Origin of the sequence: Aquimarina gracilis, assembly GCF_035285365.1 — a bacterium.
GTDB classification, from domain to species: domain Bacteria; phylum Bacteroidota; class Bacteroidia; order Flavobacteriales; family Flavobacteriaceae; genus Aquimarina; species Aquimarina gracilis.
This window is the reverse complement of the sequence record NZ_JAYKLX010000003.1, coordinates 288,358-519,043: the sequence shown is the minus strand read 5'-3', so window position 1 is coordinate 519,043 and position 230,686 is coordinate 288,358. Positions and strand designations below refer to the sequence as shown.

At 34.9% G+C, this 230,686-nt stretch carries 176 protein-coding genes, 2 tRNA genes and 1 pseudogene (2 of these 179 running past the window's edge); 69 read left to right on the top strand and 110 right to left on the bottom strand.

The window, feature by feature from the left end:
* The 3 genes from U6A24_RS08205 to U6A24_RS08195 all read left to right on the top strand — a co-directional run.
* Nucleotides 1-461, top strand: partial view of a TPM domain-containing protein gene (locus U6A24_RS08205; RefSeq protein ID WP_324179462.1) — the 3' portion only. 343 nt of this gene lie to the left of the window's left edge; only the last 461 of its 804 coding nucleotides appear in the window; its start codon lies off the left edge, out of view; the stop codon is at nt 459-461.
* Nucleotides 462-516: 55 nt separating this feature from the next.
* Entirely contained in the window at nt 517-993 is a 477-nt protein-coding gene (locus U6A24_RS08200) for a VOC family protein (RefSeq protein ID WP_324179461.1), read from the top strand.
* Between the two features lie 293 nt (nt 994-1,286).
* On the top strand, nt 1,287-1,442 hold the full coding sequence (locus tag U6A24_RS08195) for a hypothetical protein (RefSeq protein WP_324179460.1): 156 nt from the start codon (nt 1,287-1,289) through the stop codon (nt 1,440-1,442).
* 142 nt (nt 1,443-1,584) lie between these two features.
* Here U6A24_RS08195 and der read toward each other — a convergent pair whose 3' ends face one another.
* The 4 genes from der to era all read right to left on the bottom strand — a co-directional run bounded on the left by der (nt 1,585) and on the right by era (nt 8,742).
* Complete coding sequence (gene der, locus U6A24_RS08190) at nt 1,585-2,892, bottom strand: ribosome biogenesis GTPase Der (RefSeq protein WP_324179459.1); 1,308 nt, start codon at nt 2,890-2,892, stop codon at nt 1,585-1,587.
* A gap of 255 nt (nt 2,893-3,147) precedes the next feature.
* On the bottom strand, nt 3,148-4,683 hold the full coding sequence (locus U6A24_RS08185) for a choice-of-anchor I family protein (RefSeq protein ID WP_324179458.1): 1,536 nt from the start codon (nt 4,681-4,683) through the stop codon (nt 3,148-3,150).
* A 182-nt stretch (nt 4,684-4,865) separates the two neighbouring features.
* Nucleotides 4,866-7,343: a hypothetical protein gene (locus tag U6A24_RS08180; protein WP_324179457.1), complete on the bottom strand. Its 2,478-nt coding sequence runs from the start codon at nt 7,341-7,343 to the stop codon at nt 4,866-4,868.
* A gap of 517 nt (nt 7,344-7,860) precedes the next feature.
* A complete protein-coding gene (gene era, locus U6A24_RS08175; RefSeq protein ID WP_324179456.1) occupies nt 7,861-8,742 on the bottom strand; it encodes a GTPase Era in 882 nt (293 codons plus the stop codon).
* A 212-nt stretch (nt 8,743-8,954) separates the two neighbouring features.
* Between era and U6A24_RS08170 the strand changes: the two genes are divergently transcribed.
* Nucleotides 8,955-10,970, top strand: coding sequence for an OmpA family protein (locus tag U6A24_RS08170; protein ID WP_324179455.1), 2,016 nt, complete (start codon nt 8,955-8,957; stop codon nt 10,968-10,970).
* A gap of 36 nt (nt 10,971-11,006) precedes the next feature.
* Here the strand turns inward: U6A24_RS08170 and U6A24_RS08165 are convergent, their stop codons facing one another.
* The 5 genes from U6A24_RS08165 to U6A24_RS08145 form a co-directional block, all read right to left on the bottom strand.
* Entirely contained in the window at nt 11,007-12,350 is a 1,344-nt protein-coding gene (locus U6A24_RS08165) for an alanine/glycine:cation symporter family protein (RefSeq protein ID WP_324179454.1), read from the bottom strand.
* 75 nt (nt 12,351-12,425) lie between these two features.
* Complete coding sequence (locus tag U6A24_RS08160; RefSeq protein ID WP_324179453.1) at nt 12,426-12,899, bottom strand: RNA methyltransferase; 474 nt, start codon at nt 12,897-12,899, stop codon at nt 12,426-12,428.
* A gap of 36 nt (nt 12,900-12,935) precedes the next feature.
* Complete coding sequence (locus U6A24_RS08155) at nt 12,936-14,042, bottom strand: substrate-binding periplasmic protein (protein ID WP_324179452.1); 1,107 nt, start codon at nt 14,040-14,042, stop codon at nt 12,936-12,938.
* Nucleotides 14,029-16,944 (bottom strand): ligand-binding sensor domain-containing protein, encoded by a 2,916-nt coding sequence (locus tag U6A24_RS08150; RefSeq protein WP_324179451.1) that lies wholly within the window; start codon nt 16,942-16,944, stop codon nt 14,029-14,031. Before U6A24_RS08150 ends, U6A24_RS08155 begins: the two co-directional genes overlap by 14 nt.
* 146 nt (nt 16,945-17,090) lie before the next feature.
* Nucleotides 17,091-17,933 carry an N-acetylmuramidase family protein gene (locus U6A24_RS08145; RefSeq protein WP_324179450.1) on the bottom strand — a complete coding sequence of 281 codons (843 nt, stop codon included), beginning with the start codon at nt 17,931-17,933 and terminating at the stop codon, nt 17,091-17,093.
* Nucleotides 17,934-18,163: 230 nt separating this feature from the next.
* On the opposite strand from U6A24_RS08145, the gene U6A24_RS08140 reads away from it, so the two are divergent.
* From U6A24_RS08140 to U6A24_RS08130, 3 genes are all read left to right on the top strand, one after another.
* On the top strand, nt 18,164-18,736 hold the full coding sequence (locus U6A24_RS08140) for a hypothetical protein (RefSeq protein WP_324179449.1): 573 nt from the start codon (nt 18,164-18,166) through the stop codon (nt 18,734-18,736).
* Between the two features lie 211 nt (nt 18,737-18,947).
* Nucleotides 18,948-21,962, top strand: a complete 3,015-nt coding sequence (locus U6A24_RS08135; protein WP_324179448.1) for a ligand-binding sensor domain-containing protein — start codon at nt 18,948-18,950, stop codon at nt 21,960-21,962.
* A 7-nt stretch (nt 21,963-21,969) separates the two neighbouring features.
* Nucleotides 21,970-22,719 carry a LytR/AlgR family response regulator transcription factor gene (locus tag U6A24_RS08130; protein ID WP_324179447.1) on the top strand — a complete coding sequence of 250 codons (750 nt, stop codon included), beginning with the start codon at nt 21,970-21,972 and terminating at the stop codon, nt 22,717-22,719.
* On the opposite strand, the gene U6A24_RS08125 is transcribed toward U6A24_RS08130, so the two are convergent.
* Nucleotides 22,720-24,945 carry a DUF5916 domain-containing protein gene (locus U6A24_RS08125; protein ID WP_324179446.1) on the bottom strand — a complete coding sequence of 742 codons (2,226 nt, stop codon included), beginning with the start codon at nt 24,943-24,945 and terminating at the stop codon, nt 22,720-22,722. It lies immediately after the preceding gene.
* A 280-nt stretch (nt 24,946-25,225) separates the two neighbouring features.
* Between U6A24_RS08125 and U6A24_RS08120 the strand changes: the two genes are divergently transcribed.
* Complete coding sequence (locus U6A24_RS08120) at nt 25,226-25,720, top strand: hypothetical protein (RefSeq protein WP_324179445.1); 495 nt, start codon at nt 25,226-25,228, stop codon at nt 25,718-25,720.
* Between the two features lie 4 nt (nt 25,721-25,724).
* Here U6A24_RS08120 and U6A24_RS08115 read toward each other — a convergent pair whose 3' ends face one another.
* From U6A24_RS08115 to U6A24_RS07975, 29 genes are all read right to left on the bottom strand, one after another.
* Complete coding sequence (locus U6A24_RS08115; protein ID WP_324179444.1) at nt 25,725-26,477, bottom strand: LytR/AlgR family response regulator transcription factor; 753 nt, start codon at nt 26,475-26,477, stop codon at nt 25,725-25,727.
* Nucleotides 26,458-27,543: a sensor histidine kinase gene (locus tag U6A24_RS08110; RefSeq protein ID WP_324179443.1), complete on the bottom strand. Its 1,086-nt coding sequence runs from the start codon at nt 27,541-27,543 to the stop codon at nt 26,458-26,460. The genes U6A24_RS08115 and U6A24_RS08110 overlap by 20 nt, the downstream gene beginning before the upstream one ends.
* A 10-nt stretch (nt 27,544-27,553) precedes the next feature.
* The gene (locus tag U6A24_RS08105; RefSeq protein ID WP_324179442.1) at nt 27,554-28,354 is read right to left on the bottom strand and encodes a hypothetical protein; all 801 of its coding nucleotides are present in this window, start codon (nt 28,352-28,354) and stop codon (nt 27,554-27,556) included.
* Nucleotides 28,355-28,356: 2 nt separating this feature from the next.
* Nucleotides 28,357-28,773 (bottom strand): ABA4-like family protein, encoded by a 417-nt coding sequence (locus U6A24_RS08100; protein ID WP_324179441.1) that lies wholly within the window; start codon nt 28,771-28,773, stop codon nt 28,357-28,359.
* Between the two features lie 267 nt (nt 28,774-29,040).
* Complete coding sequence (locus U6A24_RS08095; protein WP_324179440.1) at nt 29,041-30,357, bottom strand: ATP-binding protein; 1,317 nt, start codon at nt 30,355-30,357, stop codon at nt 29,041-29,043.
* 35 nt (nt 30,358-30,392) lie between these two features.
* Nucleotides 30,393-31,385 carry an eCIS core domain-containing protein gene (locus U6A24_RS08090; protein ID WP_324179439.1) on the bottom strand — a complete coding sequence of 331 codons (993 nt, stop codon included), beginning with the start codon at nt 31,383-31,385 and terminating at the stop codon, nt 30,393-30,395.
* A gap of 22 nt (nt 31,386-31,407) precedes the next feature.
* Nucleotides 31,408-32,169 (bottom strand): ParA family protein, encoded by a 762-nt coding sequence (locus U6A24_RS08085; RefSeq protein ID WP_324179438.1) that lies wholly within the window; start codon nt 32,167-32,169, stop codon nt 31,408-31,410.
* A gap of 86 nt (nt 32,170-32,255) precedes the next feature.
* Entirely contained in the window at nt 32,256-33,671 is a 1,416-nt protein-coding gene (locus U6A24_RS08080) for a vanadium-dependent haloperoxidase (protein WP_324179437.1), read from the bottom strand.
* A gap of 30 nt (nt 33,672-33,701) precedes the next feature.
* Complete coding sequence (locus U6A24_RS08075; RefSeq protein WP_324179436.1) at nt 33,702-34,247, bottom strand: hypothetical protein; 546 nt, start codon at nt 34,245-34,247, stop codon at nt 33,702-33,704.
* Between the two features lie 10 nt (nt 34,248-34,257).
* The gene (locus U6A24_RS08070; RefSeq protein ID WP_324179435.1) at nt 34,258-39,186 is read right to left on the bottom strand and encodes an eCIS core domain-containing protein; all 4,929 of its coding nucleotides are present in this window, start codon (nt 39,184-39,186) and stop codon (nt 34,258-34,260) included.
* A 25-nt stretch (nt 39,187-39,211) separates the two neighbouring features.
* Nucleotides 39,212-44,041, bottom strand: coding sequence for an eCIS core domain-containing protein (locus U6A24_RS08065; protein WP_324179434.1), 4,830 nt, complete (start codon nt 44,039-44,041; stop codon nt 39,212-39,214).
* A gap of 267 nt (nt 44,042-44,308) precedes the next feature.
* A complete protein-coding gene (locus U6A24_RS08060) occupies nt 44,309-46,048 on the bottom strand; it encodes a contractile injection system tape measure protein (RefSeq protein WP_324179433.1) in 1,740 nt (579 codons plus the stop codon).
* Nucleotides 46,049-46,057: 9 nt separating this feature from the next.
* Entirely contained in the window at nt 46,058-53,155 is a 7,098-nt protein-coding gene (locus tag U6A24_RS08055) for a hypothetical protein (protein ID WP_324179432.1), read from the bottom strand.
* Between the two features lies 1 nt (nt 53,156).
* Nucleotides 53,157-58,289, bottom strand: coding sequence for a hypothetical protein (locus tag U6A24_RS08050; RefSeq protein ID WP_324179431.1), 5,133 nt, complete (start codon nt 58,287-58,289; stop codon nt 53,157-53,159).
* Nucleotides 58,290-58,302: 13 nt separating this feature from the next.
* A complete protein-coding gene (locus U6A24_RS08045; protein WP_324179430.1) occupies nt 58,303-58,725 on the bottom strand; it encodes a GPW/gp25 family protein in 423 nt (140 codons plus the stop codon).
* Between the two features lie 10 nt (nt 58,726-58,735).
* Nucleotides 58,736-59,026 (bottom strand): PAAR domain-containing protein, encoded by a 291-nt coding sequence (locus tag U6A24_RS08040; RefSeq protein ID WP_324179429.1) that lies wholly within the window; start codon nt 59,024-59,026, stop codon nt 58,736-58,738.
* A 21-nt stretch (nt 59,027-59,047) separates the two neighbouring features.
* Entirely contained in the window at nt 59,048-60,838 is a 1,791-nt protein-coding gene (gene vgrG / locus U6A24_RS08035; protein WP_324179428.1) for a type VI secretion system tip protein VgrG, read from the bottom strand.
* The gene (locus U6A24_RS08030) at nt 60,835-61,584 is read right to left on the bottom strand and encodes a CIS tube protein (protein WP_324179427.1); all 750 of its coding nucleotides are present in this window, start codon (nt 61,582-61,584) and stop codon (nt 60,835-60,837) included. Before U6A24_RS08030 ends, vgrG begins: the two co-directional genes overlap by 4 nt.
* Nucleotides 61,584-61,742: a DUF5908 family protein gene (locus tag U6A24_RS08025; RefSeq protein WP_324179426.1), complete on the bottom strand. Its 159-nt coding sequence runs from the start codon at nt 61,740-61,742 to the stop codon at nt 61,584-61,586. The genes U6A24_RS08030 and U6A24_RS08025 overlap by 1 nt, the downstream gene beginning before the upstream one ends.
* Nucleotides 61,743-61,757: 15 nt before the next feature.
* Nucleotides 61,758-62,207: a phage tail protein gene (locus U6A24_RS08020; protein ID WP_324179425.1), complete on the bottom strand. Its 450-nt coding sequence runs from the start codon at nt 62,205-62,207 to the stop codon at nt 61,758-61,760.
* 29 nt (nt 62,208-62,236) lie between these two features.
* A complete protein-coding gene (locus U6A24_RS08015; RefSeq protein WP_324179424.1) occupies nt 62,237-62,704 on the bottom strand; it encodes a phage tail protein in 468 nt (155 codons plus the stop codon).
* Between the two features lie 31 nt (nt 62,705-62,735).
* Entirely contained in the window at nt 62,736-63,719 is a 984-nt protein-coding gene (locus U6A24_RS08010) for a hypothetical protein (protein WP_324179423.1), read from the bottom strand.
* 34 nt (nt 63,720-63,753) lie between these two features.
* The gene (locus U6A24_RS08005) at nt 63,754-64,668 is read right to left on the bottom strand and encodes a hypothetical protein (protein ID WP_324179422.1); all 915 of its coding nucleotides are present in this window, start codon (nt 64,666-64,668) and stop codon (nt 63,754-63,756) included.
* Nucleotides 64,669-64,695: 27 nt separating this feature from the next.
* The gene (locus U6A24_RS08000) at nt 64,696-66,114 is read right to left on the bottom strand and encodes a phage tail sheath family protein (protein WP_324179421.1); all 1,419 of its coding nucleotides are present in this window, start codon (nt 66,112-66,114) and stop codon (nt 64,696-64,698) included.
* A 26-nt stretch (nt 66,115-66,140) separates the two neighbouring features.
* Nucleotides 66,141-67,490 (bottom strand): hypothetical protein, encoded by a 1,350-nt coding sequence (locus tag U6A24_RS07995; protein WP_324179420.1) that lies wholly within the window; start codon nt 67,488-67,490, stop codon nt 66,141-66,143.
* A gap of 21 nt (nt 67,491-67,511) precedes the next feature.
* Complete coding sequence (locus U6A24_RS07990) at nt 67,512-68,129, bottom strand: DUF4255 domain-containing protein (RefSeq protein ID WP_324179419.1); 618 nt, start codon at nt 68,127-68,129, stop codon at nt 67,512-67,514.
* A gap of 213 nt (nt 68,130-68,342) precedes the next feature.
* The gene (locus U6A24_RS07985; RefSeq protein WP_324179418.1) at nt 68,343-68,969 is read right to left on the bottom strand and encodes a response regulator transcription factor; all 627 of its coding nucleotides are present in this window, start codon (nt 68,967-68,969) and stop codon (nt 68,343-68,345) included.
* 339 nt (nt 68,970-69,308) lie between these two features.
* Complete coding sequence (locus U6A24_RS07980) at nt 69,309-70,751, bottom strand: glycosyltransferase (protein ID WP_324179417.1); 1,443 nt, start codon at nt 70,749-70,751, stop codon at nt 69,309-69,311.
* A 255-nt stretch (nt 70,752-71,006) separates the two neighbouring features.
* On the bottom strand, nt 71,007-71,663 hold the full coding sequence (locus U6A24_RS07975) for a hypothetical protein (RefSeq protein WP_324179416.1): 657 nt from the start codon (nt 71,661-71,663) through the stop codon (nt 71,007-71,009).
* A 548-nt stretch (nt 71,664-72,211) separates the two neighbouring features.
* Here U6A24_RS07975 and U6A24_RS07970 point away from each other — a divergent pair.
* The 6 genes and pseudogenes from U6A24_RS07970 to U6A24_RS07945 all read left to right on the top strand — a co-directional run.
* Nucleotides 72,212-72,367, top strand: a pseudogene (locus U6A24_RS07970) (transposase); the annotation flags it as partial.
* Nucleotides 72,368-72,506: 139 nt separating this feature from the next.
* The gene (locus U6A24_RS07965) at nt 72,507-72,923 is read left to right on the top strand and encodes an HYC_CC_PP family protein (protein ID WP_324179415.1); all 417 of its coding nucleotides are present in this window, start codon (nt 72,507-72,509) and stop codon (nt 72,921-72,923) included.
* Nucleotides 72,924-73,028: 105 nt separating this feature from the next.
* Nucleotides 73,029-76,784 (top strand): efflux RND transporter permease subunit, encoded by a 3,756-nt coding sequence (locus U6A24_RS07960; protein WP_324179414.1) that lies wholly within the window; start codon nt 73,029-73,031, stop codon nt 76,782-76,784.
* Nucleotides 76,781-78,013, top strand: coding sequence for a TolC family protein (locus tag U6A24_RS07955; RefSeq protein ID WP_324179413.1), 1,233 nt, complete (start codon nt 76,781-76,783; stop codon nt 78,011-78,013). The genes U6A24_RS07960 and U6A24_RS07955 overlap by 4 nt, the downstream gene beginning before the upstream one ends.
* Nucleotides 78,014-78,107: 94 nt before the next feature.
* Nucleotides 78,108-78,848: a heavy metal translocating P-type ATPase gene (locus U6A24_RS07950; RefSeq protein ID WP_324179412.1), complete on the top strand. Its 741-nt coding sequence runs from the start codon at nt 78,108-78,110 to the stop codon at nt 78,846-78,848.
* Between the two features lie 2 nt (nt 78,849-78,850).
* The gene (locus tag U6A24_RS07945; RefSeq protein WP_324179411.1) at nt 78,851-80,608 is read left to right on the top strand and encodes an efflux RND transporter periplasmic adaptor subunit; all 1,758 of its coding nucleotides are present in this window, start codon (nt 78,851-78,853) and stop codon (nt 80,606-80,608) included.
* A gap of 204 nt (nt 80,609-80,812) precedes the next feature.
* On the opposite strand, the gene U6A24_RS07940 is transcribed toward U6A24_RS07945, so the two are convergent.
* Nucleotides 80,813-81,013 (bottom strand): hypothetical protein, encoded by a 201-nt coding sequence (locus tag U6A24_RS07940; RefSeq protein WP_324179410.1) that lies wholly within the window; start codon nt 81,011-81,013, stop codon nt 80,813-80,815.
* Nucleotides 81,014-81,728: 715 nt separating this feature from the next.
* Between U6A24_RS07940 and U6A24_RS07935 the strand changes: the two genes are divergently transcribed.
* Entirely contained in the window at nt 81,729-83,336 is a 1,608-nt protein-coding gene (locus U6A24_RS07935; RefSeq protein ID WP_324179409.1) for an isocitrate lyase, read from the top strand.
* A 574-nt stretch (nt 83,337-83,910) separates the two neighbouring features.
* Here the strand turns inward: U6A24_RS07935 and U6A24_RS07930 are convergent.
* From U6A24_RS07930 to U6A24_RS07920, 3 genes are read right to left on the bottom strand one after another with little or no spacing between them, the layout of a single operon-like run.
* A complete protein-coding gene (locus U6A24_RS07930) occupies nt 83,911-84,873 on the bottom strand; it encodes a sodium-dependent bicarbonate transport family permease (RefSeq protein WP_324179408.1) in 963 nt (320 codons plus the stop codon).
* Nucleotides 84,874-84,911: 38 nt separating this feature from the next.
* Nucleotides 84,912-85,175, bottom strand: a complete 264-nt coding sequence (locus U6A24_RS07925) for a hypothetical protein (RefSeq protein WP_324179544.1) — start codon at nt 85,173-85,175, stop codon at nt 84,912-84,914.
* A gap of 29 nt (nt 85,176-85,204) precedes the next feature.
* A complete protein-coding gene (locus tag U6A24_RS07920; RefSeq protein WP_324179407.1) occupies nt 85,205-85,477 on the bottom strand; it encodes a hypothetical protein in 273 nt (90 codons plus the stop codon).
* Nucleotides 85,478-87,835: 2,358 nt separating this feature from the next.
* Between U6A24_RS07920 and U6A24_RS07915 the strand changes: the two genes are divergently transcribed.
* The 3 genes from U6A24_RS07915 to U6A24_RS07905 all read left to right on the top strand — a co-directional run bounded on the left by U6A24_RS07915 (nt 87,836) and on the right by U6A24_RS07905 (nt 91,332).
* Nucleotides 87,836-88,081, top strand: coding sequence for a hypothetical protein (locus tag U6A24_RS07915; protein WP_324179406.1), 246 nt, complete (start codon nt 87,836-87,838; stop codon nt 88,079-88,081).
* Nucleotides 88,082-88,729: 648 nt separating this feature from the next.
* Nucleotides 88,730-89,677: a PorP/SprF family type IX secretion system membrane protein gene (locus U6A24_RS07910; protein WP_324179405.1), complete on the top strand. Its 948-nt coding sequence runs from the start codon at nt 88,730-88,732 to the stop codon at nt 89,675-89,677.
* Nucleotides 89,678-90,348: 671 nt separating this feature from the next.
* Nucleotides 90,349-91,332 carry a lipocalin-like domain-containing protein gene (locus U6A24_RS07905; RefSeq protein ID WP_324179404.1) on the top strand — a complete coding sequence of 328 codons (984 nt, stop codon included), beginning with the start codon at nt 90,349-90,351 and terminating at the stop codon, nt 91,330-91,332.
* Between the two features lie 227 nt (nt 91,333-91,559).
* Here the strand turns inward: U6A24_RS07905 and U6A24_RS07900 are convergent, their stop codons facing one another.
* The 3 genes from U6A24_RS07900 to U6A24_RS07890 all read right to left on the bottom strand — a co-directional run bounded on the left by U6A24_RS07900 (nt 91,560) and on the right by U6A24_RS07890 (nt 94,689).
* A complete protein-coding gene (locus U6A24_RS07900; RefSeq protein ID WP_324179403.1) occupies nt 91,560-92,177 on the bottom strand; it encodes a ParB N-terminal domain-containing protein in 618 nt (205 codons plus the stop codon).
* A complete protein-coding gene (locus tag U6A24_RS07895; RefSeq protein ID WP_324179402.1) occupies nt 92,174-93,352 on the bottom strand; it encodes a DUF3440 domain-containing protein in 1,179 nt (392 codons plus the stop codon). The genes U6A24_RS07900 and U6A24_RS07895 overlap by 4 nt, the downstream gene beginning before the upstream one ends.
* A 500-nt stretch (nt 93,353-93,852) precedes the next feature.
* Nucleotides 93,853-94,689 (bottom strand): LytR/AlgR family response regulator transcription factor, encoded by an 837-nt coding sequence (locus U6A24_RS07890; protein WP_324179401.1) that lies wholly within the window; start codon nt 94,687-94,689, stop codon nt 93,853-93,855.
* Nucleotides 94,690-95,894: 1,205 nt separating this feature from the next.
* On the opposite strand from U6A24_RS07890, the gene U6A24_RS07885 reads away from it, so the two are divergent.
* On the top strand, nt 95,895-100,016 hold the full coding sequence (locus U6A24_RS07885; protein ID WP_324179400.1) for a leucine-rich repeat protein: 4,122 nt from the start codon (nt 95,895-95,897) through the stop codon (nt 100,014-100,016).
* 235 nt (nt 100,017-100,251) lie between these two features.
* On the opposite strand, the gene U6A24_RS07880 is transcribed toward U6A24_RS07885, so the two are convergent.
* Complete coding sequence (locus U6A24_RS07880; protein ID WP_324179399.1) at nt 100,252-100,878, bottom strand: putative quinol monooxygenase; 627 nt, start codon at nt 100,876-100,878, stop codon at nt 100,252-100,254.
* Between the two features lie 980 nt (nt 100,879-101,858).
* Between U6A24_RS07880 and U6A24_RS07875 the strand changes: the two genes are divergently transcribed.
* Entirely contained in the window at nt 101,859-102,029 is a 171-nt protein-coding gene (locus tag U6A24_RS07875) for a hypothetical protein (protein WP_324179398.1), read from the top strand.
* Nucleotides 102,030-102,757: 728 nt separating this feature from the next.
* On the opposite strand, the gene U6A24_RS07870 is transcribed toward U6A24_RS07875, so the two are convergent.
* Complete coding sequence (locus U6A24_RS07870) at nt 102,758-103,048, bottom strand: hypothetical protein (RefSeq protein WP_324179397.1); 291 nt, start codon at nt 103,046-103,048, stop codon at nt 102,758-102,760.
* A gap of 625 nt (nt 103,049-103,673) precedes the next feature.
* Between U6A24_RS07870 and U6A24_RS07865 the strand changes: the two genes are divergently transcribed.
* Together U6A24_RS07865 and U6A24_RS07860 are read left to right on the top strand one after the other, a co-directional pair.
* The gene (locus U6A24_RS07865; protein WP_324179396.1) at nt 103,674-106,703 is read left to right on the top strand and encodes a SusC/RagA family TonB-linked outer membrane protein; all 3,030 of its coding nucleotides are present in this window, start codon (nt 103,674-103,676) and stop codon (nt 106,701-106,703) included.
* Between the two features lie 11 nt (nt 106,704-106,714).
* On the top strand, nt 106,715-108,091 hold the full coding sequence (locus tag U6A24_RS07860; RefSeq protein WP_324179395.1) for a RagB/SusD family nutrient uptake outer membrane protein: 1,377 nt from the start codon (nt 106,715-106,717) through the stop codon (nt 108,089-108,091).
* A gap of 1,027 nt (nt 108,092-109,118) precedes the next feature.
* Here the strand turns inward: U6A24_RS07860 and U6A24_RS07855 are convergent.
* Nucleotides 109,119-109,598 carry a hypothetical protein gene (locus U6A24_RS07855; RefSeq protein WP_324179394.1) on the bottom strand — a complete coding sequence of 160 codons (480 nt, stop codon included), beginning with the start codon at nt 109,596-109,598 and terminating at the stop codon, nt 109,119-109,121.
* Nucleotides 109,599-109,964: 366 nt separating this feature from the next.
* On the opposite strand from U6A24_RS07855, the gene U6A24_RS07850 reads away from it, so the two are divergent.
* From U6A24_RS07850 to U6A24_RS23210, 3 genes are all read left to right on the top strand, one after another.
* Entirely contained in the window at nt 109,965-110,345 is a 381-nt protein-coding gene (locus U6A24_RS07850) for a hypothetical protein (protein ID WP_324179393.1), read from the top strand.
* Complete coding sequence (locus U6A24_RS07845) at nt 110,342-110,740, top strand: hypothetical protein (RefSeq protein ID WP_324179392.1); 399 nt, start codon at nt 110,342-110,344, stop codon at nt 110,738-110,740. The genes U6A24_RS07850 and U6A24_RS07845 overlap by 4 nt, the downstream gene beginning before the upstream one ends.
* A 141-nt stretch (nt 110,741-110,881) precedes the next feature.
* Complete coding sequence (locus U6A24_RS23210; protein ID WP_407654014.1) at nt 110,882-111,040, top strand: IS66 family transposase; 159 nt, start codon at nt 110,882-110,884, stop codon at nt 111,038-111,040.
* A 219-nt stretch (nt 111,041-111,259) separates the two neighbouring features.
* Here the strand turns inward: U6A24_RS23210 and U6A24_RS07840 are convergent, their stop codons facing one another.
* Both U6A24_RS07840 and U6A24_RS07835 read right to left on the bottom strand, forming a co-directional pair.
* Entirely contained in the window at nt 111,260-113,122 is a 1,863-nt protein-coding gene (locus U6A24_RS07840) for a tetratricopeptide repeat protein (RefSeq protein WP_324179391.1), read from the bottom strand.
* 139 nt (nt 113,123-113,261) lie between these two features.
* Nucleotides 113,262-113,633, bottom strand: coding sequence for a hypothetical protein (locus U6A24_RS07835; protein WP_324179390.1), 372 nt, complete (start codon nt 113,631-113,633; stop codon nt 113,262-113,264).
* 614 nt (nt 113,634-114,247) lie between these two features.
* Here U6A24_RS07835 and U6A24_RS07830 point away from each other — a divergent pair.
* The 4 genes from U6A24_RS07830 (at nt 114,248) to U6A24_RS07815 (ending at nt 119,320) form a co-directional block, all read left to right on the top strand.
* Nucleotides 114,248-115,231, top strand: coding sequence for a lipocalin family protein (locus U6A24_RS07830; RefSeq protein WP_324179389.1), 984 nt, complete (start codon nt 114,248-114,250; stop codon nt 115,229-115,231).
* A 665-nt stretch (nt 115,232-115,896) separates the two neighbouring features.
* On the top strand, nt 115,897-116,766 hold the full coding sequence (locus tag U6A24_RS07825) for a polyprenyl synthetase family protein (protein WP_324179388.1): 870 nt from the start codon (nt 115,897-115,899) through the stop codon (nt 116,764-116,766).
* Nucleotides 116,767-116,867: 101 nt separating this feature from the next.
* A complete protein-coding gene (locus U6A24_RS07820; protein WP_324179387.1) occupies nt 116,868-118,436 on the top strand; it encodes an HAD-IA family hydrolase in 1,569 nt (522 codons plus the stop codon).
* A 158-nt stretch (nt 118,437-118,594) separates the two neighbouring features.
* Complete coding sequence (locus U6A24_RS07815; RefSeq protein ID WP_324179386.1) at nt 118,595-119,320, top strand: helix-turn-helix domain-containing protein; 726 nt, start codon at nt 118,595-118,597, stop codon at nt 119,318-119,320.
* 550 nt (nt 119,321-119,870) lie between these two features.
* Here the strand turns inward: U6A24_RS07815 and U6A24_RS07810 are convergent.
* Nucleotides 119,871-120,734, bottom strand: a complete 864-nt coding sequence (locus U6A24_RS07810) for a T9SS type A sorting domain-containing protein (protein ID WP_324179385.1) — start codon at nt 120,732-120,734, stop codon at nt 119,871-119,873.
* A 923-nt stretch (nt 120,735-121,657) separates the two neighbouring features.
* Nucleotides 121,658-122,764 (bottom strand): FG-GAP repeat protein, encoded by a 1,107-nt coding sequence (locus tag U6A24_RS07805; protein ID WP_324179384.1) that lies wholly within the window; start codon nt 122,762-122,764, stop codon nt 121,658-121,660.
* A gap of 1,115 nt (nt 122,765-123,879) precedes the next feature.
* Here U6A24_RS07805 and U6A24_RS07800 point away from each other — a divergent pair.
* The 3 genes from U6A24_RS07800 to U6A24_RS07790 are packed head-to-tail and all read left to right on the top strand — an operon-like array spanning nt 123,880 to nt 127,004.
* Nucleotides 123,880-124,095, top strand: a complete 216-nt coding sequence (locus U6A24_RS07800; RefSeq protein ID WP_324179383.1) for a hypothetical protein — start codon at nt 123,880-123,882, stop codon at nt 124,093-124,095.
* Nucleotides 124,096-124,137: 42 nt separating this feature from the next.
* Nucleotides 124,138-125,229, top strand: coding sequence for a DUF1611 domain-containing protein (locus tag U6A24_RS07795; RefSeq protein WP_324179382.1), 1,092 nt, complete (start codon nt 124,138-124,140; stop codon nt 125,227-125,229).
* Nucleotides 125,211-127,004, top strand: coding sequence for an alanine racemase (locus tag U6A24_RS07790; RefSeq protein ID WP_324179381.1), 1,794 nt, complete (start codon nt 125,211-125,213; stop codon nt 127,002-127,004). The genes U6A24_RS07795 and U6A24_RS07790 overlap by 19 nt, the downstream gene beginning before the upstream one ends.
* A gap of 71 nt (nt 127,005-127,075) precedes the next feature.
* Here the strand turns inward: U6A24_RS07790 and U6A24_RS07785 are convergent, their stop codons facing one another.
* The 5 genes from U6A24_RS07785 to U6A24_RS07765 all read right to left on the bottom strand — a co-directional run bounded on the left by U6A24_RS07785 (nt 127,076) and on the right by U6A24_RS07765 (nt 130,301).
* Nucleotides 127,076-127,387 carry a GroES family chaperonin gene (locus U6A24_RS07785; protein ID WP_324179380.1) on the bottom strand — a complete coding sequence of 104 codons (312 nt, stop codon included), beginning with the start codon at nt 127,385-127,387 and terminating at the stop codon, nt 127,076-127,078.
* 9 nt (nt 127,388-127,396) lie between these two features.
* A complete protein-coding gene (locus U6A24_RS07780; RefSeq protein WP_324179379.1) occupies nt 127,397-128,440 on the bottom strand; it encodes a beta-1,6-N-acetylglucosaminyltransferase in 1,044 nt (347 codons plus the stop codon).
* A gap of 49 nt (nt 128,441-128,489) precedes the next feature.
* Entirely contained in the window at nt 128,490-128,657 is a 168-nt protein-coding gene (locus U6A24_RS07775; RefSeq protein WP_324179378.1) for a hypothetical protein, read from the bottom strand.
* Nucleotides 128,658-128,675: 18 nt separating this feature from the next.
* Nucleotides 128,676-129,026, bottom strand: coding sequence for a cupin domain-containing protein (locus U6A24_RS07770; RefSeq protein WP_324179377.1), 351 nt, complete (start codon nt 129,024-129,026; stop codon nt 128,676-128,678).
* Nucleotides 129,027-129,449: 423 nt separating this feature from the next.
* Nucleotides 129,450-130,301, bottom strand: a complete 852-nt coding sequence (locus tag U6A24_RS07765; RefSeq protein ID WP_324179376.1) for a prohibitin family protein — start codon at nt 130,299-130,301, stop codon at nt 129,450-129,452.
* A gap of 200 nt (nt 130,302-130,501) precedes the next feature.
* Here U6A24_RS07765 and U6A24_RS07760 point away from each other — a divergent pair, with 200 nt between their 5' ends.
* Nucleotides 130,502-130,708, top strand: a complete 207-nt coding sequence (locus U6A24_RS07760; RefSeq protein ID WP_324179375.1) for a hypothetical protein — start codon at nt 130,502-130,504, stop codon at nt 130,706-130,708.
* On the opposite strand, the gene U6A24_RS07755 is transcribed toward U6A24_RS07760, so the two are convergent.
* The 4 genes from U6A24_RS07755 to U6A24_RS07740 all read right to left on the bottom strand — a co-directional run bounded on the left by U6A24_RS07755 (nt 130,703) and on the right by U6A24_RS07740 (nt 133,445).
* Nucleotides 130,703-131,242 (bottom strand): helix-turn-helix domain-containing protein, encoded by a 540-nt coding sequence (locus tag U6A24_RS07755; protein ID WP_324179543.1) that lies wholly within the window; start codon nt 131,240-131,242, stop codon nt 130,703-130,705. The genes U6A24_RS07760 and U6A24_RS07755 overlap by 6 nt on opposite strands.
* Nucleotides 131,243-131,327: 85 nt before the next feature.
* Nucleotides 131,328-131,672: a hypothetical protein gene (locus tag U6A24_RS07750; RefSeq protein WP_324179374.1), complete on the bottom strand. Its 345-nt coding sequence runs from the start codon at nt 131,670-131,672 to the stop codon at nt 131,328-131,330.
* Between the two features lie 132 nt (nt 131,673-131,804).
* A complete protein-coding gene (locus tag U6A24_RS07745; RefSeq protein WP_324179373.1) occupies nt 131,805-132,884 on the bottom strand; it encodes a bestrophin family protein in 1,080 nt (359 codons plus the stop codon).
* A gap of 366 nt (nt 132,885-133,250) precedes the next feature.
* Nucleotides 133,251-133,445 carry a cold-shock protein gene (locus tag U6A24_RS07740; protein WP_324179372.1) on the bottom strand — a complete coding sequence of 65 codons (195 nt, stop codon included), beginning with the start codon at nt 133,443-133,445 and terminating at the stop codon, nt 133,251-133,253.
* Between the two features lie 995 nt (nt 133,446-134,440).
* Between U6A24_RS07740 and U6A24_RS07735 the strand changes: the two genes are divergently transcribed.
* Nucleotides 134,441-134,605, top strand: a complete 165-nt coding sequence (locus tag U6A24_RS07735) for a hypothetical protein (protein ID WP_324179371.1) — start codon at nt 134,441-134,443, stop codon at nt 134,603-134,605.
* Nucleotides 134,606-134,881: 276 nt separating this feature from the next.
* Here U6A24_RS07735 and U6A24_RS07730 read toward each other — a convergent pair whose 3' ends face one another.
* Nucleotides 134,882-135,307 carry a TerB family tellurite resistance protein gene (locus U6A24_RS07730; RefSeq protein WP_324179370.1) on the bottom strand — a complete coding sequence of 142 codons (426 nt, stop codon included), beginning with the start codon at nt 135,305-135,307 and terminating at the stop codon, nt 134,882-134,884.
* Nucleotides 135,308-135,400: 93 nt separating this feature from the next.
* Here U6A24_RS07730 and U6A24_RS07725 point away from each other — a divergent pair, with 93 nt between their 5' ends.
* A complete protein-coding gene (locus tag U6A24_RS07725; RefSeq protein ID WP_324179369.1) occupies nt 135,401-136,027 on the top strand; it encodes an RNA polymerase sigma factor in 627 nt (208 codons plus the stop codon).
* Between the two features lie 148 nt (nt 136,028-136,175).
* Here U6A24_RS07725 and U6A24_RS07720 read toward each other — a convergent pair whose 3' ends face one another.
* Nucleotides 136,176-136,763, bottom strand: a complete 588-nt coding sequence (locus tag U6A24_RS07720) for a mechanosensitive ion channel family protein (RefSeq protein WP_324179368.1) — start codon at nt 136,761-136,763, stop codon at nt 136,176-136,178.
* Nucleotides 136,764-136,765: 2 nt separating this feature from the next.
* Nucleotides 136,766-137,605, bottom strand: a complete 840-nt coding sequence (locus tag U6A24_RS07715) for a universal stress protein (protein ID WP_324179367.1) — start codon at nt 137,603-137,605, stop codon at nt 136,766-136,768.
* A gap of 633 nt (nt 137,606-138,238) precedes the next feature.
* Here U6A24_RS07715 and U6A24_RS07710 point away from each other — a divergent pair.
* The 17 genes from U6A24_RS07710 to U6A24_RS07630 all read left to right on the top strand — a co-directional run bounded on the left by U6A24_RS07710 (nt 138,239) and on the right by U6A24_RS07630 (nt 152,147).
* A complete protein-coding gene (locus U6A24_RS07710; protein WP_324179366.1) occupies nt 138,239-139,402 on the top strand; it encodes a cation:proton antiporter in 1,164 nt (387 codons plus the stop codon).
* A gap of 556 nt (nt 139,403-139,958) precedes the next feature.
* Nucleotides 139,959-141,416, top strand: a complete 1,458-nt coding sequence (locus U6A24_RS07705) for an arginine decarboxylase (RefSeq protein WP_324179365.1) — start codon at nt 139,959-139,961, stop codon at nt 141,414-141,416.
* Between the two features lie 23 nt (nt 141,417-141,439).
* Entirely contained in the window at nt 141,440-142,384 is a 945-nt protein-coding gene (gene speB, locus U6A24_RS07700; RefSeq protein ID WP_324179364.1) for an agmatinase, read from the top strand.
* A complete protein-coding gene (locus U6A24_RS07695) occupies nt 142,374-143,348 on the top strand; it encodes a deoxyhypusine synthase family protein (RefSeq protein WP_324179363.1) in 975 nt (324 codons plus the stop codon). The genes speB and U6A24_RS07695 overlap by 11 nt, the downstream gene beginning before the upstream one ends.
* 1 nt (nt 143,349) lies before the next feature.
* Nucleotides 143,350-143,655, top strand: coding sequence for a hypothetical protein (locus tag U6A24_RS07690; RefSeq protein ID WP_324179362.1), 306 nt, complete (start codon nt 143,350-143,352; stop codon nt 143,653-143,655).
* A gap of 11 nt (nt 143,656-143,666) precedes the next feature.
* Nucleotides 143,667-144,083, top strand: a complete 417-nt coding sequence (locus U6A24_RS07685; protein WP_324179361.1) for a VOC family protein — start codon at nt 143,667-143,669, stop codon at nt 144,081-144,083.
* Nucleotides 144,084-144,087: 4 nt separating this feature from the next.
* Nucleotides 144,088-144,867, top strand: a complete 780-nt coding sequence (locus tag U6A24_RS07680) for an RMD1 family protein (protein ID WP_324179360.1) — start codon at nt 144,088-144,090, stop codon at nt 144,865-144,867.
* A gap of 16 nt (nt 144,868-144,883) precedes the next feature.
* Nucleotides 144,884-146,272 carry a 30S ribosomal protein S6--L-glutamate ligase gene (gene rimK / locus U6A24_RS07675; RefSeq protein ID WP_324179359.1) on the top strand — a complete coding sequence of 463 codons (1,389 nt, stop codon included), beginning with the start codon at nt 144,884-144,886 and terminating at the stop codon, nt 146,270-146,272.
* Nucleotides 146,269-146,856 (top strand): SET domain-containing protein, encoded by a 588-nt coding sequence (locus tag U6A24_RS07670; RefSeq protein WP_324179358.1) that lies wholly within the window; start codon nt 146,269-146,271, stop codon nt 146,854-146,856. Before rimK ends, U6A24_RS07670 begins: the two co-directional genes overlap by 4 nt.
* 25 nt (nt 146,857-146,881) lie before the next feature.
* The gene (locus U6A24_RS07665) at nt 146,882-147,298 is read left to right on the top strand and encodes an NUDIX hydrolase (protein WP_324179357.1); all 417 of its coding nucleotides are present in this window, start codon (nt 146,882-146,884) and stop codon (nt 147,296-147,298) included.
* Nucleotides 147,299-147,309: 11 nt separating this feature from the next.
* Nucleotides 147,310-147,564 carry a hypothetical protein gene (locus U6A24_RS07660; protein ID WP_324179356.1) on the top strand — a complete coding sequence of 85 codons (255 nt, stop codon included), beginning with the start codon at nt 147,310-147,312 and terminating at the stop codon, nt 147,562-147,564.
* Nucleotides 147,565-147,744: 180 nt separating this feature from the next.
* Nucleotides 147,745-148,098: a hypothetical protein gene (locus tag U6A24_RS07655; protein WP_324179355.1), complete on the top strand. Its 354-nt coding sequence runs from the start codon at nt 147,745-147,747 to the stop codon at nt 148,096-148,098.
* A gap of 19 nt (nt 148,099-148,117) precedes the next feature.
* Complete coding sequence (locus tag U6A24_RS07650; protein WP_324179354.1) at nt 148,118-148,360, top strand: hypothetical protein; 243 nt, start codon at nt 148,118-148,120, stop codon at nt 148,358-148,360.
* 111 nt (nt 148,361-148,471) lie between these two features.
* Nucleotides 148,472-149,815: an NADP-specific glutamate dehydrogenase gene (gene gdhA / locus U6A24_RS07645; protein WP_324179353.1), complete on the top strand. Its 1,344-nt coding sequence runs from the start codon at nt 148,472-148,474 to the stop codon at nt 149,813-149,815.
* Between the two features lie 123 nt (nt 149,816-149,938).
* Nucleotides 149,939-150,349, top strand: a complete 411-nt coding sequence (locus tag U6A24_RS07640) for a hypothetical protein (RefSeq protein WP_324179352.1) — start codon at nt 149,939-149,941, stop codon at nt 150,347-150,349.
* 7 nt (nt 150,350-150,356) lie between these two features.
* Nucleotides 150,357-150,947, top strand: coding sequence for a DUF6134 family protein (locus U6A24_RS07635; RefSeq protein ID WP_324179351.1), 591 nt, complete (start codon nt 150,357-150,359; stop codon nt 150,945-150,947).
* Between the two features lie 57 nt (nt 150,948-151,004).
* Entirely contained in the window at nt 151,005-152,147 is a 1,143-nt protein-coding gene (locus tag U6A24_RS07630) for a saccharopine dehydrogenase family protein (RefSeq protein WP_324179350.1), read from the top strand.
* A gap of 48 nt (nt 152,148-152,195) precedes the next feature.
* Here the strand turns inward: U6A24_RS07630 and corA are convergent, their stop codons facing one another.
* Nucleotides 152,196-153,263 (bottom strand): magnesium/cobalt transporter CorA, encoded by a 1,068-nt coding sequence (gene corA, locus U6A24_RS07625; RefSeq protein WP_324179349.1) that lies wholly within the window; start codon nt 153,261-153,263, stop codon nt 152,196-152,198.
* Between the two features lie 76 nt (nt 153,264-153,339).
* Here corA and U6A24_RS07620 point away from each other — a divergent pair, with 76 nt between their 5' ends.
* Nucleotides 153,340-154,215, top strand: a complete 876-nt coding sequence (locus U6A24_RS07620) for a mechanosensitive ion channel family protein (RefSeq protein ID WP_324179348.1) — start codon at nt 153,340-153,342, stop codon at nt 154,213-154,215.
* 122 nt (nt 154,216-154,337) lie between these two features.
* Here U6A24_RS07620 and U6A24_RS07615 read toward each other — a convergent pair whose 3' ends face one another.
* The 8 genes from U6A24_RS07615 to U6A24_RS07580 all read right to left on the bottom strand — a co-directional run bounded on the left by U6A24_RS07615 (nt 154,338) and on the right by U6A24_RS07580 (nt 164,063).
* A complete protein-coding gene (locus U6A24_RS07615) occupies nt 154,338-154,610 on the bottom strand; it encodes a hypothetical protein (protein WP_324179347.1) in 273 nt (90 codons plus the stop codon).
* A 591-nt stretch (nt 154,611-155,201) separates the two neighbouring features.
* A tRNA-Met gene (locus U6A24_RS07610) sits at nt 155,202-155,274 on the bottom strand.
* 103 nt (nt 155,275-155,377) lie between these two features.
* Complete coding sequence (locus U6A24_RS07605; protein WP_324179346.1) at nt 155,378-155,560, bottom strand: CPXCG motif-containing cysteine-rich protein; 183 nt, start codon at nt 155,558-155,560, stop codon at nt 155,378-155,380.
* A 6-nt stretch (nt 155,561-155,566) separates the two neighbouring features.
* The gene (locus tag U6A24_RS07600; RefSeq protein ID WP_324179345.1) at nt 155,567-156,937 is read right to left on the bottom strand and encodes a TolC family protein; all 1,371 of its coding nucleotides are present in this window, start codon (nt 156,935-156,937) and stop codon (nt 155,567-155,569) included.
* Nucleotides 156,909-160,130, bottom strand: coding sequence for an efflux RND transporter permease subunit (locus U6A24_RS07595; protein WP_324179542.1), 3,222 nt, complete (start codon nt 160,128-160,130; stop codon nt 156,909-156,911). The genes U6A24_RS07600 and U6A24_RS07595 overlap by 29 nt, the downstream gene beginning before the upstream one ends.
* Nucleotides 160,130-161,284, bottom strand: a complete 1,155-nt coding sequence (locus U6A24_RS07590) for an efflux RND transporter periplasmic adaptor subunit (RefSeq protein WP_324179344.1) — start codon at nt 161,282-161,284, stop codon at nt 160,130-160,132. The genes U6A24_RS07595 and U6A24_RS07590 overlap by 1 nt, the downstream gene beginning before the upstream one ends.
* A 175-nt stretch (nt 161,285-161,459) precedes the next feature.
* Nucleotides 161,460-161,918: a MarR family winged helix-turn-helix transcriptional regulator gene (locus U6A24_RS07585; RefSeq protein WP_324179343.1), complete on the bottom strand. Its 459-nt coding sequence runs from the start codon at nt 161,916-161,918 to the stop codon at nt 161,460-161,462.
* Nucleotides 161,919-162,143: 225 nt separating this feature from the next.
* Nucleotides 162,144-164,063: an ABC-F family ATP-binding cassette domain-containing protein gene (locus tag U6A24_RS07580; protein WP_324179342.1), complete on the bottom strand. Its 1,920-nt coding sequence runs from the start codon at nt 164,061-164,063 to the stop codon at nt 162,144-162,146.
* Between the two features lie 58 nt (nt 164,064-164,121).
* On the opposite strand from U6A24_RS07580, the gene U6A24_RS07575 reads away from it, so the two are divergent.
* The gene (locus U6A24_RS07575) at nt 164,122-164,508 is read left to right on the top strand and encodes a DUF983 domain-containing protein (protein ID WP_324179341.1); all 387 of its coding nucleotides are present in this window, start codon (nt 164,122-164,124) and stop codon (nt 164,506-164,508) included.
* Here the strand turns inward: U6A24_RS07575 and U6A24_RS07570 are convergent.
* The 8 genes from U6A24_RS07570 to U6A24_RS07535 all read right to left on the bottom strand — a co-directional run bounded on the left by U6A24_RS07570 (nt 164,503) and on the right by U6A24_RS07535 (nt 174,848).
* Nucleotides 164,503-165,546, bottom strand: coding sequence for an NAD(P)/FAD-dependent oxidoreductase (locus U6A24_RS07570; RefSeq protein ID WP_324179340.1), 1,044 nt, complete (start codon nt 165,544-165,546; stop codon nt 164,503-164,505). The two genes, U6A24_RS07575 and U6A24_RS07570, sit on opposite strands and share 6 nt — an antisense overlap.
* A 71-nt stretch (nt 165,547-165,617) precedes the next feature.
* Nucleotides 165,618-166,508, bottom strand: a complete 891-nt coding sequence (gene porN, locus U6A24_RS07565; protein ID WP_324179339.1) for a type IX secretion system ring subunit PorN/GldN — start codon at nt 166,506-166,508, stop codon at nt 165,618-165,620.
* Between the two features lie 14 nt (nt 166,509-166,522).
* On the bottom strand, nt 166,523-168,070 hold the full coding sequence (gene porM, locus U6A24_RS07560) for a type IX secretion system motor protein PorM/GldM (protein ID WP_324179338.1): 1,548 nt from the start codon (nt 168,068-168,070) through the stop codon (nt 166,523-166,525).
* Nucleotides 168,071-168,113: 43 nt separating this feature from the next.
* Nucleotides 168,114-168,740 (bottom strand): type IX secretion system motor protein PorL/GldL, encoded by a 627-nt coding sequence (gene porL / locus U6A24_RS07555; RefSeq protein WP_324179337.1) that lies wholly within the window; start codon nt 168,738-168,740, stop codon nt 168,114-168,116.
* A gap of 74 nt (nt 168,741-168,814) precedes the next feature.
* Nucleotides 168,815-170,191, bottom strand: coding sequence for a T9SS ring complex lipoprotein PorK/GldK (porK, locus tag U6A24_RS07550; protein WP_324179336.1), 1,377 nt, complete (start codon nt 170,189-170,191; stop codon nt 168,815-168,817).
* Between the two features lie 110 nt (nt 170,192-170,301).
* The gene (locus tag U6A24_RS07545; protein WP_324179335.1) at nt 170,302-171,465 is read right to left on the bottom strand and encodes a formimidoylglutamase; all 1,164 of its coding nucleotides are present in this window, start codon (nt 171,463-171,465) and stop codon (nt 170,302-170,304) included.
* A 3-nt stretch (nt 171,466-171,468) separates the two neighbouring features.
* Nucleotides 171,469-173,958, bottom strand: coding sequence for a type I DNA topoisomerase (gene topA / locus U6A24_RS07540; RefSeq protein ID WP_324179334.1), 2,490 nt, complete (start codon nt 173,956-173,958; stop codon nt 171,469-171,471).
* 107 nt (nt 173,959-174,065) lie between these two features.
* The gene (locus U6A24_RS07535; RefSeq protein ID WP_324179333.1) at nt 174,066-174,848 is read right to left on the bottom strand and encodes a hypothetical protein; all 783 of its coding nucleotides are present in this window, start codon (nt 174,846-174,848) and stop codon (nt 174,066-174,068) included.
* Nucleotides 174,849-174,980: 132 nt separating this feature from the next.
* On the opposite strand from U6A24_RS07535, the gene miaB reads away from it, so the two are divergent.
* The 7 genes from miaB (at nt 174,981) to groL (ending at nt 181,734) form a co-directional block, all read left to right on the top strand.
* Nucleotides 174,981-176,426 (top strand): tRNA (N6-isopentenyl adenosine(37)-C2)-methylthiotransferase MiaB, encoded by a 1,446-nt coding sequence (miaB, locus tag U6A24_RS07530; RefSeq protein ID WP_324179332.1) that lies wholly within the window; start codon nt 174,981-174,983, stop codon nt 176,424-176,426.
* A gap of 33 nt (nt 176,427-176,459) precedes the next feature.
* Nucleotides 176,460-177,713, top strand: a complete 1,254-nt coding sequence (locus U6A24_RS07525) for a sigma-54 interaction domain-containing protein (RefSeq protein WP_324179331.1) — start codon at nt 176,460-176,462, stop codon at nt 177,711-177,713.
* 60 nt (nt 177,714-177,773) lie between these two features.
* Complete coding sequence (gene lptE, locus U6A24_RS07520) at nt 177,774-178,280, top strand: LptE family protein (RefSeq protein WP_324179330.1); 507 nt, start codon at nt 177,774-177,776, stop codon at nt 178,278-178,280.
* A 16-nt stretch (nt 178,281-178,296) separates the two neighbouring features.
* Nucleotides 178,297-179,247 carry a hypothetical protein gene (locus U6A24_RS07515; protein ID WP_324179329.1) on the top strand — a complete coding sequence of 317 codons (951 nt, stop codon included), beginning with the start codon at nt 178,297-178,299 and terminating at the stop codon, nt 179,245-179,247.
* Nucleotides 179,248-179,254: 7 nt separating this feature from the next.
* Nucleotides 179,255-179,584 carry a preprotein translocase subunit SecG gene (secG, locus tag U6A24_RS07510; protein ID WP_324179328.1) on the top strand — a complete coding sequence of 110 codons (330 nt, stop codon included), beginning with the start codon at nt 179,255-179,257 and terminating at the stop codon, nt 179,582-179,584.
* Between the two features lie 149 nt (nt 179,585-179,733).
* Nucleotides 179,734-180,009 (top strand): co-chaperone GroES, encoded by a 276-nt coding sequence (locus U6A24_RS07505; protein WP_324179327.1) that lies wholly within the window; start codon nt 179,734-179,736, stop codon nt 180,007-180,009.
* Nucleotides 180,010-180,096: 87 nt separating this feature from the next.
* Nucleotides 180,097-181,734 carry a chaperonin GroEL gene (groL, locus tag U6A24_RS07500; RefSeq protein WP_324179326.1) on the top strand — a complete coding sequence of 546 codons (1,638 nt, stop codon included), beginning with the start codon at nt 180,097-180,099 and terminating at the stop codon, nt 181,732-181,734.
* A gap of 153 nt (nt 181,735-181,887) precedes the next feature.
* Here the strand turns inward: groL and U6A24_RS07495 are convergent, their stop codons facing one another.
* The gene (locus U6A24_RS07495; protein ID WP_324179325.1) at nt 181,888-183,369 is read right to left on the bottom strand and encodes a helix-turn-helix domain-containing protein; all 1,482 of its coding nucleotides are present in this window, start codon (nt 183,367-183,369) and stop codon (nt 181,888-181,890) included.
* Nucleotides 183,370-183,490: 121 nt separating this feature from the next.
* Between U6A24_RS07495 and aceB the strand changes: the two genes are divergently transcribed.
* Both aceB and U6A24_RS07485 read left to right on the top strand, forming a co-directional pair.
* Nucleotides 183,491-185,089 carry a malate synthase A gene (gene aceB, locus U6A24_RS07490; RefSeq protein WP_324179324.1) on the top strand — a complete coding sequence of 533 codons (1,599 nt, stop codon included), beginning with the start codon at nt 183,491-183,493 and terminating at the stop codon, nt 185,087-185,089.
* A gap of 257 nt (nt 185,090-185,346) precedes the next feature.
* Nucleotides 185,347-186,645 carry a hypothetical protein gene (locus tag U6A24_RS07485; RefSeq protein ID WP_324179323.1) on the top strand — a complete coding sequence of 433 codons (1,299 nt, stop codon included), beginning with the start codon at nt 185,347-185,349 and terminating at the stop codon, nt 186,643-186,645.
* Nucleotide 186,646: 1 nt separating this feature from the next.
* Here the strand turns inward: U6A24_RS07485 and U6A24_RS07480 are convergent, their stop codons facing one another.
* Together U6A24_RS07480 and U6A24_RS07475 are read right to left on the bottom strand one after the other, a co-directional pair.
* The gene (locus U6A24_RS07480; RefSeq protein WP_407654010.1) at nt 186,647-187,408 is read right to left on the bottom strand and encodes a M15 family metallopeptidase; all 762 of its coding nucleotides are present in this window, start codon (nt 187,406-187,408) and stop codon (nt 186,647-186,649) included.
* Nucleotides 187,409-187,593: 185 nt separating this feature from the next.
* On the bottom strand, nt 187,594-188,091 hold the full coding sequence (locus tag U6A24_RS07475; RefSeq protein ID WP_324179322.1) for a DUF3347 domain-containing protein: 498 nt from the start codon (nt 188,089-188,091) through the stop codon (nt 187,594-187,596).
* 219 nt (nt 188,092-188,310) lie between these two features.
* On the opposite strand from U6A24_RS07475, the gene U6A24_RS07470 reads away from it, so the two are divergent.
* Both U6A24_RS07470 and galE read left to right on the top strand, forming a co-directional pair.
* The gene (locus U6A24_RS07470; RefSeq protein WP_324179321.1) at nt 188,311-188,766 is read left to right on the top strand and encodes a GAF domain-containing protein; all 456 of its coding nucleotides are present in this window, start codon (nt 188,311-188,313) and stop codon (nt 188,764-188,766) included.
* 178 nt (nt 188,767-188,944) lie between these two features.
* Nucleotides 188,945-189,961 carry a UDP-glucose 4-epimerase GalE gene (gene galE / locus U6A24_RS07465; RefSeq protein WP_324179320.1) on the top strand — a complete coding sequence of 339 codons (1,017 nt, stop codon included), beginning with the start codon at nt 188,945-188,947 and terminating at the stop codon, nt 189,959-189,961.
* An 81-nt stretch (nt 189,962-190,042) separates the two neighbouring features.
* On the opposite strand, the gene U6A24_RS07460 is transcribed toward galE, so the two are convergent.
* The 7 genes from U6A24_RS07460 to U6A24_RS07430 form a co-directional block, all read right to left on the bottom strand.
* Nucleotides 190,043-192,163, bottom strand: a complete 2,121-nt coding sequence (locus U6A24_RS07460; protein ID WP_324179319.1) for a peptidylprolyl isomerase — start codon at nt 192,161-192,163, stop codon at nt 190,043-190,045.
* A 181-nt stretch (nt 192,164-192,344) separates the two neighbouring features.
* Nucleotides 192,345-193,634 (bottom strand): hemolysin family protein, encoded by a 1,290-nt coding sequence (locus U6A24_RS07455; RefSeq protein ID WP_324179318.1) that lies wholly within the window; start codon nt 193,632-193,634, stop codon nt 192,345-192,347.
* A gap of 3 nt (nt 193,635-193,637) precedes the next feature.
* Nucleotides 193,638-193,832, bottom strand: a complete 195-nt coding sequence (locus tag U6A24_RS07450; RefSeq protein ID WP_324179317.1) for a hypothetical protein — start codon at nt 193,830-193,832, stop codon at nt 193,638-193,640.
* A 9-nt stretch (nt 193,833-193,841) separates the two neighbouring features.
* Nucleotides 193,842-194,378, bottom strand: coding sequence for an LPS export ABC transporter periplasmic protein LptC (gene lptC / locus U6A24_RS07445; protein ID WP_324179316.1), 537 nt, complete (start codon nt 194,376-194,378; stop codon nt 193,842-193,844).
* A gap of 20 nt (nt 194,379-194,398) precedes the next feature.
* Nucleotides 194,399-195,769: a tetratricopeptide repeat protein gene (locus tag U6A24_RS07440; RefSeq protein WP_324179315.1), complete on the bottom strand. Its 1,371-nt coding sequence runs from the start codon at nt 195,767-195,769 to the stop codon at nt 194,399-194,401.
* Nucleotides 195,770-195,784: 15 nt separating this feature from the next.
* Nucleotides 195,785-197,029, bottom strand: a complete 1,245-nt coding sequence (locus U6A24_RS07435) for a hypothetical protein (RefSeq protein ID WP_324179314.1) — start codon at nt 197,027-197,029, stop codon at nt 195,785-195,787.
* The gene (locus U6A24_RS07430) at nt 197,026-197,757 is read right to left on the bottom strand and encodes a type III pantothenate kinase (RefSeq protein WP_324179313.1); all 732 of its coding nucleotides are present in this window, start codon (nt 197,755-197,757) and stop codon (nt 197,026-197,028) included. The genes U6A24_RS07435 and U6A24_RS07430 overlap by 4 nt, the downstream gene beginning before the upstream one ends.
* A gap of 97 nt (nt 197,758-197,854) precedes the next feature.
* Between U6A24_RS07430 and U6A24_RS07425 the strand changes: the two genes are divergently transcribed.
* Nucleotides 197,855-197,927: transfer RNA gene (locus U6A24_RS07425), tRNA-Phe, on the top strand.
* Nucleotides 197,928-197,986: 59 nt separating this feature from the next.
* Here the strand turns inward: U6A24_RS07425 and U6A24_RS07420 are convergent.
* The 8 genes from U6A24_RS07420 to U6A24_RS07385 form a co-directional block, all read right to left on the bottom strand.
* Nucleotides 197,987-198,220, bottom strand: coding sequence for a hexameric tyrosine-coordinated heme protein (locus U6A24_RS07420; protein WP_324179312.1), 234 nt, complete (start codon nt 198,218-198,220; stop codon nt 197,987-197,989).
* 25 nt (nt 198,221-198,245) lie between these two features.
* On the bottom strand, nt 198,246-198,527 hold the full coding sequence (locus U6A24_RS07415) for a hypothetical protein (protein ID WP_324179311.1): 282 nt from the start codon (nt 198,525-198,527) through the stop codon (nt 198,246-198,248).
* Nucleotides 198,528-198,575: 48 nt separating this feature from the next.
* Nucleotides 198,576-198,992 (bottom strand): group III truncated hemoglobin, encoded by a 417-nt coding sequence (locus U6A24_RS07410; RefSeq protein WP_324179310.1) that lies wholly within the window; start codon nt 198,990-198,992, stop codon nt 198,576-198,578.
* A gap of 37 nt (nt 198,993-199,029) precedes the next feature.
* A complete protein-coding gene (locus U6A24_RS07405) occupies nt 199,030-199,374 on the bottom strand; it encodes a cupin domain-containing protein (protein ID WP_324179309.1) in 345 nt (114 codons plus the stop codon).
* An 82-nt stretch (nt 199,375-199,456) separates the two neighbouring features.
* Nucleotides 199,457-199,909, bottom strand: a complete 453-nt coding sequence (locus U6A24_RS07400) for an RrF2 family transcriptional regulator (RefSeq protein WP_324179308.1) — start codon at nt 199,907-199,909, stop codon at nt 199,457-199,459.
* Nucleotides 199,910-199,987: 78 nt separating this feature from the next.
* Nucleotides 199,988-200,188 carry a hypothetical protein gene (locus U6A24_RS07395; RefSeq protein ID WP_324179307.1) on the bottom strand — a complete coding sequence of 67 codons (201 nt, stop codon included), beginning with the start codon at nt 200,186-200,188 and terminating at the stop codon, nt 199,988-199,990.
* Nucleotides 200,189-200,438: 250 nt separating this feature from the next.
* The gene (locus U6A24_RS07390) at nt 200,439-200,612 is read right to left on the bottom strand and encodes a hypothetical protein (protein ID WP_324179306.1); all 174 of its coding nucleotides are present in this window, start codon (nt 200,610-200,612) and stop codon (nt 200,439-200,441) included.
* A 104-nt stretch (nt 200,613-200,716) separates the two neighbouring features.
* Complete coding sequence (locus tag U6A24_RS07385) at nt 200,717-202,417, bottom strand: helix-turn-helix domain-containing protein (RefSeq protein ID WP_324179305.1); 1,701 nt, start codon at nt 202,415-202,417, stop codon at nt 200,717-200,719.
* 511 nt (nt 202,418-202,928) lie between these two features.
* Here U6A24_RS07385 and U6A24_RS07380 point away from each other — a divergent pair.
* On the top strand, nt 202,929-203,819 hold the full coding sequence (locus U6A24_RS07380; protein ID WP_324179304.1) for a phosphatase PAP2 family protein: 891 nt from the start codon (nt 202,929-202,931) through the stop codon (nt 203,817-203,819).
* A gap of 9 nt (nt 203,820-203,828) precedes the next feature.
* On the opposite strand, the gene glpK is transcribed toward U6A24_RS07380, so the two are convergent.
* The 9 genes from glpK to U6A24_RS07335 all read right to left on the bottom strand — a co-directional run bounded on the left by glpK (nt 203,829) and on the right by U6A24_RS07335 (nt 226,725).
* Entirely contained in the window at nt 203,829-207,008 is a 3,180-nt protein-coding gene (gene glpK / locus U6A24_RS07375) for a glycerol kinase GlpK (RefSeq protein ID WP_324179303.1), read from the bottom strand.
* Nucleotides 207,009-207,262: 254 nt separating this feature from the next.
* A complete protein-coding gene (locus tag U6A24_RS07370; protein WP_324179302.1) occupies nt 207,263-208,159 on the bottom strand; it encodes a hypothetical protein in 897 nt (298 codons plus the stop codon).
* 25 nt (nt 208,160-208,184) lie between these two features.
* The gene (locus U6A24_RS07365; protein ID WP_324179540.1) at nt 208,185-209,528 is read right to left on the bottom strand and encodes a vanadium-dependent haloperoxidase; all 1,344 of its coding nucleotides are present in this window, start codon (nt 209,526-209,528) and stop codon (nt 208,185-208,187) included.
* Between the two features lie 25 nt (nt 209,529-209,553).
* Nucleotides 209,554-212,826 (bottom strand): VCBS repeat-containing protein, encoded by a 3,273-nt coding sequence (locus U6A24_RS07360; protein ID WP_324179301.1) that lies wholly within the window; start codon nt 212,824-212,826, stop codon nt 209,554-209,556.
* 552 nt (nt 212,827-213,378) lie between these two features.
* Complete coding sequence (locus tag U6A24_RS07355; protein WP_324179300.1) at nt 213,379-216,684, bottom strand: VCBS repeat-containing protein; 3,306 nt, start codon at nt 216,682-216,684, stop codon at nt 213,379-213,381.
* A gap of 9 nt (nt 216,685-216,693) precedes the next feature.
* A complete protein-coding gene (locus U6A24_RS07350; RefSeq protein WP_324179299.1) occupies nt 216,694-219,906 on the bottom strand; it encodes a VCBS repeat-containing protein in 3,213 nt (1,070 codons plus the stop codon).
* 172 nt (nt 219,907-220,078) lie between these two features.
* Nucleotides 220,079-221,620 carry a RagB/SusD family nutrient uptake outer membrane protein gene (locus U6A24_RS07345; RefSeq protein ID WP_324179298.1) on the bottom strand — a complete coding sequence of 514 codons (1,542 nt, stop codon included), beginning with the start codon at nt 221,618-221,620 and terminating at the stop codon, nt 220,079-220,081.
* Between the two features lie 11 nt (nt 221,621-221,631).
* On the bottom strand, nt 221,632-224,772 hold the full coding sequence (locus tag U6A24_RS07340; RefSeq protein WP_324179297.1) for a SusC/RagA family TonB-linked outer membrane protein: 3,141 nt from the start codon (nt 224,770-224,772) through the stop codon (nt 221,632-221,634).
* 282 nt (nt 224,773-225,054) lie between these two features.
* The gene (locus U6A24_RS07335; protein ID WP_324179296.1) at nt 225,055-226,725 is read right to left on the bottom strand and encodes a glycoside hydrolase family 13 protein; all 1,671 of its coding nucleotides are present in this window, start codon (nt 226,723-226,725) and stop codon (nt 225,055-225,057) included.
* A gap of 694 nt (nt 226,726-227,419) precedes the next feature.
* Here U6A24_RS07335 and U6A24_RS07330 point away from each other — a divergent pair.
* Nucleotides 227,420-228,454, top strand: coding sequence for a LacI family DNA-binding transcriptional regulator (locus tag U6A24_RS07330; RefSeq protein WP_324179295.1), 1,035 nt, complete (start codon nt 227,420-227,422; stop codon nt 228,452-228,454).
* 131 nt (nt 228,455-228,585) lie between these two features.
* Nucleotides 228,586-230,637, top strand: a complete 2,052-nt coding sequence (locus U6A24_RS07325; RefSeq protein ID WP_324179294.1) for a glycoside hydrolase family 65 protein — start codon at nt 228,586-228,588, stop codon at nt 230,635-230,637.
* 2 nt (nt 230,638-230,639) lie between these two features.
* Here the strand turns inward: U6A24_RS07325 and U6A24_RS07320 are convergent, their stop codons facing one another.
* Nucleotides 230,640-230,686: the final stretch of a LacI family DNA-binding transcriptional regulator gene (locus tag U6A24_RS07320; RefSeq protein WP_324179293.1), read on the bottom strand. Its footprint extends 964 nt past the window's final position; 47 of the gene's 1,011 nt are visible here — the last part of the coding sequence; its start codon lies off the right edge, out of view; it ends in the stop codon at nt 230,640-230,642.

Sequence of the window (230,686 nt, the reverse complement as noted above, 5' to 3'; positions counted from 1 at the left end):
GTAAAATATGGATCGCAACTGGTTATGGAGTTGAAGAAAAGCTTACCGATTTTGTTTCTAAAACGATTATTGATCAAATTATAACTCCCGAGTTTAAATTAGGAAGATTCTATAGTGGGCTCGATCAAGGTACCAATGCCATTTTTGAAGTGCTACAAGGCACTTTTAAAGGAAGCCGAAAAAAAGCCCCTAAAGACATTCCTATTGGTCAAATTATTTTTTTGATTATCTTTTTTATCATTATTATAAAAGCCTTTTCTAAGAGTAACCATGGTAATGGAGGCAGGGGAAATCGAGGCAGAAGATCGGGAAGCGGCAGTCTACTAGACGTTATTATTTTAAGCAATATGGGCCGTGGAAGCTACGGTGGTGGAAGTTTTGGAGGAGGATCCAGCGGCGGTTTTGGTGGCGGCTTTGGTGGTGGTGGCTTTGGTGGTGGTGGTGCCGGAGGAAGTTGGTAATTGATTCTATTCTGTATATAAAAATACCAAGATAATTATTCATATTTTTAGAGGAATGAAACAAACTATAATTCTCTTTACACTGTTTTTAAATGCATCTGCAAGTTTTTGTCAGAGCTCCCCTCTACCTGACCTCGAAGCCAATTTCTTTGCTGTTATTGTTGAAGATATTGAACAATCGATTAATTGGTATTCTGAGATTTTAGGGTTTGAAATTCTAAACAAAGTAGATTTACCAGAAAGAAATCTAAAACAAGCCAATTTAAAACGGAGTAGCATTTTGATAGAATTAATAGAATTAGGATCGGCAGTTTCTCATAAGAAATTACTTAAAAATTTTCCAAAAAAAACCAAAATAAAAGGTTTCTTTAAGTTTGGTTTTTTTGTCCCAGAATTTGAAAAGTGGATCGATTTCTTAAAGAAATCAAATGTAGAATTTAACGGAGATATAGTAACCGACCATCTAACTGGAAAAAAAATGCTTATCATAAAAGATCCAGATGGTAATAGAATCCAAATATTCGAAAAGTAGTAATCTTATGATCTTAAACAAACAACGTACTGCGAATCACTTCTACTAGTTCTGTGTAAATATTTCCCAAACTTCTTAAAGAGAATAAATACAAATGATAAAAGACTAAACTATTATTAGTCTAGCTTTTATTCTTATTTGTTTATTGATACATAATTAAACCACCCTAAATTGTACAAATTAGGGTAATCTATCTTTTCATCTTTTAGAATGTTATATAACTTGTCCTTATTCAACAGTGATAAGGTATAGCCGAAAACCTTTATAAAATGTAGGCACAAATCATTTTAATTATGAAAAAAACTAGAGAAATAAAATTGAATCTAGACAAGCAGACTATTTCAAAATTAGGTCAAAAAGCAATTAAAGGAGGGCAACATTATACGTGTACACCTACGTGTACTCAAACGGCTTTACATAGTCAATGTGGAAACCTACAGTGTTACTAAATTTAAAGTAAACTTTAGGTAACGTATTTTGACTTTGATAAATAATCACGTCAAAATACCAACAATTACAAAACCGCCAAACTTAATGGATAAGCTTGGCGGTTTTTTATTTTGTTCTAAAAAGTCTAGATTATCTCAACTACTATTTCTTCCTAAAATATACCGAGATAGGTACTCCGTGAAAATCAAATTCCTTACGCAGTTGATTTTCAATAAAACGTTTGTAAGGGTCTCTAATGTACTGTGGTAAGTTACAGAAAAATGCAAACTGAGGTTGTGGCGTAGGTAATTGTGTAATGTATTTTATCTTTACATATTTTCCTTTGTAAGCTGGTGGCGGATTATGTTCAATAATTGGCAATAGCACATCATTAAGCTCACTGGTTTTGATCTTTTTTGATCTGTTTTTGTATACTTCTACCGCCGTTTCTATCGCTTTATAAATACGTTGCTTGGTTAATGTAGAGATAAATACAATAGGCACATCGGTAAAAGGCTCTATTTGTTTGCGGATGTATTTTTCGAAATCTTTAAGGGTATTGCTTTCTTTATTTTCAATAAGATCCCACTTATTTACCAGAATAACGATTCCTTTACGATTACGTTCTGCCAGCCAGAAGATATTTTGCACCTGACCATCAAATCCACGTGTTGCATCCAATACCAATAAACATACATCACAATGTTCGATAGCCCTCACGGATCTCATTACAGAATAGAATTCGAGATCTTCTTTTACTTTTGATTTACGACGTATTCCGGCAGTATCTACAAGATTAAACTCAAAACCGAAACGATTGTATTTGGTATCGATCGCATCTCGTGTGGTTCCGGCTATATCGGTTACAATATATCGTTCTTCACCAATTAATGCATTAATAAATGAAGATTTGCCCGCATTAGGTCTCCCTACCACGGCAAATCGAGGTAGTTCATCTTCTTCTCGCTCCTCTTTTTCGGGTAGTTCTTTAACCAGGGCATCTAAAAGCTCGCCTGTACCACTTCCGTTTATACTGGCGATAGTGTAATATTCTCCAAGACCCAAACTATAAAATTCAACGGCATCTGTGGCTCTCTTAGCATTATCGACCTTATTTACTACCAAGAATACAGGTTTATCTACTTTACGCAATAGCTTAGCGACATCTTCATCCATTCCGGTTACTCCAGACTCTACATCGACCATAAAAATAATAGCATCGGCTTCATCGATTGCCAATTCTACTTGTTTATCAATTTCGGCTTCAAAGATGTCATCACTACCTACTACATAGCCTCCAGTATCAATTAATGAAAATTCCACTCCGTTCCAATCACTTTTTCCATAATGGCGATCACGGGTAACACCACTTACCGCATCAACGATAGCCTCTCTTCTTTGAATCAAACGATTAAAGAAAGTTGATTTTCCTACATTAGGTCGCCCTACAATTGCCACAATACTGCTCATCGAAATCTAGTTCTTAAAATTTGTGCAAAATTAGACTTTTTATTTGACCCACACTATAAATGTTTATATATGATTGTAATAGACCTAAAATAAAAAGCCCCAAGGCCAAACATTTAAGACCTTAGGGACTTTTCATAATTGATAGTCAGTCAGTGAAATAATTACTTATATCAAAGATACCAAGTATTCCTATTAACTAGGTTACTGTAAAACAACAAAGTTTTTATGGATGTTGTCATCTACATTTTATTCTTTTTAGGAATCTGTCTTATTAACCTCATAGATAGCTATAGAATTAGATACTTCATGAGTAATAATGATTAAAGATTTTCCTGTTGGGCTATCGTCGGCTTTAACAACTACTAGACCTTCTGGAGAAATATCTTCAGCATCTCTTAGCCATTCTACAAATACTGGGCTAGCAGGATTCGTAATATCATACACCATAATGCCACCTGTTCTCTCTAGTCCAACAAAAAGTAATGTTTTGCTGCCTACTTTCAAAGTAGTTACGGCTTCAGGCTCGGCCCCTTTATCATCGGATCTTTTATCTGCTTCGCTTCCTTCATTATTGTTGAAAGCTGTTGCATCCAAGTCAAAAACTGTTTTACCAATCTCATCTCCGCTATCGTAGATTAACCCGCCAGAAATAGACCAGATCGAAAATGATCTACCACCATACACATAAATTTCATCATAATCCCCATCTCCATCAGTATCGCCATTGGCGGTGGTAGTTTTTAATCTTCCTAAATTCTTTTCTAATTGTAACGTTTCAGCATCGGGAAAAGCATTTGGGTCCAAAAGAAGGTCTTTTACTCTATCTTCTTCAGAAAAACCACCATAATCTCTTGCGTCACCTTCATTGGCAGTTATTAAGTACTTACCTCCACTAATTTTTGCAAACGCTATTGCATCAGGATGATAAAACCCAAACACAGGCCAGTTTTGAAAATTCCCGACAATATTATCCTTGTCACTAGCATCAATTTGGTTATTTGGCTCTGAATAGTCTTTTACTCCCAAACCAACTACATCAACAATTGTTTTGGAAGCCAAGTTAACAATGGCAATTCCGTTATTTTCCTGTAGAGTGATATATGCAAATTTCGAATCACTAGAAACCGCTACATATTCGGGCTCTACATCTTGTGCAAAAGTGGCATTAGGTCCAAATACTCTAAAACCATTCCCTATTACTCTTCCTTCGAATGAAGTGAAACCAAGATTTGAAACCTGACCTGTTTCTGCCTCTATAATTGTTACCGATCCCTCTGGGTCGACGGTATAAAGATCATTAGGCTCTCCTTCATTGGCAACTACAATATATCGACCATTTGGACTAAAAGTTATCATATCTGGCAATGCACCTGCCTCATAAGTACTAAGTAAAGCCTGGCTATCTGTATCGTATAGAGCAATGGTTCCATTGGCCTGTTTGTTAGAAGAATTTTCTAAGGCCACGGCTACAACCCCTTTATTTACGGCAACACTATTAGGATTACCTGTTAAAGATATATCAGTCCCGTGAACTGGCGCACTTGGGTTTGACAGATCCCATACAGAAAGTTCGATCTCTTTTGGATTGACCACAAACAGCTTATTAGTAGAAGGGTCAAATGCAGAGATTTCTGCAAACCCTTCATCTCCTGATCCGTTTATAAATCCTCCTATTTTGGTAAACTTTAGATTAGCGCTTCCGCCACCACCACTATAGTCGTCTAAGTCACAAGAACTAAAAGTTCCTAAAATGGCAGCCAAAAAAATAACTGATTTGTTGAAGATTTTCATTATTCATGTTGTTTTTGTGTGATTAGATTCACAAATCTCAACATCCAAAATCTCCTTATTGTTAAGCAATCATAAAATAATTCAAACTAAGTCACCTTGGCATATTAAATTATCGCTATCTAAATAAAAAAACCTGGCAATTTTCGATTACCAGGTTTTTCAATATCTAATTAAAATATATCTTAGTTATCTCTATTACTAATAACTATTTTTTCCATTCTTGACCAACCTTCTCCCATAATTCTAACCACGTAGATTCCAGAAGATAATTGTGAGATTTTAGAGAAATCAACATCTAAAGTTTTGGTATTTGGCTCTACAAGTTTCGTAATAACCGGACTCATATTACCACCACTTAAATCATGTAATGAAATTCTAACATATTGTCTTCTCTCAACATTAAGATCAAGATTTAACTTGGTACCAGACTTCACCAAAGTAGGATATACTGATGCTATTTTTTCGTTTGGATCGGTACAATCTTCAATGGTTACAATAACCGTATCTGTATCTGATTCTGCACAACCGTCTTTTGAAACGGTTACAGTATATTCGTTACCAAAAATCGGTGAAGGTGTTATCGTTATACTTTGAGTTGTTCCTAAGACACCAAATGGATTACTCCAAACATATGAATCTCCTCCTGAAGCAGTAAGGGTTACAGATTCACCTTGACATACAGTTACATCAGGACCAGCATCTGCTATAACTGGACAACCAGCTTCTACAGTTACAATTACACTATCAGACCCTTCGCAACCATCTTTGAAAGCTGTCACAGAATACTCGGTAGTAGTTTCTGGACTAACTGTTATTGATTGTGTTTCTTCTCCGGTTGACCATATATAGGTATCTCCTCCAGTTGCTGTTAAGGTTACAGAATCTCCTTGTGTAATGCTTACATCTTCTCCTGCATTTGCAGTTACTGAGTTTACCGTCACCGTCACCGCGTCTGTTGCTTCACAAGCTTCATTTCTAACAATAACAGTATATTCTGTTGTAGTCTCGGGTGATACAATAATAGAAGCTGTCTCTTCTCCTGTTGACCATAAGTATGAATCTCCTCCGGTTGCTGTAAGGGTAGCCGAATCACCAACACAAATTGATTGATCTTCTCCGGCATTTGCAGTTACTGAGTTTACAGCTACCGTCACTACATCCTCATCTTCACAAACACCTTTCCTAACAACAACAGTATATTCTGTGGTGGTCTCCGGTGATACGCTAATAGAAGCTGTTTCTTCTCCTGTTGACCATAAGTATGAATCTCCTCCGGTTGCTGTAAGGGTAGCCGAATCACCAATACAGATTGATTGATCTTGTCCCGCATTTGCCGTTACTGAGTTTACAGCTACCGTCACTACATCTTCATCTTCGCAAGCGCCTTTCCTAACAACAACAGTATATTCTGTAGTAGTCTCCGGTGATACGCTAATAGAAGCTGTTTCTTCTCCTGTTGACCATAGGTATGAATCTCCTCCGGTTGCTGTAAGGGTAGCAGAATCACCAATACAGATTGATTGATCATCTCCTGCAGAAGCTTCTACAGTTTCAACAAATACTGTAACATTATCTGAATCTTCACAACTTCCTTTTACTACAGTTACAGAATATTCTGTCGTAGCAGATGGTGAAACGACTATAGATTGTGTTTCTTCTCCTGTTGACCATAAGTATGAATCACCTTCAGTAGCGGTTAATGTTGCAGAGTCTCCAGTACAAATTGACTGATCATCTCCAGCATCAACTGTAAGAGTATCAAATGTAACTTCTACAGAATCTGAAGTTACACAGTCTGAACAATCTTTAACGGTAACAGTATATGTACCACCTTGTGTCACAGTAATCGATGGCGTAGTTTCTCCTGTGGACCACTCATAGCTAACTTCATTTGTAGTAGAAGTAATACAATCTAAGTTAAAATTAAAATCTCCTCTATTGTATTCGCAATTAGTTGATGTATCAAACCAACCTGAAGCTCCATATCTTCCAGCTTCATCTTCGGTTACATTGGCACCATTACCTAATTGAAACGCTGGACCTTTTCTAGTTATTGTAAATGACAAAGGGCCACCTATTTCATTAACACTTCCTGTTACATCCGTATAGTAAATCCATCCGTCTGCATTCTCAGTATTACAAAAATGTTCTTTTGGACTTCCCGAAGGTGCAGTCACAGTTCTACCAGAGTATGTCACATCTACTTCTAATACAATCTGAGGATCATCATTATCGACAACCTTACCTTTTAATGTTGCAGTTCCATCGGCAAGCTCATCCCATTGAAGATCTACATTTGAAAATCTTCTTACTTCATCTTTTGCATCGTTTTTCAGCCACAATACATAATAAAGGTCTTTTCCACATCTGTATGTATCTTTTACTTCATACTCCTCGGTACAATCAACGCATTCTGATTGCCCAGAAACTAAGGCCGTCAAAGTAACCTGATCAGTATTACATACAGCCTGATCTGGACCCGCATCAACGGACACGGTACATATATTGCTCTCTAACGAGAAAGAGTTTTCATTTATTTCTGTGGTAAAACCAGAAGAAAACATGAAAATAATCATTAAACATCCAAAAAGTTTAAAAGGCAACTCGACGCCACCAGCTTTTTGATTGTACAAACTAAATTTACGCTTAAGTTTTGACATTTGGTTGTTGTTTTTAAAATCCATAAAAATGAATTGGTTTACTTTGGGTTTTAAATCGTTAAAAAATTCAAATCTACTTTAGTTATAAGACAAAAGTATGACCTAAAGATTGATATTCTTTACTTATAGAATTTTGTGATTAGAATAAAAAAGTGTGAAGAAGTAATGTTTTATCATAATTTAGGGCATTTTTTAAATTTTGGACAACTAAAATATATATTAACGGTTGAAAACCTGTAACAAAAACAATAAAAACGACAAAATACAATATTTCGTCTACAAAATACATGTTTTATTTGTTTTTCCTTACATTTAAAACAATATTCTTACACGTCAAATAACTGGATATCAGGAAGTAAAAGTTAAGAAAACTCTTATTTAAACTCGTAAGAAAATTCTACTGAAAGCCATATTATAAATAAAATCATTGCTTGTACAGAGTAGCATTAATGTGTTTCTTCGTTATTTTGAACATATAACAAAAACAGATAGCTTTATTAGCTGATTTACAAGCATCTTAATTATTATATCCAAATCGTTTTAACTGATTTTGATTACTGCGCCAGTTCTTATTGATTTTTACATAGAGCTCTATATGTATCTTCTTACCAAAGAATTTTTCTAATTCCTTTCGGGCTTCAATTCCAACTTTTTTTAACGCAGATCCCTTATGCCCAATAATAATACCTTTTTGAGATTCTCTTTCTACCATTATCACAGAACGAATTCTAATAATAGATTCATCTTCAAAAAATTCTTCGGTTTCTACTTCGACAGAATAAGGAATCTCCTTTTTATAATGAATCAATATCTTTTCGCGTATTGCCTCATTTACAAAAAATCGCTCGGGCTTATCTGTTAGTTGATCTTTTGGATAAAAAGGAGGTGAAGCTGGCAAAAGAGTAACCAAACGATCAAACACTTGTTTGATATTAAAATTTTCTAATGCGGATATAGGATATATTTCGGCGTTCGGAACTTTTTCTGACCAAAATTGTACTTGTTCTTCCAATTCTTCCTGGTTAGATTGATCTATTTTATTAATCAGAAGAAATACTGGTATTTTTGCAGAGGTAATCTTTTTAAAAAACGCTTCATCTTTTAGCATTTTCTCTCCTATTTCTACCATATAAATAAGGATATCTGCATCTTCAAAAGCCGATTTCACAAAATCCATCATTGATTCTTGCAATTCATAAGCTGGCTTAATAATACCTGGCGTATCTGATAAGATCATCTGGAAATCATCTCCATTAACAATACCCAAAATCCTATGTCTGGTTGTTTGTGCCTTTGAAGTAATAATAGATAACTTTTCACCAATAAAAGCATTCATTAAAGTAGATTTACCCACATTTGGGTTGCCTATAATATTTACAAAACCTGCCTTATGACTCATTTTACTGCTATTTTGACGCAAAGGTAGATGAATAATAAATATGAAAGAAATTCTTTCTTGGAATATTATTTTTTCTGTACGATAAAAAAACAAAGTCATTAAAGAATCACAGATGAATTAATATTTAGTTTAATTTTTTTTTTATAAATTTATTTCTGATATGTTTTCAAAAACCCCGTGAAAACGAGTTAATTATCTAAATACGGGAAACTTTGAAAAACTACTTATTCTATAATAATTTCGGATGTACTAAGATTAATTTTACTTTCTTTTTCATTCTTCTTTGTACATCATTTAAAGGCATTTCTCAGGATTACAATCAACAATTAGCCAAGGCAGATGAAAAATTTAAAGCTTTTGCATATATCGATGCACGGGCTATCTATCTTGACGTTGCTCAAAAAGGATATTCGTCACCTGGTTTATATCAAAAATTAGGGGATTCATTTTATCTTAATGGAGAACTTGAGACTTCTGTAGAATGGTACGAAAAATTAATACAAGAATACCCCGAAAACCTTGATCCTGAATACTTATTTAAATATGCCCAAGGTTTAAAAAGTTCAGAACGTTATACAGAAGCCGATAAAATAATGAAACAGTTTTATGATAGCACTGGAACTGACAAAAGAGCTACCTCTTTTATTAATAAAAGAGATTATCTGAGTTTTATCGAAATACAATCTGGCAGATTTGAATTATTTACACTTGCCATAAATTCAAGAAATTCTGAATACGCTCCTAGTTTTAATAATCAAAATCAAATTGTATTTGCTTCTTCCCGAGGCAAAGAATCCAAAAAGTCCAAACTTCATGGATGGAACAAGATGCCTTTTTTAGATCTATATTCTGCAGATATTAAAAATGATAATATTAACCTGACTGATCCCAAAAAATTGAAAGGTAAAATTAACACTAAATTCCATGAATCCTCAACTAGTTTTACGGCAGATGGGCAGACTGTATACTTTGCCAGAAATAATTATACCAACAATAAGCTTGGAACAAGTAAGAAAGGGGTCGTTTTATTAAAACTATATAAAGCGACCCTAAAAGATGGGAAATGGACCAACATTATAGAGCTCCCATTTTCTAGTGATAATTATTCTGTTTCTCATCCCTCTGTTAGTCTAGATGGCAAGAAGCTTTATTTTGCAAGTGATATGCCTGGTACATTAGGAAAATCGGATCTTTTTGTGGTAGACATATTACCAAATGGAGCATATGGCGTTCCCAAAAATCTTGGAGAGAATATCAATACCGAAGGGCGTGAAACATTCCCTTATATAAGTAATAGTGGAGAACTTTATTTTTCTAGTGATGGCCATGTTGGCCTTGGTGGATTAGACATTTTTGTAAGCCTGCCTCAAGAATCTGGGTTTTCAAAAGCATTTAATGTTGGTAAACCGATCAATAGTCCCAAGGATGATTTTACCTTCGTAATTAATGAAGAAACCAAAATAGGATATTTTGCAAGTAATAGAAAAGGAGGAAAAGGAAATGATGATATCTATGGCATCAAACAAACCAAAGATTTAATCACTTCTTGCAAGCAATACATTAAAGGTATCATCTCGAATAACGAAACCAACGAAAGTCTACCGAATGTAAATATTACATTATTAGATATAGAAGGTAATAAAATATCTAAAAACACGTCTAATAGCCTTGGAGAATATGAATTTGAAGTAAAATGTTCTGAAGAATATTTAATACGAACTTCTTTGGATCAATTTAATCCCAGAGAAGTATCTTTAAGCACAGACGATAGTTTTGAATTTGTTAACGAAATATCGCTTCCTTTAACCCCATTAAACTCAGACAACATATTACTAACTTCTATTGAAGTAAATGTTGGAGATGATCTTTCAAAAACATTAAAATTAGAACCTATTTATTTTGCTTTAAATGATTCTGTAATTACCCCCAAAGCCGAGGTTGAATTACAAAAAATCATTTCGGCCATGCAGAAATATCCCAAATTAAAAATTGAAGTTAGATCGCATACCGATAGTAGATCCAGTTATTGGTATAACAAAAGATTAAGTGTAAAAAGGATGCGTGCAACTGTTAAATACCTTGTAGAAGAAGGAGGGATTTACTGGCGTCGCATAAGAGGTAAAGCATATGGGGAAAGAAGACTATTAAATAAATGTATCGATGATGTACCTTGTACAGAAGAAGAACACCAGGAGAATCGCAGAAGCGAATTTATCGTGTGGGAGTAACCTAACCATATTTCTTTACATCAAAACCACAAAAAATTACTTCTTCAATGCATTAAAATAAATTTTTGCCCTTGCATTAACCTTAGGTGCCAATAATAACCCCGAAAAAACTGTTGGAATTGCCATTATTGCAAATGCACTATCAATGAGATTAATTGCAAAATCAATTTTCACTACTGCCGCTATAATTATTGATAAAATATAGATGTAATTATAGTACTTTCCATACTTTGGTTTGGTTAAAAATCCGAGACAAGTAGTTCCATAATAAGAATATGAGAATAAGGTTGAAAATGCAAATACCAACACCATAATTACCACGACAATATCTCCTAATCCAAAAGGTAAAACCGAATTAAAAGCCTGAAGTGTTAAGGATATCCCGTTATCATCTGTTTGCTGCCAAACCCCAGTAGAAAGTATAGTCAAAGCGGTCAAAGTACATACTAGTAAAGTATCGATAGCAGGACCCAACATAGCTACTAATCCTTCGCGAATAGGTTCACTGGTTTTGGCATTTCCGTGCATCATTGGGGCGGTTCCAATTCCTGCTTCGTTTGAAAAAGCTGCTCTTTTTACTCCAGTTTTAATAAGATACCCCAAAGCACCACCAGCGGCAGCTTCTCCAGAAAATGCATCGGAAAAAATGAGCATAAACATTTCGGGAACAACTTTAATCTGCACTACCAAAACTGTAATAACCGTAACAAAATAGAGTACCACCATAAAAGGCACCAATCTACTAGCGACGATCCCAATTCTTTTTATTCCACCCAAAATAACTATAGATGCAATTACGGCAAGGGCTATCCCTATATACCATTTAAACTCTTCATTTAGGTCTAGAACATCTACCAAAGTTTGTGTCAATTGATTAGTCGTAAATGCAGGAAGTGTCCCGACCAAACCCGCCAGGGCAAATAGTACTGCCAGCGGCTTCCAATTTCTGCCCAGGCCTTGGGTTATTACATACATTGGGCCACTTAATAATGTACCATTGTCACCTCTTGAACGATACATTACCGCTAATGAACAAGTGTAAAATTTGGTAGCCATCCCAATTATTGCGCTTATCCACATCCAAAACACAGCACCCGGGCCTCCCATTACTATCGCTACCGCAACACCACTAATGTTTCCCATACCAACAGTCGCAGCAATAGCCGAAGATAATGCCTGAAAATGACTTAATTGGCCGGGAGCATCTATTGTATCATACTTACCCCTGAGAACATTAACAGCATGTTTAAAGTAGAAAAATGGAGTGAATTGTGAGTAAATTAGAAAAAAAAGCCCTCCTCCAATAAGCAATACTAATAAAGGCCAATCCCAAACCCAGGAACTAAAACTTGCGATAAGGCCTTCAAGTGTATCGAACATAAATTTATAGTTAGTATAAAAATAGAATAAAAATTGAAGAATTCGTAATCACAGTGAGTGCAAAAAGTTTCAAAATCAATGGGCAGCTCGAATAAATCGAGGTTTATCAATTCCGCGGTCATACATGATGATACTACCAGCTACTGCAACATTGATACTTAACTCTGATTTAAATTTTACTAAAAATTGAGATTTTTCGATAGCTTTTTTTGATAATCCGTGATCTTCAGCTCCTAATAAATACACACATCTTTTAGGATGTTGAAAGGTTTCTAAAGGCTCTGCATCTTCTGTTAATTCGACTCCCACAAGCATAGCGCCTTTGGGTAAATGGCGATAAAAATCTTCAAATGTATTATAATGAAAATAAGGCATTGCCTTTACCGCATTATGAGTATCACTGGCTTGTTTGGCATATCTGTTTCCGATAGTAAAAATAAAACTTGCTCCCATATTTTGAGCAGAGCGCCATAATACTCCTAGATTCTCAGGGGTTTTTCCATTTTGGATACCAATACCAAAAAATTCGTTTTCGAAATTATCAATCATGGATGTAAAATTATAAAAAGATCAATGCAAACCTTATCAATCCTGATCCAAATTATACTTTTGCAATATTGCGTTCCAGGAAAGATCCTGAATATGAGCTATTAAAAACTTGTTGACTTCATCAAAATGAGAATGCGATTTTGGCATTATAAAACTACGATATTGTCGGTTAAATGTTAAGGGTAGAAGTGTTGCCTTGCTTCCTAATTGATTTGTTTGAAGTAAATATTCTATTGAGGTTTTATCATGTATCATTACATTAATATCTTTTCTTGCTAATGCTCTTAAAGCTTGTAATGGTGTTTTATACACCTGATATGGAATCATCTCATGCTGAAGCATAAAGTCTTCACCCTCGGAAGCTCCAACTATTCCAATTTTTTTAATTGCCTTTAAATCTTCGAGACCCGTGATTTTGGCATCCAAAGTATTAACAGTAAGCGTAGAAGCTATTGTTGCCGTAAAACTTGAAATAATGATTACGGCTGTAAACATCCAGATAATTGCTATGGTCTTTCCCACATTAGACTTTGGAGATTTATCACCATACCCTACAGTAGTCATGGTAACTGCTGCCCACCAAAGTCCATCGAACAATCCCAAAACACCTGGCCGAAACTGATGTTTATTTTGTTTGTGCTCTACGAACCATAGAATCGTTCCAAAGGAAAGTAAAATCAACAGCAGTAACAATATGATATTTAAAAAATCTCTTGAAAAAAAATTGTCTACAAAAATTTGAAATTGACTACGACTTAAGGTCGTTACAGCGATTCCGATACTAGAAATATAAAAAGGTTGACTTACTGCAAACTTATCAATTCTTTGAGGGCTATTGCCCAATGGGTTAATTGAAATGTCCAATTCTTTGTAATCTAATGCTCTTACTATACCTACCTCATCAGAATACTCAACATATCGATATTTAACGTCAATTTCATTGGCAATATGGTCCCAAAGATCTATAGAAAGTCCTTCAAACTCGCCTTCATAATTTTTAATAATAAAAGGAGGGTCTTGATGTACTCCAACTAATAGGGTATCTTTTACGAAACTGGCTTGAGCATCGACATCGAGTATCATCATTATTAAAAACAACAAAAGCCTTACTTTGACCTTTATACTTATATTAACGGAGTTCATCTATTATAGTGATTGAAAGAAAAGCTGTTAATATTTGAATTAATGTGAGATCCCTTTGTGTAAACTTGTTTTTTTCTTTTCCATAAATACAAAAAACGGCTTCGTTACCTTGCTTTTGAATAAATGGGACCAAAATTCTCGACAAATAACCCTCGTCTTCTTTTTTACTTATATATTGTTCGGCTTCAGTTCCAAAATCACCTATTAGTATAGGTTTATTCCCTATTAACACGTAAGTACTTAAACTTTCCTTTTCGTTAAATTCTTCTTTACGATCTGATATAGCGATACCTTCTCGAGAACGACCACGGTGCCATAACTCTTCTCCTTTTTTGAAAGCAATTGCAAAAGCATCTACTCCTGTTGGTAATTCAACTAATTTTGTCAAAACCAAAATAGCTTCACTCCAATAACTATTTTCTGGAATCTGTCTTAGTAAACGATACAAAAGATAAATATTAGTTCCTGTATTTTTTAATTCTTCGATTTGATGTTTTAGCGTTCTTCTTTGGGAAATAAGTGCTTCTTCTTTTTCATGAAGTTCTTTTTGCTTTATAGAAAGTGAAGTCTTGAGATTTTTTGTTTTTCTAAATACCCATAACCGTAAAAAATACCATAATCCAAATATTCCTATGATTAAAATCGAGATATTTCCCCATAATGTTTTATACCACTTTCTATTCACCTCAAGATCAATTTTTAAAGGAACACTCCAGGAATACCCTCCTGGTTTTTCTGCACGAATTAACAAATCATATTTCTGACCTTTTAGGTTTTGGAGCGTGATTTGATCCTCTTCACTGGGCATTGACCATTGGATTTCAATTATCTGATCTTCAAAAGTGTTTTTATCGTAAATTTTATATTGATAATTAATATCATCACCTGGGTAAGTAATCGAATTAAAATTCAATCTAATTTGAGAGGTTTCAGGTAAACTAAGTTTGAAATTTACTTCCTTTGGTTTGTCATCAACATATACCTCGTTAAGAATTGGTGTATTGGTAATAAGAGGTTTAGGTTTTGATTGTGATGAGTAGACGGCTCCTTCAGCCGTACCTACCCAAAGATGATTACTACTATCCATAATCATACTTCGGTAAGAAGCCACTTTTGAAGGTGTGCCACTCTTTTCATCAAAAAAGGCATAATTCCCTTCTTTATCCAGATGAACCAAACCATTGGTATCTGTTGCGAGCCATAGCCCTCCACCGGGAATAACACAAACCGATCGAATTTCAGTTTTGGTAAATAATCCCAGATCTACTCTTTGTACCCTTTCTGTATCATACTTTAAAAGACCATCTGTGGTTCCTAACCAAACAATTCCATTTTGATCAATTGCAAGGTCGTGAACTTCAAAATTACCACTTACCTTAAACGAAAATGCCAAGCTCTTATTCTCAAAAGCATTGGTTACTCTATTGTACTTATACAAATAACTTTTTTTACCAATCCCGGCTACGTATAATTCAGATCGACCACCTTCATTAACTACAAGTATTCGATTTACCAGACCATTTGCTTCATCATATAAGGTTAGTCTTCCGTCATTTCCAATTTTTGCTACTCCCACAATGGGTTGATCAGTTGGCGCTTGACAAAACCAAACTTCCCCCATATGATCGGCAAACATATAAAACACACCTCCACCACGATCTTTTAAATCATAAGTAGTTTGAATATTTTCATCTTTATAATGCATAATTTTTCCGTCGGACGTACCATACCATACATTATTTTCATATGTGGTAATTGCAGTTACTCCATTTATTCCTGTAACTTGATTATAGTCCACGTTACCATCGATATTGGTAATTCGATTTACATTACCTTGTGATATAAAAACTTCATTATTGGGGCCGGCACTCATACTGAATACATTGTCGTGTGACATTCCGGATACATTCTGAAAAAAGCTGGACCACAACAAACCTAATCCGCTAGAGGTACTTATCCATACTTTACCGCCGGGTCTGATCTGATCAGTAGAAAAATAAAGATGATTAATAGCTTCATACGGAAGTTGCTCTACCCGGTGTGGATCATTGGATCCGAATACTTTTTTTAAGGTATATTTTTGATCATTTTGAAATGTATAAATTCCCTGATCTGAAGCAAGAAAAAATGTTCCTGCCAAATCTTTACTAATATGATAAAAATAAAGTCCCTGATTATCTACTTGTTCTTGATGAATTACTTGTTGAGTGGGACTAACCTGAAGTTTCGAAATCTGATTCCCAATCAACCATATAGTATCGTTTTCCACATAAAAATGAAAAACATTCTCAAAATCTGTATGCTTGACCAATTTCTTTTCTGATTCAGAAAAATAATACAACCCTACTTGGGGTAAAAGTATCCATATTGTACCAAATTTATCTTCAGCAAAGTAAAAATTGGGTGTTTTTTGATTTTGAAGTAAAGTAAGTTTAAACAAGGGCTCTTTTTTTTCATTTTTAAGAAAGATGCTACCATCAAGTTGAGCAATCCATAACCTATCTTTGGTATCTTTGAATAAGTTACCGGGATAATGCAAACTTTCTTCCCTTGTATTTCCCTGAAGAAAAGGTACTATTTCTGGCCTATCTTCTTTATAGAATAGTTTAAAAACCCCAGTATCATTAGAAAAAAGTAAGGTGTCTTTTTTCCAACCGATTATTGATTTTATATATCTGCTACGCAAAGAAGTATTATAATCTTCAAAAGATCTCCCATCAAACCTATACAAACCTTGGTCTGTTGCAATCCACATATACTCATGAGAATCTTGTATAACTTGATTGACTTTTATAAAAGGAGCATCTTTGTCCTTATAGGTAATGTACCTAAACTTTTGTCCCAATACTGTAAAAAAGTTGAAGGTAAGTAAAAGTAGTGCAAAGAGATACCTGTTCTTCATAGACAACAGAAGATTATCTCTTAAAGATACTAAAATTACTTTAATCCTTTAATTGTCAACGCTATAGTTGAAAACTCCTTTAAAATGAAGACTTATATTTTAGATGATTATAACTACGGGTATTTACTATCCATTACTACCACATATCAACCTGCACTATATTTAACATAGGCATTTTTCAACTTGATATCATATTTATTCTTCTTATAGCCAGGGCCATTATAACCTTCTGCAAATTTGGCCCAATTTTTCGCTTTGATCCAGTCAATTAATTTTTTGCCTTTGAAGGATGTTTTTTCTATAAATTTTCCAAAAGCTTTAAGATGTTCTCGTTCATGTTCATACATTTCGGATACAAAATGATCAATAGAAGCATACCCCAAATGTTCATAATGAAATCCCATAATTTGAAAGGCGCCCCAAGAAGCAGCACAATAAGCTGCATCATGAAAGGCAGATAAATCTGATATTCCTGCCGCTTTTTCAAGGCGATCATATTCTCCTGATCCTCCTTTATAATGAGATCTTGTCCATTTCTTGTACAATACATTTTTTGTATGTTGAGAAACATATTGCGCAGGGTTAACCCCTCGTTTTTCGAGCTCGCGCCAAAAAATGTGTCCTTCAAATAAAATGACCGGACGACCATATACCAAAAAGCCTTTACCTCTACTTTCGACTTCATTTACCGCTTTTACCATCGCCAGTTCTAACCCAAATTGATTTGCAAAATCCTTCATGTCTTGCTCAGACAAAAACTTATCATTAAATACAGTTAAGTTCTTTTCTGCTTCAATAAGTTTGGACCACGATTTAAGACCAACAATACCATCTACAACCAAACTATTTTTTGATTGAAAATCCTTTACAGCTTCATGCGTATCTTTTCCAAAAAAATTAGACACATAAACGTTGTAGCCTAGTTTGGTTAAAATTTCTTCCAAATAATGAACTTCTTCTCCACGTGAACGGTAACGAATTGTTTTCATTTAATACAGATTTATAAATTCAAATATCCCATTGAATACGATAATATGAATCAAGATTTTAAGATTATTGTTTTAGCATTCTGAAGGTACATATAAAAAACCGAGAATTCTGCATTTGTTCAAAAAAAACGAATTCTAATTAAACGGTAACGAATTCTAAATAGCCAATCGTAAACAACAATTTTGGTACTACTTTTATATTCAAATAGCCAACCTCAAAATAAGCTGTTATGAAAAAATTAGCCATAATTATTATTCTGTTTCAAAGTTTTCAGTTTATCCATGCCCAGAAAGGATTTAGTGAAACCCAAAAGTATATTGTTACTACTGAAATTTCAGATCAGGGACAAGATTACCCTGCTTATGTGGTTAATTTGGTTCGCGCAGGTGAGAGCTCCGATATAATATCTACGCTTACCATTTCAGACACAGAGCTTTTTGAGGACATCTTTATTACCACCTTAGAGAATCCTGGATTAGAAGGGATCTCTGAGGTGATTAAGATGGAGGTAGAATATCTAGCATGTTGTGCTCACGTAGAATCATATTATTTTATGGTAGGAGAAAACAACGATGTAATCGAATTACCCGAACTTAAAAATGTGTATTGCGAAAATTCTGACACAGACCATCAATATATATTTCCAAATCAGGAATATGGCATTGCAGGAAATATTTTACGCACACAAACTTTTTACAAAAATACATCAGATATAAAATATGTAAACCTTAAACAAAGCTTTGCTTGGAATGATAATACCACAGTAGGTTTTTCTAAAGCCACAGCCATAACGGGTTACTAAAATTTTATTCTTTACACAACTCAATCTGATAAACAAAAAGGGGGAAACTTTTGTTTATTATACCGACAATCCTTTTTAGGCATTGTCGGTTTTGTTTTTAAAGTATTTTAAACGTACTATTTTAACCAAAAATCAGTTTGATTATATTTGTTATCAACCTCAAGTTTCTTTTATGAACAAAAACCGCCATATATTTCTTTTTGTTGTGCTCATGCTGCTTTTTATTGGAGACGCCTATACACAAAACAATAGGTTAAGAGCATTTACGCTAGAAGATGGTTTACCACAATCACAAGTCTACGATCTTATACAAGATGAAATGGGATATTTATGGCTCGGAACCCAAGGGGGTGGACTTTGTCGATTTAATGGAGAAGAATTTAAAATATGGAATGAGACCCATGGATTGCAATCCAATTATATTCATGCTCTAACTTTTGTAAACGACAGCCTCTTTATTGGTACTAAACGTGGCCTTTCTATAAAAACCAAAGACAAATTTACCAATCTTGAAGGACCACGAATTAATAAGATCTGTCGAATAAAAAACCAAACATACTTGGCTACCAATGTTGGAATTTACAGCTACGAAAAAAATGTTGGTTTAAGAAAGATAAAATTAAACCCGAAAATTAATACTAGTATCATTAATGACATTGTTTTTGATGGCAGGTTATATTGGATAGCAACCAATAAAGGTCTTTGGAAACTAAATGCTATTAAAAAAAATGCCAGTATAATCGAGCGACATAGTGCTCATGATTTTACAGCAGCTATCTTTTATAACAATAAAGTTTTTGCTGCTGCATTTAATCAAGGGGTGCTGGTTTTAAATACTAATGCAAAATCGTATGGAAACTATTGGATTTCCAAACCTTTGCGAGTAACCAACATTTCTGTACATAATGACAACGAACTGTGGTTTGCTACAGACAATGAAGGTATTAGCATTGTTAATGCCGATAAGCGTAAACATTTAAGAAATATCAATAGAAAAAATGGTCTTACCATTTCGCATATTAGAAAAAGTATTTTGGACCGCCAATCCAATATTTGGATCGCTACTTCAGGTGGTGGATTTTATAAATATTTCCAAAATAACTTTATTCACTATGACCAAAATACGGGCTTAAAGGGGAATCGCGTTTATGCTATTCATACTTCCATGAATGAAATTTGGGCTTCAAATTCTGAAGCTGGACTTGTTAAAATAGATTCCTCAGGAATTCAACATATAGAGCAAGACGAAAGGTTATCTGAAGTAAAAATTAAGACCATTACCAGTGATGCATCGGGGAACATATGGGCCGGAACCGATGGGAAAGGGATGCTTTTTAAAGAGATCAAAAAGTTTGATAGTATTGTTATTGATAGCAGTGCCATAAAAAAATCAAAAAATGATTCTATTGTAAAAATAGACACAATACAAAAAACCATATATACCAATCATGTAATAGACAGAGATAATGGTTTACCTTCAGACTGGATTAGGACAATTCTCGTTGACAATAATACCATTTGGGCTGCCTCATATTCTACAGGTATTATTAGGTTTAGGTATGACAAAGAAAAAAAACGCTTATTAAGAGTAAAAAAGTTTGATCGAAAAAATGGTATTAAGGATCTGCAAATAAGTTATATGACACAGGATTCTTTGGGTAAAATTTGGTATGCTACTCAAAATGGACATCTTGGATACATCAAAAATGGACGGGTCACTCACCTAGGAAACGTTTTAAATCAAAAAACTTCTATAAGTACATTACTTCTTCATAAAGACAAAATGTTTATTGGTACTGCAGGAAGAGGAATCTGGTGGTCCGATCTTGATAAAGTATCTGTTCGAAAATTAAAAGGAAGAAAAAAACCTTACTCTGATAACATTTACCAAATGATATTTGATGACCAGGGAAATTTATGGGCAGGAAGTGAAAGGGGAGTAGATAAAATTGAGCTTAATCAATCAAATGATATTGTAGATATTTTTCATTTTGGACGTAATGATGGGTTCCTAGGAATAGAAACCTGTCTTAATGCAGTAACCAAAGATGATGAAGGTAACCTTTGGTTTGGCGCCATTTATGGACTTACAAAATACAAACCGACAGAAAGTACAAAAGCTACCATTAAACCCAGATTATTTTTTGAAGATGTAGAAGTAGCGTATCGCAGTTTAGATTCAATTAACCTTAATACGTGGATCGGTAGCGATAAAGTTTTGAAATTAAAACCCAATCAAACCGAATTATCATTTAGCTATAAAACTGTAGATCTTGATCATCCCAATGATATTGAATACCGTTTTAGATTAAATAATTCAGAATGGAGTCCGTGGTCAGCAGAAAGCAAGCAAAACCTGGCAGGATTGGCCTATGGGGCGCATTATTTCTCTGCACAGTCCCGAAATTATAGATGGGAAGAGTCTGACATTGTAACTTTTAGATTTTTTATCGATAGCCCAATATATAAAAAAGCATGGTTTCAACTAGCTGTATTGGCTGGTATATTAATGATTGTGGGAGGATACGCTCTATCCTATATACGAAGAGTAAAACAAAAAAACAAAGAAGAACGAGAGCGACTGCAAATGCAAAACCACCTACTATCTTTGGAACAAAAAGCACTACGATTACAGATGAATCCTCATTTTATTTTTAATGTGCTTAACGGAATAAAAGCTATGGGGACCAGTAATCCCCAACGTATGAATAGTACTATCAATACATTTGCTACGTTATTAAGAGAAACTTTATACAATTCGAGAAAAGATTATATTACCTTAGATCAAGAAATACAAACTTTAAAACATTATATAGAAATCGAACAATTGATGGCTAGCAAACCATTTACTTATGAAATTTCTATAGACTCTGATTTGGACCCTGAAGAAATACTAATTCCGCCAATGCTTATACAGCCTTTTGTTGAAAATGCCGTTAGACATGGAATTCTAAAGGGTAGCAGGGATGGAGAATTAAAAATTGAGTTCCATACAACCGATGAGTTCTTACATTGTACCGTAAAAGATAATGGTCAAGGTATTTTTCAGTCACAAAAAACAAAAACCAATACCGACCATCAATCTATGGCACTTACTGTAACCCGTGAAAGGTTAGAGTCCATTTCGGGAAAAGATTCATTAAATATTAAGGAAATTATAAATAAAGGGAATGTTGTTGCAGGAACACAGATTGCATTTAAAATTCCACTAGAAACTGACTATTGATAAAATTATGCTAACAGCAATTATTGTAGAAGACATGGCCGATGCACTTCAACTTTTAAAAAGTGATTTGCAGACCAATCATCCGGAAATAAAAATAATAGATACTGCTCAAAGCGTTGTTGAAGCAGCAAAATCATTGCGCAATACCGAACCCGATATTCTTTTTCTAGATATAATGCTAGGTGATGGTACTGGATTTGATGTATTGGAAATATTTCCTGAGCTAAAATCAAAAATCATTTTTGTAACAGCGAGTGACGAATATGCTATTCGCGCCTTTAAGTTTGCCGCTATTGATTATGTGTTAAAACCTTATTCTAACCAAGAACTAGCACAGGCCATAGAAAAAGCAAAACAACAAATACAACCCAATAGTGAGCGTCTTAATATTCTGAAAAATACATTATCAGCGCCAGAGCAAAAACCTGATAAGATTTCGTTACATACTTTGGATAAAATTATTATTGTAAATCTTGATGATATCATCCGCTGTGAATCTGATAGTAACAACACTATTTTTTACCTTCAGGATGGACAAAAAATCTTTGTAACAAAAACCTTAAAATATTTTGCAGATATGCTCAAAAACTATCAGTTTTTAAGAGTACATCAAAGTCATTTGGTAAACCTGCAATGCATCAGTGCTTTTATTAAAACCGATGGGGGATATTTAATGCTTAAAAATGGAGAAAACATTCCAGTTTCGGTTCGTAAAAAGAATGAAGTAATGGAAATCTTAGATCGCTTACACCGTTAACTACAAATTAAGCCAATAGGTAACCTTAAGTACAATAGAACGGGTACGTACATCAAATGCAAAACGATCTAGCGGATCAACTTCACCAGTTAGGAAATTATCTGTGTACACCAATATTAAGTCAGAAACAGGAGCAAAACGCCATTGAATTCGTGCATTGATATTAGTATTGTCATCTTGAGAATTGTATTGTACAAAAAGTGATGTAAACAAACTTTTAGAAAAGGTATAATCTATTCGCGGACTAATTAAAAAAGTTTCTCTGCTTCCGTCAAGATGAGGCAGATCAAAATAATTAACCGCGTAATTTAAAGAAAATGAACCTTTTGGTTGATAACGGATTGTAAAATTCCCTCTTGTCCCGTATCGCCAACCATTGAAATATTCTCCAATATACGGACTTAGACTCCAACTGAACGCCTTGCGTCTATCACTGCGATAATTTCCTGTAAAGCTGAAGTATGAAAAATCCTGATCGGCATCGAGCTCCAAAGAATCGGTTCCTGTAGGGTCAAATGGGTCAAAAAGATACACGTAGTTATGATTCAGATTCAAACCAAAAGTCGCTCTTTCGGCAAACTCTCCTCCCCAACCTATTGAAAAGAAGTGATCGGTTTTCCCAAAACCAGGTCTCCAAAAAATATCGGCCTCGGCACTATAGGTGTGATTGTTCAAAAATTCGTTTTGTGGATAATATCGTAGTTCGGCAACAGGGCTGATCCTAAAATAATCTGTACGCCTTACAAAACCAACTTCAGCATTATAATCTTCGTCTACATATTCATGCTGCCACAATATGCCAAACTCACGGGTATTATAATTCAAGGTACTTCCCTGGGCAATAGCCACATCTTCATCTGGGGTAAACGTACTATGGGTAAACGTTTTACCAGACCAGGTATTATCTCTGGTGGCATAGTTAAAATCTACCCCAACCATTCGATTATATCTATTAATATCAAGGGTGTCGAATTTTTCATAATCAAACACCTGCTTATTTACGGCAATGAGTCCAATGTTGGAACGTGTCCACAATTTTCGTTGTACCACGGCCACCCCGTAATTAGTACCGGGAATCCCTTGATTTTCCCTGGAAGCAGTTTGCATATTTAAAAGACCGATTCGAGTATCGGCATCAAGTTTTCCGCTTATTCGCAAACCCCCATAAATCCTGTTTTGCACCAGATCTTCGGTATTTACATCTTCGGCCACGCCAATACGTCTTGAGAAAAATGGATTGATATTGGAAAACCCAAATTGCCCAAATAGATCTGCATTTTCAAGAAAGAATTGTCTGCGCTCTGGGAAAAATATTTCAAATCGATCCAGATTCGTAATTTGCTCATCTACTTCCACTTGGGAAAAATCTGGATTCACAGTAAGATCCAAATTAAGTCCAGGTGACAGTGCAATTTTTGCATCTCCCCCTACTTCAAGGAACTCATCTGCTGGGGTATCATCCTCAAAATCTTTGTTATAACCGGCAGATACAAATGGAATCAGCGATACTGCACTACTTTTGGTGGTTAACTCTTCTTCCCAAATCATATCTGCAGGATATGCCAAGGTAAATACAATTTGGTTTCGTGGCACGCCAGAATGCGTACTAATTTCGTTGGACTGGGTATCAAAGCGATAGGTAGAAAACCCCCATTTTTTGGATGGTGTAGGATATCTAAGCGTACTAAACGGGATCTCCAACTCTGCTGTATAGTATCCATCATATTTCTTTGCTTCTCCTCGCCACTTGTTATCCCATGAAGTTGAAAAATCCTGGAACGTATTTCCTCCGTTACTTATTATACCCTCTCTTAGTACTCCTTCAGGATTAATTCCAAAGTATAAAGCATTGGTACCATCATCGAAGGTGTCAAACAAAAAGGTAATATTATCTGCACCCCCAGCCCTGTAGTCTCTGCGCAAAGAATTTACAATCCAGTCATTCCCTTCGGCATAACACTTTACACCGATATACAAATTTTTCTTATCGGTACACATATAAATCTCTGTCTGGGCTTTAGCCCGTACCGAATCCGATGGAAAGTACTGCACAAAATCTTTGGCAGGAATGAGCTTGCTCCATACCACCTCTTTTAGGTCACCATCAATGGTGATTTCTTCGGTAGTGGTACCTACAACAAAAGACTTTTTTTCATTGATATTTATTTGAGCCCAGCCAACCGAAACTGAACTTATCCCAATTAAAAATACCAAAAACCTAATCATGAAATCTTTGAATGGATATTAAATTGCATAAACCAAATGATTATAAGATCCCTAAAAATAGGATACCCAAATTTAGTTTTTGTTAAAATTTTTAAAAACTAGGGGCAAATATTATCAATAAAAAGATATTGAATGGCAATATTATAGAAGTCACTTTGCTTTTTACCTGTTATTCTTTGAAAATGGTTAAATAAAAAGATCCTGTTTCAAAAAATGAAACTTATATTTTGTAGGTTCATATCCGATAAGAGATATTATACATTTTATACGTTATTATCTGATGAAAAAAGTTAAGAAAAAAGAAGCGATATGGGCCTTTGCAACTGCCATTTTTATAGTACTTTTCAACTTTAGTTTTTTTGGGTTAGACAGCTTTTCGAAAAATGGCACAATAGATATCAATATTCACGATACTTATTTCGTAATATCAAAGTTTTACTTTTTTATCTTATTTGCCGTCTATATCTTTTTCTGGGTTTATCTAGTAAGAATACTTAGAAAAAAGTTTAAAAACCTAGCGGCGAATATTGGTTTTATGATATCAACAATACTAGTAATTATTACAAACATGTATTGTTTATCGTTTTTAAATGCATTTGGTGCTAATAACAAAAAAAACCACAATATTATAGTTAATAATCCTGTTCAGGATTTTATAGACATTCTGTTTTACATCTTCTTGATTTCTCAACTTTTTCTTTTGGTATTTTTGGTTTATTGTGGTTATAAAACAGGTGTAAATCAACAAAAAAAGCAACAGTTTCTGGAACAGTAATACGCTATGTATTCATCCATACTTTAAAATCACTGGTTTTTTGTCTACTTACTATAAATTCCTGATCACGAGGATTTATAACTGAAAGCTTAACTCTATGATTGAAATAAGAATCTATTTTGGAAATAGAGTTTTTGGCAACAATTTGTCCACGATTAATTCTGAAGAATTCATTAACATCTAAAGAATCAAATAATTGATCCATGGTTTCATTAATGATGTATCTTTTGCTAGACGTTACTCCAAAAGTGATGCTATCCTGAGAATATATATACAAGAGGTCAGAAATTTTGATTTGAACAAGCCCACCTCCTTCTTTAACCAAAATACCTTCTCGTCTTTTTGACACCTGCATACTCCCGAGCAGTTGTTTTAAAATAGAAGGCTCAATCAAACTCGATCTATTTGATTTCTTAAACTTTTCTAACGCTTTATCTAATTCGTCTTGCTGAATGGGCTTAAGAAGATAATCTACACTATTAACTTTAAAGGCTTGGATTGCATATTGATCAAAAGCAGTAGTAAAAATGATAGGACTATCTATCTCAATTTTCTGAAAAATCTCAAAACTGAGACCATCAGCCAACTGGATATCCATAAAGACCAAATCTGGCTTTGTATATTTTTGAAACCACTGTATTGTATCTTCAACGGTATCGATAACGTCCAACAAAACGTATTCGAAACCACATAATTCGAGCATACTTTGTAATTGATTTACAGCTCTTGGTTCATCTTCAATGATCAATATGTTCATAACTATTCTTTTGATCTGATATTTTCAATAATGGTAATGAAACTATAAATCGATTTCCATCATTTTTGATTTGCAATGGTTGGCCAGAAATCAATGCATACCGTTTTTCAATATTTTTTAATCCAACTTTTGTAGATGGCATCTTGGTTGATTTTGACTGAATTTTATTTTCAACCACCAAACGATCATCTTCAGTTTTTACATGAATAACCAATGGTTTCATTTTGGAAACCACATTATGTTTTATGGCATTTTCTAATAACAGTTGTAAACTCATAGGGGCTATCATATAGTTCAACGAAGTATCAGAAATGTTCCAATTCAATTTCAGGTTATCCCCGAATCTTTCAGATTGTATATGAATATAAGCTTTAGCAAATTTCAATTCATCTCTAAGTGAGATTAAATTTACATTCCCCGATTCTAGTATAAATCTATACACATCAGATAATTTATCTACAAATTGCTTTGCATCCTCTTTTGAGTTTTGATCAATTATATCTCGTAAGGTATTAAGGCTATTGAACAAAAAATGAGGTTGGGCTTGATTTCGTAAAGTATCCAATTGCGCTTGTACAATAGCTCGCTTTGTCTGTTCTTCTTCTCTTACGGATTTTTTGAGTTGTATATAGTAATAAACCGCTTCGTATATAGCCATAGTCATCGTGCTTATCACCACAACCGGTAAAACTATTTTGGATCTTGATACGGGGTTATAGTTTACACCCCACATCAATGACAGAAGCACTCCTCCAACAAAATCCACTATAATAACTGTACTAATGATAGTAAGAAATAATAATAAATTTCGTTTTACACTATCTTTTAAGGCTGGATATTTTTTACGAAAATAAATCAAAATTCCCCTAAGAATAAACCAATCGCAAGTCGAAAAAAAAAGCGACACACTCCAATTTAATACAGCCTCGACAAAAGGCAAACGAGTAAAAGAAGAATTACTAAAAAGATAGTCTGTTACAAAACTAAGAACAAAAACACCTATGACAATAAACCAAAAGTCATCAAAACCTAAATATTTTATTCTTTTTTGTTTATTGACTAACATTATAATTTTATTACATCTTAATTAGCGGTATTCCTTGTTTAGCTTGATAAAAAGTAAAACCAATCCATCCTGCGTAAAACAACCCAAAAATAATCACTGCAACGATTTGATTTCTATGCACTGTATTCCATTTTCTGGATAGCCATAATGCGAATAACGGAATTATTTGTATACCATGCAATCCGAAAAAATGTGCTATTCTCAAGTCACCGGCAATGGTACTCCAATTTACCAATGGTAGCCCAGGCCCACCATCTACCACACCAACATTATGTGACATCTGTCCAATCATCTGTCCGCCAACCCAACTACCAAAAAGTACTACCACCCAACCTATTAATATGGCAACTTGTACAGATTTGGTTGCCCCTAATTGCAATCTAATAGTCTCAATGATAAATAGAACCATAATTAAAACGTTTATTGCTATCAATATTCCCATGGCCGCAAAAAGCAATCCATCAAACAGGCTACTCTGATTATAATGAGATTTTACACCTCTTGCTGCTTGATAAAAAATAATTCCAATTTCTATTAGTAATGTCCAAGAAACCATGTTGTTAATTACATTTTTCTTTCTTTTGGAGAATGGATATAGAGTGATCAGATATCCTAAAGTCAAAATATAAATCCCACCAGAGATAGAGAATTTGAGAGGTTTGACCCAAACATTCACTCCCATTAACATCCTGTCATCTATTAATAGTCCGCCTATACAGATGAAAGCTAAGAAAAAATGAATCATTACAATTCCAAAAAGTATTGGACTCGATGATTTTACTGTATTTAATACTTTATTTAGGTCACTCATAACTATTGTTTTTTGATCGTTTTGATAATGAAAAAGAGAAGAAACCCTACCGGACCAAACATAAATGTTGCGAAAAGACAAGGAGCCATTAGTATTTGATGAATTCCTAGTTTTTTATTCTGATCCAACATCCACATACCTATAAGAAGATCGAAAGCCAAATAATGTACCCATCCGGCAAGCACAGCATTTTCTTCTGTAAACAAAGTCATTACAGAACCTAGACTTCCAAAATCCATCCATCCTCCTATTTGTATGGCTAGAAAAATATAGAGGGCATATATTAATGATAGTAATAATGGAATTACTTTGAAATCGATTAAGAAACGAGTGACTTTCCATTTGGGCAACAGAATCATCAAAAGCCACATAGGCATTGTAATCATTCCTGCTACTGAAAAAACTTCTGAAGGAGTCATAATGAATAGTTTAAAAGTTTGGTTTAATTAATGACTCAAATTTGTGATTGTTCTACAAAAAATAAAACGACTTTATGTTCAACCGTCGTTAAATGAAGTTGAATTGTTATTCGTTTATTTTGATACGGAAGTTTTGTTTGTGGAATAGAAACAGGTTATCCAAAAATTTGTGAGTTTTAAAAGGATTTATAGGATGATAAAGAAAAAATCCTATATGTATTCAAAACACTCATATAATTATTAAAGAAGAAATCTTTTTACCAGGTATTACCTCATTACTCTTCCTCCTTTTTGAAACTCTCTCTGAACCCCATTAATGATGTCCGTTTGATAAATGGTTTTCTTATTTGCTTTTAGCGAACAAAGACAAGCATATTGAACAATATTCATAATCTCTGCACCAGACAATTCATATCGTTGTGCAATTAAGGTAAGATCAACATCTGAATGAAATCTTATTTTTGAAGGAAAAGCTTTTTTCCAGATCGCCAATCTTTCTGAAAATTTTGGAAGTGGAAAATGTATAATTGATTGAAAACGCCTAACAAAAGCATCATCAATATTGCTTTTAAGATTTGAAGCCAATATAACCAGACCCTTATAACTTTCAATTCTTTGTAGTAAATAAGACACCTCTTGATTGGCATATTTATCGTGGGCATCACGTACATTGGTTCTTTTACCAAATAAGGCGTCGGCTTCGTCAAAAAACAATATATTTTCGGTTTTCTCGGCTTTGGCCAGTAGATTGGCCAAGTTTTTTTCAGTCTCTCCAATAAACTTGGACACCACCATTGAGAGATCTATTTTATACACATCTTTTCCTGTATATTTACCCAGCAACGTAGCTGTTAACGTTTTTCCGGTACCCGGTGGCCCATGGAACAAGGCTCTATAACCTGGTTTCAGTTTTTTATACATCCCCCACTCATTAAGCAATGTATTACCATGGGAAATCCAGGTTTGTAGTTCTTGTATTTGAGAAAGCGTTTCGCCATTAAGAACCAAATCATCCCAATTCATCTCGGTTTCGATGACTTGAGCAGGAAACTTCATACTAAATGCTGGTCGACTTACTTTTCCCAGCAAAAAGAGTTCGACATATTCCTGCGAAAAAACAATCTTTCCACTCATTTTTGGTTCTCCTTCGGGAGCTTCTTCTAACCAAAGAATACGTTTTTTGGCAAAAAAATGATCGGTATCAAAAATTTCTTGAATTCCTCTTCTCTTTTGAAGACTATTACCCCCTAATAAGAACATAGCTGTTTCGCCGGTAGGAAGGAAACCACGAAAATTTTTACCACGAACACCTCCTAATTTTGGAAAATCTCCATTAGAAGATAATTCATCTTGAATAATTGTATCCAAAAAACCACTGTCGAAGTGCGGAGACAATGCCAAAATGATTATTGTTTTTTCTATGTCACTAAGCTGAGCATCTTTTATAATTATGGGAACATGCAATTCCCATTCTTTTAACGATGGTAGTTTGGGCTCAACGGTAATCGTATTTTTATTAAAATAAGTTTGTAATCGATATTGAATTAATTGCTTGAGATAATCAAATTCAGCATTATTGCTCATTGTCATTATATTTCTTAAAATAAAAGAGCTTTCAGCTATTCTGAAGCTTTCTTGGTCGAATCCTTTTTATTCTGTTGTACCACATGCGTTAATTCATGCGCCAACAATCGTTTTCCTTCTGTAGCATCTGGATTGTATTTACCAGCATTAAAATATACATCTTTTCCGTGAGTAAAAGCCTGTGCTCCCAAGGCTTCATTCATTTCTACAGCATCCTTGCCGGTATGTATATTGACATCGCTAAAATCTTTATTAAAATGTCCTTCCATTTCTTTTTGTACAGGTTTTGGTAGTTTTCTGCCACTTCCTGCTTTGTTTTTTATTTTATCCGATAATGCCGAGTTTGTTTTTTTTCCACCACTTTTACTTTTGTGTTTAGCTTGCAAAGGCTCTTCCTCTTCCATCATTTGAACAGGCTCTTCTTCCTCTTCACCCATCATCTGTAGTGACTCCTCTTCTTCTTCCATTTTGTTTACCATTTCTTCCTCTTCTTTGGTCTGGACCGGCTCTTCTTCTTCCATCATTTGAACAGGTTCTTCTTCCTCTTCACCCATCATCTGTAGTGACTCCTCTTCTTCTTCCATTTTGTTTACCATTTCTTCCTCTTCTTTGGCTTGAACAGGATCTTCTTCCTCTTGCATCTGTACGGCCTCTTCTTCTTCACCATTCATTTTCTGAACCTTTGGTTTTTCCTGTACCAGTTTGTCTTCTTCCATGCGCTGTTCTGCTGTACCCAACTTTTCGTCTTCTTGTGGAGTAGCTAGTGATTCTCGCTGTATTCCATTGGCTGCTCCATTAATATTAGGTTTTGATGTTCGATCAACTACAGCATTAGCCACACTGTCTGCTTCTTTCTCATACTTATCGCCAGGTTGACCAACCGTTAATTTTGTTTGAACTGCACTCCCATTGGCAGTATTAAAAAATGGTTGTTTATTTTCTTTAGAAAAGAAAGATGTCTCTTTATGCTCTTTTCCTTCATTATTATGAGGACGTTTGTTCCGACGGCTACGTGATGTACTTTTCATCTCTCTACACTTTTTAGTTCATCTAAAATTTTGACAAAAACTCTTTAGTTAACTCTTTATAATCCTGTGCTCCGTTTGAGTTTTTATCATAGTTAAAAATATCCATCCCTCTTTCCTGGGCATTAGCAAGTGCAATATTGCTACGAATATGAGTTTTAAAGATCATTTCCTTATTAAATTCATCTTCTAGCTCTTTTTTTACTTGCTGGTTCATTTTTTTGCGGTAATCATACTTTGTAAGTACGAACCCCATAAGTTTAATTTGTTTATTTAGTTTCTTTACTAATTCAAAATGGCTTAAAAAACTTCTTACTCCCTTAAGTGGCAAGAATTCTGCCTGTAACGGAATTAATACAAAATCACTACTCACCAATGCATTAATAGTAAGCATCCCCATAGAAGGAGGACAATCTACAAGCACATAATCATACGACTTAATAGGTTTGATTAATTGTGCCAAAATTTGTTCTCTTCCATACACACTTGCCAATTCTAATTCGGCACCAGCCAAATCCAGAGAAGCAGGAATCAAATCCAGTCCAGAAGCCTGGATCAAAACCTCGGTAATCTTTGTTTTTTCACCAAACGCTTCTTTACGCAGCACTGTATAGATTGAATCTTCTATAGTATCGGTTATACCCAATGACTGAGTAAGATTGGCTTGAGGATCGACATCGATCAACAATACTTTTTTACCTTTCTTTTGTAGCCCTGCAGCCAGATTAATCGCCGTTGTAGTTTTGCCTACGCCTCCTTTAAAATTTGCTACTGAGATTACTTTCATAGGTGTATTATATGCTATATAAATAGTATCAAGCTGGTATTCTTATAAATATACACAAACTTGATTGGAAAAACATCTTTTATTTCTTATCCTAATTCTGCATTAAAGTATTGGCACACTCTTTCCCAAACTTCGCATCCCACTTTATTGCCTAGTTTACGTCCTTCCATATCTCCATCTTTAAAATGGATTCCACCAAACAACCTTGAAATCCCGGCTTCATCTGAAGCACTTTTTAAAGTTTTCCAGTCGAGAGTCGTGTCCTCGCAAGGGGTACAATTGGGTTCTATTTTAGATCCACCTTTGGGGATCGTTACTGATTCTCCATATTTTCCACTACCACAAAAGCTAGACAGCACTTCCTCTGCAGCGGCACTAAATGTGCTATGCCCTGATACATATTCTGCAAAAGGAGGGGTTGGAATGTATGGTATCCAATTTTCGCCTTCTATGGTTTTGGTCCCTTCGCAAGGACCTCCCCAAGCTTCAATACTTTTACCACGATACAAATCCTGAATTGCAGATATGGGTCGCACATAATCATAATATACTTTACAATCCCAGGCTGCAATACCCGCATCAAGCAAGGCGTTACCAAGAGCAAAAAACATTTTGATATCAAACGAGTTTTTGTGCCCATACATTCTAGAAAGGTATCGTGCCTGTCTACAACATTGTTCTGGTGGTGTAGCGGTGCGATTAGGATCGCCATCTTTTGGAGAATCTGCAAACTTATCTTCATGCATTCCTGCCCAAAACTCGGCAATCAACTTTTGTTCGTCGGTTAAGCATGCACTGTACTGAATTACCATATCTGCCTGTATCTTGTATGCTTTTTCGTTACAAGGAGCAGGAGCAGGTGGTCTAAACTGACCGGGCCACGTTAACGCAAAAGGTTTTACCAATCCCCAATGCGCCGTTAAGAATGTTTGGGGTTTATGATCTACCAATTGTGGTTGCCACCTGTCTTCGTGTTTAAGCGGTTGTGGTACCGGAGGATTTATAGGACAATAATTGGCAAAATCTGAATACCTGCCATCCTCTAGTGTAGCATATTGATTGGCGCGGTCCCCGGATCGACAATCAATAATAAGTTTACCACAAAGATTACCGAGACCAGCGGGATTATCGGGTTCCAGGTTTTTATCATCGGGATCAAAATTGCATTGCTGCATAAAATCCCGAAATATATTTTTCTTCTCTGCAGGTAGGTCGAGCCAAAACAGCTCTTGCAATACCGTATATGCTGCATGACTATAGGCGGTTTCTCTATTTCGAGGTTTGCACTCATGTCCAGGGCGTTGTAAACGCTTTCCTGTGGTGGTGCTTACCTCATCGCCATCGTCATTATAGTTGGTCCATGCATCATACATTGCCGTATGTACCATTGCCAATGCCCTTGCCGCCACCGTTGGTGACATCCCTACATAGTGTATGGCATCGCAGGTTAATCTATTCCATATCTGAACTTCTGTTGGGGTATAGTTATTATCTGTTGCCATTGGTTTTAAGATTTTATGTGTGTTCTATAATTATTTTTCTTCTAAATAAAGTTTTAGTGAATCTTGATAATCCAAAGGTTCTAATATTCTGTTCACTTCTATTAATTCTCCTAATGACTCAAATGTTAAATCTTGATATCCATTTAACCCTTCCCAGTCATAAGTTGTGCTCATTCCCCTTTGGTTAGAATATATGTATATACGTGCTATTTTTAAATCACCATCTTCCTTAACAATAAAAAATGCGTGACTCAAAAGTTTTATGTCGGGATCGGGATTAACAGTAGAAACATATGCAATCCATACCTCACCATATTTCTGATGATTATAATGACTTATTTTAAATAAATGCCTTGGGTTGTAGGCTGGTTTATTTTTCTTTTTTTCATAATACTCATCACTTTCATTCTTTGTTTTATAAATCAACCCCATTTGGCCTGCTAATGCACTAATTGTGTGCTGATGCATATTTCTTAAAGCTTGATTTGCAAATTCATAATCTGGTTTTTTTTTAGCGTCGTATGCTAGGGCCTCATCCTGAGAAAAGTTATCTATTAACTCTTGTACTTCTTTCATTGTTTTAAAGCTATTGTTTTTTTAATATTTCTTTTAAGTGTGTATCCTGACCTATTTCTACTTCAATATCCACATCCTTACTCTCAACAAGATTCCCGTCTTTATCTTTTAGGTGTATTTTGCCAACGTTGTATACAATTGAATTACAAAATTTAGGATCTCTATCCCTGGCAAGTGCATTGTGCAGTTGTTGTAATCGTTCTCTTTTTTGATCGGGCGTCTCCCCAGAGATTTCTGCCGTTCTTGCTGCGATTGTATCTGCTACAGTGCTATCTGAAATAGCCATCCATTCGGCTGCAACATTGATATCAAAGGTAATGTATTTTGCTTTTTTAAGGATTGTAACATACTTAGTTTCTTCATTAGCTACCAGCCTCTTTATTTCAGATTCGGCTCCAAACATTATTTGTTTGTTATAATGCTCTGAAGTAGTTATTAGGTTGAGTGCCTGAGAATACCCTGATCCCTGGAACCAATCTGCGATCAAATGCGAGGCATTAAATTTAATTGTTGTATCGTCTACCTGATCTTTAAATTGATCTCTCATCTCCTCCATAACTTGATCTCGATTCTCTGGATCTGGAACGTTTAACACGTTTTCACGATTGGCACTGCTTCCTGTTGCTGCATTTTGTATTGCCTCTCTACTATCGGCATTACTAGCAGAAACAGTTCTACCTCTTGTACCAGGTTCTTTGACTGCCAAATTTCTTCCATCGATAGTATGATTCGTAACCCGTGCCCCACTTGCCAGCTGATTCTGTTGTATGGTAACCGTAAATTCTTTCTTCTCTGGCGGTTGATCCCCTATCTGTACTGTATAATGGTAATTAACCACCAATTTACCATCGGTAGTACCATCATAATCTACTGTAGATTCTAGAATTTTGTACTGATCATGCTCTCCCTCTTCTCCCTTAAATACAGATTCTAGACGTTGATTAGAAATCGGCTCTTTCTCTCTTTCAAATACCTGATCTCTAAGACTTGCAAAAGCATTTCTGGCTTGACCTCCTTCAATTTCAGTAATCTTTTGATCGATCATCTGCTGTTTCTCTGTAGCGCTTAATGAAGAATCCATCACTTTATTAGCCGCTCTTTCTACCTGACCTTTAACATAAGTACCATATTCTTCAGAATTAGTGATAGGCTTCTCTACAACTTGTTTAGTTCTTGGAGCGTCATTTTTCAACTTATTAACCAATCCAGACCACGATGTAAACCCTTGATTTTTATTTGTTTCTCTTAATGCTTTATTGGCTTCAAAAATTGGTTTGGCTTCTTGAAGTAGCATTGTTGAAGCTTTTAAGTGAGTTTTTGCTACTATATCCCTATCAAATCCGAGATACATAGAATCTTCATTATCTGTATCTCCAAATATAGTAAACAGGTTTTTAAATATTGAAATCATTCTATCTTGAGTTGCTTCTACGGCATTATCTGCTTCTACAGCTTCAGAAGTGCTTTCTGCTGTAGGATCTGCAGTAGCTTGTGACAACTCTTCATTAGCTTTAATTGCTTCATTTTGCAATTTCTCATATAAATATGCAGCCGAGTCTAAAAAGCCAGTTGCAACTCTCTTTCTAGCATTGTCTAATGTCTCTAATCGCGATCTCCAATCATTAAGCCTTTCAGATATCATCATTGGTGAACTGGCGATCATGGCATCAATTTGATTTCCAGATACTCTTATCCAAATTCTATGATTTTCACCATCGGCATCAAACCTTGCTACCTTACCAATTTCTCCATCGCCGGCTTGTAAATCGGCATCGGCATCTTGTTTTTTACGTTTTCCTCTTTCAGTATTATCACGATCTCCTATATCAATCGAGTAATCCCATGTTTCACCACCATCGATGACTCTGGCACCTTCTACTACGGGATGCGCCCTGTGCCATGCTTGCAACATAGATTGTGCTGCAGATTCTTCGATGGTTCCATCTTCACCGGCGGCATTTGCCTCCCTTGAGCGAAGGTCTCTTATGGCATCTGCCAATAATTGAGCACGCTCGGCTTCACTCATTAATGGTACCCGTAACAAATGCCTTCCGTTATCTTCTCTGGCATGTTTTACAAATATTGATACGTTATCGTCTTGTTTATCGCGCAATTGTATTTGATCCAGCCCATACTTGGATTTTACACGTCTGGCTTTGGCTTCTACCACCCCTTCTGTGGGTTTAGGATCTGCGTTTTCAAGTCTTGACATTTCATCCAGTGCCCGCATGTATTTTTGTTCATCTGGTAGGTTACGCAAGTTTTCTTCTCTGCGGCCACTTGGCGGTAATCCTTCTCCATCTCCTGTAACTTCAGGATTTTGATTTTGGTTTCCTTCTTGTCCATCCTGCCATTGACCATCGGGATTGGCATCTGCATCTCCCATACGTCTTGGGGGTGGATCTGCCATGACATCTGCCGTAAACTTATCTGGATCAAATTCTACGGGTGAGAATGTTAACTCTGGTGCATCACTTGATCCTACTAGCCAGTCTACATCGGCTCCTATTCCCATACTGTCCCCAATTGGGTATTGTACTTCTCCCAATGGGTACTCTTCTCTACCGTCGGGTGCTGGTGACCACCACGGACTATCCAATTCATAGAACAATGCACCCGAGAGTTGTAAAAATAGTTGAGCTGCAGCCTCAAAATGTCCTTTTAACCTGGATTCTCCTACTTTTCCTCCTTCTGGCGAAGCACTTTCACTGTATTCAAAGGTTGGTGTCGCCTCGGCATATGCCCTCAATCCTGCTGCAGCAGTAACATTAACGCCAGCCTTAACATCATGACCTAATAGTGTAACTCCTACACCAGCCTCTGCTTCTAAACCTAACACCGCAAAGGCATTAATGCCTAGGGTACCTGTAATACTAAACTGTTGTAATACGGTTGGATCTGTAGAATAGGTTCCTGTAAAGCCTACATTTTTAAGTACCAGTGGCCCAAATCCTGCATTCACAAACATTCCTATACCCGCAAACAGAAATACTTGTCCTACTAGTGGGATTCCGTATCCGGCTCTGATCTCAACATCAAAAATCTGAACTTTCTTACCACGTTGTTCCATGAGTTCGATCTCATCGGGAACAACAATCTCTCCTACAATAGTTACATGACCCTGGTTATCGATTCCTACTTTTGCGGTACCCTCTAGCCAAGGAGTTATCGTTGCTTTTACTTCTCCCCAACCTGCAAGCACCTGGTTATTCTTTGTTTTTGGCGTTTCTTGTTGTTGAGCCGGTGGTGCGTCTGCTTGAGCATCCATTGCTTCGACACCTAGTGCCGCGTTCATCATTTGTCTTGATCTTGCTGCATCGGTAACGAGGAAAGTGATCTCTCCAGAGAATTTTTCAGATTCTATTCTACCTGTACCTTGTATGGTTACAACTCCTTCAATATATTCGGCAATAACAGTTACCTGTACATTTGCGATATCACCACGTATTTCTCCACGACCGCTAAGTTTTCCATCTTCTCCTCTGGCTACAGTAAACTCTCCTTCTGCCAGTCCGGCGATACTCACATTTGCATTAAGATTAAAGGTAAACGTCTCTCCCGTGATACCCATTCCACCGCCTGCTTCCAGATATCCATCAACAACAGTACTTAATGCACTTACCTGAAAGACGAGGCGACCGTTTTCAAACTTATTTTCCAGGCCATCAACATTTATAGGATCAATTCCCAAAAATTGCATTTGTTCAAGCTTACTATTGAGTCCTCTAATGAATCCTTGCACATCTCCTGTGATTGGATTTCCTCCCATTTTCACACTCAAAAATCCTGTGGTGGTTTGATCATCACCAAATCTATTGAGTACCAAAATGGGTTCTACACCCGCTTCACGCATCGGATCCAGGAAATTCCATCCCGAAACATTCAGGTATTTGTGGTTTCCTTCGGCTAATTCATATTTTGCAGTTTCACCTTCGGCTGTTGATCTTTTTTTATTAACCTTAATTGTTCCTCGATAACGCTCGCCAATTTTCACTTCCAGGTCAAAAGTTCGTTGCCCTCTACGCCTGTTATTATACTCATAATCCAAGTAAGATGCCCATTCATTGGTTAATTCAAGTCTATGGGTAATATCCAAAGGAGTTGTCGGTCTGGTTGGAGCCACTTCTTCTGTATTGGCAGCTGGGGTTTCTTCAACTTTTTGAACAGCAGGTTTTGATGCACCTTGCTGCATCGTATGCGTCAATTCGTGTGCTAATAAATGATTCCCCGCAGTTGTATCGGTGTTGTATTTTCCTTCGTTAAAATAAATATCACTACCATGAGTAAATGCCTGAGCACCAAGATCATTACTCATTTCTGCAGCATCACTATCATTATGCACTCTTACATTGCTAAAATCTGCCCCCATGGCAGATCCCATACTTTCTTGGGTATCTGACGGTAATGGACTACCTCCACCTTTACTGTTGTCCAAACGACTTTGTAAATCTGCACTTCCCGAATCGTCTTCTCCTTTTTTCTGTACATCGGGTAATACTTTGGCTTGTAACTCTGATTCTGGCTCTGTATTACTTTCAAAAATAGGTTTGCGCTGTAACCCTTGAGGATCCTCTGTTATCTCTTCATCTTTTTTCTGTAATTTTTCCTGATCGTCAACGATAGAAGGTTTGGTTTGAATGGCTGTTCCAGAATTTGATACATTTGAAGAGTTTTTGGTTTCTGAATTGCTTGATGATGTACCAGAATTGTTTAATTGATCTACTACGCTATCTGCTGTAGCATCGGCTTCCTTTTCATATTTATCATTAGGTTGACCAACAGTAAGTTTAGTCTGAACCGAATTAGGGTTGAAAAATGACTCGGAGGCTTCTGATTTTGAGAAAAAACTATTTTGCCCTTCTTTATTAAAGAACGGTTCTTGTTTTTTTTGGACTATAGTATTTCCAGATGTTTTGGTATTTGAATCAGATTTTTTCAATAGTACTTTTCATTGTTTTTTATAATTACCCAATAGAATCGATAATAAACCATTTGCCTGTCATATACATGGGGCTATCGCGCCTTATTTCTCCTTCTTCAACGTATTCTACTTGTTGGTGGTAGATATAATTTGCAATGTTTGCATTCATATCGCGATAGAGGGGCCATAAGTTTTCTACACTATCCGGCCCTTCCCATCCTAAATCTTGAACATGATCGGGACTCATATCACTCCAATCATATTGATAATTTTTTAGTAGTGTTCTAAACCTTCCCTCCATACCTCTTCTTCGACCTCTAGAACTAACCCTGTGAAGTTTTTTGCCTTCGTCTGGTTCAAAGTTACTATCAACTCCTATCTTAATCACTTTTATCTTTTCCCCATCGACTTCTCGTTCTGTATCTCTTTGTCCCGGGTACGACCTATATCTATTACCCATATATTGAGTAGGAGCTATTTCTATTTCTGTTTTCTCATCCATATTTGCCGTAATAGCTTCATCTGGTGGCGCTTTTTCACCTTTTTTTGTCCAGGCAGTTCTCTTTGGTCTTAAGGTAATTGGATTGTGCCAACTTCTTTTGGTCCATCGTATGGGTATTGGATAATCAAAACTACCGTCTCCCAAACCTTCTGAAGGCTGTGCAGGAGGTGCCAACGGATCACTTAAATCACTAAGCTCGTATTTGCGGCCATAAGTTGCAATTTGATCTGCTAAATCCTCGAAACCAGGAAGATCACCTTTGTCATTGCTCTCATTAGGATCTATTCCTAATCGTATAAGGCGTTGTATTAATTCAAAAGCATTTTTGCGTAATTCTTTCACGTCTTTTAGCATTTGTTTTAATCGTTTCTCTTCTTGTTTATCGGTTGTTGTTTTTAATGCATTACCTATTTCTTCTTTATGATCGTCAATTTTCTCTAGTAGTAACTGAGGGGTTGTTGCCATTTTAAGTATTACATCCTGACCCGGAGCTCCTATTTCGACTTCAAGATAATGCCATTCTCCTTCCATATTAAAGTCATCTTTAATTTTTACTGGCGTTATTGGCTCTTCTGGTGGTAAAGGTTTATCACCAATCTTACTTATCTTTTTACCTTTTTCATCATAAAAGCCACCTTTTAGCGGTGATTTTTTCTCTTTCGGCATTTTGTTTTTTAATACCCCTCGTACAAAGTTTTTGCGTTCGAACTTCGTTTTCTTGATGTTAATAATTTCCTTTAATTTTTCCATAGAGATTTCATCTCCAATATTGTAATCAAAATCTATGGCAACACCAGTATTGGCTATTGGCCAATTTCCTTTGATAGTTTTGTCTGCAAGATTACCATAGAGCACTTCGAAATGAATTTTCCCTTCTAATCCTAGTGATAATTCTCCTGCGACTAATAATTTTCCTTTAACAAAATGTCTGGGAACTTTACCGTCAGTAATTGTTTGTTCTCGTGTACCTAAAGTTAATTCAAAATCTGAATATCCTTGTAGGGAAGCTGTCCCATCTACATTCATTTCTACGGCACTTACATCGACTCCAAGATATGGGAAACTAGTACCTACTCTGGCTGCCATTCTACCTGTGACACCTACTTTACCATCTAGCGATGCAGATAAATTTAAACGAGCAGATACCGAAAGTTCTTTATTTATATCTGGATTTGTTGAGTATATACCTGCTATTTTTATATCGTATAATGTAAGGGGTCCAAACATATACTTATAATAAAGCCCTCCTTTTCCTGTAAAATTTAAGCCTGCAGGAATCCCTGGTATTCTAACAAAGAATGGTCCAAACTCTTTAACTAATTTTGGTGAAATTGGTTCCCAGTCAATGCCTTTTTCTTCCATCAATGTATAGCGAGATTCTACACGTACTGTTCCAAATACTGTAAGATGTCCATCTGGGTCTACTACCAGACTTCCTTTTCCTGTAATAAAATCTTTACCTTTGTCATCCTTAACGATACTTAATTCTACGGAACCCCATCCTACCATCGCTAATTCACCAGTGGACTTATCTAATGATGGAAGATGTAATGGCTCACCTTTTTCTTTTTCGGGTAATTGTTGTTGTACCTGTGCCCAAGCTTTTTCTTTGTTTGTGACTAATAGGGTGGCTTCAGCACTTTTAATTCTACTATTATCTTCTTTTTTGGGTAGATATTTTGCCTTACCTCTAATTTCTAACACTCCATTATAATAGGACGCTTTTAAGGATGCTGTTATGTTATTAAAATTCCATGTTTTATCGAGCTCCATATCTTCTATCACGCTCGTCAAACTAGAAAAAGAATCTCTTTCTACTGGTAATTCTTTCTTTTTCAAGCTTTTTACATCAAGAAGTAGATTTCCTTTCCAGGCATGGTCACTATTGTAGATTACAAAGGCTCCTACCATTGTTTGACCTCCACCCACATCATAATACCCGCTAACGATAAAGGTCAATCTCCCTTTGTCTATTTTATTTTCATAGCTCACCCTGGTGAATGTATCTTTATTGTAGTCATTACCAAAAACAAGTTTTGTGAGTCTTTCTTCATCCATAAGGAATTTCATAGAAACTTTGTTGGCTGCCATTGGTAACAACGACTTAGGTAAAAGTGCAATTCCTCCGTAGATACTACTATCTGATTTATCTATTCCAATACCCAAATATGTAGTATCTTTTTTCTTTTTAGTATCAAAAGCAGCGTGATTGATCTCAAAGAAATGAGGTTTCATTTCATAGGTCTGAGTACTTTCGTGCCAACGTATTGGAACTCCATTTCTTGATCCCATATCGCCAAATTTAATATTCAATTTTGGTCCATTGTTAATGACACCTTTAAACTTAACACCAAATGTTTTGGCAATATCTTTGTTATTGTTATACCAATCTACCATTAGACTAATAGACTGTATGTGGTTGGCTACGTGTGGTAGGGGTGCAAATTTTGTTTTTCCTTGTAGATCAATAGGTATTTCCAGTAGCTTCTTCATGATCAAAGCCCCGTAATTGACCATATCTTTTTCTTCTTCGAATGCTTTTTTAATACCCCAACGCACAAGTTTGCCTGCAAGGTACCGACCTCCCCAAACTACCACCGGTGCTGCCAAGGCAGGAAGTGCTCTTTGAATATCTGGAACGTTATCTGAACCTGATTTATCTTCTTTCTTTCTAACAGCCGCTCCTTGTTGTATTGTATGAGTAAGCTCATGTGCCAACAGATGTTTCCCAGATGTTGAATTAGTATCATACTTTCCTTGATTGAAATAGATATCATTTCCATGAGTAAAAGCCTGCGCGCCTAATTCTTTATTCATTTGTATGGCGTGGTCATCTGTATGCACTCTAATATTACTAAAATCGGTTCCCATAGCAGATCCCATTGAGTTACTTACATCATTTGTTAATGAACTTCCTTTCCCTTTTGACGAATTAAGACCGTTTTGTAAATCTGAGGATACTCCATTGTGGACATTATCAGACTTGGCCTGTAAGACACTTTCATCTTCGGGAGGTTCGGGATTTGCCGTGGCGCTTAATTTCTTTTGTAGTTCTTCCTCTGTTTCTGTTATCTTATCTTCTTCCTCTACAAGTTCTTCCTTACTTTGTGTTGATGGTGCTGTTTGAATAGATGGGGCTACTTCAGATTTTGTCTGTATGTTTACAATAGGTTGTTCTGGACTACCAAGCAGTTTTTGTTGCGGTTCGGCAGCTACATCTGATGTATTTTCTTCATTATTTTTTTGCTCTTTTTCTTGTTCCTCACTGGTATTAAATTTTGTCTGAACGCTACCAGTACTAGTAGAAAAAATATTACCTGAAGAAGGGTTATCCAAATTTTGTACAACCCTATCTGCTACGGAATCTGCTTCTACTTCGTACTTGTCATTAGGTTGACCAATACTTAATTTAGGTTGTACAGGGTCTTGGTTTTGTTGAGTCGCCCCCTCTTCTTCACACCTCATACCGGGTCCCATGGCATCACTATTAAGATGATATAACATTCTAATAAAGACGGCATACGAATCTGGGTTCTGTCTAGAGAAACTCCAATTGAAAGCACCATAATTCTCATTAGTCTCATACATATCTCCCCTGAAATTCAGATCTGTATGAACAACCTCATGGATTAGAGTTGTAACCCTAGAAAAGTAGTTGCATCGAAACCACGTATCACAAATATTAACTCCATTTACTCTTAATGCAGGAAAATCCCGAGCCATGGGTAATGGCCTTGATGTCCTGGCATATGTAGTATCATTACAATCAATACATCCGTATTCAATATTTCTTCTTAGGCCACTATTAATAATATTTAAGTTATTATAAATGGTTTGCAAGTTTGAAATAAGATCCCTAGTTGACGTACCGAAATTTTGTGTATACGCACGAGCAATTCTTATTATACCTTGTCTAGACATTCGACTGGCCAGCAATAGCTCCATTTTTTCCATTGCTCCATTTACCCAAGTTCTTGCATGATCCAAATGATTACTGATCATAGTTTGTTGGTCATTGCTACAATTACTCAAAAATGTTTCTCTATTAAGTTGTATTGTATCTCCTTCAGAAATTTTTTGCTGTACATGTACATCTTCACCCGATGTTTCTATCTCATCCTCACCATTGCTTTTTTGTTGATCTTCTTCCTGACAAGTTGAGCATTTTGTTTGAATATCACTTGCACCAGCACTTACATGATCTGTAATAAGAGGCTCTTTTTCTAGATTAGAAAGGGATTTGGATACTTCTTCCTGATCTTTCTTTTGAAGTTTTTCTTCTTCTTCACATGAAGTACATTTTGTTTGAACAGAATGACCACTGTTTTCTACGGAAGATGATGACTTAGTTTTTGTAGAATTTTCGTTCAAACTGTATACAACCTTATCTGCTACATTATCTGCTTCTTTTTCATATTTATTATTAGGTTGCCCTATTATAAATCCACTACTCGATGCGTAATTTTTATTCTGTATTGAATACGGAGAGCTAAAAAAAGAATGATCTACACTCTTTGATTGACCAAAAAAACCTTGCCCTCTTTGTTTATTAAAAAAGGGTTCGTGTTTGGCCTGAATTAGGTGTATAGAATTACTGCTTTTATGTGCTTCAGCTGTTCTCAGATCATTTAATATTTTTTATCTCCATTCTACTTTTAAGAGTTCCTTCATCCAAGGTAATTTTATTATACTCAAGTTCCACGGTAATCGATCTAATAAGATATCCATTGTCTTTTGCTCTACGTAAAGTTTCCAACCTGTTGCTTCTTGCTCCAATTTACCCTGTCGCATCAAAAATCCTTCTCGCAAACTATCCGGAGATACTTTTCCTAAGGCACCCCAATGTTCTATTACTGCAGAAAGTAAATTATTGGCTTCTTCTTTTTCTTTCTGGCTCAAAATAACAGTATGATCCATTGGCATATTTACTGGCATTTCGCAAAGAAACTTTGGTAGTACCATTTCATACTCTCGTGGATTTTCGTCACCAGTAGCCAAAAAATGTAATACTGTTACCGCTTTACTTCTAGCCTTAAAATCAACAAAATCGTTTTCCTTCAACAATTCAAACTTATTGAAAACAGTGCTTAAAAACGGGTGTAATAATACCATCCCAGCATTATTAAAAAATTGCGGAGATTCGAGAGATTCCTTTGCCGCTAATAACTCCTCATCTCTTATCTTCTCACTTTCGATTTCATGAGAGTTTTCCAGATTTATCTGTTCATTTTCTTGTTGAGCATCTGTTTTCTCTTCTTCTGTTTTATTCTCCCCTTCTGATCGGTCTTCTTTTTGAATATTCTTTTTATCCTTATCTAAAATTTTATGCTCTTGAACATCAGGACCTGATTGTGCTTCTTTTTGAAGAACTTCTTGTAGAAAAGAGTAACGTTTTATTTCTATATCAGATTTTAATATTTTTCCGATTTCGGCTTTGTTAATCAATAACTCAACAGAAAGCTGTACGAGAACATCTCCAGCCAACGAGAAACTATCCAGCTTCTTATGATCTAATATTACGCTTGTGAAGATTTTGCGCCACATAGAAATTTCAATAGCTCTTGCATTTATCCTTTTTGTTTTGATGATCGGTTCCTCGAGAAATGTTTTTATTTCTGAAAATAATGTGACTAATTTGTCTTGTGAAAATCCAGTATATAATTCGACAATTGACTTTAACTCTTTGGTGGTATGCTGTACTACTAACCTTTGTAATGCTATAGGAGTTTTTCTTAAGGTATGTTCCAACATGATTACTGCATCCAGGTCTAACCCCAGTGTTTCTAATACTAAAGTAATCCATTCATGACTAGGTTCACTTGTATAGTTTGGCAATGTACCTTTCTCTAGCCAATACAACCAAATTTCAAAATAATGTCTTCTTAAAGATTGATGTTTATTTTGAATAGATCTTTTGCTATCATCTCTTCCTTGTTTATATTTCCTTATTGTATCTTTACCTGTACTTTTGAAATAATTACCTTCGGAATGGGACCTATTTCCTTTCTCAAACAAATTTTTATTGGTCTTTGATCTTTTTTGATCGTCTCCTTTTCCTTTATATTTCAAAGGACTCTTTGGTCTAATTACGGTTCTTAATCGTTCGTTTATTGTTTCTTCTAAAAGATCTATTATTTTTTGAATTACAACTTCCTCTAGATAATCGTCTTCAAGTTGTATAGCGCCAATATCTATTTCTATAGTATCCATTCGTACTACCAGATCTTCTGGAATTAGCCTATCAAAAAGGTCACTAATTGCCGGTGCTAAGCTTTTCCACACCAATTCACTCATCCTTTGCTGAATGGCATAGGCATCTTTTGCAGAATCGATTTCAATTTGCAAGACCTTTTTACCTATAAGATGCTTATTGGCCATATTTCTTTGCTATTTCAGAAGTTTTTTAACTTGCTCCAACACTTTTGAATCGGCCAGTGTATTAAGTTCTTCACTTTTCCAATCTTTATCCAATTCTTTTAAGGATAATCCTTTCTTTTTAAGAGCGACTAAGTTTTTCTTAATAAGAGCAATATCTTCTTTTTTAATATTTTCTTTTTCGTCTAATACAAGTTTATCTAGCAAATGCCAGGTCGCATTTTTAAGCAGCATTAAAAAATCCTGAATATTATTATCCTTTTGAAGGCTATATTTATCAAAAAAGCTAACTAATCCGTCATAAGCCATTAGCGTTGGTGTATTTTCTAAGAAAAACGCTGTTCTTTCATAACTTTTGGTCTTCTTCAACTTGGCTGTTGATGCCTTTTCAATATTGGTTATGTATTTTGGTTTTCTTTTTCTAATAATCGCCAATGCTTCATTTTTTGTTAACTTTTTTAGTGGTGTTTTTTTTGTTTTAGTTTTTTTGGAAACCGTTTTTTTCGAAGGTATTTTTTTCGTGGGACTGCTTGCTACTTTTTTAACAACCTCCTTAGCACTCTTGGTTGCTGGTCTCTTCTTTTTAACAGGAGGAACGGAAATTTCCTTGTCCGGCACAGCAACTTCTATTTTCTCATCAACAACCGTCTTTCTTGCTTCAACTTCTGCAAGAGCAACGCCTTCTCCTATTGGTTCTTGGGGTATTCCCTGAGGTGGGCAATATCCCCAGAAAATACTGCTTGAATCATACTCATTGGTGTCAAGAAATGCAATTTCTCTACGATCATCATCACAATCACAATCGCCTTGCTCGCCAGGAATAGTAGGACATGCAGGTTCAGATTCTAGAGTTCGTATACAATCTGAAAGTAAACAATTAGGATGATGCCCATTAGGATCGCATTGAAGTGCCGCCGGATCTTCTTTCCATGCCAACCATTTTTTATACGCATCTTCGAACTTACAAAGATCACTAGGGCTTAACCACAAAATATTCAACCCAACCAAAGCGGGTGTTTGAGTATATAGAAATTTCTCAAAAGCTTGTCGCTGTTCCAGGGTTCTAAATTGTTTATGCCATGATGGTAACACTACTGTAGCCCAAAACGAATATGGGTCACTACCTGGTATATAATGAATTGCATTTGGATTATTATCTGTTTCTGCGCAAGGATCATCTTTTTCAATATCAGGTTGCCATTCAATATAGCACTCTGTATCGGGGCAAACTGGCAATAAGCAAGTTATTAATTGGCGACCTTCTCCTTCATCATATTCATAAATATTACCGCAAGGAACATTGGGTTTTGGTCTTAGTAAAATATGCTCAAGCACATGCATCCCAATATCATTTGTACAGGATTTGGTATATTCAATCGCATCCTTTACTTCTTGCAGGCTTTTGTATTGTTGTGGGTGATAAGCCAGCTCTCTATTTTTATTAATAATCTCAAATGAATATGGGCCATATGCAGTTTTTGAAATACATTCCACCGCATACGATTCCTCCATAATTATTGAACAAAAATGAATAAAACCATTTAATGCCTCGCTACAACAATCATACTCATTACTACTTACAAAAGGATATGGTTCGATACAGCTTTTAGTAATGTCTATTACGTCCTCACATCCACACGGTTGTAATCCTTCTGGAGTGGTTTCCACATCATTTTCTGGATAATACAATCGGTAGCGATACCCTGTTTCTGTTCTATATACTGGAAAGTAATTAACAAAATCACATATCTCCTGATATCTAAAAGATTCACTATCGATCAATTTGCACATCCCTGCATCTTCTTTATAAGTTTCCTTCAAAGAAGTTTTTATAATATCAATTTGGGCGCTTTCATCAAGAACTGTACATTTTTGCATACTATCCCTGAACGCAAAAACTAACTTACAAAACTCTTCAGTCGAATACCCATATCCTATTCTTGATAAGAATTGAATCTCTTTTCGTGGAACACTACCTTCGCCTACTTGCCATATAATGTATTGATCCCAATTAATATTTTTTAATTTAGTGAGCCAGGATTCCATTTGTTCATCTCTTTTCTTGGCCGAGTTATAGTAGCAATTATGTTCTGATACAAAGTATGATGGAGATACTACTTTAAATTTCCATTGATGTCCTTCACAAATAGGAATATAATTTTTATCATCTTCTGCAGCATATAGAAATTCTCGAACACCGCCTGGAGTGCAGTTTTTACAATCATCTTTGTCTCTGGGATATCCATCATCCCATACTTCGGGTATGCTTGCAAAATCCTGAGAGCTTTCTGCCAAAACTTCTACAAGTCCAACATAAAAACCTTCTTTATCACAAAACACCTTGCAATTGTTTGAAGCCCCAGCAAGATTATAAAAGTATTGATATGCATTTATAGTTTCTTGAGCATTTGAATACGTATTTTGACTTACCCAAAGCAAACTACCTTGATGATTTATGTTACTGTTTTCTTTACACCCAGAAATGAGATCACTCTGTGGTACTACTACTTTGAAACCATAATGACTCTGAGTTTCCCCAAGGGTTTCATAAGTCATTTTATAAATTGGGAACTGATCTGCTAACCCTGTATAATGCAATATTACATCTTTACCACGTTGTTCTAGAGCTTCTCGTATTACCTTAGGAATTACAGCAATATAAGATGCCTGATCACATGATTTTACATTAGGATTATCATATGTTTCTTCAATATTTATTTTTCCAGAAAGCAAGTATTCATCAGCATTGGTAGCTATTTCAATTACATCGATCCATTCATTTTGCCAAGCTTCTTCGGCTTCTTCAAAACTATTATATCCCAAATAACTAATTAAAACAAATTGATTACCATCGCAATCTTTAAATTCTATTTGATAATGAAATTTATTAGGATCATTCTTTGGACAAACGACTATTGCTTTTTTGGGGCATTGTTTTAAATCTATTGGTGGAATAGTATCACAAATGATCTTTTTAATATCCTCTGCCAAAGATTCTGCCTCACACCTATATGGACTTACCGCCAAAGGAGCATTTTTTTTATAGAACCTCCATTCATACCGCCCCTCCTGGTTCTCTATCATTTGGCGATCGATAAAACTGGCCTTCGGCTTTAAATCATTACTATATATACTCTTGACGTAACCAACAATATTTTGAGCTTTTGTTAAAGATGGTTTTGATTTTGAGTATGCTCCAACTATTGCTTTTGACGAACCTGAGGTATACAACCCAAAATCAGTATCATTTTTTGGAGAAACCTTAAACAATAAACCAGGTAGTTTTTGAATGAAATCTGTATACCCTTTTGAAGCCTCTTGTGGTGTGCTAAATCCATCTGTACTAATAAAGATTGGTGCCAACTTATCTTGGGCATCACTATCGCCATATATAAACTTGTACTGAGCCGGAGTTGAAATTACCTCAAAATCATAGCAATGTGGCTTATACAGCTCATCATTTTTGGCTAAAACTGTCTGAACAATGGTCTTATCAAAATTTGCTGAAGCTCTGGCTTTTGAAGTAAACTCGGTTTCAGAATTCAAAATTTTGCTCTCATTATGCATTAAAGACCAAATATATCTTCTTGGTTCTTCTTTAACAAAGACCGGAAGTTCGTTGCTCTTAAAATATCGCATCATTGCATTTAATGCTTTTGTACGATCTGCAGCCGTCTCGAAATGATCGGGAGGTAATGCCAAGAAAGAAGTACTTGCATCTTTGAGAATAAAATTATACTCTGGATTACCCTGATCCCCAGAAAGCAAATAGTTATTTTTGGAAACACCTTGTTTAAAGGCAATTTGCATTTGCTGTAATGCTTCTTTTGGAGAATCATAAACGCAATAACTCATAAACATAGGGGTATTGTCTTTCCCTAAAATCTGAAATCCATATTTTTTTCTTTCTTCATTATATTCTGGTTGTGTTTTTCTATCACCAAAAATTGACACGCAGGTTTCTAAAACAATTCTTTCGTCATTTTCTTTGGTACTAAATTCATTGGATTGTGCTATTACCTTTCCTTTCTCATTTTTAAGACATACTACACTATATTCTCCTCTTTTTTCTACAGAGAAATTTTTTAGAGAACTCCCAAGCATTTTTGCTTGTCTCCAGGCCGCAATACTTTTGTTACTATCAGGATAGCATCCCAGACCTTTTACAGAAACATTTTTATTAATTCTAAGATTCCATCTTAACGCGATATCATGTTGGGTAAGAAAGCTCTCAAGATTTGCCTCTCTTACCATATTATCCCACGCTTCATCATCGGTCTTGAAAACAGGTACACATTCTGTCTTTTCTTTTGTGCGAATGTCGTTCACATGCCACTTCCAAGAAACCAATGTTTCTATATGACAGTTAAATGCATTTATATCTAAATACCTATTATCTGATCCTAAAGGTAGTAGACGATATTTTTCTCTTTTGTGAATATCTGAACCAAGCTCTTGTTCATTAATAGTTTTGATAAAATCACTCTTTTTATCATTCCCAACTTTCTCAGATCTCATTTTCTGATTTTTGCTAGTAACAACAATTTTACCATCTACATTTTTAAGTTGTTGGTAATAATGATATCTGGTAATTATAATATTCTCATTACTGGCTTTTTCTGAAAAAATTCTTTGCAATACATGGCTATCAAAACCATTTAAGCTTTTTTCGAGGTGTTTGTAGGATTTGTCATCCCGTAATTGTCCCAATATTTTTCTTGAAGCTTCGCGTAATTCTTCTATGGTATCATACCCTCTATTACTTCTGAAAAGGGTATTCCCCGACCAATCTTTTAAAATTATCCTGAAGTTTTGAGTGACTTCAAAATTACACAGGTTTCGTCTTTGATAATTGCCTATCCCAGATAAGAGTGCTATTCTTTTTTCAAAACCAGAAACGTTATCAGTATTCCAAGACGGGTCCAAATAGTTAAATGCCTTACCCCTATCCCGACTAATTTCAGGAAACTTATTTACATATTCTGATTGACTTTTGATCTCGTCTTCTTTAAACTCTTCAGCATTTACTCTATTCTGAAACTGTAATACCACATAATCTGAAAATTCTTCTCCAAACCTTGCCAATAAATGATCTAAAAATTGTTTGCGCCTTTCCAAATATTCATCGGTATCCTCTGTCAACTCTTGTATTAAATCAATATATGATAATGGGCTATAGGTAATGTTAAAATAATGTTCATCGGGTTCATTGGTATCTGAAGTATTTGTCACTTCATTATAGCTTTGATGCATCATCGCCAAAAAAGCCAGGTTTTTCGCTTCTTTCCGTGCATCGTTTGGAGTATCACTTCTGGTGGTGCCCACAAGTAAAACATCATCGGAAACATCGGCATCTATGACAAAAAAGTAGCCTCTTTTATCTTTTATAATTTTTATAGTGAAGTTCTCATTAGAAAAAGAATTAATAAGTTGGTTAATATAAACCGCACGAAGTCCTGAAGAAGAGAAATTGAATGCATTGACGATACCAGGTTGGTCATTACAAAAATTTTGAATGGTTAGTTCAATATTTGGATTATTCTGTAATTTTTCCAGAGTTTTTGTCCATTGGGCATTATTAGCAACGGGCACTGCCAAAATTGAGCCTTGTGTAAGCACATCATCTTGCTTATAAAACCTTAACAACTCTTCTAGTCTAGGAACCGAGTCGGGAATTTGGGTGAAATATGTCGACTTCTCTTCCTTGGTTCTCTCATCTTCTGGTTTTAGAGAAAAAAGTGATCTTATATTAGCCAATTGAGATGTATAATTGGCCAATATCTGATCATAAAACATTAAGTATCCTTTGAGTTGTTTGGCCTGGGTTTTCCGTAATCCGGTTGCAATATCCGGCAGACCATCTTCCCCTATACCATAAACCACCGGAAAATCATTCTGAATAGAATAATATTCTTCTAAATCGTCTCGATAACTTCCCAATGGAACTTGAGTATCCAGATCATTAATTGATAGTAAAAACTTTCTAGGATCATAAAGAGTTCCCTCGATTCTTGATTTATTTACTTTTAAAACTCCTTGAACATTATAAAGGTCTATGCATGTTTTATCACTAGAAAAAACAGGAACATTTCCATCGGGAATAATGTATTCCCAACCACCAGAACCTGGGTATACTACAGAATCTTCTTTAATGGCTATATTTTTAATTTTTCTAACACCATCAATACTTAAAATCACATCATATAAATCAGACAAATAGATACTTTCTCTTCTATTGAAATTTTCTATTTCTTCGGTATCAACGAAGCCATAACTTTCAGTTCTATATGGTCTTCCTGCAAATATATCGTCAATAGTTTTTCCTTTGTCCAATAATTCCTCAAGGGTGTAGTATTTAATTTCTGGTTGTATGTAATTTCTTATTCTATTGAATATTTCTGCATAAACCTTTTCTGCATTGAATTCTGCATGAAGCTCAGCTTCAACACATACTCCTATTTCTACAGGGTCCAAAACTTTAATCCCATCCACAAAATCCTCACATAAATTTCTATGTTTTGCTAGTATGTTTATTACATCTTGTTCTAATGTGACCGTATCAACAATATCTGCATTCTTTTCTATATAAACCTTATAGAGTCCATTTAAACATATGTCATAACCATTCAACTTTTCGTTTCGAGTAACTGCATTTTCTCCTTCATAAGAATCACCTTTACAAACTAAAGTTTTTCTGTAAGTATCCAGATACAAGCCTATTTCCTGCTCGGAAGCAGGTTCTAACCATGCATTTCTTACCCCTTCTACTTCTAGTAATAATTTTCTATAGTCTGTAATGGTAACCGGATTTACGGTTAATATCTCAAGAGGAGTTAAAAAGTTATCTTCGGGATCATTATTATTCTTTAAAGCTATCAAATCCTGAAAAGGAAGATTCGTTCTATACCCCAGATCCATCAGGGCATACACCAATACTTCTAAAATAGTTACCCCCGGATCATGAACATTATGATCTGTCCATATTTTACCCGAAAGGTTTCCGATATGCTCTAGCCCCTCTCGTCTAAGTTTCTCAAAATCCAAATATTCTGGAATATCCGGATCATTTTGCTGGATAACTGATATGATATTATTTTCTAATTCTGCCATATCAACCTAATTCTGATAATTCATTACTAGTTACAGATTCTAATGAGGGATTATTTCCCGAATCATTTTCTGAAGGACAATCCTCTTTATCAATATCTACACAAATTTGCCCTGCAGTAAGTATTGACCTTGCCGTTCTTGGGGTTATTTCGGACTTTATTGCCCCTCCATCTCTACTCAATTCTAATTTTGTGATAAAATCCACATAATCCAATTGCTCAACAAAACCAACGATATCTGAAAATATAACTGGCATACCAAATGCTATCTTTTCAGAATCTCCCAAAAACCAAGGTGCCAATAGATTCGTTATATCTTCTTGAAGTTTTTGTTGGTAAAAATTTTCTGATTTACCTGGGTATAATCGCACGCAAATAGTAACGTCTACTGGTTCATATCTAGGATTCATTACTTTAATACGAGCAAATGGAGATATTTTTTTACGAAGGTGACTTCCTATTTTTTCTAACAGACTTACTGGCACTTTGGGTTCTAATTGATTGCCAGACATAAGTTTTGTTAGATCAGGTATTACAGTAATTACCACATAACCAGGAGCAACCTCTAGATCATTACGATACTGCAAAGCAGAAAGCCCCATGGTATGACTTATACACTTGACTTTATAGATTGACGGAAAACCTTCTAAAACAATTTTTTCATAATCATTTAACATTAAACCTCTTCCTTTATGTTTAAGATGTTCACTTACTCTGGTATAAAAGTGACCGGTTTCTTCTGGTTGTCTACCATCGAATGACGGATAAGGTTGTTCAATTTTTTTCACGCTAAAATCACCCTCGGCCAATTTACTTATACTTCCTGATTCTAAAGCCGTATTAAGTCTACTGGTATCATTAAGTTCGCTCAACCTTGCCGAGGCTTTTGCTGCCTGTGTATGAATCCCTATGGTTTCTGCTACGGCCATTGCATTTTCCACGGCTGATGCTTTGATCCAATATAGATCATCTGGCATCAATGTGTTACCGATTTTATTGATATCATCTGGTACTGCAATAGTAATAATTCCTGAAACAGTAAATCCATCGGTCTCATCTGAGATAATATTAAAATCTGGTAATAGTTCTACCCATTTATTGTTGCTCAAATAATGCCAATTAATTTCGGCTCTTTCCATTTCAGAATTTGCGGTTGCTTCGGCCAATTGAAATAATATCGATAATGTGCCTCCTGGAGTTAAATTTTCTATACCAATAAACAAGGTTCCATCATCTATCAAAATTGGAAATAAACTTGGATTTTGTTGGATATCTTCATGTCTTGAAGTATTATCAAACGGATACAAATGGATAATCCCTATATCACTTTTGGTAGCAGAAGCGGTATAATCCACATATAAGTTTTTAATTGCAGGAGTCCAGGGTTCACTTGGAATAAGAGCTTGAGAACCATCTTTATCGAAAAAGCTCAAGATATCAGACTTTTCGAAAATCTCTTCAATATTTAGAAGACCATCGCTTATAGTGGTTGCAATAGTAACCAAATCTCCATCTTCACCTAATCTTTTAAGTAATTCGGTGATAAATTCATTGAATTCTTGGTCTATATCAATTCCTTTTTGATTTAATTCACCCTTGAATGTTTGAAATTTGGTATTGATATCATTAAATCTTTCAACTAGATCCGTAATAACTTTCATTATGGGATCCGTAATATATCCTTCAAGATTTGTGATAAATGGATTAAATTCATTTTGAATATACTCTCCCGTTCCTACTATAAAATCATACACAGCATTAATTTTACCTCGTAGTGAACCAACCACAATAGGGTTATTAGCTTTATCGATGAGGTCGATAAGCTCTTCTATTCCACTTTTAACACTATTGGCAGGACCTAATAAACTATTGGTGTCTGGATCTGCATTGCCAAGTTCTGTAATAATATCGTTAATAACACCCAGTATTCCGTCTGGAGCAGGTTTATTAAGTAACTCTTCATTTAAGCTATTAAAAAGAGCTACCATAGTATCTTCTATTTCATTTACTTTATCATTTAATTGAGGGTCATTTCTACTAAAAAGTTCATCACGAATTTCTGCCAGAGTAGTTAAAAACCCGTTCAATCCATCTAAATCAGCATTTTTAAAATTCTCTAGATCAATTTTGAATTGTTCAAAATTATCCTCAATACAATCGTTGATTTCTTTTATAAGATCATTTAAGCCCGTTATGATTTCATTAATTTCGGTTTCATTTGTTTTTACATAAGCCTCCAAATCTGCAACAACACCCGAGAGTTGTCCTGAAGCTTGTATCGCTTTTCCTAAACTCTCAGAAATACCATCTCCTTCAATTTGCAAATCATCTACAGCTCGAATAATGATTTTATTTGAAGTAATATAAATAGCATCTGTTAATTTAGCAGAATCTTCTTGACCGGTTAAGGCATATGCCAACATTTGTCTTGCCAGTACAAACGGATACTCAGTATGCAAAAAATCTTGATCAGCCAAAGTGAACTTTAAAAATCCATTTTGTGAATTTTTGAAAAAGTCCAATTCTTGATCAAAATCAACAAATGTGTCATTGGCTTTATTCAAAACCTCCCAACCGTAGGTAAGTGTATCGCATTCTAATTCTCCGAAACCATCTGTTGTCTTACCAAAAAGCTCTTTTCTATTTTCTCGCTCTTCCCATACGCCATCTTCTAGAGAATCAATCTTAATTTTAAAATCTTGCTCATTAAGTCCAAGGTTTTCCAATTGTATTTCGGTTTCGTCAATATCATTTGGCCTCTTTAGATAAGCTTTATAGTGATCATTAAAATTATTCGGTTTTTCTTTCCATTCTATATTAACACGTACTGCGTTCCATTTTTTAAAAAGCACCTCTTTGCTCCCGACATAAAAACTAGGTCCTAACAAAGATTCTGGATCTACAGGAATATCTGGGTCGGGATCGGGATCTGGACTAGGATCGGGTGTAGTAAGAATTTGATTCATAGGATCAAAACCAGGAACTTCGGGACGTAAACCGAATGGAAACATTTGACTATTAATATCTAACGCCCCTTCATCATTTTGTACTATCAATTGTTTTACTCCACAAACTTTTACATCAATTTCGGCATTGACCAATTTTAATTTTCGTAAAATCTCATACGCAGAAGCTCTTAAGTCTACCGATGTATCTCTGGGATGTTTCAGATAACATCCATTTGTTGGATCATCAACAGGGTCACAAAGGATGCCTGCTTCCTCATTAATTTCTATTTTTAGAACAGGAAGATTTTTCTTTAGGTCTAATTTTTCTTTGAGTTTTTCTTCATCATAAAACGTTACCGCAGGATCATCTGGACTTAATAAAATATCCAACTCAAACTGAACTTGCCAATCCAATACATTATCTGTTGAAAGCTGGGGTTTATTTTTTTTGACCTTAGGTATTCTAGGAATCCACTCCTTTTCTCCACTAAGCCAGACTTTAAACAAAGGAGTCTCAATCTCTTCTTTGGCAGAATCAATATTTTCGAAACACCTCTTTAAGCTATTTTTATCATCATCTTCAAAAATTGGGATACAGCTAACAGCATCGATAGCCGAAAGAAAAACATCAAGATGTTCAGCTTCAATTGGATAAGGATTTTGTTTGGTTAACAGTCTTGAGATATATCTTTTGGCTTGCAATCCTAGATCACATTCTTCAAGCACTTGATTGTTTAAGTAGTATATTATTCGTTTATCTCCAAAAGTTAATTTATCAAACAATGTGTCTATTTCTCCTTGAGATAAATCAGGAGTACCTTCTTCTGATATTACATTACAATTCAAGAAAACTTTTATATCTCTTTTCCCTTCTTGTAAAAGCAAAACAGGCGACGACAATACAAGTCCCAATCTTGCCTTGGGGTGTTCATCTGGGGTAAAGTTACCCTCTTTTGTATTCTTACTAAATTTGGATCCTAATGTTGACCAATTTGTGGGTTCATCTTTTTTGAATTTTCCTCCCAATCCATCAATAGAATTAGCAATTGGAGCAACATAAACCCCTTCAATACATTGATTTTCTTTAAGTTTATTAAGAGAAAGTGTTCTTACTTCGGCTATTTGTGCTTTGTCTATTATAATTTCATGATCAAGACCAAATGCTATATCCTCGTTATTGCTGTCTTTTCCATTTTTTAGAAGTAAATTTTCTTTTAATAGATATGCATCCAAATGTTTGGCAATTTCAAACACGATGTGAGCTTTATCGGGTACTGCTTTTCTTGGATCAATTTTTAAGACATGTTGATAGAAAAAATCAAGATGTTTTTTGCCTAAGTCATTAATATTAACCTGTAGATTATTGAATAATTCTAAAAAAGTAAATAACAGTCCCAAATGAGGTTGGTGTCTCTTTTGCAGTAATTCTTCTAAGGGTCGTAAAGCTTCCTCAATAAAATCAGGAGCTGTTTCTATAACATCCTGAATACCAGTTAAAAGTTGGTAAAAAATCAGATTCACACTCTCTCCCGCAATTACATAGCCTTCTTTTTTCCCTTTCTTGGATTGTTGTATACATGTATCCAAAGCATGAATATCTATAGGGTTTATCTGCCATGGGAGCGACATAAAACCCATAAAATTCATTTTAGGAACGCATAAAAATGTAGCACTGGCATTGTAAACTTTAATAAAAGATTTAAGCGGTTCTTTAAAAGAAGATTGAATTATTCTAAGTAAAGAAGTTGTATAACTATTTTTTTCTAAATCGGCACTAGAAAACAATACTTGAACAGGAGTTATAAACCTATTCAGAATAAAAATTAAAATTGATTCCAGCGCTTGCTGGGATGGATTATCCCTTAATTCCTCATATAAAACGGTATAATCTGCTTCTATTTCAGAGATTGATATTTTTCCCGTTAAGGCCAACTGAATAGGCAGGCTATTTTTGAAAAAAGAATTCCAGTTATCAATATCTTCAGATTCTGAGAAGGGCTCACTTTCTTCTATATACTCATAATGATTAATTTGAAGTGCATATTTACTAATTATATATAATCTATCTGCCAACGTTTTTCCATCGATCGGTGCAGCATTGGTACTCAATGCATCGATAACCCTGGTTCTTTGGCTTGTCCCTGTTCGATCTATTAAGGGATGAGATATTTCGGATGGGTTTTTCATTTACTCATTTTATTTATATCCTTTGATCGGCTTCCCTTAAATAGAAATCATAAACATAATTATATCTAGTATTTGTTTCTTCGATTTCATAATGTACCGTGATTTTTAATAATCCCTCTATCAATTCAAAGGAATCGGCTTCAGTAATATCTACTTTCTCCAATTTTATTCTAGGTTCATAATATAAGATAGCTCTCTCTACCAAATCTTTTAAAAATCCAATTAGGGAACTATCCATACTTTCGAATTGATAATCTTTAAGGTCACATCCATAATCTGCCTGCATTACTCGCTCTCCTAAACTTGTTGAAAGTAGTATCTCGAGACTTTGTTCTATATCCTTTTCGGCACTCACCATGGTTACAGTTTTGCTTTCTTTATCAAAACTTGGTGGAAAAGACCATCCCGTACCTAAATATGCTTTATCTGTATTCATTTGTTTTTTTTTATCCTCCAATCATTACTGTTGGAAATCCTTGTACTATAACACCAGAATGTGCAGTAGTATCTCCCATTCGCGCCGCTGGCTTACCCCCTATTAAAACTGTACCAGAGCCTTTTACTATGGTATCGGGCGGTCCAACGCACACGCACATATCTCCAACTACTGCAGCCGGTTGGCCACCGATTAAAACGGTAGGAACAGATGGTCCTGATATAGGACCCCCTACATGAGGGACCGTTCCGGTTACTAATGGACAAGTATGCATATCTGCAATTCGTGCTGCTGGTGGCATAGTTTATTGTGGTTTTGTTTATTAATTTATTTTTACTAACGACCCTTTGATCTCGGTTATACCATCTGCAGAAACGGTGGTTGTAGCACCCTTGGCTTCCATACTTGCACTTGCTTTTGCAGATATTTGAGTAGCTTCTAGGGTCATATTCATTCCGGCTTTTATATCGATATTACCTGTAGCTTCTATTTTTATATCTCCCGGGCTATTTATACTAATTCCATCGGGATCCATTACAGCTATATTACTGTTTTGATCTTCTATCGTTATCGAAGTAGAATCTTCATCCAATACAATTCTATTGCCTTGAGGTGTATCTACTGTGATTGTTTTGGTCTCGTCATGAAAATGTAATCGCATCCCAGAACGAGTTACAAATCCTTTTTCGTGATTTACATCTTGTGCTTCTATAGGAGCTGGTTTTGCACTACTGTGTAACATACCAAGTACTACGGCATCACGAGGATCATCATTTATAAAGCCAACAATTACCTCGTCTTCAATCTCTGGAAGAAAAAAAGAACCTCTTCCTGCTACTCCATCATCTGCCGAGCCAGCATCTAGTGTGGCGATTCTTGCCCATACTCCTCTTGCAGAGTTATCAATAATTGGTAATCTTACCAATATCCTATTTTCTCCTTCTGGATCATTTTCTAATTGTACAACCTTTCCAATTTGTAAACCATTAATAGCGGGTACCAATCCTGAAGCAGGCGCATCTGTAATGTTTTTGTGGATATGGGAAAAACAATCTGGATGTACACCAAATTGTGCCTGAGTGAACCAAGATCCGTTATATATATCATGTCTAACCGCAGAAACGTAAGCATTTCCTGTAAATCTAGTTCCTAAACCTTGTAGTTCTAATAATTGACCGGGTTTAATTTCGCCAAAACCTATAAATTTTGCTCTTCCGCGAATTTTGGACAATCGACTTGTTTGCAATGTAGATTTGGCCCATTCTTGTAATTCTTCGACAATGGCTTGACCTGAGTGTCTGAGTTCAAATTGTTGAGGACTTATATCACTAGCCAAAGTGCCTCCTTCTACATTCCCAAGTTCATTAACAGGAACACTATCTGTGGTAAATTCAAACATATCTTGTCCACCATAATCCCATGATTTTGCTTCTACCGATGTCCATTGATTCCTGGCATCCATTTCTGCTTCAAAATCAATTAAAGTCGAACCAAACAATACCGCCAATGCAGCATCTCCACTAGTTTCTGGTGCTTTAATAATGACCTTCCCATCATCAACTACAACCAACTTCCCATTGGCCTCTGCTCTCATTAATAAAAAATCCCAGTCTGTAGCATGATATTGCACCATTTCGAGATGTTTGATATTTGTAGCTTCGACGTCTTTACTTAACCCAGAGTATCTGCCAATTACCTCCTCCATAATCTCACTATCCTTGCGCTCTTCATAATAATAATTGTGTCGCCCCAGTGTCATTTTTACTACCTCATCTCTGCAATCCAGGGTTAAGCGCGTTTCGCCACTTTCTAATATTTTTATGGCATGCTTAACAATTACCCCTTTAAAGAGTTGTTTGTTTTCGCTATCTCGTCCTATTTTTAATACAATTGATTTCCCTGGCAGGAATTCTTCCTCTTCACTAATTTTGAAGGTTTCTGTAGCAGAATCACCGTCTTTTATGACAATCTTGGCCGTTGGGATTTTATTTATTTCTTTTGAAATAGAAATTGATAATATTTGATATCCAGGATCGACCACTTGTCCATCTATGAGTATATCAAAAGTGGCTACATTATATGCTGCTTCTACCGGTATTTCTCTATCCTTCATGAGCTTGTTTTGTCTAGTGGTGGAAAAACCAATTCATTTCCTGGCGTAATTCTTCTGAACGATGTTAACCCATTTGCCTTTGCAATTTGGGTAACATATTTAACGTTATTGTAAATCTCAAAGGTCATATTATCAAGTCGATCACCAGCTTTAACCTGTCTTGAACGCGTTAAATCCGGAGATTTCTTTTTTTCTCTTGCAACACGTTCTTGTTGCGCTATGTAATTCAAAAAAGTAGCACTTGCCTTTACTCGCAAAGGATCTCCGTTGGGCTTAAAAAGAGTATAATTAAGATCTAGGGATGAAAGTATACAGGTAAACTTGAAACCATCCCCCCAATGCACCTTTAAGAAATGTGGTCGATGTATTTCTCCATTCATATTATACACCGTATTCATAAAAATCTTCAATTGGTCTTTTACTGGTAACGGTGATTTTTCTGGAGCCGCATCTCTTTGAGCATTTTTATCCAATTTTGAATTATATCCCTGAATGGTGTTGGTTCCATCAAAAATGAATTCAAGTTTTAACTCTTCTGGCTTTGTTCCTCTATATTTGGCATCGGTACTTTGGTTACCCTGCCCTTGATCCAGGTTTAATTCTACCTTAAAATTTTGGGTAAAGCTTTCTGGGTTTACAGGCAAAAAAATTGGATTTGGTGTAATTTTAGATTTGGAAGCATTCGAAAAATTTTCTTTATCGAATGCTTCTATAGAAACTTTAATTAATTGTCCTGTATCTTCCATTAACGTTCGGATTTTTCTTTTAAAATTTCGAAAACCTTATCCACAATCTCATTAATATTGGCTTCTTTCATCTTACCGGCTGAACCTGTATCACCAGTTGAACCCGTTTGATTACTCACGGTTGTCTTGATTACCAATTCTCTAATTTCTAAAGGCATACTGCTTTTATTTTATTATTTACTCGTTAGCTTGAAATAATTATAATTAAGCTCTAAAGTTTCTATAAGTACTTCACCTTTTTCGGCATTTAACTCGCCTACCTTCCAGCTAACTGGCCAAACATGAGAAAGCTCCCATTGCATTAATACGGTACTGTTTTCATTAAGTAACTCTACATTTACGGTTCCGACAGGAGTAACTTCAAGGTTTTGAAAAGCTTTTTGACACCATTGTGTTAAACCAGAATCTTTAGGAGTAAGAATTCCTCTTTTTAATGTTAAAGGAGAATACTTTCTTCTACCTGGTATACTGTGTTCAAACCTATTTTCTCCTCCCTCTTTTAAGGTTTCTTTTTCAATTTGCACATCAAGGCCAGATACAGACTGAAACTTGACATCTACATCTTTACTTTCGGGCAGATTCAAAAAAGAAACACTAAAATGAAAACCAACTATTTGATACATTGAGATTTAAAGTAAATGTTTAAAAATTACTATTTCGCTTCCAGAATCGTTAAGCCTTCATGCACCAATTCCATAGTTTCTATTGCTACTTCATTTGCATCAGCTTTTAAGTCGGTTGATTGTACCTTGCTAGGCCATGCATTTTCGAGTATCCAAGTAATAATAGGCTCATGGCTTTCGTTAAGGAGTTTAATAGTAACCGGACGTCTGAATAAAGATCCTGTATCGTTACCTTCCTGAAATAAATATGTTTTTTGCCATTCTGTAAAGAAATCGAAATCCCCTTGAAAGGTTCCTCTTTTTAAGGTAACATTACTATACTTGGTAAGACCAGGTTGCTTTGTCTTATTGTATTTTTTACTATGTCCTTCTCTATACTCGATAACTTCAGTTTCAAAATCTAATCCACTTACTTCTGTAAATCCGATTCGAAAACCATCACCCCATTCTACCTGGAAATGAAACTTTGGTATTGGATAATCGCCTATTGCTGCCATGTTGTTATTTTTTTGTATTTATTTTTAAAAATTATTTTGCATTTTCTGCTGCCTCTGCGGCGGTGATTGCCTCGATAAGACTTGTTTTATGTGACAAACTCTTGTCACTTTCTTTCTTACTTTGAACCCACTCTTTTCTGAGTCTCTCGGTTTCATTGATAGCTACTACAAGGTCGCTCTCAATATTATTGTAATAATCGCTATCGTTAATAGGGAATTTTGGCATTGGTTTTACTATCATATCATTGCATGGATAAGAATAGCTATTGTCGTGGTCATGTCGTGGTCTCTTTTTTCGAGTTTTTTTACCGTCGTCGTTGTCATCATCGTCGTCGTCACCACTAGGATAATCACCATAATCCCCACCCATAGAATCATCTCCTTTAAAAATATCTTCTAAATCTTCTATTTTATCCTCTAGACCACCATCTCCACATATTGCTACCGATAAAAGACTTGCACACTTATAGGTTTCTAATAGCTGCTTTAAAATTGCATCTTGCATATCACAAACAACAATTATTTTTTGCTCATAAGTTTCTATGCACTTCATGACTTCTGCCTTATCTTCATCACTAGAATTCTTAAGGCATTCTATTGTCTTTTTAAAATCGACAATCATGTCTTTTAGCCCTTCCTTCTTGCTCTGATATGTAAAAAAGCAATCAAAGATTGATTTTCCCAATCCCAAAAGTTGTTCTAGAGCATCTGTAGTCACTTCCGAATTATCGCATACAAGTTTGGCTTGTTCCAAAAAGAACTCCAATTCACGAAGAACTTCATTTGCCTTTTCATCTGTATCCTTTATTCTTTCGTCCCAGTTTTTAAGTCTGTTTTGCCAACCTAACGAATTCAAATATTCCTCTTCATCTTTTGAAGTTTCTGCACTTAATTTGTTGTATTCATTGCTAACATCTTCTAACTTTTCTCTCCATTTATCCAGGCAATCTTGAGCATCTGGATCATCGATACCTCTGTCTTCGCAGCAGGTTCTGTCTTTTAAGAAATCTATCATGATTATTATTTTTTTCTAATTATTTTTTTAAACATTAATCCATATCCTTTGTTTGCCTTTTTTGACGTCTATCCTTTTTTCTTTGGTCGTACCTCTCGCCATGATGAGAATCATAACAGTCTGTTGTTTCTCTACATAAATCCAACGGATCTTCTTTGTACTCACCTTTACACACATAGTCTATAACACACTCCAGACCTTCATACTTAACGGACTCTGTCTTTTTGTTACAAACAATTTGAGCAAGTTCATCTGCAATGACATTAAGCTCTTCGCGACATTTGGTCACATCTTCTGAGGTTGATGAAATATTGCTTTCTACTGTGCTTTTAAAACCGCTCATAGCTGTAGAGGTTTTTGTCATAAACTCTGTCAAACTATGTGTATTGGTAAATGTTTGAATACCAGCTATAGTTATAACCGAATCGTGAGCATTTTGTCCTTTTTCATTAAGCTTTGTGGTCTTTTCTAAGATATCTTGTAGCTTTTTGTATGCTTCTTCTTTTTCATCGTCTTTCTTAGATTTACCAGATTTCGGTAAAATCTTATTCTTAAAACAATTAGACAATGCACATGCTGCATCATTGGCTTCTTCTATCTTAATACGCATTTGATTCAAGAGTTTTGAAGATTCTTTTATAAGAGCTTCAATCTGATCATCTTTTGCGTTATACTCATTTATATTTGTTTGGATCACTTCTGTCTTTTTAGAGCTTCCAATAGCGACACAACTCATTATATCTTGATAAACCCCATGAGATTCTTCGGCTTTATCCAAACCACATACCTTATATCTACGAGCTGCTTTTTTAGACTTTTTAAGTATCTTATAAGCATCACGCATGCTTCCAGCGGCTTTTTTCTCGTTTTTTATGCCCGTTAAGCATTCACATATCACCGTATCGGCGTTCCGTAGATTGCTATTTTCATTATTATTCTTGCTAGCCATATTTGATTGTTTTATGGTTTATTGACTTTACTCGGATAACATTTTATGGCTAAACCTTAAAATGATAAATTCTGCCGGTCTTACTACTGCCATTCCTATCTCAACGATCATTCTTCCTTCCCAAATATCTACTTCATCCATTGTTTCGTTAAGCCCTACCTTTACAAAAAAGGCTTCTTCGGGAGTAGTTCCCATTAATGCTCCAGCTCTCCATTGTTGCACCAAAAAGTTATCGATCATAGATTTAACTCTAGACCAAGTATTTATATCATTAGGTTCAAATACAAACTGAATAGTTGCTTTCTTTACAGATTCTTCGACCATATTAAAGAACCTTCTAACGGAAACATATCTCCATTCATTACTGTTTCCAGCAAGTGTTCTTGCTCCCCAAATTATTGCAGAACCTCTTCCTACAAATGAGCGAATTGCATTAACAGATTTACCTCCGTTAACATGTACATTAAGCCCTTGTTGTTGCTTATCGGTAATTTTCACCATGGGTCTAATAGCAAGATCGACACCCACATTGGCTGGTGCTTTCCATACTCCTCTTGCATTATCTACAGTTGCATACTGCCCTACAACACCTGGTGAAGGAGGCATTTCCATGGGTAAAATTCTAAGGGCGTTCTGAGCCTGAAAATACAATGCGTTATTTTCAGTTTTCAAATCGGCTAGATTAGCCGCTGTTATCCCCGTTCCTTCGATTGTCACATTACCGTCTCCCGGGCCTTCACCCCCATAATAATAGTTCAAAGTAGTTTCAAGGTTTGGAAAATAAGCTGCTCCATATTTCAGCGTGTCTTCTTCTCCTGTTATTCCTCCTTGATCAGAACGTAATCCTTCTACGTGATCTATTATATCTGGATTTTGAGGATCTGGCCATATATCTATAACCGCAAAGCGATCTTGTAACTCGGCACACATATCCAACGTAGCGCTGTACAATCCATAAAAACTTGCCTGATCTACGATTCCTTGTGCATCTGGATAGAGATATAATGTTATTTCATCGATTTTTTCAGTAGCATTTAGCCCATCTTCAAGGGCATCATTGCTAACCACGCCACTACTATAATCTCCAACTGCTACAATCCAACACGGTCCCCCTCCATTAGCAAAAAACATTTGTAATGCATAATACATCTTATACTTTGATTCTAAGGCTTTATCTATAGAGGGCTGTATAACTGGAGTAGGCGACTCAGGGTCTTCAATCTTCACTTTTAACCCTGTTTCTACTGCTGGCATCCCATAAAGACGCTCATATTCGAGTAAGGAGCGTATACGTTTAGGCTCAAGCAATAATTCCTCTCCTGTTCTTTCATCTATTGCTTTTTCAGTATACCCAATAAAAGCGGGAATTGCTGTTTCGACCTGTGCGATCGATGGTGGAAGTTTTGGAATTTCTTCTATATAAACTCCTGGTGTGTTGTACTTCATAATATCAATTTTATAAAAGTTTTATTTTAATTATTCAATAATCTATTAGATTGACTGATAAAGATCTCTGAAAAAATTCTGTCTTTCTCGACTTTGATAGCAGGCATTCGCGGATGTGGCAAAAATTTGTTTGATGATCCTTTAATGAAAGGAACTAATGTTTCTGTTAAACCTTTCGGGTCTTCAGAAATTAATTTCTCGAGTGCAAGATCTGGGTCTGGTTTTAAGAATGGTGAGGTGTTATCTGCATCGTCATTACTAAAACCTCCGTCCTTATTATATCTCCAATATGTTTTTCTGTTTTTGAGTCGTATTTCAAAAATGGGATGAGAAATTTTATCATCACCAGCAGTAATTCTGGTTTTAAGATATCCTTCGTTATCTAACAGACTAAAAGGAGAATCTAACTCATCTAACCTAATATCAACTACCGCAAAACTGTTTTTATCATAAACTTCATCGTTTAAATACACCGTATATGCAACAGCGGGTTCTTCATTGGCACTTATTTTTAAAGTGTAGATCCCATCAGGAATTATGTCTGAATCTTGATCATTTTCATCAACTCTTGTTAAGTTTAAAAACACATTTTCTATTCCTTCAGAACTTGTTTCATTGATTGTTTTTATTTCATTGTCATCTTTATCAAAAAGCACAAATTCTATTTGCTCTACATTGGATTCGTTAACTAAAAAATTGAAATTATGAGGTAACAATATTCTATCGGCATTACTTACAAACCGCTTATCATCTACATCGATCCAATGATCAGGATTTGTACCATCGGTATATTGGATAGCCTCCCGAACTGTACCTCCAAAATCAATTAATGCCCCCATTTCATAGGTTATTCCGTTTTGTGGTGTGTTTACTTTATTTGAAATTGGTAACGACTTATAAGAACCTTCATCAAATTCTTCTTTATCCTTGTTAGTGAAATAATAAATAGATGGTAGTGTAGGTCGTAAGCCAATATTAGTAACACTTTTAAAAAAAGATGCTTGTGGTTTTATAGAAAATGTAAAATTTAAATCATTCTTCAGTGCTATACGAGGTTTATACAACGTATCGCCAGCTTTGTTTTCAACTTTTATCTCAGTTCCCACTATAAATCCAAGAGACGTTTTTGCTATAAGCAATTTATACTCGCTCATCCTTTTTTTGGTATCTCCGACTGGTTCTATAGAAAATAGGTCCTTGATATCATAAATATTGCTAGAAAGTTTCTTTGAAATAAGTTCGTCTTTCTCGGTTTTGTTTCTATCAAAAAAAGAAATACTCTTTACAGGCGAGGGCTCAAATTTTACAGTTGTCAAGAAATAATCGTGCAAGATCACAACCTCAAATAACCTTTTAAAAATGATTGTACTTCCCATGGTAACTATTTATATCTCTTATCAGCTATCTGTTCTAATTTCTTCTATTATAGGCGCAATTACTTTGGTATCTTCTTGGATTTTCACTAATCTGATTTTATACATAGCAAAAGGCACCTGCTTGCCCCCTAGCGAGCCCCATAAATGGTTGATTTGCTCGAATGTTAAAGTGTATAACTCTACATTAAGTCTTAAATCATCTTTTATCTCTTGCAGTATATTAGTATCATTAGAAATGGTTGTAAATGGGGAGTTCTTTATGGTAAAATTCTTCTTGGTCTGAAAAAATTGAATCACCAAGGAAAGTCTATGTAATGCAAACTCATATGCATCCTGCAGATCTTGACCAAGAGTGGAAGATATCAATATATACAAGTTTAAAAAAACAGGGGGCTCTACATATTTTATCCCATTGGGTGTTTTTAAGGCATTACTCCTATTTTTTAAGGTACTCTCTTCTTCGGTGTTTACTAAAGTGATCACTAGCTTATTACTCAAATCACTTGAGTTTTCGCTTTCCATCAAAGCGATATTGTGTAGGATGATATCATCCTGAGTGATAGAATCTCCCGGTCTTTTATTACGAAAGACATACTCACTCAGTTCATCCCTTAATAATTTTAAGGCTAAACCGATCATAAAAACTAATACTAATATGACAAGTAATTTTTGGGGTATTGATCAAAATTACTTGAAGCAAAAACTGCTAATAAAACTTGACGATTCCTGTTTTCAACAATGAAAAACTATAAATCTTGCTCTATCAAAATTTCTAAAAATTTCTAAGGAAAGCAATCCCTAAAAATGGGGATTTATTCTTATAAAAATCTTGTTAACACGCAGTTAATTAAATTATAAATCCAACACTTTAGACGCTTCTTTGATCAGTTGAGCGGTGTTTTTTACCTGAAATTTTTGTATCAAGTGTTTGCGATGAGAAACAGCTGTATGATTACTAATAAAAAGTTTGTCTGCTATTTGCTTTGAAGAAAAGCCATTTGCTATCAATTTTAGAACTTCTTCTTCTCTTGAAGATATTCCGGCACATTGATTTCTGAAAAAATTATAGTTTCTTCGTCCGCCATGCCTTGTTAAACAACGTTCTATCTCTTCTTGGTCTGATACATCAAAAAGATAGTTAAGAGCCAATTTTTGTCCCTTTAATCTGAATTCTAAAATTTCGTGTTTTATATACCTTTTTTCTTCTTCTGAATTGCGTACATGATATTCTAAAGTAAGCTTATCTTTTGCAAAAGGCTTCGAGAAGTAATTATCTATTTTATCTTTTGTATAGTGAAGTTCTCTGGAAGGAATTATGGAATATAAAAAATTCCACCCTCCGCAAATTAATTGTTGGGTATTGTAACCGGTTACGCTTTCAAAAACTTTGTTGCAGTATAAAAATCTATTTTCTCTAATTAGATAAATTGCTATTATCAAGTTCTTTGACAACTCACAAGTATCAAAAATTTTTGACATTTTGGCGACAAATGTTGACTCCTCCTCGTACGGGAGAGGCATAGTTTTAGAGTAAAGGTTCATAAGAGTAAAATTGTTTAGTGTGAAATAAATTGGTTTTAATTGCTGTTATAAAGTTGGAAATTTATTTCATTAAATACAAGCATATTAACAGGGGTTTTGCCTTATTTTTAGAGGGGTTATTTCCCTATAATTTAGAATTTTATTGCCTCTTTATTTTACATAACACTATAAAACTTGACGAAATAAAAAAGCTTCAGAAATATCTGAAGCTCTTACTGTAATCTTTTCTATATATTAGGTCAATAAATGAATTGAATATTGTTCTTTGTTATTATTTTATGAAGTCACGGCAACCACTTGTTGTTGTTCTAGTTCTTTTTTGGTCAAGTCACGAGTTAACCAACCACTTCTACCTGCAGTCGCAATAGCATAGGGAGTGATCCAAAATAATGTGAATGCATAAAAGATGCTATACGAATAGGCCCAATATGCTTCTGACACATTATGCTTTTTGGCATAAAACAAAGCTTGTATACTTGAAAAAACCAGTATACTGGCCAATGTTGATACCAGGAATAAAAGTGGATAGGTAGAAATAAAAAATACCATTAATAATATCCCAGGATAGGCCATTATCATTTTTAACCATTGGTTTAGCAGTAATATCCTGGTACCTCTTTTAGATCCTTCCCTAAAGTTTGTAAAAGCAAATTTACTCATTGCAATATTTTCTCTAACATTACTTCTTTCCCAACGAATAAACATTTTGGATAAGTTTTTATAGCGCTCTGGAATATTTGTATATACGTATGCATTGCGCTGAAAAAATACTTTGTATCCTTGTTTTAAGATCATATTGGTCATAGCTCGATCCTCGCCAATTTTTGAAACTTGCCCTAAAAAGGTTTGGTTAATCCAAGCTTCACGACAAGTAAAAACGGCTTCTCTACGATACGCAGATAATGCACCTGGCGTGCATAATACCGAGCCTAATTTGCTTTGTGCAGAACGTATAAACTCAAAACTAAAAGCAAAACTTACATTTAGCATACGAGGTATAAAAGCCTTTTCTTTATTTAAAACAAGTACATTTCCGGCAACAGCACCACATTCTTTATTAACAACAAAAGGACTAGCCATACTGCGTATTGTATCTTTTTTTACTATAGAATCACTATCTACGGTAATGAAAACTTCTCCTGTGCCCAGGTTGAACCCGCGATACAAAGCATGTCTTTTACCTTGGTTTTCTGGTTGTTGATAAATTGAAATGCGATCTCCTAATTGCGCTTTTGCTTTTTTCATCCATTGCCATGTATCATCTTTACTACCATCATCTATAGAAATTATCTGAATTTTATCTTCTGGATAATCGTTTTGGGCAATACTCAACAAAGTTTTGTATACCAATTCTCCTTCATTATAGGCGGGTACAATTACCGTACATAAAGGCAATTCTTCATCGTTTACCGATTCGATTACTTTATATTGTAGATATAAAAACAATATGTAGCCCAAGAAACTAAGTTTAATAAGGAGTAGTGACATTCCTAGTATCATTAAAGCCAGCCCCCAACTCGTATTCATTCTTTGCAAGTAAATTTCTTCAAAATAGGGTTGTAGGAAATAGAATAATGATACTGCACCAAATAGTAACAAAAATGTCCCTATTAAAATGAATGACGATGATGAATTTGAAATAAACTTTTTTAAACGATTAAAATGATTTTGGATACCGATTGGTTTTTCCAGAGATTCAGAAAATGTTGATTGCTTCATTTAGTTTTTTCTTAGATACTCTACGAAACCAAACAATTTTGATACCACTATAAAATCGTTTGAATACCAGCTATTTAAATAATTTTTATAAATTTTGATATGGGGAAATTTTACACATATGTGTGTAATCACACCCACAGCTAGATACTCAGACTTTTTGAGCAAAGTCTAATTGTTTGAACGCTTTTATGCAATCAAAAACCGAAGCCCTATCAAAAGACCCCGGTTGTTATGGTCGAAAAAAAATCTAATCAATTAACTCTTTCTTCTTTTGCCCAATGCTTCCATAAGTTGTGGTTGATCTTCTAGTGCAATATCGGCTACGGCATAAAAATCACGCATCCAGTCGTCGATCTTGGCAAAGGCCATTCTTTTTTGCTGGGTAGCATCTTGCGACTCCCCCACTTCTTTTATGTATTCTGCTCTTTTATCTTCTACATTTTTTACCTGTTTGATACTTTTATCAATGACCTTTTGGGTTACTCTGAGGGTTTCCAGTTTTTGTTGTAGCTGTTGATCTTGTTGTAGTTCACTATAAAATTTGCGAATCACATCCATTTTAAGATCATAATTTTGAGGAATGCGCCCAAGTAAGTTTAATCGCTTTAGCATTTCTGGTTCTTTCCTGAAAATTACTTTGGCTTTTTTACGGTGATTTTTATAAAGTTCATCCAACTTTTGGTTTTGACTTTTAAAGTTGGCTGAAGCCTGCGTGGTCTCATCATCTTCTTGCTTTTTATGGTCATAGACCTTTTGGGTATCTGCCAGTAGTTGTTCTCCTTCCCTTATTTTATGGGCATCATATCCCAATTCTGCCATTTCTGATGCAATAATAGGTTGATTCTTGGCATTTTCTAGCGCTACTCTGTATCCTTCCAGAATAGTTGCCTCGGCTTTTCTTAGTGGTTTCATACTTTTTATATTTATTGTTTTTATGTTCGATGATTTATGATTTATATTTTACAGTTGTATTGGTTAATGAGCTATTCAACCCGTATATTCAATGTTACGACCGTATACTCGACTCTTTAACCGGTATAATAGGCTACTCACTCGGTATAATTGATGTTTTTATGGTATAATGGACTTCTCACCTGGTATAATTCATGTTTTTATGGTTTAATAGCCTTCTCACTCGGTATAATGAACTCCTCACCCAGTATAATCTATAGTTTTATAGTATAATGGATAGTTTTATTGGTATACCTGGCACTTTTATAGTCTAATCGATATTTCCTTGACAATACTGCACTATGAAATTGTTCTGATGGTTTCATTTAATAGTATTTTCTTCTTTTTTTGTTTGACAGGTGTAAGTATATGTGGTAAGAGTCTCATTTTTTGAAACTGGGAGAAAAAAAAATACCAAAACACAAAAAAGAGACAGTTTGAAAAGTAGCTTCCTATTTTAATAATACCAGTTTCAAAAAATGAAACTGGATTGTTTTATTTTTAAAGTTATGAGCAGAAAATATAAATTTCATAATAAATCGGGGCTGTATTTTATACGTTTTGCTACGGTGTACTGGGTTGATGTATTTACACGTCAATTATACTTCTCTGTTTTAGAAGATAACTTAATTTTTTGTAGAAAAGAAAAGGGTATGGAGATATATGCTAATCTAAAGGATCGCTCGGATATGATAGCGCATTCTATGGATAAAAACATTTACATGAAACAATCCACTTGGTCAACATCTAAACTCCTATTAAATACATTAGAATTCGTTTAAATTCAGTAACTTTGTTCATTGAATGAAAGAGATTTTCCAAAAAATATCGGCCATTTTGATGTCTGCGATCATCCTGTTGTCTACAATATCATTTACTGTGGACGCACATTATTGTGGCGATGATTTGGTGGATTTAGCTTTCTATAAAGAGGCCAAATCTTGTGGTATGGAGCAAATAAAGTCTACCAAAGATTGTGGTGATAAAGTGGAAAAAAAATCGTGCTGTACAGATAAGCAAATAGTTTTAGAAGGTCAGGATGATTTAAAAGACAATACTATAAAACTCTCTTTTGAGCAACAAGTCTTTATCATAAGTTATGCCTATTCTTATCATAACCTCTTTCAGAATTTAGATGCTTCGATTACTTCATTTATAGGGCATCCTCCCCCCTTACTCGATAAAGACTATCAAGTCCTTTACGAGACTTTTTTAATTTGATGTATTAGATATTTAAAGTGAGCCCTGCAAAAAAATTGCCTTGGGCATAACGTGCTGTATCCACTTTTCAGCTTGTCTTACAAGAAATATCTAATACGTTACATAATGCTGAACAAAGCAATAAAATTCTTAATCGAAAATAAATTGGTAGCATTGCTACTCCTAATCTTGTTTATAGGTTGGGGTATTGTACATGCTCCTTTTAAATGGGATGTTGGTTTTTTACCAAGCAATCCCATTACAGTTGATGCTATCCCAGATATAGGAGAAAACCAGCAGATCGTGTTTACCAGGTGGGCCGGTCGTTCTCCTCAAGATATCGAAAACCAAATCACTTACCCTTTGACCTCTTCGTTATTAGGTGTTCCTGGAGTAAAAACTATTCGAAGCTCCTCGATGTTTGGTTTTTCAAGCATTTACATCATTTTTGAAGAGGATACAGAGTTCTATTGGTCAAGAAGTCGTATTCTTGAAAAGCTAAACTCCCTCCCTCCAGGGCTTTTACCTAGCGGTGTTGTCCCTTCACTTGGACCTGATGCCACAGGGTTGGGCCAAATTTTTTGGTATACACTTGAGGGACGTGACAAAGATGGTAACGTAACCGGAGGTTGGGACCTTCACGAACTAAGAAGTATACAGGATTACTATGTAAAATACTCCCTTTCCTCTGCAAGTGGTGTTTCTGAGGTAGCTTCTATTGGGGGATTTGTCCAAGAATATCAAATTGATGTCGACCCCGAATTAATGCGCCAATACAACATTAGCCTTCATCATATCGTAAAAGCAGTAAAGCAATCCAATCAAGATATAGGCGCACAGACCCTCGAAATCAACCAGGCAGAATACCTGGTGCGTGGTTTAGGGTATATAAAATCGATAGCAGATATAGAAAACGCAGTAGTTGATTCTGAAAATTATACGGCTATTCGTGTTAAAGATGTAGCAAGGGTAGGTTTAGGTCCCGCTACACGTCGTGGATTATTGGATAAAGAAGGAGCTGAAGTTGTAGGTGCCGTTGTGGTAGCTCGATATGGAGCCAATCCGTTGGAAGTCATCAACAATGTTAAAGATCAGATAGCCGCACTCTCATCCGGATTACCAACAAAAGAATTAGCCGATGGAAGAATCTCTCAGGTGACTATTGTTCCTTTTTATGATAGGACTGAATTGATACAGGAAACTTTGGGAACACTTAATGAAGCACTAACTCTTGAAATTCTAATCACGATACTGGTGATCATCATAATGGTATTTAACTTACGGGCTTCTATTCTAATTTCAGGATTGTTACCTGTAGCCGTTTTGATGGTATTCATTTCAATGAAATTATTTGGGGTCGACGCCAATATTGTTGCTCTATCGGGTATTGCTATTGCGATAGGAACAATGGTAGACGTTGGTATTATCCTTTCTGAAAACATCATTAGACATCTTGACAACAACAAAGAAAAACCTGAGCATTCCCAACTACCAGTAAACAATGTGGTATACAATGCAACCACAGAAGTTTCTGGGGCAATCCTCACGGCTATCCTAACTACAATTATCAGTTTTGTACCTGTCTTTACAATGGTTGGTGCCGAAGGGAAACTGTTCCGCCCCTTGGCTTTTACCAAAACTATGGCATTAACCGCCTCTATTATAGTAGCTCTTTTTTTAATACCACCTTTTGCTGCCTATTTCTTCAAAAAGCAAAGCGTAAAGAGTTTGTACAGATATGTTTTAAACGGAATCATGATTGCATTAGGTCTTGCAGCGATTGGATATGGTTATTGGTTAGGATCGGTTTTAATAGGTTTTGGACTCTTGGCTATAGCATCCCTTAGAGATATACTTTCGAGAAAGGAATATAATTTAGGAGCTATCCTAATCTCAGCTTTGGCAATTCTTGTTTTGTTGGCTATACATTGGAGACCTTTAGGCTTTGACCGCAGTATTGTGATGAACTTACTTTTTGTAGGAACTATCGGCTTTGGGATATTAGGTGCTTTTTGGGTGTTCAGAATGTACTATACACGAATGCTACGATGGGCGCTACAGAACAAATTTCTTTTTCTTTCTATACCAACTATACTGGTAATTTGTGGTGTACTTATTATGCACAATACAGGTAAAGAATTTATGCCTTCGCTCAATGAAGGTTCTTTTCTATTAATGCCCACTTCATTACCTCATTCTGGTGTAGAAGAAAACAAACGTGTGTTGCAACAACTGGATATGGCCGTAGCCAGTATTCCTGAAATCAAAACCGTAGTAGGGAAAGCAGGGCGTACAGAATCAGCACTCGATCCAGCCCCGTTATCGATGTACGAGAATGTAATTCAATACCATTCTGAATATGAATTGGATACAGAGGGCAAACCACAACGTTTTAAAATCAATGAAGATGGTTATTTTGAATTAAAAAATGGAAAAGTAGTAGCCAATCCCAATATTGAGCACAAAAATGAGGTTATAAATGTTAAAAACAATATTTCAGACCCTTACCGTATTGACCGAAATCAATTAATTGAAGATGAAGATGGAGAATACTTCCGAAATTGGCGACCCGAAATTCAGTCTCCAGATGATATTTGGAATGAAATTGTAAGAGTAACCAAACTTCCAGGGGTGACATCTGCACCTAAATTACAACCTATTGAAACCCGAATGATAATGCTACAAACAGGGATGAGGGCTCCTATGGGGATTAAGGTGAAGGGTCAAAATCTAAATGAAATTGAGGCCTTTGGCCTAGAATTAGAAGACATCTTAAAAACTGCAAAAGGTGTAAAGAAACAAGCAGTTTTTGCAGACCGAATCGTAGGAAAACCTTATTTACTTATCGATATAGCACGAGAAAAACTGGCGCGTTACGGCATTACGATTGCAGATGTACAACAAGTAATTTCAATCGCTATTGGAGGGATGCCACTGACCCAAACCGTTGAAGGCAGGGAACGATATGCGGTTCGGGTACGTTATCCAAGAGAGCTACGGAGCAACGCAGATGATCTAAAAAATGTTTATGTCCCTGTTTCTAAAGGAAGTCCAGTACCTCTAAGTGAATTTGTTTCTATTCGTTATGAACAAGGCCCTCAGGTTATTAAAAGTGAAGATACCTTTTTGGTCGGCTATGTATTGTTTGATAAGTTGGATGACTTTGCAGAAATCGATGTAGTCAAAAATGCACAGGTGGCTATTCAAGCTAAGATAGATAGCGGTGAACTTACCGTTCCCAAAGGAATCAACTACGTCTTTACCGGAACCTATGAACATCAACTACGAGCAGAAAAGACGTTGTCTGTGGTTGTACCACTGGCCCTTATTGTCATTTTTTTGATTCTGTATTTTCAGTTTAGGAGTGTAACTACTTCACTTATGGTGTTTACCGGTATTGCGGTTGCCTTTGCCGGTGGATTCATCATGATTTGGCTGTATGGGCAGGATTGGTTTTTTAATTTCAGTGTATTTGGCGAAAACTTGCGTGACCTCTTTCAAATGCACACTATCAATCTGAGTGTAGCCATTTGGGTTGGTTTCATTGCACTTTTTGGTATTGCCACCGACGATGGTGTAATAATGGCTACATACTTAACCCAGACTTTTGATAGAAATAATCCAATAGACTTAAAAGAAATTCATGATGCTGTGGTAGAGGCGGGCGAAAAACGTATTCGCCCTTGTTTGATGACCACCGCAACCACTATTTTGGCATTACTTCCTATCTTGACATCTACAGGACGCGGTAGTGATATCATGATACCTATGGCTATCCCAAGTTTTGGAGGGATGCTCATTGCGCTTATTACTCTCTTTGTGGTACCGGTATTATTCAGTTGGCAAAAAGAAGTTCGACTTCAAAAAAAGGAATCAATATGAGATTTAAGAGACACATACAGCACTTCGTAATTTTTAGTTTTTCACTTTTCATTTTTCACTTCAGTAGTGCACAGCAATTGCAATCCTACATAAACGAAGCGCATACAAATAATCCAAATATTCAGGCATATGAGCTTCGTTATAATATTGCTCAAGAAAAGGTGACCGAAGCCAATTGGCTACCTAATACCGAATTTGCAGCAGGATATTTTATCAGTGAACCCGAGACAAGAACTGGGGCGCAGGTGGCAAGGTTTTCGGTGAAACAAATGCTGCCCTGGTTTGGTACCGTTTCCGTGCGACAGGACTATGCTACTGCAATGGCTGAAGCCGACTATGTGGACTATATTATTGCCAAAAGAAAACTGACTCTTGCTGTATCAAAGTCTTATTACCAATTGTACAGCTTGAAAGCCAAACAAAAGGTACTGAACGGGAATATTCGACTGCTCAAAACTTATAAAACCTTGGCGTTGACCTCTATTGAAGTGGGTAAAGCTAGTGCAGTAGATGTATTACAATTACAAATACGCCAAAATGAATTGCAACAACATATTGAAGTACTAAAGGAACAGATCTTGGCAGAAAAAGTAAAGTTTAATAGCTTATTAAGTCGAGATACAAGTCTTGCTATTGATTTGATACCTGAAATGTTTATCCCGAACAATGACCCCATTATATCAGATAGTTTGCAGCTGAATCCAGAATTGCTGCGTTTTGATAAAATGTACGAATCTATTACCCAGGTGGAATTACTGAATCAAAAAGAGGGCGCACCAATGCTCGGATTTGGATTAGACTATGTTCCCGTTCAAGAGCGATCGGATATAAGCTTTAGTGACAACGGAAAGGACATTGTAATGCCAATGGTTTCTGTTTCTATTCCCATTTTTAATAAAAAATATACTTCAAGAACCAAGCAAAATGAGTTGCGCAAACAGGAGGTCACGCTTCAAAAACAAGAGCGTTTACATCTCTTGGAGTCCGCTTTCGCGAAAGCAGTATCACAACGAAACCAAGCCCGTATTACGTATACCACTCAATCCAAAAATCTCAAACAAGCAAAAGATGCAGAGCAAATCCTGATCAAAAATTATGAAACAGGAACTATAGATTTTAATGACGTCCTTGATATTCAGGAATTGCAATTAAAATTTCAACTCAATCAAATTCAATCGGTTACAAGATATTATATTCAATCTGCGATTATAAACTATCTAAGCAATTAATTATGAAATAAGCTATAGTATCAGATCTATAATCACCGAACTAATTAATGGTGATTCCATCTGACAAATGAAAAAACAATAAAAATATAAACAGATGAAACGTATATATAACATACAAGGAATGACGTGTGACGGTTGTCGTAAAAATGTCGAAGAACGATTAGGTAAGTATACAAGAGTAACTAGTGTATCAGTTAATCTCGAAAAAGCCGAAGCGATGATAGCAGCAGATTCCGAAATTTCTTTGGATCAATTGCAAAAATTATTGTCCCCTAAATATATCATTTCAGAAAAAGGAAAAACAGTTGCAAATCTTTTTGATGAAACAATTTCCAAAGATCCCGATTACAACGCTACAAATAAAATGAAGCAGCTACGTCCTCTTTTTATAATCTTTGGATTCATTATAGCTGTTAGTGTTTTATTGAATTACAGGGATTGGAACATGCAAAATATGATGTTGGATTTTATGGGATTGTTTTATGTTGTTTTTGGCTTTTTTAAAATTTTAGATCTAAATGGTTTTCCCGAATCTTTCAGAATGTATGATCCATTGGCAAAAGCAGTTCCTATATACGCCTGGATCTATCCATTTATAGAATTATCATTGGCTCTTTTGTTTTTAATGCGATGGTATGTTCCTATTGCTCTTGTTCTTACGTTACTAATTCTTGGCATTACCACTTATGGTGTAGCTAAAGTACTGTTAGACAAAAAATCAATTAAATGTGCCTGTCTGGGAACCATGATCAAATTGCCTATGACAGAAGCTACTTTAATCGAAAATATGATCATGATTATAATGGCAATTCTAATGTTAATGCAAATAGCTTAGTTATGAATAAAAATGTAATACTATTTAGTTTGGCATCACTACTCGCTGGAGTATTGATCGGATATTTGATTTTTAACACCTCTTCTTTGAATTTGCATGAAAATATGGAGCATATAGCCGATCATCAACTATGGACGTGTTCAATGCATCCACAAATTATGCAACCCGAACCAGGGGATTGTCCTATCTGCGGAATGGATCTTATTCCGGCAGAAGCAAAGGCAGATGGTTTGTCCCCAGAGCAATTTAGAATGACAAATAATGCATTGGCATTGGCAAACATACACACCATGGTCGTGGGAAATAGTCAGGAGAATACCGATAATACTGTTTCGCTTTCTGGGAAAATAGCTATAAATCAAGAGACCGAAGCGGTTCAGGCGAGCCATTTTGATGGAAGAATTGAGCGATTAAATATTAATTATGAAGGCCAGGAAGTGAAAAAAGGTCAACTTCTGGCAACGATTTACTCTCCCGAACTTGTGGCTGCACAGCAAGAATTACTAACCTCAATTTCTTTAAAAGAATCGCAACCTCAACTCTATCAGGCAGTACGCAACAAGCTTAAATTATGGAAACTTTCTGATAACCAAATTAGTCGTATTGAAAGTTCAGGCAAAGTTCAAACCAACTTCCCTATTTATGCTACTGTTTCAGGTACAGTTTCAGAAGTAATGGGTATCGAAGGCAATTATGTAAAAAAAGGACAACCCATTGCCAAAGTAAGTAATTTGAATACTGTGTGGGCAGAATTCGATGCTTACGAAGGTCAATTGTCTCAATTCAAAAAAGGGCAACAAGTTAGCATTACCACCAATGCTTACCCTAATAAAAAATTTGAAGGTGAAGTTTCATTTATTGATCCTGTACTTAATAGCTCGACCAGAACGGTTACTATACGCTCCACTTTAAAGAATCAAAACAACATCTTTAAACCAGGAATGTTTGTGACTGCAAAAATTAAAGCCGTAAATAAATCTCTCGATCAAAAAAAGTTGTATGTTCCCTCTACGGCAGTGATGTGGACTGGCAAACGCTCGCTGGTGTACATAAAAGTAAAGGCAGACGAACCAATTTTTGAGATGCGTGAAGTACTATTGGGTAGTAGAAAAGACGAACAGATTGAAATAAAGTCTGGCCTTAGTGTTGGAGAGGAGATTGTAACTCATGGAACCTTTACTGTAGATGCAGCAGCACAATTGCAAGGTAAAAAAAGTATGATGAACAAAACTGTGAGTAAAACAATGATCGGGAACGAAAGGTATTTAGGAATGCAAGAGAGCAAAAATTCAAACAGTTCGATACCAATGATGAAAATGGAATTGCCCGAAGCCTTTCAAAGAGACTTTAAGGCGATATTTCCTACTTATCTGAATTTGAAAGATGCCTTGGTGGCTAGCGATGCAAAGCTAACCGTAACTAATGCAAAAGCGACTATGGATATTTTGAAAAAACTTGACCTTTCAGGAATGGGTTCTATGGAAAAAACACATTTAAACAAAAGCATCGAGATGTTGGAAGCCATTACCCAAAAAGAAGAGCTAGAAAATCAGCGAAACCATTTTGTGATCCTTAACGAAAATGTGGTCGCTATTGCCAGTAGTTTAAACTCATTAGAAGACACTCTATATGTTCAGCAATGCCCAATGGCCAACAATAATAAAGGTGCCAAATGGATAAGTAAAGATACAGAAATTCGCAACCCCTATTTTGGAGAAGCTATGTTGAAATGTGGTAGTATAATAAACATGTTGAAATAATTTTAAATCTGTTTATTTCTTTTTAAGGCTATACAAGTAAGTATTTTCTGAATTACCGTTTTCAGGTTAGTTTCTCAGACTGAATCCAATGAAAAGAAATAGGAAGCCAATTTTCATTACGATTTTTAACAAATACTTGTTCGTTTTTTGAATACACCCTGATTGTCTGGATGGTTGTTCGCTGAGAGTTTATATTATTTTCCATTAGTTCAACTTTTTTTTGTAACGGTTTCGTCCCATATTAAATATTCCTAATTTTATACCTATTTCGCTGGTAAAACCATTAATACGATCTATAGGACTGTCCACCAATTCTATTTTGCTCGAAAATCGATATTTTATTCCTGCTTCTATCTGTGCATACCTAGAGATATTAAAAAGTACATTTATTCCAGGTTCTACCACAAATACTGCATTAACGAAACAAATCCAGACAGTTATCCATTTGGTTATTTCAGATTGACAGAAGTAGTAAAAACAAGCTACACGTTTACAGAAGATTAGGTTTGGTTGGTTTGATGTCGAGTGTCAGGTTCCTAGGGCCTGGCACTTTTTTTATGTTTTAATAAATGTATTACTACAATTTAGCATCCTATTTCAACAGATAAAACACACCTAATTTCTCAAAAAAGTAGAATGATCTTATTAGTTTTTGAATATTCTAACCCTTCTTAACCTTCTTGCAGCTTAATTTCTTAAAAAAATAAAAAAGCTTTAACCATTCGAATAATGGAGTTCCTGTATTCTTTTTAAAATCCTGTTTATCAAATAAATAAAATGTTTTTTCTGTTCTAGAATCCAAACTTACAGCCAAAAAAATATGTTTTGCGAACTTATATTTTTTAATAATTTTAATCAATTTAGCGAACGTTCGCTTTTTTTATTAAAAACTTTTTTATAATATTGTCCTGTATTTAAGCAACATATTATTAAACAGATATTAGAATTATTAATAAAACAAATACAGTAGGAAAGATGAAATCTCAAGTAAAGACAAAAACATTGATTACTAATTGGGCCATTAATAATACAATAGATTACAACTCGTATCAATACAATGCCCCAAATAATAACTTAAAATAAAGACAGTAACCTTAAAATAAAACTAAAAAATAATATTATGAGTACTTATAATTCAGCTCTTGACGTTGTACGTAGATTAAAAGCTAAGCATGGAAATACATGGGCTACCATAAGTCCAGAAAATGCAGCACGCGTGGCCGTACAAAACAGATTCAAAACAGGATTGGACATAGCAAAATACACAGCATCTATCATGCGTAAAGACATGGCAGAATATGATGCCGATAGTGCTAACTATACACAGTCTTTAGGTTGCTGGCATGGTTTTGTCGCACAACAAAAAATGATTGCGGTAAAAAAACATAAAAAAACAACAAATAAATCATACTTATACCTATCTGGTTGGATGGTAGCAGCACTACGTTCTGAGTTAGGACCATTACCAGATCAGTCAATGCACGAAAAAACTGCAGTGCCTAAACTAATTGAAGAAATATACACTTTCTTACGCCAAGCCGATGCTGTAGAATTAAATGACCTATTTCGTCGTCTAGATGCCGGAGAAGATGTTCAGGAAGAAATCGATAATTTTGAAACGCATGTAGTGCCTATTATTGCAGATATCGATGCAGGTTTTGGTAATGAAGAAGCAACGTATCTTTTGGCTAAAAAAATGATCGAAGCGGGTGCTTGTGCTCTTCAAATCGAAAATCAAGTATCTGATGCTAAGCAATGTGGCCACCAGGATGGTAAAGTAACGGTACCTCATGAAGATTTTATCGCTAAGTTAAATGCACTTCGATATGCTTTCTTAGAATTGGGTGTAGACGAAGGGGTTATTGTTGCCAGAACAGATTCTGAAGGCGCTGGTTTAACACAAAAATTACCAGTATCTCAAGAAGAAGGAGACTTGGCATCGCAGTATATGGACTTTGTAGAGGCTGAAGAAGTTGATCTTAGTAATGTAAATGAAAATGACGTATTATTCAAAAGAGATGGTAAACTGGTTCGCCCGGTAAGACTACCAAATGGCTTATATAAATTTAAAGAAGGATCTAACATAGATCGTGTAGTATTAGATTGTATTACTAGTCTTGAGAATGGTGCCGATTTATTATGGATCGAGACTCCTACTCCAAATGTGAAGCAAATTGCACATATGGTAAATCGAGTTAAAGAGCAAGTGCCGAACGCTAAGCTGGTATATAATAATTCACCATCTTTTAACTGGACAATCAATTTCCGCCAGCAGGCGTATGACCTAATGCTAGAAGCGGGTGAAGACACAACTGGATATAACCGTTCAGAGCTAATGGATGCTAAATATGATGGTACCAAATTAGCGAACAGAGCAGACGAAATGATTAGAAACTTTCAGGCCGATGCTTCTCGCGAAGCTGGTATATTCCACCACCTAATTACATTACCAACCTATCATACTACTGCATTGCATATGAATGATTTGGTTGAAGGGTATTTCGGAGATGAAGGAATGTTGGCTTATGTAGGTTCTGTACAACGTCAAGAAATACGTAAAGGTGTATCATGTGTAAAACACCAACGTATGGCAGGCTCTGACCTGGGAGATGATCATAAGACTTTCTTTGCTGGCGAAAAAGCCTTGAAAGCTGGCGGTGAGAAAAATACGAGTAACCAGTTTGAAACTGCAAAAACTCCAGAACCAGAATTAGTTCTTGACAAATAGATTTTTTATATAACAAAAATCCAGCTCTTATCGAGCTGGATTTTTATTTTTCGGGAAAATCTAAAAATTCTGTACCGCTATATGTCATGTGCTACTTCAATCTACATAAACAACTATATTTGTAGCCAATAAAATTTACTAGCAGGCATTGACTTCCAATTCTAAATAAATGAATAGTATTATAAGTGCAGTGTACTTCATTTACATGACCTTCATGTTATCTACGCATTGCATACCAGCTTGCCGATGGCAGATTTACTATTAGTTCTTTTAACTTTTGAATGTCGACAACTAAAACTCCAAAAAACAACTTTTTCATATCCTAAATTTTTTAATGTTAAACCATACATTTTTGCACACCTTTGATGTGTTTATTAAGGTTATGGTGTTTACTTAAATCTAGTGATATTTCTGCATTATTCGGTTAGTTTTAACAGCTTTTAACCCGGTTTTTAATCATTTTTAAACACTACAATCAAGAAACAGGAATTATAGAGAATCTAAACAGTCTAGTCGGTAATTTTTAAATTATCTCTTGGTTTCACATACACTCGAATATTGACAAAACATACGGCTAAAAACTTTGTATCACATGCATGTATATGGGCATTCCCAACGTAATATTAAAAGGGAATGTTATCGCTAAGGCCATAGGCAAGTATAAACTTGGATTCGCTTTGGGTGCTGCTATTCGCATAGCCGCAGGAACAGCTATATAAGAAGCACTTGCTGCCAGAATGGACAATAAAAACCGGTCTCCTTGATTTGCAAGAAACAAACCAGAGACTTTAGCAACCAGTAAACCATTAAATAATGGAACAATGATTGAAAACAGAAATGCGAACCAGCCTTTTTTGAGCAATGCCCCTATTTTCTCTCCGCTTGTGATTCCCATATCTAAAAGAAACACGGCCAGAAAACCTTTGAAAATATCTGTCGTGAATGGTTTAATCCCTTCAGCTTGTGCATCACTGGCCGTAAAACCAACCACTAGACTTCCTAAAATTAAAAGAACACTTCCATTAGTTATTGCGTGTTTTACAAGTTGAAATAGCTCTTTCGAAGATTTTTTTCCATTAGAATATAAGCGCAATAATAATACTCCAATAATAATAGAGGGCGCTTCCATAAGTGCCATTACGGCAACCATATGCCCTCCAAACGCAATACCTTCCATCTCCAAAAAGCTTACTGCTGTTACAAAAGTTACAGCGCTAACTGAGCCGTAAGCAGCAGCTATAGCTCCAGCATTCTCTGCAGTAAATTTCAATCTTAAAATAAAAAAAGTGTAAACCGGAACTGTAAGAGCCAGTAGGACCCCAGCAACCACAGCATAGGTAATTTCATTACTGTATGTACTATGGGCTAACTCTTGCCCGCCTTTAAAACCAATAGCGAGCAAGAGGTATAAAGAAATAAATTTAGAAGAGTTTTGTGGAATTTTAAGGTCGCTTTTTACCTGAGCAGCGATAATTCCCAACACAAAAAAAAGTAAAGCAGGGTTGGTTAAATTATCAACTAATAAATGTAAATTCATTAGGTGGATTTAGTTAGTTAATTCAATGAATAAGTGTATTAGTCAATAATCTCAATATCTAAAACACCACTTATTCTGACTTTTTTACTTGCCACTCGAGCTTCGTGATATATGGCTTTAAAATCTTCTTTTTCCTTAATGAGTTCAGCTACCCTACTATCGTCATACTGGGTGTTGCTATCCACATTTCCTTCGCACATTGATAATCTATGCAATTTGTGAAAGTTGATTTTTTCTCGGATTAAAGCGTTAATAATATCTGAAGCTTCTGAACAGCTAAAGACACCATCGACTAATTTCACTTTGTGCAAAACTTCTGTTATAACCATAATTATTCTGATTTTGATTTAAAATTGTTTTTTGGATGAAAAACTATAAAAGAAACAAGGCCCAAAATAAATCCAGCTTTTAAAAGCTCTGGAAACATTTCACTTTTAGCCGTATAACTTATAAATACTATAGTAATATAAGTCAAGAAAAAAATTGCTAGTCCTAGTATTCTTAAAACATTAGCAAACCTAGCTTTGTTAATTTTAAAAGTAAGCATCGCTCCATCATTACGTACTTGTATTGCTTTTGAAGGCAATTTAATATTGGTTTCCATAAAAATTGTTTTAACATAATTATTTATACCTGGGTGTAAAAGTAGAAAGCTAAATCCATATGTTTTTATTTATATATGTAATAAAAAACATAAATAAATTTTATATATCCTATAACAGACCTATTTCAAGTATTTCTTGAAACCTTAGATTAAGCCTGTGTTACCATAGTATTGCAGGTCTTGTTTTTGACACTAAATAAGACATCAATTACACATAAGAAAAACAGAATCCATTCCTTTTTAAATAGTAAAAATTATCATAGGCATTTTATGCTTAAACATTTTTGGTAAATAAATTTCCAAAATTCAGAGAGAAATATAGACTATTAAGCATGGCTTAAGTTGATATCAAATCAAATTAATTAGAAGTTTTTCGATTTCTGTGAAGAGTATATCAGAACAACTTATTTATGCTTAAAATTATCATTTTACCATTATGTATTTACCTATACATCAAACCGTTTAATAGCAAATTAATTTTGTTAACCCCAAAATTTAAAAAGCTCTAGGAATACTCTGGAGCTTTTCTTTAGTAGCGGGAGCAGGACTCGAACCTGCGACCTTTGGGTTATGAGCCCGACAAGCTGCGATTTTAACTATTTAATTATCAATTTTTTACAGAATAAAAAGCACACAAAACCATACAAATTATAACATTTCCATTTATAGCATTTCCATCCTTAAAACCATGCTTTAAATTTAAAGTATGGTTTTCTTAAATACATTCACGTTTTCAACTATACAAAACACAATCTAAAACCACACATTTCAGAACAAACCCCAACAAAATAAGATTTTTAATCGGTGCTCTCATTTTTCAGCAATTGTAAAAACAACTACTCAATAACGTATTTGTTCCAACTCTCCCCTCTTCTATCTCATTTTTTAGCTTACTCAACAGTTTTTGATGGCAATTTACAGTTAGAAACTCAAGCCAAAGTAAATGCTATAAATCCTAACATAGCTAGGATAACAGGTAAGATTCAAATATTTGGAGATAATATCACAGATTTAACACCTTTAGCAAATATTACTACTGTTGATGGGAAATAATGTTTTTATATCAGATAATACAATACTGTCATGTCTAAAAGCATTGTCTTCACTTACCTCTATAAGGAAAGATCTTGTAATTCTCAAAAACCCAATGACTATTAGTTTGAGTGGTTTTGAAAATATTTCTCATATTCAGCGTCATATATATCGGAGTTGATGGATGGAAGACAACTCCAGAAGAATATAGGAACAAATTATTAACAGACTTTTGGACCTTGAAAACAGTTTTTAGTATTGACGGACATAATGGAGATTATTTAAGCAATTTAAATACTAGCAATCCAACAAAGCGGGAATAAAACTTTTATTTTGAAGGCTAATTCAAATAATTTTCCAATTGAGAAAACGGAATCTCGAGAAGAGAAAAGCTTTATAAGCTCCCACTTTGTGAATTACAGTTAAAATATTTTTAATAATAATATTGTTATTAATATTCTTGAACGAAGTAACATTTTTCTAGAGGAACTATCTCAAAAAAGTGCTTAAGTTTCTTAAAACCGGGACAAATAGATGAATTATTGTGATATTGAAAATAAAAAGCACCTTCGCCATTATTTTCTTCACCAGAAAATCAAGAAGTGACCCCAAAACAACTTTCCATCTGTGTGCATATCATCGTAGGGGGTAAAAGAGTGGAAATCCGGCTGAAAAGAAGTGTCCATGTTACTTAGTGGGAAAGTACCAAGACTAAGGACAGGAGAAATTCATCCAATGTAATAGGTTAATAGTTGTTTTTTTATCCCATAATTGCCCATCTCAGTCCACTTTTACAAATCATTTATCCTTTTTAATTTCTTTTTGTATAAATGCTCAAGTACAAGGAATCGTCTTGGATGAGAACACAAAAAAGCTTTTAGAGTTTGTTCATGTCTACACTAAAGATTCCTATACACTTACTAACGCAGATAGGAAATTTGAACTTGAAGTTGATGAGGACAGCATCCATTTTAATTTTATCGGTTGTAAAAAAACTACTAGAAACGTAGAAAGAAACAGTACCATTCTTGATACGGTGTATATGAAAAAGTAAGTTTTACGAACTGGATGAAGTAGTTATGACAAATGCTACATTCTCATTGGGGTATTATAAGAATTGGAAAGAACTATCCCTTTGAGTCATATACCGAATCCTTTTTTGTGAGAAGCTCATTAAGTGAAATGACAACATTATAAAATTACAGGATATAAATGATCTTATAAGAAGATAACAGCTTTTGACAACTAAGACAAAACCCATGTCAAAAAATAATATAAAGGTGCGAGTTACCAAAATTCGATTAATGACTAAGAAAATAAGACTGCTTGGCTTCCTTTTATGGCTGTGGTAACATCCCGGAACTGAGCTTGGACATCGACACCTTTGACTATAAGGATGTGGGAATCCCAGTAACGGTGACCCCTACCGCTACCCATACCAATAATTCGGATACAGCAACGGTCCAGGTAACCGTCGAAGCAACCCGGAATTGTAAACTTGGGTCCATTGTGGATTTCAATAGAGTATTTTCTCCCAACGGTGATGGCATTGACGATACTTTGGTGTCATAGGTCTTGAAAAATATGGGAACAACGTGTTGAAAATATACGACCTGATGAGCCAATGGTTGTTGTTAAGTATCCATTATAAGGGCACAGGCGGTGGATGGGATGGGACTCATAAAAACAGATTGGTACCCGTTGGCTCCTTATGTATGTGTTATAGACTACAACGAACCGGGGTTTGATCACGAGACAAAAATGACCCATGTCAATTATTGAACGTTAACGTGAATAAAGATTTTAGCGTATATGGATGGAGCTATAGTAACTAAAAGCTTCATTAATAGGAGCTAATTATACTAAACGGAAGGGATTGGAAAAGTCTGTATATACAACGATAATGCACCACAAGCACCACAGTTCATAAAGTATTCATCCCAATTCTCCCTTATTCTATCCCATTTTTTAGCCTGATCAACACTTTTTTATTGAGATTGACCATAAAGGGTTGAACTTGGTTCCAAAAAAGAGCGGCATTTATAGGTTAAAATAACAAACGTAATCACTTGGAATAAGCATCTATGCTAAATTAAAATTGTCCATGTTTTAAAATACTTAATAAAAATAATCTTGGAAACAAACAATTAAACGATCCATTCATTCAATGAGTCTAGAGAGTTCTAAATAAAAACCATTCTAATTAAAAAATATAGTAAAATGAAAAATAACAAATTATACTTTTTTACGATCATCGTTATATGCTGCATTGGGTCTTATGCCCAACAGGATGTAACATTTACGTTGTACAATTATAACATGAATATCATCAACCCTGCCTATGCGGGGGCAGGAGAAAATTTGGAGTTCACCTCAAACTATAGAGCGCAGTGGGTAGGTCTTGACGGCGCGCCCGAGACTTGGAATTTTTCATTGAGCGGTCCAATGCGCGGAAAAGCAGGGTTAAGCGATAAGGTGGGGCTGGGCCTTTCGGTTACCAACAGTAGTGTGTTCGTACTCAAAGAAACTGATATTTTTGTTGATTTTTCCTACAAACTACAATTAAAGGAAACATTGGACTTGTTTTTGGGGTTCAAAGCGGGAGGCTCTTCCGTTAATATAGATCTGGCAAGTATTGGAATTGATGAGGACCCACTTTTTTCAGAAAATGTAAGTGTGTTCAATCCAAATGTTGGGGTGGGTGCCTATTTAAAGGGAGAACGCTTTTATGTAAACATCTCTGCTCCTGCCCTACTAAAAACAAGAAGATACGAAAAGGAATCAGGCATTGTAACACAGGCCACGGACAAAATGCAATTTTTTATGGGAGCGGGCTATCATTTTCCTTTGAACAAGAATGTGACCTTTACGCCCTTTTTTCTAACCCGGGTAATCAGTGAAGTGCCTTTCTCCATGGATATCAGCGGAACCTTTGACCTGTACGACAAGGCAGAAATTGGTCTTAACTATAGGTTAAAAGAATCCATAAGTGGCGTTGTTTTATTTAAGATGCTAGATAGAATCAAAATAGGGTATGCTTATGATGCTGCTGTGACATCAATAAGTAATTATAGAAGAGGAAACCACGAAGTGATATTAAAGGTTCCACTATTTTTTGAAAAACAATCACAACAAAATCAAGATACGAACATTACGAACATACAGTAGTAATAATAAGCTATGTGCTTATGCATAAATATTACAACGGTTTAAATATATATTGAAAAAGGACAAACAAAGGATATATAATAACACTTATTCGCTTGGATAAGCGCTACTGTGTGGTAAAAAGGTAAAAAGAGGAGAGTATTTAGGTTGGCCCATAAATCTTGCTTATAAAAATTGGTAGGTTAAGTAAGATGTTTTCATACAATAAGGTTTAGGTCTTTACAGGGACAACCTATATACCTCCGAATAACAATAAAATAATAAATACACCCAATACATGGATATGAAAAAAATGACAACTACATACCATTTCTGTTATTCAAAAATTTGAACACCAATTTCCGATTAGGACGAAGCAATCAAAAAATAGTTTTGGCACTAAGATAAGTGTTCATTAAACTGTATTAAAAGTGCAATAAGGTAAAATTAAAACGTCACAAAAAGGTTATCAGTTTGATTCATTTTATTGAAGTAAACTACCTCGGGGCAAGCACACAAGGCATTCGTCGAAAATTATTTTTGGATTTCTAGCAAGTCTAAGAACATTTTAAATCTCGATTATCAAGTAAATGAATGTACGTTTAGAATAGTTGAGAATAACCATATTGAAAACAAAAGAATAGTTATAGGAATACCTTACAATTTATATCACCCTTAAAACCTAATAAAAAATGATATGTATTAAAACCTGTAAGGCATTACTTTTTATGCTACTTACTCTAGCATTTTTATCGTGTAATTCTGATGACGATGCTAATCCTAACCCTAACCCAGAAAATAGTGAAGAAATAAGGGCCACCAAAGAAAAATTAGTTGGAGAATGGCAATTGGTAAGCAGCACTATTGACAATAAAAATGCTTCACCTGAAGAATTTGAATGCTTAAAAAATTCAACCGCTACGTTTAATCAAGATGACACTTATGAATTAACCTTTATAAAACTAGGGAGTAATTCTACAACGCTTTGTAATAGGACTGTTACGCAATCTGGAACCTATACAGTCATTGGTTTGAACAGGGTTACTTTTTTCAATTTTGATTCTGAGATCGAGTTGATTGACGATACTTTACAGATTACCTCAAAAATTACCGATGGTGGTGAGGAACAAGAACAAGTGGATATTTTTATTAGAAATGACAATTCAGAATTAGAGGAAAATCCAGATGAAGAAACGGATAATGTGGAAACAGATGAGACCGATGAGGATAATGGTGACAATACTTTTGATGGAACCGCGGTGATTCAAAAGATATTGGGTAAGTGGCAAATCGACTCTAACCAAGAGTGCCTTCAAGAAAACATGATAGAATTTAAACCTCAAAGTGTTTTTGAATTCATTCAACATAAGGAAACCTTTACTCGTAGGGACCTGTTAAATTATAACGTAAGCGTTAGTTATCCTTTGCCAGAAAGTATTAATGCAACAATTTTCAAAGGAAATGATATGGTTGTTTTTGATACCAGTGCGGCATGTCAATTTATCAAAACGAGTACTTTGGAATATGTGGTAAAAGATGAGAAGACCATAGTACTTAAAAACATATCAGGGGTGCAGCTTTTGTTGGAAGATGATACTACGATTAAGCTCATCTATACCTTTACTGATAGTGATAACAATGAACAGATTAGAGAATTTATTTACAACAAGCTATAAAACAGTTTATTTGATAAAATAATTGATAATATTAAAAAATGGAGCGTTTTTACCTCCATTTTTTAGTATTTGATGTTCTAAAAAGATTGCTAATTAATAATGGTATTACAAACTTCTGGCCGAGGTAATATCCTATATGATTGGATTTCTGTTAATTATACTGTTGTGAAAAAATTCTCATTCGGATATTTTAGCACAAAAGTTATATAGAGTATACTATGTTAGGTCTATTCTTCCCACTCCCAGGATGGCGAATAGTCATCGTCTTTAAATAATTCCCCTAGCCCCTTAAACTGTTTTAGTCGTAGTACCTCATCCGCCTCCATCCCCAAGGCATCCATAATTTTTGCCGGGGACCATCCGTTATTTGATAGGATTTTTACGACTTCGCCTATTCCTCCTATCTGATGTTGCCCCCGTACCCTATTGTGTCGAATTGCGGCTACCATTTGGTTTTTGTCGGATATATTCAATACTACCACAGGAACATTATGATTTAATCTTTCACGCAACTCTTCGTTTGTTTTCATAATACGCCAACGATGATAACCATCTATTAATATATACTGTTCGTTTTTTTCTGGTGCTACCAACAAAGGTTGAGTGATTCCATGATCCAGCATAGAACGAAGTAGTAGGCGTTTTTCAGGGACTGCCATTTTATTGGGATTATAGCTATTTGGTGAAATAGAATTTACAGGCACCCAAAACACTTCTGAAACAGGTTCTCTATGTCGATTGAAAACGGTTTCTAACCGATTGATTAACTGGTTTTTTTGATCCCTGGAAACGATATTACTTCCTTGTATGATCTCTAAAATATCTTGTCTTATACTCTTACTCATGAGGCTGTTTTTTTTGCATATAAGGTCTGGTACGTTTTTTTTGTTTGGCAAAAGCCCAAACTACGGCACCACCAATCGTTCTTGATGATACATTTACATATTCGTCTCCAGGAGGGTATCTTTCCTCTATTTTCTAATTTTAAGTTGCCCTCATCAGGAACTAACTCTAAAGTAAATCCATTATTACTCCACCACCTGAGGAAGGTTTCTATTTTCCCTGCATAATGCTTTCTTGTAATTGGCGGCATAGATTGTAATAAGACATAGGTGTATCTTTTCCAGGTAAGCCCCTCGGGTAACACCACCTTTATTCTGCCTAAAATCACTGTTCTACTATAAAGTGCTCCAAAATTAGCTCCTTGAACTCGTGTGACTATCTTGTTCCAGGTTTCGGGTTCTATCTGCCGATAATAGGCAAGACTCTGGCGTTGGTCATCACCGTAAGGCTGGCAAATACGCATTTTGTGAATGGACATTCCACATAAATAATAGTAATCATATAGTTTATTATACTGTATTTTCTGTTTCCCCACATATCGCCATATGTCTTCGGTTCTCCAATCGTAGATAGGATAAGAGAACACTAAATTATTTGAAGCCTTACTCAGCCAGTTTTTTCCACGCCAACCATGTTTTGTAACAGAAAAGAATCTATTTAAACTTTCATCTGAACGAATCCCTAATAGACAGGTGCACCTTTGGCCGTTTGAAAACCAATTACCCCATTGGTATACAAAATCTTCAAATTCCATTCCATATTTAAAAAAAGGATACTGCCCTAGATTTGATACTACCTGCGGGTGTTGCGGCATTGGGCGAATCCATACGTCAGATTGTTCTGGATCCCAGCAGCGCCAATGGGGTTGAAAAACACTAACCGAGTTTCTAAGATTTAAAGGTAGACAAATCCAATGTAAATTAATTTCTTCTGAATTTAGAGCCACTTCTTCAATATGACGTATTGTGGTATCGTATTGCCCCTCTAAATCGACAAATAATACATCAAGAGGTATTCTATTTTCTGACTTTGCCACTTCGAGTGCCATATGTAACATTACGGTACTGTCTTTTCCACCACTAAAGGCTACGTATACCTTTGGGAACGTATTAAAAATATCTTGCATACGTTTTTTGGCTGCGACATAAACATTATCTTTTTGATAGTTTTTAGGCATTTTTTTATGTAGTGTTAATATTTAATATCATTTACTTCTTTTATGGTTGTTTTCTTTCGTACTACATTTTCAAATTGTTACACTTGTCTGTAAGATATTAGCAATACCTATTAAAAATTTGTATTATTTCCACGATCATTATTTAAAGGCTTTGTTACGTTGATTTTATTACACAAAGTTATTCCATGAACAATGATATTATAAACAATACTGTACATATAAATAGGATGACTACCAAAGCACATAAAGCATATAATTTTTCTTCAAAATGTTTCATTTTAAGATTTTCTATTAGATAGAATTGATCCTGACTTGTTCTAATTCTTAAAAAAACTTCAAGATGAATTAATTCTTATGGATAGTAAGCATTTCTGTTATGCTATATCATCGTGATTAAAATAGATTATATCCTAAATACACATATACACATATGCTCATGTATAGAAAAAATATTAGTAGTGCTATGCGCAATAATATTCTTGTTGTTTTCTTCATATTTTCTATTCGTTTTTTAGCCTGGATATTACTTTTAAAATTTTACAGTCTTTTTCTTTTTTCTCACTATTCCAATTCACCGTATGTTTTTGACTAAATAGTGGCACCGCATTTGAAATGTCTAATTTGTATTTGTTTGCTATTAGCGGTCTAAAACTATTTAAACCATCAATATAAACTCTATTGCCTACTACCTTGTAGAGTTTATCTATATTGATGATCACAGACCTATTTATTCTTAAAAAATTCTTTGGTAAAATTTCTGATATAGATTGGAGTGTTTCTCTTATCAAGTGTTTCCCATTGTTAGCTAGGTATATAGTGATGTAATTACGATCGCTCTCCAAACATAGTACCTCATTCAAATGAAATTTAATCAGAGAATACCCTTCCTTTAAGAAAAAAGTATCTTCTTGAGGCGATATTTTGTCTGCTTCTGATACGCTCTCTAGTGAATTCTCTAGCATACCTGCCAGCTCCTCATTATCTGTAGTGTTTTTTATTAGGGTATTAAAGTCAACAAAAGGTCTAAAAAAAATTCTATATAAATCAATGGTTGCGTTGCCTTCAGGAGTTTTTACCTTTTGTGAAATGTTACTATAAAAAGTTATTTTGTATTTATATTTATGAAATAAGTGATATATAACAATATCATCTCTAAACATATCAAAGAAGTAATAGTCGATTAATATAAAATCGTATTCGTTTTTCTGTTCTGACAACCACATATCTTTCCAAGAGAAAAAAACCGTACTTCTTCTTACACCACTTAACTTTAAATCCTCTAACAAGGATGTGCACTGTGATTTTTCTCTAGCCAAAATCGTCACTTTCTTCGCCATAAAATCTTAAATTTTCTTTTTTGTACTATAAGCTCAAAACCTCATTACTCCTTTTTTAAAACCTTAGTAACTACATATAAAGGTGAAAAATAAGCGTGCCCTTACCTAAGTTGAAAATTGAGGGCTATTATTGGGAGAATACAGATTTAACCTAATCCAACTTAGCACCAAAATAATGACACGCTTATCGTTATTATTTACAAACAAAACTATCTTTATTCTTTATGCAAAAACATGGATAATTATCTATTAAGCATGGATAATTTTATTTTATGTTTTGATAAGGATTGCATTTGTTCATGTAATACTTTAAATTATAATTGATGAGATTAAAAACTTCAGTTTCAGTTTCAGTTTTAATTTCTACGCTAATATTCACCCTATTATCTATTCTTGTAAAAAAATGTGTTTAAGCATGTTAAAATGGGGACTAAAAAAAGGTTTTAAGGGACTTTGCAAAACAGTTTTTCACAAGTATTTACATGTTTTTATGTTAAACATCTATGGTTATCCCCTTTGATAATATAGGTTGAGTCGTTTCGCTGGAAAGGGATTTTAGGATTAAGATGAGAAGAAAGTTACTGGTTCAGTAAAAAAACTATATATTTTAAAGAAAAGAGAAGTAAGGCGGTAAGTAATTGTTAAGCAGCATATATGACCACTACCACCATATTAAAGACATACCCTATATTTTCAAACACTTTGAACCATGCATTACAGGTATGCTTGGTGTCGTGCCTTGTCCCACAAAAAAACGACGAGGACCATTGTTTCAAATCCCCGTCGTTGCTATTAACTCAATAAATCAAAAAAATCACTTTACCCTTATAAGACCAATGGATAAATATGCACGCATGTCATCACTTCATTGAAAATGCTTTTTGTTGAAACAAAGATGAGATTTTAGTACAAGACCAAACTGCAAAATGTGCCCATACCAGCAAAAACAGGGACGAACAAGGCATTAAAAGTGATAGAGACGTAAAAGACATATTTTTTGCACATCGTTTGTTCCTTATTGTTTCCAGTACCGATCATTCTTCTTACCTTACAGAGGTGTATAGCACCTATCTGTTCCATTATCCCAAAAATATTGCATACTATCCCATTTTAAAGAAGATTCAGCACTAATTATTGGATATTCCTCGTATATGTACATTTTTTGTATTTAAAATAATATATAAGAAATCTAAAAAACCTCCATAATGAAAAAGCAACTTCAATTAATAGCATGTACCATCTGTATGGCACTAATGGGCCTCACTGGCTATGGGCAACAATTTACCGCTGACAATATTACATATCAAGTGATTCCCGGTTCCTCTGGTACGGTCGCCATAACGGGCAATACAAATACGGGGGACCTTATCATCCCCGGGAACGTAACCAATGGGGCGGATACCTTTACCGTTACCAGTATTGCTGCCAATACTTTTGTGGCAAACGACTTGACCAAAGTGACCATTCCAGAAAGCATTACCAGTATTGGTGCCAATGCTTTTACCAGTAACCCAGACCTTAAAAAAGTGGTGGCAAAGGGCGCCAATCCTCCCCCATCTCTTAACCCAACTGCATTTGGTGACAGAAGCGAAATAGCCCTGACAGTTCCCGTAGGTAGCATAACTGCTTATGAAGATTTTTTTGGATGGACAGGTTTCAGATCCATCACGGAAGAAGAAATCGCCGGGACCGATGATTTCGAATATGAAATAATAACAAGTACTAATCCCAACACAGTAAGAATCACGGGTTATACCGGTATGGCTACCAGTGTGGACATCCCGGGAACCATAACCGATGGGGGCATTGAGTATACCGTTACCCATATTGGGGATAGGGCTTTTTTTGAAAACGCCTTGACCAGTGTGACCATACCGAACGGTGTGACCCACATCGGAAACGAAGCTTTTAGGGACAGCGGATTATCTGGACATCTTGAAATTCCCGATGGTGTGGAAAGTATCGGGAATGACGCTTTTAATTCAAGAAAAAACGGCGCCAATTTGGGCAGTGTGACCCTACCTAACAGTGTGACCCGTATTGGGCAGCGGGCTTTTACAGGCCACCAGCTGGAAAGTGTGAACATACCGGACAAATTACAGGTTCTTGAGGGGGGTGTTTTTTCTACCAATAGCTTGAACGAGGTTATCATTCCCGAAAGCGTTACCGAAATACAGGGAAGTGCTTTTAATCGCAACGCCTTGGCCAGTGTGACCATACCAAGTAGTGTGACCAGTATTGGGTCAACCGCTTTCGCGAATAACAACGATTTGATGACAGTAGGGGTAGAGAGCTCTACTCCCCCAACTCTTCTCGGAGATGGTGCTCGTGTCTTTGAACAGACGAATGACAAACACTTTCACCAAATAACTGTAATCGTTCCCAGGGATGCCAGAAATAATTATAAAAACGCAGACTCTTGGAATTTATATAGCATTAATGAAGAACTGACCGTTGACGGCATCTTTACCTATCCGCATATTTCCTTTGCGGGCGGGGGTATGCATTATCAGGTAATCTCGGACTTGGATAGAACAGTGAGGGTGATAGGAAGAAGTACCCTCGGCCCACCCGATGTGACCATACCCGAGAAGGTGTTTCATGGGTTTTCCTATACCGTTACCGCTATTGGTAAGAATGCTTTTTTGGATAACGGCTTGACCAGTGTAGAGATTCCTGAAACCGTGACCAGTATTGGAGAAGGTGCTTTTGAGAACAACCAATTGATCACTGTGACCCTCCCTGAAGGGGTTACCAGTATTAAGGAGCGGGCTTTTAAGAACAGCGGATTGACAGGACATCTCGAAATTCCCAACAGTGCGACCGAAATCATAGGTGGTGCTTTTTCGAACAACCAATTGACCAGTGTTGCCATACCAGACAATCTGGAGACTATTGAAATCGGTATTTTTCAAAATAATCTATTGACCGAGGTTACCATTCCCGCCAATGTGAAAAATATTGAGAAAGGTGTTTTTGTCAACAACCTGGAGCTTGTTACGCTTGTGATGAAGAGCCCTAGTCCTATCTCACTCGAGCCTGAAACCTTTGATCATATATACCATACTGAGACTACTACTTTCAGCGCAGATCGTCGCCCCCTAATAGATGTGATCGTTCCCAGAAGTGACCCTCCCGGTAGAAACAAACACGAATACTTAACCAGTAGAGGTTGGGGGGACTATGGTTTTAAATCCATCACGGAAGAAGGAGACATCGGAGAAACCTTTGAAAAGGCAGGTATCACCTATAAAATAACAGAATTCAACCCCAACACGGTCACCATAATAGACAATGAAAATACAGGAGACCTTACCATACCAATGAAGGTAGAAAGACTCGAGAAAGGACCCTTTGCAATTTCTGAGGAAAGACTAGTTGAATATAAGGTTATCGATATTGAGGCCGGTGCTTTTCAGAACAACCAATTGACCCGTGTGATCATTCCCGACAGCCTTGCCAGTATCGGCGCCAATGCTTTTGCTGGCAACCCAGGCCTTGCTACAGTAGAATTGGAGGGAACAGATCCCCCATCAATCGAAGAAAGCACCTTTGCAGACCGTGACCAAATAGATGTGATCGTTCCCAATGGCGCATTCGATAATTATGTACCGGCCTGGAACGATTTTAAATTTAAATCCATCAAAGCAAAAGTAGCTATTGGCGATACCTTTACGGTCGAGCGTGATGCCAACACGGCTGTTATCAAATATGAAGTAACCGCATTCGGCCCTACTAACACAGTTACGGTCATCAATAATGAAGATGACGATCGTAGACTTTTGGAAATATTTGACCCCGTAGCACATGTGGGGCATGAGTTTAAAGTTACCAAAATTGGCGAGCATGCTTTTGCTGACCGAAATATAATCGGCGCTCTTACCATACCGGATGGTGTGGAAAGTATCGAAGAAAGTGCTTTTCAGAACAACCAATTGACCAGTGCGACCCTACCGGAAAGCGTTACCGGTATCGGAGAATCCGCTTTTTCGGGCAACCAATTGACTAATGTAACCCTACCCGATGGTGTGGAAAGCATCGAGGCCTATGCTTTTTCAAACAACGCCTTGAGCAGTATTACCATACCCAACAACGTAACCCGTATCGGGGAGGGTGCTTTTTCCGAGAACGTCTTGAGCAATGTAGACATGCCCGAAAGTATTGAGACCATTGGTCATCGGGCTTTTGCGCTCAATAGTTTGACCCAGGTCAACATCCCGAACGGTGTGACCAGCATTGGGGATGGTGCTTTTCAAGACAACCAATTGACCAGCGTAACCATTCCCGAAAACGTTACTGGTATCGGCGCCAATGCTTTTACCAACAACCCAGGCCTTACCACAGTGGTGTCCAGGGCCTTCGCCCCTCCATCAATCGAAGAAAGTTCCTTTACAAACGCAGACCGTGGCCAAATAGATTTGATCGTTCCCTCGGCTACCCCTCCCGGAAGAATTAGGGCCAACTATGAAGATGTCGGGTGGACAGGGTTCAGGTCTATCAATGAAGGAATCGGACTTTTAATAGACGCACCTACAGAAACAGCTGATTTATCAGCCTTTACGGTCACCTTTCGGTTTGATCAGGATGTGACAGGTTTTACGGTAGATGACATTGATTTTGGCAATGCCACTGCAAACCATTTTACGGGTAGCGGTTCCATATATACCGTGGAGATCACACCAAGGTCCTGTGACGGCACCATTACCATTGATGTCCCCGTGAATGCAGTGGACATGTCCAATGTTACCAATTTTCCGGCTAGCGCAAGTGTAGCCGTAAATGGGAATCCAAACGACTTTGTGGCCATTGCCCGGAATATTATAGTACAGTTGGATGCCAACGGGGGGGCAACCATATCTCCAGAAGATATCAACAATGGTTCTTATGGTTGTGGCGGTTCCCCGAACTTAAGCCTGGATATAGATAGTTTTGATTGTGACGATGTGGGTACCCCGGTAACGGTCACTCTTACCGCTGCCCAAGGCGACCAAACCGCAACGGCAACTGCCATGGTGACCGTGTTCGGCAATTGTGGGTCTGATTCGGGTTCACCTCTTACAGATTTCAATAGCGGGTTTTCTCCCAACGGCGATGGCATTGCCGATTCCCTGGTGATCGAAGGTCTTGAACAATATGGGAACAACGTAGTCAAGATATACAACCTGAGCCAACGCTTGCTGTTCAGCGCCCATTATGGCGGACCCGGTGATGCCTGGGATGGCACCCATAAAGGCAGTCGGGTGCCCGTGGGTTCCTATGTATGTATCATAGACTATAACGAACCAGAACTGGGCCACGAAACAAAGATGATCTATGTCAATTATTAATCATCTTTCTGCTTCTCTAATGGTAGGTAGTAATAACAAGAGAAATAAAGCGGCTTTTTAAAAAGGAAGTAGACGTTTCAACAGATATGTCCCAAAAAACAATTGGGTTTGCTAAACTTGAAAAATTATGAGCTAATATATTGTAGTTATACAACAAGCTTGAATATTTATGTGTCTATATATCAAAAAAGGAGCATCAATTAAAATGCTCCTTTTCTAATTATGGTAAATGCTATTATTTCGAAGCCAAAATATCTACCTTTTGAATAGCTGTGGCTTTAAAGTCGTTCAACAAACTAGGAGCATTTTCCATCAGTGCAGCAGCTATTTTACCATTTAGATGGGCCTCCCTTCCAGAGTCCTTGGCAAAAGTATCAAATATAGCATACGTTGTATCATCTAATTTAAAAGCATACCATGACAATGTCTCGGGCTCATCGGCTACCAGTTGCTCTCCTGTCTTTAGAAAATTTTCTACAGCCTCAGATTTTCCTGCTTGGGCATTCATAATAACCAACAACCCCTTTTTTTGAGTTCCTGGTTTATGGTTAGAAGCAATCACATTAACCGGCTGAATACTCACTTTTACATCAAAACTTTCTAATAAATTATCAGCATGAGCTAATAATGCTATTGCAACCTCACCGGTTAAATGCTCTTGTCTACCTCCTTCAACCTCAAAAGTATCATATATCGCAAAAGTGCTGTCGTCTATCTGCAAAGCAAACCAGGATACCGTTTCAGGCTCTTGAAGTACTAGTGGTAATCCACTAAGTAAAAAATCTTTAACTTCCTTTTCTTTACCAGCTTTAGCTTTCATAGTTACTAATAGTCCAATCGTTTCTTTCTTTCTGTGTTTCATAATAGTATGGTGTTTTGATTTAGAAAATTATTGAATTGAAAATCCCAGAATGAAGACCGGGACCAGTATCTTTGATAGCATTTTCGTTTTCAATAATTTATCATTTTGTTACTGTGCAAATTTGTAACTAGTCTAGAGATTATGGAATGGACATCTGTAACTTAAACATGGACAATTTTACAAAAACAACGACACGCATACCTAGTGCAGATGATCACAAAACCTATCTGCCAAAGAATCGTGGTGGCGCATAAAAAATGAAATGAAGCAAACATTAACAAACTACACCCAGGAAGGGCTTTCAAGGAATATGAAGCAAGACTATTTTATGAACAAAGAAACAAAACCACTTTTTTGTTCAGAACTTTGATCTTACATATCCTTAATAAACGAGCTACACCCCCAGGAAGAACCTCAATTAAAAATATATCAAGACTTTCAATTTCAAATTATTTCAACTGCAATGTATACTAAAATCACTCCAGAAATAATTTTGTAAAGTCCCATAAAATTCCTTTTCAGTCCCAGTTTCAATTCATTTCAACACTTTATTTATCAAATCTGCAAAATAAGTGGAATTTTAGTTTTCAAATAAATACCAAAACAACTGTTTAATTTGAAAAAATGAAAAATTTGGAAAGTTTAGAAGTTCAAGAACTATCTCTAAAAGATAGTAGAATACTAATGGAGGCCTTTTGAGAATTAGTTCTCCCTACGGTTTTAACTGTAGGACTTTTTATGGCGGGATATACTATTGGGCCAAGGATTATGTTAAAATATAAAAATTTTAGAAAAGTTAAACAAAAAAGCTACTATTATCCTTTGGTCTTGGGTTATAGCTGTATCTCTTTTTTTATCATCTAGCTTTTAGGTCAAAAAAAATAGATTCGTGTACTGCCTAATCTTCGTAAAGTTTATTTGATAATAAAGAATCAAAAATGTAATTCAATGCAAACCTGTTATGGGAAAATAAAGTAACAATGAAAAAAAAGACATTACCAAAATATTACATGAACGAAAGAAGTATCCAGGAAACCAAAAGAACGGGAAAACAACATATGATGGAGCGTTTGGAAAATGGGAACTCGGTACTGGTAGTGGTTACCAACTATGTTCCGTTGACATTTGCAAGATCTCTAAATGACTACTAACATCATGGAAGGTCTGAGTCAAAATGTTTTAGCCCCTGGTATCCTTATAATTTTGATGATATTAATAATTTTAATTGTGTCGGCATTGATAAGTTGGAATATCAAATGGGTGATCAAGCAATCTATCAATGTTTTAAAAAAGATAAAGGAGGAGTTGAGCAATAAGCACAGCGAATAGTTACCAAAAGAGTCTAATGTAATAGGTAGTTTTTTAATTTTTTAAATATAGGAGTGGTAGTTGTAACATTCTGCCTCTCCGACCAATAAAATCCAATCACTTTCATTATTGGATTTTTTGTTTATGACGCTTCATAATGTCATTTTTGGAAGGTATCATCAACTAAAAAAACGCTCGCGCGAGCATGTTGCTCGTGCTGTCAAAGTTGTATCGTCCTAAAAAAAGTTTACAAACTGTAACGGTATTTCAGGACAAGACAATATTTTTTATCTGATAATCTGTTACGTATTCTTCTTTTATAATTCTATTTACTCTTTCAGCTATTGCATTTTCTATAGGATCTCTATTCTCTGTCATACTGATGGCAATATTGTTTTCTTGCAATAGTTTGACGTATTGATTACTACAATATTGTGTGCCTCTATCCTAATGATGTATAAGATGTAGGTTATTCTTAGTTTTTATAGTTAAACTTTCTATTGCCATTTATAATGCTTGAATGATTGCTAATATTTGTAAATGGTTTGCTAAATGATATCCGATGATTTTTCTAGAATAAGCATTCGTAATTAGACTTATACAAACAAAGCTGTTTTTCTATTTTCCAATAGGTGATATCGCTTACCCATAATTGGTTTGAAGCATTGGGGATAAAATTTTTAACAAGATTCGAATATTTTTTAAATCTATGCAATGAATTTGTAATGATCGTTTGTCTTTTTTTACGTCTTATTAACAGGTTATGCGCCAATAAAACATCAAATAACCGATCTCTTCCTATTTTCTTTGATTGATCTACAAGAAAGAGTTGTAGAAGTTTATATAACTTTCTTGTACCCATATGTTGATGATATTTTCTAATTTTTATACTTCACAGACAATTAGTTCATCTTCGAGGGAGAGTTGTTCTTTGTACCAAAAATGTTGATAATACGCTTGGCGAGTAATACCAAGTAATCGGCAAAATCTGCCTAAATTCACCTTTGGATAAATAACTTTTATCAATTGTTAGCTCCTTAACTCTTACATCAAGGTAATCCTGTATAACAAGAGAATACGTGACAATAAGTTTCCTTCCGAAACAGTCTTGATCAGTTTGGAGCAGGTAAATAATATACAAACTATGTAACCCATTTTGACAAATTTGGTCATATGGGTTTTGACGGCAGTACTTATTCACTTTCAAAATCACAATAATTATTCTTTTTGTCCCGATTTTAACAAACTTCAGCACTTTTATTGAGATAGTTCCTGTAGAAAAATGTCCTTTGACTTTGAAATACTCAATTACAATATTCTTTTAAGGATATATTTTAATCGCAATTCACAAAGTAGGGGCTTATAAAGCTTTTCTCTTCTTGAGATTTCTTTGTTCTCAATTAGAAAATTATTTGAGTTAGCCTTCAAAATAAAAGTTTTACTCCTGCTTTGTTGGATTGCAATACTAACTCGTTAAAAAATAACTTATGATAACTAAAAGATTTTGGATAACACTATTGTTTTGTCTAGGACTTTTCAATTCAGTACTGGCTCAAGAAAAGAAAATTTCCGGTATAGTCACCGATCAAAACGGACTGCCTTTACCAGGAGTAGCAGTGATTATAGAAGGGACTAAACGAGGAACCTCTACCGATTTTGACGGAAACTATTACATAAGCGTAAACGTAGGTCAGACCCTGCTATTCAGCTATTTCGGGCAAATGGACGAGAGAAAAAAGATAGGATCCCAAAATGTAATAAACGTTACAATGAAGGAAGATACAGAAACCTTGGAGGAGGTTGTTGTAACGGGATATTCTGCCCAAAAGCGGTCCGATATTACAGGCTCCGTCGTCAAGGTAGACGCAGAAAAACTGGAGCAGGTGATCGTCTCTTCGGTTGACCAGGCATTGCAAGGCAACGTATCCGGGGTATCGGTATCGGCCATTTCTGGAACACCTGGTTCCACGTCCAACATAAGAATAAGAGGAATTAGTTCTATAACCGCAGGCAACGAGCCTCTTTACGTCATTGATGGGGTACCGGTAAACAATGGGAACGCCAGTTCCAGTGACAATTATTCGAGGATATCTACATTGGCAGCCCTTGACCAGAACAATATCGAGTCCATCACCGTTCTCAAGGATGCCTCCGCTACCGCACAATATGGAGCAAGAGGCTCGAACGGGGTCATTGTTATAACTACGAAAAAGGGAAAACAGGGAAAGACCAAGTTCAGTGTCAATATGAGCTATGGTTTTCAGAACGATGCAGTTGAAGGAGCAGTACCGCTCACCGCAGCCAATAGGTTAGAGCTCTATTCAGAGGCGTTGTTCAACGATGGCAGGTACCCCACAAAGGAGAGTGCAGAACGCGCACTCTTGGAGGGACCCTATAAGGAGTGGAACGAGGCTGGAAGGCCAGAGGCTCACTGGGACGAGGCCGTAAGGAACAAGGATGCCGTGGTGCAGCAGTTGGGCATATCGGCATCCGGTGGTGGAGAAGATCACACCTTTTTTGGTTCTCTTGGATATTTCAACCAAGAGGCCACCGTTATAGGGGTGGGTTTTGAGAGGATATCTGGTTCTCTTAACCTTACGAAGGACCTCACACCGAAGATAAAGTTCTCCTCCAACAATTCGGGTACCTATTCTCTACAAAACGCGTTCCTTGAGCGGAGTGCATTCTTTGAGAGCCCAAGGTCGGCAAAGTTCTTTCTTTCGCCCTTGTTATTACCCTACAACGAGGATGGCAGTTTCAACCAATTTGGTGGATCCCTACCCAACCCATTGTACCTGGTCCAGCACAACATAGCCAACCAAAATATCATGAGGATCATCTCCAACAATTCCCTTAACTGGCAGCTCACCGAGAATCTATCATTCGGCTCCACCTTCAATGTGGACTACCAGGGGTATAATTTCAGATTGTATTCCAATAGGAACTATGGCTATAGCGTTCCCAATTCAGGTGATGCGGCGCAGTTCAGCAGGTCTAATGTGTTCTATGTGTTCCAGAACTACTTTGATTATAGGTTGGAGTTCTCTGAAGCACACAGGATGGACTTTAAGGTATTGCAGGAATATCAGAGCAACAGGAGCTATTTCCTTGGTGGTGCGGGTGAGAACTTTGCCGCCGATGGCCTGTTCTTTCTTGACAACGTGGGGACGCCTACAAGTGTCAACTCCAGCTTTTTCGATTGGTACGTTGGTTCCTACCTTGGTCTTTTGAAATATTCGGCTTTTGACCGGAAATATATCCTTGATCTCTCCTATAGACGTGAGGGAAACTCAAGGTTCCCCTCCAAATCCAGATGGGGCCAGTTCTGGTCTGTTGGGGGCGCATGGAATATCTTCAGAGAGGATCTCATTGCCGACATCGAGGAAATAGACAACCTGAGACTCAGGGCATCTTATGGTGTGACCGGTAATGCCAACATAGAACTCAACCAGTACCAGGCTCTTTTCGGCTACAGTATTGATTATGGCGGGGAGGGCGCACAGTCACTGTCTACCTTTGGGAACGACAATCTTACATGGGAGACATCGCATACCTTCGATATAGGAGTGGACTTCGGATTCTTTGACAATTTTTTCAGTGGCAGTATTGGTTACTTCAAAAGAACCTCATCAGACCTGTTACTCGATGTGCCACTGTCACAGACCACGGGTTTCGCATCACAGGTACAGAACATCGGGGAGCTCACCAATACAGGTATCGAGGTGGATTTTAATTTTAACATCGTCAACACGAACAACTGGAAATTAAACCTTGGGGGAAACTTCTCAACGGTCAACAACGAGGTGACCAAGCTTCCGGTGGACAACAATGGTAAGGAAAGGGAGATAACGACCACCACTACGAATATAGCCACCGGCCATCCCGTTCGGGAATGGTTTATGCCCACATGGGCGGGAGTAAATCCCGAGACCGGCAATGAGGAATGGTTCGTCAATGGTGTGGACGGGGAGACCACCACGGTGTTCAACGAGGCTGAGGCGGTATTCCAGGGTGGTAATGCCGTTCCCACGTTCACGGCGGGGCTTAATCTCAACTTTTCCTATAAGGGCTTTTTTATAAATGCACAGGGTTATTATGCGGGCGGTCATAAGATATATGAGGGGTGGCACCGCTACCTAAATCAGCCCAACGGTTATACAATAACCACCTTCAATGGCTATACCTCTCTGTTGGACAGGTGGCAGAAGCCGGGAGACGTTGCCCGAAACGGGAAGTTCACCACGGCATTCGAGCCATGGGAAAGGCATTCGAAATTCCTGTTTGACGGGGACTTCTTCAGGCTGCGTGCCCTTACGCTGGGCTATGATATGCCATCGGAATTGATGGACGATATCGGAATGGGTTCGGTACGCATCTATGTCAGGGGCAATAACCTTCTCACATGGGTAAAGGACGAAAACCTTGTCTTCGACCCTGAGGTGGACCTAAACGGTGAAACCGGATTGGAGACCCCACCGGTCAAGACAGTTGCATTTGGTGTAAATATTACTTTTTAAAAATGAAAGAGATGAAAAAAATCAGTTATTCACTATTTACATTGGTCTTGCTCCTTTTGGGGGCATGTTCAACAGACTCGCTAGACCCTACCTTATCACAGTCCAGGTCTGTGGAGGACGGTATAGTGAACGTGGACAATCTCCACGGTATCCTCAAAGGTGCGCACAACATTATGTCGGCTGCAGGTTATTACGGACGTGACCTCATAGTAAACAATGAGGTGCGCTCAGACAACTGCTTCTCCAATGGTAACTCGGGCAGGTTCTCTACGCAAGCGGAATATCTCTATAACGAGAACACGGACTATATCTGGAACAATGCCTATAACTTACTGGCTAACGTCAACGTTATTATAGGGGCGAACCTATCCTCCTTGGATGGTAATCAGGAACAAGGGCGGCACATACAGGGACAGGCAATGGTGCTAAGGGCATTGGCCCACTATGACCTTTTGAGGGTGTTTGGGCAACAGCATACCAAGAGCGGTGGTTCCCTTGGAGTTCCCATTGTTACAACCTTCAATGGTGATGACCTGTTCCCGAAAAGAAGTTCCATAGATGAGGTCAAGGCGGCCATTTACGATGATCTGGAAACGGCGTATGGGATGATGGATACATCTTTTGATACCTCCAAAACCATTGTCTCCAAATATGTTGCCAAGGCACTCGAGGCAAGGGTAGCTATATATTTTGGCGACTGGGACAGGGCATTAACGGCCTCCGAGGTTGTCATCGATTCCGGCATGTACGGCATTATCGGGGCTGATGCGTTCGTGAACAGTTGGACCGGCCCGGGTACTGTCAACGTTATCTTTGAGCTTGCCTATAGCAATGCCGATAACCTCGGGCCGGATGCGATATCCAACATCTATAGGTTCCCAGGGGATGCCCCAGGGGGTTACGGAGATGTACAGGTGGTATCAGACCTAATCGAACTTTATGAAGAAAACGATGTAAGGAGGGATATCCTTGGTTATCAGGATTCAGGCACAAGGCTCAGGAACATGAAAAAATATCCCGATACGGCTACAGGAACGGACAACATCCCGCTCTTCAGGTACGAGGAGGTCATATTGAACTATGCAGAGGCGCTCTTTGAGACGGGTGGAAACGCACTAGCACAGTTGAACCTTATCACGGCCAACAGGGGCGCGTCAGCTTATGTTACCGTTACCAAGGAAGATATCCTTAAAGAACGTAGGAAAGAGCTTATGTTCGAGGGTTTTAGATTCGATGACCTTACGAGGACGGGCATGGATATCGAGATATTGGGCTCTTTGGAAAATTCTTTGGGCAAGGTGGAATATCCAAGTAATCTATTGGCGTATCCCATCCCACTGAGTGAGATTAACGCAAATTCCAATGTGGTACAGAATGCGGGCTATTAAAACGTAAGAAGATTTAGTTTAAGTGTTTTTAGGTTACTTTTGGTTAACTGGAGAGACCATCCCTTTGGTGGTCTTTTCGGTTTCAATTGAATCCTGAACTTGTTGCAAGTTTCCTGCAAAATTTTCTTCCCGTTGTTGTTTAATAATGGCGTTGTAAATACTTCAACTATTTTTTATGGCTCTCTTATATTTTTCTACTGCTTCCATAGAAAACTTCAACTTCAGGTAGTCCTTTCCGAAATTGTTCTTGACCTCATTCATTTACCTGTTCAAGTACATCGTCAAATCCTTTTTGAGCATTTCCATTTTGTCCTCCAGCCTGTTATATAGAATTTTTGGAATGGTGATTTCTTCTGTACATTCCCCTTGTTCGCTTTCATTTTCAAATTTCTTTTTCACAAAATCAAAGTCATCCTCAAAATCACTCTACTGCTGTTTAATTTCAAATTGCTCTTGAAATGAAGATTGCAACATGGCTACTGTTGGTCGGATTCTGCTCTTAGGAGTGAGCGTACAGGAATTATAGGAAGAACACATTTCTTGAACTAATGAATTGTTAACTTTTAAATTCTGATCCCTGACAGTAATCGAATCTTATGCCCTTACTACCATTGTAATATGGTATTGTTTTGCTACTGGCTGATAGTTTGCAGTTTATGGTTAATTGTTTTTTGGATAGTATTTATTAAAATTTTAATTGACCTTATCAAAAATTGATGTTGTTGTGTTAAAACTTAAAACTTTTTGACTATACTATGAGCTATTTTGACCTTCTGGAGGGCCATTTTAACCTTCTGGAGGGCCATTTTGACGAAGTGTTAGACTTTCATAGACTGAAATTGAGTCCATCTTGCCTAAATTTTAACTTCTTAGGTCTAATGTTAGACCATTAAGACTCAATTTTTAACTCCTAAGGGGTATATTCGAGCGTATTGAGCTTAATAGCAGGCCTTTTTGGCCCAACAGAAGGTCTTTTTAGTAAAACCGGTTAATTACCGCAAATAAATGGTCAAAACCGACACACTATTTATTGTGTGTTTTCTTCAGCTTTTGGCTGGCTCTTGGTGCGATTAAAGAATTGTTTAAGTTCGGCTACTTTTTCTGTAAATCCTGGTTTTCCAGCTCCTTTACTGTATTGTGAATATGCATAGTCATTAAGTGCATCGCGATAATTGTCATGATCATGCAGTATTTTGGTACTTTCAAGACGATAGGCGATACTCCCTATGCGACCCAATAAATACTCTGCAAATGCACGTGCTTTATAATCGCTTTCAAATTCCTGCCAATCTACATCGGGTGAACTTAAACCTGCACTATGCCTGCGATAATCCCAAACCTTATTTACAAATAATTTGTTTCTTTCATTAATGGCTTTGTAATCCTGGCGTTCTTTTTCGGTTAGAGCAGATAGTTTATCAATAAAAATAGCTTCTAATTTTGATACTAGATTTTCTGCCTCTAGCTGCTCTTCATGGGTCAATTGATCTTGAATGATGTTTCTCATATTTTTAAAATAATTTTATTGGATAAAGAAAAATCTGTTTATCGAAAAAATCAAAAAAATGCACTGAAGTCCATAAGAAGGGGGATGAAGCATAAAACATTCGGGACAAAAGTAAAGTCCCTGTTTATGCGCTAGGGTGAAGCAAGCCCGTTATCATGATTCTTAGGTATTAAAATGTGATTCCGGTTATAATTTCCTTAATGGAGGGTGTTGAAGTTGTTTCAGGTGTTATTATTGAAAACTTTTAAAATCGCATTTCCACCTTTCTTCGTCCCACTTTAAATCAGTTTCAGCACTTTTTTTGGAATAATTTAGATCAAAAGTTGATATTTGAAATAATGCAGATTTTAATAAAAAAAATAAATTATGACGGGTAATTTAATCACATTATCAAATACGGAAAAGTACTTTTTAAGATTATCGGTTCTTAATTTCGATGATCAATATATTGCAGATTTTCTCTCCCTTAGAAAGGAGGATTTAAGTTATGTAAGAGGTACACTAAAAAAGAAATTTAAGACGAAAGATTGGGTTGCTTTAATTCGACAAGCATTCAAACTTGGCATATTGAAAAAACAGGATTATGTTGATTCAACAGTAGAAAAAATAGCATTAGGATATGCATCAAAAATTATAAAGGATTTTAAAAACATATCTTATGGATATAAATTTTCTCAAGACACATTGCTTGATTTCGATAATACAGTAACATCTACTTTAAAACAGATGATAATTACTTCAAAATGATGCATACGTTATCAAAACTACTTAATGATAAGGAATTAACCTATTTGAGTTTAACATTTCAAGGGTTAGATAAAGAAGCTATAGCCAAAGAGTTGCAGTTTAATGATAATAAAAGTAAAAGGCATAGCTATATGAAAAACCGGATTTTTGATAAACTTTCTGTTAATAATTGGCACAATGCCTTTAGAAGAGCTTTTAATTTACAATTGCTTGATAGACAGGATTTTTTGGTGATTGATATCCAAAAAGAAGCTTCAACGATTTCTACAAAGATCACAGAAATTTTAAATTCTACAGAAATTGATGATAAAGAAAAGGAGCTCGTGATTTATTTAGCCTTATTATCCTTTCAAATTAAGATTGAATATAGTTATTTGTTTAAGGAGAAGGAATAATAATGACTAACTCTAAACAATACAAGAGATTAGGATTATAGGGTTTTGCTGATAAGATGATCTAAAATTTAATCCTTGAGTAATTATACTAATTTACAGCGGAGTTACCATTGGGTTTATCATACTCCCATATAAAGATTAGTGCTATTCAAATATGATAAAAATAGATCTTCAAAAGCTCCAGAAAAGTTTTTACAAAACTATACAGGAGTCCTGCAAACTGATAGATACAAAGTTTATCAAAATCTAAAGACATTTGGAGAAATAACACTACTATCGTGTATGGCACATGCATGCTAGACGCTATTTTGAAAAAGCACTTGATAATGATAAATCAAGAGCCAGTTATGTATTAAGAAATCTATTACAGCTCTGAGCGACTGCAAATACTACCACTTCGTTACTTTATGTAATTTAACCATAGCTATGTGATAGTGAAATCGAAAAAAAAGTCGGTGTTTAGAGTATCTCAAAGCTTCATTAAGAAGTTTCAATGCATAATCCGGGTTTAAGCTTCTATTAAATACTCATAATATAATCTTCAAGAGATTCTTCTATAGTAAGCTTCAATTTTTTTCTTAATCTGTGACGAGCTTTTTTAACTCCTTCTGTAGATATATTAAGAAATGTACTTATTTCTTTTGAAGAAAGGTTTAGTCTTAACAAGCAAATAAGTCTTAGCTCTTTTGAAGTAATAGAGGGAAACCTGTCTTTTATTTCTTTGTAAAAACCCTGATGGCTTTCTTCAAAAAGTTCTCTAAAAAGCCTCCAATTTTGATCTTCTTTTTTATCAAAATTTATAACCTGTAACACCTTACGATACTCATATATATTTGCATCTTGTGCATTGCATAAGTCTGTTACTTTTTCTTTAACGTTATTAAGGGTATTATTTTTTTTTAGCAAATGGAGTGTATTGGTGGTTAACTCTTTATTTTTTCGTTCCACTATTTCCTCCAATTTTTGTTTTTGTTTATTTTTTTTTCTTAATATCTTCCCACCTACAAGCAAAAAAGCTATACAAACTAACCCCAAAATCATTAATGCAACAATTTGTTTTCGTTTCGTTTTAGTGCTTTTTTCGAATTGCTCAATCTTTAAGTCTTTTTCATTGGCTTCATATTGAGCGCTCAGTTCGTAAACCAGCGTTTTATTTTCTAGCTCTTGTATAGAATCTTTCAACATTGCCAATTTTTTAAAATATTCAAGAGCAACAATATTATTGTTTTTTTCTTCTGCAGCAAGCGCCAATAGATGATAGGCATCCATTTTTGCTCGTAAAAAACCATTTTTACGTGTATGTTTTAATGCCTTTTGTGCATAAAAGACTGCTGAGTCCGTTTTTTTTTGCTTTAGAAAAAGTGTGCCCATAGAAATATAGGTGTACGCTTTCCCTAGCTTGTACATTTTTTTATTGGAATTCAATTCCAGTACGGCTTTTTTTTGATAGTAGGTAGCTTTATCGAGCTGATTTAAATCGTAATAGATCTCACTTAACATGGATAATACATAACAACTATTAGATATTGGATATTTGTTTTTATAAATTTCTAATGCTTTTTCATAGTGTTTAATGGCATTATCATAATCTTTTAATTCTTTGTAACACCATCCTAAACTTTGATGATTAACTAAAATGAATTTAAAATTACCCATTTCTTGAAAGCCTGATAAAGACGAGTTCAAATAAGGTAAAGCTTTTCTATATTCTTTTTTTATCGATAAAATATCCCCTAATTGATAGTTTGAATGTGTTATTCCCGTTGTAATGTTAAGTTGTTTATAGATTTTTATTGAGGCTAAGTATTTCTTAGTCGCTACGCTTAGCCGTCCCAATCTTTTATAAGCAACCGCCAAAGTTTGCAGCGATTTTGCATAAGAGAGAGAATCATTCTTTTTCAAAAACAACGCTCCAGATTTCTCTAGTACACTGATTCCTTCATGATAATTTCCTGAATAAACGTGGGTAGCAGCAATTTGATGCAGTGCAGAAGCCTGTTCCCAAATATGATTTGATTTTTTACTAACCTGTAACGCTTTCTCAAAATATTTTAGAGCAGTATCATACTCATTCTGATAAAGGTAAACCTTACCCAAAGAATTGTATGAACCAGCTATTCCTCTAGGGTTATTATTTTGTTGTGAAATAGCTAGCGCCTTCATTATATAATCCTCTGCCAATAAGGGTTTTGATATAGCATATTCGACTCCTATATCATTAAAGGCTATTGCTAAGGTTGTATCTGCTACTGATTTTTGATGTATAATTTGTAAAAGGCTATCCACTACTCTTTTATTTTGTGCATTTACAAACACACAAACAAAAAAAAGCCAAAGAGATACGAAGGTTTTAAGAAACATTTTTACATTTTTTTCAATCAAGTTAAATTTTGTTTATTTATGACATTCATGGGAAATAAAGTAAGGTATTAACTCCACCTCTTTGTTTTATATTGTTTTAATACCGTTTCAGTACTTGAAATTCATCATAGGTTAAAAGCCATTTGCCATTTATTTTCTCCTATTTTTCTTGATAAATAATGCCTTTCCCAATATTCATACTCCGGTCTGCAGATAAAAATGCAGTTGTTTTATTAACGACTTCAATGCTTACATTAGTATAAATTAAATTAGTGGCACCAGAAGAGATGAAAGGCTTCCAAAATCCAGAAATTTCTGAAGACCCCTTTTTAATTCCAAAAGGCATAGCTCTCACTAGTACATTTCTATCATATCCTTTTACGCAAGCTACGGCATTTCCTGCATTAAAATTCATAATCCAATTTTTACTGGCATTTAATACTTCTAATGCTACCTCGTGATGGAATGTAGTTATATCTCCTATAAAAGATGGTTTAATTTGGGTTTTTTCGGTATTCGATTTTGTCCACAAGAGGTTAAATATATCATCAATACGGCCGCTGTAATTACTGTTTTAATACGTTTTATTGTCTTTATATTTTAATTTAATACAAAGGAAGAAGTATTTAAGAATAATTATTTGTGACTTTTGGCACAACAGAAAAAACTATTTTAAAATTTGAATTTCTTTTTGTCTTAGGATGGGTTGAACCCTATGTCAATAGTTTAAAAGATTTAAAATCAATACTATTGATATAGATATTACTGAACTCATCCTCACTTTTTCTATTTCCTAAATGTATAGTTTTTTTTCATTTTAACGTACTGTCCCCCCTTTGTCCACCCCCTATTTTTGCAAAAGGTAAACATGATCAATATGTTTGTTACCATGGTCTAAATACCTAAAAAATAAAGGGCTTTTTTAAAAAAAGGCAAAAACTAATTGAGGAATATTCCTGATAGTAAATGGCATAATACTTTTAGTGTATTGTTAGTGCAGATGATGCTACGCCTTTTATTAGAACATCAGTGCAAAATCAGTTTTTAATCAACTAAGCCTGTAAAAATCTGATTATCAATAAGTCTTATTTCGAACTCACGTTAAATTGAAACCAACTCTTAAAGTAAACATTAAAATCAAACAAAATGATCCGTATTAAAACCTACAAATCAATTCTATGTATTCTGTTGTCTCTAACTCTTTTTTCTTGTGATTCTGATAACGATTCTAATCCAGAAAACAATGAGCAAGTTTCTCAGAATACAATGGTCACTAAAGAAAAATTAGTTGGAGATTGGATATTAGTAAGCAGTATTATCGACAATGAAAATGTTTCACCATCTGAATTCGAATGCTTAAAAAAATCAACGGCTACTTTCAATCAAGACGACACCTATGAAGTAACTTTTTTAAAACTAGGGAGTAATTCTACAAATCTTTGTTCTAGAACAGTTACACAATCCGGGACCTATACAGTTGTTGGTTTGAACAGTGTCACTTTTTTTAACTTTGATTCTGAAATCAAGTTGATTGACGATACTTTACAGATTACTTCCAAAGTTACTAATGATAATGAAGAACAAGATCAAATTGATATTTTTATTAGAAGTGACAATTCAGAATTAGAGGAAAATCCAGATGAAGAAACGGATAATGTGGAAACAGATGAGACAGATGAGGATAATGGTGACAATACTTTTGATGGAACCGCGGTGATTCAAAAGATATTGGGCAAGTGGCAAATCGACTCAGACCAAGAGTGCCTTCAAAAAAACACCATAGAATTTAAATCCCAAAACGTTTTTGAATTTATTCAACATAAGGAAACCTTTAGTCGTAGAGATTTGTTAGACTATAATGTAAGTGTGAGTTATCCTTTGCCAGAAAGTATTGAGGCAACAATTATCAAAGGAAATAGCACGGTTGTTTTTGATACCAGTGCAGAATGTCAATTTATCAAAACCAGTACTCTAGAGTATATAGTAAAAGATGAGAAAACTATAGCCCTTAAAAATAACCCTAGGGTCAAATTTGTATTAGAAGATAGCACTACTATTAAGCTTGTCCATACATTCACTGATAGTGGTAATAATGAACAAATTAGAGAATTTATTTACAAAAAGCTATAAAGAGACCAGAACAGTTTATTTGGTAAAAGTAATAAACACTAAAAAATGAGGCTATCTAAAAAGTAGTTTCACGATTTCAAATCGTACTTGTCGAAGTTTTTAAACTGTTGATTTTCAATTTGCCTTCGACCGGCTCAGACTGACAAACTTGAATTTTAATATTTTTTTAGACAACCTTTTTTTGGATTGATTTTAAAAAACAAGTTTTAATAATTTCTAAAAATATCATAGAAACTTAAACCTACTTCAAGGTGTAATAGGATTTTTAAAGCATAAAGTAGGTTACACATTGCAGAAATTGATAAGGAAAAGAAGCTGGTCATCTGTTGGGTATTATTGTCCTGTCAAATTGAAATTGAATATTAAAACCAAAGAATGATATTGTAATTAATGCTATACCATATTCATAATTTAGGTATTACAAGGTTTGAGCATTAGTTAGATGTAATGAATACTAAATACTATTAAATAGGGCTAGTGTTTTTCATTATTCTTCACTTTGTGGAAACTCGCCTCTAGTGTATTAACAAAATACAGAAATGTTTTAATAATGGTTTAACGAGATTACGAAAATTTAGATGTATCGTAAAACGTTGAAAATTAAAGCAACATTCTGAGATTAATCTAAAACCTCAAGTTAAGAACTCTAAAAACCTATATAGAAAATGGAAAGACTCAAGGATGTTCTGACAAGAACTAAAACAAAAATAGACACTGCGTTTAGGAATATTACGTTTCCTGAACCAAATTGGCTTGAATCCACAAATGAGGCTATGTATTACATGCTAAATTTGGGAGATGGGGGAAAAAGAATAAGGCCAGCCATTGTTTTTGCAATATCAGAGGGGTTTAATGGTAATAAACAGCAAGCCTTTGAATTTGCCAAAGCAGTAGAATTTATTCATACCTATACCCTAATTATCGACGATATTCAAGACAATGATGTTATTAGAAGAAATGCACCCACTTGTCATATAAAATATGATGTCAACACAGCTACCTTGGCCGCCTCAAGACTCTTTGAGGAGGGATTGTATCCATTTCATAAGTATTGTCAGGACATAGAACTTTTTCGAACATTAAATAATCAACTACATAAAGGTCAATGTGCAGATTTAAATGCCGAATCATGGGCAGAAGATATGATATCATTAAAGCACTTGCAATTTATACACTCGGGTAAAACAAGCGCTTTACTACAAATAGCCATTTTAGGAGGGTGTATTTCTTGCAAATTATCAGAACAAAAAATAAACAAACTATTGGATTATGGATATTATTTAGGTCTTGCATTTCAAGCAAAAGACGATATCCTTAGTAAAACCGAAACCACAGAATCCTTGGGCAAACCAGCAGGAGAACAAGCCGATGAAAATAAGCTAACCTATCCTTCCCTTTTTGGTTCTGTAGAAAATGCTCAAATCGAAGCCAACAAATTGGCAGAAAAGGCTATCGCTAATTTAAACGAATTTGAAAACGATAGCGTAGCGGTTTTAGAAGAACTTGTAAGATTTATAGTGCAGAGGAGTCGCTAATATCATTTCGAAAGTAAACACACACCTTACGTATTGTTTTCCAGCATAAAAAAGCTAAGGTGAATTCCTCGTCAAATGTTTCACCAATAAATCAAAATAACATGAAAGAAGTTTTAACCCCAGAACTTATTACCAGTTTACAAGAATTATCACAAACATTAGATCGGTATGACACGATTATTTTTGACCTGGGCGATGTCCTTTTACATTGGGATTCTGTTCACTTTACCTCAGAAACAAAAGGAATAGATGATGTACGAAAAATGGTCAAACACCCTGTTTGGCAGGATTTAGAAAAAGGCTTGATTAATCAAGAATTTGCGCTTACGGCACTTAGTTGCGAGTTGGAAACTCCTTGCGGTAAGCTAAAAGAAATGCTTGAGTTAAGTATAGCTAGTTTAAAAGTAAATCCGCTCATGGTAGAGATGCTAAGAGTGTTACATAAAAAGGATAAGCAAATTTATTGCCTGTCTAACGTAGATTTAGAATCTTTTTCTTACTTATATAGGCATTTTGATTTTTGGAAATATTTTGATGAGATATACGTGTCAGCTTTGTTACAGCTTAGAAAACCTAACCCAGATATTTTTCAATACCTTATTTCTAGTGCTTCGATAGACACCAAAAGCACCATCTTTATAGATGATAAATCAGAAAACCTGCAGGAAGCAGCGAACTTTGGAATTAGCACCTTAAAATATAATAAAGATAACTTTGAATATACCGCCATAGAAAGTGGCTGGCCTATACCCCTTAAAAGTATAACCCCAGAAGTACATAAAAAGAAGACATTAGGAGAAACCTATTTAAACCTTAGGCTACGTAAATTTCCTTTTTGCAAGAGTTTTGTGAGTAATAATGTACAATTAATAGGAGGCGAAGATTTTTCTAAAGAGATATTTTCTACAGCGGTTATTTTACATTCGTATACATCACTTCCCAATGATATTATAGCATCCATGTGCCAGGAGATACTTAACCATGATGGGCAAAACAAGCTACGTTGGTGTTTTTATAAAAATGAGGCTAGACCAGAAGATTTCCCAGACGATTTAGATACTACATCTATGGTGTTATCTTTTCTATTAAACCATAACAAGCTCAATAGAGAGGAGATTATACCTGTGGTAGAACAAATGATAGCTAATAGAAATGAAGAAGGTATTATCCAGGTGTATTTTGATGACAATAGACCAAGAATAGATGCTATAGTTGCTATTAATGTATTGTATTTGATGCACCAAATAGGGTACGGAGAAAGAAACGAGTTAAAAGAAACTGAGATATTTGTATTCGATTTTTTAGTTAGTAAAGAATACCTTAAAGGTACACGATATTACCCTGCCCCAGATGTCTTTTTATTTTTTCTTTCTAGATTAGTAGTTGATTTCCCTGATACATTTGAGAAATTTCAAAAGCCACTCACAGAAACGCTTATAGCCCGTGTAAATTGTTCAACGTTCCCATTAGAAAGAGCATTAAGAATCATTGCGTTAAAAAAACTTGGCATTGTGAATAGAGTAGATTTTTTAAAATTATTGGACACACAATTAGCAGATGGAGGCTGGCCGGTGTATGGGCTTTTTATAGCACCAAGGTCTAATACATATTTCGGAAGTAGAGAGCTTAGTACGGCATTTGCCTTAGAAGCGTTACATATATTGAGTTAAAACCAAGCTAAGTTTTATTTATGGTACAAACTATTATTAATAAGCAAAACAATGAATTAGCGTTTAGGTTAGAACAGTTCTGTAACCTAGATCAGTTTGAACATTTACAAAGAAAAAATTATTACTCTATTATTCTGTTAAGGGGTAATAGTTTTACTTTGAAAGTAGATTTCTCAGAATATCAACTCAAGGAAAATCATATCATTTGCTTGTCACCTTATCAACCATTTACGTTGAGTTCGGAAGAAGAATGCTCGGGATTTATATTAAATTTTCATCCCGATTTTTTTTGTACCTACCGCCATCAAAATGAAATAGAAACAGAAGGGGTGCTTTTTGGTAATTTTCATGGCTTACCTTTTTTTAAAATAACAGAAGAGTTTTTGTTTTTTAGCCTTATGGAGCAAATTTCAAGAGAAATGAGTAAAGATTCGATTGCGCAACATGAAGTATTGGTGGCTTTTTTAAAAGTATTTCTTATTGAAGCTGTAAGGCAGAAAAAGAAATTCGATAAAGATTCAGTGCTTAAATTTACAGATAGACAATCTGAAATCTTGCAAAATTTGGTAGATGCTATAGAAAGTAATTATGCCAGATTACATTCCCCGCAAGAATATGCAGATATGTTATGTGTAAGTTCTAGAACTTTGGCAGGAATAGTAAAAAAATATTTAAATCAAACCCTAACCTCTTTAATAACTCATAGAATTGTAGTAGCAGCCAAGAGAGAGTTATATTTAACCTCTAAACCAGTAAAGCAAATAGCAGCCAATTTGGGGTATGAAGATGAATTTTATTTTAGCAGATTTTTTAAAAAGAAAGTAGGTGTTTCACCAGGTATTTACCGAAAGACAGTTGGGTTTGCTAAACTTGAAAAAAAGTAAGCCAACCCTCTTTCGGTTATACAACAAGTGTAAACACTTATATGTCTATATATCAAAAAAAGGAACATCCAATTAAAGTGCTCCTTTTCTAATTATGATAAACACTATCTTGAAGCCAAATAGCAAATGGCCACTGTAACGTTAAAATGCTTCAGTACAATAAACCCATTTCTATAAAAGCGGCGGTCATTTCCCCCTTTTTAGATGAGTCATACTTAGTCATAATACCATTCATTAATTTCTAGTTATAGCATACCCGCACATGATGCTAGTATTGTTAAACTAAGATATCCTGATGCCTAACTTGCACTTGAAGGGAGGGGTAATTATAATTGGAAAACAAAAAAAAGTGACACTATAAAAAGGCAAGAACTTGCAAGCCATATAGTGATTTCAATTGCGTACTTGTCAAAACACCAGGTATCCTAGTTAGGGTAAACAAACAAACTCAATTTGAGAAAATTTTACCGCTTTGTAGCGTTTAAAAGCTTCTACAGTATAGAATTAGTTTATTATCTTTTGCTGTTTTTTTCATTTACTTCTTTCATCTTTATGCTTTATTTATAATTATTCTCTTAACTACTCTGGCTCCTGTTTTGGTTTCTATTTCCAGTATATACATACCACTATATAAGTCACTTACATCTATTTTCAAGGTAAGCGAGGAATACAATTGAACACCAAGCGTATTGTATATATTTACTTGCTGCAACCCTTCACCTTCGGATAATTGAATATGAATTTTATCTTGTGCTGGGTTGGGATAGACTGTAAAATCGCAGAGCTTATTTGTATTATTAAAAGGCTGCACCACATTTACTGCGATGGACTCAGAATGTACAAACCAGTCATCACGATGTTGTTGATAAAAAATTCTATCACTTAAGGGAACTATTAAGTTCTTTTCCCCTCGGTAACCATCTACAAACCCATCACTATTACTTGTAAAAGTTCTCGTCTTAACTTCAAAAATGAGGGGACCGGTGCCCCCTACTACCACTGTGGTAAGATCTGGATGATCTGAAAAAGACCAAAACCCCACACCTTCCATTTTTTTTGGTATAGTTACCCGCTCTAATTGATTCCAACCAAAAGCATTACGCCCAATACTTCTCACACTGTTGGGTATGATAACGCTCTCCACCAATTCTGTTTTTTGAAAAGCACTTGTCCCAATATGGGTTAACGTATATTCCATACCATTACTAACCACTTTTTCAGGAATGCTTACACTGGTAGCTGTACCTAGATAGTCCACAACCATTACTTCAGTTGAAGAGATAATTCCATATCTAATATCGCCAACAGTAAAGCTTTGTCCATAAGTTACCATCAGTAAAAGCAAATAAAAAGTAATGAGACTCCATTTACTTTTAAATGGCAACTGGTTTTTCATAACTTCTTTGGCATTCATTTTTGGTACATTTTTATTAATTAACAGCATCATCCTTACGAATAAATGCTACTCATCTGCACTAATACAGTTAACAGTTGGTATATTATTTTCTATTTAACTGGTTTTATTAGATGGTATGTAAGTTGCTCCTCAAACTCCCCAACTCTTACTTATTTACTTAATTAAACATCTATTTATTTTTCAATAAACAAGAATGCTATCGAAGCAACCTACCCTATCCAATTTAACATACCATCTTTAACCTCTATATTTAAATGTTTTCACTTATATTAGAATGCTCTTTATACATGTATACATGCATATATATCTCATATTTAGTATTGTGTGCTTTGCTTTCTTATCACCGTCTTTTTCATAGGCACCCATAAGAGTAATTATACCTTCATTACTTATTTATTTACTTATTAAAAATCCTTGATAGGTATACATCGATTATACCTTGATTACTTCTACTATAAGCGTTCATTGTGAGCCCCTCGAAAAAAGCATAGTGAGATACAATTTTGACTTAAAAGTGTAAATCCTGATTGTTTTTTCATATTTTTTGCTTTTATACATTTTTCAGGAAATCGCAATGTAAATTAGGTTTAATACCCCAAATAAAAGGACGACCATCTGTGCAAACACAATCAAGTACAGCAGCAGATATGATAATTTCATTATGCTAACTGGTTTTTGCAACGCTTTGAACAATGTCATCGTAAATACATCTTTTTTTACCATCTTTTTTTCCATTTTTTTAGAATTCATTTTTATATTCTGTATATTACATTTAGTGTCTTACAGGCCATTCACCGATTTCAATCCAAACCCAAAACAAATTCCAATTATTATATTACTACTATATTAAAGTGAGACCGAAAGGAATTGAGGAAGCAATCTATATATCCACCATATAAAAATATTTTTAACTTCTATATTTAAATATTTGTATACCTCCATACATTGGAACTCTTTTCAAATTTATACACACGCATATAGCTTATTATAGGTACTTGTTTATTCTTATTTTCCATTTTTTCGAAGGCCCCTATAAGGGTAATAGTATTGTCATTACTCAAGTTCATACTATTAAAACCTGATAGATTATACCCCGCTATTCTATCATCTATATCTACACCTTTTTGCACCCAGCTATTAGATGTATTGCGGTAAGTCTTCACATATACATACCTCTTCTCTTTACCCTTATTATACGAAGCTATTGAAATGGCATCACCATTATTTGATAAGCTAATATTCCATCCTGAAAAATTACCTGTTGGTAACCCAACGATGTCTTGACCTATTTGCTCCCAAAGTCCTGATACGTTTTGATAAACACTTACGTAACCACCCGCTGAAATCCCACCCTGGTGAGCTCCTATAGCAACCTTTTGACCATCACTTGACAAACTCACACTTGTTCCGAAAAAATCTTTTGCTGCTTTTCCATTTATATCTTCACCTACCTGGGACCATTTTCCCGATTCATTGCTATACACACGTACCTGGCCCGAATATTTACCATTATCACTGTTAAGTATTGCTCCTATGGCCAGTGTAGTACCATCTTGAGATAAGCTTACACTATAGCCAGACCAATCCCCTTGCATTTCGCCATCAATATCTTCTCCTACTTGCTCCCAAACTCCTGCATTACTTTTATACACGCGTACATGCCCTGAATTTTTACCGTTACGTCCATTGTTATTTTTAGCTCCAATAGCCACCATAGTACCGTTTCCTGATAAGCTCACACTATAACCTGACCAATCTCCTATTGCCTCGCCGTTGATATCATTCCCTATTTGACTCCAGGTCCCCGAGTTTTTTTTGTATATACGGACACATCCTGATTGCAAACCATTGTTACTGGCTTGATATGTTCCTACAGCCAAGACTGTTTCATCATCAGATAAACTCACACTGTAACTTGACAAATGAACTAGCGATTTGTTTGTATTTACAGCTATTTGAGACTGAGCATAGCTAGCTAAACTCAAAATCCAAAAAAGAATAGTAGTATGTTTCTGCGATTGTATCAATTCTTGTTAATTTTAAAACGAAGATTCATTGTATTTAGCTACCTCAATAAAAAAAGTGCTGAAGTATGTTAAAATGGGGACTAAAAATTTGTTTTATGGGACTTTAAAAACTTTTTTGAGCAGTTTTAATGGATTTTGAGATAGCTTATTTAGTATTGATTTTCTTTAATGAGATTGCCATAATTTGATTCTGCGCATACAGGCTAGGGTATCAGGAAAAAAATAGTGAGGATTATATAATCTGCCCAGATCGCTACAAGGCCAGTAGAAAGACCCTTATGGATAGTTTTATCAAAAGGATTTAGTCATTTTTTTATAAATAACTGAATACGGGAAGAGAACTTCATTTCAAATGTTTAAGAAAAACATATCTTACATATATGGATATCGTTATTTAAGGGAGCTACGAATACTTTGTCTTCTTGCATTACCGATGAAATGCTACAAAAGCATTATTTGGATAAAAACTGTGCTTTTGTACTCAAAATCGAAAACCTTTAGAGAAATTCCCCTCATAAACCAAAATAGCCCCTTGAGAAATCAAGAGGTTACACTTGTAGCGGGAGCAGGACTCGAACCTGCGACCTTTGGGTTATGAGGACAGATTAAAAAGACTATAAAGCTCTGTATTAAACAGTTTTACTTTTTTTTTAAAGCATACAAATCAATGAATTTAATAACAAATCCGTACTAAAAAACCATGCTCTGAAATCTTAAATTTTAATACTTTTTTCCTATAATAATATCAAATAGTACCAAAACTGTGATTTATGTAACATTCAACTCTTATTATATAACCTCTTATCCATTAATTATAAAGATCTTTATCTGAACAATTTACACTTTGTTGTTTCAAAATTCGAACGATGAAGAATTTATATTGAGATTTGTTATACAGTTTCTTTTCAAAGAAAAGACTATAGTAAAAAATAATTCTTAGAGCGAATTAGGCATTATACAAGACAATCCATTGAATCATTTTTCTGTTTCCTTTTATTAGTAATTTACTAATAAAACTTTAGGTTCCGGCGATTATTTATGTCCTCATATAATCACCGGAATTTAAAGAAACTCAACAATTCAGGGATAAGACTAGAAGGATCAAATCTTATTGAATGGGGGTATTAAAAAATTATACTATAATAAACATGAAACTTGATAATAAGGTAATCGGTAAATACAAAATAGGAGATACAGTATTCACTAAAATAAATCCCAATATTTCCCTAATCGTTCGGAGATATATTGGTGGGGTTTATTACTGCGGATTTCAAAATGACCCCGATAGATGGGAATTAGGTTTGACCGCCAGAGCATTGATAGGAAGTTAAACTCTTTCTGAAATCCATTTTTTATCTTAAATCACACAAATTATGAAAACATCAGCAATTGTCTACTGCGAAAATGAATTTGGCAAATTGGATGGTAAAATAGCAAACGGTCTTGTCCGGCATTCTGACAAGTATAAAATCGTTGGTATTATTGATAGCACAAAATCAGGTCTTGATGCAGGAGAATATTTAGATGGAATCAAAAATGAAATACCAATATTCCAGAATTTTAATCAAGCTATCGAAATGTTGGATAGTATTCCAGAATATTTTATCTACGGAATTGCTCCTCTCCAGCCCTTACTTAGTGATGAAGAGAGAAAAATTATTTACACTGCTATTAAAGCTGGGATGCATATTGTAAGTGGACTTCCTGAGTTTCTATCAGATAATGAAGTTTGTATTCGTCTCTCAAAAAAATATAATGTATCTATTTTTGATGTAAGAAAACCACCCCCTAAAGAAAATCTTCACCTCTTTACAGGCAAAATAAGAAATGTTCAAACACCAATAATAAAGATATCCGGAACAGATTGCGCAGTTGGCAAGCGAACCACTGCACTTAAATTGGTAGAAGCGCTGAAAAATGGAGGTTTGAACGCCATCTTTATAACTACAGGCCAAACAGGAATACTTCAAGGTTCAAAATATGGTATTGCCATAGATGTTCTAAGTTCTGGCTTTGCTACAGGAGAAGTAGAAAATGCTATTCTAGAAGCAATTAAAGAACAACCCGATATTATCGTAGTAGAGGGACAAGGAGCACTTAGTCATCCGGCATTTACCTCTTCAAGTGCAATCCTCCGAGGTGCTATGCCAAAGGCTATTATCCTTCAGCATCCGCCAAAAAGGCGCACCAGGTGTGATTTTCCAGATATTCTAATGCCAACACTTGAGAGTGAAATAAAAATGTTAGAAACCTTCTCTGGGTCCAAGGTAATTGCAATAACAATCAATCATGAAGATATGAATGACCAAGAAGTTGAAAATATAACAAAGGCTTATGAAGAAAAATATCAATTACCTGTTACTGATGTCCTAAAAAACGACTGTAGTAAGCTGGTAGAAAAACTTCAAGAAATATTTCCTGATTTAATTCGTGTCAATCCATTACTATGTCAACCCCAAGAATAGATATTAATCTTAGCAAAATTGCTCATAATGCTAAGGTTTTAAGCTCTGTTTTTCGGTCAAAAGGCATAGACATAATTGCAGTTACAAAAGGAGTTTGCGCAGATCCTCATATCGCTAATATTTTGGTGAAGAGCGGAGTTAAAATTCTTGCTGACTCCAGAATATCAAATATCAAAAAAATGCGTATTGCTGGAGTCAAAGCAAATTTCCTGTTGATTAGAACCCCAATGATCAGTCAAACAGAATCAATAGTATTAGATACTGATATGAGTTTAAATTCGGAGTTATCTGTAATAAAAAAACTTTCAGAATTTGCTATCCTACACGGTAAGATCCATAAAATCATACTCATGGTAGAATTAGGGGATTTACGGGAAGGTATATTACCATCACAATTAGAAAATACTATCAAAAAGGTACTGGCTCTAAAGGGTATTAAACTTGAAGGTATAGGTACAAACCTTGCCTGTTTTTCGGGAGTTAAGCCTACTACAGAAAAAATGGACACATTATCTGCTATTGCTATTAATATTGAGAAAAAGTTTAACATAAAGCTATCTATCATCTCAGGAGGGAACTCAGCTAATTATAATTGGTTTAATACTACAAAAGATGTAGGCAGGATTAATAATTTGAGACTTGGAGAGTCTATATTTTTAGGTTATGAACCTTTAACCGGAAAGCCAATTCCAAAACTTTATCAAGACGCTTTTATGTTGGTAGCTGAAGTCATCGAATTGAAAAACAAAGGATCAGTGCCCAATGGCGAAATCGGTTTGGATGCCTTTGGTAACAAACCAAAATTCAAAGACCAGGGTATGATAAATCGAGCTATACTAGCCATGGGTGTTCAAGATGTAATGGTGACTGGGTTAACTCCTAAATTAGATATCGAAATTCTAGGAGCAGGTGGTGATCACATTATTATCAATGCCAAAAAAGAGAAATTAAAAGTTGGCAGTGATGTATCATTTACATTGAAGTATGGAGCATTAGCTACAGCAATGAATTCATCCTATATTTTTAAAAATATTATCAGGCCTATAAGCGCGGCAGCGTATTGTGCCATAGTAGAAGAAAAAGACAGGTTGCACAAAAAGAAAACCGCAATGATGACTGTAGAGGAGGATAACTCGCCATTGATAAGTCTTCAGGATTCAGACTTTAATCTAATATTCGAAAAGTCCATGCAAAAAAACTATCGTTATTTGGTTAGAAAAGAAGTATATAAAAAAATAGGGCGAATTAGTAAACTTCTGAACGATCAGGGTAAAAAACTAATTATTAGATCAGTGTGGAGATCATTTGAGCACCAGCAAAAATTAAGGGAGGAAAGAGCAAAATTTATTAAAAAGAAAAATCCGGAAAAAACCGTAGAAGAAATTAATGAAATAGTGTCGAACTTCATTGCGCCAAGAATGCAATCTACCCATGCAACTGGAGGTGCTGTTGATGCTCTGATTTATGATTTGCGTGGGGAATGCGTGCTTGATTTTGGTACTAACGATGGATTACATATTGATTTAAATGAAAAATGTTATCCTAAACATCCTGATATTAGTAAAAAAGCAAAGAAAAATCGAAAGCTTCTCATGAAACTTTTCGAAGATGAAGATTTTGTATGTGACCACAAAGAGTATTGGCATTTTGATTATGGCAATATTGCCTGGGCGGTTGAAAAAAATAAGGAATATGCTCATTTTGGTATTTTAGAAACACCGGATATACAATCAACTGTTTTTCAACATCCTGATAAAACGCTTTTTTATCTTTAGGTTTATTTATTAATCTTCAAATTCTCGCATGGCTCATCATTGTAGTTAAAAACTAAACTTGTAAGATCTTTTTATATGACTTCTAAATTGACTGGTCGAATAATACCAAAGATGTTTGATTCTTTAATAAAAAAAAAAGTAATACCTTCCATAGAGACTTCTGTTCCGGAATCCTTTCCGAATAACACAAGATCTCCAACCTTTACAATCATAGGCTCATCTTTTTTACCCTTTCCAATTGCCAGTATGATTCCTTTTTGAGATTTTTGATTGCTATTAATAGTATCAGAGATGACAATCCCTTCCTCAGATTTTTCCTCTGCTACGTCCACCTTTATCAATACCCAGTCCATAAGAAGTTGTATTTTAAATTTACCAATCATTTTTTTTATTTATTTACTTCCATTAAGTGGTCGTTTATGTGGTTGTGCTGGCAGATTTATAATTGTTTCCTGATCTAGTGAGATACTTTTTTTCATTTCCATGTCAGTTGTTGGAATAAAGTTAAAATCTATACTATTAGTATTATTTATTACTTGATCTGCTGTCAAAGCTTCTTCCAAGATATGTAATATAGATTCATCTACTTTTTCATCAAATTTCCGGGCAAATAAATTTTCTTCTTGCATTAAAAAGTCAAAATCAGATTCTGTTAAGGTTTTTGGTTTCAACTTTACATCTCCATCAGCTATCCATATAACAGCTCTTTTATCATTGTTTACAACGATTTCTTTAAATGACGTATTCATAAGTACGGTCTGAAAAAATGATTTATCAGCATTTGGTATATTATGATAGAAATCTTCAAATTTTTTAACTTCAGGGCTATGACAGATAAATTCGCAACATGCTCTGGTCAAGATCATCCATTGTTCGCCAACAAGCGGAATCACATTTTTCATAAAAGATCTTTTAAAGGGTATGCCTGGGAAACCAATATCAACGCCTTGAAAATAGTTTTCAATGCGGTTCAGCGTATCAGAGCGCACTCTAACTTGACTGGCTATTTTCATGAAGTTTTTCCCTCTATTCCTGTGCAAAAAATCAAGAATAGCATCTTGGGATTTCAAAGGAAAATCCTGATCGCTTAGATTAATAAAAAAATCCCATTTCAGGCAACGGTTTAGGAGATATTCCATCCCATTAAGTTGAGATTGAACCATATTATATTTTCCTATGTCTATGGTTGTACTTTTCAAGAAATAAGAGTTAGAATAATCTGCCAAAAAAGTTTTAATACCTTCTTTTATATTGATGTCAGTTTTTTGATTGATATGAATTAAGTAATGATTTTCAGGATGATAAATAGCTTTAAACAATCTCTTAAACTGTTGGGGAAAACCGTGAACCATAATAAAGTAAGCAATCTTTGGCCTTCTTTCTAAAATCCTAAAATGAAAGCTTTGAGCTTTTGTTATATCTAATCGCTGTGTCATTTAGCATGCGTATTATTTTAGTACTCAACTTTTGTCTTAATAAATATGATTATAAAAGCTCTCTTTCAAAAAACACAACTTCTTTTTTCTCTGGGTCCTCAGCAAATTTGCAATAGTATATTCGCCGGTAATATAACCGTACAATCAATTTAACTTCAGGATTTACTTTGGCATAAACAGTATCTCCCGGTTTGAATTTACTTTCTTGCTTTTCCATATACTTTGTTTTCAAATTTTAGATACTTACATCTTCATAACCACTTTTAATGATGATCGATATCATTTTAAATCGTTTATTTGCTATTACTATATTTCTAGTATGAGCAGGAATAATAATTGCGTGACCTGTTTCAACGATGTTTGATTCTTCATTGATAATAATCTCGGCTTCTCCATCTATAATTTGAATAAGATTGTCAAAAGCAGAAGTTTTAGAAGTCAATGCTTCTCCACTATCAAATGATGATATGGCTACGGTTCCTGTTTTTTTCTTTAGAATTGCTTTCATCACTACAGATCCAGGCACATAATCAATGGTGTCAACCAATTTGTGCTTAAAGGATTTTTCTAATTCTTGATTTTTCATAAATGATATTATAGAAGATTAATGTTAAACTAGAATACAGTAGCTAAGATTTGTTAGTACTATTTATTCCTCACTCCTTCTCTCTTTTCTTTTTGCAGCTTTTGCAGCTCTCTTTTCTTTCAAACTTTTTGCCGGAGCTTTTTTACCTGACTTAGATTTACCTTCTTTTCCTTTTGACATGATTTTCTGTTTTTAGATTATTAATACCCCTTCACGTATAAAAAGGAGTTTGATACGTATACAAAAATCAGTTAATTAATACTTTAATGTATTACACTCGTTTAGGCCTACATTACATATATCACACATTTAAAGGTTTTTTATAAAACAGATTGTACGCTAAAGATTTGGAATTTCACCACCTTCTTTATCAAACCTTTTTTATGGATTGATTAATATCAAAGGCTCTATATCATCATATAATTATTTTAACTTTTTCGCTACATCACTTACTCCGATGAAAGGTATAGCGCCAGCACCTGTTACCTTTGGTAAGATTCCATTCCATTTTTCTATGGCTTTAAGGTTTGCTTCTATTTTTCTCAGTTCGATTAGGTCGGGTGAAATATTCATTTTTTGTAAACGCAATGCCTCTGCTTCTGCTTTCGCAGCGGTGATTGTTTGTTCTGCTTCTACTTTTATGCGATCCAAATCTCGCTTTGCCTTTAATGCATTTTGTTCTGCAGTTTGTTTAGCTTCAATAGCATCAGTAAAAGTTTGAGAAAAGCTGAAAGAGATAATAGAGAAAGCATCAACCGATATATTTGACGCAAGCAATCTTGATGTGAGCGCCTGTTGCATTTCGGTACTGACCGCCGGTCTTTTGGTAATTAATTCTTCTGCAGTATATCTTGCTGAAACAGCTTTCATTACCTCTTGAATGGCTGGATCAATAATACGCTCTTTAAATTCTACTCCAATGGTTTGGTAAACTAAATTTGCTTTCTCTGGTATAATATGATAATTCAAGGCCACTGATAAATCTACATCTTGAAGATCAGAGGAAGAAGAAGCAGCATCAGTCATCGCTTTTTGGATCTTTACATCTATCAAAGTAACTGTTTGTGCTATAGGTATTTTAAAATGAATCCCTTCTCCTAGTACTACATCTTGAACTGCACCAAAATTCTGAACAATTCCTCTTTCACCTGCCCCCACCTGAGCCCACGGTTTAAATACTATCAATACAATGAGTATTACTACTACAATGAGCAATCTCCTCCATTTACTATTTTTCAATGTCTCTGTTATGTTGTTTATATCTTGATCATCCATTTTGCTTTTATTTTACTACAAAAATGGGATAATTGAATATACTTTGTGTTATACTACACTAAGTACATATTACATATATCGCACATTCTCAAATATCAATACAGCAAAAGATTATTTAGTATAAAAATAACTTTCAACATGCATATTTCTAGCAAAAATAGATCACCTTTATGGTTATGAATAAAAAAATAATTTTATCTATGGGTTTACCTATTAGGATAAGAAATGTGACTGGTAAAACAGCTATCATTGAGCTTAATGCAGGGGATTTTGTGATATGTAAGTATCAAAACAATATATCTGTTTATCTAAATGATGCAAAATTGAAAAAGTGGTATCCTGTAAGTTTGTATAAAAGATTGGTTTATATGCTTAAGATCTGGTTAACAGGATATAATTGGTTATAAATCTTCCAGATTTTGTTTACGTTTTTCTTTCAGTTTTTTATAAAAAGTAGGCGTTAAACCTGTGATTTTTTTAAATTGATTAGATAAGTGTGCCGTACTGCTATAGTGTAGTTTATAAGAGATCTCGGTAAGATTTAGTTCATCATAAATAAGCAATTCTTTAACTCTTTCAATTTTATGGATAATAATGAATTGTTGAATGGTAATTCCTTTCACTTCTGAAAATATATTTGCTAAATATGTATAATTATAACCAACTTTTTCACTTATATAATCGGAATAATTGACTTTGGGCAATTCATCTGTGTAATGAATCATTTCGATAATAACATTTCTGATTTTTTCAATTAGAATACTCTTTTTACTTTCCATCAATTCTAAGCCAGATTTACTTAGATTTTTCTTCAGTTCGAGGCGTTGGTCTTTGGTTATATCTTCCAAGAGTTCAACAACTCCCAATTCTAAAACAACATAATGCAATCCAAGTTTTTTTAACTCTTCTTTGACCATCAGTTTGCATCGTAAACTAACCATGTATTTTATGAATAGTTTTGTACTCATATTTATAAACGTTTATATGTAAGGTATTTATTTATACGTTAGGAATTAGGGTTTTATATCATTCTCGAAGATGTTGTCCCGGTACAAGCTTTTGTAAGCGCAATATGGTTAACACTTCTCTACTCTTTTTTTTCTCAATAATTATATCCTTAGTAAACGAGATGATAAAATTTTCTCCAATATGTTTATCCGTATGTAATGGATATTTCTCAAGTATAACAGACAGCACTTCATTAAAAACCAATATCTCATCAAATCCAGATACGGTTTTACAACAAAACGAATAACCATTCTCAACACGCCCAAGAAAGACCCCTTCTATTTTTTTTATTTGGCTTGTTCCTTGGGAAGGGAATATGGCCAATGAGATAAGAGATATAAAGAATAGCATTGTACGTATCATTATCTTAATGTCTTTAAAAGGTAGTTTAACTGTTCGTTTTATGGGATAGAACAATACCTTAATTTTATATGCCCAGGGCGTTGTTGATCAAAAGCGGTTAGTTATACACCTGGTTGACTGTTAATATCCTCTTTACATTTCAGTATCACCATAATTTGGATGGGGTTTTGGTATTACATTTTTATCATCCCCAATTATTTCTCGGATATCAATTTCTATTCCCCTTGAAATTGTAGTAATCGGGACGTCATTTCTGGTTCCTTCAAAAGGGTTTTCCGACACATCGCCTACCTTTTCCATAAGCATGAACACCCATGATATAACGACACTGATCGGAACGGTCATCCAAACAAAATTTTCAACAATGAGGCGATTCATAAAACATCTATTTTCATGATTGCCTAAATTGAGGCCAATTTCATGAAATTCATGCATCATTCCAAACGGTAGGAGAATCATGAAAATCCATATAAAAAACAAGTTTAGCGTCGCAAATTGCCTTGGATATGGAAAGTTTTTAATTCTTTCGACCTTGCCTTGTAAGGTAAATAGTTCACCAATGATATTGTTGAACTCCATGTGTCGGAAGTCATCAATCAATCCTTCTAATTTTAATTCTTTAAAATGCTTAGATTGCATATTGAGGCAGGCTACTTGTTTATTTGTCATGCTCAACACAAATTCTTTTTCATCTTCATTTAAATATCCATGAAGTTCTTCTTGTAGCGTCAGCTCGTGTTCTTTTACTTCTATCGTTTTCATGTGCTCTTTACCTGACTTACTACCTACAAGGGTTTCCCAAGGCTTTTTGATTCTAAGAGCATACCTAAGAGAAGTCATCCAAGCTATATGGCGCATGATAATAACCTTCTTTATATTAAAAAATTCTTTATCGGTTCTCTCTACTCTGACAAATTCATTGGTAATGAAGTCATTGACCATAGTTGCTAATAATCTTGAAGTATTTACAATACCTCCATATATCTTTCGGGCTTCCCAAAGTCTTTCGTAAGAAGCATTGTTTTTAAATCCGGTTATGAATGCGAGAGATGTGCCTATAAGTCCAATGGGAAGCCAAGGCAGATATAACCATTTTAACCCAACAACATCATACAGTATCACCGGTACAATGGACATTAAGAAAAAAAAATAAATATATTTTCTCGTCCATAGGAGTACTATTTTTAAGGAGTAAACAGGTTTTATATACATACTCTATTTTTATTTACAGCTAAGCGAATGTGAACTTTGACCACATAAGTAAAGTACGTGTATGATTTGGCACTACGATTCTACCATGCATCAAACTCGTTTAAAATGCTCAATTAATGGTCGTCAATTTAGAAAGCATGTCGTGTTCTTTTTACACCACTCGATAGGACTTCATACTGAATTTTGCTGCCGTGATAGAAACTTCTATGGTCATATTTCATCTTATCTGACTTTAGTTTGTTATTTCAATATTAACTAACCCTTTTTTCAATTTCGGGCACTTCCATCCATACCAGTCTGGAGGTCAGACATAAAAAACCATCTTCAACAGATGGCTTTTCAACATTTTTAGAGCTACAGGACTTGTTATTTAATCAATTCAACATTGACTGCGTTCATTCCCTTTTCACCTCTTTCCATCGTAAATTTTACGTTATCGTTCTCACGAATTTCGTCTATAATACCGCTTTGGTGTACAAAAATATCCTCGTCGGAATCTTTGAGTTTAATAAAGCCAAATCCTTTGGCACTATTGAAAAATTTTACTGTTCCTTCTTTCATTACTTTGTATTTATTATTTATTATTCTATTTAATGTTTGTTTTATAATATTCATTGTTCTTTAATTTATTGTCTTAAAATTCTATCCTTATTCTATAGGCATAATTTGCATTTTTCCAACTTTCACAAAATTCTAATATGGTCTATAATGCTGAAAAAAATGTTCTTTTTGTATGATAGAGTATTTATTCCATATTCATTAGCTGTATTGGCAACAATACCAATATTAATACGCAAAAAAACACCGTAAGCATTACGATAGTTTTAAAGGTCATGCTGTTATTTGCATGCTTGTCGATTCTATTTGTTTTGAAATAATTGTTCACCCTGTTTCTCAATGTTTTTGAAAACTCAGAGTTTGTTATTTTTGAAAATTTTAGATTTTTGATACTATCAACTTTTTGTTTTAAGCCGGTCCTCTTATAATTCGGAAACCACGTATAAATGTAATAGATGGAGAAACAAACAGGAAGATCCAATTGTAAAGACTTGTTCTACATTGAAAACAATACTCGAACCGATGTTGTTATACTTAATATTTAACTTAAAATTGTTTTTTGCACTATTGCCGAGAAAAAAAGAGAGCAAGAAAAGAATATTGAATTTGAAAAAACAAGATTTAATTGAAGCTTTACGAATTTTATCATTGCAAAGATACCTTTAATTTAGGTATTATCTTCAAATCATATGTTAAATATTGATTCTTAAAAAGAGGGTTATTATATTGTAAGACAAGATAAATGCTTCCGGACACATCCGTCGGCTTGTCAAATTTAGTAATATAGTTTGATCATTTAAACTCAAAACCTTACTTCATATAAAGGTCAAAAAAACAATCTAAGTTTATCTGCAGAAGAAGAATTCCAAAAATAAGAATAGTAAAATATATTACATATGTAAAGTTCAAAAACAAAAATATTAATAACAAATCAAGAAACAGAACAACAAAACAAATTGATAAACAATAACTTAAATCCTGTAGTACCTTAATTTAAGATGAGATCAATTTTAGATCTAAAAAGTGACATAAACCATGCTCTATTGTTAAAAAACAGTGTTTCACAACTAGGAAAAGAGGCTAAAAACAAAAATAACCATCTCGATATGAGATGGTTACTAGTAGCGGGAGCAGGACTCGAACCTGCGACCTTCGGGTTATGAGGGCGAATATCTTCAAAGCAAAGTGCTGATTATCAATTATTTACATTTTTAAAAATTGTAAAAACGTGAAAAAACAGTAAAAAAAACCCCACCAGAACCCCCCACCTGAATTATTTAATTTTACGATGACTTTTACCATATTTCTAAATGTATCATAGAGGCTAAAAGTAGATATTCTTCTCGATCTGATTTTCCATCTGCAAAAGCTAAGTTCTATAAACTAACAAAATGTACCACATTTTGTTGATGTTCTTCCTCAGTCATATACTAGAAGTATTAATCTTTCTCTATTAAATACCGATACTCCTCAAAATCAAATTTTCCCTGAAAAATTCTTATTGATTTTTGAATCAATTCCAAGGCTCTTTCCTCAGAACATCCTAATCCAATTGCATACCGATGAATGAGTTTCATTTCTTGTTGATCCACAAAATCGTCGGCAAAAATCATTTTAAAAAGATCAAACAGATGTTGTAACCGTTCCTCTTTCGAACTTACTGCTACTAGAGTATATTGTTTTGGATTTTTAATTACTTCAGAATATTGTTCTTCATTAATATCAAGTTTATCCGCAAATTTAGAAAGTAGTTCCTTTTCTTCATTATTGAGTTCTCCATCTATAAATGCCATGTTCGCGATGCTCGCAAAGTGAGCCAAATTACTTTTTTGAATACCTGATTCATAAATTTCTGAGATTGACATAACTAATATATTTTAAGTATACTTTTTAGACACAAAATCATGTTCGGGGTCACATTTTTAATTATATTTAGTTTATCGTTAATAATATCTATTATGGATTCTTTTGAAGACCTATTTTCAATACCGGAGGAGAAAAAATCAAGTATTGTACTGAAAGAAGCTAAAGGCTTAACTGATGAAGAATTGATTGCAAGAATTAAAGAATCAAAAAATCAACTCCTATTCGGAGTTTTATATGAAAGGTTTAGTAAAAAAGTCTATAGTAAATGCTATGACTTTTTAAAGAATGAAGATGAGGCGGAAGATCTTTCTCAGGATATTTTTATGAAATTATATACAAAACTTGAGGGATTTCAAGGCAGAGCAAAATTTTCTACTTGGCTATATGCTTTTACCTATAATTTCTGTATAAATTTTTTGAACAGAGATAAAAATAAAAAACTAACCACCTTCTCAGAAAAATTAAAAAACAAGGATTATCAAATAGCATCTGAAGAATTAGAGTTAGATGAAGATTTTTTTGAAATCAAATTATCTAAACTGGAAAAAGCTTTGGAAATGATTGCACCAGAAGATAAAGCACTTCTTATGCTTAAATATCACGATAATATACCCGTAAAAGAACTTCAAAACTTGTTTAATATTAATGAAAGTGCTTTAAAAATGAGGTTGAAACGTGCTCGGATAAAGGCCGTTAAAGCACATGACAAATTAACTTAGAATTTACTCTATCTAAAATCATATTCTAATTTTCTTATAGCAAATATTTTTATCGTCCTTAACAAATGAATCCCTCTCTCCTACCCATTTAAAAAGGTAAAAGGGAAGATAAAATACCTGACGTTTTAGATTCCAATTTCACATTCTCCTAGGCTGATGTTTCCTGTTCATTAGTGTCAGGAGTTATGAAACTTAAATCTCCAGGCTCTTCGTCTTCTTTTAAAATTTGAATTCCTTTTTGAAGTACATAAGAATTGGGTAACGTAATGTCCTGACCATTATCGGTAATCATGAAAAAATAGAATCCAGTAATATCTTTTACTCTTCCTGTTAAGTTAAAATCTTTTTCCAGAATACGTATTCTTTGCCCAATACGGACCGGATGACTAAAAAATAAGATAACACTGGCTGTAAGATTGGATAAAATAGACCATTGTGCAAAAAAGCCAACACCCAAAACTGCAAGTACCGAAGAAATAAAAACTGCGAATTGTTTATGATCTACACCCCAAATAATTGCAAGTATAGATATCATAATGATGTAAGCTAATAGATAAATTAAGTTGAGAATTATTTTTCTACGGTTTACCTCTATAGATTTTATAAAACTAAATCTGCGAATAGCTCTTTTGGTTAACAATAGCACTATTACCATAATGCCTAATAATACCAATGTGTAGAGAATTTCTGATTGATATGCCAACATAAAAAATGGTTGTAAAAAGTTTTTCTTCAAAATTACTTTAATTCTGGAAGAATCAGAAGAGGTACTGGACTATTAAAACTAATTTTATCTACAACATCTTCCTCCATCAATTTTTGAAAGAAATTTTGTTTATGATGGACTAATGCAATCAAATCACTTTCGGTTTGCATGGCAAAATCTCTTAAAGCTTCGGTTTCTGAATTTTCAACATCGATCTTACAAAAGATATGATCAAGATTTTGAAACAAACTCTTTAAAATTTCCTTGTTAGCATTTTGCTTATCTGTAAGATACTCTTCTGCCATTATTCTGGCAATATTAATTTTGGCTCCCTTTGATGCAGTGATTTCAATTAAAGGCGCTAATTCGTTTTGATGGAAAGTTCTCTTAAAATTAGTCGAAAATGCAACTATTGAAGGTGTTTTAGGAACATAGCTTTGAGGTACCACGATTACCGGACATCTATTTATTCCATTAATTACTTTTACTGTATTGCTCCCCAAAAAAATTTCTTTGGCCCCTTTGGCGCCTTTAGTTCCCATAACGATATAATCTATTTCTTTTGAAGCGGAAACACTGTTAATTGCTTTCAAAAGGGTGTCAGGGACAGAAATAGCCTTAAATTCATGATTAGAATGGTCATTATTCTTGATAAGTTTCTTCAAAAGAGCCTCTAATTCATGTTCAGATTCATCCGACATTTCGCCTAAAATAGCATCATTATATTCTTCGCTTAACATTACCGAACGATTACTAACATAAACATTCAACAAGAAAAAAGTACATTCTTCATTATTGAAAAGTACACGGGCATATTCTAATGCGTTTAAAGCATTATCCGAGAAGTCAATTGGAACTAATATTCTTTTCATTTTCAAACATTAATTAAGCCTATTAAAGATACAAAATTCAATTCTTGAAATATCAATAACAAATATATAATCCTTATGACACAAAGAAACGTGTAAGGTCACCTTTATAAGCAAACCTGAAAAAGTATTCTTGCGTAAAGAATAAGCTTATAGCGCAATGAATTTCAAAGATTTATGTAGATTTTTATTCAAAAATGTGACCTAAGAAATATTAATGTGTCAAATAATAAAAGTTGAAAGAAGTTGAAGCCATTAATAACCCCAAATGCTTATGAAAAAAATAAAAGATGATGTAAAAGGCGTGAAAGGAAAAAGTACGAACTCCTTTAAACCACACTCAGATGTAACTCCGATTAATGAGGTAAAAAAACAATTCGATCTTTTTGATAAAATTATATATAGTACTGATTTATTTTATCTTAACATCATGCGTAAATTAAAAAAGTATTCTGATATAATTTGGTCTATCATTATCTTATTGTTTGTCTGTTATCTCGTCATTTGGTTGATCAAAAACTTTTAAAAAAACACTTATGCCGAGCTATCAAAAAGTTTGGTTTTTTTATTTCTGAATTTCATAATTGTTATTCAAAAAAAGCTACATTTAATGGTCTTAAAACAAACCATTTTTTGATGCTGTCAATTTCCTCATTAGATCCTATTATAACACTTGTAGCTGTACTTGCTGTATTTGTAATTGCCGTTAGTATGATCCTTAGAAAATTTAAGCAAACTTACATAATAGGATATATTTTAGTTGGCGTAATTCTTGGTGAACATGGTTTAAACGCCATAAAGGATGCAGCTTCAATTCATCTCTTGGGAGAGTTAGGCGTTATTCTATTGTTGTTTTTTATTGGTATGGAAATTAACCTTATTGATTTCTTAAAACGATGGAAACTTGCAGTTATAGGAACGCTTTCTCAAATTACCATTAGTGTTGTTTTGGTATTAGGTATAGGGTATTATTATGATTGGAATTTTGCGCGTTCTGTGGTTATTGGTTTTGTGATTGCCTTGAGTAGCTCAGCTGTGGTCATTAAACTTTTACAAGATAAGAATCTTATAGATACTAAAGTTGGCAAGAACGTCCTAAGTATTTTGTTGGCTCAAGATGTTGCCTTAGTACCACTTTTAATCATTATTTCTCAATTAGGAGGAAAATCAGAGTCAACAGAAAATATTGTACTAATGATCGTTGGAGCGATTTTAATTGTAATTATTCTAGTATACATCTATATAAAAGGAACTATTGTGTTACCCTTTTCTAAAAAAATATACCGCGATCATGAGCTACAGGTATTTATGGCTATATTTTTATGTTTCGGATGTGCTTTAGCCACATCTTTTTTTGGAATATCTGCTGCTTTAGGAGCTTTTGTTGGAGGCATGATCATTAATGCTGCTCGGGCAACACATTGGATTCACGATACTTTGCATTCTTTTAGGATATTGTTCGTCTCCTTCTTTTTTATTAGTGTAGGTTTACAAATTGATCTGACATTTATCTATCAAAATTTACTAACAATTTCTATTACGATTTTTGTGGTTTATATTACTAACCATTTATTAAACTCCCTCATTCTTCGAGTATTTTCGTGTAACTGGAAAGAAGCCATTTTAGGAGGTGCATTACTAGCTCAAATAGGTGAATTAAGCTTCCTATTAAGTTCTACTGCTTTTAGCCTGGGAATTATCGAAAATTTTGGATATAACTTTACAATCAGTTTGATTTCGTTGACCCTGGTAGTTAGTCCTTTTTGGATAGGGGTTACAGAAAAAATTATCAAAAAATAGCAAAGTTCAAATTGAAGATTTCTTAAGGCTAAATGACTTCATTTAGTGAAAATAAAAATTATTGAATTAATGTGACGTACTGTAAAATTTGGTGTCTTACAGTATAGCTTTAAAGACTTGATTTTTTTAACATTTAAAAATTAACAAAAAAAAGTTGTTTAATTCATTTTTTTGTTATGTTTGCTTTAAGAATAAGTTCATAAATAGAACGCATTGCCTAAATAAAATGAAATCTTTTTTCAGATTCGGGCTTAGGAGGATAATGAGGTCTACTCCAAAAGCTGCCCTAGGGATAGGGAACCGAATTCTCAGGCTGACTTCTAAAAAGTATACAATTGCACTTCAGTTTTTAGAACGAATCTCCTTCGTTCCTCATACTATTTCTATTATTCGTATATGAGAATAGATTGATATGAATGACTTATAGTCATTTGCCATACCAATTTATATTTTTTTCCCAATCTCGCAATATGGAATAATCCATAGGATGTTCAGGCTCTGTATATGTCTATGTGCTTCTATTGATGAGTTTCTTTTGCAATACAAAATCAAATAGATGAAAACCAAATATATCGATCTTATCGATCAAACCTTTTATTTTCCTCAGGAAGAATTTAACCTGGAAAATAACCAGTTACAATTTCATGGCATCAACCTAATGGCATTGATTGCGCAATATGGAGCACCTTTAAAATTTACATATCTACCCAAAATATCTGAAAACATTAATAGAGCAAAAGGATGGTTTGATAAAGCTATCAAAACCAATAATTATGCAGGTAATTATAACTATTGCTATTGTACTAAAAGTTCTCACTTTCAACACGTATTAAATGAAGCATTAAAAAATGATATTCATATAGAAACTTCTTCTGCTTTTGATATTGATATTGTTGAAAATCTAAAAGCTCAAGGTAAAATCAATGATGACACCTATGTGATCTGTAACGGCTTTAAAAGAGATCAGTACATTCAAAACATTGCGAGATTAATCAATAATGGGCATCAAAATTGTATCCCTATTATTGATAATTATGAAGAATTGTCACTGTTGAGCGATACTATTGAAGGTAAATTTCAAGTAGGGATTCGTATTGCTTCTGAAGAAGAACCAAAGTTTGAGTTTTACACTTCTCGTCTGGGAATAGGATATCGCAATATCGTTCCATTTTACAACGATCAAATTAAAGTAAACCCCAAGGTAGAATTAAAGATGTTACACTTCTTTATTAACACAGGAATTCGTGATACTGCCTATTATTGGAATGAATTGCTAAAATGCCTTAAAGTATATATCAATCTCAAAAAAATATGTCCATCATTGGACAGCCTGAACATTGGAGGCGGTTTCCCAATCAAAAACTCATTAGCATTTAATTATGACTATGAGTATATGATTAATGAGATTGTTAACCAGATCCAGATTGCTTGCGAAGAAGCTAGAGTTGATGTTCCTAATATATTCACAGAATTTGGAAGCTTTACTGTGGGTGAAAGTGGTGGAGCTATCTATGAGGTATTGTATCAAAAACAGCAAAATGACCGTGAAAAATGGAATATGATCAATTCATCATTCATAACTACCTTACCTGATACCTGGGCTATTAATAAACGGTTTATAATGTTGGCAGTAAATAGATGGAATGATGAGTATGAGCGCGTATTATTGGGTGGTCTTACATGTGATAGTGATGACTATTATAACTCTGAGCAGCATATGAATGCCATTTATCTACCTAAGTATAAAAAAGAAAAACCACTCTATATAGGATTTTTTAACACGGGGGCTTATCAGGAAACCATCGGAGGATATGGTGGCTTACAGCATTGCCTAATCCCACAACCTAAACATATTATTATTGACCAGGATGAAGAGGGTAATTTGAGTACTTCTGTTTTTGCAGAACAACAAACTTCTGAACAGTTGTTATCCATTCTTGGTTATCAAAAACAAGATCAAAAAATCCATAAACCTCTTGAAAGTCAAGAACAAGAATTAATAACCGATTTTTAAAACCACTTTTAATTATTTTCAAAATGAAAACTAGTAACACATACGCCGGTATTCCAGAAAAATATGCAGGCTATGACAAATCACAAGTAGTATTAATCCCGGTTCCTTATGATGGTACCAGTACCTGGGGTAAAGGAGCAGACAAAGGCCCTGAAGCATTTTTACACGCTTCAGAAAATATGGAACTATATGATATTGAAACTGATAGCGAAGTATACACAAGAGGAATACATTTAACAACCCCTATCACAGTTAATGATACTCCGGAAGCTATGGTAGAAGAAGTGTACAACACTGCCAAAAATCATATTAAGAGAAACAAGTTTGTAACCTTATTTGGCGGTGAACATTCTATCTCTATTGGATCGATTAGAGCCTTTGATGAGTGTTTTAATAATCTTACTGTCTTGCAGATCGATGCACACGCAGATCTTAGAAAAGAATATAATGGTTCAAAGTATAACCACGCTTGTGCAATGTATGAAGCTAATGAAAGTACGTATTTGATTCAAGTAGGTATTCGAAGTATGGATGCTTCAGAAAACTTAGTAATGAATGATGATCAGGTATTCTTTGCGCACGAAATGGCAAATGATGATTATTGGGTGGACAATGTGATCGATCTAATGACCGACAATGTATATATCACCTTTGATTTGGATGCTTTTGATCCATCGATATTACCAGCAACCGGAACTCCGGAACCCGGTGGACTATTATGGTATGAAACGCTAGAATTCTTAAGAAAAGTATTTGCCGAGAAAAATGTTGTGGGATTTGACATTGTTGAACTATGTCCTAACACAACTAGTAAAGCATCCGATTTTGCAGCTGCTAAACTATACTACAAAATGTTGAGCTATAAGTTTGAAGATAGTGAAGAAACGCTGGATGATGAAGATGACATCAGTGAAAATGAAACTTTAAAAAAATTTAAGTCAAATTACGAAGAATACGATGAAAGATAAAGGCGAAATCTCAAAATTCATTGAAAAATATTTTCTTCATTTTAATGCGGCTACTCTGGTAGATGCAGTAAAAGGATATGAGTCACAATTAGCAAATGGCGGAAAAATGTTGGTTTCTCTTGCTGGTGCTATGAGTACTGCAGAGCTTGGAAAAATCTTTGCCGAAATGATTCGTCAGAATAAAGTACATATTATTTCGTGTACAGGTGCAAACCTCGAAGAAGATATTATGAACCTGGTTGCTCATAGTCATTATGAAAGAGTACCCAATTATAGGGATTTGACTCCACAACAGGAATGGGAATTATTAGAAAAAGGATTAAACCGAGTAACTGACACCTGTATTCCAGAAGAAGAAGCTTTTAGAAGGTTACAAAAACATATTTTCAAAATTTGGAAAGATGCTGAAGAAGCCGGAGAGCGCTTTTTTCCACACGAATTTATGTATAAGTTATTGCTTTCGGGAGTACTTGAACAATACTATGAAATTGATATTAAGGATTCTTGGATGTATGCTGCAGCTAAAGCTAATTTGCCTATGGTCGTACCCGGATGGGAAGATAGTACAATGGGGAACATTTTTGCCAGCTATGTAATGAAAGGTGAACTGAAAGCCAGTACAATGAAATCGGGTATTGAGTATATGACATTTCTTGCTGATTGGTACACTGATAATTCGGAAAATGGTATAGGATTCTTTCAGATTGGAGGTGGTATCGCAGGTGATTTTCCTATTTGTGTAGTACCAATGTTGTATCAGGATATGAAACGAACTGATACTCCGTTTTGGAATTATTTCTGCCAAATAAGTGACTCAACCACAAGTTATGGGTCTTATTCTGGTGCAGTACCTAATGAAAAGATTACTTGGGGTAAACTGGATATTGATACTCCAAAATTTGTAATAGAAAGTGATGCAACCATTGTAGCTCCTTTAATATTTGGCTACCTATTAGATATGTAAAATGAAAACACAACGAAACGCACATTTAAAAAAAGTAATTGTCGATTACAAGAAGCTAAACAATAACATTCTAGACCTATTAGTGGACAAATATCCCGATGGATATGATGAAGAAGATATCATCACTTTTAGAAACGCCCAAAACGAAATAGTAGAATGTGTAGAAGTAAAAACTGAAGACACACTATACCTGGTAAAAGTTAGTAAACGTTTGGTGACTGCGATGGAAGATCATGAGGATACTAACAACAATGATGATGAAAAGGAACAGGATATACCTGAGGAATCTAATATTGATGACGATTAAACCAAAAGACAATGAAAAAGGCTGAATTTCATCTAGCACTTCCCTGCGAAGACCTGGAAAAAACTAAAGACTTTTACACCTATAAATTGGGTGCAAAATTAGGAAGAGATACTGATAACTGGGCGGACATCAATCTGTATGGAAATCAAATTACATTTACCAAAGCAGGAGATTTTAATTTCGATTTCAAGAATTATCGCTTAGGTGATCAAATATTACCGTCCTTTCACTTTGGGGTAATTATTGATGTAGAAACCTGGGGAAAATTATATTCTCGCTTGTTTGCTATGGATCTTGAAGTTACTACAGAAGTAACCTTTTTTCAAAACAAAGTTGGAGAACATCTTTCCTTCTTTGTAAAAGACCCTAATGGGTATATGGTAGAGTTTAAAAGTTTTAAAGATCACGGAGAGATATTCACCGTTTAATTAAATGAAGACAAAAGCATATGCGGTACAAATTGCCGATGTAATTTCTATACGCAACTGTAAAAACAATTTTAAGGCAAAACTGTTATTCTCTGATACTGATGAACTGTTTTACGAGCTGTATCAGGGACAATACATCTATATTTTCAAATATGGAGTAATCAGTTTTTATAATCTAAGCAGGGAAGATATCAAGGAGGTTTGTGCAGAAATTTTGCAATATGGCAAGAATCCTATTCCAGAAGAAGTCTCAGAATACATTGAGATTATGATCGGTGGAAATGTAAATAAGGTGTCCTTTGGAAAAGTATCATTAAAAGAGTTTGACGTAGAGTCTTTGCGATTGATAATGCTTAATGTTTCTCAATCTGTTGCACTAGATAAGTATGCAAACATTTCAGAACAGATTTTGGAAGACACCAAATCGCATACCTCCTATCTAGAAGAAAAAGGAAGGTTAGACATTAGCGGTAAAAAACTCAAAAAATATATCGGTCGGGTATTAAATATCAAAAACAGAATCTCAGAGAACTTATACATTTTTGATTCGCCTGATGTGACTTGGGATGATGAAAGGCTGAACAAATTAGATCAGGATTTGAAAAGAGCATTCGATTTAAAGGATCGCTATCGAAGTATACATGATCAAATAGAAATTATTAAAGAAAATCTAGAGCTTTTTAAGGATATCATGTTCCATAGACAAAGTAGCACACTCGAATGGATCATTATTATCCTGATCCTTGTAGAAGTGGTAGATCTTTTTATTCAAAAATTAACATAGTAAAGAAATTAATTCAGTGATTGAAACTACAGTAAATAACGAACTAAAAGTAATCGGAAGTGAGGAATGGTGTGCCTTTGAAGAATTTGGTATTCCAGCAATCAAAGCAAGAGTAGATTCTGGGGCAAAAACCTCTTCTATTCAAGCAAACAATATCAAACTTATTCATAAAGGAACCGATGAATGGGTACGCTTCGAAGTAAACCCTATTCAAGATAATAGAAGTATTGTGATTCGATGTGAAACCAAACTTCATGATAAAAGAGTGGTAAAAAGCTCATCTGGGATTGCAGAACAACGTTTTGTGATCAAAACACCTGTTACCATAGGTGAGTTAACCTTTGATATAGAACTTACCCTAGCTAATAGAGATGCTATGGAATTCAGAATGTTGTTAGGGCGTGAAGCATTAATGGATAGATATATTGTAAACCCATCTATCAGTTTTGCACAACAAAATTTTTCGGATGATGAAATTAAAATAAAATATAAACCATTCCTTAAGGAAAAATCAGGATTAAAAATTGCATTGTTGGCCAGTAATCCTAATCTATATAGCAATAAGCGTATACTAGAAGCTGGTATTGCCCGAGGTCACGAAATGGTATTTCTTAATGTTGAGCAAGCTTATATGAAGCTAGATGCTGCAGAACCAGAAATACGTTACCGTGGGGGAAACATTATTGATGAATTTGATGCGATTATCCCAAGAATAAAACCTTCGATGACTTTTTATGCCTGTGCTTTAATCCGACAATTCGATTCTATGGGTGCTTATTGTTTGAATACGGCAGAAGCAATTGCACAATCAAGAGATAAACTATTGGCTACTCAACTTTTTGCTAAAAATGATATCCATATCCCTATTACCGGATTTGCAAAATCTCCTTTAGACACTAAAGACCTCATTAAAATGGTCAACGGAGCGCCATTAATCATCAAACTTTTAGAAAGTACTCAGGGAAAAGGTGTAGTACTTGCAGAGACTAATAAAGCAGCAGAGAGTGTAATTAATGCCTTTAAAAGCGTACAAACCAACATTTTGGTACAGGAATTTATTAAAGAAGCTAATGGACAGGATATCCGATGTTTTGTGGTGAACGGCAAAGTGGTAGCATCTATGCAACGACAGGCAGCCAAAGGAGAATTTAGAGCGAATATTCATCAGGGAGGTTCTGCATCTAAAATTAAAATCACCGCAGAAGAGCGAAAACTGGCAATCAAAGCAGCCAAAATATTGAATTTACCAGTCGCTGGAGTAGATATTATTAGATCTAACAAAGGTCCTCTTTTATTAGAAGTAAATTCATCTCCTGGGCTCGAGGGTATCGAAAATGCAACTGGATTAGACATTGCTAATATTATGATAGAGGCTATCGAAAAAAAATTAAAATTTAAAAGATGATACATCCCAATACAGAAATACGGTTCATAAGTGATGAAGTTGGTTATGGTGTAGTAGCTAAAGAATTAATTCCTAAGGGAACAATCACTTGGGTATTAGATAAGTTTGATCGTGAGTTTACCCCTGATCAATATGAAGCATTAGAACCTATTTATAAGAACATTTTAGAAACGTATGCTTATAAAAACAATCTGGGTAATCTGGTATTATGTTGGGATAATGGACGTTTTGTGAATCATAGTTTTAATGCCAATTGCCTTACCACTGCTTATAATTTTGAGTTGGCTGTACGAGATATTCATCCAGGAGAACAGCTAACTGATGATTATGGATATCTCAATATTGATACGCCTTTTAGGGGAATTGATGAAGGAACCCGAAGAAAAATTGTGTATCCAGATGATTTATTGAAATATCATAAATCTTGGGATAAAAAATTAATAAAAGCTTTTAAATACATATCAAAAGTAAAACAACCTTTGATTGGATTGTTGGATGAAGAAATATGGCAATTAGCAGTGCAAATTGAAAAAGGAGGAAAAGAAATGGAATCCATATTAAAAAATTACCATTACAAAGTTTAGTGGCAACGAAACAAATTAACCGCCTATGAAAATCAAAAAACACAAACAGAAATCAAGATTGATAGTGTGTCAAGGAGATGAACTATTGGTATTCCAAAAAATAAGCAACAAACTAGAATATGGGCTGGTCGGCGGGTTTTTAAAAAAAGGAGAAACTCCCGAAAATGGTCTTATTAGAGAAACCTACGAAGAGACAGGTGTGCAACTTTCAGAGCAGGATCTGGACTACTATGATTCTTTAACTCTTGATTGTGGTAATAATCAAAAACTCTCTAAACACTATTTTGTTTGTAAAGATGCAAACAAATCATTTTTACTCAATGAGCCTGATAAGTTTATGAAAATTGAATGGGTATACTGGAAAGACACATTGGGATACCTGGGCAAATCAGACCGAAAAGTGGTAAAGTCACTTTTCAAACCTTGTAAGATTAATTATTAAAATGAATGCATATGAACGGTGTTATTATTAATCAGAATGTGGAGTACGGGGTATTTAAGAAATACTTTGATGGGTACTATCTATTTTTAATGGATAATGGAGAAACTATAGTTTTTGAAGAAGTTGCTCCTATTGTTATTAAAAAATTTGACCTTAAATCCGAAGTTTTTAAAGGTGCAACTTTTGAAATAACTTATTCAGAATATGTCCAAAATGATGATGAAGATTTTGTGTCTTTCAAAATTGAAAAATTAGAACTAGCTTAAATTTAAAAAACTTAAATAATTGATGTGACCCCATAAACAAAAATGTGTCATAAGTAAAGAAAATAACATAAGCAACCAATCACGTGTAAGTATCTAAGAGATGATTTACTAAAAGCACCAGACTTGAAGTGATAACAATCTGGTTTTTTAAAATAAAGTAAAACTTAAATCTTACATATCATGAAAAATTCAAAAAATGTAGTATTCGTTCTAATTGCATTATTTTTTTGCACCCTAACCGTAAAAGCGCAGACATCAGATGAAGAAACAGAAACCATCACTGGAGTATTTGATGGTTTTGATGGGGAGCACTTCACTTTTAATTATACCAATGAAGAAGATGAAGAGGATGTAGTACTATTCGCTAAAGCTAATTCCGAAGTTCTTAAGAAGTTTAATCTAAGTAATGAGAAGTTTATGGGTAAAACTTTTAACATCACTTTCATTACAGAAACCGAAACAGATGTCGATGAAGATGGTGATGAGCAAGAATATGATGTTAGAACCATTGTTGATTTGGAGTTGTTAGATTAAATCTAAAATAATCTTAGCGATGAAAATAGCAGACAAAATATTAATACTTCTCATAATCTTTTCGCTGACCTTGTTTTCCTGTGGAGAAACTAAAAAAGAGGAGCCTTCAGTAACACTAAGAACTGAAAAAGTGGCTCCTCAGTCTGAAGAAGATACAGATGAAGAAAATATAGAATCTGAAGAAGAGTATGATTCAAACAACGAAGAGAGTGAAATCGAAGAATCTGAAGAAGAAACCGATTCACTTTCAATAGAGGAATAATTCAAGCTCAACTAGTGATTAAAAGCACTCAAAGGGCTAAAAAACCGTGAGTGCTTTTTTATTCATCCTATTAGAGCAAATAATTCAACACTTTTCTAAAATAATACAAACGTGAAAGACAAAATAGAAACTTTTATGGAAGAAGTAAGGGCTCGAAACACACACGAACCAGAGTTCTTACAAGCAGTACAAGAAGTTGCAGAGACGGTGATCCCTTTTATAGCATCCCAAGAAATCTATGATGGTAAAAATATTTTACTTAGAATGGTAGAGCCAGAAAGAGCAATTACTTTTAGAGTACCTTGGGTAGATGGCAGAGGTGAAATTCAGGTAAATCGTGGCTATCGTATTCAAATGAACTCTGCCATTGGACCCTACAAAGGTGGGCTACGCTTCCACCCTACTGTAAATATGAGTATTCTTAAGTTTTTAGCTTTTGAACAAGTATTTAAAAACAGCCTTACTACCCTACCAATGGGTGGTGGAAAAGGAGGTTCCGATTTTGATCCTAAGGGAAAATCTGATAATGAAATTATGCGCTTTTGCCATAGTTTTATGAGTGAACTTTATAGACATATTGGTCCAAATACAGATGTTCCCGCGGGAGATATAGGTGTGGGTAGTCGCGAAATAGGTTATTTATTTGGGATGTATCGTAAAGTAAAAAATGAGTTTACCGGGGTTCTTACTGGTAAAGGCTTAAGTTGGGGAGGATCTCTAATTCGTCCTGAAGCTACAGGTTATGGTACAGTCTATTTTGCACAAAGTATGTTGGCAACCAAAAAAGAAACAGTAAAAGGAAAAACCGTTGCTATTTCCGGATCGGGTAACGTAGCACAATATGCGGCAGAAAAAGTAATCCAGTTGGGAGGAAAAGTGGTTACACTATCTGATTCTTCAGGATATATTTATGATCAAGATGGTATTGATCAAGAAAAATTAAAATATGTAATGCACCTCAAAAATGTGGTTAGAGGTAGAATCAGGGAGTATGAAAAGAAGTACCCATCTGCTAAATTCTATGAAGGTCAGACACCTTGGGAGGCCCCTTGCGATATTGCCTTACCTTGCGCAACCCAGAACGAACTAAATGATGAAGATGCAAAAGTCCTTATCAAAAATGGTTGTATTTGTGTGAGTGAGGGTGCAAATATGCCTAGTACTCCAGAAGCTATTGCTGAGTTTCACAAAGCGAAAATACTCTTTGCGCCGGGAAAAGCATCCAATGCTGGGGGTGTGGCAACCTCAGGATTGGAAATGACACAAAACTCCTTGCGTTTTAATTGGACACGAGATGAAGTCGATCAAAAACTACAGCAAATTATGTCTAATATCCATAAATCTTGTTTGGAATATGGCACTGAAGACAATGGTTATGTAGATTATGTAAAGGGTGCAAATATTGCAGGTTTTGTAAAAGTTGCGGATGCGATGTTGGCTCAGGGAGTGGTTTAGAAAATAACGAGCCCCAATTCAATTGACATCTTAAATCACAACCGATTAATTTGTTAAACCAAACGAAACCGCTTTTTACGGCGGTTTCGTATTTTTATACATCTTTCATCAAAATAAGAATTAATGATGCCAGAACAATTACAAAATGAAGAGTTTTATCAAAAACTTGCCCATCTTTTTTATGCCGTTGCGATGGCAGACAAGAAGATGGTGATTGAAGAAAAGCGTAAGATTGTATTATATGTTGAAAAATACTGGTCGCATTCTTTCAATAAAAATGAAAGTAAAGATGTGATTTATGAAACTATGCGGGAATTAATTAGACAACAAACAACTTCTGAAGATGCGTTTGAAGTTTTTAAAACTTATTACCAAAACAGATCGAATGATTTTTCGGATGACTTATGCCAAAAAATAATGGAAGCTGCAGATGCCATTGCTACTTCCTTTTCTAAAAGAAATAAATCTGAGCTGGTTTTACTTACCAAACTTCATAACTTGTTATTTAATGGTTTTGATAATAGATTAAATTAGTTTCTAGATGAATCAAAAACAGTACATATCCGTATTAATGTTACTAATAGCTGGTTTATCCATTTCTGCTCAAACAAATACATATGACATTATTTCTAAAAAAGATACACTTGGTACATTAAAAGTTTCAAAATTAAAGGAAGGAGAAAACCTGGTATACAATTACCATGTAGACATGAAAGTAAAGTTGCTGGTTAATCTACATATGAAATACACTATTAAGGCTATGTATGATCAAAATCAATTAACCTACGCCAGTGTTAACAATTTTATAAATGGGAAATCTCATCACTCGTCTAGTATTAAATGGCTAGACTCTATTTATGAACTCAATACAAAAGGTAAAAAACAACGAAAACTTACTGAAAAGATTCGTTACAGTGGTATTCGGCTTTTCTTTGATGAGCCCGGTAGTATTAAAAAAGTTTTTTCAGAATATACCGGACATAATGGAAGCATCAACAAAATTGGTGCTGGTATTTATGAACTTACTTTGCATAGTGGTAAGAAAAATAAATATTTCTATAGTAACGGTGAATTGGTAAAAGCGAATATCCATAACTCGCTTATTCATTTTGATTTGGTATTAAGAAAATAGTGTACTAATCAAAACTTTTAAAAATTATTCCAGAATAATAAGATTAAATCCAGAAATATGAACAAGCATCATAAAATCATCATTGCCGGAGCAGGCGGTATAGCAGAAGCTGTAGGACTTATTTTGGCAGAATGGAGTACGGCTACACCAGCTATTTTTATTGGAAACAGAACTATAGATAAGGCACAAAAAGTGGCAAAATGGATAGAAGAAAGTTCCACAAAACCTTGTTCCATAAAAACATTTCATCTTGCTGAAAAGGGTATTACAAAAGAAATGAAAACTATATTTGAAGAGTGTGACATCCTGTTGGATTGTCTTCCAGGTGGGTTGGCACCAAAAATGGCCCAATTCGCTAAAGACCATCAATTGCATTATGCAAATCTTACCGAGTATGTTGATGAAACCAATGAAATAATTTCCCTTGCAAAGAATGCTAAAACCGGGTTCATTCTTCAAACAGGGTTGGCTCCAGGGTATATTGACGTGTTAGCTAACAAACTTTTTCAAGATTTTTGTAAAGATTTCAAAGTAGAAAAGGTGGATACTTTGGAGTTTAAAGTAGGCGCTCTCACTGATCACGCAGTTTCTCCACATTATTATGGGTTTACCTGGAGTCCTGTTGGAGTCGCAACCGAATATATAAAAGATGCTATCGTCATACGAGATTATAAAAAAACTACACTTCCTTCCCTATCAGAACGAGCTAAGATCATTATTGACGGAATTACTTATGAAGAAGATCTTACTTCTGGCGGAGCAGCAGATTTGCCAGATGCATTATCAGGTAAGGTACGCTTGCTTGATTATAAAACAATACGCTATCCCGGGCATTATGAATGGATACAAAATCAGGTAGAAAGTATTGGTAAGGGAAAAGACATTGTTAGAACGCTACAGAAAAATATGGAACAACATATACCACATATTGAAGATGACCAGATCATATTGTATGCTGCGGTACAGGGGTATGATGTTGATGGGGTTTTACACAGAAGGGAGGTTTCCAGAAAAATTCTTCCAAAAAAAGTTGGTAAACACCAACTAAGGGCAATCCAGGTAACGACAGCAGTACCATTGATACAATCCGCACAATTGTTACTTGAATCGTCTTATACTGGAGTTATATTACAAAGCCAAATAGATCCTAATAGATTTTTGATGGGAGATTACATTACTCCTGTTTATGGAAAAATATAGATACCTTACAAAAAGGATTATTCCTTATCAGTATGACAGAGTTTTAAATTATAACCACTTTCTACGCTTAAAATAAATAAGCAGTCCTATAAAAACGACAACAAGAACAGCCCAAAATATATAATATCCATATTTGTATTTCAGCTCAGGGATGTTTTCAAAATTCATTCCATAGATACCCGCCAAAAACGTTAATGGAATAAAGATGGTAGCAATAATGGTAAGTACTTTCATTACCTCATTCATCTTATTGCTAATGGTAGTCATATACATATCCATTAATCCCCAAATCATATCTCGATAAATCTCAACATTTTCAGATACTTGAATGATATGATCATATAAGTCTCTAAGGTAGAATTGTGTTTTTTTCGCTATTAACTCATGTTCACTTTTCTCTAATCGATTTACCACTTCACGCAATGGAAATACCGCCCTTCTTATTTTTAGGATTTCTCTCTTTAAACTTTGAATATCATAGGTAATGTCCTCATTAGGTTTTTCTTCAAAAAGTTCATCTTCTAACTCTTCGATCTTGTCCCCCATCGCCTCAATTAAGTTGAAGTAATTATCTACCACAGCATCCATCAAAGCATAAAGTAGATAATCCGATCCCATAGATCGAATCCTTCCTTTATTATTTCTTATCCGATTTCGAATCGAATCAAAAACATCTCCATCTGATTCCTGGAACGATATGACAAAACCATCACCTAAAACAAAACTAATATGTTCAATAGCTAGTTTTTCATCCTGATCAAAATATAGCATCTTTAATACCACAAAGAAGTAGTTTTCATACTCGTCAATTTTAGGGCGCTGTTGTGTATTTGCTATGTCCTCTAGGATCAATGGATGTAAATTGCAATATCCCCCGATTTTCTCAATAGCCTCAGTATTGTTAAGCCCATTTATATTGATCCAAGTAATAGGTTTTGAATCAATAAAAGAATAGGCATCTTCAATATGATCTAATTCCTTTTCCTCAAAGAAAGTTTTATCATAATCAAAGACTTCAATGTATAAATCACTTGAAGTTTTTTTACCTACATAAACAACTGAACCGGGAGCTAATCCAAGAGTCTTTTTAACGGATGAATGTGTCGTTTCTTCCATAAATATTGCTGTTATTCATCCCTACAATGTAATATATTAACAGTACCTTTACAAGAGATGTTAGTATGAATTAATTATGGAAAAAATTAAACCACTTTTTGATAATCCAATTCTTATTAAACTCATTTATGTTATCTTACTTTTTGTAGTTATATTCTTTGCCGTCAGAATCATAAGAAAAACCACGTTACAACTTATTAAAGACAACTCTTCAAAGTATCGAATTAAAAAACTCATCAATTTTCTAGGATACCTGTTTTTTGCATTCGGAATACTATTAATTTTTAACGCTCAACTTTCTGGTATTGGAACAGCACTAGGTGTTGCTGGAGCTGGTATTGCTTTTGCACTTCAAGAAGTGATTGTTAGTATTGCAGGATATATCGCAATTTTTACCAGTAATTTTTACCGGGTTGGAGATCGCGTACAGCTCGGTGGTATTAAAGGAGACGTAATAGATGTGGGAATGTTAAGAACTACTTTAATGCAGGTTGGAGATTGGGTAGACGGAGACTTGTATAATGGTAAGATGGTTAGAGTAGCTAATAGCTTTGTTTTTAAAGAGCCTGTGTATAATTATTCTGGGGATTTTCCATTTTTGTGGGATGAGATAAAAATTCCTATCAAAACCATCGGAGACTACACCTATGCAAAAGAATTGTTCTTCAAAATTCTTAAGGAAGAAGTCGGTGATTATGCTAATTCATCTCAAAAGGCTTGGGACAAAATGATAGGTAAATACAGCATTGAAAATGCACGTGTACAACCGATGATTAGTATGTCCTTTAATGAAAACTGGATAACTTTTACGCTACGATATGTAGTGGATTATCAGTCCAGAAGAAGCACTAAATCTTTCCTTTACGATAAAATATTGACAGCCATCAAAGAATCTAAAGGAAAAATTGAAGTTGCTTCTGCTGCGATAGAAATTACTGCTTTTCCAAAATAAAAAGAGGCTGAAAAGGGGGATTCCAGCCTCAAACAATCCGCTATTTTAGGGGGATTGTGTCATCACATCAATCAAAAAACTTCTATTTATTCTAAATCAAATTTTAGGTTTTAGTTCTAAAACTATTCACAAAACTCGGCATCACAAGCTTCATCTTTTCTTTGCAGAGATGAAAAATAATTATCATCAAATAACTCTGCAGCATCATCAATAGCGGACTTCTTTATCAAATATAACGTGTCATCGATTTCCAATTTTATCATTTCAATATCTTCATTTGCAGCGCAAGCAAAAGTCATTACATCACTATTTGCAAATCCATTAGGATAGGCTGCAACTATTTTGGATACTAACTCTGGTGTTAGATATCTAAAATCTACTTTTACTTTTTCCATGTCGAATTATTTAATGTTTTATTATTTGACACCTTTTCGAACTAAAAGTCACATGTCTCCGATAAATTTTAGACTTTCAATTTTGAAAAGTATCAAAGACTAAATTTTCCATATGGATAGTTTAATATTATTTTTTATAATCCTAAATCTTGTCCCTAATATCTTCGATAAAACTTTGCTCAAATTAGATTACCTACAAAAGGTATATTAACTAGTAAAATATGTTCCCAAAGTCAAAACAGAAATTTCCGGTACACGATTTTACCCAGAAAAAACGAATCAAGCCTAATAGTAGATCAACCTAATTTTTCGTATAAACACATCTTTTTGATCATATTTTACAAAAATCCCCCCACCCAATCCCCCCACCAATATTAAATAAGTTGACTCAAACCCCTAACAAAAACAATATAATCAACTGGATAACAAATACTTAAAACCACATACAAGAATACAACTTTAGTATGCGACCTTCGGGTAGAGAAAATAAAAGTCGCACTATTTTTAGAGTAAAAAAGGTCTATTTTAAGAGAATTTATGTAAAAAAATAAAAGCTAAAACATTAAATATCAATGTTTTAGCTTTTTTTAGTAGCGGGAACAGGACTCGAACCTGTGACCTTCGGGTTATGAGCCCGACGAGCTGCCTACTGCTCTATCCCGCGCTATTGGACGGCAAATATACAACCATTTTTATTTTATACAACACTATTTTCATTAAAAAATCACAAAAAGATTTCAAGTAACTTCAAATCAGCGTAATAAAAATTATTGTTCGATACTTATTGCTTCAAAACTTATTAATTGTTGCGCTTCAAACCTTGGATGCAGCTCAATGGGATTACAACACACCTCACAATCCTCTACATACACCTGGTACGTTACAGAAGGATCTAACAACATCGAGATCTCCTCCCAACAGTATGGGCATTGAAAAAAGTGTTCGAACATATTTTCTTAAAACTCTATATTTAATAACTGCCCGGTAAGCTGTAGCAATTGTAGCTCGGCAATTTTTGCATCGTATTTTGCTCCGTTCAAATTTGTTTCTGCAGAAATCAAATTAATCTGCGCCTGTCTAAACTCTATAGAGGTAATTTGCCCTAGCTTAAAACGTTCCTGAGAGCGATCAAAGTTGTTTTGGTTGGTAATAACGTTTTGTTGCTGGATTTTGTAAACACTTAATCGGTTTTTATAATCCCCAAAGGCATTTGCAATATCACGTTCAACCTCTTTAGTGATTTGAGCTTTGGCAATTTCCTGGTTGTCTAATGCTATTTTTGAATTTTTGACCCTGGTTATCGTTCCGCCTCCATCAAAAAGATTCCAGGTAAGACTCACTCCTCCGCTTAACGTATAGGTATCGGCAACATTTCCAGGGAAGAATGCAGATGGTGGGTTTCGGTTTTCATTCCAGCCATACGAACCATTAAGGCCTACCGTGGGCAGGTAACCTGATTTACTTACCTTGATATCATACTCACTAATGCGAATATTACTTTCATTCTGTAACAAGGTGACATTATTTTCGGCAGCCTCTTCAAGATATCCGTCTAATATTAGTTTGGGGATAAACTTTATTATAGTATCTACTTCAAATCCTTTCTCAAGATCATCTGCAAGAATAACATTAAGATCTCGTTTGGTATTTATTAATTGCTGTTTGGTATTTAGTAAATTAATACTATCGTTGGCCACATCTACCTGGGCATTTAAAACATTCAACTTTGTATTTTGCCCATATTCAAACTGGTAATTGGCTCTGGATACTCTTTCTCTCGAAATACGAAGTGTTTCTTCAAGGATCTCAACATTTTCAGATAATCTGGCAATCTCATAGTAGACCGTAAACAACTGCAAAATTGTATTTTCAATCGTTTCTCGAGCTTGTAACTCTGTTAGGTTGTATTGTTCCTTGAGTCTTTTATAATTGTAATACCGCCCTAACCCATCAAACAATGTATAATTGAGGCTTAAAGAGGCATTATAACGTTGTGTTTCGGCATCTTCTATTTCGATATCTGGTCTGGGTTCTCCTGTATTTGGATCTATTGCTCCTTGAAACCCCGTATTACTGGTCTGTGATTGATAATCTGCACCGGCATTGGTTGTTAATGATGGTAAATAGCCAGAGTTAAGGATATTTTTGTTGTTTTTGGCAACTTCAATGTTATTGGTTGCTACTAATATTCCAAAGTTATTTTCTAGTGTTAATCGTACGGCTTCTTCTTTTGTTAATTTCTGAGCAGTTACATTTCCCGAAATTACCAATAGAAATAAGCTGAAAACAACTGCATAACTATACCTGCAATTCGGGTTGCTGCTCATGTTCTTCTTTTTGTTCTTTTATAGCGCGTTCTACCTCTTCTTTTGTGATTTTATTTCCGGTGATCAACCACTTCGTACCTACTTTAAAATTATTGCTAAAAGATAAAAATAGCGGCAACATTAATAGTGTAAGTACCGTGGCGAATCCAATACCATAAGCAATTGAAATGGCCATTGGTTTTAAGAATTGTGCTTGTCGGCTTTTCTCCAACAATAAAGGAGCCAATCCAGCAATCGTGGTTAAGGAAGTAAGAAATATAGCTCTAAAACGCGATCGGCCTGCTTCATACAAAGCATCGTTAAATGTAAGTCCTTGCCTGAGGAAGCTATTAAATTTCTCGATAAGTACCAGCCCATCATTTACCATAATTCCTATCAATGCTATAATTCCTAAAGCTGATAAAATGTTTACAGGAAACCCATGTATATAATGCCCCCAGGCTACAGCAGTCAAGCTAAAAGGAATGAGTAATAGCAACAACAAGGGTTGGCTATAACTTCTAAATGTGAATGCAATTGTTACATAAATCAAGAAAAATATAATCGGAAAAACGATTCCTGCAGACTTTGAAATTTTTGATGCCTCTCGATTTTGCCCTTCAAAAGAAGCTGTGATCGTTGGGTATTTGGCTTGCAATTCAGGCATTACTATGGTTCTAATCTCGTTAAGAATATCGGTAGCACTCTGACTGGGATCTTTAAGGTCTGAAGAGATCTGAATTTCCCGCCTTCCTTCAAGGTGGTTAATGGCTACGTCTCCCCTTTGGATAGTGTAATTGGCTATTTCTTTTAAAGGAATTCTTTCTCCTGATGGTGTAGCAATTCGCATTTCATCCAGATCATTAATTGAAGATCTATTCTCTCGATCATAGCGTACCCAAACCCTGATTTCATCTTGTCCTCGTTGAAAACGTTGCGCTTGTACCCCAAAAAAGCCAGATCGTACTTGATTCATCACACTACGCAAATCTAACCCTAATAAATAAGCATTTTCTTTAAGTTCGAGTCGTATTTCTTTAATTCCTGCAGGATCATTATCGGCTACATCTTTTAATCTTGGATCATCCTCTAAAATCTTTTTTAGCTCCACCTTGGCGGCCTTAAGTTCCTGGATATTATTACTAAGTAAAGAAACTGAAACGGGACTACCCCCAAAGTTTCCTCCTGATCCAAAAATTAATCGCTCTGTCCCAAACACGGGACCCACTTTTTCGCGCAAGCGGTTAGCCACAAGTCCCGAATTAACCTCGTCTGGACGCTGCTCCCCTGGTAACATATTAATACTTAAAGACGCGTTAGAAGAAGAGTTTAAATTCTTTATAATGTTCACAAACAACTCTTTTCCTGCATATTCTTCGTCTTTCAAAAACTCTTTGGTTAATTCTTTATTAACGATCCATGCTTTTTCTTCTATAAATGAAATGATAGAATCGGTCACTTTTTCATTGGTCCCGTTAGGCATCCCCAAGTCTACCGATACCGTATCACTAGCTATTCTTGGAAAAAGTGTAACTCCAATAATTCCTCCGCCAATAGAACCGATGGTCAGAATTAGAGCCGCCGCAAAAATACCAAAAGTGAGTACTTTATTTCGAATGGTAAACAGCAAGGCCGGACTATAAATCTTATCGCGTAACCATCTCATAACTCTGTCTCCAAATTCATTGATACGCCTCATTTTTGAAAAGAATCTACCAATACCCGTTTTGGGGGTATTGTTCTTAGGCTTTAATGCTTTTGAATGTGCTAAATGTGCAGGAAGAATGATTAATGCTTCTACCAACGAAACAACAAGGGTAAGAATTACAATGGTAGAAACCTCTCCAAAATACTCTCCTATTCTTCCATCCAGGAACAAAAATGTTGAAAAGGCCAAAACTGTAGTTAAAATTGCCGAAACTATAGGCGGAATCACCTCCATAGTACCATCAACAGCTGCTTGTACCGGACTTTTACCTTTTTCGTAATGCTGATAAATATTTTCGGCAATAACGATCCCGTCATCTACCAGGATCCCGATTACGATAATCATTCCAAAAAGTGACAATACATTGATGGTAACATCAAATTGTCCGGCAAAAATAAACATTCCCAAAAATGCTACGGGCAACCCAAATGCCACCCAAAAGGCAAGTCGGGTATTAAGGAACAAGGATAAAAACGCCAATACCAGAATCATACCAATAATAGCATTTTCGGTTAGTAGTGCGGTACGTTGATTAAGGGTAATCGATAAATCCCGAACCACATTAAGCTGTACATTATTATATTTCTGGTTAAATTCTTCAATATATACTTTTACTTTATCTGCAGAAGAGATTAAATCTTCACTGTTAGTACTGGTTACAGTGACATTCACAGATAGATCATTATTAAAGTAGGAAGCATTAGGTGTTTCTGAAAAACGATCGCGAACCTGTGCCACGTCTTTAAGTCGTATTGCTTTACCTGTAGCATCTGCCCGCACAATAAGATTTGACAGCTCATTACCATAATAGGATCGATTATTGGCTCGAATCAGGTATTCTTCGGCATTGGTCTTAATGTTACCTCCGGTAACCAAAATATTAGCATTACCCACTGCTTGAGAAACTTCATTAAAAGTAAGGTCATAAGCCAGTAAGCTATTCTCGTCTACAGCAATTTCAATTTCTTCTTCTGGATACCCTGTAATAGCTATCTGAGAAATCCCTTCGATAGCACGTAAATCATTTTCTATTTGCCTTCCTATTTGCTTTAATGTCGCCAAGGGAATCGCATCACCACTCACAGCAAAACTTATCGTTTGTCGTACTTCTTCTCGTTTTGCCACAACCAATGGTTCCATTCCGATCGGATATGAAGGTACTCGGTCCACCGCATTTTTTACTTCCAAAAGCATAAAGTCGATGTTCTTATCTTTTGTAATCTCTACGGTAATGGTTCCACTATTTTCTCTTGAAGTAGAGGTAACACGTTCTATACCGTCTAGCCCTTTAAGGTTATCTTCAATCTTAAGAACAACTCCTTCTTCTATTTCTTGTGGCGAGGCTCCGGGATACGTAACATTAATATTTATCGTTTTGGAATCTACCAACGGAAAAAATGAAGACCTTAAGGACAACGCCCCCACGATCCCAAAGACAAAAAATGCGATAACAATTACGTTAACAGCCACATGATACTTAATAAAATACTCTATTATTTTTCTCATCATTGAACGGCATTACGGTTAACCTTGTTTGAAGGCGCACTTCTTTTTGTACCGTATACAGAAACTAGCATACCTGCATATGCTCCCGGGACGCTTTTTGACAGAATTATAGTTTGATCGGGCACACCTTTAAGCACTACTTTTTTATCCGAAAAATAAACTGGATTTACATCAACCACATCAAGAATACTATCTCGCACTACAAAGATTTTATTTCCTTCCTGAAGCAAACTCCTGTCAATTTCGATTGCATTTTCTTCTTTCTTGGCATCCAAATTTGCTTCTAGATACATCCCTTCTTTTAATGAAGGTTCTTTTACCTCGATAAAGGCAGTGATCGTTTGGGTTGCTTGATCTACTCTACCATTAATTCGGGTAACGGTACCTGTAAAATTTTTAGTGTTATTAAGATTAGAAAGCGCTACCGGTTTACCCACTTTCAAAAGGTCTCCGTACTCCTTTCCCACTGCAACCTCCATCTCATAAACATCGGTATCTATATATTCTCCTAATTTCTGACCCTGACGAATTAATGTTCCTTCGTTTACAAGAGCTTCGGTAAGTACTCCATCAAATGGTGCAGAAATCGTATATTTTGCCAGGCGCTGCTCCAGGTTTTTCACATTATAATATGAGGTGTAAATGTTTCTCCCGGTAATGAAGTATTTTTCTTTATCAGAAGATGTTTCAGGTAGTTTTGGAGTAGCTTTGTTCATATCAAAACTAGTAAGATAGGCTTGCCATTTATCATAAATCTCGGGATAATCCAATCTTAGGTCTGGCATTATTGCCGTAATCTGATTGTACAAATTACTCTTGGCAGATTGCACACTTGCATAATATTCTGAAGCGTCAATTCGAATTAATGATTGCCCTTTGCGATAGGTTTGACCTGTTTTAAAAAGTTTGGCCCCACCTTTAAAAATCCCTTGTACTTCGGCATACAATTCTAATCTTCTTTTTGCGGTAAGGTTACCATTTGCAGAAATTTGTATAGGGACTGTTTGATTTTGAATGGTATCTACAAAAACCGTCTTAATCACTTTTGCTGGTCTTGGTTTTGGTCTGGTTTTGCTATCGATTATTTTTCCGGCCAAAAAAACAGCACCGACTATTAACAATAATCCAAGAACAGAAAGTATTATTTTTCTCATAGGGCTTTTTTTTGTTTAAGCTTTATTACACAAAAGCTACACAAAACTATCAACAACCGATCTAGGTTGCAGTTAAAGAACTCATAAAAATTAACACTACTTGCTTACTAATATACCAAAACAAAAAAAACATCTACAAAGCAGATGTTTTTTTGGATAAAATTTATCTATTATTTTATTTTTCAGCAAGATCAGCAATCTTTGCTTTAATCTTTTTAAGAGCAGTAATTAATGTCTCTATTTCCTCTTCATTCAAGCTTTCTTGCACTGCGGGAATCAAGTCATACATAATTGGTTGCACTTTTTGAATTACTTCCTTTCCATACTCTGTCAAGAAAATTCTATTAACTCTTCTATCATTTTCATCACTTTTACGTTCGACCAGGTTTTTACTTTCCATGGTATTCACCAATCGAGTCATCGAGGTTTTATCTCTGTGTGTAATAAAAGCTAAATCATTTTGGGGTTGTCCATCGTTTACATTTAATCGTTTAAGTACGCTCCATTGCTCTTTTGAAAGATCCAATCCATTTTCGCCAAAAGCTTTTTGAACCAAAAATCCAAAATCGTAGTGAATCTTACCTACCCATGATAATGCATGAGCGTTTAAATCGATGGCTTTTGTATTATTCATAAATACTGTTGTTTAATTTTCAGATACAAAAATATCTATAAAAATCTAGTTGTACCTGCAACTAACGATAAAAATATCGTAAAAGTATCATGAGGTTCCTAACTTAACTTTAAGGTAACAAAGGGCACTTTTAAGGATTTTTAATTAAGGAGTTTCCTAAATAAGAATATCCTAATTTTCTATGCTTAAAACAACAAATTCCTTAAAAAATGATGCTGTAATTTACTAGTTTGTAATTACCTCTATTTCTTCCTGAATTGTCTCCCAGTTTTGCATTAAGGTATCCAACTCATCTTTTTTTGCCTGATAGGAATCAAAAAAGTTGGGTTGCGCTATGGTTTGATCATAATTTATAGCCAATTCTGTATCTATCTCTTTGATTTCTTTTTCGAGTTTATTGATTTTCGCTTCGAGATTACTAAGTTTATTATTTAAAGATTTTAGCTTTTTTTGATTCTCATAGGATTGTTTTGCCGTTTCTTTCGTTTCAGAAACTTGTTTTTCTTGTTTATCCTTTTTTTCGATATCTCTTAGGTCATTTATTCTTCTTTCCTCTAAATAGAAATCTATATCACCCAGATACTCTTTAATCTTTTTATTCTTAAACTCGTAAACAGTGTTGCTAAGGCCCTGTAAAAAATCTCTATCATGAGATACCAGGATAAGAGTTCCTTCGAAACTTTTAAGAGCCTCTTTAAGCACATTTTTGGATTTTATATCCAAGTGATTCGTTGGCTCATCCATCACCAAAACATTAAAGGGCTGCAAAAGCATTTTACATAGTGCCAATCGATTACGTTCTCCTCCCGATAGCACCTTTACCTTTTTGTCCACCTCGTCACCTCTAAATAAAAAGGCACCCAACATATCTCGAACTTTACTTCGTGTTTTTTCGTTGGCTGCATTAATCATCGTATCATGAACGGTTAATTCTCCATCTAAATATTCGGACTGATTTTGAGCAAAATATCCAATCTGCACGTTATGGCCTAACTTGAAATCACCTTCGTGCTTTATTTCATTTACAATGATTTTTGCTAAGGTTGACTTACCTTGACCATTTTGACCTACAAAGGCTATCTTGGATCCACGTTCGACCAATAAGTCAATATCCTTCAAAACCTCTTTGTCCCCATAATTCTTTCCAACACCTTCGGCCTCTATGATCACTTTTCCTGGCTGAATACTTACTGGAAACTTGATGTTCATAACAGCGTTATCATCCTCATCAACCTCAATTCTATCAATCTTGTCCAATTTTTTTATTAGTGACTGCGCCATTGAAGCTTTACTGGCTTTGGCCCTGAACTTTTCTATTAGCTTTTCTGTCTGTTCAATCTGTTTGGATTGATTTTTTTGTGCAGCCAATTGTTGCTCTCTAATTTCTTTACGAAGTACCAGATATTTGGAATAAGGCTTATTGTAATCATAAATACGGCCAAGCGAAATCTCGATTGTCCTATTGGTTACATTATCCAAAAACATTTTATCATGCGAAACAATAACAACGACCCCTGGATATGTTTTTAAGAAATTTTCTAGCCAAATAATGGACTCTATATCAAGATGGTTTGTTGGCTCATCGAGCAATAAAACATCATTCTTCTGTAATAAAAGCTTGGCAAGTTCGATACGCATTCGCCATCCACCCGAAAAAGTATCGGTTAACTTATTAAAATCATCTCTAACAAACCCAAGACCTTGTAATACTCTTTCGGTCTCTCCTTGATAGTTGTACCCGCCAATGATTTCATAATGATGTGTAAGATCACTTAAATCGGCTATCAATTGATTGTAGCCTTCACTTTCATAATCCGTTCTTTCTGCAAGTTCTTTATTGATTACATCTATTTGATGTTCTACTTTTTTAATTTCTATAAAAGCCTCATGTGCTTCTTGCAGCACTGTTCGGCCTTGCACAAAATCTATATCTTGCTTTAAGAACCCTATTTTTACTTCTTTATCCATAGCAATTTGACCTGAATCTGGCTCCTGCTCTTTAGATAAAATTTTAAGCATCGTAGATTTCCCTGCTCCATTTTTCCCAACGAGACCAACGCGGTCTCCAGCACTAAGCATAAAGCTTATTTCTTCAAAAAGAAATTCTCCTCCAAAGGAAATCGACAAGTTATGTATGTTTAACATCTGCTTTTGAATATTTTGTGCAAAGATGATTAAATTTGTGTTAGCATAAAAATCACATATGAACTTATTGAAAGGGACTAAAATTTATAGCATTTTTACTGGTTCTTGTCCAGTATGCCAAAGCGAAAGTATGTACAAGGAATCGAATCCTTATAAGCTAGGAGAGACTCTTAAAATGAACGAGAGGTGCAGCCATTGCAATACCAAATACAAGATAGAACCTTCGTTCTTTTATGGTGCGATGTATGTAAGTTATGCCGTTGGAATTGCCTTTGCGGTTGCTGCTTTTGCAATTTCTAACCTTATTCTTGGATTTAACCTTATGAATACATTTCTATCAATAGTAGCTACACTTGTTGTATTCTTACCTATTATACTGAGGTTATCTAGAAATATTTGGATTAATTTCTTTATGCATTACAACAAAGAAAAGAGCTTATCATAGTTTCTCAAAACGTTTAATGTTGTACTCTTTGTTCAAAGGCTTCTTATTTTCGATAAGGTTATAGAGGTGTTGTGCAACTGTTGGACCTATAAGTATCCCCCTGCTTCCTAAACCATTTAAAATATGAATATTTATAAATTCGGGATGCGTTCCTACTAATGGCCTTCTATCACGCACTGTAGGCCTAATGCCTGCTACTTGATCTATTACTTCATATTTGGCTTTTAAGAAACTATCTAATTTGTTTTCTATCTCTTTTTTTGCCTGTTCTGTTGTACCCGGAGATTTATCTTGATTGTTATAGGTTGCCCCTACTTTGTAGGTGTCATTCCCAAGAGGAATAATAAAAACAGAGGATTTTACCGCTTCTTCCAATTTTAAAGCTTCAGACTTAATTATAATATACTCTCCTTTATTTCCTACTAAAGGTAAATAGTTAAAAAAAGGATTGTTTTTAACTCCAAAACCTTCAGCAAAAATTATATGCTTTGCCTTTACATTTTTATATTCTACAAAATCGGGTTTAACAAGCAACTGATCATGGTTAAACGATTCATTTGCCAAACGTTTTTTTTGATCAATATAGTTTAAATACAAGGACAACATCTTTTTAAGATCCACTTTCCCTGTATGTTTCACTCTCCCAAATTGATAGGGAACATCTAGCGCTTTATTAGTATTTTCAATTAATTCTGGTAAAAGAAACTGATCTAATATTGGTTTATCACAAGCTTCAAACCATGTATTTTGCTCTTCGATAGAGTTAAACCTTCTTACTATAGAAAGGTCTTTAACGAAAGATTCCTGCAGTCTTGTTTCTATACGCCTATAAAACGGAAGTGCTTTTTGAAGCTGCTCGTTAGCACTCCAAGCCGGAGTAAAACGTTTTAAAATTACGGGATTATAAAGTCCCCCGGCAACTCTTGAAGATCTCTGAGAGTTGTTCTCAAAAACAAGATAGGATTTGTTATTATCTTCTAGTTGTTCAACAAATGACAATCCAGCTAAACCGAATCCTACAATAATATAATCTATCATAGTTCAAAAATAAGAAAACGCCCAACTATAGTTGGGCGTTTTCTATATAACTTATTTAGATATAGAAGTATTTAGTAACTCCACATATCCATTTCAAAATTTCGAATACTCTCTTTAATTCTTTCACTTTCCAGAAGTTGCATCAAGGCATTATCCACAATATAATCTTTTATCTCGCGGTCACCTTGTTCATTATCTTCTTTATAGATAATCGAATTAAATCGTCTTGCATTTAATATATGATCTAGTGTAAATGGCATAGAGGTGTTTCTTCTGTTAAATGCCGATGCATTATGAAGAATCTCTCTCACGTCTTGATACCAAACCCAAAATAATGCTACCATATCTGGCTCATCATCATCGATAAAGTTAACATCGGGAGCAACAGGTGCTATACCAAGCAATCTATATCTTAGCTCTCCCTGACGTTTGTCAAAATACCAATATCCTCTAATCTTATACTCTGCAATATCTGCTGATGTAATATCTCTTCTGTTAATATACTGAGGGTCTACAGTTTCTCCAGCATTGTACTGCTCATATCCTAAATCTGTAGTGTCTATCTTAGACATTGTAGATTGAAGATCTTCGAAAGTACGAGTCTCTGTAAAATATGAATCTGAATAAATATTCTTGATCTTTCCGTTTTTGATATTTGCTACCAAAACATCATACAAAGAACGACGATTTACACCAATGTTATTTGTATCAATAGGATAATACAATGGGAAATTTATACGTTCATCAAGATCAATAGTTTCCCAAGTAGTCTTTGCCCATAACACATCACGTTTATCAACATAGGCATACTCCAAAGGGTGATCGTTATCATATAAGATCTGTTCCTGGGTCTTTTTTCCGATATCACTAGGCTGATCAGCATTTAAAACATTGATTTGCCCGTATGAAATCATCGAAATGAATAGACCAAAAACGGTTAATACAAAATTTCTCAAATTCATAACTAAATAAGTTTTTAATTCGTTAACTCAACAATAACAGGAGATATTTTCTTTAACTTATATCCAGCATTAGTAGTTAACTGTGCTTTTATATCAATAATTTGTACCGAAGAACCTCTTTTTGCCTTACGTAAAGCAGATTTAGCTTTTGAATCTAGTCTTCCTCCACGTACACTAACAGTAGGTTGTCCTTCTACTTTAAATTTAAATCCAGTAACTTTTAATTTGATATCGAAATCAAAATCAGGTAAGATTGCTCCAATAGATGAAATGTTTAATGCATTTCTTGCCATTTTTATAGATCCATCTTCACCTCTTACAGTTCCAACTGGTCTTGGAATATCTTTGATTCTGAACTTCTTACTATCACTTACGGTAGTACCATTTGCAAGTTTACCGCTTACTTTAATACTTACTTCACGAGCTCTTACGGTAGTTACATTCATCATATATCTACCAGCTCCTCCAGTTTTTCTTAATCCAGGAGCAGAAGCATTAACGTTAGGCACACCAGGAATAGAAATTGTCATCGGGTTGTTTACACCACGATATACAACATTCATCTTATCTGCAGATATTACAGCAGAATTTGGTCTTGGGATTACGGTATAAGAACTTTTAATAGGAATCTTCACAATAGAATCCCCTTCTTTAAATTCAAGTTCACCTTCTATGTTTCTTTCTCCAACATTTCCAGCTGGGAAATCAAGCATAATTTGACCGTTTTGAATTTCTGTCTGCTCTTTTTTGTTAACCATTACCTTGGTAGGTTTCAAAGTAGCATCAAAACGTCCTAAAACGATTCTACCTTTAAACTTCTCTCCACTAAAGAAAGCGGTTTTATCTGCAACTACAATTGCCTCATAGTTACTAAATGAAAGTTCTGAAGCTTGCTGCCCTGCTAATAACGCAGAAAGCACTTTACTTTCGGTAGTTTTTACATCAGCTTGCATTTGCGTAAGCTTTGTAAGAGAAGCTACCAATGGGAAACCTTCAAAATTATAGTTTAACCATTTTTTGTTTACTCCAGATCTGTCTTTTACATCACTAGTAGAGAATGTTTTTTCAACATCGTTTGCAACAGAAGCATCAACTTCTTTTACTTCTTTAATTGCTGCCGAAACTCCATCTCTATACTTAGCTATATTATCAAGAAATGTCTGAGCTTCTGCAGATGTTTTTCCACCTTTAAAAAACTTCTCATCAAGAGTTGTAGACTTATCCATAGTTTCATAATCCGTAGGATCGCTCAAATCTTGAGTAATTTCTGTTTTAAGTTGATCTATATAAGCATTAAATTCATTAGAAAGTGTACTAATTTGATCAGCTTTTTCTTTAAGCGGGGTATATTTCTCTGGTTGTTCTGAAACTTTTTCAGCCAGACCAGCCATAAATGAATTATTACGCTCTGTAGAGATAACATTAGATTCTGCCAACTTTTCGTTCATCAAACCGAAAGCTGATAGTACCTCTTTTGACATGTTTAATGCCATCATTGCGATGAAAACCAGATACATCAGGTTAATCATCTTCTGCCTTGGGGACAATTTTCCTCCTGCCATTCTTCTTAAATTTTGGTAGTTATTATTAAAATACTAATTACTGTTAACTTCTGTTCATTGCAGTTAACATACCACCATATACTCCATTAAGTGAAGAAAGGTTACTAGCAAGGCTCTTCATTTGCTCTTGAAGTGCAGTAGCATTATCAGCAATAGCTTGATTAGCTTCAGCTTGCTTTGCAGAAGATTCTAACTGTACTTTATATAAACTATTTAAAGATTCTAGGTGAGAAGCTGCATTAGCCATCTCTTCGCTATATTTCTTAGTACCTTGAATAGCATCTACTGTAGGGGAAATATTTTTTGCTGCTCCTTCAAAGTTACGGATGCTTTCACCAAGGCTGCTCATTAAACTAGAATCTACTCTAGCTTCTTTAAGCATATCGTCTAATTTTTTAGACAATAATCCTTCTGGAGTTTCGTCTTTCTTCTTATCTCTTTTATTTCCTCCTGCTAATTCGGGGTAAACAAGAGACCAATCTAAATCATCATCTACAGGTTCGAATGCAGAAACAGTAAATACAAATGCTTCTGTAACAAGACCTATAATAAGCATTTCATTACCAAATGGCCAGTGCATAATTTTGAAAAGTGCACCAAGGATAACTACGGCCGCTCCTAGACCGTATACCATGTTCATTAATTTTTTGCTTGCTTTTGAATTTGCCATAATAAATTTGTTTTGTTTTTTAAATCTAAATGTTAAAAAAAGGGTTAGTAATTAAGTTGATAGAATTTTGGGACTTAGTTTTGCTGATTCTGCGTATTATCTTCTCCAGTAGCGTCAGTACCCATATAGTCCTGAACAGTTCTAAATCCGATATAGCTTCGAGCAGAATCTGCGTATTCATAATCTCTAGTGCTCACTTGTAGGAAATAAGCAACATCTTTCCATGATCCTCCACGTACTACTTTACGTTTATTCTCATCATCATTGACATTTGGGTTCATTGATGATACATAATCGTATGCTGATGGATCATAAGAAGACTGTACCCACTCAGAAACATTACCCGCCATGTTATAAAGATTATAATCATTAGGGTCAAATGTTCTGGCTTCTACGGTATATAAGAAATTATCTGCTGCATAGTTTCCTCTAAGAGGTTTAAAGTTCGCCAAGAAACAACCTCTGTCGTTCAAAGCATAAGGTCCACCCCAAGGGTAGGTAGCTGATTCTAGACCTCCTCTTGCGGCGTACTCCCATTCTGCCTCGGTAGGTAGTCTAAAATAGTTCACAAACTCTTTACCTTTTTTCTTTTGAAAGGTATTTTTTTCAATAGTTCTCCATCGACAGAAGGCTTTTGCTTGTTCCCAAGAAACACCTACTACCGGGTAGTCATCGTAAGCACTATGCCAGAAATAGTCATTATGCATAGGCTCATTATATGAGTAACTAAAGTCTTTAATCCAAACTGTAGTATCTGGATATACTTCGATTACTTCTTCTTTAACGAAGTCTTTTCTTCTTCCTTTTTTGGCACGTGCGGCTGCTTGAATATCCATCCAAGTAAATCTAAACTTAAATTTACTTACATCCAACGTACGTCTTCCGTTATATGATTCCTCTAATGGAATATACAATGTATCCATAACTTCGGCATAGAACTCATCTGGATAATCTTCGATATCCCATTCAATATCTATATCCTTATTAAGTCCTCTACCTTCATAACCAGTAGTACCTGTACCACTATAGTTATCGTACATATATTTTTCGTAAACCGACATGTTCTCTGTGTCCGCATCTAAGAATGCATATTCACCAATACCATCATCACCAGGAGCCTTACCTAGCTCATCTGCCATAATAGCCAGCTTCATTCGAACTGTTGAATCTCGAACCCAATTTACAAACTGTCTATACTCACTATTGGTAATTTCGGTCTCGTCCATATAGAAAGAACGAACGGTAACCATCTTTGTTGGTGCATTTGACAATGCAGCTTTGTCATCATCTGATTTACCCATAATAAAAGACCCTCCGGGGATAAGCGCCATTCCATATGGTTTTTGCGGGTGCCATTTTTTTCCTTGTGCTCCTACAAGTTCACCGCGGCTTCCTTTGCCACAACTGTAGAGCAATGCTAAAATAGCAAAGAGTGATACAAATTTCTTCATAACGTGTTTTAGGTTAAGATCTTCTAGATTTAAGGACGTAAACCTATTTATTTATTTCCAGAAAAACAATTTTTTTCTAAAAAAAACCTTAAATCCGCCTAATAAAAATGTTAAACTTCGTTTTTTCGTTTTGCCTTATACCATCTTTCAGGTATTTCTTGATTACAAGCACGCTCATAATCGTTGTATGTGCAAGGTAATAACGTATGTCTTTTCAATTTATTATTACCAGATGAAATAAATGGTATTTCTATCCACCATCTTCCTGTTTTTGCACTCTTATAAAAAGATAAAATTTCATCTTCTACAGGCACATTATAATGTAACGTACTTTTTTGGTTCTTTATATCTAATTCATTCGACCTATAATTATACCCTTCAATAAAATACCAAATAATTTGAGCCATCAGCATTGACGTCATTTCTTCTCCTTTAAAGTTTTTAAATTCGTAAATCCCAAAACTTTTCACTTTGTCACTAATTCCAGCATATCTCGAAATTGCACAAATCTCTCTTCCATCAAAACCGTTTGGAGACTTGGTGATACCATTAATGCTATTAGAATTCATAACACCAAGATCAATAGAAACAATATCCGCATCTCTCATGATTGGTTCTACAATTGTAACATCAGAAATAACCTCACCCAATCGATAAGCATCAAAATATAATTTTTCGATCAGGTCAATTTCTTCCTGGGCATTAAAATAGGTCTGATATCCTATATTACTGTAATTAAATAGATTGTAAGGTTGCTCGACGATAATTTTACCTACAAAAGAAGTATTGGTTATTGGTTCGGCAGAATTTCCAAGATCGAATTTACTATCAACATTGGCCAAATTCACCATTCGCTCTAAAATATCAAAAGATCGATACTGGGCATATACAAGATCTTGACTACCTCCTATAATTATAGGTATAATATTTTTTTGCAATAATGTGGAAAGAACTTCCTGGACCAAATAATAGGTATCACTAACTTCGTTTCCTGGCACAATATCTCCCAGATCTACTATTGAGGCATCCCAATTACCAGGGTAAAGCTCATATAAAGATTTACGAACGTTATCAAAATTTAATTTCTCACCCAGAAAATTAATATCGTTTCTATTTTCCTGCACTCCAAGAATCGCGATATTAATTTTTGCGAGTTCTGGAACTCCACTATCCGCCGTATGTATTATAATCTGTTTTCCTAATGAATGATCTGAAAGCAGTTCGGTATGGGCAGCTACCAAATCGCTAACTGGGGCAAGAAATTCGAAAGACATGTATTATTTCTTTTTGGTAGTGGTTTTCTTTTTAGTAGTTTTTTTCTTGGGAGCGTTTTTCTCGATAAGATCTTTCACCTTTTCCAAAGTCAATTTTGAAGCATCTACTGTTTTAGGTAATTCGATTTTAACTTTACCTTTAATAATATTACTTCGACCCCATCTTGCTTTTTCAACGCGTATACCCTCTTCTTCCCAGTTATGAATAACCTTGTCAATTTCTTTTTGCTTCTTCTCCTCTATTAATGTAACAATATCATTCTCTGAAAGATTATCAAAGTCATACTTCTTATTTACATTAATAAACATGTTGTTCCATTTAATAAAAGGACCGAATCTTCCTTTCCCTTTTTGAACAGGAAGATTTTCATATATATATATAGGAGCATCTGCTTTTTCTTTTTCATCGATAAGCTCTTGTGCTCTTTCTAAAGTTATACTTAGTGGATCTTCACCTTTGGCTAGAGAAACAAATTTATCACCAAATCGAACATAAGGACCAAATCTTCCATTGTTTACAACAAGCGTCTCTCCTTTATATACACCAAGTTCTTTTGGTAGTTGAAAAAGATCCATTGCTTCTTCAAAAGTTATTCCACTCAGCGTTTGGCCAGGAGGTAGGCTGGCAAATTTTGGTTTATCTTCATCATCGGCAGTTCCAATCTGTACCATTGGGCCAAATTTACCTAATCGTACACTTACTACTTTGCCCGTCGCCGGATCTTCACCAAGAATACGCTCACCAACTTCACGTTCTGCATTTTGCGCTACATCTTCTACTTTTGGGTGAAACTCTTCGTAAAATTCTTTCATGACATGCGTCCAATCTTCTTGACCTTCAGCAATTTCATCAAAGTCCTGTTCTACTTTTGCTGTAAAATTATAATCAAGGATCGAAGAAAAGTGATTCACAAGAAAATCATTTACAACCATCCCTACATCTGTAGGAATTAATTTTCCTTTATCGCTGCCTACTTTTTCAGAAAGTTTTTTCTCTTTTACCGCATCACCTGCAAGTACCATCTGAATATAATTACGCGACTCACCTTCTTTAGAACCTTTTTCTACATAATTTCTATTTTGAATTGTAGAAATGGTAGGCGCATAAGTCGAAGGTCGTCCTATACCAAGTTCTTCAAGTTTCTTTACCAAAGAAGCCTCGGTATAGCGACTTGGCGCTCTTGTAAATCTTTCGGTAGCAGTTATATAATTATTAAACAAGGATTCATTCACTTTCATTGCAGGAAGGATTCCTTCTTGTTCTTCATCTTCATCATCATTTCCTTCAAGATACACTTTTAAAAATCCTTCAAACTTGATAACCTCCCCATTGGCAGTAAACTGTTCATTATGAGAATTGGCATCAATCTTTACATTGGTTCTTTCCAATCGAGCATCACTCATTTGCGAAGCAATGGCGCGTTTCCATATCAACTCATATAAACGTTGCTGATCATAATCTGCATTAACTGTATGTCTAGAAAAATCGGTTGGACGAATGGCTTCGTGAGCTTCTTGCGCTCCTTTGGACTTACCTTTATATTGTCTAGGGTTGCTAAAATCTTCTCCATATGCTGATACAATTTCAGCTTTTGCCCCATTTTGAGCTTCAACAGAAAGGTTTACACTATCGGTTCTCATATAAGTAATTAACCCGGCCTCGTATAAACGTTGCGCCATGGTCATAGTTTTACTTACAGAAAAATACAATTTTCGCGATGCTTCCTGCTGTAATGTTGATGTTGTAAAAGGTGGTGCTGGCGATTTTTTTGCAGGTTTTGTGGAAAGATCTGCAACTTTAAAGTTTGCGCCAATATTTTTATTCAAAAAGGCCTCGGCTTCTTCTTTAGTCTTAAAGTTTTTTGGAAGCTTTGCTTTGAAAGACTTCCCTGCTTGATTAGAAAATTCTGCATCAATTCTGTACGAAGCTACTGGTTTGAAATCAATTATCTCTCTTTCACGCTCTACAATTAATCGCACAGAAACAGATTGCACTCTACCTGCAGAAAGCCCTCCTTTTACTTTGCGCCAAAGCACAGGAGACAACTCATAACCCACCAAACGATCCAGCACACGTCTCGCCTGTTGGGCATTTACAAGATTGTAATCTATAGTACGTGGATTTTCTATTGCTTTAAGAATTGCATTTTTGGTAATCTCATGAAAAACAATTCTTTTGGTTTTATCTTTATCAAGCTTTAATGTTTCTGCCAGGTGCCACGCAATGGCTTCCCCCTCGCGGTCCTCATCACTTGCAAGCCATACCATTTCTGCATTCTTAGAAAGATCTTTCAGCTTTTTTACTACATCCTTTTTGTCTTTTGAGACAATATATTTGGGTTTAAACCCTCCATCGACATCAACTCCCAATTCTTTTGCAGGCAAATCTGCAATATGCCCAAAACTGGATGCTACTGTATAATCTTTTCCAAGAAATTTCTCTATTGTTTTGGCCTTTGCTGGCGACTCCACAATCACTAAATTCTTAGCCATAGTCCTTTTATTTCTGACCACAAAAGTATATCAAAAAAATGATATCCAGATTCTTTCTTAAAAAATTAGTCAAAAAAAAACCTGCGATACCGCAGGTTTTTTGATTTTTATTTTACAAATAATGTTTCGTCATTTCCTGGTTCATCTTCAAAACCTATGGTATTTTTATACATATAATATACAGGCATATAAACAAAAGATGCCGTAAAAAATATCCCAACAAAACACAAGAGCATTCCCACAATTTGAGATAAAATAGAAGAAAGAAGAATTAAACCAAATGCTGCAAGCCATATCTTGTTCCCTAACTTAAAACTTCCTTTTATAAGATCATTTACACTCAGATCCGGGTTGAATGCGAATATAACCCCTAATAACTGCAACGGTACCATCACATAAAAAATAGGAAGGTAACAAAGTAATGCGGCCAACAAGGCAATACCAAATGTTGCAATTGCCAAAGTAAATATCTTTCCCAAATACTTACCTTTTAAAAACATAAAGTATGAAGAGGTTTCAGGAAGACCAAGATCTGCTTGTTTACACACTCTATAATAATGCGCCGTAATTCCAAATTGAAGTGCAGTAGCTATCATTGAAATAACCAAAACCAAAACAACAAACAAAATGGTAATACCTATCGATAATTCTTCTGCTGGATAGTCTCCATAACTATCATAACTACTTTCATACCCCGCTAAGCCGGCCAAAGCAAAAATCGGAATATACATTATAAAAATTAAAGGAAGCATTACAAGTAAGGTGATAAGCAGATGCACAAAACCCTGCACCCAAACTTTCTTAAAAAGATCAAAACTTTTACTAAATACATCTCCAAAATCTAGTGGAGCACTTTTTTCTATTTTTTCGAATAGCTGATTAGCCAACATAGGTTTATTTTTTTGGTTGTAATGCTCAAATATAGATTTTTTTAAAAAATAAAACCCTGACACTTTGTCACAAATCGTATTAAAAAGTATCTTTGCACATTATTTGACCTCGAATCGTTAAGGAATTATTTTATGGAGAAGATCATTGATGAAAATAAACAAGGACAACCTCTTGTTCTTGATCAAAACAAAGAAAACAATCGTAAACTTTTTATAGAAAGCTATGGTTGTCAAATGAATTTTAGCGATAGTGAAATCGTAGCTTCGATTTTGGCCAAAGAAGGTTTTAACACTACTCAAAATCTTGAGGATGCCGATTTGGTGCTCGTAAACACTTGTTCTATCCGTGAAAAAGCAGAGCAAACTGTACGAAAACGTCTTGAAAAATACAATGCCGTAAAAAAAGTCAATCCAGGTATGAAAGTAGGCGTACTGGGTTGTATGGCAGAACGTTTAAAAAGCAAGTTTCTTGAAGAAGAAAAGATTGTAGACCTTGTTGTTGGTCCAGATGCTTACAAAGATTTACCCAACCTCATTGAAGAAGTCGATGCCGGTCGCAATGCAGTAAACGTAATTCTTTCTAAAGAAGAAACCTACGGTGACATCTCCCCTGTTCGATTACAAAGTAATGGTGTTTCCGCTTTTGTTTCGATTACCAGAGGTTGCGACAACATGTGTACATTTTGTGTAGTACCATTTACTCGAGGAAGAGAACGTAGTCGTGACCCTCAAAGTATTTTAGAAGAAATCGATCAACTAGTAACTCAAAATTTTAAAGAAATAACTCTTTTAGGTCAAAATGTAGATAGTTATCTATGGTATGGTGGTGGGTTAAAAAAGGATTTTGACAAAGCAAGTGATTTTCAAAAAGCTACTGCAGTTAATTTTGCGAAGCTTTTGGATATGGTAGCTCAAAAGCACCCTAAGCTTAGGCTTCGTTTTACTACTTCTAATCCACAGGACATGACTTTGGATGTGATCAACGTAATGGCCAAACATAAAAATATCTGTAAGTACATTCACCTACCGATCCAAAGTGGTAGTGATCGAATCTTAAAAGAAATGAATCGTTTGCATACACGCCAGGAATATTTTGATCTTATCGATAACATCAAAAGAATTATTCCTGATTGTGCCATTTCACAGGATATCATAACAGGTTTCCCTACAGAAACTGAACAAGATCATAAAGACACTTTATCCTTGATGGAATATGTGAAGTACGATTATGGGTTTATGTTTGCATACTCAGAAAGACCAGGAACATTAGCAGAACGTAAAATGGAAGATGACGTTCCTGAAGATGTTAAGAAAAGACGACTTGCTGAAGTTATCGAATTACAGCGCAAACATAGCGAATACCGCCATCAGGCATTTGTTGGGCAGACTGTAGAAGTTTTAATCGAGAAAGCATCAAAAAAATCTGATGCACACTGGAGCGGTAGAACCACTCAAAATACCGTTGCCGTTTTCCCGAAAGGAGATTATAAACTTGGAGACTTCGTAATGGTACAAATCGATGAATGCACAAGTGCGACCTTACTAGGAAAAGCTGTTGGCTATTCAGAAAATAATTAAACAACAAACCATACTAACCATAGGTATAAACAAATGGAATCAGTTCAAGCCATAAAACAACGATTTGGGATTATAGGAAACGATCCTAAACTTAACCGGGCAGTAGAAAAAGCTATCCAGGTAGCTCCTACAGATATTTCGGTTTTGGTAACCGGAGAAAGTGGTGTTGGTAAAGAAAGTATTCCTAAAATTATACATTCCCTATCACATCGTAAACATGGGAAATACATCGCTGTTAACTGTGGTGCAATCCCAGAGGGGACTATAGACAGTGAGCTTTTTGGTCATGAAAAAGGGGCATTTACGGGTGCCACACAAACCCGTAACGGATACTTTGAGGTGGCAAGTGGCGGTACAATTTTTTTGGATGAAGTCGGAGAACTTCCTTTAACTACTCAAGTACGTTTATTACGAGTTCTCGAAAATGGGGAATTCATAAAAGTAGGATCCTCAAAGGTTCAAAAAACTGATGTGCGCATTGTTGCTGCCACCAATGTTAATATGTTTGAAGCCATTAAAAAAGGGAAGTTCAGAGAAGACTTGTATTATCGTTTAAGTACAGTCGAAATTCTTTTACCACCACTTAGAGATCGTGAAGGGGATATTCATTTGCTATTCAGGAAATTTGCTTCAGATTTTGCAACAAAATACAAAATGCCCACTATCCGTTTAACAGATGACGCAGTTGCTTTGCTTGAAAAGTATCATTGGAGTGGGAATATTAGACAATTACGTAACATTGCCGAGCAAATTTCAGTCCTTGAACAAGACAGGAGTATTTCTGCGGTAACACTGCATGGGTATTTACCCAACATGGGAAGTAATTTACCCGCTGTGGTTTCTTCAGACAAAAAAGAAAGTGATTTCAGTAATGAAAGAGAGATTCTATACAAGGTTCTCTTTGACATGAAAAGTGACTTGAATGATCTCAAGAAATTAACTATGGAACTAATGCAAAGTGGTAACACGCAACAGGTTCAAAAAGATAACGAAGGGTTGATTCGAAAAATTTATCGAGAAGATGAAGAAGATGAGGGGAGATTTGAAGAACCTATAGCACCTGCCGAAGTTTTACAAATACCTTCTCCTGCAATACAAAAAGAAGAGGATAAATATCATTTTGCCGAAGAAATCGAAGAAGAAGAAACACTATCGCTACAGGACAAAGAACTTGAACTGATTAAAAAATCACTTGAGCGGCACAGGGGCAAGCGTAAAGCAGCCGCAGAAGAACTAGGAATCAGTGAACGTACATTATACAGAAAAATTAAGCAATATGATTTGTAAAAATCTGTAGATCAGATAATAACGACAGCTTAAAAAGCATAACATTTATAGCAATACTTAATGAAAAACGTAAAAAATTTAATAATTGGTGTATTAACACTCCTACTTGTTCAAGGTTGTGGAATTTATTCCTTTAGTGGAACTAATATTTCTCCGGACACCAAAACCTTCCAAGTAAATTTTTTTCAAAACCAATCCCCGCGAATTTTTCCTGGGGTTGATCAAGTATTTACTAACCAATTACAAGATTTGATCTTAAATCAAACCAATCTTGACTTGGTTACCTCTGGTGGAGATATCGTTTATGAAGGAGAAATTGTACAGGATTATGTAGCTCCTAATACCGCTACTTCAGATATTACTGCAGCCCAAAACCGTTTAACTCTTGCTGTAAATATGAGGTTTTACGATTCCAAGGACCCTAGTCAGGATCTTGAGCAACGTTTTACATTTTTCTTTGATTATCCAGCATCATCATCAGAAAATAATGTTAGAGATGAGGCTTTGCAGGTTATTTTTGAACGAATAACACAAGACATTTTTAATGCCACCCTAGCCAGATGGTAAATGATAAGATTATAAATTGAACACCAAGGAACTAACATATCTTCTACAAAACCCTGCACAAATTACAAAAGAGCAGGCCAAGTCTCTGGAAAAACTCTCCAGAGAATTTCCCTATTTTCAATCTATAAAACCCCTGGTACTCAAAACACTTAAACAACAGGAAAACTTCAGATATAATCAAGAATTAAAAGTTACTGCAGCATATACTACCGATCGCAGTGTTTTATTTGATTTTATAACTTCAGATCATTTCAAAAAAGAAGAAGATAAGCTAGAACCAAAACAAAAAAACAAATCTGACATTGACGTTGTTGACCCAAAGGAAATAAAGGTACTTCCGAGAATGGACATAGATGACGCTGTGCGAATGAAGATTGAAGAAGCCGAAGACGTGTTGGACCCGGCTTTATTTTCGGCAAGGAGAGAAGAAAGCACTCTTAAACAACTTGAAATTGCCGAAGAATCTTTAAAAAACGATTCTGAAGAAAGCCAAAAATCCCCAGAGAAAGAAAAAACCCCTGAGGAAATATTACAAATTGACAAACCACTGGACTTCAATAAAACAGAAACACATTCTTTTGCAGAGTGGTTAAAACTAACCTCGGTACAACCTCTGGACGAGGAAAAGAAAGAAAAAAAGAACGATTCATCCTTAAAAACTGATGAGGAAACACCAAAAAGGCCCTTGCATCAAAAAGACAAATTCGAATTAATAGACGAATTTATAGCCAATAACCCCAAAATTCCGCCAGTTTCAAAAAATGCTCCTAAACGCAATCTGGCAAAGGAAAATATGGTCTCTAATGATGAGTTAATGACCGAAACTTTGGCCAGAGTATATCTTGCTCAAAAAAACTATAAAAAAGCAATTCAAGCTTATAACATATTAATTTTGAAAAATCCCGAAAAAAGTGGTTTCTTTGCAGACCAAATTCGAGCGATAAAGAAATTACAAGAAAATAAATAACAATATAATGACAACGTTTTCAATCTTTTTAGTACTAATCGTTATCGTATCATTTTTACTTGTGGTAGTGATTATGGTGCAGAACCCAAAAGGAGGTGGATTATCCTCTTCTTTCGGTGGTGGCGGAACACAACAACTTGGTGGTGTAAAAAAGACAACCGACTTTTTGGATAAGAGTACCTGGACCCTTGCCACTTTATTATTGGCATTGATCCTACTATCAAATATTGATCTTATGGATGAAGGTACCGCTCAAGATTCAAAGGTAGATACCGAAAATGTACAACTTGACACCCCTCCTGCAGCACCAGCCGCAGAAGAAGAAACTCAAGAATAACATTTATCGAAAAATAATTACTAAAATGCCGACTATATGACAAGTCGGCATTTTTTGTTTCAATTTGTCAGTAACATGCTACTGGCACAATTTCTGAAATATACAGCATCGAATATTTCATTTTAATTTTATAATAAAAACTAATCATAATGGGATTAAATATTAAACCTCTTTCAGACCGTGTGGTAGTAGAACCACTTCCAGCTGAAACACAAACAGCATCTGGATTATACATTCCTGATTCTGCTCAGGAAAAACAACAAAAAGGTAAGGTTGCTGCTGTAGGTGGCGGTAAAAAAGACCATGAAATGACCGTAAAAGTTGGAGACACTGTTCTTTATGGTAAATATTCTGGTACCGAGTTGAAATTAGATGGAAAAGATTATTTAATCATGCGCGAGGACGATATCCTGGCTATTGTTTAATAATCTATTTTAAAAAACACAAATCAGTTTAAACTTTAATTCAAAGGTTTTCTGCAAATGCAGAAATAAAAAAATAAAAAATAAATTATGGCAAAAGATATAAAATTTGACATAGAGGCACGTGACGGAATCAAACGTGGCGTTGATGCATTAGCCAATGCAGTAAAGGTAACTTTGGGCCCTAAAGGTCGTAATGTAATTATCAGCAAATCTTTTGGCGCTCCTACAGTAACCAAAGACGGTGTTTCTGTAGCCAAAGAGGTTGAATTAGAAGATGCTCTTGAAAACATGGGAGCACAGATGGTAAAAGAAGTAGCTTCAAAAACCAACGATCTTGCAGGTGACGGTACTACTACTGCCACAGTTCTGGCTCAGGCAATCGTAAAAGAAGGACTTAAAAATGTTGCAGCGGGTGCTAATCCAATGGATCTAAAACGTGGTATCGACAAAGCTGTAACAGCAATTACTACTGATCTGGAAAAACAAACCAAAGAAGTAGGAGATTCTTCAGATAAAATCAAACAAGTTGCTGCCATTTCAGCAAACAACGATGAAACTATCGGAGATTTGATTGCACAGGCTTTCGAAAAAGTAGGTAAAGAAGGTGTTATTACTGTTGAAGAAGCTAAAGGAACAGAAACTCATGTTGACATCGTAGAAGGAATGCAGTTTGACAGAGGATACCTTTCTCCTTATTTCGTTACCAATAGCGAAAAAATGACTACAGAGCTAGAGAATCCATACATCTTGTTATTTGACAAGAAAATCTCTGCAATGAAGGATCTATTACCTGTTCTTGAGCCGGTGGCGCAAACAGGAAAGCCTCTTTTGATTATTGCCGAAGATGTAGATGGTGAAGCATTAGCTACTTTGGTAGTAAACAAACTACGTGGTGCATTAAAAATAGCAGCTGTAAAAGCTCCTGGTTTTGGTGATAGGCGTAAGGCAATGCTTGAAGATATTGCCATATTAACTGGAGGTACCGTAATCTCTGAAGAAAGAGGATTTACTTTAGAAAACGCTACAATCGAACACTTAGGCACTGCAGAAAAAGTTGCTATTGATAAAGACAATACTACCGTTGTAAATGGCGCTGGTGAAGAAGAATTGATCAAAAACAGAGTTAATCAAATCAAAGCTCAGATCGAAACTACTACTTCAGATTATGACAAGGAAAAACTTCAAGAAAGATTGGCAAAATTAGCTGGTGGTGTAGCTGTACTTTATGTAGGTGCCGCTTCTGAAGTTGAAATGAAAGAAAAGAAAGACCGCGTCGATGACGCACTTCATGCAACTCGTGCTGCTGTAGAAGAAGGAATCGTTGCCGGTGGTGGTGTAGCATTGGTAAGATCAAAATCAGTACTTGAAAAAGTAAACACTGAAAATGCCGATGAAGCTACAGGTGTGCAGATTGTAAACCGTGCTATCGAGGCCCCGTTAAGAACTATTGTTGAAAATGCAGGAGGAGAAGGCTCTGTAGTAATCTCTAAAGTTCTTGAAGGAAAAGACAACTTTGGTTATGATGCAAAATCTGAAGCGTATGTAGATATGCTTAAAGCCGGAATCATCGATCCTAAAAAAGTAACGCGTATCGCTCTTGAAAATGCAGCATCTGTATCTGGTATGATCCTTACTACAGAGTGTGCATTAATCGACATCAAAGAGGAAGCTCCAGCAGGAGGTGCAATGCCACCAATGGGCGGAGGTATGCCAGGAATGATGTAAGTCGCATCGCATAGCGATAGCGAAATTATTTAGCTTGTTTGTGAAGTAAAGCCCCTGAACAGGCTTGTGAGATATAAAAACCCATTTTGAGATTTTCAAAATGGGTTTTGCTTTAATTTTTCTTCTAGAAACAACAAAAACCAGTAGCCTACATTAAGAATACGTCTTCACTATATCTTCTACCAATTTTGAAGTTCTCTTGTATTTCTCTTTTGCAATTAATCTTTTTGGAGGAGCCATTCTCACATCGCAATCTTTCAAGGAACAAGATTCACAAGTCACTCCCACTTTTACTTTAGGAATTTTAGAATCACTTACAAAGCTGATCTTCTTCTCGAGCGCGGGTGATATCAAAAAACCTATCCCTATACTACGATAGTAATCTTTTCTGAATGGGTCCTTGGTAGCCGAAGTAAATACCAAATATTGTTGACCCGAATCGGCATAATCAGAAATCTGAATATCAAAAGCATACTCCAAATCATCATTTGCCGTACGTTGCAATGTTTTTATGGCCATCCAGCGCCTACAATAATGCTCATTAATTTCATTGGCATGAGGTTGTTGCTGATGCGTGATATGTAGTTCTTTGACCAGATTAAATTTTTCTACGCCTTTTTTATGTGTAAACCTTAAAAAGAAAACATTTTGCATTCCAAAATCCTTGGGCAAGACATTGGTTAGTCGTTGATAAAATGATTCTGGAGAGGCATTGTACAGGTTCATAATTTTATGAAAAGCTTTCTCTGAGAATCGTTTCATAGCAAACAATTCTTTTAAATGGTCCCTAAGATGATTTTTGGGAATGATTAGAGCTCCTGCGAAGTACGAAGCATAAAAATTATGCAGTACCTCTTCAAAGTTATCATATCGTATCCAAGAAAAAGTATAAGGTCTTTCTGTTATTTCCAAATATTGATACCCCAACTCTTTGGCATAAATAAAAGTCTTTTGTGCCTCATCTACCCTATCTGACAATAACAAAGTCTTTGTTGTTGGAACAAACACACATCGTAAATTATCCAATTCTTCTTCTTTAGGAATTCCCGCTTCATTGATTGTATAACCATATTCCTCCTTCAAAATTTCTTCTAACTCTGAAGAAGTAATTTTTCCATCAAGACTTAACTGATACGTATTTGCGCAACGTATAACTTTATCTTCCAAATCTTTAAAGAAATTATTATGTGCCTCTTGATAGGATCTCAGGGAAGCCAAGTAAAACCCTTCTCTACTCATATTGTAGTGTTGGGCAATCTCTATAATTGTACTAATAAATGCATTTACTTTTGAGGGAGCATTCGCAATAATATCAATAAGATCACTTTGTTGTATTCCGAATAATTCAAGAGGTATCTCATCTAGTATACCCGATTGTAAAATCTCTCCAATAGGAGCCAAATTTTTATCAAGTTTTAAGGAGACTAATTGGTCATAAGGCACCTCTAGCGTCTCGGCAAGCTTGATAATTTTATCTGTTTTAGGGTATTTTTTTCCCTTTTCAATTTCATTTAAATACGACTTTGATAATCCACTAAGTTTAGACAAGCCAAAAAGTGACAAATCCTTTTCTGTTCGTATCTGTTTGATTTTCAATCCAAAAATCAATCTAATATATTCTTCTGCTATTGCCATAAAGCCAAAAATAACAATTTTTGCGTAACCAAAGAAAAAAGAAAAAATTCACATTTAGCGAACGTTCGCTTGTTTTATAAAAAACTTTTTTTTAATATTGTTCACTCAAAACGATATAGTTATGGAAATACAGACAAACCTTAGTCAGAAAATTAGCTTCTCAAAAGAAGTTAGAAACTACCATCCGGAAATTTTAACCGATGGCGCGCTGACTTTTTTAGAGGCTTTACAAGATCGTTTTAACGATAGACGTTTAACACTTCTAAAAAATCGTGAGTGTCAGCAACAGTTGTTTGATCTGGGAACGTATCCTTCTTTTCCAGAAAACACTAAAGAGATTCGTAATAGCGAGTGGTCGGCTGCACCGATTCCCTCAGACCTTCAAGATCGTAGGGTCGAGATTACAGGACCTGTAGACAGAAAAATGGTCATTAATGCTTTAAATTCTGGAGCCAAAACTTTTATGGCCGATTTTGAAGACAGTAATGCTCCTCTTTGGGAAAACTGTCTACAGGGACAAAAAAACTTAAAGGATGCCGTCAATAAAACTATTTCGTTCTATAATCCAAAAAAGGATAAAACTTATCAACTCAAAGAAAAGATTGCCACATTAATAGTGCGCCCAAGAGGACTACACCTTAATGAAAAGCACCTTTTGATAAAAGGCCAGGAAATGAGTGCTTCGTTATTTGATTTTGCGTTGTATTTATTCCATAACAATGAACAATTAAAAGAAAATGGAACGGGGGCTTATTATTACCTACCCAAATTGGAACACTTCACAGAAGCGATATGGTGGAATGATGTAATTGATTTTTCTGAAGAGTACTTAGGCATAGAACACGGAAGTGTTAAGGTTACTGTTCTTGTTGAAACGATAACCGCGAGTTTCCAACTGGATGAAATTATTTATGCCTTAAAAGATCACATTGTTGGCCTTAACTGCGGAAGATGGGATTACATCTTTAGTTATATCAAAAAACTAAGAAATCATGAAGGCTTTGTAGTACCAGATCGTGCTCAGGTAACAATGACAAGTCCTTTTATGGATGCTTATAGCAAGCTTGTAATTCAACGATGTCACAAAAGAAACGTCCTTGCCATAGGCGGAATGGCTGCGCAAATTCCGATCAAAGATGATGAGGAACGCAATGCTGCCGCTTTTGCAAAAGTAAAAGCCGATAAAGAGCGTGAAGTAAAGAATGGTCATGATGGTACTTGGGTAGCGCATCCAGGGCTTGTGAAATTAGCCATGCAGGTTTTTGATACACATATGCCAACTGCAAACCAAATGCACATAAAGCGTAATGATATAACTATTACCGAAGAAGATCTTCTTGCAATTCCACAAGGAACCATAACGCAAAAAGGAATTCAGGAAAATATTAATGTTGGGATTCATTATATCGCCAATTGGCTTAGTGGGAATGGAGCCGTAGCACTATACAATCTAATGGAAGATGCAGCAACTGCTGAAATAAGCCGTACTCAAGTATGGCAATGGTTAAAAAATGAAGTTGCTCTTGAAGATGGCAGAACATTAAACCAAGAACTTTTTGATGCATTGTTCGAAAATGAATTAAAAATTATCAAAAAACAAGTAGGAGAGACACTTTTTGAAACTCCTAATTATCAAAATGCCATCTCAACTTTTAAAGAACTCGTGGTTTCTGAAGAGTTTGAAGAATTCTTAACCACAATGGCATACCAATATTTATAAACTGAAGCACTCAAGGTTTGTAGAAACTACATTTTTGAAGTGATACAGGATACAACAACAGCTAGCAAGCTTTTCAATAGTAGTATGGAGGGTTGTACAGAAGTTGAGCAGTTCTAATTTTTTCCGATTTTATAATTGTGCTCAAAAGCGGCATTCATCAAGGTGAGTGTCGCTTTTTTTATGCTACTGTTAAAATCGTTTAAATACAATAAAATATTTCTTTAGATTTGGCCTTTCAAAACAAATCACATTTATTGATGGAAGTTACTCAGGACATTTCTAAAAAAAACTCTTGGAACGCAATTACATTAATTTCTTTTAGATTCTTTTTTGCTTATTTATTTCTAAACATTTTTCCTTTCCCTTTGTATTATGTCGGAAGTATCGTTGGTGTTGATGATTTGTTTTCTTTTTATTACGATTGGTTTCAAGAGCTAACCGTGTGGACAGGAAAAGTTGTTTTAGGTATTGATTACGAAATGCCAACGGGTCCCAATGGTAGTGGTGATACTACTACAGATTATGTTTTTCAATTTGTTGTTGTTATGATTGCCATTTTTACGACAATTATATGGAGTTTTATAGATCGTAGAAGACAATCTTACAACAGAACCTTTCTTTATCTAAGAACTTTCGTTCGCTATTATGTTGCCTTTACTATGTTTTCTTATGGCTTTTATAAAGTGATCCCTCTTCAATTTTCAGAATTAAGCAATTTCGATTTGATAAAAACGGTAGGTAATCAATCACCTATGGGCTTAATGTGGAATTTCATGGAATATAGTGATACTTATACTCGATTTTCAGGTTTTGCAGAGGTTATAGCCGGCACATTACTTCTTTATAGAAGAACCATAGTTCTTGGATCAATTCTTACCATTGCAGTTATGTTTAATGTATTCATGATGAATATGAGTTATGATATTCCTGTAAAATTATACAGTGGATTGCTTACCATTATGGGAATTTTCTTATTAGCTCCGGATATTAAAAGAACCTTAGACTTTTTTATTCTAAATAAAGCTGTTAATCCAAAAATATTCTTACCCTATACTACCCAGGAAAAAGCTAAAAAAGCAATAAACATATTGAAAATAATAACAGTTTTATTTTTGTTCTATTATAATATCAATGATGCGATTGAGGGAGAAAAAGAATGGGGCAAAAAAGCTCCAAAGCCAGCACTATATGGAATTTATGAAGTAGGGAATTTTATAAAAAATGGAGACACTATACCTCCATTAACTACTGATACTATTAGGTGGAAACGCTTTATTATTGGTAAAAGGTCTTTAGGAATACAAACTATGGATGAAAAAATCAAATACTTCCAAGAGAAAACTGACACCATCGCAAAAACATTACAAATTACCAATAGAAAAGACAGTACAGATGTGCAGAACTTCACTTACAAATTTAATGATAGCCTATATACTTTTCAAGGTATTTACAAAAGTGACACCCTTAAAATTCAACTTAAAAAGAAAGAACGAAAAGATTTTTTATTGATAAGTCGGGGGTTTCATTGGATTAATGAATACCCTTTTAACCGATAATTTACTCACACTCCCAAGTAAAATTAGATATTTTATACTTCAGACTGCTTTTATAGTTATAATGCCACCACTCTGTTCGTATAGTCCTAAAACCATGTTTATTCATTGTTTCACGAAGTAGTTTACGATTTTTAATTACAGATTCTGGTAGCTCTCTATAAGCATGATGTGCCTCTTTTCCGAAATGATCAAAATTGGTCCCCATATCAACCTCAGAACCATCCAACTTTACCAAAGTAATATCTACTGCAGCACCTTTATTATGAATTGATCCCCCTTTGGGATCTGCCACATACCCAGGATTTGGAAAAATTTTCCACATTTTCTTTTGTACACTATGTGGTCTATAACAATCAAAAAATTTAATCTTATATCCAAGCTTCATAAAATCCATATTAGCTTCAATTAGAGCCTCTGCAACTTCATCTCTCACATAACACTTTGCGCACGAATAAACCTTTTCTTTCAGGAAATTATCCTGCGTAGCATATTTCATATCCAACACAAAATCCTGAGATATATTTTCAATATTCACAAAGCCAATGCCTTGCTCCTGGTTCATTAATTCCTTATTATCACCAGACATAGATTCTATAGAATCTCGTTTTCTAAATAAGCTCTGTTCAACCTTATCTCCTCGTAATCTTAGTGCTTTTGATTTTTCTAAAAGAGCAGCTGTATTACTACTATGAATCTCTACAGATTCACTACAAGAAAAAAATATTGCTAAAAAAACAGACAGGAGTAATTTTCTAATAACCATAGGCTTTTTTGTTTTATTCCAACTACACTACTATCAGGTTCTTCAAAATAAATCCTCCCTCAAAGATTATAGTATTTGTAAACCAGATATCTTCTAAAGATAGTTAATATTTATATTATGTTATTTTATAAGGCTAAATATGACGGTGATTCGGGACATCAATACGCGATAAGCTTACCAGCTCATTATTTAATTGTTTCCTTTACATTACCACATTTAAGCATTTTATTTCCGAAATATGGATTTCTTATTTCTTCGGAATCCGATAACCAATACCCACCCGAGCCATCAAATGCCATAGGGCAATATTGTTTATACACTTCTCCCGATATAATATTGGCATTGCTCACTATATTATCAATTTCATCGGTAATTGTGACAAAAAAATCTCTCTGTTTTTGGAGATCTTTGGTTAAAGAAATAAGTTTCGAAGTAGCTTTTAACTGCTTATACTCTTCAGTATCCTCAAGAGTTTCCTCTAACTTTTTAGATGTGCTTCTCACCACTTCGATATCAGAATTAACCAAACCTGCTTTTATCTCAAGATACATAGCATAAACTTGCTGAATATTTTTATCAGAAAATTCTACTTCTGAATGGGAATCTGTGCTATTAAGATCTGCATTATCAACCTCTTGCTTTTTATCTTTACCACAGGAAATAACTATTAATAAAATAGTCACAAAAATCAACTTGTATAAATTTCTATATGCTTTCAAAACCTTATTCGAATTATGTTATTGCTTATATGTTCAACTTATTAGAACCCCAAAAGTACTTTATATATAAAACAATTAAAACAGATGTTTTCCTTTTTCTGACATTTTTTAACAAAACTATACCATAAAGAATATCTTATTTTTCTAATTATTTTAGATATTTTTGCCGGAAAAATTGTTGGAATGCTATTAGAAAATTTAAAACCCAAAGTAATTACTATCCTCAACAACAATGAATTGTCGGTCACAGACAGGCTTCATGAAGTTTGTATACTTTTAAAAGAAAATGTTTCTTATTACGATTGGGTAGGGTTTTATTTCAAAAATGGAGACAAAGAAGAATTAAAGTTACGCACCTATGCTGGACTGGAAACGGATCATGAGATCATTCCATTTGGTAAAGGAATTTGCGGACAAGTAGCGCTGTCCAATGAGAACTTTGTAGTTCCTGATGTAAAGGCTCAAGATAATTACATTGCATGCAGTATTGACGTAAAATCTGAAATCGTAATTCCATTATTCAAAGATGGCAAAAACATTGGGCAGATTGATATTGATTCTGATACTGCAGACCCTTTTACAGAAAAAGATGAAAGATTTCTTGAGTTTATAAACCAAGAAGTAGCAAAAATCCTTTAATTAAATTTCTTTCTGTTAAATTATCTCATTTACTTTATAAATAATTGTAACTAATAAAGTTGAACAAATTTTAAAGCATCATACTTTATTAATGAAATATAACTTGTTATAAAAAATCAAATACATAAATTTGTCACTTATAACATTTTAGAGTTAAAACGTCTTATTATAAAAAGAAATGAAGATACTGGTAACAGGTGGATTGGGATTTATAGGGTCTCACACCGTTGTAGAATTACAAAATGAAGGGTTTGAAGTGGTTATTATCGATAACTGTTCCAATTCGTCTCCAGAGGTGCTTGATGGTATTACTAAAGTTACTGGGAAAAAACCTATTTTAGAGAAATTTGACTTAAGAGAAAAGAAGAAAGTACAAGATTTTTTTACACAACATAATGACATCAACGGTGTAATTCATTTTGCAGCCTCAAAAGCTGTAGGTGAAAGTGTAGAAAACCCATTATTGTACTATGAAAATAATATATCTACTCTAGTTTATATCTTGCAGCAATTAGAAAGCAAACCGTCGTCCAATTTTATTTTTAGTTCTTCATGTACGGTTTACGGACAAGCAGATGAACTACCCATAACGGAAAATGCTCCTGTAAAACCAGCCGAATCACCATACGGAAATACAAAACAGATAGGTGAAGAAATCATAAGAGACACTTGTAAAGTTAAATCTAATTTAAAAGCAATATCCTTGCGATATTTTAACCCGATTGGCGCTCATCCCACTGCTGAAATTGGTGAACTACCTATAGGGGTCCCTCAAAATCTTGTGCCCTTTATTACACAAACAGCTATAGGTCTAAGAGAGCAGCTTTCGGTATTCGGAAATGATTATCCAACATCAGACGGGACATGTGTAAGAGATTACATCCACGTTGTTGATTTGGCCAAAGCTCATGTCGTCGCCCTTAAACGATTACTAGAAAATAAAAACACTTTGAATTACGAAGTTTTTAATGTTGGAACCGGAAAAGGAAGCACGGTTCTTGAAGTCATTCAATCTTTTGAGAAAGTTTCTAGTCAAAAACTCAATTATCAAATCGTTGGAAGAAGAGAAGGGGATATAACCGCTGCATATGCTGATACCCAAAAAGCTAACAATGAACTAGGATGGAAAGCATCAAGTAGTTTGGATGACTCACTTAGTTCTGCCTGGAAATGGGAGCAAAAAGTAAGAAACTAAAAACGTTAATCGTCCAAAATATAATGCATAAAAAAACCTGAAGAAATCTTCAGGTTTTTTTATTTTTATTTTCTTTCTATTCTAATAGAATTTAGCTCTTTTGTCTTCTATTTCTGCAGCTTCTTTTAGCGCTTCAAAGACTTTGGAATTTACTAACCCTACTTGAGATTTAGACGCTTGTGAAGCATAGCTTAAATACGTATCCAACCCACTTGCAGGAGTACTTTTTGTTACTTCTATCACATAAACACCATTATTACCTACAATTGGAGTAGAAACCTTCCCTTGTTCGATGGCAAATGCTGCTCCAACAACTTTTGGCTCTGTCCCGGCCCCACTTATAGTTGGCGTTTTCATATTTAAGGCCGACGCAACTTTCACAGTCTGAGCTGCATTTTTAGCAATATCCTCAAGAGAACTTCCCGAAATTTTACTTTTTAGCATTTCAACTTTCTTTTCTTTTACAAGAATTGGCTTGACCCTTATACTTGCATCTTTAGCATTCATAGTTCCCTTTGATGCTCTAGCTGTTAATTGAACAACAGCATATCCATCAGGCAAATCAAAACGCTTAATTGCTCCTGTCTCGGTATCTTCATTGAATGCCCATTGTACTATAGATCTTTGACCTCCAATGCCAGGTATATTTTCATCTAACTCTTTGATCTTATTTACAGGACGAGATAATAACTCTTTCTCTTTTGCAACCTCTTCGAAACCTTTTTCTTTTGCGGCTATCTGAAATTTGGTAGTTTCTGTAAAGATTGTGTTTATTGTTTTTTCACTTGGTTCTATTTTCTGAGCCACAGTAGCTACTTTTATAGCTTTTTGCTCATTCTTTTGATCTTCGATACTAATAATATGATACCCAAACTGTGTTTCTACAATTCCTTGATCACCCGTTTTATTTTCAAAACAATAATTATTAAAAGCTGGCACCATAGCTCCCGGCACAAAGTATCCTAAATCTCCTCCCTTATCCTTGTTTGAGCTATCTGCAGAGAACTGCGTTGCCAAATCAGAAAATTTGGTCTTATCTCCTTTAATAACTGTAAGAATACTATCAGCCAAAGTTTTCGCTTCTTCTTTGGTTCGTGTTAAATCTCCCGCTGTACGCAAACCTTGCCAAGCAACAAGAATATGACTTGCCTTTACAGAATCAGGCATTTGTTTTTGAGCAATCACTTTAGACAATTTAATATACTCTCCATCTTTATAAGGTCCAAAAACCTCTCCTATAGACATATTATAAATAGTATCTGCTACCGTTGCAGGGAGATCCTTTTTAAATTTAAAGTTGTTATCATACTTCAGCACAGAATTTTGATTAACAAATTCTTCAGCATTTTCAGTATTTCTAAATCCTTTTACAGAATCATTAGTCTTTGAGGTCTCAACAAACTCAACTTTATCTTCAAGTAAACCAGCTATTTCTGAGGTAATTTCTTTTTCATCTTCTGCACTTGGTTCTTCTTTAAACAAAACGTAGCGAATATTTCTAGATGCATCTGCCTCATATTGATCTGCATGTTTATCTATGTAAGATTGAATTTCTGCATCAGTCACAGTTACTTCTGTATCTTGAATGCTAGAAAACGGAAGCTGAACATATTTGATGTTAACATTATCGTTTTCCATCTTATAAGCTAGCTCACCTTCTTTCAAGGTCGCTCCTACTCCAGCTTTGATCATATTTAAATATATATCCTCTCTGGCACCTTTACTTACATTTTCTTCAAAACTCAACCATTGCTGATATTGTTGGGGAGAAGTAGCTTTAATATTCGCAACATACTCCTGCATTTTTGCTTTGTCAAAAACTCCTGCTTCATTCTGAAAAGTAGGATTATTAGCCAAAGATTCTGCCAATAATTGATTTACTTGATCTTCACCTACTTTAATTCCTAACTCCTCAAACTGCTCTTCAAAAACAGCTTGACGAACTTCTTGGTTCCAAACATAATTTACCGCTTGTATACTGGATCCACTAGCTCCAAAATTTCTAGAAGCATTCTCCACCTTTTGAGCAAACTCTGTTCTGTCGATATCTTTCCCATTAATCGTAGCGATCGTGTTTTCGGCTCTTTGAGAAATCGCCCCTCCATTACGGATTAAGTCAGCAAGCACGAAAGAAAAGAGTGCTAGTGCAATAATCACAATTAAAAAAACGGAACGTTGTCTGATTTTATTTAAAACTGCCATGGTGTATTAAAAATTTATTCGAAATATAGTGGGCGAAAATACCATTTTATTGTAATAATACCAATTAAAGATTAAAGAAATAAACGTTTGTTTTTATCTCGAAAATTAAATACCGATACAGAAACAATTTGAATTGGTAATTGGGTGGTAAATATCCTTCTTAAAAGGACAAAAAAACAAGTTATTCTACTTCTACTACTTCGAGCTTTACGATGTCGATTTTGGTGTTGGAAGTTTCAACAATTTTTATTTTAAATCCGTCGATTAAGACTTCTTCTTCTTGTTGAGGAATTTCTTCGGTATGATTAACGATCATACCTCCAAGAGTTTCGTAGTTCTCTCCTTCGGGAAGATTTAACTTATAAGTTTCATTGATATAATCTACTTCTATTCTAGCCGAGAAGCGATAACTGGTTTCAGTAAGTTGTTCTTCTATTAATTCGACAGAATCGTGTTCATCTTCTATCTCTCCAAAAAGTTCTTCAACTATATCTTCGACCGTAATAATCCCACTAGTTCCTCCATATTCATCAATAACCACGGCCATGCTTTTATGTTTCTTGGTTAAAAGATTAAGAACATCTTTTACATACATTGTTTCGGGAACAAACACCACTGGAAGCAATATCGAACGTAATGATTTGGGTTTTTTGAACAACTCAAAAGAGTGCACATACCCTATAATATCATCAATAGCACCATTGTATACAATTATTTTTGAAAGCCCGGTATCGATAAAGAGTTTACTCACTTCTTCAATAGATTGAGATTTTTCGACAGCAACGATTTCGGTTCTCGGAATCATAACTTCCCTGGATTTCACATCTGAAAAATCTAACGCATTCTGAAAAATTTGAATCTCGCTATCAATTTCATCATGCTCCTCAACTGTTTCCATTTGCTCACTAATATAATCCCCCAATTCAGTTTTGGTAAAAGCCAATTGAACCTGATCACCATCGGTTTTGAAAAATCTTTTTAAAACAAAATCTGAGACCCAGATCACAAATGAAGAAATGGGCGAAAATATGACGTAAAAAACATAAGCCGGAAAAGAAAATGCTTTCAACAACGTATTTGAATATATCTGAAAAAAAACTTTGGGTAAAAACTCGGCTGTTATCAAAATAATACCCGTAGTAAAAATAGTATGTGTAAGCAGTTTTAAATCCGTAAGGAAATAATCCAGCAACCAAAATGACGACGGAAGAAACGAACTTAATACACTAACCAACACCTCGCCCATATAAAAACCATAAACAACCAGGGCAATATTATTACCAACAAGCATTGTAGCTATAAACTTTGATGGTTTTTTGGTTAAGCGAGTAAGAATATTAGATATAAAGCCGCCTTGCTTTTTTTCTATTTCAATATGAATTTTGTTGGAAGATACATATGCTATTTCCATTCCCGAAAAGAATGCAGAAAGAAGAAGAGATAACACAATAACAAGAAGGCTTAATTCCATTGACTATTCTTTGTTATTGGCCTCAAATCGTTTTCTAAATTTTCTTTTAAAGAAATACATAAAAACAGCAGCAACAGCAAAAAAAAGATATAGATAACTTCTTCCCCCTTCTTGTCCCCACTCTACATATGCTTGGTATACAAAAAAAAGCATTATTGCCAAATAGGCATACTCAAAAAATCTAAACACTTTCATCATTATACTTAATTACTCCTTGATAAATATCACTCCATCATTAATTCTTGAATTCAAGATAGTAAAATCTTGATTAGCATCAAAGCCATCGGCTTCATTAACATCTCCTCCCGGCAAATAGCTTTTATACGGCTTATCTGTAAAAATCCAACTAATATTTTGATCCCAATATAGTTGCTGTGCTTGTAAGTGTGTACTATCGGCGGTTTTAATATCCACATTACCGCGCATATCTATTAAACCTGTTTGCTGATAGGATATTGCATAATCTGCAGTAATCTTACTCACTTTTCCTTCTTTGTCTATCACGTCGAGAACAATTCCTTCTGGGAATTCGTGATAACCAAAAGACCTATGTGTAAAATCCAGAATTCGCTTTGCATTAAGCACAGCAGTAAGGCGTCCAGAATCGGTATATTTAAGATTTACATCAAAAGCTTCTCCAATCGGAGAGTCTTCGGATATCAAATAATTTTGATTACTACCAACATCTGACTGGCATGAAAAAAACAATGTCACAGCAAAAGCTGTGACAAAGTTTACTATCATATAATAATTTTTGTTTCGCATTATAGCTTTGGAACTCTTACAGTTTCACCAATCCAACATCCTATAGAAACTGAAGTAACACCAGGATTATTGAAAATGTCTGTTTTTGAAGGAGCCTTTGCTTTATAATTTGCAGCAGTTTTATTGGCTGTAGATTTTAAACTAGGATCTACTTTTCCTGCTCTTCTTGCATAGCCTTCAGCTAACCAGTATACTGCTCTTTTACTAAATACATCGGTTCCACAAGCATTAGCACTACTAGCCACCATACTAGCAATTCTTAAATAAGCCGTACCCATTGAAGGTTTGTATTTTAAAGCTTTTCTGTAATATCCTCTTGCTTTTCCTTTGCTTCCCTGCTTCTTAAGAACTTCTCCAATTCTAAAATATACTTTAGCTTTTTCACTACCCTTTTCCTCCATTTCAGCAGCTTGATTAAAATACTTTAATGCAACACTTGTCTTCTTATCTTTTAATGCAAGAATACCCAAATAATAAGCAGTCTTTGCAGAAGGCTCTAATTTATGCTGAGACTCAACCAACTTAAAGAATAAAGGATCATCAGTACATTCTTTAGCATAAAGTCTTCTTGAAGCACTCTTTATCCACTTTATATCCTCTTTTTTAGCTTCAAATTGACCGTTATAAAGAGGTATTAAATTAGTACAATCTGCCCTTGCTCCTAATTTTTGGTTAATACCAGCTTTTACTTTGCTAAAAGCAGCCAGATTAATTCCAGCATTTTTAAGTTTTCTTTTCTCTTTTGAAGTAAGAGCAGTACCTGACTCTTCTTTTTCAGTAAGTTCAGAAATCGTCTTAGCCTTAGAACTTTCCTCTTCTTCTATCTTCTCGGTAACATCATCATACAGATCAAAAACTTCCTGAAGCTCTTTCTTTCCTTCGTCATGTAGATCTACAAATAGAGAAAAGTAGGTATATAATTTCTTTGCTCCATTAAAATTCTTCTTATCCTCTGTATACGCCTTGTGAAATTCTGCAAATTGAGCATCTTTTGTTCCGATCTTATTATCAAACATAAGCTGACCAATATTGGAGTGCATATCGCCAATTTTTGTTTTTCCAGGAAAATACTGAAAACGTTCTTTTTCCAATGTAATAATTTCTTTCGCGATTGCGGTTTTCTTTCCTGCTGATGCTTTCTTCAATTTTGCCTTAAGTAATTTTGCCCCAAATTGATAGGTAGCAACACTATATGTTGGACATTCTTTTCTTACTTTCCATAAAGGCTCTTCAGCCGCCTGGTAATTTTTTACTTTAGCATGCTCATAGGCAATTGATGCCGTTGTAGCACAATCGGTAGCTTGTGCACTAATTTTTGAGGCACCTATAACTAATCCTGCTGCTATTGTAAATAAAAATTTGGTATTCATAGCTGTAAAATAGTATTAATTAAATTTTATTTTTCTAAACCATCTATCATTTAATGATAAACTTATAGAGACATTCATAAAGTCTTCCCTTACTAATCCAAAATCTTTTGTTCCACGTTGGCCATACTCAAAACCAATGTTTGCATTTGAGAATAATCTACCAACTGGTAGTCCTACTCCAAAAGATATGCCAAACTCGTCAATCGATTGGTTATTAATATTCAATCCTGTTTCTTCATAACGAAATCCCGCTCTATATACAACTCGACTAAAATAGCTTGTTAACGAGTTATATTTAGGAATGTAAAAACCTCCTATTTTAAATTTAGAAGCATCACTGTATGCAGCGTCTTCTCCTGTAAATACGGCTTCGGTATAATCACCTGAATCTGTATAAATATATTCGGCCCCAACAAACCACTTTTTGGGCTTTCCTATTCCTGTTCCTACTTTTAACTCTGCCGGAAGATCAATATTATCTTCTCCTAAATCTGTTTCTCGTCTATCAAACACTGCTTCGGAACCATTTGTTCCGATTAATATCGTTGATTCCTCTCTTGAACTTTCTGCAGAAAGTGAGAACGATGGTGTTGAAACAACAGATGCATGCCATTCTAACTGCTCTGATATCATTGTTTTATAAACCAATCCCAAAGATAAGCTAAAAGACGATAAATTTGAACTAGTAATTCTTCTAGTATCGAATTGCCTATCAGGTCTTCTTAATATTGATTTATTTTCAATATTTCCAAAGTTATAATTAAAATCCAAACCAACACTTAGATTCTTGTTAACTTTCAGGCCTGCAGACAAAAACACTTTATTCAAACCTCCGGTTCCTGTGAATTCTTCCTCTCTATCATTTTCATCAATAGATCGAAGCTGAAATCCAACAGACGTTTTAGGAATTACTCCAAATCCAAATCCAAATTTACCTGCCGGAATTCCTATAGCCAAGTAGTCCAAAGAAGCATTATCCCCCGAAGAAGACTCTGTTTGATTACTAATTTCAAAACTATTATAAGAAGTACCAACAGTATAAGCTGTTAATCTTAATTCTCCAAAGGAAGCGGGGTTCTGAAGATTTAAATGAATACTATCTGTAAAAACACTCAATCCTCCCATCGATCTATTTTCTACCGTTCCTTTGAACTTCTGTATCCCTAATCCATAAAAAGAATACGGAGACGAGGTTCCCTCTTGAGCATTAGACACAAGTGCAACAAGCACTAACATAGCTACTAAAATCTTCTTTATCATCTACTGTTATTAAAAGCTAAAATGTAGTTTAATCCCTCCAATAAAAAATTGGAAGTGGCAAATATGCTATTTTTTAATCTTTTAGACAAAAAATGTGCATCTCCTCCGGTTAAAATAACTGTTAAACCAGGATAAATGTTGCAATATTCTTTAATTAGTCCGTCAATTTCGTTTAAAACACCATTTACAACACCAGAATGTATTGCTTCTTCTGTACTATTACCAATTGTTTTTTTGGGTTCTTTTATTTCTAATAATGGTAATTTTGCTGTAAAGTTATGAAGGCTTTCATACCGCATTTTTAAACCCGGTGAAATTGCTCCTCCAAGATATTCTTCTCTTTGATTTTTAAAATCAAAAGTAATACAAGTACCCGCGTCAATGACCAAGACATCTTTTTTTGGAAATTGATAAACTGCTGCAGCAACAAGAGCTAGCCTATCAATTCCTAATGTAGTAGGTGTTGCATACAAATTCTCAAATGGCATTTTGACTATGTGATCCAGAAATACTGTTTTGAATTTTTTTTTAATACTTTTCACAAAATCGTCAGACAGATTAGAAACAGCAGAAACTATGGCATCGGTAATCAAGGGATACTCATTTTGCAGAATGCTTACAGTTTTTTCAAAATCAGATTGTTCTATAACACATTTGTGTACAATTTTTGATTTATCAAAAACTCCAATTTTTATATATGTATTACCTACATCGATTACAAGATTCATGCTTATTTTAATATCTGGCAAAAGTACAAAACGATTTTTTTAATTTTTTCTTTTGAGTATTAAAAAAAGCGTTCTATATTTGCATCCGCTTACAGCAGGTGCCTTAGCTCAGTTGGTAGAGCAAAGGACTGAAAATCCTTGTGTCCCTGGTTCGATTCCTGGAGGCACCACCTCAAAAAAAAACCCGAACAAATTGTTCGGGTTTTTTGTTTTGTCTTGAAGATTTATATCATTTCCAATAATTATTGGCCTTAGAGACTGTTTGAAAGTTTAGTGCGACTACGTGAGATGCCGCAGTAAGGCTAGAAGCATTATTAGCATAATCAGTTCGGAGTTTTTTAAGCACTTCTATATCAGGTTGGGTATATTTTACACCCATACGAGAAAGTTTTATTGCAAGTTCAAAACCTTCTTGAGGTGTTTTGACAATTAGGCTTTCTAACCATATTTCTTTTTGTTCCATTTCATTTATTTTTTTGACACTTAACTTATAATAGATTTAAAGCAACGATAGCTACACTTACAGTAACGCTGGTAATAAGCAAGTTAAAGCTAATCTTTGGCTTTTGCTGGGATAAAATTGCTCCGTTATAAAACATGCACAAAATTGTTATCAAAAACAGTTGCAACATCTGAATTACTTCGTTTCCATTCATCAAAATAAACATGGCAGCCACAGATCCTAAACAACTTTGACCTATAATTGCAATGGGTGAATAGCCTATAATTCCGTTTGAGTACTCTTCTAAATACTTTTGATAAATTTTCATAGATTTATTTTTTTGAAGCTGATATTATTTTTCATATTCAATTTCAGATTAACACCTGCTTTTCTCAGGTTTGTTTTTCCAGATAGTTAAATACTGATTAGTAGCCATTTTTCTAGCTGCACCCTTTGCTCGTTGGGCTATTTCACCTTCAAATAGTGCATCTATAGTGCTAAACCATAATTGTAACCACTTACCAAAATGAATCTGACTCATATTATAGTTAAGATTTCTATCTACGTTTTTGTGCGCCTTCCCAGGGTTACCTTTAAAACAAGGAGTCCCAAATAGTGCTGTTACCCAAAAATCTGTAAGTTTCTCTAAATGCAATGGCCATTGTTGTTCTTCAATGTGCCTGTTAAATATTGGACCAAGCATCTCATCTTTTCTTATTGTTTTATAGAATTCAGACACCAACGAAAAGACATCTTTCCTATCTCTTATATCTTTCATTTCTATTCTTGCCATATTTTTATATCAGATAGTTTTCTATTATTTTTTTGCCTTACAGTTGATGGACTACATTTTTAACCCTTTGTGCAGTATCTAAATGCGAAATTGACAATCGGATTATACAGTTTTCTAGACAGGTCAAATCATGTGATATGTTTTCGTCTAAAGCGATCAAATCTCCTTTCTGAAGGCGTTTCTTTTCTCCTCGAATACCAAAATCTATTAGCCCTTCAAAGATTTCGATTACTATAGGATATGGAGCCTTATGTTCTTCCATTTTTTGCCCTTTTCTCATTACAATTCTAATTTCTTTTCGACCCTTATTCTTTAATAAAACTGTTATAGCGGGTTTACCTTCTTTGTAAATAATATCATTTGTAAGAGATGCTGTTTCCATAATTTTAGTTTGGTATTTTTTATTGATTAAGTTTTTATAAAAGACAAAAAGATCTTTTTATCTTTTATGTTTTTAAATTTTTTCACCTTTTCAATATTGCCAAATCGGCATTCATATCTGCTGCAAGGGATCTTAATGAGTTATTTTCAAGCATATTTCTCAGATCATTTCTAATAGCCACGAACTTATTGTGTAATGGGCAAGGAGACTTCGCATCACATTGTTTTAATCCCAATCCGCAACCTGTATAAATTGAATCTCCATCTAACACACTTACCACTTCACTTAGTTTAGTATCCATTTTATGATCTTCAATTACAAATCCACCATAAGGTCCTTTTATTGACTTCACAATGTTATTTTTTGTAAGCTGTTGCAAAACCTTTGCCGTAAACGCCTGTGGAGAATCTATTTCCTCGGAAACAGTTGTCAAACTTACTTTATTGTTTTTGGTGGTTTGTTGAGCAATAAATATCACTGCCCTAAGGCCATATTCACAAGATTTTGAAAACATACTTGGATTATCTGTGTACAAATATATATAATTTTTATAAAGGACAAAAATATCCTTTATAAAAATATAATCATTTATACCGGTAGAATGATCTTTTACTTATGCTCCAATAGGTTCCGTTACTGTCGAAACTGGCCATTTAATGGCCGTACCGCATTCTCCTTCTTCAGAACAAGTAATAGTTACAGCTGGTACTGTTAACTGTACAGGAGCACCTCCTTTTATAGAAGCTAAACTTTCTAATTTTGCTATGGTAATTTTTTCAAGTATAAGCTTCTTTTCACCTTGGTTAGTATTCATTAATGAATTATTAAATTTTATATCAATTTTCAAAACATGGTTGAGAATGAATCCCTATCGGATCAGTTAGAGTAGAGCAATTTGTGTGCGTTTCAACACACTTTGGATCAAGAAAAGTTTTCAAACCCTGTTCTCCTCCATTAATTAATTCAAGGTTTTCCAACTTGGCAATTTTGATCTTTTCGAAAATCAAAATATATTTTCTATGATTTCTTTTCATTTTGGTACTTCTAAATTACCCCTACTATAATTAATTTTCCCCAACAGGATCTGTTAATGTGGAGTTGCAAGACCCAAGCAAAAAACAACTGAATCCATGTTTTATAGTAATATCAAGATCTTGACCGCCTATTATATTTTTGGAGCTTTGCAATTTGGCAATCTCAATTTTTTCAAGACTTAGTCTTTTTTTATTTGTTTTCATATCCCTAAAATTTTAAAAGTAAGTATACTAAGGTAATATAATCATCAATATAAAGTTTAGCTAAAATCAAAAAACTTTTGTTTCAATAGATATAGATCTAATTACTAATTATTGAGTTGTTTAATAAAATATGACGGATAAATACCCGTCTTTTTGTAAAAAGCCGAAGAAAATGATTGTGCATTTTTAAACCCTACTTCTTCAGCGATAGCTTTTATGGTGTAAGAACGCAACGATTTATTATTTGTAAGTTCGTTTACGGCAAAATCAACTCTCAAATTATTCAAGTAATTAGCAAAATTAATATTCTTATACACGTTTATAATCTTGGATAAATAAGCACTATTAGTATTCAATTCTTTGGCCAAAGAATTGAGCGTATAATGTCTTTTCGAAAATTGATAAGATTTTTCGAAAGCATATAATTTTTTTAGAATGTTTTGCACTACATCTTCAGGAATATCTATTTCCTCTTTATTCTTACTTAGAGTAGATTCACCTATCAATTCTAATTCATTTTTCGCTTTACCATTCTGTTTTTCCAATAAGGCTTCAAATCTCTTTTTGTTAATATAACTTCTTCTGAATCCATACCCGGCTAAAATCCCTATAAGGCTTAAAAAAAGAATCAAAATAACAATTGTATTTTCCTTTAAGAATTTTTCTCTTTCTAATTGATCTATCAAATCCTGTTTTTCCTCAATTAGCTCAGCTGTGTCATAACGTTCATTGATATTTTTGGTAAGATACAATTGATTCGCATCTTGTATACTGTCTAACCTTAATAAGGTATTTATATAATTTATTTGTTGCTGCGAATCTCCTTTTGATTTATAATATTTAATTAAATAATCGTATGTATTCATTAACTCTGGAATAATGTATTCTGTCTCAGAGAGTATGGTATCTACACTTTTAAAATATGAAATACTAAGTTCTGTTTTTCCTAGATCTTGATACGAGCGTGCGATATAGTAATCGCAAGTGGCAACCCTTATTTTCACCTCATCTTTTTGTTGAATTATTTTCTTGCCTTTTTTAAGACTATCTATAGCTCTAGTATAATTTTTTGACAAGTATTGATGGATTCCCGAAGTTACGAGGATATATGAATACAAAAGGATATCACCGGTATTAAGAGTTTCTTGAATTCCCTTATCAATGTATTTTTTGGCTAGATCTAGCTCTTTACTATGAATATAAGCATCGGCTAGTGCAAAAAGTCCTCTATTATAATTATCTGAAGTTTTATAATTGGGATTATCCTCTAAAAACTTCACATATTCTACAAAAATACCTTTGGCATCCTCACGTTCACCTGCTGCATTCTTCAATAACGCAATATTAAATTTTATAGATCTGTATAAATATTCATTTCCATTTTTTTTGGCATATTCTGACGCTGTTAAGTAAAATTCTAAAGCTTGTTCGTGATTTCCTTTAAAATAAGAATCGTTTCCTTTTTGTAAATACCCATGAGAAGGATATCTACTATACCCTTTATCTGTCGTAATATCAATCAAACTATCGGCATAAGCCACCCTATATTCGCTACTCAACCTTGACAAAAAATAATAGGCATTTGCCATTAACAATGTATCTTTTACATCCTTAGCTTTTTGTAAAGACCGCAACGCAATTTGAAGTTTTAATGTATCTGTAGTCTGTTTAGCAATTTCTGCTTCCAAGGCTTCAAAATTTACATCCTCGTTTTCTTTTTCTGCAGGACGTGATTGTCCATAAGATTGTTCTAAAAAGAACATCAAAAACAGAAATACACTTAACAACAAATTCCTTAAAAACATTAAAATAATTTTATAGATTTCTCAACAAATACATTATGCCTTATTGATACTGCTATCCATATAATCCAAAACAGATAATAAATATAAGAGCATATGCAGTCTAAAAAAGCAACAATAGAACCTGCTTCTACCTTAGGACTTCAAGTTATAATAATTTATCCTAACATTGAAGATGTATTTTGCTTATCTACTGATGTTATCAGACTTAAATGAACACCTCATTTTTATTAATCTACAGTTGAAATTTATAAATCTCAAGAATATTGTCTTGCATATCCATAGTGATTCATGTTAGTTTTGGAAAAATAGTCGGTTGGGTATATCAGAAAATTTATTATTAAAACGGGAAGAAGCTTTTTATGGGGAGAAATAGAATCAAAATTATGATTCTGTAAAAAAGCCTATTCTTTTACAACCCGAACAATTTGTTCGGGTTTATTTTTTTGTTAATCCCTAAGGATATACTTGTAATTACTAAGAAGTTACTATTTTTGCTCTGCAAATTTTTACTATGACCTATTTAAAAGCCCTTCTTATTACAACATGTCTGGTTTTATTGGCTCAAACCTCCTATTCTCAAGAGTTAGCATCAGAAGATCAAAAGAAACCACAAGATACAATTACCCCCAAAGAGTCTCAAAAAGAGATGACGCGATGGCAAATGATTAAACATGATGGATTATCTGTATATGGTGGTGTAAAACATGTGTATACGGGTCCACTAAGATGGAAAGGCAAAGATTGGTTAACTTTTGGAGGAATAATGGCTGGAAACGCTTTACTTCTTGCTGTAGATGAGCCCGCTGATGAAGTTTTCACAAAACAAGGTGATGGGGTTCCTGATCTCATAAAAGAAGCTGGTTTCAGATTTGGAAAACCTCTATTAAATTATGGTTTGACAACGAGCGTTTATACACTTGGGCTTATCACAAAAAATGAAAAAATAAGAAGAACCGGTGTTCTACTTATTGCATCAGCAACGGCTGGAGGGTTACTTCAAACACTAGGAAAAACCGCAGTGGGTCGTGCTCGCCCATTAGAGGGTGAGGGAAACTTAAGTTTTAGATTTTGGTCTAGTGCTGCAGGGTATCACTCGTTCCCCTCTGGGCATGCTATTCTTGCTTTTACCACAGCGCATGCATTTGCCAAACAATTTGACAATTTATGGGTAAAGGGCGGAATTTATGCTCTTGGGATGATTACTCCTGTGTCAAGATTATGGGACGGTGCCCATTGGTTGACCGATGTAACTCTTGGTCTAGTAATGAGTGTTTTTATTGTAGACAGCGTAGATAATTACTTAAAAAAAGATAACCGCTATGCCTATGGGAATAAGAAAAGTAAAATTAGATGGAATCTTAGAATTGGAGCGGGACAAATAGGCGTTATAGGCCGGTTCTAGTACTTGCCTTTAGTCAAATTCTTTTTGATAATAGGTAGCTGCATCTTGCAACAATAAATCGAGATATTGATTTTCTAATTTTAATCTGATCTCATCCCATTGTAGATATTTTATAAGATCTTCTTCAATTATAGATCTGTATCTATGCACACTACCTATGTCAAAGTATAATCTTCCTGTTCGTCGTACAAAGAAATCAGCCAAGCTATTTACCATTTCATGATGAACTCCATACCAAAGTTCTGCTCGAATTAATCTTTCGTCGATAGCATCATTAAGAAAATAGTTGATTTTATCAATAATGACATCGGTTTGTTTTCCGTAGGTAGAAACCAGATACCAACCGTAATAAGGATCTTCTATTTTTAAATCTTTAAGTTGTTGCGTAATTTGATTTACATAAATGTTTACATCACGACTATCCTTAAGAGGGTTACTGGTTAATTGAATTTGTTGTGTATGCGACTTAGAAAAACTTTCTCTTCGTTTACTACTCATTGTCTTCAAAACAGTATCAATAACCCGTTGTGCCATTTTTCGATATCCTGTGAGCTTACCCCCAGCAATCGAAACTAACCCAGTTTTGGATATAAAAATCTCATCTTTTCTGGATAACTCTGAAGGGTCCTTACCATCTTCATGAATCAAAGGCCTTAATCCTGCCCAATTAGATTCAATATCTTCTTCTTTAAGGCTTAAACCAGGAAACATATGATTCACAGCTTTAAGAAGATACGCAGCATCATCCTGTGTGGCTACAACTCGATTCAGATTCGAGTTATAATTAGTATCAGTGGTACCCACATATGTTGCTCTACCTCTTGGAATAGCAAAAATCATTCTTCCATCGGGTACATCAAAGTAAATGGATTGAGTAAGAGGGAATCGCTCTCTTGAAAAAACCAAATGCACTCCTTTGGTTAAATGCAAATGTTTATTATTCATTGAGTGATCCTTTTCCCGTAATAAATCTACCCATGGACCTGCTGCCGACACAAAATTTCTGGACTTTATGGTAAACGTTTTTTGTGTATTATGATCCAAGCACTGAAGGCTCTTGATTTTACCATTTTCATCATAATTAAAAGAAGTCATCTCACAATAGTTAATACTATTGGCCCCATAAGAAGCGGCTTTTTTTAGCAATTCTATAGTAAGCCTGGCATCATCGGTTCTGTATTCGGCATAATATCCTCCTCCTGTAAGGCCTTCTTTACCAAGTAAAGGTTCTTTGGCCATCGTTTCTTCTACACTGAGCATTTTTCGCTTATCATCTCCCTCGACATTAGCCAAAAAATCATATACTTTTAATCCGATTGAGGCCATAAATTTCCCATAAGTACCTCCTTCTACGAGTGGTAATAACATTTTTTCTGGCACTACCAAATGTGGCGCCAGTTTATGCACAGTTGCCCGCTCACTTCCTGATTCTTTTACCAGTCCTATTTCCATTTGTTTTAGATATCGCAATCCTCCGTGGATAAGTTTTGTCGATTTATTACTGGTGCCCGAGGCAAAATCATTTTTCTCGACCAAACATACCTTTAACCCTCTTGAAGCAGCATCAAGAGCAATTCCTGCTCCTGTAACTCCTCCTCCAATAATTACTAGGTCGTATTTTTCACTTTTTACACGTGCCAATTGTGCATCTCTATCCAAAACCGAAAACCGTATTGGCCCATCTTCTTTAACGGCAAGCATATTTTTGTTTACAGTTTTGGTGCGGGCTACAGCTTGTTGCCATCCTGTGTATTTTCGATTGCGCTCGTGCTCTGTAATTTGTGGTTTAAAAATAGTGTCTACTGCCCTAATTTTTGCAATATCCTTTTTTGTCCAAACACCAGCCTTGATACCAGCCAAAAAGGCAGCTCCCATTGCTGTAACCTCAAGCATTTTTGGACGATCTACAGATACCTTTAAAATATCAGATTGAAACTGCATGAGATAATTATTGGCCGAGGCTCCACCATCCACCTTAAGCTCTTTCATTTGTTTTCCACTATCTTCAACCATTGCTTCTAGTACATCCCTGGTTTGATAGGCCAATGCTTCAATAGTAGCTTTTATAATTTCATTTTTTCCAGAATCCAAAGTAAGACCGTATATCGCTCCTTTTGCTTCCATATCCCAATGGGGTGCTCCCAAACCTGCAAAAGCAGGCACTACATATAAATCTTCAGAAGACTTTGTAGATTTACATATTGCCTCAGTATCGGCAGCATTATTGATCACTTGCAATTTATCACGAAGCCATTGTACCGATGCCCCGCCAACAAAAACACTTCCTTCAAGAGCATATTTAATATTATCTTCTGGCAAACTACAACACAAAGTGGTTAACAACCCATTTTTGGATTCATATGGTTTTTTGCCCGTATTTAGTAACATAAAACAACCCGTCCCATAAGTATTTTTGGCTATTCCCGATTTATAACCCCCTTGCCCAAATAAAGAGGCCTGTTGATCCCCAGCCACCCCATAGATAGGTATATCATGTCCTTTGTAATTAATAGTTCCAAAATCTGAAGATGAATATTGCACAGTTGGGAGAATCGATTCTGGAACCTCAAGAGCTTCTAATAGTTTTGCATCCCAATCAAGTTCTATAATATTATACATCATGGTTCGAGATGCATTAGAATGATCTGTTACATGTTTTACTCCGTTTGTAAATTTCCAGATGAGCCAGGTATCTATAGTCCCGAACAATAAATCCCCATTTAACGCTTTTTCTTTTGCCCCTTCAACATTATCCAAAATCCATTTCAATTTGGTGCCAGAAAAATACGAATCTATTACCAAGCCTGTATTTTTGGACACATAGTCACTTAATCCCCTTGATTTAAGATTTTCACAAATTTTTGTTGTCCTTTTATCAAGCCAAACTATAGCATTATAGATTGGTTTTCCTGTATTTTTATCCCAAACAACGGTAGTTTCACGTTGATTTGTGATTCCTACACTACTAATATCCTGGAATGAGATATTCGTTTTTTCAAGGACCTCTTCAAAAACTTCCTGTTGATGAATAAAGATTTCTTCTGGGTCGTGTTCTACCCATCCGGATTTAGGATAATGTTGAGTTAATTCTTTCTGAGAAATACCACAAATCTCTCCCTGGTTATCAAAAATAATGGCTCTTGTACTGGTTGTCCCCTGATCGAATGCGATGATATATTTTTTATTCATATTTGAAAATTTGACACCAACTCAACAAAATTAAATTCCTATAAAAATTGCTAAAAATCGGATTATAATTCAAAAAAAGCGTTGTTTATATACAAATATCCAAAGTATTAACACAACAGAAAAGATAATCTATAACAAAATGAAATGTAACCGTTTGTATTATTTTTTATCTATAACATTCCTTGTTTCATTCATTTTTTTCGAAGAAAAACATCAAACCACCCGAAACTTTTTTGTTGATATGCAGTTGTTTACTACTTATTTTTTAAAGGAAGGTAAACTTCTGCTTTCCATTGGCTGTCATTTCCATCCTGCATTGGATTATTATAAAAAATTTCTAGCGGTTCATTTTCTACTACAATTTTATTTACTCTTGCATATTCCAATAAAACGAACCATGCTTCATAACTAGTTCTATAATTGCCATAATATGTTGCTTTCAAAGCATTTTGAGTCTCGGCCCTAGTAAGATTTATTATGGAGTTAACAGGAAGTGAATCTTTAAGAATGATAGGGACCCCAAAATCCATTTGTAGCTCATCTGTATCTAGATTCCAGTTATTAATTTTGACAAAAGGATACCCTTTTCTGTCTACATTTCCCGAAACAAGCTTGGGGTATAAATAGCTATTTTGAGACATCATTTCATGGGCCTTTCTGGATCGCTTAGTTTTTGATGAAATAGATAAAAAATCCATTGCAGGTATTTGGGTCTCACCTTCAACAATTATTTTAAATGTATCTGTATATTTTCTTAGTGTTTTTCGAAGCTGAATTAAATCTTTCTTAACTAATTTTACTACAGGGGACGACCCTATAATTACTTGAAGTTTATTTTTTATAGAATGATCTTTTGAAATGACCCCGACTTTAATTTTTGTGACTGTATCGTTAACACTTTTAAAATTCCAGTCTAGAAACACAATTTCATCATTAAGAACTACCTCCTGGGTTAGATTGATATCGCCAAGATTCTGATTAAGGCTCTGTGATTTTTGAGTATTGGATTTTATATTTTTTACTTGATGATATACTCCGATTGGTGCTAAATTGGCCTTGAAACTGATCTCATAATCATATTTCTTAACAAATAGATACCAAATAGATATTAGAAGCAGAGCGGCTAAAATGCCAATTATCACTCTTTTCATTAAATGATTAATTTTAATGAAGGTATTAATTATTAACAGACATTTGAAGCTTGCTTACAACAAACTTTCCCAATTCTCGTCCTTGTTCAAGACCTAAATCTATTGCAGCTCGGTAATGAATACCTCCATACAATCTACTAATCGCAGCTTCACTTGCCGCCTGATTAAACGATGTAAAAGAACGAATTGGTAAGCCGTATCTTAATTCGGTATCATCATTAAATGCAAAATTATCTCCAAAAATGTCGGTAAGTACTGTAGAGGCTGCTCCCGACACCACCGAATGCCCACTGGTGTACTCGGGAAATGGAGGAGTTTGCAATACAGGTTCCCAATTTTCGTCGATATGCTGATTGATTAACGTTTCTGGTCTAATAAGGTTGCTTCGATATTTTTCGTCCCAACAGCTTATGAAAGCATCGGCAATTGCAATACTCGTTTTGGTATACGCATAAACAGTTTTGCTAAAATCTGCATTCACCTTTTTGCTTGCTATTTTGCAAATACCTATCCAGTGTGCCCCAGGTGTAATTTTTTTGGTTGCAAACATTAAGTGCCCCTTATGCGTGGATACATATGGATTACAATCCCAAAATTGTGCAATCTCTAGTTTCTCTGATTTCTCTCCTTCCTTTTTGATCTCAACACCTACCTCGTATGTTTCTGTAAGTTCTTTATAAAACTGAGAATCTTTTTCAAGAGAAAAATCGGGATGTCTTGATGGCGTAAACTGCGAAGCAGAATCAATAATGGATGGTCTAATTTCTCTCCAATGTGGTTCGATACCATCCATATAATCTGGGGGCGTAGGTTGCCAACGAGCTGGATCCTCTGTATTTACCGAAAACTTTGGCATGGTTCGAGTTTGAGCATAATTATCGGTTGCTAACCAGTCTTTTACATGATTTGCTACCAATATCCCATAATTCTTAGAATCGTTAAAACTTTCTTCGTTAACAATTTTCCAAGAGTTATATAAACTATCTCGATAGATCTCTACTTTATCTTCAGAAAAAACAAGTTCTTTACCCACCTCTAGATATGCCACAAGAGCTGCAACTTCAAGATTTATATTTTTGGTAGTATCAATTACAGGAACGGGAGTGAGTTTGTGGACCTGGCCTGATAATGCTTTATAATCGGCATTGCCCTGACAAAGGACTTCGTAGGCGGCAATATTAGGATAATTATAAATCCTACTGGCAACTGGAGGAGAAAAGATATCGTGCACCATCACCTCTGTTATTTTATCCACCGCCTGATGATAATTATCCGGTGTAATTTTTATTTCTTGCTTTTCTTTTTGACACGAAGACAACACTACCAAAAGCAGGAAAACAAACACTACTCCAGCATGTCTTGGAGCCATTCTTCGTAATAAAGAAACTTTAATTTTATTTATTGAGTTCATAGATTTCAACTTTTCCATTATTTATAGTAATCAATAAGTACTCCTTATTATCAAAATTAATAATATTTAGTCCTCTTACCGACTTTTGAGTTAGGTTAATGTTTAAATTATTAGCATCAATCACCAAAGAATCGTTTTGAAGAATTGCCCCGGCAAAACCATCAAATCGACCGTGGTAAGGAATTACACCGAAGTAATTGCCTGCCAAAAACACTTCTTGGACTCCATCTCCATCAAAATCATGCTGTAACATTTTGGTAATAGGAGCTACTTGAAGCATCTCTTCAAAAGGGACAAAAATAAAACTTCCTTCTTCATTTTTGAGATACCCCGAGGCTAACTCATCAACTTTAAACACGACTGATTTGTTCAGAGCATCATTACCCAAAACTTTTTCAACAGCGCTACCGGCAAACGAGTTGTATGTTGTAAATTTTTTACGAAGATAATTTAACTGTCCAGATAACTCATCTAGACCCAAAACGGTATAATATTTCCCGTCTTTGGCCATAGCTAATATTGTTTCGGTTTTTTGATTATTATCAAAATCTGAATAATACATCTTCAAGGGATACTTTGCAGAAGCTTCAAATTTGGTGTTTAGCCCAAAGTTCCCAAGTAAATAATCCGTATCGCCATCATGATCAATATCGAATTCTTGTATGGTCTGCCAAAGACCATTACGCTTTTCTTTTAAAATTGAATTGGTCACCTCAATAAGTTCACCTTCATTATTTTTAAAAAAACGTGGCGACATCCATTCGCCAATCACAATTAGATCCTTTATCTGATCCCCATCGAAATCGCTCCAAACAGCATCGGTCACCATTCCAATATTTTTGATGGCCGCATTTTCTTTAACACTAAAGTTTCCTTTATCATTTAGTAATACATAAGAATTAGGAATCTTCCCAAAATCGTTAGAAACGGCATACCCACCAATAAAAACATCTAAATCTCCGTCTTGATCAATATCATAAGGTTTAATTACCGATTCATGCTCAAAAAGCTTAGGAAAATTTCCTTTGACTAATCCCAAATTCGAATTAAGATATAATCGATCGACCAACTCTTTCGAATTACCATAGAATTCTCCTCCCGAGGAAGACACTAAAAGATCATTTTTTTTATCCTGATCAAAGTCTTCAATAATTGCGACTACATCTTCCTTGGTTCTATCTTTTACCAATGCGTTTATCTCTTGTAATTCAAAACCATCAGATGTTTGAAAAAACAATTTGGAAGTTTCATTTTTTGAGTTTCCAAAGAAAACATCTTCTTTTCCATCTCCATTAAGATCACCTATTGCCGTTGCGGGCCCTTTATCAGAAATTTTATACGGAATTAATTTTTGCCTATTAAAATCGGTATAATTATTTTCTTTATGTTCATAATATAACCCCGGCAAGCTGTCTTTTTTTGTGAACCATCCTTTTGATTTTGGAAACAGTTTTTCATAATCTACCTTATTTCTTTTATGAAGTAATCTAATAGATAATGTCTGATTCGTTGGTATATTTTCTGCAATTTGTATCGTATTATCGGGCCAAATAATTTTTAAGGAATCTACCAAATTCGCATTTCCGTATCCAAAATGAATAATTGCTTCCGAAGAAGATTGAAAACCTTTTGACACGAATAATTGTTTGTACTGCGGTATTCCGTTATGATAGGATATTACTTTGGTTCCGATACCAAAGGGATTTTGATCTTTATAAATAAACTTGAGCTTCAAATAGTTTGAGGTAGCATTTGTTTTATTCTTATAAAAAATAACTGGAGCATTTATCGTATTTGTTACAATATCAATATCACCATCGTTGTCAAAATCTGCATAAGCACTTCCGGTAGACGCGTTTAGATCTTTGGGTAACCAAGTCCCGGATTGATTGGTGAACTTAATCCCTTTGCCTCCAGAAAATATATAATTTTGAACCAATCCAGAAGGCATTATATCTAATGCTTTTTGATCTACCAGTTTGGATTTGTTCAACTGTGCCTGAATTTTTTCGTTTGAGATATATTTAATATAATCCAGATCATTAGGTCTTTTAGGTATTCCGTTCGAAATAAAAACATCCTGTTTCCCGTCTTGGTTATAATCGGCAAATAGTGGGCTCCAGCTCCAATCTGTTGCAGCGATATCACTAAACAAGGCTGTTTCGATGAAATATTCGCCTTTTTGATTTATCTGAAGCATGTTTCTGGCATATTGGTAATGATAACCTAATCGATTAATTCGCATAGCGAGCATATCCACGGTTTCATCTCCGGCAGAAGCTTTTAGTACTTTTTCTTCTTCCGGGGTCATATCCAAGGTTAAAATATCAGGATATCCATCATGATTGATATCGGCAACATCACTCCCCATCGAAAAGCGACTTATGTGGCCAAATTTTTTCTTTAACTCTTCGGTAAAAGTTCCATTTCCATTGTTTATGTAGTAATAATCATCTTCATGAAAATCATTACTTACATAGATATCTACAAAACCGTCATTATTAAAATCGGAAGTTGCTATCCCAAGGCCATATCCATTTCCTCCTCCAAAAACCCCTGCTTCTTTACTTACATCAACAAATTTGTTTCCGTCATTACGCAGTAATTTGTCTCCGCTCTCATAACTTCTTTTGTTTCTTAAAGAAGCCTTCCCAAAAGAATTTTGTGTATGAATAGCGTGATTTAAGAGATACATATCTAAGTCCCCATCATTGTCATAATCAAAAAAACTTGCCGAAGTGGTATAATTTTGAAAATTCAAACCATACTGGGCGGCTTTTTCAGTAAATGTACCATCGCCATTATTTAGAAATAGTTCATTAGCTCCTTCTAATCCTCGAATTCCGACTACGGCACAAACATAAATATCCAAAAAACCATCACCATTAATATCGGCCATTACGGTTCCCGTATTCCAATCAGAATTTCCAGCTACACCAGCTTTTTGGGTTATATCCTCAAACTCGAAATTTCCCTTATTAAGATAAAGTTTGTTTTCACCTTGATTCGAGGTGAAAAATACATCCACCAGATCATCATTATTAATATCGCCAACGGCTACTCCTGCTCCATTATAGAAGTATAAATAATCCAGAATATTCATCTTTTCAGTAGGGACAAGATCGTTCTGAAAAGTAACTCTAGTGATTTCTGAAGGAACTTTTTCGAACAATTCTCCCTGGAGCACATTTTGTTTCTCGCACCCTATTAAAAGAATCAATCCAACAACGCGTATGCCTATATTTTTGATCATCATTTTTATTCTTACTTAATTGAGTTTACAAAACGGGGTATGGAATGCATTTAATAATAGGGTTACCCATTTAAATCTCAATTATTTGTATTTCATATAATTAAAAACATCCATTCCCAACCCTTCTTTTAAAGGAAGGGAACTTATTAAGTCTGTCATAGCCTCTCTTGGAAGAAGGGTTGGGGAGATATCTCTATACAATTTGGGGTCCAAGTGGGCACCTCTATTTAACTAATTTCAAACCTCATCCAAACATCGACGAAATGCACTCAATCAACTTCTAGTCCTATCCAAGCATCAACCAAACTCATTCAACTAATTCCTAATCTTATCCAAGCATCGACCAAGTGTATTCAATCAACTTCTAACCTTATTCAAGCATCGACCAAACTCATTCAACTAACTTCTAACCTTATCCAAGCATCGACCAAGTGTATTCAATCAACTTCTAACCTTATTCAAGCATTAACCAAATGCATTCAACTAACTTATAACTTTATTTAAGTATCGACAAAGCGCATTCAATTAATTTTAATCCTTTACATCATTAATACGTTACTTCTTTAACTTAAAAATCTTAGGTGCAAGATTATTAATGCCCGTGATCAAATACTTCTGACCTGATTTATTTTTAATCCACCTCATTTTTCTAACCTCACCTTCAACGAGAAATCCCGAAGATTTTTGGTTCACATAATTTCCATTTTGATCACTTAGCAAAACTGTACCTCTACTAGCATCCAATCTAGAGAACTGGGGTTTAAAACTGAAATTATTACCAGCAAGGATAAGATCTAAAACCCCGTCATTATTTAAATCTTCAGTTTCTATATCACAAACACAAGATAACTGGGCACATTGCGGGAGTTCCTTTATTTCAAAATTTCCTTTACCATTATTGTAGGCTATAAAACTTGAAAAATTGTTTACACTTTTTACGGTAGTCTTTTTCAATACTTCTGAAGAAAACAACTCATCTATAGATTTTTTTGCATACTCGGCATACTTAAGATTTTGTTTTTTTAGGGAATTAATCTGACCTGTGATTTCATTTTTAAGATGGATAGGTACATCTTTTCCATTTATAGTTTGCGTGACTATCTGTTCTATGGTTCCATTATTATCAAAATCATTAATATACATTTTCATCGGCTCTATGGTAGTAGCAGTATAGATTGCATTTAAGCCTCTATTCCCAAAAACCAAATCGATATCATTATCATTATCGAGGTCTTTGGCCTTGACCGTATTAAACCAGCCGGAATGGTCATCTAGATTAGAGGGCAATATGCTTAACTTCCCATGATTGTTTTTAAAGATTTTTGGAGACATCCATTCTCCTACTACAATCAAATCTTTCTTGTTGTCTCCATCTATATCATGCCAGATAGCATCAGCAACCATGCCTACCTTTGTGATTTCGGGCGCTTTTTGAGCTGAAACATCTTTAAAATTACCTTTCCCATCATTTTCTAAAAGGAAACTTTGTGGTGAAACTCCAAAAGTACCTACTATCCCCTGGCTCCCAACAAAAATATCTATGTCTCCATCCTGATCATAATCATGTGCAGCCAATACTGAAATATTGGTATTTGTTGGTTTTATGATATTTCCTCTTGTAAAATTTCCTTTTCCATCATTGGCATAATATCTTACTCCTGTTCTTGCTCCTTTAAAGTTCCCTCCTGAGCCAATAACCAAATCCAGATCTTTATCGTTATCAATATCTTCAAAAATGGCAACAACATCCTCAAAAATTTCTTCGGTTTCAAAAGTAGTTGGTTGTAATTTTCCAGATGAAGTTTGCAAATAAAGTTTTCCTTTTTGTTTGTATGCACCTCCTATAAAAACATCATCATTTCCATCATTATTTACATCACCAATAGCCAGAGCGGGCCCCTCTTTGGATTGCATTTTGTAGATTAATCCTTCATAATCAAAATCTATATAAGGATCTTCTTTATGAGCATGGATATTATGTTCTATTTGTTCAAAATATTGCTTCTTGGCTGTAGCTTTGTTTATATGTATCGATGTTGCTTCTTCTTGATTTAATGTTACCGAAGTATTTGGCTCAACTTTTTGGACTACAATCATTTTTTTATCAGGAAAAATAACACGCAATGAATCTATAGTTATAGTTTTACCCAATCCTATGGTCATAACATAATCAATAGACGACTGAAAACCACGAGTAGGTATTAATTCTTGTCTAAGAATTTGATCCTGAGAAAAAATCTCTACTACACTACCAATTCCGAAGGTATTTTTATCTGTTCCTTTTATTTTAATTTTCAAATAGTTGTTTTCTTCTTTTTCGCTATTGTTTTTATATACCGAAACTGGCATATTAAAGTTGTTTACTATTAAATCCAGATCGCCGTCGTTATCAAGATCTCCATAAGCCGATCCATTTGAAAAAGTTGGTTCATCAAAGCCCCAATCTCTTGTTGTATTAGAGAAAGTAAGATCCTTATTGTTTTTAAAAGCATAATTAGGAATAGGTGTAGAGGGCATTTTGCTTATTATTGAATCTACTTCTTCTTTTTTTCCGGTTAATACCATGTTTTGGATGATATCATTGGCAAAGAAGTTCATAAAATCCTGGTTGGTAAGATCATGATAAATACCATTGCTTACATAAATATCGCGATACCCATCATTATCCATATCAAAAAGTAATGCTCCCCAGCTCCAATCTGTTTTGGCTACCCCACTATAAAAGGCTATTTCAGAGAATGAGTCATCACCATTATTAAGCTGTAATGAGTTTTGCATATATTGATTATAGAAGTCTCTACTTTTCTTTAATCTATATACATCGTAACTTTCAAAAGAACTTGTTTCTTTAAGACGTTGGTCATCTTCTGGCAACATATCGGTTACAAAAATCTCGGGGAAACCGTCATTATTGATATCGGCCATATCGGCCCCCATAGAAGAAATACTTAAATGTTGAACCCAATCTTTAATTTCTTCAGAAAAAGTACCGTCACCCTTATTGATATACAAATAGTCTCTTTCATAAAAGTCATTAGAAACGTAAATATCTGGGAGTAGATCTTTATTAACATCACCAATAGTTACCCCCAATCCAAAACCGATAAGACTTCCATAGATCCCAGCCGATTCACTTACATCTATAAAAACTCCATTATCATTCCTAAGTAATTTATCTCCACCTCCTTTCAAGATATCTGGGATATTCCAATCATTGGCCCTTAAGTTTCTTTTGTTCACATAACCAAGGCTACTTACCGGTATAAAACTATTGTTGAGAAGATATACATCGAGATCACCATCTTGATCATAATCAAAAAAAGCAGCATGTGTTGTAAATCCGCTATCTGCAAGATTATACTGTGATGCGTTTTCAGTAAAAGTTAAATCCCCATTATTGATAAAAAGTTCATTCTTTTGATCATCCCCTTTAACATTACCGGCATTACACACATAAATATCTAATAAACCATCGGCATTAATATCAACCATTACTACCCCGGTAGACCATGCATTTTTTCCAGTAGTTTTGGAAGATATTGAGATATCTTCGAATTGAAAATTACCCTTATTAAGGTATAGTTTATTCTCTTTTTGATTTGCAGTAAGATATATATCTGGTAAACCATCGTTATTGATATCACCAATAGCTACTCCTCCACCATTATAAAAGTTTCTGTAGGTAAAAATATTGAAGTCCTTGGTGTTATGTACACTATTAATGAAATCGATATGGGTTTCCTCTGAAGTCAATTTGGTAAACAAAGTGGTTTCAGGCTCTGTATTTTTTTCTTTAAGTGGTTTCTTATTACAAGAAATAAAAATCGCTAATATGAGACTCCCAAATATAAACTTGTTCATGTTATTCCTTTATTTTTTTACTATTTGAAGGCTATCATTATTGACTCCGAACAATAAATATTCCTGATCCTTTATTTTAATTTTTTCTATAGATCTTACCGCTCCTTGTATACCAAAATCTGATTTTGTATTCTTTTCAAAACCTCCATTGCGATCATTTAGTAAAACTACACCTTTGGATGCATCTAATCTACTTAATTGCGTGTTGATTTCATAAGTATTACCTCCTAGAATTATATCTGGATATTGATCATCATTTATGTCATCTACCAAAACATCATGTACCGAAGAAATCTGTGCTTGCCATGATAATCTTTGTGCCTTAAAGTTTAATTTCCCTGTGTTTTCAAAATATGTTGTCTCCAGGGTATAGACTTTTTTTATTTCCGATTGTTTAATCTTTGACTCTGAAAAGTAATCTTCGAACTCAGCTTTAGCAAAAGAAGCATATGACAAAAACTTTTTATTTAATTGCGGTATTTGTTTTACCAATTCATCTTTGGTAGTTATTGGAGTTTCTTTTCCTTTATAGAAATAAGTAACAATAGGATCGATTTTACCATTATCATCAAAATCATTCAGGTACAACGTAATGGGTTCTTTTTCTGACGCTTTTAGTCTTGTATTTGCACCCCAGTTTCCTGCTACGATATCTAAATCTCCGTCTTTATCCATATCATGGACCGAAACTGCGTTCCACCAACCATTTGTATTTTCTAAAGAAGGAATATGCTCTTTCCTAAAATTACCTTCACCATCATTGATCATGATTGTGATAGGCATATAATGTCCTACCAAAATCAAATCCTCAAAAGTATCCTGATTAATATCTATAAAAACGGCATCGTAAACCATACCAATGGTTGTTAACTCTTTTGACGCAACCTTTTTAAAGTAACCTTTACCATCATTTTCAAAAAGATAATTTTCTGGAGCCACCCCATATTTCCCCGGTTCGGCATTACTACCTACAAAAACATCAATATCTCCATCATGATCTATATCAGACGAAATAACTACCGAAGCATTTATCGACTCTTTTGAAAAAGCTGTTTCTTCTTTTATAAATACACCATTATTATTTTTAAATAAAGCCGGAGTGCTTTGATAATCAGGATAACTCTCGTTCCCACCATAAACCGTTACCACATCCAAATCTCCATCGAGGTCTGCATCAAAAAAGCATTGATCGATATCCTCATATTGTTTATTCAGTTCAAATTCTGGTTGTTCTTTTTTAGCAAATTTTCCACTTTGTTCCTGTAAAAAAAGTGACGCAGACTTAAACCTTCCTCCCGGGATAAATATATCTTCTAGACCATCTTTATTAATATCTAAAACTGAAATATGTGGTCCTTCATTAGAACATGCATAAGGCGCAAGGGGTTCTATATTGAAATCTTTTGTTTCATAGTCCTGATGTTTAAATTGTATTGCTCCTATTGCGGTTTTTAAATTAACAACTGTATCCTTCCTATTTACAATCTGTGCATTGTCTTCTCGAATATCAATAACCAATAATTGGTTTGCCTTTACATTTTTTCTTAGAGAACCCTGTCCACCAGGCCATTGAATTTTAATAGAGTCAATGGTATTTTGATTTCCGAATCCAAAATGCACTATTGAAGAAACGGATGACAAGTAGCCTCTGGTTCGATAAACTTCAGCTATTTGCACTTTATCTTGATTATACACAAATACTTTAGCTCCGATAGCATCAGTATTGTTTTCTGGTCCTTTAAGTTTGAGTTGTATGTAGTTATTTTGGTCCTTGGTAAGTGCAGATCTATTTTCATATATAAAAGCTTCCTGGTTGATATTATTGGTAACGATATCCAAATCTCCATCATTATCCAAATCTGCATATATAGCTCCGTTACTATAAGAAGGCATATTTTCTAGCCACGTATTTGAAACATCATTAAAGGTTAGATCCTTATTGTTTTGATAAAAGTAATTGGTCGTTTTCTTACTTGGCAATTCGTTGATTAATGCCAAATCCTCTTTGGTCATTCCTTTTTCAATTCGTTTTTGAATGTTTTCATTTGCTATAAAATTTATGAAATCCATATCATTGGTAGCTCCTTTTATTCCATTTGAAATGAAGATATCCTTATACCCATCGTTATCGTAATCGGCAATAAGTGGCGCCCAACTCCATTCTGTAGCGGCAATACCCGAATAAAAAGCTATTTCGCTGAACTGATTGTTTCCTCTATTAAGTTGTAAAGCATTTTGCATGTATTGCGGTTGGTAACCATTTTTGAGATATTGATTATAAATAGGAAAACTATGCTCAGTCCCCGAAGATTTATAGGTTACGGCGTCCTCTGGAAGCATATCTAATGACAAAATATCGGTAAGTCCATCATTATTGATGTCTGCTATATCTACTCCCATCGAAAAATGAGAGGTATGCTGAATACTATGTTGAGAGGTAACAATCTCTTTGAATGTTCCATTTTTTTGATTGATATACAGATAATCGTTTTCAAAAAAATCATTTCCCACATAAATATCCGGATAACCATCATTATTAATATCGCTGGTTGAAACTCCTAACCCATAACCAATTGCGCCTTGAAAAATTCCTGCATACCGGGTAACATCTACGTATTTACCATTGCGGTTTTGATATAATCGATCTCCGGCAAGTGCATCTATCTGTTTTCGTTTAGAACCTTTACCATAGGTCCTGTTAGGATGAACAGAATGATTTAATAAATACATATCAAGATCTCCATCCAGATCATAATCAAAAAAAATTGTTTGGGTAGAAAGGCTAGAAATATCTAAGTTATAAGTTGAAGCATCCTCTTTAAATTTTGGAACCCCCTTGTGATCTACCCCTTGATTTATAAATAGCTTATTTTTTCCTTTAATTTCTCTATAGTGACCAACCTTGCACACATAAATATCCAATAAACCATCGTTATTAATATCTACAACAGTTACCCCCGTAGACCAACCTTTGTTATCCTTAAGTATACCAGGTGTTACATCTTTAAAACGTAATCCTTTTTGATTTAGATATAGTTTATTCTCTCCTTGATTAGAGACAAAAAAAAGGTCCTCAAATTCATCATTATTAAAGTCGCCAACAGCAATTCCAGCGCCATTATAATAATACAAATATCTTAAGATATTTAGTTCTGGAGTCTCCAATAATGTATTTGTAAATGACACCCCTGTGTGAGTACTTGGGAGGATTGAAAAATGCATTATTTTTTGTTCCTTTTTACAAGAAACAAAACATGCAAGAATGCCTATCCAAATGATAATATATCTAAAGTAACTTGTCAACCTTATGCTTATTTTATTAAAATGATAAATTAGTAGAGCCCTCCAAAAATAGAAGGGCTCTACACAAACAATCTTAGCTTACTATATTACATTAATAACCAGGGTTTTGACTTAAATTTGGATTAGATAATAATGCAGTTGCTGGAATCGGGAATAAAGCTCTAAAATCATCTGTATTGATTTTCAAGTCCCATGCATCTGCAAATTTTCCAAATCTTATCAGGTCATTACGTCTCCAAAATTCTTTATATAATTCTCTACCTCTTTCATCGATTAGATCTTGTTCGGTTAATGCACCTAAGTTACTGGCATTACGAATTGTTCTTAGATCATTAACCATTGTAAGAGGGTCTCCACTACCGGTACCTCCTCTAAAAATAGCTTCTGCTTTCATTAAATGCGCATCTGCATATCTAAAGATAATTTGATGTCCTGCGAAAGCACCATTTTCTGGGTGATACTTAATCGTACGAATTCCTGTGCGCTCATTATTACCAGCCAAACCAGGAAATTGTTTTTCAAATGCTAAAGGATTACCTGGTCGATCGGTCAATGGGTTACCATTTTCATCATACTGTTGCCCAATTAAGAATCCAAATCCAATCCCTAAGTTTGATCCATCGGTTGGCACATAACCTCTTCTTTCCTCCTGTCCACTACCTGGAATATTGGTGTTTGGATCTCCTTCAAACAAGTCGTAAAACTCTGCTAGAGTAGACCACCCATTCCATCCTCCACCTGTATTATCTGAAGAATTTTGGTTGTAATGTAATCCATTCCACATTCTGTTACCAACACTAGAGATGGTAAAAAAGATTGTCTCGGTATCAACATCGGGTTTGAAAATATCAAAATATCCTGATTGCAATGCATACCCATCTGCCGTAATTTCATCAACTAGCTCAACAACTCGAGTCATATCGGCTGCTGCTGGCATTCCAGACCCTAGATAAATATGTTTATTAAGGTATAATTTTGCCAGTAAAAAATTTGCTGCAGCTTGGGTAGGCCTTAAGTTTTCATCACTTGGGCCACGCGCTGGCAAGTTTGGTAATGCAGAATTCAAATCATTCAGAATAAACTCATAAGCTTCAGGACGCGTCATTACCATAGGATTAACCTCGGGGCCATCTCCTGGGGTTCTAAATGGTGCAACACCATACATGTCCATTACCCAAAACATAGCATACGCACGTATAAACTGCGCTTCAGCTTTTTCGGCAGCGGTTGCATTGGTGGTCCGGTCATCCACTATCTGACTCGCTCTAAAAACCAACTGATTCAGATTATTCCAGTTGTTTAAGACATAAGGATGTTGGTCATCCCAAGTGTGCTCATGTAATTTTCTCCATATTCCATTATCTCCCCAGTCAGTACCCCTCGTAGGCACTAACAACTCATCTGTAGTCACTTCATTTAACGCATATAAATCTTGTTGATTTTCAACAATTCCTTTTAAATCTCCAGAATATAAATTCTCAATAAAAGGTCCGGGTTCTTCAATTCCGGTAAATTCAGTTTCAGAATCAGCAATTGAAGAATCTGATTCTTCAATTTCCAGATCTGTACAAGAAACCACTAGTAGCATCGACAACACTAGCAGTAAACTTGATTTAAAATGTTCTTTTTTCATAATTCTTTTTTTTAAAATGTCGCATTTAATCCAAATGTATATGTTCTCGGTCTTGGGAAAGCTGTATAATCTATCCCTGCCGTAGGTAAGTTGTTCAAAAGATTATTACTTGTTGTCGTTGGAGCCGTACTCACCTCAGGATCCAAACCGCTATAATCAGTTATTACAAATAGGTTTTGACCTGTGGCATACAACCTCATTGACTTAAAAACTCCATCTCCTTTTAAAGGGACATTATAACCTATTGTTGCATTTTGTAATCTTATAAAGTCTCCTTTTTCCAAGAAACGAGTAGATACATCTGCTGCATTGGTCCCCGCTTCTCCGTTTCCTATAACATCTGTGGTTACATTACGACCTCCTTGAATACTTCCCGCAGTAAAAAAGGCATTTTGTGTATTGTTATATATATAATGGCCTAACTGACCGGCAAAGAAAACAGAGGCATCCCAATTCTTGTAATTGAAACTTGTAGAAATACCTAAGTTAAAATCTGGCAATGCACTTTTTCCAACCAATACCTGTAAATCATCATTTGCAGTAATAGATTGGCCATTGGCATCAAAGCCTTGAAACTCTCTTAAAAAGTACGAAAATAAAGGCTCTCCTTCTGTTAAAATTTGCGAAAAAGCTCCTGTAAGCCCTTGTCCAAATATTGTCCCTGCATTAAATACTCCATCAAAATCTTGTAGTTCATTTTTGTTATATGCAATATTGAATCCAAAATTCCAAGTCATGTCTTCTTGTTGAATTATGTCATAATTAATCGCAAATTCTACCCCTTCATTGATAACACTACCATCTACATTGGTAAATGTAAAAGGTTGTGCAGCAGGTTGTGCAGATTGCACTTGTAACAAAAGATCCTGTGTGTCTTTTCTATACACATCTATACTACCATTTAATCTGTCATTCATAAAACCAAAGTCAATACCAATATTTAATTGAGAGGTTTCTTCCCACTTTAAATCAGGATTTTCGAAGGACACATCACTTGTTCCCGGAACTACAACTTCTCCTCCGTTTTCTATACTTGGAGCTACGAATCTTTCTCGACGAATAAAATTACCAAAACCTAATCCATCCTGATTACCTGTAATACCGTATCCCAACCTTAGCTTAAGAGTAGAAAAAGCATCTGGTGCAAAGTCTTCCTGATCAATTTTCCAGGCAAATGCACCTGATGGGAAATAACCGTATTTATTATTTTCTCCAAATCGAGAAGAACCATCTGCTCTCATTGTTGCAGTTAAGATATACTTATCTTGAATAGAATAGACTGCTCTTACAAAGTAAGATTGTAACTCATCTGTGAAATCAAAGGTGTCTCCTGTTATTGTTCTGGCAATTAAGCCATTTGGCGCTGTAAAAGGAACTCTTCCTTCGACTGTTGGCACAATTCTATTAATAAAAGCCCCTTCAATTGTTCCTCCTCCGTCTCTAATCTTATCAGAAACAATATATTGTTGATAAGGGCCATCAATATTAGCTTCAATATCATTGGCAGAATTTTCTAATCCTTCTATCATGTCATCCAAATTCGTTTCCAAGAAACCAAAAGCACCTATATTTCTACCCTTTCTTGCAAAATCTTGAAATGAATATCCTCCTAAAACCGAAAATGTGGAGTTCTCAAACTGTTTTTCATAGTTTACAGTAAATTCTAATAACCTGTTAGTGACATCAATATCATTTACTGTAGCTCTACCATTACCTGGTGTACCATTTTGTAAACCTTGAATATTTCCAGAAATAGCACTACCCCTTGTAGATTCTGAATCATCATAACCTAAATTAAGTTTTGCAGACAACCCTTCTATTATTTCATACTCCAAAGAACCATTTATTAGAACTCTATTGGTCTTTGTTTCATTTTGGCTGTTAACCAATAGACTTAGCGGGTTAACTTCTGATCCTCCTGCACTAAAGCTTGGGTTTGCTGGCCAAGTAGGGTTTGCAATATAAGCCATCCCCAACAAATCTCCTTGAAAACCTGCATCAGCACCAATTGGTGGTGATTCATCATTAACCCTAGAAATTGTCCCCTGTATGTTTACTTTAAGTTTTTCATCAAAAAAACGATGCGTTGCATTAATACGTCCTGTTATCCTTTCTAACGAACTTTTTTCAACAACACCAAATTGCTTACCATATCCAAAAGAAGCTCTAACATTACCATTAGTATAACTTTGCGCATAGGACAAATTTTGATTTTGAGAAGCGGCTCTCCTTGTAATAACATCCTGCCAGTCTGTATCTGATCCAAAATCCTGAGCTGCAACATCTCCTCCAAATTCTTGAATCGCCGCTAGGTATTGCTCTCTATTCAACAAATCGAATTCCTCTGCGGGTGCAGCTATACTAAGATTTGATGAGAATTCGAAAGTAGGTTTTGAAGAACCTCGACCGCTTTTGGTCGTTATAATTACTACCCCATTGGCTCCCCTAGAACCATAAATAGCGGTTGCAGATGCATCTTTCAGGATACTTACACTCTCTATATCATTTGGACTAATAAAATTTAGTGGGTTTCTAGAAGCACTAGATCCTACACCAATGTCACTACCACTTGCCCCGGTTTCATCACCTGCCAGCGGAACTCCATCTACAACAAATAAGGGATTATTGTTAGATCGAACAGAACTTGTACCACGAATTCTTAAATTAATGCCTGCTCCAGGTTCCCCACTAGTTTGGGTAATCTGAACCCCGGCTGTCTTACCTTGAATTAACTGTTCAGGAGATGCAATTACACCTTGATTAAAATCATCTGAACTTACAACGGCAACCGCACCTGTAGCATCTTTGACAGATTGCGTACCATATCCAATTACTACAACGGCCTCTAACTCTGCGGCATCTTCTTGCATTGTTACATTAATTGTAGTTCTACCATTAACAGGAATTTCCTGAGCTTTGAAACCTACATAACTAAAAACAATTATTGCATCTTCTGCAACATTATCAAGTGTGTAGTTCCCATCAAAATCAGTAACGGCCCCATTGCTGGTTCCCCTTACAAGAACATTTACTCCCGGAATTGGCCCTCCAGCATCAGAAACCACCCCCGAAACTGTGATTTGCGAATACAACATACTCCCCGATAAAAATACCAGCAAGAATATGAGTTTCTTAAGTATCATACTTTTCATAATATAGAGTTTGATTTAAATTTGAATTGTTTCGTTGTTTTTATGTTTTTTTAATAAAAGTGCATTTTTGTTATATTAGATAAGTAACACTGGGACATCCAAGTCTTTTTACCACATTTTGACTAATTCTGTAACTATAAAACCAAAAGTTACAAAAAAAATGGATGCCCCAATTGTTACACCTTCGAGAAGTTTTTCAATAAAACTCCTCCGCTAACAAACAAAAACTAATAAGTTCACTTTCTTTAATAATCATTTTTGTGTTTTATAAAGTTTTAAATATTAATCGAGCCGAATAATTATTCCTTGATATGGCTGAAGACATATTTGATTGTCTTCAACATCTAGTTCTGTATAATTATTTATTATTATATGTTCTATACTTGGCTTATCTTCCATAATAAAAGATGCGTCTTTTTCGCTGAAATTAAGTGCAACTATAATTCTTTGCTTTCCAAATTGCTTTTTATATATATAAAGATTAGGGTTCTCAAATTCCAGCTCTTCAAAATCACCATATACAAAAACATCATTTTCTTTTCTAACTTTTAGTAAGTCTCTGTAAAAGTTAAGAATTGAATTTGGATCACTCTCTTGTCTTCTTACGTTAATCGAATTATAGTTAGGATTAGATCGCAACCAAGGTTCGGTAATAGAAAAGCCTCCGTTTATCTCATCACTCCACTGTATTGGGGTTCTGGCATTATCTCTCCCTTCTTTATTAATCATATCCAGAGCCATTTCTTCAGAATATTTTTTGGTCTCTATATTTTCTTCATAGAAATTGAGGGATTGAACATCTTTCACCTCTTCAATAGAATTCAGTTTGATATTAGTCATACCAATTTCATCACCTTGATATATGTTTAACGTTCCATTTTGAGTCGCCTGCATTATAAAGAGCATTTTTGCCGATTCCAGCCAATATTCCTTATCATTACCAAATCGAGATACCATACGTGCAAAGTCATGATTTCCCATTGCGTTGGCCAACCAGCCTTTTTCATGTACTGCATCTCTCCATTTCTTAAAAATACGTTTCATGTTTACTAAATCGAAGGGAGAAACCTCTTCGAATTTGCCATTAACAATAGTACATTCCAAAATGTCAAAATGATATAACATATCAAGCTCCTTACGGTCATAATTTATATACAAACCCGCATTATCATGGTTAATACCTACTCCTTCTGCTAGTGAAAATGCATCATATTGACTTACTACCTTTTCATTCATCTCTTTCAAGTATTGATGTAGTGTTGGACCATTTGCATATACATCTTCTATTATCTTTCTAAAACCAACATTTGGCGCATCGGGATATCCTTCTCTTTTAGAAATCAACGGAATCACATCCATCCTAAACCCATCTACTCCTTTATCAAGCCAAAACCTCATAGCATTGTAAATCTCTTCTCGTACTTTGGGGTTTTCCCAATTTAGATCTGGTTGTTTTCGAGTAAAAAGATGTAGATAATACTCTCCAGATGCCTCATCATATTCCCATGCACTGCCTCCAAAGAAGGACTTCCAATTGTTAGGAGGCCCACCATTTGCAGATGGTTTCCTCCAATGAAAATAATCTCTATATGGACTATTCTTGGATTTCTTTGCATGTTCAAACCACTCATGCTCGTCTGAACAGTGATTTGCTACCAAATCCAAAATCAAACGCATTCCTTTCTCATGCGTTTTCTCAAGCAGTTCATCAAAATCATCCATAGAACCAAATTCTGGCATAATCGAACAATAATCGCTTATATCATATCCATTATCATCATTTGGCGAACTAAAAATTGGACTTAACCACAGTATATCCACATTAAGCTTTTGCAGATAGTCCAATTTTTCTATAATACCTCTTAAATCACCAATACCGTCATTATTACTATCATTAAAACTACGCGGATAAATTTGATAAATAGTTCCTTTTTTAAACCAAGATAGCTCCACTAATCAACTCATTAAATTTTAAACAATAATTCTATTTGTAACTTTTACTTGTACTTTAAAGTGTTTCTATATTACTACATACCACAAAACATCATCATTACATTTAGTTTAAAAAAATTGTTAAAATCTAAAAGTATTTTCACTTCATTCAGTTTTATTTTGATAAAACTACAACAATATTGGTATAGAATTTTAAACACCCAAATCTTTACATTATATATACAAAACGCTTTTTGTTATATAATGTTAAAATATAAGGTTTTGAATTTCAGATATTTAAACAAAACTTTATTAATTTCTTAACTAAATAAAAATTAAGAAAAGAGTCTTATAAGTATAGATTTTATAAAGACAGCTGTTTCTTATCTTTTTACAAAAAATTAACATTAAAATCCTTTAGAATATGGGATTATAAAGTTTAGAACATCATGTGCCATTGCATTTTTTATTCTAAATTAGCATAGTCATAATTTCACTTGAAAGCTCGAGATGTTTGGGGAAAGACTTTCGCTTAAAAAACAATTTTAGTAGGTATATGTATAAAGTATTCTCTTATCATTTATGACTATTACAAATTACTAAACTATTAAGGGAATTGAAAAGCGATATTTTAATTTAAAAAAATGCAAACGTTTGTATTATTAAATTTTTAGCAAAAATGATGTTTTAATAATAATTTTTTAACGAAATTATAATGACTTTTAAAAAAAGAAGGGTAAAACTTGAGGATATTGCCAGAAAACTTAATATTTCTATTGCGACTGTTTCGAGAGCTTTGGATAAAAATCCAAGGGTTAAGTTAAGCACTCAAGAAAAAGTTTTTAAGACAGCAGAAGCAATGGGATATATGCCAAATCAAATTGCAAAAAGTTTAAGTTCGGGCAAGACAAACATCATTGGTGTTATTATTCCAAGGTATGATGAACCCTTTTTTATAGAAGTATGTAGAGGTATTGATCATTATGCCCGAGAACACAATTATAAAATTCTAATAAGCTCTTCCAGAAATTCATTCGAATTTGAACGTGAAAATCTAAGTTCTTTTGAAAAAGGAATTGTTGATGGGATTATTCTTTCCCCCACACACGAAACAGAGACTTTTGTTCATATTAAAAGTATTATTAAAAAAGGTATCCCAGTGGTTCTTTTTGATAATATACGTGAAGAAGTCCGTGGAGCAGATCATGTTATTATAGAGGATGACAAAGCTTCATTTTCTGCCGTCGAATTTCTTATCAAAAAAGGAAAAAAAAGAATTTCATTTATTGGAGGCATTAGAGAAAAGAAAGTATTCCAAGACCGTTTTAAAGGTTATTTGGATGCCATGAAAAAATATAACATCCCGGTATATGACGATCTAATCTTACATTGTGAGTCGTTGGATAGAGAATATGAAGATGTAGAAATACAAAATTTCTTTAATAAAATTACCGCACCACCAGACGCTGTCTTTACTTGTACAGATAATTATGGTCTGCTAACCATGAAAAATCTTCTACGGCTTGGATATAAGATACCCGAAGATATTTCTGTGATTGGTTTTGGTGATCTTGGGTTAGGAGAAGTATTTGTTCCTTCATTAACGTGTATTGCGCAGCCCAGTTTTGAAATGGGTCAAAAAGTAGCAGAACTATTGATTGATCAATTTAATGAACCAAATGATGTTAATCATCGAAAAAAGGTAATAAAACTAAAAACCGAATTAGTGCTAAGGGACAGTACAACTTAATAAGAAAAATACTTCTTTAAGTTTGTCACAAAATCTTATTGTCAAAAAACAGTATATTTGATAAGAACTCGAAGTTTTTGATTCTGAGCGAGTTTCCATACTGTTTTTTCACAACAAATCATTTTACTGTCATGATCGCAAAGGTTTTTAAAAGCACTTTAATCGTTGTAACTCTACTGTTTTTTATGACCCAATCTCTTTCTTCTCAAAAAGCAGGATGGGAGATTACAACTACTAGTTCTCAAAATTACACGGGTATTGCTGCTGCAAATGGCAGAATCGGCATCTTGCCCTCCTCTAAAATTTTTAGAACCGACAAAATAATCTTAAATAATGTTTATGACAAAGAGTCTCCTCTTGGGGTTAGTAAAATTCTACTAGGAATGAATTTTGGTAACCTTGATATGTATATCAATGATGAAAAACTTGACAATACCAATATCAGTAATTGGCAGCAAACTATTGATATGAAAGAAGCCAGGTTCACCACTTCTTTTACTTATAAAAATATCGCACAAATATCTTATAGTATATATGCCCTTCGTAACGTTCCCTATGCTGGATATATAGATTTTGAAGTAAAGGCGCTAAATGAAATTACTATAGAGGTGATCGGAAAAATTCAAACACCTGAAGAGTATAAAAATCCCATTAGCACATTCAGAGTTTTGAAAGATCTGGAAACTACAATGCCTATATTACAAACGGTTGCAAAAAGTAGGTTCAACAAACATACTGTGGCCACTTCTTCCACGTTCATTTGGCATAATATTAATTCTACCAGAGAAAATCAAAGGCCAGAATTAACACATAAAAAAATTAGTGAATACGATAACCAATTGTCGTTCAAAAAAAGTATCAAAGCCAAAGAAAGTTATGAATTTGCATGGACAGCTGCGCAATGTACTACACAGGATTTTTATGATCCACAAACAGAAAGTGAACGTTTTGTAATCTTTAACTTGTTAACCCCAAAAAACAATCTGTTATCACAACATAAAAAACTATGGGATAATCTTTGGAAAGGAGATATCATAGTAGAAGGAGATCTGCCGTCACAATTAGATATACGGCTGGCGCTCTATCATTTATATGCTTTTTCGAGAGCGGATTCTAATCTAAGTATCGCACCTATGGGGTTAAGTTCCCAAGGATATAATGGTCATATTTTTTGGGATACCGAACTCTGGATGTACCCGCCATTGTTAATTCTTAATCAAGATATTGCACGCTCTTTGGTAAACTATAGATCCGATAGATTGAATATTGCCAAAAAGAAAGCTATCAATTTTGGATATAAAGGAGCTATGTTTCCCTGGGAAAGTGATGACACTGGAGAAGAAGCTACTCCCGCCTGGGCTCTTACCGGAACATTTGAACATCATATTACTGCAGATGTTGGAATAGCTTTTTGGAACTACTACAGGGTTACAAAAGACAAAAAGTGGTTAGAAGAAAGAGGTTACCCTTTATTAAAAGAAGTGGCTAATTATTGGGTTAGTCGTAGTACATTAAATAATAACGGCTCTTATTCTATCAAAAATGTAGTGGGCGCCAATGAATTTGCTCCAAATGTAGATAATAACGCATTTACCAATGGCTCTGCCATCACCTGTCTTCGATTTGCTACACTTGCTGCAAAAGAATTAAATATCACCCCAGACCAAAACTGGAACAAAGTAGCAGATAACATAGTGATTCATAAATTTGAAGACGGCACCACAAAAGAACACAGCAATTATAAAGGGGAACGAATAAAACAAGCCGATGTAAATTTATTGGCCTACCCATTGGATATCGTTAATGACATAACAACTATTAAAAAAGATTTGAAGTATTACGAACCAAAGCTTGCAAAAGAAGGTCCTGCAATGGCACAAAGTGTGTTTGCTGTGATCTATGCCCGATTAGGGGATGCAGATAATGCCTTTAGACTTTTTAAAAGAAGTTATGAACCCAACAAACGACCTCCTTTTGGGGCATTAGCAGAAGCCGCTACAAGCAACAACCCATATTTTGCAACTGGAGCCGGAGGCATGCTTCAAACTGTGATTTTTGGCTTTGCAGGATTGCATATTACTAATGAGGGAATAGTTCAAAAAAAACCTATTCTACCCAAAACCTGGAAAAAACTAATTATTACTGGCGTTGGCCCAGAAAAAAAAACCTATACGGTCGAGTAATTCTAATTTGTAGAATCTCTAACAATCAAAGATGTTTTGATTATCTCTG

What these genes read in the sequence shown, in the direction of transcription:
- U6A24_RS08200 (WP_324179461.1), top strand. Translation starts at nt 517, where the DNA reads ATGAAACAAACTATAATTCTCTTTACACTGTTTTTAAATGCATCTGCA.
- U6A24_RS08195 (WP_324179460.1), top strand. Translation starts at nt 1,287, where the DNA reads ATGAAAAAAACTAGAGAAATAAAATTGAATCTAGACAAGCAGACTATT.
- der (WP_324179459.1), bottom strand. Translation starts at nt 2,892, where the DNA reads ATGAGCAGTATTGTGGCAATTGTAGGGCGACCTAATGTAGGAAAATCA.
- U6A24_RS08185 (WP_324179458.1), bottom strand. Translation starts at nt 4,683, where the DNA reads ATGAAAATCTTCAACAAATCAGTTATTTTTTTGGCTGCCATTTTAGGA.
- U6A24_RS08180 (WP_324179457.1), bottom strand. Translation starts at nt 7,343, where the DNA reads ATGTCAAAACTTAAGCGTAAATTTAGTTTGTACAATCAAAAAGCTGGT.
- era (WP_324179456.1), bottom strand. Translation starts at nt 8,742, where the DNA reads ATGAGTCATAAGGCAGGTTTTGTAAATATTATAGGCAACCCAAATGTG.
- U6A24_RS08165 (WP_324179454.1), bottom strand. Translation starts at nt 12,350, where the DNA reads ATGTTCGATACACTTGAAGGCCTTATCGCAAGTTTTAGTTCCTGGGTT.
- U6A24_RS08160 (WP_324179453.1), bottom strand. Translation starts at nt 12,899, where the DNA reads ATGATTGATAATTTCGAAAACGAATTTTTTGGTATTGGTATCCAAAAT.
- U6A24_RS08155 (WP_324179452.1), bottom strand. Translation starts at nt 14,042, where the DNA reads ATGAACTCCGTTAATATAAGTATAAAGGTCAAAGTAAGGCTTTTGTTG.
- U6A24_RS08150 (WP_324179451.1), bottom strand. Translation starts at nt 16,944, where the DNA reads ATGAAGAACAGGTATCTCTTTGCACTACTTTTACTTACCTTCAACTTT.
- U6A24_RS08145 (WP_324179450.1), bottom strand. Translation starts at nt 17,933, where the DNA reads ATGAAAACAATTCGTTACCGTTCACGTGGAGAAGAAGTTCATTATTTG.
- U6A24_RS08140 (WP_324179449.1), top strand. Translation starts at nt 18,164, where the DNA reads ATGAAAAAATTAGCCATAATTATTATTCTGTTTCAAAGTTTTCAGTTT.
- U6A24_RS08135 (WP_324179448.1), top strand. Translation starts at nt 18,948, where the DNA reads ATGCTGCTTTTTATTGGAGACGCCTATACACAAAACAATAGGTTAAGA.
- U6A24_RS08130 (WP_324179447.1), top strand. Translation starts at nt 21,970, where the DNA reads ATGCTAACAGCAATTATTGTAGAAGACATGGCCGATGCACTTCAACTT.
- U6A24_RS08125 (WP_324179446.1), bottom strand. Translation starts at nt 24,945, where the DNA reads ATGATTAGGTTTTTGGTATTTTTAATTGGGATAAGTTCAGTTTCGGTT.
- U6A24_RS08120 (WP_324179445.1), top strand. Translation starts at nt 25,226, where the DNA reads ATGAAAAAAGTTAAGAAAAAAGAAGCGATATGGGCCTTTGCAACTGCC.
- U6A24_RS08115 (WP_324179444.1), bottom strand. Translation starts at nt 26,477, where the DNA reads ATGAACATATTGATCATTGAAGATGAACCAAGAGCTGTAAATCAATTA.
- U6A24_RS08110 (WP_324179443.1), bottom strand. Translation starts at nt 27,543, where the DNA reads ATGTTAGTCAATAAACAAAAAAGAATAAAATATTTAGGTTTTGATGAC.
- U6A24_RS08105 (WP_324179442.1), bottom strand. Translation starts at nt 28,354, where the DNA reads ATGAGTGACCTAAATAAAGTATTAAATACAGTAAAATCATCGAGTCCA.
- U6A24_RS08100 (WP_324179441.1), bottom strand. Translation starts at nt 28,773, where the DNA reads ATGACTCCTTCAGAAGTTTTTTCAGTAGCAGGAATGATTACAATGCCT.
- U6A24_RS08095 (WP_324179440.1), bottom strand. Translation starts at nt 30,357, where the DNA reads ATGAGCAATAATGCTGAATTTGATTATCTCAAGCAATTAATTCAATAT.
- U6A24_RS08090 (WP_324179439.1), bottom strand. Translation starts at nt 31,385, where the DNA reads ATGAAAAGTACATCACGTAGCCGTCGGAACAAACGTCCTCATAATAAT.
- U6A24_RS08085 (WP_324179438.1), bottom strand. Translation starts at nt 32,169, where the DNA reads ATGAAAGTAATCTCAGTAGCAAATTTTAAAGGAGGCGTAGGCAAAACT.
- U6A24_RS08080 (WP_324179437.1), bottom strand. Translation starts at nt 33,671, where the DNA reads ATGGCAACAGATAATAACTATACCCCAACAGAAGTTCAGATATGGAAT.
- U6A24_RS08075 (WP_324179436.1), bottom strand. Translation starts at nt 34,247, where the DNA reads ATGAAAGAAGTACAAGAGTTAATAGATAACTTTTCTCAGGATGAGGCC.
- U6A24_RS08060 (WP_324179433.1), bottom strand. Translation starts at nt 46,048, where the DNA reads ATGGCCAATAAGCATCTTATAGGTAAAAAGGTCTTGCAAATTGAAATC.
- U6A24_RS08055 (WP_324179432.1), bottom strand. Translation starts at nt 53,155, where the DNA reads ATGGCAGAATTAGAAAATAATATCATATCAGTTATCCAGCAAAATGAT.
- U6A24_RS08050 (WP_324179431.1), bottom strand. Translation starts at nt 58,289, where the DNA reads ATGAAAAACCCATCCGAAATATCTCATCCCTTAATAGATCGAACAGGG.
- U6A24_RS08045 (WP_324179430.1), bottom strand. Translation starts at nt 58,725, where the DNA reads ATGAATACAGATAAAGCATATTTAGGTACGGGATGGTCTTTTCCACCA.
- U6A24_RS08040 (WP_324179429.1), bottom strand. Translation starts at nt 59,026, where the DNA reads ATGCCACCAGCAGCACGAATTGCAGATATGCATACTTGTCCATTAGTA.
- vgrG (WP_324179428.1), bottom strand. Translation starts at nt 60,838, where the DNA reads ATGAAGGATAGAGAAATACCGGTAGAAGCAGCATATAATGTAGCCACT.
- U6A24_RS08030 (WP_324179427.1), bottom strand. Translation starts at nt 61,584, where the DNA reads ATGGAAGATACAGGACAATTAATTAAAGTTTCTATAGAAGCATTCGAT.
- U6A24_RS08025 (WP_324179426.1), bottom strand. Translation starts at nt 61,742, where the DNA reads ATGCCTTTAGAAATTAGAGAATTGGTAATCAAGACAACCGTGAGTAAT.
- U6A24_RS08020 (WP_324179425.1), bottom strand. Translation starts at nt 62,207, where the DNA reads ATGTATCAAATAGTTGGTTTTCATTTTAGTGTTTCTTTTTTGAATCTG.
- U6A24_RS08015 (WP_324179424.1), bottom strand. Translation starts at nt 62,704, where the DNA reads ATGGCAGCAATAGGCGATTATCCAATACCAAAGTTTCATTTCCAGGTA.
- U6A24_RS08010 (WP_324179423.1), bottom strand. Translation starts at nt 63,719, where the DNA reads ATGATAGATTTCTTAAAAGACAGAACCTGCTGCGAAGACAGAGGTATC.
- U6A24_RS08005 (WP_324179422.1), bottom strand. Translation starts at nt 64,668, where the DNA reads ATGGCTAGCAAGAATAATAATGAAAATAGCAATCTACGGAACGCCGAT.
- U6A24_RS08000 (WP_324179421.1), bottom strand. Translation starts at nt 66,114, where the DNA reads ATGAAGTACAACACACCAGGAGTTTATATAGAAGAAATTCCAAAACTT.
- U6A24_RS07995 (WP_324179420.1), bottom strand. Translation starts at nt 67,490, where the DNA reads ATGGGAAGTACAATCATTTTTAAAAGGTTATTTGAGGTTGTGATCTTG.
- U6A24_RS07990 (WP_324179419.1), bottom strand. Translation starts at nt 68,129, where the DNA reads ATGATCGGTTTAGCCTTAAAATTATTAAGGGATGAACTGAGTGAGTAT.
- U6A24_RS07985 (WP_324179418.1), bottom strand. Translation starts at nt 68,969, where the DNA reads ATGTCAAAAATTTTTGATACTTGTGAGTTGTCAAAGAACTTGATAATA.
- U6A24_RS07980 (WP_324179417.1), bottom strand. Translation starts at nt 70,751, where the DNA reads ATGAAGCAATCAACATTTTCTGAATCTCTGGAAAAACCAATCGGTATC.
- U6A24_RS07975 (WP_324179416.1), bottom strand. Translation starts at nt 71,663, where the DNA reads ATGAAACCACTAAGAAAAGCCGAGGCAACTATTCTGGAAGGATACAGA.
- U6A24_RS07965 (WP_324179415.1), top strand. Translation starts at nt 72,507, where the DNA reads ATGAAAGAGATTTTCCAAAAAATATCGGCCATTTTGATGTCTGCGATC.
- U6A24_RS07960 (WP_324179414.1), top strand. Translation starts at nt 73,029, where the DNA reads ATGCTGAACAAAGCAATAAAATTCTTAATCGAAAATAAATTGGTAGCA.
- U6A24_RS07955 (WP_324179413.1), top strand. Translation starts at nt 76,781, where the DNA reads ATGAGATTTAAGAGACACATACAGCACTTCGTAATTTTTAGTTTTTCA.
- U6A24_RS07950 (WP_324179412.1), top strand. Translation starts at nt 78,108, where the DNA reads ATGAAACGTATATATAACATACAAGGAATGACGTGTGACGGTTGTCGT.
- U6A24_RS07945 (WP_324179411.1), top strand. Translation starts at nt 78,851, where the DNA reads ATGAATAAAAATGTAATACTATTTAGTTTGGCATCACTACTCGCTGGA.
- U6A24_RS07935 (WP_324179409.1), top strand. Translation starts at nt 81,729, where the DNA reads ATGAGTACTTATAATTCAGCTCTTGACGTTGTACGTAGATTAAAAGCT.
- U6A24_RS07930 (WP_324179408.1), bottom strand. Translation starts at nt 84,873, where the DNA reads ATGAATTTACATTTATTAGTTGATAATTTAACCAACCCTGCTTTACTT.
- U6A24_RS07920 (WP_324179407.1), bottom strand. Translation starts at nt 85,477, where the DNA reads ATGGAAACCAATATTAAATTGCCTTCAAAAGCAATACAAGTACGTAAT.
- U6A24_RS07910 (WP_324179405.1), top strand. Translation starts at nt 88,730, where the DNA reads ATGAAAAATAACAAATTATACTTTTTTACGATCATCGTTATATGCTGC.
- U6A24_RS07905 (WP_324179404.1), top strand. Translation starts at nt 90,349, where the DNA reads ATGATATGTATTAAAACCTGTAAGGCATTACTTTTTATGCTACTTACT.
- U6A24_RS07900 (WP_324179403.1), bottom strand. Translation starts at nt 92,177, where the DNA reads ATGAGTAAGAGTATAAGACAAGATATTTTAGAGATCATACAAGGAAGT.
- U6A24_RS07895 (WP_324179402.1), bottom strand. Translation starts at nt 93,352, where the DNA reads ATGCCTAAAAACTATCAAAAAGATAATGTTTATGTCGCAGCCAAAAAA.
- U6A24_RS07890 (WP_324179401.1), bottom strand. Translation starts at nt 94,689, where the DNA reads ATGGCGAAGAAAGTGACGATTTTGGCTAGAGAAAAATCACAGTGCACA.
- U6A24_RS07885 (WP_324179400.1), top strand. Translation starts at nt 95,895, where the DNA reads ATGAAAAAGCAACTTCAATTAATAGCATGTACCATCTGTATGGCACTA.
- U6A24_RS07880 (WP_324179399.1), bottom strand. Translation starts at nt 100,878, where the DNA reads ATGAAACACAGAAAGAAAGAAACGATTGGACTATTAGTAACTATGAAA.
- U6A24_RS07875 (WP_324179398.1), top strand. Translation starts at nt 101,859, where the DNA reads ATGAAAAAAAAGACATTACCAAAATATTACATGAACGAAAGAAGTATC.
- U6A24_RS07870 (WP_324179397.1), bottom strand. Translation starts at nt 103,048, where the DNA reads ATGGGTACAAGAAAGTTATATAAACTTCTACAACTCTTTCTTGTAGAT.
- U6A24_RS07865 (WP_324179396.1), top strand. Translation starts at nt 103,674, where the DNA reads ATGATAACTAAAAGATTTTGGATAACACTATTGTTTTGTCTAGGACTT.
- U6A24_RS07860 (WP_324179395.1), top strand. Translation starts at nt 106,715, where the DNA reads ATGAAAAAAATCAGTTATTCACTATTTACATTGGTCTTGCTCCTTTTG.
- U6A24_RS07855 (WP_324179394.1), bottom strand. Translation starts at nt 109,598, where the DNA reads ATGAGAAACATCATTCAAGATCAATTGACCCATGAAGAGCAGCTAGAG.
- U6A24_RS07850 (WP_324179393.1), top strand. Translation starts at nt 109,965, where the DNA reads ATGACGGGTAATTTAATCACATTATCAAATACGGAAAAGTACTTTTTA.
- U6A24_RS07845 (WP_324179392.1), top strand. Translation starts at nt 110,342, where the DNA reads ATGATGCATACGTTATCAAAACTACTTAATGATAAGGAATTAACCTAT.
- U6A24_RS07830 (WP_324179389.1), top strand. Translation starts at nt 114,248, where the DNA reads ATGATCCGTATTAAAACCTACAAATCAATTCTATGTATTCTGTTGTCT.
- U6A24_RS07825 (WP_324179388.1), top strand. Translation starts at nt 115,897, where the DNA reads ATGGAAAGACTCAAGGATGTTCTGACAAGAACTAAAACAAAAATAGAC.
- U6A24_RS07820 (WP_324179387.1), top strand. Translation starts at nt 116,868, where the DNA reads ATGAAAGAAGTTTTAACCCCAGAACTTATTACCAGTTTACAAGAATTA.
- U6A24_RS07810 (WP_324179385.1), bottom strand. Translation starts at nt 120,734, where the DNA reads ATGAATGCCAAAGAAGTTATGAAAAACCAGTTGCCATTTAAAAGTAAA.
- U6A24_RS07800 (WP_324179383.1), top strand. Translation starts at nt 123,880, where the DNA reads ATGGGGGTATTAAAAAATTATACTATAATAAACATGAAACTTGATAAT.
- U6A24_RS07795 (WP_324179382.1), top strand. Translation starts at nt 124,138, where the DNA reads ATGAAAACATCAGCAATTGTCTACTGCGAAAATGAATTTGGCAAATTG.
- U6A24_RS07790 (WP_324179381.1), top strand. Translation starts at nt 125,211, where the DNA reads ATGTCAACCCCAAGAATAGATATTAATCTTAGCAAAATTGCTCATAAT.
- U6A24_RS07785 (WP_324179380.1), bottom strand. Translation starts at nt 127,387, where the DNA reads ATGATTGGTAAATTTAAAATACAACTTCTTATGGACTGGGTATTGATA.
- U6A24_RS07780 (WP_324179379.1), bottom strand. Translation starts at nt 128,440, where the DNA reads ATGACACAGCGATTAGATATAACAAAAGCTCAAAGCTTTCATTTTAGG.
- U6A24_RS07775 (WP_324179378.1), bottom strand. Translation starts at nt 128,657, where the DNA reads ATGGAAAAGCAAGAAAGTAAATTCAAACCGGGAGATACTGTTTATGCC.
- U6A24_RS07770 (WP_324179377.1), bottom strand. Translation starts at nt 129,026, where the DNA reads ATGAAAAATCAAGAATTAGAAAAATCCTTTAAGCACAAATTGGTTGAC.
- U6A24_RS07765 (WP_324179376.1), bottom strand. Translation starts at nt 130,301, where the DNA reads ATGGATGATCAAGATATAAACAACATAACAGAGACATTGAAAAATAGT.
- U6A24_RS07760 (WP_324179375.1), top strand. Translation starts at nt 130,502, where the DNA reads ATGGGTTTACCTATTAGGATAAGAAATGTGACTGGTAAAACAGCTATC.
- U6A24_RS07755 (WP_324179543.1), bottom strand. Translation starts at nt 131,242, where the DNA reads ATGGTTAGTTTACGATGCAAACTGATGGTCAAAGAAGAGTTAAAAAAA.
- U6A24_RS07750 (WP_324179374.1), bottom strand. Translation starts at nt 131,672, where the DNA reads ATGATACGTACAATGCTATTCTTTATATCTCTTATCTCATTGGCCATA.
- U6A24_RS07745 (WP_324179373.1), bottom strand. Translation starts at nt 132,884, where the DNA reads ATGTATATAAAACCTGTTTACTCCTTAAAAATAGTACTCCTATGGACG.
- U6A24_RS07740 (WP_324179372.1), bottom strand. Translation starts at nt 133,445, where the DNA reads ATGAAAGAAGGAACAGTAAAATTTTTCAATAGTGCCAAAGGATTTGGC.
- U6A24_RS07735 (WP_324179371.1), top strand. Translation starts at nt 134,441, where the DNA reads ATGAGATCAATTTTAGATCTAAAAAGTGACATAAACCATGCTCTATTG.
- U6A24_RS07730 (WP_324179370.1), bottom strand. Translation starts at nt 135,307, where the DNA reads ATGTCAATCTCAGAAATTTATGAATCAGGTATTCAAAAAAGTAATTTG.
- U6A24_RS07725 (WP_324179369.1), top strand. Translation starts at nt 135,401, where the DNA reads ATGGATTCTTTTGAAGACCTATTTTCAATACCGGAGGAGAAAAAATCA.
- U6A24_RS07715 (WP_324179367.1), bottom strand. Translation starts at nt 137,605, where the DNA reads ATGAAAAGAATATTAGTTCCAATTGACTTCTCGGATAATGCTTTAAAC.
- U6A24_RS07710 (WP_324179366.1), top strand. Translation starts at nt 138,239, where the DNA reads ATGCTGTCAATTTCCTCATTAGATCCTATTATAACACTTGTAGCTGTA.
- U6A24_RS07705 (WP_324179365.1), top strand. Translation starts at nt 139,959, where the DNA reads ATGAAAACCAAATATATCGATCTTATCGATCAAACCTTTTATTTTCCT.
- speB (WP_324179364.1), top strand. Translation starts at nt 141,440, where the DNA reads ATGAAAACTAGTAACACATACGCCGGTATTCCAGAAAAATATGCAGGC.
- U6A24_RS07695 (WP_324179363.1), top strand. Translation starts at nt 142,374, where the DNA reads ATGAAAGATAAAGGCGAAATCTCAAAATTCATTGAAAAATATTTTCTT.
- U6A24_RS07690 (WP_324179362.1), top strand. Translation starts at nt 143,350, where the DNA reads ATGAAAACACAACGAAACGCACATTTAAAAAAAGTAATTGTCGATTAC.
- U6A24_RS07685 (WP_324179361.1), top strand. Translation starts at nt 143,667, where the DNA reads ATGAAAAAGGCTGAATTTCATCTAGCACTTCCCTGCGAAGACCTGGAA.
- U6A24_RS07680 (WP_324179360.1), top strand. Translation starts at nt 144,088, where the DNA reads ATGAAGACAAAAGCATATGCGGTACAAATTGCCGATGTAATTTCTATA.
- U6A24_RS07670 (WP_324179358.1), top strand. Translation starts at nt 146,269, where the DNA reads ATGATACATCCCAATACAGAAATACGGTTCATAAGTGATGAAGTTGGT.
- U6A24_RS07665 (WP_324179357.1), top strand. Translation starts at nt 146,882, where the DNA reads ATGAAAATCAAAAAACACAAACAGAAATCAAGATTGATAGTGTGTCAA.
- U6A24_RS07660 (WP_324179356.1), top strand. Translation starts at nt 147,310, where the DNA reads ATGAACGGTGTTATTATTAATCAGAATGTGGAGTACGGGGTATTTAAG.
- U6A24_RS07655 (WP_324179355.1), top strand. Translation starts at nt 147,745, where the DNA reads ATGAAAAATTCAAAAAATGTAGTATTCGTTCTAATTGCATTATTTTTT.
- U6A24_RS07650 (WP_324179354.1), top strand. Translation starts at nt 148,118, where the DNA reads ATGAAAATAGCAGACAAAATATTAATACTTCTCATAATCTTTTCGCTG.
- U6A24_RS07640 (WP_324179352.1), top strand. Translation starts at nt 149,939, where the DNA reads ATGATGCCAGAACAATTACAAAATGAAGAGTTTTATCAAAAACTTGCC.
- U6A24_RS07635 (WP_324179351.1), top strand. Translation starts at nt 150,357, where the DNA reads ATGAATCAAAAACAGTACATATCCGTATTAATGTTACTAATAGCTGGT.
- U6A24_RS07630 (WP_324179350.1), top strand. Translation starts at nt 151,005, where the DNA reads ATGAACAAGCATCATAAAATCATCATTGCCGGAGCAGGCGGTATAGCA.
- corA (WP_324179349.1), bottom strand. Translation starts at nt 153,263, where the DNA reads ATGGAAGAAACGACACATTCATCCGTTAAAAAGACTCTTGGATTAGCT.
- U6A24_RS07620 (WP_324179348.1), top strand. Translation starts at nt 153,340, where the DNA reads ATGGAAAAAATTAAACCACTTTTTGATAATCCAATTCTTATTAAACTC.
- U6A24_RS07615 (WP_324179347.1), bottom strand. Translation starts at nt 154,610, where the DNA reads ATGGAAAAAGTAAAAGTAGATTTTAGATATCTAACACCAGAGTTAGTA.
- U6A24_RS07605 (WP_324179346.1), bottom strand. Translation starts at nt 155,560, where the DNA reads ATGTTCGAACACTTTTTTCAATGCCCATACTGTTGGGAGGAGATCTCG.
- U6A24_RS07600 (WP_324179345.1), bottom strand. Translation starts at nt 156,937, where the DNA reads ATGAGCAGCAACCCGAATTGCAGGTATAGTTATGCAGTTGTTTTCAGC.
- U6A24_RS07595 (WP_324179542.1), bottom strand. Translation starts at nt 160,130, where the DNA reads ATGAGAAAAATAATAGAGTATTTTATTAAGTATCATGTGGCTGTTAAC.
- U6A24_RS07590 (WP_324179344.1), bottom strand. Translation starts at nt 161,284, where the DNA reads ATGAGAAAAATAATACTTTCTGTTCTTGGATTATTGTTAATAGTCGGT.
- U6A24_RS07585 (WP_324179343.1), bottom strand. Translation starts at nt 161,918, where the DNA reads ATGAATAATACAAAAGCCATCGATTTAAACGCTCATGCATTATCATGG.
- U6A24_RS07580 (WP_324179342.1), bottom strand. Translation starts at nt 164,063, where the DNA reads ATGTTAAACATACATAACTTGTCGATTTCCTTTGGAGGAGAATTTCTT.
- U6A24_RS07575 (WP_324179341.1), top strand. Translation starts at nt 164,122, where the DNA reads ATGAACTTATTGAAAGGGACTAAAATTTATAGCATTTTTACTGGTTCT.
- U6A24_RS07570 (WP_324179340.1), bottom strand. Translation starts at nt 165,546, where the DNA reads ATGATAGATTATATTATTGTAGGATTCGGTTTAGCTGGATTGTCATTT.
- porN (WP_324179339.1), bottom strand. Translation starts at nt 166,508, where the DNA reads ATGAATTTGAGAAATTTTGTATTAACCGTTTTTGGTCTATTCATTTCG.
- porM (WP_324179338.1), bottom strand. Translation starts at nt 168,070, where the DNA reads ATGGCAGGAGGAAAATTGTCCCCAAGGCAGAAGATGATTAACCTGATG.
- porL (WP_324179337.1), bottom strand. Translation starts at nt 168,740, where the DNA reads ATGGCAAATTCAAAAGCAAGCAAAAAATTAATGAACATGGTATACGGT.
- porK (WP_324179336.1), bottom strand. Translation starts at nt 170,191, where the DNA reads ATGAAGAAATTTGTATCACTCTTTGCTATTTTAGCATTGCTCTACAGT.
- U6A24_RS07545 (WP_324179335.1), bottom strand. Translation starts at nt 171,465, where the DNA reads ATGTCTTTCGAATTTCTTGCCCCAGTTAGCGATTTGGTAGCTGCCCAT.
- topA (WP_324179334.1), bottom strand. Translation starts at nt 173,958, where the DNA reads ATGGCTAAGAATTTAGTGATTGTGGAGTCGCCAGCAAAGGCCAAAACA.
- U6A24_RS07535 (WP_324179333.1), bottom strand. Translation starts at nt 174,848, where the DNA reads ATGTTGGCTAATCAGCTATTCGAAAAAATAGAAAAAAGTGCTCCACTA.
- miaB (WP_324179332.1), top strand. Translation starts at nt 174,981, where the DNA reads ATGGAGAAGATCATTGATGAAAATAAACAAGGACAACCTCTTGTTCTT.
- U6A24_RS07525 (WP_324179331.1), top strand. Translation starts at nt 176,460, where the DNA reads ATGGAATCAGTTCAAGCCATAAAACAACGATTTGGGATTATAGGAAAC.
- lptE (WP_324179330.1), top strand. Translation starts at nt 177,774, where the DNA reads ATGAAAAACGTAAAAAATTTAATAATTGGTGTATTAACACTCCTACTT.
- secG (WP_324179328.1), top strand. Translation starts at nt 179,255, where the DNA reads ATGACAACGTTTTCAATCTTTTTAGTACTAATCGTTATCGTATCATTT.
- U6A24_RS07505 (WP_324179327.1), top strand. Translation starts at nt 179,734, where the DNA reads ATGGGATTAAATATTAAACCTCTTTCAGACCGTGTGGTAGTAGAACCA.
- groL (WP_324179326.1), top strand. Translation starts at nt 180,097, where the DNA reads ATGGCAAAAGATATAAAATTTGACATAGAGGCACGTGACGGAATCAAA.
- U6A24_RS07495 (WP_324179325.1), bottom strand. Translation starts at nt 183,369, where the DNA reads ATGGCAATAGCAGAAGAATATATTAGATTGATTTTTGGATTGAAAATC.
- aceB (WP_324179324.1), top strand. Translation starts at nt 183,491, where the DNA reads ATGGAAATACAGACAAACCTTAGTCAGAAAATTAGCTTCTCAAAAGAA.
- U6A24_RS07485 (WP_324179323.1), top strand. Translation starts at nt 185,347, where the DNA reads ATGGAAGTTACTCAGGACATTTCTAAAAAAAACTCTTGGAACGCAATT.
- U6A24_RS07480 (WP_407654010.1), bottom strand. Translation starts at nt 187,408, where the DNA reads ATGGTTATTAGAAAATTACTCCTGTCTGTTTTTTTAGCAATATTTTTT.
- U6A24_RS07470 (WP_324179321.1), top strand. Translation starts at nt 188,311, where the DNA reads ATGCTATTAGAAAATTTAAAACCCAAAGTAATTACTATCCTCAACAAC.
- galE (WP_324179320.1), top strand. Translation starts at nt 188,945, where the DNA reads ATGAAGATACTGGTAACAGGTGGATTGGGATTTATAGGGTCTCACACC.
- U6A24_RS07460 (WP_324179319.1), bottom strand. Translation starts at nt 192,163, where the DNA reads ATGGCAGTTTTAAATAAAATCAGACAACGTTCCGTTTTTTTAATTGTG.
- U6A24_RS07455 (WP_324179318.1), bottom strand. Translation starts at nt 193,634, where the DNA reads ATGGAATTAAGCCTTCTTGTTATTGTGTTATCTCTTCTTCTTTCTGCA.
- U6A24_RS07450 (WP_324179317.1), bottom strand. Translation starts at nt 193,832, where the DNA reads ATGATGAAAGTGTTTAGATTTTTTGAGTATGCCTATTTGGCAATAATG.
- lptC (WP_324179316.1), bottom strand. Translation starts at nt 194,378, where the DNA reads ATGATAGTAAACTTTGTCACAGCTTTTGCTGTGACATTGTTTTTTTCA.
- U6A24_RS07440 (WP_324179315.1), bottom strand. Translation starts at nt 195,769, where the DNA reads ATGAATACCAAATTTTTATTTACAATAGCAGCAGGATTAGTTATAGGT.
- U6A24_RS07435 (WP_324179314.1), bottom strand. Translation starts at nt 197,029, where the DNA reads ATGATAAAGAAGATTTTAGTAGCTATGTTAGTGCTTGTTGCACTTGTG.
- U6A24_RS07430 (WP_324179313.1), bottom strand. Translation starts at nt 197,757, where the DNA reads ATGAATCTTGTAATCGATGTAGGTAATACATATATAAAAATTGGAGTT.
- U6A24_RS07420 (WP_324179312.1), bottom strand. Translation starts at nt 198,220, where the DNA reads ATGGAACAAAAAGAAATATGGTTAGAAAGCCTAATTGTCAAAACACCT.
- U6A24_RS07415 (WP_324179311.1), bottom strand. Translation starts at nt 198,527, where the DNA reads ATGAAAATTTATCAAAAGTATTTAGAAGAGTACTCAAACGGAATTATA.
- U6A24_RS07410 (WP_324179310.1), bottom strand. Translation starts at nt 198,992, where the DNA reads ATGGCAAGAATAGAAATGAAAGATATAAGAGATAGGAAAGATGTCTTT.
- U6A24_RS07405 (WP_324179309.1), bottom strand. Translation starts at nt 199,374, where the DNA reads ATGGAAACAGCATCTCTTACAAATGATATTATTTACAAAGAAGGTAAA.
- U6A24_RS07395 (WP_324179307.1), bottom strand. Translation starts at nt 200,188, where the DNA reads ATGAATACTAACCAAGGTGAAAAGAAGCTTATACTTGAAAAAATTACC.
- U6A24_RS07390 (WP_324179306.1), bottom strand. Translation starts at nt 200,612, where the DNA reads ATGAAAACAAATAAAAAAAGACTAAGTCTTGAAAAAATTGAGATTGCC.
- U6A24_RS07385 (WP_324179305.1), bottom strand. Translation starts at nt 202,417, where the DNA reads ATGTTTTTAAGGAATTTGTTGTTAAGTGTATTTCTGTTTTTGATGTTC.
- U6A24_RS07380 (WP_324179304.1), top strand. Translation starts at nt 202,929, where the DNA reads ATGACCTATTTAAAAGCCCTTCTTATTACAACATGTCTGGTTTTATTG.
- glpK (WP_324179303.1), bottom strand. Translation starts at nt 207,008, where the DNA reads ATGAATAAAAAATATATCATCGCATTCGATCAGGGGACAACCAGTACA.
- U6A24_RS07370 (WP_324179302.1), bottom strand. Translation starts at nt 208,159, where the DNA reads ATGAAAAGAGTGATAATTGGCATTTTAGCCGCTCTGCTTCTAATATCT.
- U6A24_RS07365 (WP_324179540.1), bottom strand. Translation starts at nt 209,528, where the DNA reads ATGGCTCCAAGACATGCTGGAGTAGTGTTTGTTTTCCTGCTTTTGGTA.
- U6A24_RS07360 (WP_324179301.1), bottom strand. Translation starts at nt 212,826, where the DNA reads ATGATGATCAAAAATATAGGCATACGCGTTGTTGGATTGATTCTTTTA.
- U6A24_RS07355 (WP_324179300.1), bottom strand. Translation starts at nt 216,684, where the DNA reads ATGAACAAGTTTATATTTGGGAGTCTCATATTAGCGATTTTTATTTCT.
- U6A24_RS07350 (WP_324179299.1), bottom strand. Translation starts at nt 219,906, where the DNA reads ATGCATTTTTCAATCCTCCCAAGTACTCACACAGGGGTGTCATTTACA.
- U6A24_RS07345 (WP_324179298.1), bottom strand. Translation starts at nt 221,620, where the DNA reads ATGAAAAAAGAACATTTTAAATCAAGTTTACTGCTAGTGTTGTCGATG.
- U6A24_RS07340 (WP_324179297.1), bottom strand. Translation starts at nt 224,772, where the DNA reads ATGAAAAGTATGATACTTAAGAAACTCATATTCTTGCTGGTATTTTTA.
- U6A24_RS07330 (WP_324179295.1), top strand. Translation starts at nt 227,420, where the DNA reads ATGACTTTTAAAAAAAGAAGGGTAAAACTTGAGGATATTGCCAGAAAA.
- U6A24_RS07325 (WP_324179294.1), top strand. Translation starts at nt 228,586, where the DNA reads ATGATCGCAAAGGTTTTTAAAAGCACTTTAATCGTTGTAACTCTACTG.